Annotated in this window: 196 protein-coding genes and 4 pseudogenes (2 of these 200 only partly in view); 90 read left to right on the top strand and 110 right to left on the bottom strand. The window is 70.6% G+C overall.

Going from position 1 to position 228,826, the window contains the following annotated elements; all coding sequences use genetic code 11:
- Window positions 1–57, top strand: the end of a protein-coding gene (locus tag ACIO3P_RS18445) for a CHAT domain-containing protein (RefSeq protein WP_401851413.1). 2,688 nt of this gene lie to the left of the window's left edge; only the last 57 of its 2,745 coding nucleotides appear in the window; the start codon falls outside the window, past its left edge; its stop codon occupies window positions 55–57.
- A gap of 24 nt (window positions 58–81) precedes the next feature.
- Here the strand turns inward: ACIO3P_RS18445 and ACIO3P_RS18440 are convergent, their stop codons facing one another.
- The 4 genes from ACIO3P_RS18440 to ACIO3P_RS18425 all read right to left on the bottom strand — a co-directional run bounded on the left by ACIO3P_RS18440 (window position 82) and on the right by ACIO3P_RS18425 (window position 2,400).
- Entirely contained in the window at window positions 82–294 is a 213-nt protein-coding gene (locus ACIO3P_RS18440) for a hypothetical protein (protein ID WP_401851415.1), read from the bottom strand.
- 17 nt (window positions 295–311) lie between these two features.
- Window positions 312–1,064 carry a DUF6338 family protein gene (locus tag ACIO3P_RS18435; protein WP_401851417.1) on the bottom strand — a complete coding sequence of 251 codons (753 nt, stop codon included), beginning with the start codon at window positions 1,062–1,064 and terminating at the stop codon, window positions 312–314.
- On the bottom strand, window positions 1,064–1,489 hold the full coding sequence (locus tag ACIO3P_RS18430; RefSeq protein WP_401851419.1) for a hypothetical protein: 426 nt from the start codon (window positions 1,487–1,489) through the stop codon (window positions 1,064–1,066). The genes ACIO3P_RS18435 and ACIO3P_RS18430 overlap by 1 nt, the downstream gene beginning before the upstream one ends.
- A gap of 179 nt (window positions 1,490–1,668) precedes the next feature.
- A complete protein-coding gene (locus ACIO3P_RS18425) occupies window positions 1,669–2,400 on the bottom strand; it encodes a TetR/AcrR family transcriptional regulator (protein WP_401851422.1) in 732 nt (243 codons plus the stop codon).
- 111 nt (window positions 2,401–2,511) lie between these two features.
- Here ACIO3P_RS18425 and ACIO3P_RS18420 point away from each other — a divergent pair, with 111 nt between their 5' ends.
- Together ACIO3P_RS18420 and ACIO3P_RS18415 are read left to right on the top strand one after the other, a co-directional pair.
- The gene (locus ACIO3P_RS18420) at window positions 2,512–3,591 is read left to right on the top strand and encodes a medium chain dehydrogenase/reductase family protein (protein ID WP_401851425.1); all 1,080 of its coding nucleotides are present in this window, start codon (window positions 2,512–2,514) and stop codon (window positions 3,589–3,591) included.
- A gap of 152 nt (window positions 3,592–3,743) precedes the next feature.
- Entirely contained in the window at window positions 3,744–4,313 is a 570-nt protein-coding gene (locus tag ACIO3P_RS18415) for an ABC transporter permease (protein ID WP_401851428.1), read from the top strand.
- A 31-nt stretch (window positions 4,314–4,344) separates the two neighbouring features.
- Here the strand turns inward: ACIO3P_RS18415 and ACIO3P_RS18410 are convergent, their stop codons facing one another.
- Window positions 4,345–5,295 (bottom strand): NAD(P)-dependent alcohol dehydrogenase, encoded by a 951-nt coding sequence (locus ACIO3P_RS18410; RefSeq protein WP_401851430.1) that lies wholly within the window; start codon window positions 5,293–5,295, stop codon window positions 4,345–4,347.
- Window positions 5,296–5,425: 130 nt separating this feature from the next.
- Between ACIO3P_RS18410 and ACIO3P_RS18405 the strand changes: the two genes are divergently transcribed.
- Entirely contained in the window at window positions 5,426–6,289 is an 864-nt protein-coding gene (locus ACIO3P_RS18405; RefSeq protein WP_401851433.1) for a helix-turn-helix transcriptional regulator, read from the top strand.
- 17 nt (window positions 6,290–6,306) lie between these two features.
- Here ACIO3P_RS18405 and ACIO3P_RS18400 read toward each other — a convergent pair whose 3' ends face one another.
- Entirely contained in the window at window positions 6,307–6,810 is a 504-nt protein-coding gene (locus ACIO3P_RS18400) for a MarR family winged helix-turn-helix transcriptional regulator (protein WP_329829068.1), read from the bottom strand.
- A 139-nt stretch (window positions 6,811–6,949) separates the two neighbouring features.
- On the opposite strand from ACIO3P_RS18400, the gene ACIO3P_RS18395 reads away from it, so the two are divergent.
- Both ACIO3P_RS18395 and ACIO3P_RS18390 read left to right on the top strand, forming a co-directional pair.
- A complete protein-coding gene (locus ACIO3P_RS18395; protein ID WP_401851435.1) occupies window positions 6,950–7,693 on the top strand; it encodes an SDR family NAD(P)-dependent oxidoreductase in 744 nt (247 codons plus the stop codon).
- Window positions 7,694–7,697: 4 nt separating this feature from the next.
- Window positions 7,698–7,916, top strand: coding sequence for a hypothetical protein (locus tag ACIO3P_RS18390; protein ID WP_401851437.1), 219 nt, complete (start codon window positions 7,698–7,700; stop codon window positions 7,914–7,916).
- A gap of 392 nt (window positions 7,917–8,308) precedes the next feature.
- On the opposite strand, the gene ACIO3P_RS18385 is transcribed toward ACIO3P_RS18390, so the two are convergent.
- The 8 genes from ACIO3P_RS18385 to ACIO3P_RS18350 form a co-directional block, all read right to left on the bottom strand.
- Window positions 8,309–10,597 (bottom strand): UvrD-helicase domain-containing protein, encoded by a 2,289-nt coding sequence (locus ACIO3P_RS18385; RefSeq protein ID WP_401851438.1) that lies wholly within the window; start codon window positions 10,595–10,597, stop codon window positions 8,309–8,311.
- Complete coding sequence (locus ACIO3P_RS18380; protein WP_401851441.1) at window positions 10,594–17,406, bottom strand: DEAD/DEAH box helicase; 6,813 nt, start codon at window positions 17,404–17,406, stop codon at window positions 10,594–10,596. The genes ACIO3P_RS18385 and ACIO3P_RS18380 overlap by 4 nt, the downstream gene beginning before the upstream one ends.
- 108 nt (window positions 17,407–17,514) lie before the next feature.
- Window positions 17,515–18,459 carry a hypothetical protein gene (locus ACIO3P_RS18375; protein ID WP_401851443.1) on the bottom strand — a complete coding sequence of 315 codons (945 nt, stop codon included), beginning with the start codon at window positions 18,457–18,459 and terminating at the stop codon, window positions 17,515–17,517.
- A 47-nt stretch (window positions 18,460–18,506) separates the two neighbouring features.
- Complete coding sequence (locus ACIO3P_RS18370; protein WP_401851445.1) at window positions 18,507–19,694, bottom strand: DUF3696 domain-containing protein; 1,188 nt, start codon at window positions 19,692–19,694, stop codon at window positions 18,507–18,509.
- Complete coding sequence (locus ACIO3P_RS18365; protein WP_401851446.1) at window positions 19,691–20,980, bottom strand: DUF262 domain-containing protein; 1,290 nt, start codon at window positions 20,978–20,980, stop codon at window positions 19,691–19,693. The genes ACIO3P_RS18370 and ACIO3P_RS18365 overlap by 4 nt, the downstream gene beginning before the upstream one ends.
- Window positions 20,981–21,046: 66 nt before the next feature.
- A complete protein-coding gene (locus tag ACIO3P_RS18360) occupies window positions 21,047–21,454 on the bottom strand; it encodes an ATP-binding protein (RefSeq protein ID WP_401851773.1) in 408 nt (135 codons plus the stop codon).
- Window positions 21,455–22,044: 590 nt separating this feature from the next.
- Window positions 22,045–22,428: a hypothetical protein gene (locus ACIO3P_RS18355; RefSeq protein ID WP_401851448.1), complete on the bottom strand. Its 384-nt coding sequence runs from the start codon at window positions 22,426–22,428 to the stop codon at window positions 22,045–22,047.
- A 7-nt stretch (window positions 22,429–22,435) separates the two neighbouring features.
- Window positions 22,436–25,888 (bottom strand): ALF repeat-containing protein, encoded by a 3,453-nt coding sequence (locus ACIO3P_RS18350; protein ID WP_401851450.1) that lies wholly within the window; start codon window positions 25,886–25,888, stop codon window positions 22,436–22,438.
- A gap of 580 nt (window positions 25,889–26,468) precedes the next feature.
- On the opposite strand from ACIO3P_RS18350, the gene ACIO3P_RS18345 reads away from it, so the two are divergent.
- The 4 genes from ACIO3P_RS18345 to ACIO3P_RS18330 all read left to right on the top strand — a co-directional run bounded on the left by ACIO3P_RS18345 (window position 26,469) and on the right by ACIO3P_RS18330 (window position 30,484).
- Window positions 26,469–26,939, top strand: coding sequence for a hypothetical protein (locus ACIO3P_RS18345; RefSeq protein WP_401851452.1), 471 nt, complete (start codon window positions 26,469–26,471; stop codon window positions 26,937–26,939).
- 164 nt (window positions 26,940–27,103) lie between these two features.
- Window positions 27,104–28,753, top strand: a complete 1,650-nt coding sequence (locus ACIO3P_RS18340) for a S1 family peptidase (RefSeq protein ID WP_401851453.1) — start codon at window positions 27,104–27,106, stop codon at window positions 28,751–28,753.
- A 694-nt stretch (window positions 28,754–29,447) separates the two neighbouring features.
- On the top strand, window positions 29,448–30,299 hold the full coding sequence (locus ACIO3P_RS18335) for a helix-turn-helix domain-containing protein (protein ID WP_401851456.1): 852 nt from the start codon (window positions 29,448–29,450) through the stop codon (window positions 30,297–30,299).
- Entirely contained in the window at window positions 30,296–30,484 is a 189-nt protein-coding gene (locus ACIO3P_RS18330; RefSeq protein ID WP_401851458.1) for a DUF397 domain-containing protein, read from the top strand. The genes ACIO3P_RS18335 and ACIO3P_RS18330 overlap by 4 nt, the downstream gene beginning before the upstream one ends.
- 46 nt (window positions 30,485–30,530) lie before the next feature.
- On the opposite strand, the gene ACIO3P_RS18325 is transcribed toward ACIO3P_RS18330, so the two are convergent.
- From ACIO3P_RS18325 to ACIO3P_RS18305, 5 genes are all read right to left on the bottom strand, one after another.
- Complete coding sequence (locus ACIO3P_RS18325) at window positions 30,531–35,951, bottom strand: hypothetical protein (protein ID WP_401851461.1); 5,421 nt, start codon at window positions 35,949–35,951, stop codon at window positions 30,531–30,533.
- A 1-nt stretch (window position 35,952) separates the two neighbouring features.
- Window positions 35,953–38,973 carry an SNF2-related protein gene (locus tag ACIO3P_RS18320; protein WP_401851464.1) on the bottom strand — a complete coding sequence of 1,007 codons (3,021 nt, stop codon included), beginning with the start codon at window positions 38,971–38,973 and terminating at the stop codon, window positions 35,953–35,955.
- A gap of 138 nt (window positions 38,974–39,111) precedes the next feature.
- On the bottom strand, window positions 39,112–40,254 hold the full coding sequence (locus ACIO3P_RS18315; protein ID WP_401978181.1) for a protein kinase: 1,143 nt from the start codon (window positions 40,252–40,254) through the stop codon (window positions 39,112–39,114).
- 226 nt (window positions 40,255–40,480) lie between these two features.
- Window positions 40,481–41,695: an McrC family protein gene (locus ACIO3P_RS18310; protein ID WP_401851469.1), complete on the bottom strand. Its 1,215-nt coding sequence runs from the start codon at window positions 41,693–41,695 to the stop codon at window positions 40,481–40,483.
- 305 nt (window positions 41,696–42,000) lie between these two features.
- Window positions 42,001–44,379, bottom strand: coding sequence for an McrB family protein (locus tag ACIO3P_RS18305; protein WP_401851471.1), 2,379 nt, complete (start codon window positions 44,377–44,379; stop codon window positions 42,001–42,003).
- Window positions 44,380–44,692: 313 nt separating this feature from the next.
- Between ACIO3P_RS18305 and ACIO3P_RS18300 the strand changes: the two genes are divergently transcribed.
- Both ACIO3P_RS18300 and ACIO3P_RS18295 read left to right on the top strand, forming a co-directional pair.
- Window positions 44,693–44,959 carry a hypothetical protein gene (locus ACIO3P_RS18300; RefSeq protein WP_401851473.1) on the top strand — a complete coding sequence of 89 codons (267 nt, stop codon included), beginning with the start codon at window positions 44,693–44,695 and terminating at the stop codon, window positions 44,957–44,959.
- A gap of 8 nt (window positions 44,960–44,967) precedes the next feature.
- Window positions 44,968–45,375: a hypothetical protein gene (locus ACIO3P_RS18295; RefSeq protein ID WP_401851474.1), complete on the top strand. Its 408-nt coding sequence runs from the start codon at window positions 44,968–44,970 to the stop codon at window positions 45,373–45,375.
- A gap of 166 nt (window positions 45,376–45,541) precedes the next feature.
- Here ACIO3P_RS18295 and ychF read toward each other — a convergent pair whose 3' ends face one another.
- The gene (gene ychF / locus ACIO3P_RS18290; RefSeq protein WP_329829062.1) at window positions 45,542–46,630 is read right to left on the bottom strand and encodes a redox-regulated ATPase YchF; all 1,089 of its coding nucleotides are present in this window, start codon (window positions 46,628–46,630) and stop codon (window positions 45,542–45,544) included.
- A 305-nt stretch (window positions 46,631–46,935) separates the two neighbouring features.
- On the opposite strand from ychF, the gene ACIO3P_RS18285 reads away from it, so the two are divergent.
- Window positions 46,936–47,460, top strand: coding sequence for a DUF6542 domain-containing protein (locus ACIO3P_RS18285; protein WP_329829675.1), 525 nt, complete (start codon window positions 46,936–46,938; stop codon window positions 47,458–47,460).
- A gap of 19 nt (window positions 47,461–47,479) precedes the next feature.
- Here the strand turns inward: ACIO3P_RS18285 and ppgK are convergent, their stop codons facing one another.
- Together ppgK and ACIO3P_RS18275 are read right to left on the bottom strand one after the other, a co-directional pair.
- On the bottom strand, window positions 47,480–48,217 hold the full coding sequence (gene ppgK, locus ACIO3P_RS18280; RefSeq protein WP_329829061.1) for a polyphosphate--glucose phosphotransferase: 738 nt from the start codon (window positions 48,215–48,217) through the stop codon (window positions 47,480–47,482).
- Between the two features lie 101 nt (window positions 48,218–48,318).
- Window positions 48,319–49,344, bottom strand: coding sequence for a 4-hydroxy-3-methylbut-2-enyl diphosphate reductase (locus ACIO3P_RS18275; RefSeq protein WP_329829059.1), 1,026 nt, complete (start codon window positions 49,342–49,344; stop codon window positions 48,319–48,321).
- Between the two features lie 86 nt (window positions 49,345–49,430).
- Here ACIO3P_RS18275 and ACIO3P_RS18270 point away from each other — a divergent pair, with 86 nt between their 5' ends.
- The 3 genes from ACIO3P_RS18270 to ACIO3P_RS18260 all read left to right on the top strand — a co-directional run bounded on the left by ACIO3P_RS18270 (window position 49,431) and on the right by ACIO3P_RS18260 (window position 52,495).
- On the top strand, window positions 49,431–50,906 hold the full coding sequence (locus tag ACIO3P_RS18270; RefSeq protein WP_401851477.1) for an APC family permease: 1,476 nt from the start codon (window positions 49,431–49,433) through the stop codon (window positions 50,904–50,906).
- 51 nt (window positions 50,907–50,957) lie between these two features.
- On the top strand, window positions 50,958–52,169 hold the full coding sequence (gene xseA, locus ACIO3P_RS18265; RefSeq protein WP_329829056.1) for an exodeoxyribonuclease VII large subunit: 1,212 nt from the start codon (window positions 50,958–50,960) through the stop codon (window positions 52,167–52,169).
- 80 nt (window positions 52,170–52,249) lie between these two features.
- Entirely contained in the window at window positions 52,250–52,495 is a 246-nt protein-coding gene (locus tag ACIO3P_RS18260; protein ID WP_329829055.1) for an exodeoxyribonuclease VII small subunit, read from the top strand.
- Window positions 52,496–52,904: 409 nt separating this feature from the next.
- On the opposite strand, the gene ACIO3P_RS18255 is transcribed toward ACIO3P_RS18260, so the two are convergent.
- Complete coding sequence (locus tag ACIO3P_RS18255) at window positions 52,905–53,543, bottom strand: DUF4245 domain-containing protein (RefSeq protein WP_401851776.1); 639 nt, start codon at window positions 53,541–53,543, stop codon at window positions 52,905–52,907.
- 132 nt (window positions 53,544–53,675) lie between these two features.
- Between ACIO3P_RS18255 and glpX the strand changes: the two genes are divergently transcribed.
- Window positions 53,676–54,707 (top strand): class II fructose-bisphosphatase, encoded by a 1,032-nt coding sequence (glpX, locus tag ACIO3P_RS18250; protein ID WP_329829051.1) that lies wholly within the window; start codon window positions 53,676–53,678, stop codon window positions 54,705–54,707.
- A gap of 212 nt (window positions 54,708–54,919) precedes the next feature.
- Here the strand turns inward: glpX and ACIO3P_RS18245 are convergent, their stop codons facing one another.
- Entirely contained in the window at window positions 54,920–55,291 is a 372-nt protein-coding gene (locus tag ACIO3P_RS18245; protein WP_329829049.1) for a WhiB family transcriptional regulator, read from the bottom strand.
- Between the two features lie 185 nt (window positions 55,292–55,476).
- Window positions 55,477–56,193: a DUF1707 domain-containing protein gene (locus tag ACIO3P_RS18240; protein ID WP_329829047.1), complete on the bottom strand. Its 717-nt coding sequence runs from the start codon at window positions 56,191–56,193 to the stop codon at window positions 55,477–55,479.
- A gap of 184 nt (window positions 56,194–56,377) precedes the next feature.
- Between ACIO3P_RS18240 and ACIO3P_RS18235 the strand changes: the two genes are divergently transcribed.
- The 5 genes from ACIO3P_RS18235 (at window position 56,378) to ACIO3P_RS18215 (ending at window position 64,277) form a co-directional block, all read left to right on the top strand.
- Window positions 56,378–58,063, top strand: a complete 1,686-nt coding sequence (locus tag ACIO3P_RS18235; RefSeq protein WP_329829046.1) for a fumarate hydratase — start codon at window positions 56,378–56,380, stop codon at window positions 58,061–58,063.
- A 119-nt stretch (window positions 58,064–58,182) separates the two neighbouring features.
- Window positions 58,183–59,580 carry a class II fumarate hydratase gene (locus ACIO3P_RS18230; protein WP_401851480.1) on the top strand — a complete coding sequence of 466 codons (1,398 nt, stop codon included), beginning with the start codon at window positions 58,183–58,185 and terminating at the stop codon, window positions 59,578–59,580.
- Between the two features lie 62 nt (window positions 59,581–59,642).
- Window positions 59,643–60,308: a DUF402 domain-containing protein gene (locus ACIO3P_RS18225; RefSeq protein WP_329829044.1), complete on the top strand. Its 666-nt coding sequence runs from the start codon at window positions 59,643–59,645 to the stop codon at window positions 60,306–60,308.
- Between the two features lie 406 nt (window positions 60,309–60,714).
- Entirely contained in the window at window positions 60,715–62,589 is a 1,875-nt protein-coding gene (locus ACIO3P_RS18220; RefSeq protein WP_329829043.1) for an ATP-binding SpoIIE family protein phosphatase, read from the top strand.
- A gap of 224 nt (window positions 62,590–62,813) precedes the next feature.
- Entirely contained in the window at window positions 62,814–64,277 is a 1,464-nt protein-coding gene (locus tag ACIO3P_RS18215) for a catalase (RefSeq protein WP_329829042.1), read from the top strand.
- 111 nt (window positions 64,278–64,388) lie between these two features.
- On the opposite strand, the gene ACIO3P_RS18210 is transcribed toward ACIO3P_RS18215, so the two are convergent.
- Entirely contained in the window at window positions 64,389–66,623 is a 2,235-nt protein-coding gene (locus tag ACIO3P_RS18210) for a transglycosylase domain-containing protein (RefSeq protein WP_401851483.1), read from the bottom strand.
- A gap of 271 nt (window positions 66,624–66,894) precedes the next feature.
- Between ACIO3P_RS18210 and ACIO3P_RS18205 the strand changes: the two genes are divergently transcribed.
- The 5 genes from ACIO3P_RS18205 (at window position 66,895) to ACIO3P_RS18185 (ending at window position 71,953) form a co-directional block, all read left to right on the top strand.
- Window positions 66,895–67,863 carry an SPFH domain-containing protein gene (locus tag ACIO3P_RS18205; RefSeq protein ID WP_329829039.1) on the top strand — a complete coding sequence of 323 codons (969 nt, stop codon included), beginning with the start codon at window positions 66,895–66,897 and terminating at the stop codon, window positions 67,861–67,863.
- The gene (locus ACIO3P_RS18200) at window positions 67,860–68,141 is read left to right on the top strand and encodes a hypothetical protein (protein ID WP_329829038.1); all 282 of its coding nucleotides are present in this window, start codon (window positions 67,860–67,862) and stop codon (window positions 68,139–68,141) included. Before ACIO3P_RS18205 ends, ACIO3P_RS18200 begins: the two co-directional genes overlap by 4 nt.
- Window positions 68,142–68,301: 160 nt before the next feature.
- The gene (locus ACIO3P_RS18195) at window positions 68,302–68,826 is read left to right on the top strand and encodes a PadR family transcriptional regulator (protein ID WP_329829037.1); all 525 of its coding nucleotides are present in this window, start codon (window positions 68,302–68,304) and stop codon (window positions 68,824–68,826) included.
- Window positions 68,823–69,539: an ABC transporter ATP-binding protein gene (locus ACIO3P_RS18190; RefSeq protein ID WP_401851486.1), complete on the top strand. Its 717-nt coding sequence runs from the start codon at window positions 68,823–68,825 to the stop codon at window positions 69,537–69,539. Before ACIO3P_RS18195 ends, ACIO3P_RS18190 begins: the two co-directional genes overlap by 4 nt.
- Entirely contained in the window at window positions 69,536–71,953 is a 2,418-nt protein-coding gene (locus tag ACIO3P_RS18185; RefSeq protein WP_401851489.1) for an FtsX-like permease family protein, read from the top strand. The genes ACIO3P_RS18190 and ACIO3P_RS18185 overlap by 4 nt, the downstream gene beginning before the upstream one ends.
- A 19-nt stretch (window positions 71,954–71,972) precedes the next feature.
- Here the strand turns inward: ACIO3P_RS18185 and ACIO3P_RS18180 are convergent, their stop codons facing one another.
- Complete coding sequence (locus ACIO3P_RS18180) at window positions 71,973–73,010, bottom strand: LysR substrate-binding domain-containing protein (RefSeq protein ID WP_401851491.1); 1,038 nt, start codon at window positions 73,008–73,010, stop codon at window positions 71,973–71,975.
- A 133-nt stretch (window positions 73,011–73,143) separates the two neighbouring features.
- Here ACIO3P_RS18180 and ACIO3P_RS18175 point away from each other — a divergent pair, with 133 nt between their 5' ends.
- Both ACIO3P_RS18175 and ACIO3P_RS18170 read left to right on the top strand, forming a co-directional pair.
- Window positions 73,144–73,698 (top strand): peroxiredoxin, encoded by a 555-nt coding sequence (locus ACIO3P_RS18175; RefSeq protein ID WP_329829033.1) that lies wholly within the window; start codon window positions 73,144–73,146, stop codon window positions 73,696–73,698.
- Window positions 73,699–73,704: 6 nt separating this feature from the next.
- A complete protein-coding gene (locus tag ACIO3P_RS18170) occupies window positions 73,705–74,250 on the top strand; it encodes an alkyl hydroperoxide reductase (RefSeq protein WP_329829032.1) in 546 nt (181 codons plus the stop codon).
- 88 nt (window positions 74,251–74,338) lie between these two features.
- Here the strand turns inward: ACIO3P_RS18170 and ACIO3P_RS18165 are convergent, their stop codons facing one another.
- The 5 genes from ACIO3P_RS18165 to ACIO3P_RS18145 all read right to left on the bottom strand — a co-directional run bounded on the left by ACIO3P_RS18165 (window position 74,339) and on the right by ACIO3P_RS18145 (window position 80,473).
- Window positions 74,339–75,187: a hypothetical protein gene (locus ACIO3P_RS18165; RefSeq protein WP_401851493.1), complete on the bottom strand. Its 849-nt coding sequence runs from the start codon at window positions 75,185–75,187 to the stop codon at window positions 74,339–74,341.
- Entirely contained in the window at window positions 75,184–76,683 is a 1,500-nt protein-coding gene (locus tag ACIO3P_RS18160) for an AI-2E family transporter (RefSeq protein ID WP_401851495.1), read from the bottom strand. The genes ACIO3P_RS18165 and ACIO3P_RS18160 overlap by 4 nt, the downstream gene beginning before the upstream one ends.
- Before the next feature lie 174 nt (window positions 76,684–76,857).
- On the bottom strand, window positions 76,858–77,601 hold the full coding sequence (locus ACIO3P_RS18155) for a transglycosylase SLT domain-containing protein (RefSeq protein ID WP_329829674.1): 744 nt from the start codon (window positions 77,599–77,601) through the stop codon (window positions 76,858–76,860).
- Between the two features lie 369 nt (window positions 77,602–77,970).
- Entirely contained in the window at window positions 77,971–79,296 is a 1,326-nt protein-coding gene (locus tag ACIO3P_RS18150) for a PhoH family protein (RefSeq protein WP_329829028.1), read from the bottom strand.
- Window positions 79,297–79,711: 415 nt separating this feature from the next.
- Window positions 79,712–80,473, bottom strand: coding sequence for an isoprenyl transferase (locus tag ACIO3P_RS18145; RefSeq protein WP_329829673.1), 762 nt, complete (start codon window positions 80,471–80,473; stop codon window positions 79,712–79,714).
- Window positions 80,474–80,622: 149 nt separating this feature from the next.
- On the opposite strand from ACIO3P_RS18145, the gene mgrA reads away from it, so the two are divergent.
- Window positions 80,623–81,660, top strand: coding sequence for an L-glyceraldehyde 3-phosphate reductase (gene mgrA, locus ACIO3P_RS18140; protein ID WP_329829027.1), 1,038 nt, complete (start codon window positions 80,623–80,625; stop codon window positions 81,658–81,660).
- A 530-nt stretch (window positions 81,661–82,190) separates the two neighbouring features.
- Here mgrA and ACIO3P_RS18135 read toward each other — a convergent pair.
- A complete protein-coding gene (locus tag ACIO3P_RS18135; RefSeq protein ID WP_401851498.1) occupies window positions 82,191–83,057 on the bottom strand; it encodes a class I SAM-dependent methyltransferase in 867 nt (288 codons plus the stop codon).
- Window positions 83,058–83,143: 86 nt separating this feature from the next.
- Window positions 83,144–84,106 (bottom strand): prepilin peptidase, encoded by a 963-nt coding sequence (locus ACIO3P_RS18130; RefSeq protein WP_401851500.1) that lies wholly within the window; start codon window positions 84,104–84,106, stop codon window positions 83,144–83,146.
- Between the two features lie 126 nt (window positions 84,107–84,232).
- Here ACIO3P_RS18130 and ACIO3P_RS18125 point away from each other — a divergent pair, with 126 nt between their 5' ends.
- On the top strand, window positions 84,233–84,604 hold the full coding sequence (locus tag ACIO3P_RS18125) for a DUF192 domain-containing protein (protein WP_329829025.1): 372 nt from the start codon (window positions 84,233–84,235) through the stop codon (window positions 84,602–84,604).
- 65 nt (window positions 84,605–84,669) lie between these two features.
- Here ACIO3P_RS18125 and ACIO3P_RS18120 read toward each other — a convergent pair whose 3' ends face one another.
- The 26 genes from ACIO3P_RS18120 to ACIO3P_RS17995 form a co-directional block, all read right to left on the bottom strand.
- Window positions 84,670–85,107 carry a DUF3592 domain-containing protein gene (locus tag ACIO3P_RS18120; RefSeq protein WP_401792556.1) on the bottom strand — a complete coding sequence of 146 codons (438 nt, stop codon included), beginning with the start codon at window positions 85,105–85,107 and terminating at the stop codon, window positions 84,670–84,672.
- A gap of 13 nt (window positions 85,108–85,120) precedes the next feature.
- The gene (locus ACIO3P_RS18115; protein ID WP_401851501.1) at window positions 85,121–85,729 is read right to left on the bottom strand and encodes a hypothetical protein; all 609 of its coding nucleotides are present in this window, start codon (window positions 85,727–85,729) and stop codon (window positions 85,121–85,123) included.
- A 49-nt stretch (window positions 85,730–85,778) separates the two neighbouring features.
- Entirely contained in the window at window positions 85,779–87,335 is a 1,557-nt protein-coding gene (locus ACIO3P_RS18110; RefSeq protein WP_401851504.1) for a hypothetical protein, read from the bottom strand.
- Entirely contained in the window at window positions 87,332–87,712 is a 381-nt protein-coding gene (locus tag ACIO3P_RS18105) for a hypothetical protein (RefSeq protein ID WP_329829021.1), read from the bottom strand. Before ACIO3P_RS18105 ends, ACIO3P_RS18110 begins: the two co-directional genes overlap by 4 nt.
- A gap of 242 nt (window positions 87,713–87,954) precedes the next feature.
- Window positions 87,955–88,578 carry a hypothetical protein gene (locus ACIO3P_RS18100; RefSeq protein WP_401851506.1) on the bottom strand — a complete coding sequence of 208 codons (624 nt, stop codon included), beginning with the start codon at window positions 88,576–88,578 and terminating at the stop codon, window positions 87,955–87,957.
- 218 nt (window positions 88,579–88,796) lie between these two features.
- Entirely contained in the window at window positions 88,797–89,690 is an 894-nt protein-coding gene (locus tag ACIO3P_RS18095; RefSeq protein WP_401851509.1) for a hypothetical protein, read from the bottom strand.
- Window positions 89,687–91,933, bottom strand: coding sequence for a polymorphic toxin-type HINT domain-containing protein (locus ACIO3P_RS18090; protein ID WP_401851511.1), 2,247 nt, complete (start codon window positions 91,931–91,933; stop codon window positions 89,687–89,689). The genes ACIO3P_RS18095 and ACIO3P_RS18090 overlap by 4 nt, the downstream gene beginning before the upstream one ends.
- A gap of 692 nt (window positions 91,934–92,625) precedes the next feature.
- Window positions 92,626–93,279, bottom strand: a complete 654-nt coding sequence (locus ACIO3P_RS18085; protein WP_401851513.1) for an OmpA family protein — start codon at window positions 93,277–93,279, stop codon at window positions 92,626–92,628.
- Window positions 93,280–93,287: 8 nt separating this feature from the next.
- Entirely contained in the window at window positions 93,288–93,887 is a 600-nt protein-coding gene (locus tag ACIO3P_RS18080) for a hypothetical protein (RefSeq protein ID WP_401851516.1), read from the bottom strand.
- Between the two features lie 30 nt (window positions 93,888–93,917).
- The gene (locus ACIO3P_RS18075) at window positions 93,918–94,613 is read right to left on the bottom strand and encodes a pilus assembly protein TadG-related protein (RefSeq protein WP_401851518.1); all 696 of its coding nucleotides are present in this window, start codon (window positions 94,611–94,613) and stop codon (window positions 93,918–93,920) included.
- On the bottom strand, window positions 94,610–94,855 hold the full coding sequence (locus ACIO3P_RS18070; RefSeq protein WP_401851520.1) for a hypothetical protein: 246 nt from the start codon (window positions 94,853–94,855) through the stop codon (window positions 94,610–94,612). Before ACIO3P_RS18070 ends, ACIO3P_RS18075 begins: the two co-directional genes overlap by 4 nt.
- 284 nt (window positions 94,856–95,139) lie before the next feature.
- Entirely contained in the window at window positions 95,140–96,252 is a 1,113-nt protein-coding gene (locus ACIO3P_RS18065; RefSeq protein WP_401851523.1) for a response regulator, read from the bottom strand.
- 47 nt (window positions 96,253–96,299) lie between these two features.
- On the bottom strand, window positions 96,300–97,613 hold the full coding sequence (locus ACIO3P_RS18060; RefSeq protein WP_401851526.1) for a sensor histidine kinase: 1,314 nt from the start codon (window positions 97,611–97,613) through the stop codon (window positions 96,300–96,302).
- Window positions 97,614–97,658: 45 nt separating this feature from the next.
- Complete coding sequence (locus tag ACIO3P_RS18055) at window positions 97,659–98,543, bottom strand: DUF5936 domain-containing protein (RefSeq protein ID WP_329829011.1); 885 nt, start codon at window positions 98,541–98,543, stop codon at window positions 97,659–97,661.
- A 14-nt stretch (window positions 98,544–98,557) separates the two neighbouring features.
- Window positions 98,558–99,496 carry a type II secretion system F family protein gene (locus ACIO3P_RS18050; protein WP_401851528.1) on the bottom strand — a complete coding sequence of 313 codons (939 nt, stop codon included), beginning with the start codon at window positions 99,494–99,496 and terminating at the stop codon, window positions 98,558–98,560.
- Between the two features lie 10 nt (window positions 99,497–99,506).
- A complete protein-coding gene (locus tag ACIO3P_RS18045) occupies window positions 99,507–100,844 on the bottom strand; it encodes a CpaF family protein (RefSeq protein ID WP_401851530.1) in 1,338 nt (445 codons plus the stop codon).
- A gap of 57 nt (window positions 100,845–100,901) precedes the next feature.
- Window positions 100,902–101,291, bottom strand: a complete 390-nt coding sequence (locus ACIO3P_RS18040; protein ID WP_329829007.1) for a TadE/TadG family type IV pilus assembly protein — start codon at window positions 101,289–101,291, stop codon at window positions 100,902–100,904.
- A 4-nt stretch (window positions 101,292–101,295) separates the two neighbouring features.
- Complete coding sequence (locus tag ACIO3P_RS18035) at window positions 101,296–101,772, bottom strand: TadE/TadG family type IV pilus assembly protein (protein ID WP_401851533.1); 477 nt, start codon at window positions 101,770–101,772, stop codon at window positions 101,296–101,298.
- A gap of 2 nt (window positions 101,773–101,774) precedes the next feature.
- Window positions 101,775–103,067 (bottom strand): AAA family ATPase, encoded by a 1,293-nt coding sequence (locus ACIO3P_RS18030; protein ID WP_329829005.1) that lies wholly within the window; start codon window positions 103,065–103,067, stop codon window positions 101,775–101,777.
- Between the two features lie 7 nt (window positions 103,068–103,074).
- Window positions 103,075–103,779, bottom strand: coding sequence for a Flp pilus assembly protein CpaB (gene cpaB / locus ACIO3P_RS18025; RefSeq protein WP_329829004.1), 705 nt, complete (start codon window positions 103,777–103,779; stop codon window positions 103,075–103,077).
- A gap of 267 nt (window positions 103,780–104,046) precedes the next feature.
- The gene (locus ACIO3P_RS18020) at window positions 104,047–104,946 is read right to left on the bottom strand and encodes a hypothetical protein (RefSeq protein ID WP_401851535.1); all 900 of its coding nucleotides are present in this window, start codon (window positions 104,944–104,946) and stop codon (window positions 104,047–104,049) included.
- Between the two features lie 501 nt (window positions 104,947–105,447).
- Window positions 105,448–106,815: an Nramp family divalent metal transporter gene (locus tag ACIO3P_RS18015; RefSeq protein WP_401851538.1), complete on the bottom strand. Its 1,368-nt coding sequence runs from the start codon at window positions 106,813–106,815 to the stop codon at window positions 105,448–105,450.
- 216 nt (window positions 106,816–107,031) lie between these two features.
- A complete protein-coding gene (locus tag ACIO3P_RS18010; protein WP_401851541.1) occupies window positions 107,032–108,507 on the bottom strand; it encodes a GntP family permease in 1,476 nt (491 codons plus the stop codon).
- A 178-nt stretch (window positions 108,508–108,685) separates the two neighbouring features.
- Window positions 108,686–109,114 carry a RidA family protein gene (locus ACIO3P_RS18005; protein ID WP_401851544.1) on the bottom strand — a complete coding sequence of 143 codons (429 nt, stop codon included), beginning with the start codon at window positions 109,112–109,114 and terminating at the stop codon, window positions 108,686–108,688.
- On the bottom strand, window positions 109,111–109,878 hold the full coding sequence (locus tag ACIO3P_RS18000) for an IclR family transcriptional regulator (protein WP_401851547.1): 768 nt from the start codon (window positions 109,876–109,878) through the stop codon (window positions 109,111–109,113). The genes ACIO3P_RS18005 and ACIO3P_RS18000 overlap by 4 nt, the downstream gene beginning before the upstream one ends.
- Window positions 109,875–110,864, bottom strand: a complete 990-nt coding sequence (locus tag ACIO3P_RS17995; protein ID WP_401851778.1) for a sugar kinase — start codon at window positions 110,862–110,864, stop codon at window positions 109,875–109,877. The genes ACIO3P_RS18000 and ACIO3P_RS17995 overlap by 4 nt, the downstream gene beginning before the upstream one ends.
- Before the next feature lie 310 nt (window positions 110,865–111,174).
- On the opposite strand from ACIO3P_RS17995, the gene ACIO3P_RS17990 reads away from it, so the two are divergent.
- From ACIO3P_RS17990 to ACIO3P_RS17970, 5 genes are all read left to right on the top strand, one after another.
- Window positions 111,175–112,440 (top strand): alanine racemase, encoded by a 1,266-nt coding sequence (locus ACIO3P_RS17990; RefSeq protein WP_329828998.1) that lies wholly within the window; start codon window positions 111,175–111,177, stop codon window positions 112,438–112,440.
- 98 nt (window positions 112,441–112,538) lie between these two features.
- Entirely contained in the window at window positions 112,539–114,167 is a 1,629-nt protein-coding gene (locus ACIO3P_RS17985; protein WP_401851548.1) for an amidohydrolase family protein, read from the top strand.
- Between the two features lie 141 nt (window positions 114,168–114,308).
- On the top strand, window positions 114,309–115,280 hold the full coding sequence (locus ACIO3P_RS17980; RefSeq protein ID WP_401851551.1) for a polysaccharide deacetylase family protein: 972 nt from the start codon (window positions 114,309–114,311) through the stop codon (window positions 115,278–115,280).
- A gap of 99 nt (window positions 115,281–115,379) precedes the next feature.
- Window positions 115,380–116,591, top strand: a complete 1,212-nt coding sequence (locus tag ACIO3P_RS17975; RefSeq protein WP_329828995.1) for a pyridoxal phosphate-dependent aminotransferase — start codon at window positions 115,380–115,382, stop codon at window positions 116,589–116,591.
- A 123-nt stretch (window positions 116,592–116,714) separates the two neighbouring features.
- On the top strand, window positions 116,715–117,143 hold the full coding sequence (locus tag ACIO3P_RS17970) for a hypothetical protein (protein ID WP_329828994.1): 429 nt from the start codon (window positions 116,715–116,717) through the stop codon (window positions 117,141–117,143).
- A 141-nt stretch (window positions 117,144–117,284) separates the two neighbouring features.
- Here ACIO3P_RS17970 and ACIO3P_RS17965 read toward each other — a convergent pair whose 3' ends face one another.
- Window positions 117,285–119,162, bottom strand: a complete 1,878-nt coding sequence (locus ACIO3P_RS17965; RefSeq protein WP_401851553.1) for a phosphoenolpyruvate carboxykinase (GTP) — start codon at window positions 119,160–119,162, stop codon at window positions 117,285–117,287.
- 355 nt (window positions 119,163–119,517) lie between these two features.
- On the opposite strand from ACIO3P_RS17965, the gene ACIO3P_RS17960 reads away from it, so the two are divergent.
- Window positions 119,518–120,234, top strand: a complete 717-nt coding sequence (locus tag ACIO3P_RS17960) for a hemolysin III family protein (protein ID WP_329828993.1) — start codon at window positions 119,518–119,520, stop codon at window positions 120,232–120,234.
- Window positions 120,235–120,734: 500 nt separating this feature from the next.
- Entirely contained in the window at window positions 120,735–121,358 is a 624-nt protein-coding gene (locus tag ACIO3P_RS17955; protein WP_329829670.1) for a TetR family transcriptional regulator, read from the top strand.
- Between the two features lie 36 nt (window positions 121,359–121,394).
- Here the strand turns inward: ACIO3P_RS17955 and ACIO3P_RS17950 are convergent, their stop codons facing one another.
- Entirely contained in the window at window positions 121,395–122,192 is a 798-nt protein-coding gene (locus tag ACIO3P_RS17950) for a hypothetical protein (protein WP_329828991.1), read from the bottom strand.
- A gap of 130 nt (window positions 122,193–122,322) precedes the next feature.
- On the opposite strand from ACIO3P_RS17950, the gene ACIO3P_RS17945 reads away from it, so the two are divergent.
- The 6 genes and pseudogenes from ACIO3P_RS17945 to ACIO3P_RS17920 all read left to right on the top strand — a co-directional run bounded on the left by ACIO3P_RS17945 (window position 122,323) and on the right by ACIO3P_RS17920 (window position 129,183).
- The gene (locus ACIO3P_RS17945; protein WP_401851556.1) at window positions 122,323–123,753 is read left to right on the top strand and encodes a hypothetical protein; all 1,431 of its coding nucleotides are present in this window, start codon (window positions 122,323–122,325) and stop codon (window positions 123,751–123,753) included.
- Entirely contained in the window at window positions 123,753–124,889 is a 1,137-nt protein-coding gene (locus tag ACIO3P_RS17940; protein ID WP_401851559.1) for a hypothetical protein, read from the top strand. The genes ACIO3P_RS17945 and ACIO3P_RS17940 overlap by 1 nt, the downstream gene beginning before the upstream one ends.
- The gene (locus tag ACIO3P_RS17935; RefSeq protein WP_401851562.1) at window positions 124,889–126,607 is read left to right on the top strand and encodes a hypothetical protein; all 1,719 of its coding nucleotides are present in this window, start codon (window positions 124,889–124,891) and stop codon (window positions 126,605–126,607) included. Before ACIO3P_RS17940 ends, ACIO3P_RS17935 begins: the two co-directional genes overlap by 1 nt.
- A complete protein-coding gene (locus ACIO3P_RS17930) occupies window positions 126,601–127,890 on the top strand; it encodes a CHAT domain-containing protein (protein WP_401851564.1) in 1,290 nt (429 codons plus the stop codon). The genes ACIO3P_RS17935 and ACIO3P_RS17930 overlap by 7 nt, the downstream gene beginning before the upstream one ends.
- Window positions 127,891–127,931: 41 nt before the next feature.
- Window positions 127,932–128,063 (top strand): annotated as a pseudogene (locus ACIO3P_RS17925) (IS5/IS1182 family transposase); the annotation flags it as partial.
- 373 nt (window positions 128,064–128,436) lie between these two features.
- The gene (locus tag ACIO3P_RS17920) at window positions 128,437–129,183 is read left to right on the top strand and encodes a hypothetical protein (protein ID WP_329828986.1); all 747 of its coding nucleotides are present in this window, start codon (window positions 128,437–128,439) and stop codon (window positions 129,181–129,183) included.
- 296 nt (window positions 129,184–129,479) lie between these two features.
- On the opposite strand, the gene ACIO3P_RS17915 is transcribed toward ACIO3P_RS17920, so the two are convergent.
- The 5 genes and pseudogenes from ACIO3P_RS17915 to ACIO3P_RS17895 form a co-directional block, all read right to left on the bottom strand.
- The gene (locus ACIO3P_RS17915) at window positions 129,480–131,330 is read right to left on the bottom strand and encodes an asparagine synthetase B family protein (protein WP_401851566.1); all 1,851 of its coding nucleotides are present in this window, start codon (window positions 131,328–131,330) and stop codon (window positions 129,480–129,482) included.
- Window positions 131,331–131,372: 42 nt separating this feature from the next.
- The gene (locus ACIO3P_RS17910) at window positions 131,373–131,942 is read right to left on the bottom strand and encodes a hypothetical protein (protein ID WP_401851568.1); all 570 of its coding nucleotides are present in this window, start codon (window positions 131,940–131,942) and stop codon (window positions 131,373–131,375) included.
- Window positions 131,939–132,898, bottom strand: a complete 960-nt coding sequence (locus ACIO3P_RS17905; RefSeq protein WP_401851571.1) for a hypothetical protein — start codon at window positions 132,896–132,898, stop codon at window positions 131,939–131,941. Before ACIO3P_RS17905 ends, ACIO3P_RS17910 begins: the two co-directional genes overlap by 4 nt.
- Complete coding sequence (locus tag ACIO3P_RS17900) at window positions 132,895–133,920, bottom strand: hypothetical protein (RefSeq protein WP_401851574.1); 1,026 nt, start codon at window positions 133,918–133,920, stop codon at window positions 132,895–132,897. Before ACIO3P_RS17900 ends, ACIO3P_RS17905 begins: the two co-directional genes overlap by 4 nt.
- Before the next feature lie 280 nt (window positions 133,921–134,200).
- Window positions 134,201–134,566, bottom strand: a pseudogene (locus ACIO3P_RS17895) (contact-dependent growth inhibition system immunity protein); the annotation flags it as partial.
- A gap of 116 nt (window positions 134,567–134,682) precedes the next feature.
- Here ACIO3P_RS17895 and ACIO3P_RS17890 point away from each other — a divergent pair.
- On the top strand, window positions 134,683–135,825 hold the full coding sequence (locus ACIO3P_RS17890) for a hypothetical protein (protein WP_401851576.1): 1,143 nt from the start codon (window positions 134,683–134,685) through the stop codon (window positions 135,823–135,825).
- Window positions 135,826–135,861: 36 nt separating this feature from the next.
- Here the strand turns inward: ACIO3P_RS17890 and ACIO3P_RS17885 are convergent, their stop codons facing one another.
- The 13 genes and pseudogenes from ACIO3P_RS17885 to ACIO3P_RS17825 all read right to left on the bottom strand — a co-directional run bounded on the left by ACIO3P_RS17885 (window position 135,862) and on the right by ACIO3P_RS17825 (window position 151,544).
- Entirely contained in the window at window positions 135,862–138,090 is a 2,229-nt protein-coding gene (locus ACIO3P_RS17885; RefSeq protein WP_401851577.1) for a hypothetical protein, read from the bottom strand.
- Between the two features lie 126 nt (window positions 138,091–138,216).
- Window positions 138,217–138,564: a helix-turn-helix domain-containing protein gene (locus tag ACIO3P_RS17880; RefSeq protein ID WP_401851579.1), complete on the bottom strand. Its 348-nt coding sequence runs from the start codon at window positions 138,562–138,564 to the stop codon at window positions 138,217–138,219.
- Window positions 138,561–139,688, bottom strand: a complete 1,128-nt coding sequence (locus ACIO3P_RS17875) for a tyrosine-type recombinase/integrase (protein ID WP_401851581.1) — start codon at window positions 139,686–139,688, stop codon at window positions 138,561–138,563. The genes ACIO3P_RS17880 and ACIO3P_RS17875 overlap by 4 nt, the downstream gene beginning before the upstream one ends.
- Before the next feature lie 213 nt (window positions 139,689–139,901).
- Window positions 139,902–140,087: pseudogene (locus ACIO3P_RS17870) on the bottom strand (hypothetical protein); the annotation flags it as partial.
- Window positions 140,086–140,232 (bottom strand): annotated as a pseudogene (locus ACIO3P_RS17865) (RNase A-like domain-containing protein); the annotation flags it as partial. The pseudogenes ACIO3P_RS17870 and ACIO3P_RS17865, both read right to left, overlap by 2 nt.
- Window positions 140,226–140,999 (bottom strand): hypothetical protein, encoded by a 774-nt coding sequence (locus ACIO3P_RS17860; RefSeq protein ID WP_401851584.1) that lies wholly within the window; start codon window positions 140,997–140,999, stop codon window positions 140,226–140,228. The pseudogene ACIO3P_RS17865 and the gene ACIO3P_RS17860, both read right to left, overlap by 7 nt.
- A 33-nt stretch (window positions 141,000–141,032) precedes the next feature.
- Complete coding sequence (locus ACIO3P_RS17855; RefSeq protein WP_401851586.1) at window positions 141,033–141,419, bottom strand: WXG100 family type VII secretion target; 387 nt, start codon at window positions 141,417–141,419, stop codon at window positions 141,033–141,035.
- Window positions 141,420–141,667: 248 nt separating this feature from the next.
- Complete coding sequence (locus ACIO3P_RS17850) at window positions 141,668–144,148, bottom strand: galactose oxidase-like domain-containing protein (RefSeq protein ID WP_401851588.1); 2,481 nt, start codon at window positions 144,146–144,148, stop codon at window positions 141,668–141,670.
- Window positions 144,145–145,554 carry a glycosyltransferase gene (locus ACIO3P_RS17845; RefSeq protein WP_401851590.1) on the bottom strand — a complete coding sequence of 470 codons (1,410 nt, stop codon included), beginning with the start codon at window positions 145,552–145,554 and terminating at the stop codon, window positions 144,145–144,147. Before ACIO3P_RS17845 ends, ACIO3P_RS17850 begins: the two co-directional genes overlap by 4 nt.
- Window positions 145,551–147,317 (bottom strand): ArnT family glycosyltransferase, encoded by a 1,767-nt coding sequence (locus ACIO3P_RS17840; protein ID WP_401851779.1) that lies wholly within the window; start codon window positions 147,315–147,317, stop codon window positions 145,551–145,553. The genes ACIO3P_RS17845 and ACIO3P_RS17840 overlap by 4 nt, the downstream gene beginning before the upstream one ends.
- A 53-nt stretch (window positions 147,318–147,370) precedes the next feature.
- Window positions 147,371–148,579 carry a glycosyltransferase gene (locus ACIO3P_RS17835; protein ID WP_399291229.1) on the bottom strand — a complete coding sequence of 403 codons (1,209 nt, stop codon included), beginning with the start codon at window positions 148,577–148,579 and terminating at the stop codon, window positions 147,371–147,373.
- A 262-nt stretch (window positions 148,580–148,841) separates the two neighbouring features.
- Window positions 148,842–150,878, bottom strand: coding sequence for a thioredoxin domain-containing protein (locus tag ACIO3P_RS17830; protein ID WP_329828977.1), 2,037 nt, complete (start codon window positions 150,876–150,878; stop codon window positions 148,842–148,844).
- 177 nt (window positions 150,879–151,055) lie between these two features.
- Window positions 151,056–151,544 carry a carboxymuconolactone decarboxylase family protein gene (locus tag ACIO3P_RS17825; RefSeq protein ID WP_401851592.1) on the bottom strand — a complete coding sequence of 163 codons (489 nt, stop codon included), beginning with the start codon at window positions 151,542–151,544 and terminating at the stop codon, window positions 151,056–151,058.
- 122 nt (window positions 151,545–151,666) lie between these two features.
- On the opposite strand from ACIO3P_RS17825, the gene ACIO3P_RS17820 reads away from it, so the two are divergent.
- The 6 genes from ACIO3P_RS17820 (at window position 151,667) to ACIO3P_RS17795 (ending at window position 157,242) form a co-directional block, all read left to right on the top strand.
- Window positions 151,667–152,677 (top strand): pirin family protein, encoded by a 1,011-nt coding sequence (locus ACIO3P_RS17820; RefSeq protein ID WP_401851594.1) that lies wholly within the window; start codon window positions 151,667–151,669, stop codon window positions 152,675–152,677.
- Window positions 152,678–152,700: 23 nt separating this feature from the next.
- Window positions 152,701–153,039 carry a GNAT family N-acetyltransferase gene (locus ACIO3P_RS17815; RefSeq protein WP_329828973.1) on the top strand — a complete coding sequence of 113 codons (339 nt, stop codon included), beginning with the start codon at window positions 152,701–152,703 and terminating at the stop codon, window positions 153,037–153,039.
- Between the two features lie 701 nt (window positions 153,040–153,740).
- On the top strand, window positions 153,741–154,400 hold the full coding sequence (locus ACIO3P_RS17810) for a hydrolase (RefSeq protein WP_329828972.1): 660 nt from the start codon (window positions 153,741–153,743) through the stop codon (window positions 154,398–154,400).
- 561 nt (window positions 154,401–154,961) lie between these two features.
- Window positions 154,962–156,269, top strand: coding sequence for a PLP-dependent aminotransferase family protein (locus tag ACIO3P_RS17805; protein ID WP_329828971.1), 1,308 nt, complete (start codon window positions 154,962–154,964; stop codon window positions 156,267–156,269).
- 100 nt (window positions 156,270–156,369) lie between these two features.
- Entirely contained in the window at window positions 156,370–156,663 is a 294-nt protein-coding gene (locus ACIO3P_RS17800) for a Dabb family protein (RefSeq protein ID WP_401851596.1), read from the top strand.
- Window positions 156,664–156,666: 3 nt separating this feature from the next.
- Window positions 156,667–157,242 carry a hypothetical protein gene (locus ACIO3P_RS17795; protein WP_401851599.1) on the top strand — a complete coding sequence of 192 codons (576 nt, stop codon included), beginning with the start codon at window positions 156,667–156,669 and terminating at the stop codon, window positions 157,240–157,242.
- Window positions 157,243–157,531: 289 nt separating this feature from the next.
- Here ACIO3P_RS17795 and ACIO3P_RS17790 read toward each other — a convergent pair whose 3' ends face one another.
- From ACIO3P_RS17790 to ACIO3P_RS17780, 3 genes are all read right to left on the bottom strand, one after another.
- Entirely contained in the window at window positions 157,532–157,738 is a 207-nt protein-coding gene (locus ACIO3P_RS17790) for a hypothetical protein (RefSeq protein WP_329828968.1), read from the bottom strand.
- Between the two features lie 283 nt (window positions 157,739–158,021).
- Window positions 158,022–158,840: an APH(3'') family aminoglycoside O-phosphotransferase gene (locus ACIO3P_RS17785; RefSeq protein ID WP_401851603.1), complete on the bottom strand. Its 819-nt coding sequence runs from the start codon at window positions 158,838–158,840 to the stop codon at window positions 158,022–158,024.
- A 9-nt stretch (window positions 158,841–158,849) separates the two neighbouring features.
- Window positions 158,850–159,089 carry a hypothetical protein gene (locus tag ACIO3P_RS17780; protein ID WP_401851606.1) on the bottom strand — a complete coding sequence of 80 codons (240 nt, stop codon included), beginning with the start codon at window positions 159,087–159,089 and terminating at the stop codon, window positions 158,850–158,852.
- A gap of 235 nt (window positions 159,090–159,324) precedes the next feature.
- Here ACIO3P_RS17780 and ACIO3P_RS17775 point away from each other — a divergent pair, with 235 nt between their 5' ends.
- Together ACIO3P_RS17775 and ACIO3P_RS17770 are read left to right on the top strand one after the other, a co-directional pair.
- Window positions 159,325–160,158, top strand: a complete 834-nt coding sequence (locus ACIO3P_RS17775) for a helix-turn-helix domain-containing protein (protein WP_401851608.1) — start codon at window positions 159,325–159,327, stop codon at window positions 160,156–160,158.
- Window positions 160,155–160,364, top strand: a complete 210-nt coding sequence (locus tag ACIO3P_RS17770) for a DUF397 domain-containing protein (RefSeq protein WP_401851611.1) — start codon at window positions 160,155–160,157, stop codon at window positions 160,362–160,364. Before ACIO3P_RS17775 ends, ACIO3P_RS17770 begins: the two co-directional genes overlap by 4 nt.
- A gap of 63 nt (window positions 160,365–160,427) precedes the next feature.
- Here ACIO3P_RS17770 and ACIO3P_RS17765 read toward each other — a convergent pair whose 3' ends face one another.
- The 4 genes from ACIO3P_RS17765 to ACIO3P_RS17750 form a co-directional block, all read right to left on the bottom strand.
- Entirely contained in the window at window positions 160,428–161,108 is a 681-nt protein-coding gene (locus tag ACIO3P_RS17765; RefSeq protein WP_329828963.1) for a hypothetical protein, read from the bottom strand.
- 16 nt (window positions 161,109–161,124) lie between these two features.
- On the bottom strand, window positions 161,125–163,464 hold the full coding sequence (locus tag ACIO3P_RS17760; protein ID WP_401851613.1) for a hypothetical protein: 2,340 nt from the start codon (window positions 163,462–163,464) through the stop codon (window positions 161,125–161,127).
- Between the two features lie 6 nt (window positions 163,465–163,470).
- Window positions 163,471–163,899, bottom strand: coding sequence for a hypothetical protein (locus ACIO3P_RS17755; protein ID WP_329828961.1), 429 nt, complete (start codon window positions 163,897–163,899; stop codon window positions 163,471–163,473).
- A 156-nt stretch (window positions 163,900–164,055) separates the two neighbouring features.
- Window positions 164,056–164,535 carry a nitroreductase family deazaflavin-dependent oxidoreductase gene (locus ACIO3P_RS17750; RefSeq protein ID WP_329829667.1) on the bottom strand — a complete coding sequence of 160 codons (480 nt, stop codon included), beginning with the start codon at window positions 164,533–164,535 and terminating at the stop codon, window positions 164,056–164,058.
- A 201-nt stretch (window positions 164,536–164,736) separates the two neighbouring features.
- Here ACIO3P_RS17750 and ACIO3P_RS17745 point away from each other — a divergent pair, with 201 nt between their 5' ends.
- Window positions 164,737–167,982 (top strand): tetratricopeptide repeat protein, encoded by a 3,246-nt coding sequence (locus tag ACIO3P_RS17745; protein WP_401851615.1) that lies wholly within the window; start codon window positions 164,737–164,739, stop codon window positions 167,980–167,982.
- A gap of 95 nt (window positions 167,983–168,077) precedes the next feature.
- On the opposite strand, the gene ACIO3P_RS17740 is transcribed toward ACIO3P_RS17745, so the two are convergent.
- Together ACIO3P_RS17740 and mca are read right to left on the bottom strand one after the other, a co-directional pair.
- A complete protein-coding gene (locus tag ACIO3P_RS17740; RefSeq protein WP_329828959.1) occupies window positions 168,078–168,320 on the bottom strand; it encodes a hypothetical protein in 243 nt (80 codons plus the stop codon).
- Between the two features lies 1 nt (window position 168,321).
- Window positions 168,322–169,203, bottom strand: a complete 882-nt coding sequence (gene mca / locus ACIO3P_RS17735) for a mycothiol conjugate amidase Mca (protein ID WP_329828958.1) — start codon at window positions 169,201–169,203, stop codon at window positions 168,322–168,324.
- Window positions 169,204–169,300: 97 nt separating this feature from the next.
- Here mca and ACIO3P_RS17730 point away from each other — a divergent pair, with 97 nt between their 5' ends.
- Both ACIO3P_RS17730 and greA read left to right on the top strand, forming a co-directional pair.
- Window positions 169,301–169,708 carry a DUF4307 domain-containing protein gene (locus tag ACIO3P_RS17730; protein ID WP_329828957.1) on the top strand — a complete coding sequence of 136 codons (408 nt, stop codon included), beginning with the start codon at window positions 169,301–169,303 and terminating at the stop codon, window positions 169,706–169,708.
- A gap of 339 nt (window positions 169,709–170,047) precedes the next feature.
- Window positions 170,048–170,545 (top strand): transcription elongation factor GreA, encoded by a 498-nt coding sequence (gene greA / locus ACIO3P_RS17725; RefSeq protein ID WP_329828956.1) that lies wholly within the window; start codon window positions 170,048–170,050, stop codon window positions 170,543–170,545.
- Window positions 170,546–170,695: 150 nt separating this feature from the next.
- On the opposite strand, the gene ilvA is transcribed toward greA, so the two are convergent.
- Complete coding sequence (ilvA, locus tag ACIO3P_RS17720; RefSeq protein ID WP_401851618.1) at window positions 170,696–171,928, bottom strand: threonine ammonia-lyase; 1,233 nt, start codon at window positions 171,926–171,928, stop codon at window positions 170,696–170,698.
- Between the two features lie 241 nt (window positions 171,929–172,169).
- On the opposite strand from ilvA, the gene ACIO3P_RS17715 reads away from it, so the two are divergent.
- The 3 genes from ACIO3P_RS17715 to ACIO3P_RS17705 all read left to right on the top strand — a co-directional run bounded on the left by ACIO3P_RS17715 (window position 172,170) and on the right by ACIO3P_RS17705 (window position 173,648).
- Window positions 172,170–172,823 carry a MarR family winged helix-turn-helix transcriptional regulator gene (locus ACIO3P_RS17715; protein ID WP_401851621.1) on the top strand — a complete coding sequence of 218 codons (654 nt, stop codon included), beginning with the start codon at window positions 172,170–172,172 and terminating at the stop codon, window positions 172,821–172,823.
- A gap of 61 nt (window positions 172,824–172,884) precedes the next feature.
- Window positions 172,885–173,400 carry a sigma factor-like helix-turn-helix DNA-binding protein gene (locus tag ACIO3P_RS17710; protein WP_329828954.1) on the top strand — a complete coding sequence of 172 codons (516 nt, stop codon included), beginning with the start codon at window positions 172,885–172,887 and terminating at the stop codon, window positions 173,398–173,400.
- A complete protein-coding gene (locus ACIO3P_RS17705; protein ID WP_329828953.1) occupies window positions 173,397–173,648 on the top strand; it encodes a hypothetical protein in 252 nt (83 codons plus the stop codon). Before ACIO3P_RS17710 ends, ACIO3P_RS17705 begins: the two co-directional genes overlap by 4 nt.
- 24 nt (window positions 173,649–173,672) lie before the next feature.
- Here ACIO3P_RS17705 and ACIO3P_RS17700 read toward each other — a convergent pair whose 3' ends face one another.
- Window positions 173,673–174,833, bottom strand: a complete 1,161-nt coding sequence (locus tag ACIO3P_RS17700; RefSeq protein ID WP_401851623.1) for a cystathionine gamma-synthase — start codon at window positions 174,831–174,833, stop codon at window positions 173,673–173,675.
- Between the two features lie 183 nt (window positions 174,834–175,016).
- On the opposite strand from ACIO3P_RS17700, the gene ACIO3P_RS17695 reads away from it, so the two are divergent.
- The 11 genes from ACIO3P_RS17695 to ACIO3P_RS17645 all read left to right on the top strand — a co-directional run bounded on the left by ACIO3P_RS17695 (window position 175,017) and on the right by ACIO3P_RS17645 (window position 183,708).
- Window positions 175,017–176,120 carry a hypothetical protein gene (locus ACIO3P_RS17695; protein WP_401851626.1) on the top strand — a complete coding sequence of 368 codons (1,104 nt, stop codon included), beginning with the start codon at window positions 175,017–175,019 and terminating at the stop codon, window positions 176,118–176,120.
- Between the two features lie 82 nt (window positions 176,121–176,202).
- The gene (gene msrA / locus ACIO3P_RS17690) at window positions 176,203–176,868 is read left to right on the top strand and encodes a peptide-methionine (S)-S-oxide reductase MsrA (RefSeq protein WP_401851628.1); all 666 of its coding nucleotides are present in this window, start codon (window positions 176,203–176,205) and stop codon (window positions 176,866–176,868) included.
- A gap of 243 nt (window positions 176,869–177,111) precedes the next feature.
- Window positions 177,112–177,552: a hypothetical protein gene (locus ACIO3P_RS17685; protein WP_329828949.1), complete on the top strand. Its 441-nt coding sequence runs from the start codon at window positions 177,112–177,114 to the stop codon at window positions 177,550–177,552.
- Window positions 177,553–177,560: 8 nt separating this feature from the next.
- Window positions 177,561–179,711: a hypothetical protein gene (locus ACIO3P_RS17680; RefSeq protein ID WP_401851631.1), complete on the top strand. Its 2,151-nt coding sequence runs from the start codon at window positions 177,561–177,563 to the stop codon at window positions 179,709–179,711.
- A 136-nt stretch (window positions 179,712–179,847) separates the two neighbouring features.
- Window positions 179,848–180,381, top strand: a complete 534-nt coding sequence (locus tag ACIO3P_RS17675) for a hypothetical protein (protein ID WP_401851634.1) — start codon at window positions 179,848–179,850, stop codon at window positions 180,379–180,381.
- Between the two features lie 235 nt (window positions 180,382–180,616).
- On the top strand, window positions 180,617–181,138 hold the full coding sequence (locus ACIO3P_RS17670; protein ID WP_401851636.1) for a DUF6879 family protein: 522 nt from the start codon (window positions 180,617–180,619) through the stop codon (window positions 181,136–181,138).
- A gap of 205 nt (window positions 181,139–181,343) precedes the next feature.
- Window positions 181,344–181,550, top strand: a complete 207-nt coding sequence (locus tag ACIO3P_RS17665) for a hypothetical protein (protein ID WP_401851639.1) — start codon at window positions 181,344–181,346, stop codon at window positions 181,548–181,550.
- Entirely contained in the window at window positions 181,537–182,046 is a 510-nt protein-coding gene (locus ACIO3P_RS17660; RefSeq protein WP_401792446.1) for a DUF6879 family protein, read from the top strand. The genes ACIO3P_RS17665 and ACIO3P_RS17660 overlap by 14 nt, the downstream gene beginning before the upstream one ends.
- On the top strand, window positions 182,028–182,876 hold the full coding sequence (locus ACIO3P_RS17655; protein WP_401978179.1) for a helix-turn-helix domain-containing protein: 849 nt from the start codon (window positions 182,028–182,030) through the stop codon (window positions 182,874–182,876). Before ACIO3P_RS17660 ends, ACIO3P_RS17655 begins: the two co-directional genes overlap by 19 nt.
- Window positions 182,877–182,936: 60 nt before the next feature.
- A complete protein-coding gene (locus ACIO3P_RS17650; RefSeq protein ID WP_401851642.1) occupies window positions 182,937–183,161 on the top strand; it encodes a DUF397 domain-containing protein in 225 nt (74 codons plus the stop codon).
- Between the two features lie 82 nt (window positions 183,162–183,243).
- Window positions 183,244–183,708 carry a hypothetical protein gene (locus tag ACIO3P_RS17645; protein WP_401851643.1) on the top strand — a complete coding sequence of 155 codons (465 nt, stop codon included), beginning with the start codon at window positions 183,244–183,246 and terminating at the stop codon, window positions 183,706–183,708.
- Between the two features lie 18 nt (window positions 183,709–183,726).
- On the opposite strand, the gene ACIO3P_RS17640 is transcribed toward ACIO3P_RS17645, so the two are convergent.
- Window positions 183,727–183,957 (bottom strand): DUF397 domain-containing protein, encoded by a 231-nt coding sequence (locus ACIO3P_RS17640; RefSeq protein WP_329828937.1) that lies wholly within the window; start codon window positions 183,955–183,957, stop codon window positions 183,727–183,729.
- A 21-nt stretch (window positions 183,958–183,978) separates the two neighbouring features.
- A complete protein-coding gene (locus tag ACIO3P_RS17635) occupies window positions 183,979–184,863 on the bottom strand; it encodes a helix-turn-helix domain-containing protein (RefSeq protein WP_401978173.1) in 885 nt (294 codons plus the stop codon).
- 151 nt (window positions 184,864–185,014) lie between these two features.
- Between ACIO3P_RS17635 and ACIO3P_RS17630 the strand changes: the two genes are divergently transcribed.
- The 4 genes from ACIO3P_RS17630 (at window position 185,015) to ACIO3P_RS17615 (ending at window position 187,753) form a co-directional block, all read left to right on the top strand.
- Window positions 185,015–185,347, top strand: a complete 333-nt coding sequence (locus ACIO3P_RS17630) for a hypothetical protein (protein WP_401851645.1) — start codon at window positions 185,015–185,017, stop codon at window positions 185,345–185,347.
- A 56-nt stretch (window positions 185,348–185,403) separates the two neighbouring features.
- Complete coding sequence (locus ACIO3P_RS17625) at window positions 185,404–186,315, top strand: phosphorothioated DNA-binding restriction endonuclease (RefSeq protein ID WP_401851648.1); 912 nt, start codon at window positions 185,404–185,406, stop codon at window positions 186,313–186,315.
- A 150-nt stretch (window positions 186,316–186,465) separates the two neighbouring features.
- Window positions 186,466–187,134 carry an ATP-dependent Clp protease proteolytic subunit gene (locus tag ACIO3P_RS17620; RefSeq protein WP_329828932.1) on the top strand — a complete coding sequence of 223 codons (669 nt, stop codon included), beginning with the start codon at window positions 186,466–186,468 and terminating at the stop codon, window positions 187,132–187,134.
- Between the two features lies 1 nt (window position 187,135).
- Window positions 187,136–187,753: a ClpP family protease gene (locus ACIO3P_RS17615; RefSeq protein WP_401851650.1), complete on the top strand. Its 618-nt coding sequence runs from the start codon at window positions 187,136–187,138 to the stop codon at window positions 187,751–187,753.
- A gap of 25 nt (window positions 187,754–187,778) precedes the next feature.
- On the opposite strand, the gene ACIO3P_RS17610 is transcribed toward ACIO3P_RS17615, so the two are convergent.
- Genes ACIO3P_RS17610 through ACIO3P_RS17600 form a run of 3 tightly spaced genes read right to left on the bottom strand, consistent with a single transcriptional unit; the run spans window position 187,779 to window position 192,776 of the window.
- Entirely contained in the window at window positions 187,779–188,219 is a 441-nt protein-coding gene (locus ACIO3P_RS17610) for a helix-turn-helix domain-containing protein (RefSeq protein WP_401851652.1), read from the bottom strand.
- Window positions 188,216–192,460 (bottom strand): trypsin-like peptidase domain-containing protein, encoded by a 4,245-nt coding sequence (locus ACIO3P_RS17605; RefSeq protein ID WP_401851654.1) that lies wholly within the window; start codon window positions 192,458–192,460, stop codon window positions 188,216–188,218. Before ACIO3P_RS17605 ends, ACIO3P_RS17610 begins: the two co-directional genes overlap by 4 nt.
- A 7-nt stretch (window positions 192,461–192,467) precedes the next feature.
- Complete coding sequence (locus tag ACIO3P_RS17600; protein ID WP_329828927.1) at window positions 192,468–192,776, bottom strand: trypco2 family protein; 309 nt, start codon at window positions 192,774–192,776, stop codon at window positions 192,468–192,470.
- 171 nt (window positions 192,777–192,947) lie between these two features.
- Between ACIO3P_RS17600 and ACIO3P_RS17595 the strand changes: the two genes are divergently transcribed.
- The 8 genes from ACIO3P_RS17595 (at window position 192,948) to ACIO3P_RS17560 (ending at window position 202,551) form a co-directional block, all read left to right on the top strand.
- Window positions 192,948–193,523 carry an RNA polymerase sigma factor gene (locus tag ACIO3P_RS17595; protein ID WP_329829666.1) on the top strand — a complete coding sequence of 192 codons (576 nt, stop codon included), beginning with the start codon at window positions 192,948–192,950 and terminating at the stop codon, window positions 193,521–193,523.
- 92 nt (window positions 193,524–193,615) lie between these two features.
- Complete coding sequence (locus ACIO3P_RS17590; RefSeq protein WP_401851784.1) at window positions 193,616–194,425, top strand: zf-HC2 domain-containing protein; 810 nt, start codon at window positions 193,616–193,618, stop codon at window positions 194,423–194,425.
- Between the two features lie 51 nt (window positions 194,426–194,476).
- Window positions 194,477–195,301 (top strand): ABC transporter ATP-binding protein, encoded by an 825-nt coding sequence (locus ACIO3P_RS17585; protein WP_401851657.1) that lies wholly within the window; start codon window positions 194,477–194,479, stop codon window positions 195,299–195,301.
- Entirely contained in the window at window positions 195,298–196,944 is a 1,647-nt protein-coding gene (locus ACIO3P_RS17580) for a hypothetical protein (RefSeq protein ID WP_401851659.1), read from the top strand. Before ACIO3P_RS17585 ends, ACIO3P_RS17580 begins: the two co-directional genes overlap by 4 nt.
- On the top strand, window positions 196,941–197,528 hold the full coding sequence (locus tag ACIO3P_RS17575) for a hypothetical protein (RefSeq protein ID WP_329828924.1): 588 nt from the start codon (window positions 196,941–196,943) through the stop codon (window positions 197,526–197,528). Before ACIO3P_RS17580 ends, ACIO3P_RS17575 begins: the two co-directional genes overlap by 4 nt.
- 120 nt (window positions 197,529–197,648) lie before the next feature.
- Window positions 197,649–198,902, top strand: a complete 1,254-nt coding sequence (locus ACIO3P_RS17570) for a ParB/Srx family N-terminal domain-containing protein (protein WP_401851662.1) — start codon at window positions 197,649–197,651, stop codon at window positions 198,900–198,902.
- Between the two features lie 212 nt (window positions 198,903–199,114).
- The gene (gene abc-f, locus ACIO3P_RS17565; RefSeq protein WP_329828922.1) at window positions 199,115–200,776 is read left to right on the top strand and encodes a ribosomal protection-like ABC-F family protein; all 1,662 of its coding nucleotides are present in this window, start codon (window positions 199,115–199,117) and stop codon (window positions 200,774–200,776) included.
- Window positions 200,777–200,922: 146 nt separating this feature from the next.
- The gene (locus tag ACIO3P_RS17560) at window positions 200,923–202,551 is read left to right on the top strand and encodes a hypothetical protein (RefSeq protein WP_401851787.1); all 1,629 of its coding nucleotides are present in this window, start codon (window positions 200,923–200,925) and stop codon (window positions 202,549–202,551) included.
- A gap of 52 nt (window positions 202,552–202,603) precedes the next feature.
- Here the strand turns inward: ACIO3P_RS17560 and ACIO3P_RS17555 are convergent, their stop codons facing one another.
- Window positions 202,604–203,248: a peptidase inhibitor family I36 protein gene (locus tag ACIO3P_RS17555; RefSeq protein ID WP_329828921.1), complete on the bottom strand. Its 645-nt coding sequence runs from the start codon at window positions 203,246–203,248 to the stop codon at window positions 202,604–202,606.
- A gap of 252 nt (window positions 203,249–203,500) precedes the next feature.
- Between ACIO3P_RS17555 and ACIO3P_RS17550 the strand changes: the two genes are divergently transcribed.
- Window positions 203,501–207,277: a hypothetical protein gene (locus tag ACIO3P_RS17550; protein ID WP_401851666.1), complete on the top strand. Its 3,777-nt coding sequence runs from the start codon at window positions 203,501–203,503 to the stop codon at window positions 207,275–207,277.
- A gap of 6 nt (window positions 207,278–207,283) precedes the next feature.
- On the opposite strand, the gene ACIO3P_RS17545 is transcribed toward ACIO3P_RS17550, so the two are convergent.
- The 5 genes from ACIO3P_RS17545 to ACIO3P_RS17525 all read right to left on the bottom strand — a co-directional run bounded on the left by ACIO3P_RS17545 (window position 207,284) and on the right by ACIO3P_RS17525 (window position 213,043).
- A complete protein-coding gene (locus ACIO3P_RS17545) occupies window positions 207,284–208,210 on the bottom strand; it encodes a GNAT family N-acetyltransferase (RefSeq protein WP_329828919.1) in 927 nt (308 codons plus the stop codon).
- Between the two features lie 367 nt (window positions 208,211–208,577).
- On the bottom strand, window positions 208,578–209,261 hold the full coding sequence (locus ACIO3P_RS17540) for an ABC transporter ATP-binding protein (protein WP_329828918.1): 684 nt from the start codon (window positions 209,259–209,261) through the stop codon (window positions 208,578–208,580).
- 99 nt (window positions 209,262–209,360) lie between these two features.
- On the bottom strand, window positions 209,361–210,860 hold the full coding sequence (locus ACIO3P_RS17535; RefSeq protein ID WP_401851669.1) for an ABC transporter permease: 1,500 nt from the start codon (window positions 210,858–210,860) through the stop codon (window positions 209,361–209,363).
- Between the two features lie 164 nt (window positions 210,861–211,024).
- Window positions 211,025–212,296 (bottom strand): Ig-like domain-containing protein, encoded by a 1,272-nt coding sequence (locus ACIO3P_RS17530; RefSeq protein WP_329829663.1) that lies wholly within the window; start codon window positions 212,294–212,296, stop codon window positions 211,025–211,027.
- Between the two features lie 339 nt (window positions 212,297–212,635).
- Entirely contained in the window at window positions 212,636–213,043 is a 408-nt protein-coding gene (locus tag ACIO3P_RS17525) for a hypothetical protein (protein ID WP_329828916.1), read from the bottom strand.
- 155 nt (window positions 213,044–213,198) lie between these two features.
- On the opposite strand from ACIO3P_RS17525, the gene ACIO3P_RS17520 reads away from it, so the two are divergent.
- Window positions 213,199–213,621 (top strand): cell wall protein, encoded by a 423-nt coding sequence (locus tag ACIO3P_RS17520; protein ID WP_401851671.1) that lies wholly within the window; start codon window positions 213,199–213,201, stop codon window positions 213,619–213,621.
- 39 nt (window positions 213,622–213,660) lie between these two features.
- On the opposite strand, the gene hutH is transcribed toward ACIO3P_RS17520, so the two are convergent.
- The 5 genes from hutH to ACIO3P_RS17495 all read right to left on the bottom strand — a co-directional run bounded on the left by hutH (window position 213,661) and on the right by ACIO3P_RS17495 (window position 219,668).
- On the bottom strand, window positions 213,661–215,202 hold the full coding sequence (gene hutH / locus ACIO3P_RS17515) for a histidine ammonia-lyase (RefSeq protein WP_401851790.1): 1,542 nt from the start codon (window positions 215,200–215,202) through the stop codon (window positions 213,661–213,663).
- A 63-nt stretch (window positions 215,203–215,265) separates the two neighbouring features.
- Entirely contained in the window at window positions 215,266–216,414 is a 1,149-nt protein-coding gene (locus ACIO3P_RS17510) for a diguanylate cyclase domain-containing protein (RefSeq protein WP_329828913.1), read from the bottom strand.
- A gap of 82 nt (window positions 216,415–216,496) precedes the next feature.
- Window positions 216,497–217,318 carry an enoyl-CoA hydratase/isomerase family protein gene (locus ACIO3P_RS17505; RefSeq protein WP_401851673.1) on the bottom strand — a complete coding sequence of 274 codons (822 nt, stop codon included), beginning with the start codon at window positions 217,316–217,318 and terminating at the stop codon, window positions 216,497–216,499.
- A gap of 38 nt (window positions 217,319–217,356) precedes the next feature.
- Window positions 217,357–218,505 carry an adenylate/guanylate cyclase domain-containing protein gene (locus ACIO3P_RS17500; protein WP_329828911.1) on the bottom strand — a complete coding sequence of 383 codons (1,149 nt, stop codon included), beginning with the start codon at window positions 218,503–218,505 and terminating at the stop codon, window positions 217,357–217,359.
- Between the two features lie 290 nt (window positions 218,506–218,795).
- Window positions 218,796–219,668, bottom strand: a complete 873-nt coding sequence (locus tag ACIO3P_RS17495; protein ID WP_329828910.1) for a biotin--[acetyl-CoA-carboxylase] ligase — start codon at window positions 219,666–219,668, stop codon at window positions 218,796–218,798.
- A gap of 129 nt (window positions 219,669–219,797) precedes the next feature.
- Between ACIO3P_RS17495 and ACIO3P_RS17490 the strand changes: the two genes are divergently transcribed.
- The 4 genes from ACIO3P_RS17490 (at window position 219,798) to ACIO3P_RS17475 (ending at window position 222,654) form a co-directional block, all read left to right on the top strand.
- The gene (locus tag ACIO3P_RS17490; protein ID WP_329828909.1) at window positions 219,798–221,435 is read left to right on the top strand and encodes an acyl-CoA carboxylase subunit beta; all 1,638 of its coding nucleotides are present in this window, start codon (window positions 219,798–219,800) and stop codon (window positions 221,433–221,435) included.
- Between the two features lie 29 nt (window positions 221,436–221,464).
- Entirely contained in the window at window positions 221,465–221,671 is a 207-nt protein-coding gene (locus ACIO3P_RS17485; RefSeq protein ID WP_329828908.1) for an acyl-CoA carboxylase epsilon subunit, read from the top strand.
- 161 nt (window positions 221,672–221,832) lie between these two features.
- Entirely contained in the window at window positions 221,833–221,961 is a 129-nt protein-coding gene (gene mmpB, locus ACIO3P_RS17480; RefSeq protein ID WP_329828907.1) for a morphogenic membrane protein MmpB, read from the top strand.
- Window positions 221,962–222,039: 78 nt separating this feature from the next.
- Window positions 222,040–222,654 (top strand): nucleoside triphosphate pyrophosphatase, encoded by a 615-nt coding sequence (locus ACIO3P_RS17475; protein ID WP_329828906.1) that lies wholly within the window; start codon window positions 222,040–222,042, stop codon window positions 222,652–222,654.
- 18 nt (window positions 222,655–222,672) lie between these two features.
- Here the strand turns inward: ACIO3P_RS17475 and ACIO3P_RS17470 are convergent, their stop codons facing one another.
- Window positions 222,673–223,131, bottom strand: a complete 459-nt coding sequence (locus ACIO3P_RS17470) for a hypothetical protein (RefSeq protein WP_329828905.1) — start codon at window positions 223,129–223,131, stop codon at window positions 222,673–222,675.
- Window positions 223,132–223,480: 349 nt separating this feature from the next.
- Here ACIO3P_RS17470 and ACIO3P_RS17465 point away from each other — a divergent pair, with 349 nt between their 5' ends.
- Both ACIO3P_RS17465 and ACIO3P_RS17460 read left to right on the top strand, forming a co-directional pair.
- Window positions 223,481–225,235, top strand: coding sequence for a biotin carboxylase N-terminal domain-containing protein (locus ACIO3P_RS17465; protein ID WP_329828904.1), 1,755 nt, complete (start codon window positions 223,481–223,483; stop codon window positions 225,233–225,235).
- Window positions 225,236–225,403: 168 nt separating this feature from the next.
- Window positions 225,404–225,988 carry a TetR family transcriptional regulator gene (locus ACIO3P_RS17460; protein ID WP_329828903.1) on the top strand — a complete coding sequence of 195 codons (585 nt, stop codon included), beginning with the start codon at window positions 225,404–225,406 and terminating at the stop codon, window positions 225,986–225,988.
- Window positions 225,989–226,135: 147 nt separating this feature from the next.
- On the opposite strand, the gene ACIO3P_RS17455 is transcribed toward ACIO3P_RS17460, so the two are convergent.
- Both ACIO3P_RS17455 and ACIO3P_RS17450 read right to left on the bottom strand, forming a co-directional pair.
- Entirely contained in the window at window positions 226,136–227,146 is a 1,011-nt protein-coding gene (locus ACIO3P_RS17455; RefSeq protein WP_401851677.1) for a DeoR/GlpR family DNA-binding transcription regulator, read from the bottom strand.
- 269 nt (window positions 227,147–227,415) lie between these two features.
- A protein-coding gene (locus ACIO3P_RS17450; protein WP_401792407.1) for an NAD(P)H-quinone dehydrogenase crosses the window boundary here: on the bottom strand, window positions 227,416–228,826 show its 3' portion. It continues 26 nt past the right edge of the window; the window shows 1,411 of its 1,437 coding nt (coding positions 27–1,437); its start codon lies beyond the right edge, outside the window; it ends in the stop codon at window positions 227,416–227,418.

Genomic DNA, 228,826 nt, shown 5'->3' with positions numbered 1-228,826 from the left:
GAGATGTGCCCGAAGCTGCCGGGGGTGTGGTCGGCGCTGGCACACGTGGGGCCCTGAGCCGGGGCCCCGACGGCGGCCCTGTCACTCCCCGTCCGGCGCCTGCGGCGGTTCCTCCGGGACGGTCGGGAGCACGCCGCGCTGGGCGGCGGCCGCCGGCCCGGAGCTCGCCGGGTCGGAGGGCGCCACGGCGGGCTCGGCGACGCCGTCGGCAGGCGTGTGGCCGCGCCCCTGGGAGGGGTCGGCCGCCTGCAGTTCCCTTTCGAACGGGGTCAGTTCGGGTTCGTCGACATCCATGGGCTCGGCTGCCTTCCTCATTCCCTCGGTCGGCCGGTTCCACCGGTTCCGCCGGTTCCGTCAGTCTCATCCGTGTCGGTGTCGGTGTCGGTGTCCGTGTCGGTGTCGGTGTCCGTATCGGTGTCGGGCGGCGCGGGAGCCTCCGGGGGCAGCAGGACCTCCAGGATGTCCGTGTCGGCGGCCCGGACGTACAGCCCACCGCTGCCTTCGACCCGCCGGTGGAAACTGCCGTCCGGCCGCATCAGCCAGGCCGATTCCAGGTACAGCTCCGCCGGGTGCGGATAGGAGGTGGCGTACGAGCGCGTGCCGTACCAGCCGCCGATCCAGACGCCGTCCCGCAGCCGCAACCGTACGAAGCAGGAACCGCGCTCCCGGAACATCCGGTCCCACGCGGTCGGGGTGGCGCGGTACCGCACGGCGGTCGTCTTGCGGCGCTGCCAGTACGTGACCGCCGCCGCGACGGCTGCGGGCGCCGCCACGAAAAGCCCGAGGACGACGAGCCCGGCGAGCCTGGGCCGGCCGCTGAGATGGGACCACCCGTCGCGGTCGATGCCCTCCACCAGGCGCATCAGTTGGGGGCCGAAGGCGATCAGATAGAGGGCGTCGAGCACCACGGACGCGGCGAGCGCGCGCATGACCCGCTCGCCGAGATTCCGCTCGCCCGGCATCGGGCCGCGCCAGAACTCACGCAGGAACTGGTAGACGATCCCCGGCAGTACGACGAGGACGAGCAGCGCCAACTGCACCACCGTGGACGGGGCGCCCGCCATCACACACCCCCCGGCCCCATGTCGGGGTCCCGCGCCAGCCGCGCGGTCGCGACGGCCGCGGCGGACAGCGCCGCGACGAGGGCGAGCGAGAAGACGACGACCCACGGCTTCCGGTACGCCACCCAGGAACCGGCCTGCTCGTACCGCACGTTGGCCATGACCAGCAGCCCTGCGGCAACCGCCCAGGCACCGGCGAGCGCACTCCGCCGGACCGTCGTCAACTCCGCGAGCAGCAACGCGGCGGCGCCCAGCGCCGACACCGCGCACACAAGCACCCCGAACCCCGACCCGGCGCCCAGCATCAGACCGCCGGCCACGGCGAGCCCGGCGGCGCACAGGGCGGTGCGGCGCGTTCGGCCGCGCCGCAGCGTGACGACGAAGGCCGTGGCGACCAGCAGGTCCCCGGCAAGGAGATACGCGTCCACACCGCCCCCGTCCTTCGGTACGTGCGCCCTGTGCCCCGACTCCGTGACGTACGCCCGGGAACGGCCCGAAGTCCGCGATCCAGCCTACGCCGACCCGTCCGGCAACTCGGGGACGTATCGCACAGGTTGACCCGGTCGAGGTGGAGCCCCGTGTGCTTTTCTGCCGCCCGTCGGGGCGCTCAGGCGCCCGGGGCACCCGGGGCGTCGAGGTGGGCGAGTGCGGCGATGATGCGGCCGGCGATGTCCCGCGGCCAGGGGAAGGCGTCGGCCACGGCCCGCTGATGCGCGAGTCCGTGCAGGCCCACCCACAGCGCGACCGCGTCGCCGGCCGGGTCGGTGCTGGTGGACTGTCCGGCGGCGGCGCAGTCGGCGAGGGCATCGGCGAGGATCCGCATGGACGCGTCGCCGAGCGTGGCCAGATCCACGTCGGTCACGGAACTGTCGGCCAGGTCCGGCATCCAGAGGCCGCCGAACATCGTGCGGTAGCGCTCGGGATGGGTCCGGGCGAAGTCCAGATAGGCGTGGCACACGGCGTACAGCCGCTGCCGGGGTTCGGTTCCGGCCTTGTCCACCACGGAGCGCAGGCTGTCGTGCAACTCGGCGAACTCCCGCTGTACGACGGCGAGCATGATGGCCGGCTGGTCGGGGAAGTGCGGATAGATCGACGGGGCGGCGATCCCCACCCGGCGGGCGACCGATCGCAGGGTGATGGCGCGTTCGTCTCCCGCCTCGTCGAGGAGTTCCACCGCGGCGGCGACGATGTCCTCGCGCAGACGTCCGCCCTCGCCGCGACGGTTGCGCGCGCGGGCCCGTTTCGGTGTGGCCGAGGCCGCTGATCCCGACGTGGCCGCTGATCCCGGAGTGGCCGCTGTGCCCGACGTGGCCGAGGCCGCTGTTCCGATGTCTTCCATGCCGTCACCTTACGCCGTGAAGTTTACTGCCGTATCCCTCTTGCGGATCGACGACTTACACCCGTAGCGTTACAGCCGTAAGTGAACGAACGAAGCCGTGAGGGGCACGCCATGACCGCCAGCACCGCCAGCACTGCCACCAGCACCGCCACCGGCACCGTCACCATCCGCGCCACCGAGATCGTCCTGCCCGGCGCCGTCGAGCCGGACGGCCTTGAGGTCCGGACCCGCGACCTGCCGGCACCGGCCGCGGGCCAGGTCGTCCTGCGGATGGAGGCGACCGGGGTCGCGTTCGCCGAGCAGCAGATGCGCCGCGGCAAGTACTACGACCAGCCCCCGTTCCCCTTCGTGCCCGGCTACGACGTGGTGGGCACCGTCACCGCCACCGGGCCCGGCGTGGACACCGAGCTCACCGGGCACCGGTTCGCCGCCGTCACCAAGACCGGCGCGTGGGCCAGCCACCTGCTGATCGACGCCGCGGAACTGATGCCCGTGCCCGACGGCGTGGACGCGGCCGCCGCGGAGACCGTACTCGTCAACGGGATCACCGCCTGGCAGATGCTGCACCGGATCGCCGAGGTCCGCCCGGGCGGGATCATCGTCGTGCTCGGCGCCAACGGCGGCGTCGGCTCCACCCTCGTACAACTGGCCCGGCACGCGGGCATCACGGTGATCGGCGCGGCGTCGCCCCGCCACCACGCCACCGTGCGCGCACTGGGCGCGAGCCCGGTCGACTACCGCGACCCGGACATGTACGCCAGGATCCGGGAGCTCGCGCCGGACGGCGTGGACGCGGTCTTCGACCATGTCGGCGGCGCCGGAGTGGAACAGTCGTGGCGGCTGCTGCGCCGTGGCGGAACGCTGGTCTCCTACGGCACCGCGGCGACGAAGGACGAGGAAGGCAACTCGCAACTGCCGGTGCTGAAGCTGTTCGCGCGGCTGGCGGCGTGGAACGCCCTGCCCAACGGCAGAAGCGCGCACTTCTACAACTACTGGGGCGGCCGGCGCCGCCGGGCGGTGTGGCAGCAGCGGCTGAGCGAGGACCTCACCCAGGTGCTGCGCCTGGTGGCCGACGGCTCCCTGGTCCCGCAGATCGCCGCGGAACTCCCGCTGACCGACGCCGCCGCCGCGCTCACGCTCGCCGAGTCCCGCACCGTCCTCGGCAAGGTCATCCTCGTCCCCGGAGAGTGACGAGACCCCCGTTCCCGTACCAACACGTACAACCACCACCACAACCCACAGGTTCACGGCTGTGCCCGTACGGTCGGACCAGAACTCCGGAGGCACCCACCATGTCCGCCCCCACCATTCCCACTCCCACTCCGCCATTCACCCCCAGGTCCGTGGCCGCCACACGTCCCCCGGGAGAGGTCGACAACCGCGCGACCTACATCAGCTTCGGACTCGCCTACGTGCTCGGCCACGGCGCCGCCGCGGTCTCCCAGGGCGCCCGCCCCCTGCTCGACCTGCCCGACTGGCTGCCGATGACGCTCCTCGGAACCGGGCTCGCGGCCGGCACCGTCATCGCGACCGTCGCCGCCGGGCGCGCCCAGCGCGCCGCTACCGACCCCGACGAGATCCTCTCCGGCAAAATGCTCGGGGCCGCCTGGGTCGTCGCCTTCGCCGCCCTGTTCCTCACCATCACCGGCCTGACGAACAGCCTCGGCGCCCCCGATCTCCCGGCCCTGCTCTGGCCCACCGGCTCCGGCCTCGTCGTCGGCCTGCTCTACCTCGCCGAGGGCGCCGCACGCCGCAACCTCCTGCACTACGGCCTCGGCACCTGGCTCGCCCTGACCTCCACCACGGCGCTCCTCCTCGGCACCCCGGGCCTCTACTGGACCCTCACCCTCGCCGGTGGCGGCGCCTACGCCCTCGCCGCGGTCCTCGAACGCCGCCGCCTCGCCCCCCGTTGACCCGCCCCACTCGCGTGGGAGCACGGCGGAGTTACGCGGACACCGCGAGCACCTGCTTGCCGACGACGCCGCCGCGCTCGAACGCCTCGTGCGCCGCGGCGATGTCCGCGAGCGGGTACACGCCGTCGACCACCGGGCGCAGCGCACCCGACCTGACCTGGCCGGCCACATCACGGAGCACGGTGGTGTCGGGGTTGGCGCTGAAGGTACGGATGCGGCGCGGACCGTACACGCTCGACGCCGCGATCGCGGCCAGGGCCGGCGCGGACAGTGCGACGGTGACCATCCGGCCGCCCTGGGCCAACCGGCTCCGGTAGCAGTTCAGTTCCGAGCCGACGGTGTCGACGATGACGTCGAAGGGGCCGATCCGGTCCGAGGTGGTGGAGCGGTGGTCGAGGACCTCGTCGGCGCCGAGACCGGTCAGGACCGGCGCGTGGCGGTCGCGGGCCAGCGCCGTCACATGGCAGCCCAGCGCGTGCGCCAGTTGTACGGCGGCCGTGCCGACCCCGCCGGCCGCGCCCCGCACCAGGACCCGTTCCCCGCTCGCGAGGTGCACGCTGTCGCGCAGCGCGATCAGCGCCGTGGAGCCCGCGACGACCAGGGAGGCCGCCTCGACCGGTGAGACGCCTTCCGGGGCGTGCGCGATCCGGTCCGCGGCCACCACGACGTACTCGGCCGCACCGGCGGTGATGTGCCGCTGCCGGGGATGCACCATGCCCCACACCCGGTCCCCGGCCCGGTGACCCGCGACATCGGCGCCGGTCGTGACGACGGTGCCCGCGAAGTCCAGTCCCACACCGATCGGGAACCGGCGTCCCGACACCATCTTCAGCCCGCCCGCGCGGACGATCACGTCGTGTCCGTTCACACTGGACGCCTCGACCGACACCAGCACCTCCCCGGGGCCGGGAGCGGGGCGGTCCACGTCGTTGACCCGCAGGACGTCCGCTGTGCCGTAACTCGTGATCTGGGCGGCCTTCATGGCGCTGTCCTTCCGTGGTGGGCCGGTACGGATCCGATACTGGACCCCGCACCCGACATCACGGTCGTTCGCCTTTTCCTGGGACCGCCGGACCCACCCTCACCGGTCGCGCCGGGCGCATACTGTCGCCGTGACCGACGCACCCCTCGCCCTGAGCGACGACCCCCGCCGCGAACTCGCCGAGTTCCTGCGCACCCGCCGCACCCGACTGCGGCCCGAGGACGTCGGCCTGGTCCCGGGCCCGAGGCGGCGCGTCGCCGGGCTGCGGCGCGAGGAACTGGCCCTGCTCGCCGGAGTGAGCGCGGACTACTACCAGCGCATGGAGCAGGGACGCGACGTCCGCCCCTCCGACCAGGTCCTGGACGCCCTCGCCCGCGCCCTCAACTTCTCCGCCGAGGAGTCCCGGCACCTGCACAGCCTCGCCGCCGCCGCGCGTACCCCGGCCCGCCGGCCGCGTTCGTACGTACCGGAGGAGGTGCCGGACACCACACTGCGGCTGCTGCGCACCATGACCTCGCCCGCCCTGGTCGTCGGCCGCTTCCTGGACGTACTGGCCTGGAGCCCGCTCGCCGGCACGCTGCTCGGCGATTTCACCCAGCAACCCCAGGCGGACCGGAACCTGCTCTCCCTGCTCCTGCACCCCGAGGCCGACCGGACCTGCCCGGAGCGGGCGGCCACGGTCGCAGAGCTGACCGGGATGCTGCGCACGCAGGTCACCGCCGACCCCGGACACCCGCGCGCCGTCCAACTGGTGGGCGAACTCGCCGTCCGCAGCGACGAGTTCGCGACCCTGTGGGCCCGCCACGACGTCGAGGAACCCACCCGGGGCCAGATACGCGTCGACCACCCCCTGGTCGGAGAGCTGAACCTCGACTGGGACGCCTACCCGATGCCGGGCACCCCGGGCCCGATGCTCATCGTCTGCACCACCCCCGAAGACGGCCCCGACGCCGAGCGACTCCACCTGCTGGCCGGCCTGCTCAACAGCGGCTGACCCACCGCGAGTTCGCGTCAGCAGCCCTCTTCGTCCGGGGCGATCGCCTCACGCTGGGCGGTCCGGGCGACGCGGGAGAGAAGGGTGCGGAGCTGTGCGGCGTCATGGTCGTCGAGGTCGACGAGCAGACGCCCCTCGGCGGCGGCGAGGTCTTGCCGCACCTGGCCGAGGCGGGCGCGTCCGGTGTCGGTGATGAGGACCTGCCGGGCGCGGCGGTCGCGGGGGTCGGGCCTGCGGGTCACCAACTCGTGCGCTTCGAGGTCGTCGAGCAGGTAGGTCATCACGGTGCGGTCGAGGCTGACCTCTTTGGCCAGGGCGAGCTGTGAGGGTGGCTCGCCGGCGGCGAGGGCGACGAGGACGAGGTAGGCACGCGCGCCGCCGGGCAGCGCGGCGACGGATTCGGTGGCCACGCGGCGGAACGCCGAGGAGACCATACGGATCGCCCAGCCCAGGTCGGTGTCGAGCGCCGGCTCTTCGGCCTGGCCGTTCGGCTTCTTCTGTTCGGACATGGATGCGCTCACCGGCCCAGCCTAACCCATGCGCGCGATCACAGATGTTCTCGTGAACAGAACATCTTGAGTGCATAGTGGTTGGGCGTCGGCGTCATGGCGCGTGATCGGCGCGGACGCCCCCTGACCACCACGGCAAGGAAGAACTTCGATGAGCATCAGCACTGTTCTGCGGGGCCGCACCGCGCTCGTGACCGGAGCGACGGCGGGCATCGGCAAGGCCGTCGCACAGAACCTGGCCCGCCAGGGTGCCCAGGTCGTGCTGCACGGACGGGACCAGGCCCGGGGCGAAGCCCTGGTGACGGAGATCGCCGCCGAGGGCGGCACCGCCCGATTCATCGCCGCCGACCTCACCGACGCCGCCGACACGCTGCGCCTGGCCGCCGAGGCCGGCGCCGTGGACGTTCTGGTGAACAACGCGGGCCTGTACGACTTCGCTCCCACAGCGGCGACGGACGCGGCGACCTTCGACCGTCAGATCGCGGTGAACACCCGTGCTCCCTTCCTCCTGGTAGGCGCCCTGGCACCGGGCATGGCCGAGCGCGGCCAGGGCTCGATCGTGATCGTCGGCTCCAACGCGGCGCGCATGCCCGCCCCGGTTGGTGCCGCCTACGCGGCCTCCAAGGCGGGCGCGGAGATCCTCACCCGCTACTGGGCGACCGAGTTCGGTGCCTCCGGCGTACGGGTCAACACCGTCTCGCCGGGCCCCGTGCGCACCGAGGGCACGAAGGCGATGCTCGGCGAGAACACCGCCATGCTGGACAGGACCAACGCGCGCGGGCGTGCCGGTGACCCCGGCGAGATCGTCTCGTTCCTGGTCGGCCCGGCCAGCTCCTACGTCAACGGCGCCATCCTGTTCGCCGACGGCGGCGAGCTCAGCGCCCTGCCCGCCTGAGGAGATGCTGGCGGACGGACGCGAAAACCGCACCCTGCTCGCCCAGCGAACCCTCCCCATGCCCATCCTGGCCATCGGCACCACCCAATCCGGCGACACCACCGCACAGGCCCTGGCCCCCCACGCAACCAACGTGCAGGCCGCCATCGCCCCCACCGGGCACTTCGTCGCCGAGGAAGACGCCAACTGGTTCACCAGGACGGTGACCGCATTCCTCACCTGAATGCCTGAGCAATCGAGGAAGCCTCACCGGCATCCCAGCACCGTCCCAGCACAGGCGGCGCGACGAGGTACGAGGAGACTCAAGGTCACCCAAACCAGCCGACAGCGCCCACACCGTGACGGACCACTTCCATGTGGTGGGCGCCGCGAGGCCATTGAGGAGACCTAGATGGCCTCAAGGGCATGCGGTGGACGGCTTGGTCGGCGGTGACCGTGCCCCGCGTTTTCCGGACGGGCCAGTCACCGAGCACGTTCGCCCAGGTCAGTGACGACCCGTACCATGCCCCTCCCTCGCCAAGTGTTTTCCAAGCACGTGACCTGTCTTCAGGGTGCATACGCCTACCTGCGTCGAGCGCCAAACTCTCTGTGGCGTCGGCGGGAGTGCGACCCCTTTCACCGGAGCTGAAGCAAAGGTGCCAGGAAGCGGCTCGGCTCACCGTGCCAGGTGATGGCGAGTGCGTCACGGGCCCGGGTCGCCGCGACGAAGAGCAGCGAGCGCGCCCGGTGCAGTTCTCGCTGGTGCCGGCTCGGGTCCGTGCGCTCCCAGGCGTCCACGGAAGCGCGGGGTACGAGCCCTTCGGCCGCCCCGGCGATGATCAGACAGCGGTACTCCAGTCCCTTGAAGCGGTACATGGTGCCGATGTGGACTCCCTGATCGCTCCGCGGCCCGTCCTGTGTGATCTCCGTCGGCGTGATGCCGCGTCGCTCAAGACGGTCGGCGAGCTGGGTGACCATGTCGTTGGTCGGGACACAGATCGCCGTGGACTCACGGGGCACGTCGTGCCAGGCCCGCAGCTGCTCCACGACCAGGTCCATCTCCTCGTCCCAACTGCGCGCACCGCGCAGCGACGGTGTCAGGCCGTGGAGGACCGAGCGGTACCCGGCGAGGGTGTCGGCGGCGCCGTCGAGGTCGTCGTAGTCGGCGTCGCCCAGGACGCGGATGGCGTCGCGGAGGATCTCCCGGGTCGTGCGGTAGCTGAGCGTAAGCCGGGAGGACCGGCCGCGGATGTGGACGCCGAGGCTGCCGAGCGTGACCTGGTTGTCGTAGATCCGCTGGTGCGTGTCGCCGACGAGGAAGATGTCGTCGGGCTCGGACGGCACCATGGCGCGCAGCATCTTCCAGTGGGCGGCGCTAAGGTCCTGGGCCTCGTCGACCACGATGTACCGGTACCGGTAGCGCAGCCACGCCCCGGAACCGGCCTCGACGTGGATGTTGTCCAGGCCGCCTCGCTCCTCGCGTTCCTCAGACCGCCTGTCGATCTTGGACTTGCGAGCCATCTCCAACCGAGCCGCCCGCTCCGCGACCTGACGGTGGGTCTCCAGCCCCTTGGTCTCCAGCCGTTGGGTGAAACGTTCGGCGAGCTGCCAGATACCGGCGCGTTCGGCTCGGGTGACGCTGCGGCCCCGGCCCGCACGCCGTGCGGTGAAGTAGTCGGTCCGGGAGGTCACGGCCTGGCCGAGGATGACCTGGTTCCACTCGTCGCCGAGGAACTCGGCGCTCCAGCGGTTCTCCCCCGCCTCCACCAGCAGTTCCCGCCATTCACGGAGCGCCGACGTGTCGTCGATCCGCCGTTTCGCGTTGCCCGGGTCGGCTTCACTGACGATGCGGGTGGCGAGCTGGTCGACGTGGGCGATGTCGACCCTGGCCAGCACGTCGGGTCCGCCCAGCGAGAGGAGCCGGGCCCGCAGGTCGGCAGCGAGATTCCGGTTGAACGTGGTGAGCAGCACGGGCTTGTCGCGGCCGGGAGGGAGCTTTCGCACCAGATGGCACACGCGGTGGAGGGCGACGATCGTCTTGCCCGTTCCCGGCCCGCCGCCGACCCGGGCCGGGCCGGAGTAGCGCCGGTGGACCAGCTTTTCCTGGGTGGGATGCAGGAAGATCTTCCACCGCCCGAAGTCGCCCTCCTCCAGAATGCTCTGCAGGGATTCGTCGTCGGTGATCACCACGGACTGGGAGCGGTCGACGGCCGCCTGCCAGTCGTCGGAGTCGGGGCGCTGCTCCGTCCCGGTCACCGCGACGGGCGCGGTGACCTGTTCCATGACCGCTTCGTACGGGACGCCGTCGCGCAACCGCAGGAGGACTTCCCCGGTGTGGCGGGGCGCGTACTCGGCGAGACCGAGCAGTTCGTCGTCCGTGGTGAGCTTCCGGACGATCGGGATGAGCGGTCCGGCGACGCCGAGGTCCGCGAGCTGTTCGTCGGTGTACGCGGCGAAAAGGGGCTCTTCCGACGGCTGCGGCCGGGCCGGTTCCGGAGCGGGGAGGGGCGTCGGAGCCGGGGCGGGAGCGGCGGGCGGGGTAAGTCCCCGGCGCAGCACGCTCTCCTCGACGACCTGGAGGTCGACGTACTCGATGGCGCCGGTGATGTGGTTGATGCCGTAGTTGAAGCGGTCAAGGTTCTTGTGGACGTGGCCGCGGTGCTTGACCGAGACGAGCAGCCAGTCGTCGCCGCCGAGGCGGATCATCAGGGCCCGCCACTCGCGGTTGACGCGTGCGGACCAGAGCCGGTCGTGGCCTTCCAGCTGCTTGAGGTCGAAGCCGCCGGCGTCGGGGTTACGGCGGAAGTCGTGCTGGAACTTGTAGAACGCTCCCAGGACCGCCCGGTCCAGTTTCACGATTTCCTTGTCGGCCTTGTCCAGCAGGCGCAGCGTCACGCCCGTCCTCGGCACGCCGGTGACCGTCATCGTTCGTTCTCCTCGTGGTCGTGCGTCACCCTGGCCGCGTCGTCGCTCACCAGCGCGGCGAGTTCATCGGCGTCCCATTGCGCTGCGGTACGGACCTGCCAGCCTGCGTCCCGGTAGGACTGGTCCCGTTGTTCGGCGTCGATGTCCCGTTGGGTCACCGGGTCCGGGCGGTGCGCGAGGACGACGCCGACACGCTGGGAGGGCCAGGCGAGTTCGGCGGGCCAGGCGGCCTCTCCCAGCTCGTAGCCGGCCTCCGGTGCGGGCAGGCCCCGGTCGGCGAGGGTCCGGGCCAGGGCGGGCAGGCCGGGATCGTCGACGAGGAACTCGATGACCTCGTCCCAGGCGGGGTCGCGTGAGACCGCCGGTGCCTCCGCCTCGTTCTGCCGCTCCGCCTCCGCCCGCTCCCCGTCCACCACGGGTTCGTGCTTCCGCCGCTGGGAGGTGAGCCATCCGGCTCCGCCGGTGACCGCCAGCTCGGCCGGGTCGAATCCGGGCAGCATGCCGGTCGTGAGCTGGACCCCGTCCCCTTCCCCCGCGTCGAGGAACTGGAGCAGGTTGCTCCAGTAGAGCCAGGCCTGCCAGCGTCTGCGGTGGGCGGCTTCGTCGGCGATGACCGTGTCCGCGCTGTCGTCGAGGACGGTCAGTGCCGTCCAGGCCGCTCCGTTCTGTCCCCTGCGCAGGTCGAGCGCGATGGTGAGCGGGCATCCCGACGCGTCCCGGGTCGCCATGACCTGGACGGCGCCCTGTCCCTTGGCCAGCCGGTGCCCGTGCAGCGCCTCGCTGATCCTGCGTCCGGTCTCCTCGCCGTCGGCCAGGGCCCTGCTGGTCGCCGACACGGCGGCGAAGCCCGCGAGCGTGCTCTGGGTGCGGCGACGCCAGGCGTCGGGGTCCGGGTCGGTGAGGTAACCGATCAGGGTCTCGACCGGGTTGGCCCACACCAGTCGCGGCAGGTCACGGGTGTCTCCGGCGTGCATGCGCCGGTGGACGTCCATGGCCGTCTTCTGCGCGGTGTTCGGGTACGGCTTCCACACGGGGTCGGCCTGGGGCCTGGTCCGTCCGGCCCACGCCTGTACGTCGTCCCAGGTGAGCTGGAAGACCTGCCAGCCCTCGGCGCGGAGCCGGGTGCGCTTCACCGCGTCGGCCTCGGCGGTGAGGTGCTCGGGGCTCGCGTGGTACCGGTATCCGTCGAGATAGACGGCCACCCGGCGGTCGTCGTCGGTGCTGCGGAAGACCACGTCCGGCCGCGTGAAACCGAGCGGGGTTTGAGTCTCCATCTGCCAGCCGCGGACGGTACCGTCGGGCGCGGTGAAGCGCAGGGTCGTGTCCCTGGTGCCGTCGGCGGTGAGCGCGGTACGGACGCTGACGTCGTCCACGCGTTCGGCCCATTCCAGCAGCCCGCGCCGGAAGAGCGCCTCCAGTTCGCTCTCCACCTGGTGCACCAGGGTGATGTCCCGCGTGGTGGCGACCGGTCCGACGCTCCAGCGGTCCGTGGTACGGCCGAACAGGTCGCCGAGCATGTCGAGAGCGTGCTCGCGGGAGACGAGTTCGTACTCGCTGCCGGTGACGTGCCGTAGCAGGCAGCGGTGGCACGCGGGCCGGCCCTGGCCCACGCACACACACGTCTCGATCACCTGTCGGGCGTCCTCCAGGACACCTTTGAGACCGTCCTGGCCGGCGAGGCGGTGCAGATATCCGGTGCCGCCGGGAAGCGTGTCGTACAGGACCAGGAAGTGGCGGCGGAGCGGGGCCTCGCCGCCTTCCTCGGGCATGGAGTCGGTGACGACCGCGAGGTGGTCGGGGTCGCCGCCGTAGCTGCGGGCGATACCGGCCAGCAGCAGCGCCTTGAAGGACGTGAGCCGTTCCCGGGTGTACGCGGTGACGGCGGGGATGAGGATACGCAGTGCGTCGGTGCGCAGTTCGTGTGCGAGCAGCACCCGTTCGCCCTGTCGTGCGGCGTCGGCTCCGGCGCGCCGCTTGGGGCACCAGGGCCGGTGGTACTTGGCGTGTGCCGCCGTGTCGCCGGCGTCGTGCGCGGCGGGTCCGCCGTCCGGATCGGCGAAGCCGCACGCGTCGCAGACCCAGAAGGGGTTGAGGCGGACCTCCTGCCCGGCGAAGGGCGCCTCCGCACCGCCGTCCACCCGGGTGGCTCCGACGTTGAGGTGGCGGATGTGCGCCTGGCGGGTGAACTCCCAGCCGAAGGTGACGTGTTCGTGCTTCCACGCCTCTTCGACGTCGGACGCGTCGATGTCCACGGCGGGAACGACGGTGTAGTGGCGCCTCTCCCGCTCGTCACTGTCGTCGCGTACGCGGACGTCGTCGCGTTCGTCCCGGGAGGTGACGCGGCGCGGCACGAGGACCTTGTGCAGGCAGCCCACGTCCCCGATGGCCGCGGACCGGCAGCGGGGGCAGAGTGTGGTGTCGTCCTCGGCACGGTGGGTGCGGACGTGGCCGCAGTCGGGGCAGATACGCCACCAGAGCCAGGCAGGGCGGCCGGGGCTGCCGATGTCCAGTCCGGTGACGCGGTGCTTGTAGCCCTGGGTGTAGTAGTGGTTGCCGGGGGCGAACTCGGAGAGGGCGAGGCGTGCGGGACGGCTGTGGCGGAGGGTCTTGCTGTGGTTCGTGCGGTTGTTCTCGGCGGTCTTCTCCGACCAGGTGAGGGTGGCCTCCAGTTCGGTGGCCGAGTCGATCAGGCTGTAGTTCGGCAGCAGGCCGAGATCGACCAGGGCGCCGTGCGCGGTGGTGCGGCTGATCTCCCGGGAGACACGTGCCACGTCCCGGCGTTCGGCCCGCAGTTCGCGTCCCTGGCGTTCCTGGTCGGGGTCGCCGGCGACGAGCAGTCCGTGGGCCCGGTCGATGGCCTCGGTCCGGCGCTGGAGGTCGGCGCGGCGGTCCTCCCAGCGTCGGCACGCGGCGTCCAGGGCACCGTCCAGCCCCTGCTCGCCGGATTCGGTCGCGTAGGTGATGAGGGCGTCGCGGGCCTGCGGACTGACGCCGGTACCGCGGCTCTCGTCGTACGGGGGGAACAGGTCCAGGAAGCCCCGCACGAGCCGTGGTCCGGCGGCGAGCGCGGCTTCGGCGAACTCGGCCTGCCAGGCCGAGGCCCCGAACAGCTCGGTGGCGCGTCCTGGCAGCGGTCGCAGGGGCGTCCCGTCGGGGGCGGTCAGCCGTCCGGCGCCCGCGAGGTCGAGGAGGTGGGCGAGGTACTGGCGGCGCAGGATCTCGGCCGCGGACAGGTAGCAGCCGGGCGGCAGCACCTCCCCGGCGATCATGAGCCGGGGATCTTCGAGGTAGTAGCGGTCGCGCGGACCCCGGTCGACCAGGGTGAGCAGGTACGCGTTGCCGGTGGCGCGGCCCGCCCGGCCCACGCGCTGGATGTAGTTGGCCGGCCCCTTCGGCAGCGAGGCGAGGACGACGGCCGACAGGTCACCGATGTCGATGCCGAGTTCGAGGGTGGGGGTGCAGGACAGCACCTGGGGGTTGGCGTAGTGGACGCCGGTGCCCTCCCGGAACGCCTTCTCCACCGCCTCGCGCTTGGCGCGGGTGAGCGTGCCGGTGTGCTCGGCGGTGTTGATGGTGAAGACGCCGGCCTCGCGGTACATGCGCCGGTAGAAGTCGTCGGTGAAGTCCCGTTGCCGCAGCCCGCTGTCCAGGTCACGGCCGGTGCCGAGGGTGCCCCCGCAGCGGTAGCGGGGGCACGGCTGTCCGTGCCACAGGTCGGCCAGGTCGGGGTGGATGGTCTGTTCCCAGAAGCAGCGTGGGCAGTGCGCGGTGGCGTCGGGCAAGGTGTCGTCGGCGAGCCCGCGGACCTGGATGTGACCGGGCTGGAGTCCGTAGACGCGGGTGGCGCCGTCGAGCGCGGTGCGCGCGGAGAGGACGCCGGTGTCGGCCAGCGCGGGCAGCAGCCGGGCCAGGAAGACGGCCGCTGCCTCCGGGCGCAGCCCCAGGGCGCGTACGGCCCAGTCCTGGTACCAGCCGAGCCGTCCGGTGAGAACGTCGAAGTCCTCGCTGCCCTGTTTGGGGGTGCCGAGCAGGAAGGCGGGCGCGGAGACGCCCCGGGGGAAGGCCGGCGTCCCGGTTTCCCGTCCGCCCCAGATCGCCCATCGGCGTACCCCGGCCTGGTCCAGCCAGGGGTCCAGCCAGGCGTGCCGGACGGCGCCCCGGACGCGCATCCGCTCCAGCAGGCCCCGGACGAAGCCGGTGTACCGGTCGGGGCCGGGCACCGTACCGTCGGGCAGCGCGATCTCTCCCGGCGTGGTGAGCAGGATCTCCCGTACGAGGTCCGCCACGGCGTCCGGGTCGTGGAGGGGTACGTCGGCGGCGATGGTGCGGGTCAGTTCCAGGGTGCGGCCCTGACGGGACCGCAGGCCGAACTCCATGACGGTGGCGAACGCCAGTCGCTGTGCGATCAGTTCCCAGGTGGGCCGGGAACCACGGCTGCGGCCGGAGAGCAGTGTGTCGACGCCGCGGACCAGGTGCAGGTCGGGCGGGATGACGGCGGCCTGCACCGCCTTGCTGTCGACGACGTCCGCGATCAGGTCGGCGGCCAGGTCGTTCAGGGTGATCGGCGTGTCCTCACCGATGCGACTGGCGAGCAGTGCGCGCAGCGAGAACGTGTACGAGCGGCTCGCGACGTATCCGGCGCGGTGGGCGGCGTCCTGCACGGAGTCGTTGAAGAGAAGGGTCTTGTTCTCCCCCTTGTTCTTGTCGAGCTCGCCGCCGGTGAAGAGCTGAGTGATGGCGGCGGCGGCGAGCGCGGCGAGCCCGGTGCCGAGGTAGCGGATGGAGTTGAAGGTGCGGCAGGCGGGGCACTGGTCGCGCTCGGCCGCGCGCTCGCCGTCGAGGTCGGCGTGGACGAACGCGGCGTTGTGGAGGGGTCCGGGCCGGCGCGGCCCCCCGCCGTCCGCCGGGGCGGTGAAGTCGCCTTCGGGGGACAGCGGGCGCAGCCGTCCGCCGTTGCCTTCCAGCACCATGACGGCGGGTCCGCCGCGCCGGCGTTCCGTCCCGGCACCGAAGGCGGCCTCGTACACCTCCCGCGGGGTCGCGGCGATCATGTTGCGCACCCGCCGCTTGTCGCGTCCGACGGAGGCGCGGCGGATCTTCGTGGCGTTCAGTTCGAGGTCGGCGGGGTCGACCTCCGGTGAGTACGCGGCCCAGCCGGAGCGTCCGCACTCACGGCAGAACACCGCCGGCAGGAAGACCTCGGCGGGCGGCGGCGCGCTGTCGTCGGCCGGTACGGCGGCCTGCTCGGCCGCGTCGAGCGGTACGGCGGGCCCCTCACCGTCGTACGGGGACGGCCGGCCGGCCGGGTCCGGGTCCTTGCGGGCCAGTGCGCCGCCGGAGGTCACCCGTTCGTCGTCCCACCGGAACTCGGCGCGTGCCGCGCTGATGCCCCGCAGCACACGGGAGACCGAGCGCACCCAGTGGTGGATCTCGATGGACAGCAGCGGCCGTCCGGGGTGTTCCGGGTCGCGGGCGTATGACAGGAGGGCGATGTAGCGGGCGAGGGCCTGGGCGGCGACGCGCGGCCTCTGCTGCACGGCCACGCCCCAGTGGTAGGCGTAGCGGGGAAGCACCTCGGTGATCTCGGCGAGGGTCCTGGGGGTGCCGTCGAGGATCTCCAGGACGGCTGCGGTCAGCCGGTGGCGGCGCAGGACGGCCCCGAGCTCCTCGGCGCTCGCTCCGCTCCGCCCGCTGAACGCGGCGACGAGGTTGTCCATGGCGCCCGGGTCGCGGGTCGGGTCGCCGAGTTCGGCGACTTCCTCGGGCGAGGGGAACGGCAGGGTGAAGTCGCTCTCGCCGGTGAAGTCCTTGGTGGACCGCCGTTCCTCGCCGACGACCGAATCGGGCGGGAAGGGCACGCCGAAAACCTGCTCGGCGACCTCCAGCATGCCGGGTCCGCCGCCCGGCCGCGTGGCCGCGCCCCGCCCGGTCCGGCCGGAGCCGCTGCCGCCGGTGCCCCCCATGCCGTTCTCGCCGAGGGTGGCCGACGTGGCGACGGGGCAGACCGGCCCCAGGGGCCGTCCGGGTTCGGCGAGCCCGGTGACCGACCCGAGGCGACGCAGCAGCATGGCGACGTCCGTGCCCTGGGCGCCGTCGTAGGTGTGGAACTCGTCGAGGACGACGTACGCGAGCGCCGAATCCTGCCACAGCCGCTGGTCCTCGGGTCGTTGCAGGAGCAGATCGAGCATCTTGTAGTTGGTGATCAGGATGTCCGGCCTGGTCCGCCGGATCTCGTCCCGGTCGACGGCGATCCTGGGGTTGGACTGCTTGAACTCCTGGGACGGCTTGTCCCCGATGTAGAGCGCGGCCTGCACGCCCGCGTCGCGCAGCCGGGTGTCCTTCTTGTCGTCGAGCCGCTTGTTGATGCGGTGGGCCTGGTCGGTGGCGAGGGCGTTCATCGGGTAGAGCAGGATCGCCTTGACACCCTCCCGCCCGGCCTGCCGTTCCCGGTAGCAGTGGTCGAGCAGCGGGACCAGGAACGACTCCGTCTTGCCGGATCCGGTACCGGTGGTGACGAGGGTCGGCCGCGCCGGACCGTGCAGGGTCGACAGCCGTTCCCAGGCGAGTTCCTGGTGCCGGTACGGGGTCAGGTCGGGGTGCCAGGTCAGGTGCCGCTTCCAGTCCTCGCCCCCGGCGGTCCTGAAGGGTGTACGGACGCGGAGGTAGGGGCCGCGGAAGATGCCGTCCTGGGCGTCGCCGAGGAACCCCTCCAGGGCGCCGCGGGTGGACTCGTCGGCGAGCGCGTACGTCGTCGCGAGGTACTGGCTCAGGCTGGCCCGTACCTGGTCGGCGGCGAGGGTGGGACGCACGCGCGGTCCTCCTTTGGTGCTGGTGATACCGGAGAGAGCCGGGCAGGCCGTGGGGTGCCCGTTCACCGCCCTACGGTAACGGGGCGGCCGGGCGGGGCCCGGGGCGGATCACTTGCCGAGTTTCCGCCCGACGTACGCGATGCGCAGGGTGCGCTCCTCATGGATCAGCCGGAAGTGCATCCGGCCCGGCGAGGGAAGGAAGTCGCAGTGCCAGTCGAACAGCCGGTTCTCACCGTCGTCGTCGGGGAACCAGCACAGACGCCGCCGGGCCTCGAACTCGGTCCGGACGTAGGAACGCCACTGGGGGCAGATGGGCTGACGGGCCGGGTCCCAGTCGTCGACCGCGTCGTGAAGCTCTCCGAGCCGCTCGCCCACCGGCCGCACCCACACCTCGGGCAGTTCGGCGAAGTACTGCTCGGCGAGGGACGTGAACTGGAGAAGCGGAAAGAGGTCCGACCGCAGGCTCCACAGTTCGGTGCCGGAGCGCAGACCCTCGATGGCCTTCTGCCGTACGGAGTCCGCCCCGCGCGAGATCCAGCGCAGGTGGGGGGCGACATGCTCGGTTCCGGCGGCGTGCCGGACCTCTACCTCGGTGAGCGCGGAGCCCGTCTCCTCGTCGTCCACGAGCCGTTCCTGGACCAGGGTGAGCCGGTCGGCGTCCCAACGGGCTTCCAGCGGAAGGGAGATGCCGATGCCACCCAGCAGATGTGCGAAACCGAGCCCGCGCACCGTCTCCTCTTCATGGCGGTACCCGATGTCGGAGAAGGTCTCGCCCTCGGGGAAGACCGTCTCGTAGGGCGATTTGTCCTCCATTCTCTTCAGCAGCACCCGTAGCTCCTCGGTACCCGGCACCCCCATCCACTTGCTGATGGGATGCCCCTGGGCCAGCTGCAACGCCATCAGGGAGTCCGCGTGGGTGACCAGTGCCGTGCCCTTCGGATCCTTCTGGCGGATGGCGAGGACCGCCTCGACCATCCTGGTCATGGCGCGGTTGACCTGGTCCGGTCCGCCCGTCGTCTCACAGGACTTCTCGTTCAGGAACAGCTGCGGCACGTCTCCCCCTTGGTGTGCGCCTCGCCCCCGCCCTCCCCAGGCGGGTGTCAGCCGATGAGCTGGTCGAGCGTGTTCTCCAGCTCGTCGAAGAACCCGTCGGGCCACTGGTCGAGCTTGCCGGCCCGGTTGACCTGCGGGCTGACGACCTCCACGCCGGTACCGTCGCCACGGAAGTAGTGGAACACCACCATTTCGGGGGCGAGCCGTCCCTGCTTGACAGCGAGCCGCACCCCGTTGATGACGTGGTCGCTGTGCGTCTCCATGATCACCTGCGCGCCCCCCGCGGCGGCCGCGGCGGCAAGCGCGGCCATCCGGGTCTGCCCGTGAGGATGCAGGTGCGCCTCCGGGTTCTCCAGGAGGACGAGGGAGCCGGGGCGTGCGGTGAGGCAGGCCACCACGACGGGCAGGACGTAGGTGAGGCCGAAGCCGACGTTGCTGGGGCGGCGTCGCTTGGTGGGACCGAGGGACCCCTGGAACCCGTACGAGAGGCGGACGGCGTCGGCGCCCTCGATGGTGTGCGCCTCGATGTCCACCCCAGGGCACAGGTCGCCCATCCAGGCAGCGGCCTGGTCGAGCAGACGGTCGGAGGCGGCGCCCCGGTGGCGCAGCGGGCCGCCGGTGACACGGTCCTCGGCGTGGTGGCGCAAGAAGTTGACGGTGTGCTCGCCCCGTACACCGAGGAAGCCGCGACCGATGGCGGCGTGATGGTCGCGCGGGTAGAACTCGGCGGGTGAGACCCGGTCGGCGTGCAGGTACTGGAAGGGACCGGTGAGGAAGGACGGGGCCAGATCCTCGGGGCCGGTCGGACGGTCGCGTCCCTCCGAGATGAACGGAAGGTCCGCGTCGAGTAGCGGCAGCAGGTTCTGCTCGGCTTCGTACTCCACGGTCCACTCGTAGCGGTACGGCCCCTCGTCGACCCCCAGGCTGATCCGGGCCTCGTCCTCCGTGAAGTCCTCGTGCAGGACGTCATCTCCGGTGCCGAGACCGACGAGTTCACCGTTGAGCAGGAAGCCCTGGTTGACGGCGCCGGTACGGAGTCCGGCGCGTCGCATTTCGGGCAGGTACCAGGGGTCCTGGAGGTCTCCTGCCTCACGTGACTGTCGCAACAGCGCGAGGGCCTGGAGAACACTGCTCTTGCCGGACGAGTTGAGCCCGGTGAGAAGGGTGAGCGGGCCGAGCAGCAGGGACGTGTCCCGGAACGCCTTGAAGTTGTGCAGGGTCAAACGGTCGATCACTGTGCGGCTACCCCCCGGAACAACCGTCCCATGTACTGGAACCTGGTGCGGACCTTCGCCGGGTCCCCGGTGCCGGTGGAGATCGACCGGTCGAAGTCCCATTCGTTCATCAGCCCGACGTACCCGTCGAGCAGTCTCCCCGGGGACGCTACCAGTCTGTCCCATTCCTGATTGTCCAGGAGCGCGAGATTGACGGAGACCGTCTCGAACAGCGCCTTGTTGATAGGGGCTCGGCCTGTTCCGCCGTACCACTTACGGAAGGCGTGGTCCCCGAACAGCTCCCTCGCACGCCGCATGGCCACCCGGAACTCGCGTGCGTGCTGCGCCCGCTGCTCCTCGGCGAGATCGCTGACCCGGTACATCGCGTCGGTGAGAAAATGGTCGAAGTCCTTTTCGCTGTGCTCGGCCGGATTGGTCAGACGGAAAGCGAGGAAACGCAGCACCAGCTCACGGTCGGCCATGCGCTCGTCCGAGACGCTCCATCGGGTGGCCTCCCCGAAGGACGGGTCCTCGGCGAGGTCGGCGAGGAACGCCCTGGCAGGTCCTCGCACCAGCGCGTGCCGCAGCTCCTGCGGCTTCAGTGGCACACCGCCGGTGTTGATCCGGGAGAAGACGTTGTATTTGACGGCCTCGGGGGTGCCCTGCTGCAAGATGTGGAGCCTGAGCTCGGTCTCACGCAGCCGGATCTTCAGCCGTCCGGTCAGGTCCTCGTACGTGTTTCCGTGGAAGTCCCTGAGGTAGTCCAGGCCCCGGAGGGGCAGCGGGCCCAGGCCGGTGAGCTCGGGGGCCATGAACCGGGCGATGGCGGTGAGCCGCTGGACACCGTCCACCACGGCCCACCTGTCCTCGTCGTCCTGGGCCATGTGGAAGTTGGAGATCGGAATCCGCAGCAGCAGCGACTCGATCAGACGGCTCTGCCTGACATCGCTCCAGATCCCGGCGCGGCGCTGGAAGTCCGGAGCGAGGTCGATCATGCCTTCCCGCAGCCGGGACAGCAGCAGGTCCACGGTGGTGGTCTTCGTGTCGATCCTGATGCTGTCGGGCCGGAACGGAGCGGAGATGCCGTCGGCGTCGCTGTACGGACCTTCCTCCTCGTCGGAGGGAAGCTCCAGCTCGACGCCGGTCGGCCGGCCGTCGGACCCAATCTCGATGCGGGGCCCCAGCGGCTGGAAGGGATCGTCCCGCTCTCCGTCGACGTCTTCCGGCACGGCGTACCCCCGGGTTCTCGGGGGCCTGCTCCGCCCGGCGTCCCGGCCGCCGCCGTGCTCCGCTGCCGCCTCAGCCATACTCCCCGTTGCCCTCCGCTGCCCGGTACCGTGCCCGGCCAACCCTATAGACGCTGTCGCCGCATGTCAGCGCGGCAGGTCCAGCTCGACGACGACCGTTTTCCCCACGGGGACGCGGTCGAGGACGTACCACCGGTCGGCGAGCGCCTCCACGAGGAGCAGCCCCCGCCCGGTCTCCGCGAGCGGCCGGGGCTCGGGGCGGGGTGCGCCGGGGGCCGGGGGCCGGCGTTCGCCCCGGGTGTCGGAGACTCCGATGCGCAGGCAACGGCCGAGGAGCTTGAGGGTGACCTCGAAGTCCCTGCCGGGTACGCGGCCGTGCGTGACGGCGTTGGCAGCCAGTTCGGCGACGAGCAGGGCGGCGATGTCGGACGCGTCGCCGCCGTGCGGCACGCCCCAGGCGTCGAGCTGGTACACCGCGAGCCGACGGGCGAGGCGGGCTCCGCGCGGGGTGGAGCTGAACCGCTGGGTGAACACACGCACGGTGACGGGCTCTGGGGGGGGTTGTGGGGGTGAACGGTGGTGTCATATGCCCAAAGTGGCACCGGATCAGGGTGATTCGCCAGAGTCGTTCCGCGTACGCATCGTCAGAGTACGAGCACATTCAGTAGGCAGTGCGCGTCACGGCGTGTGGCGACTCCTGGGCCGGAAGCGGTTACCGGCATCACGCTCCAGCGGTATGCGCGACCGCGCCCACACCGACCGAGGTCCGAAGTGACGGGGCTCCCCACCCCCAGGGCTCCGGGCTGAGGGAGCTGCCGCGATTGCCCCGCCGGGCGACAAGTCCGGCGGGGCAGCTTCAACCTGCGATCGGGCCCGATTACATGGAACAGACCGCCGACCTCCAGCAGCAACTCCTCCAGCCGGTCCGACCACTCCGCCGCCCAATCCGCATCCGTGATCTCGGCCGGAACCTCCAGAGACTCTGCCTGCATGCACGGCAGTTACCCGCCACCGGAGATCACCGAACTACCACACCCACCGTGATCTACAACTGAAGGGCCTGAGCCTCGATCTCGCAGAAGGGTCCGCCGATGGATTCGACGGACCCTTTCGAACAATTGAGGTTAATCCTCACCGTGTAGCGCGCGATACTGGGAATAGACACGCGCCAGCGCCATTGCATCGTTCCGCAATGCCATGAATTCGAGCAGAAGGGCAAGGAGTAGGTCCACAGCCTTCTGCTCTTGCCTCGGTGTCAATTGTTGCAGTTTGTTCCAGCCGTGAGCTTCGACGTCAGGCAGTGCCTCGTCAAGGACGAGCGATTGCCATCCAAAGCTGGAACATTCACCCTTACGCACGACCAGCCACTCGGTGAATCCGCGCAGGAAGCCACCCGAGCGAGCCACATCGAATCCGGTAAGGAACATGAACGCATTGTTGTACGAACCGTCAAGACCGTAAAGTCCCGGCCTGGCCCTTACCGATTCGAAGAAGTTCTCGTCGTTCATGAATCCCCTAAAACCCGAAATTGATCACGTCGCCGAACTCCCATTTCCCTTTATACTCGGCGATCGCTTCTCCGCCCTTCGACGTGAAGGCATCGTAGACGCGCCCATTGAGTACTACTACGGCATGATAGCCGTTGTCCCAGTTGTAGGTGTCCTGTTCGCGGTACTTACCGAAGAATGGGCCGGGCGAGCCAAATCGGATGACCTTACCATCCCCGAGACTGTCACGGATTCGCTCAGCGCAAACCTGACAGTCACCCGGACCGTTCGTGATCTGCTCGACTGCCCGTGGAAAGCCTGGAACGCTGTGCTCCCCACAGGGAATTTCTGCGGACGCGGCCAGAGTCCGTATCGTCGCCTTGCCGGCGACCTTGCAGCCGCGTTTCAGCAGTTTCAGTGCGTCGTAGGCTTTGTCGAGCGCTTTCAGTTTCGCACCGATGAGTACGTCTACCGCCAGGCTGGAGCAGTGCTCGAAGTCCTTCTGTTCCATGCACTTTTCGAGCTGGCCGAGGCCCGCGAGTTCTTTGGCGCCATCCCATATGTGGTTCATGGCGCTTTCGAAATCGTCGCCGTAGGCGAGGATGTCGCAGTAGATCTCGTTGTGGACGCACCAGCGGGCGAAGCCTTGTGGATCGCAGGGGATGTATGCCTGGCCGCAGCGGTACATCTCGCGGGCGCGGGCTCCGGGGTCGTTCTTCGCCTTTTCCTTGGCCTCGACCGCGGCCTTGCGCCGGGCTTCCTCTTCCTCTTTCTGTTTCTTGACGGCGATGGTGAAGGCGTCGGTCGCTGCTTTGAGTGCCTGCTCCGCGTCTTCGCCGGCGGCGATCGCCGACTGGCGCGCCTGGTCGGCGGCGTACCAGGCGCTGGACGCCGAAACCTGGGCCGTCTCCGAGGAGAGCGTGGCGTCCGCGGCTGACCTGGCGGCGTCGTCGGCGGCGATGTCTGCGCTGTTCGCGGCGGCGCGGGCGGTCTTGGCGGATGCGGCGGCGCTGGCTGCGGAGGCTTCGGCGTCCTTGGCGTACTGGGCCGCCTTCACAGCGTGGCCTTGTGCCTCGGCCGCTGAAGCGCCGGCCTTCTTCGCCCAGTCGTTCGCCTCGGCGGCCGCCTTGCGGGCGGTGGCGGCGACCTTCTGGGCAGTCGCCGCGTTCTGCTGTGCGGTGGCGGCGATTTTCGCTGCCTCGGCGATCAGCTTCTGGACCTGGGCCACATGGGTGGCCGCGAGGTGGTCCTTGCGCTGTGCCTTGTACTGGCCGGAGGTGATGAAGGCGTGCAGTGTCTGCGGGGAGCCTTCCAGTGCGATTCGGCCTGCCGACCGCACCTCGGGGCCGCCGCTGTCGATGAGCTGCGCCGCCCTGACGCGTTCATCCTGGGTGCGCGCGGTGAGCTGCGTGTTGAGCAGGAACTGGCTGTACTTCTTGGGGTCCCCTGTGGCCAGGGCTTCTCGACCGGCTTCGGTGAGGTTCGGTCCTGCGCCGGAGAGCACCTGGGCGATGGCGACGCGCATACCCTGGGCCCCGGCCTGGTACTGACCGTCGTTGATGAATTCGGTGATGGCTACGGTGTCGCCGTCGAGGGCGGCCTCGGCCGCGGCCCGGACTTCCTCGACCTCGCTTTCCTCGGCGAGGCGCTCCACGTAGGAGCGGTCGTCCTGTTCCTGGGCGGTCTTCCAGCCGTTGCGCAGGTAGTCGACGACTACCTCGTCGGGACCGGCAATGGCGGCCTCGGCCGCGGCCCGGCCCCACGCGGTACCGTTCTTCATCGCGAGCACGGCCAGTTCACGGCCTTCGTCGGCGACGGCCTGGAGATCGGCGCCAGGCTTGGCGGCCTCGGCCACCAGCCGGTTCCGCTCGGCGTTCCGGTCCTTGACCGCCTGCTCCAGCTCGGCCAGAGCATCGGTCCGGGCGTCGTCGGCCTCTTTCTGGTCCCTGGCACGCTCGATACCGGCGTTGGTCCGGCCCAGCAGTTCCTCGGCCTCCACCTCACGCGCGAGTGCGTAGACCTCTTGGGCTTTGATCACGGCGTCGGTAGCCGCGTTCGCGGCGTCAGTGGCGGCGTTGGCGTGCTCGGTTGACCTGCCGGCTGCTGCGGCGGCGTCTCCCGCGTGTTCGGCGGCATCGTCCGCGGCCTTGGCCGCGTTGTTGGCGTGCGTCGCTGCCGATCGGGCTGCGTCACGTGCCTGGCCGGCGGCCGTGGCCGCTTTGCGGGCCAGGGCTTCGGCGGCGGCGGCGGCACGGTTGGCCTCGGCGGCATGGCGCTTGGTGGCAGCGGCGGCGGCGCGAGCTTCGGCGGCGGCGGCGCTGGACTGGCCGGCGTAGCCGCTCGCTTCGACTGCGGCGTTGGCCGCGAGATTCGCATTGGTGCCCGCGCTTATCGCTGAGCGCGCGGCGTCTCCGGCGGCGGAAGCGGCCTTGAACGCCTCATCGGCGGCGTCAGCGGCGAGGTTGGCGCCCTTTGCCGCGTTCCGGGCGTTTTCAGCGGCCTGGCGTGCGGCGCTCGCGTTCTGCGCGTCCACGGCCGCATCGGCGGCCGCGCTACGAGCCCGGGACGCGGCCTGAGATGCGCCGGCGGCGGCGGCTGCCGCTTGGGAGGCGGCGTTCGCAGCAACGCGTGCCGAGTTGTTCGCGGCCCGGGAGGCGGTAATTGCCGTCTGCGCGGCGGCGGCGCCCTGGGCTGCGGCGCTGGCCGCACGGCTGGCGGCGCGCGCGGCCTTGTCGGTGTCGCCCTTGGCGGCCTCGGCCTCGGAGGCGGCCTTCAGTGCCGCTTCCTTCGCGAGCTGCGCGGACTCAACTGCTTTGGCGGACTCGGTCTTGGCGGACCGGGTCTCCTTGGCAGCCTGCCTGCCCGCTTCCTTCGCCTGCTCGGCGAGCTGGGCAACGGTGGCGTGCTCCTGGTCCTTGTCACGCGCGACGAACTGACCGATCTCCAGGAACTCCCGGATGTCCTCGGCGCCGCCGTTCAGCGCGATGCGCCCGGCCGCTCTCACGTTGGTTCCGCCCACGCTGAGGATCTGGGCGAGCTGGACCCGCTCGTCCTGCTCACGCTGGGCGTACTGCCCCTCCTTGAGGAACTTCCGGACATCGTCCGACGTGCCTCTCAGCGCGGCCCGTCCGGCATCCTGAACGATGGGGCCGCCCGCGTCGATGATCTGGGCGACGAGGACCCGTTGGTCCTGCTCCATCGGGGCTTCCCAGCCCCAGCTGAGGAAGCTCTTCAAGTCCTCCTTCGTACCTGCGAGGGCTTTACGGGCGGCAGCCAACAGCTCGGTACCACCTACGCTCGCAAGCTGGGCAACGCTCACGCGTTCGTCCTGGAAGGCCAGGTCGTCCACCGCTGCGAGGAACGCCTGCACATCGCCGTCGGTGCCGGTCAGCGCAGCCTCAGCCGCCGCCTTGACACCAGGACCGCCCGCCTTCCAGTAGTCGACCACTTGGCCGCGATCAGTCGGCGTTGCCTCCGCCATAGCCGCAATCCGCCCAGCGTCCGGACGTACGTCATCGGCCACAGCAGGGGTGGAACCCAGCAAACTCACCACAAGAGCCAGGGGAAGCAGGGCCAGGCTCAGCATGCGTATCGCACGCCGCGCCCGCCCCGCAATACCCCAATTGTTTCTTCGATTCACAGAGTCTCATCTCATCGACCGGCGGCTTGGATGCCATTACTCGGCGCCGAGAGCATAACGACCGACCCTTTACGAGAACATTACATTTTCAGCCTCAAGCATTCCGGAACTTCACCCCGGAAGTTTCGCCCTGAAAGTTCCCCTTTTACCACCACCACAGACGGGTCGAAGCAGTCAAGTCACCCCAGCCTCAAGGGACTCCGACCAGGCATCGACCAGTCACCCCTTGAGGGGATATGGCCACACATACAGGCGCGTCAAGTGACCTTGATCACATTGACGTTGTGTAATCATCGAGATATCGTCCGTGATGATCTTTACCAGTTGATTACATTACGGCGGAGGCTCTTTCATGTGCAGACGCCATGCCCGAAAGGTGACTTCGTTGGTCTCGCGCGCTCGAAGATCTGTCATTCTTGGAATGAGCTCCCTTGCGGTACTTGTTGGCGTTCCTTTGGCTTTTGCCTCCGATTCATCCGCGCAGCTCGCGGATGACGGAATTCCGCCCGCGGCGGTCGAGGACTACTCGTACCCCGGCGCTGCGGGTATCGAGGCAAGCAGAGGCATCAAGCTGAAGAAGGGGGACGGACGGATCCTGCTGGCCGACTGTGACCTGTCAGCCAGTCAGATCAGAGTGCTCACCGTCGAGGACCCCTCTGCCGGCAGAGACGAGATCTACTGCTTCCGGGCCACCAGCAAGACGGGCTACCTCACACTGGAACTCCCCAGGGTCTTCGCTCTGGAGACGGTGGACCACCCCATCAGCGCGGACCTCACCGCCGAGGGCAAGACACAGACCGTCGCGGTCCCGAAGGGCGGGTACCAGAGCGTAGGCGAAGGCACCATCGGGGGCGCCCGTTCCGTCCTCGTCGAAATCCGCGTCACCGGATAACCGTCCAGCCCCCGCCCGGCACCGGAAACACGAGGGAACAAGCCGTCGAAGCGGCCGGCAGACGCCTGGCCTTCCATCGCCTCAGCCCGCGCCTCCCCCTCGGCCAGGCCCGGTCCCGGAGAAGCCGGAACCGAGATGCCCGTCTATCGCATGAAGGAACTTCTATGAACAGCAGACGTCCGCGCGCGGCGCGGACCGCCGGCCTCCTCTCGGTAGTTGTCGCCGCGAGCGTTCTCACCGGCCCCTCCGCGCAGGCTCTGGCGGGCGATCCCGCGACGGACGGCGCCCACGGGTTCACCGCAAGGCTGGACATCGGGGGCGTGCGGGCATGTTCGGGCACGCTGATCAACAACCAGTGGCTGATCAGCGCCGCGAGCTGCTTCGTCGACGATCCCACTCAGGCGGCTTCACTCCCCACCGGAGCTCCCGCCCGCAAGTCCACCGCGACCATCGGCCGGACAGATCTCACCGGCACGACGGGCCAGGTGCGCGACATCGTGCACCTCATCCCCCGCCAGGACCGGGACGTGGTTCTGGCCAAGCTCGCGACGCCTGTCCACGGCATCGCCCCCCTACGCCCCGCCACCACCGCACCCGCTCAGGGCGAGACGCTCAAGGGCACCGGGTACGGCCGCACCAAGGACACCTGGATCCCGGACCGCCTGCACGCCGGCACCTTCGCCACCGGAGAGGTCCAGGACACCACCGTCAGCATCGACGGCACCCCCGTCTGCAAAGGCGACACCGGCGCGCCCACCTTCAGGGAGACGGACGGCCGCCTGGAACTGGTCGGTGTCGTCAGCAGATCGTGGCAGGGCGGATGCCTCGGCTCCGAGGAGACCCGCACCGCCGCGCTCGCCGGCCGCGTCGACGACATCCGCGCCTGGATCAGGGAATCCACCGCCTCCACGCTCAACGCCTGGAAGCTACAGATGGTGACCAAGACAACCAGCGGGCTCTACCACACCATCCGCGACAGCAACGGCGACTGGTCCGGCTTCGGCGACGTACAGAAGGCCGCCGGCACCATCGAAGACGTGAAGTTCGCCGCCGACGCCGCGATATCCGGCAAGAACTACGTCTTCGCCCTCGGCGGCGACGGACACCTCTACGAGGCCAACCGCCGTCCCACAGGCGGCTGGGAAGCCTTCCGCGACCTCACCACCGAACTCGGCGCCAAACCAGGACTCACCCGGGTCGCCGTCACCTCCACCGGCAAGGGACTCGCCCTGATCGGCCTCGCCGACGGCCGCATTTACCACGCCGTCCAGGACCCGAATGAGAAATGGTCCAAGTGGGGCGATGTCACCGCCAAACTCGGCACACTCGGCAACGCCACCCAGGTCACCACCTCCCAGACCTCCGGCGGCCAGACCCACGTAGGCGTCGTCGCCGACAAGAAGGCCTACCACGCCATCCGCGATTCGGACGGCACCTGGAGCGAATCCTGGGGCCGCGTCAGCAACCTGGACACCGGACTCGACGCCATCAACGGCATGGCCTTCGCCGGCACCGGAGGCGACCTCCAGATCGCCCTCTCCAGCCCCACCGGCGACATCAAACACGCCATCCGCGCCAACACCGGAAGCTGGGGCACGTTCGGCAACCTCAGCGGAAAGCTCGGCCCCCACCAGCCCTCGGTCAGCGTCGACGCGGCCGCGGTCAACGGCGAGTTCCAAACCGTCATCGTCACCACCGACGGCAGGATCAAACACGCTCTGCGCCACGCTGACGGCACCTGGGACGCCGCCGACGAACCCACCGGATACCCCGGCACACCCACCATGGCTGCCATCACCGGCAGTACAAGCTGAACTTCCCAGCCTCAACGGGGCCCGCGAGAGAACTCTGCTTCGCGGGCCCATGCCGAATTCGACCCACGTGACACGTGACTTCCCCGCCCAAGTAGCCGGCTTCTGCTCAGTACGATCCGTTCCGGGATCGCCGTAGCCTCCGCCAAACCTGGGCGGTTCAGTCGTCATCACAAGTGCCGCTCAAGGCGGGACGGAATGATGTGTGGTGGCACCGCACTCCCGCCATGGACGGACCGGTCGAGGCACGGACGGATCACCCGTGCGAACGAGGGTGCGGGCCAGGTCGAAACGGCGCCCGCTCCAGTCGTTTGTACTCGGAGTGGTAGTCGGCCTCGTCGTTCGCGGTCCGGATCAGGGCCGACAGGTCCGCGGCGGTGGTCTTGTAGCTGCGCCCCCTTCAAGCGGTGAGTGAGGAGGGGGCCAGTTCCGGACGGTCCACGAATCCTGCCGCACCACGAACATGCCGGGCGTCTCTTACCATGCCGGGGATCGCTCTTGGCGGCCGACGCCGCGCCCTTCGCACACGGACACGCCTGCTCGAAGCCGTGCGCGCCCATCGCGGCGAACCGCAGCCCGTTTCGCGTACGCAGCGTCAGCGTACGAGCACGTTCGGTGGACGGTACGCGTTACGGTGTGTAACGATCCCTGGGTCGGAAGCGGTTCGGCGGGCGGGTGGCACGGGAGGTGTCCGGCGGTGGCCTACGAGAACACGGACGGCGGTACGGGGGCGGGTGGCTCGGAACCAGGAGCGTCGGACAGTCTGCGCACCTTCGGCGCGGTCGTCCAGGCTTTACGGGAACACGCGGGCCTGAGCCGCGAGGAGTTCGGCACCCTGGTCCGCTTCTCGAAGCACACGGTCGCCTCGGTCGAGCAGGGCCGCCGTATGCCGGACAGCGACTTCGTGGAACGCGCGGAGGAGGCCCTGGGCAACACGGGGGCGCTGCGGAAGGCGGCGCCGCATCTGTCACGCCAGGCGGGACTGGCGAGTTGGTTCCGGCAGTGGGCGCGGCTGGAGGCGACGGCCATGACCTTGTGGACGTACGAGTGCCGGGTGATTCCCGGACTGCTCCAGACCGAGCGGTACGCCCGCGCCGTGACCGAGAGCGTGCCGCCCGTGAAGGATGAGGAGCAGGTGGCCAAGCAGGTCGCGGCTCGATTGGAGCGCCAGCAACTCTTCGAGCGCAAGCCGCCGATCGCCTTCAGCTTCATCATCGAGCAGTCGCTTGTCGAGCGCGGCACGGGTGGTCCTGACGTGATGCGGGAACTGCTCGACAGCCTCCTGGAGCGGTCGTCGCAGTTCAATGTCGAGTTGCAGATCATGCCACGCCACCAGCCGGATCATGCCGGGTTCGACGGACCGTTGATGCTCCTGGAGTCCCCGGACAACAAGTGGTTCGGGTATGCGGAGGGCCAGCGTGGCGGCATGCTGATCTCGGACCCGAAGGAGGTCAGCATCATGCTCCAGCGGTATGCGAAACTGCGCTCACAGGCTCTCACCTCCGAGGACTCCAAGGGCCTGCTGAAGCAACTGCGAGGAGCGCTATGAGCAGCATCGACGAACGGGCTTGGTTCAAGAGCAGCTACAGCGGTTCCGACGGTGACGCCTGCGTCGAGGTGGCGAAAGACACCCAGGCGATCCACGTCCGGGACTCCAAGGATCGGCGGAGCCCCGAACTCACTCTCTCCTCTATCGCCTGGAGCGACTTCATCACCTACGCCGCCCAGGGGTGAGCCTCACGCCCCGCGCCGGACGAATCCGGTGCGGGGTGCTGCCGTTTCACCGGGCGGGCGGCGTCCACTTGCCCTTGTCAACGGCCTCCTGAAGCCGCGCGGAGAAGTAGACGTGCGCTGCGCGCATCTCCTTCTCGCGGTTCGCCTTGTAGAAGGGGGCGGTGTAACCCTCGGGGGGCTCGTGCCGCTCCTTCTTCTGGAAGGCGAGGAAGTGCTCGTAGTGCTCCTTGGCCTGGCCGAAGCCGTAGGTGTGACGATACCCGGCGATCTTCCGCTCATTGGCGTCGAACCAAGTGACCGCGTCGAACTCCTGCATGATCGGGTAACGGGACTTGTACATGGCCGTTAGAGCATCAGCACTCACTCCGAGCCAGACAGCGACCAGGGCGTCAATCTCCACTAGCGCGGCCCTGCGTGCCCGCTCGTTTCGGAGCGGGGTCGCCCGCCCCCATGTTGGACCGACTTCGTGGAGTGGCTGCATATCCGGCCACTCCACTGCCCACGGTTCGTACCCGGGCCACGTCGGCTCGTACAGCTCCTCCCACAACTCCGCGTAGGCAGAGGTCAAGCAATTAAGCCTCAGCGTTCGAAGTAGCAATGGGGATGCCAGTGGGTGGTTCCCAATCGGGACAGGAAGCCTTCGGGCCTGTGCGACATCAAGGTGCCTGACACGCGTAGTACGGAGCAGATAGTCGACCGGGATACCGGACCAGAATCCCGCCGCAAGAGCAGTGGTTCGGGAGTCGCCCAAGGCGGCACTCCGGATCGCGTGGATGTGAGCGGGCCCCGGGGGAGCAATCACCGCGTACAAGCTCCGCTCGGTATCAGGCGCAATGAACTCCCGCCACGCAACCCGGTAGAACTCCGTATACGGCCTCCGCAGCCGTCGCAGCAGCTCCGCCTGTACCTGCTCCTCGGTGACCTCCGTGGATGCCACCCCGAAGCGCCCAGCCGCCGTGTTCCGCGCCCGCGTCACCTCACGCTCGGACGCCTTGAGCTGGTCCATTGTCCTGCCGTCGCTCCACACGTCCTGTGCGGCCCGGTACACCTCGGGCTTCGCGACGTACACGTATTCGGACTCGGGCACGGCGTCGTCCGCCAGCGTCACCGGGTTGAGGCCCAGAAGTTCGCCTCCACCCTGACTCGGCTGCTTGAACAGGGGGTTGGCCAGGCCGATCTGCGGGCCCTTGAGGATCACCTTGGACCAGTCGGCCGGCCGCCGGACCACGCCCGAAGCATCCGGCTTGTTGTAGTCGATGAGGTCGGCCGCCTTGGCCCCGCTCTCGTGGAAACCGCTGCTGATCTGCGGCTCGTACTCCGCAAGCCGCAGTGGGTAGTCCGCCAGTGCATCGATCGCCTGCGCCTCCGCCGTACTCACCGGCGACAGCAGCCGTGCCTGACGCACGGGCTGTGCCTCGTCGCCGGTCAGCTTCTGCCACCGGGCGAGCATCGTCTCGTCCACCCGGACGATCCGCTTGCGGTGGGGGCGTTCGTCCCAGCTCCCGTTGTACTTGACGCCGGGGTCCGGAGCCGTACCGTCATCCTGATCCGACAAGCGCAACGCGTCCACGGATACGAGCCACGACAGATGGTCGAAGCCGATCTCACCCGCCTGCCCGTAGATGTGTACGCCGAAATGGCTCGCATGACCGACGGGCGGCGGGAAAAAGCGGTTTCCCTGGTTCACGAAGTCACCATGAACACGCAGCCTGGTGTACGCGGCCTCCCGCAGCCGCCCTTCCCTGTCACCGCTGAAGTGCGAGTCCGGGTGGACCAGACCCACGGAGCCGTTCTGGGCCGTGTGCTGCCATGTCTGGCACATGAACGCCCGGTACAGGTCCGGTTGGGTTCCCGTGAGCAGGGGGTACACCGGGCCGGAGCCCAGCATCTCGCCCATGCCGCTCGTCGACGCGAGTTCGGCGAGTAGAAACGCGTGAGCGCGCCGCGACTTCAGCAGTTCGTCACGGCGTCGCGTGCGTTCCGCCTTGGTCGGCTTCTCGGTGAGCATGAACCACGGTTCGTACTCGGCGAGAACGGGGTTCTCCTCCCACCTCGGCCGCACCCACGGCGGGTTCCCCACCTGAAGGTCGAACCCGCCCCCCGGCCCCCGGAACACATGCGCGAAGTGCAGCTCCCAGTGGAAGAAGCCGTGGCCGTCCTCCGCCTTTATGTCCTTCTCGGTCGGACCCGCGATGTCCTCGACCGTGTTCAGCCACGGGTAGCGGAACGGCAGCAGGCTCGCCGGTCGCATGCCGAGGAAGCCCTCCAGAGAGTCCTCCACATCGCCCAGGCGTCCCAGTGCTTCGTCAGGAGTGAGCTTCTCGATGCCCGAGAGCAGGGAGTTCTCGGGCATGTCCGCCGTGCCGAGAACGCCCTCCAGGAAGTCCAGCCAGTCACCGAGACTCTGGAGCGGGATGGTCCTGCGCTCCGGCTCCCGGCCGCCGGCCCTGGGGCCCGGCGAACTCCGCCCGGCCCCGGTCTCCGTACGGGCGCCCGGCAGCCCCGCCACCGGCGACTCGTCCACAAGGGCGCCGCCCAGCCCGTACTCCGGGGCCGTGCCGTCGAGTTCGCCGACCTTGTCCAGCGGCCAGAACCACAGCGCGCACCACGCGTCCATCACGGTCTTCAGCCGCCAGTACGGCGTGCCGTGGCGGGTCAGGTCGTCGAGGACCTTCTGCTTGTCCTGGGCCTCCGAGGACTGCTTCAGCCAGTCCGCGCCCCACACGTCGATCCGGCGGGCGACCGCCCGCTCGGAGAGTTCCAGGCGGGTGGCGACCAGCGACCACAGGAACTCGGCGCGCCGGGCCACGCCCTGCAACCGGCCCAGTTCGGTCTTCTCCGCCGCCTTGTGCCACCGGTCGTAGCGCTTGCGCCGTGCCTCGGCGGTCTCCTCGCCACGCTCCTGGAACGGCTTCGGGCCCTTCGGGGCCTTCTGGGCGCCCTTGCGCCACTGCCCCAGCGCCTTCGCGGCGTCCTCCGCGAGCTTCTTCGCCTCCGGTTCACCGGCGACCGCGCCCCAGCCGATCGCGGGCAGCAGGAACTGGTGCACCGCGCCCTCGGGCAGCGGGCCGTCCCGGAACGGCAGGTCGGTCGGCGGCAGGGTGCCCTTCTTCGCCAGCCACTGGCCGCCGGTGAGGACATCGGCCCGGTAGACCTTGCGGCCCGCGCCGATGAGCGAGTTGCCGCGCCGTAGGTGCAGGCCGAACCAGGGGGCCCGCATGCCCGGGTGCATGGAGTTGAGCCAGAGGGAGACCTCGGCGAGTTCCACCGCCGTGGCGTTGAGGTCGACCCCGTACGCGTTGTGCAGGGCGATGTACGCCTTGGCCTTCTGGAGCTCGATCTGCCGCAGCTCGGGGTCCACCCGGCGGCCCAGTTCCCGTTCGCGCCGGCGCAGGTACTCGGCGGCCACCTGGTCGATGGCCTCGTTGAGGAACGCGCCCGAGCCGAGGGCGGGTTCGCAGATCTTCCACCCCAGGAGCTCCCTGGCCGGGGTGACGGTGTCGTGCTGGTCGAGCCGGTGTCTGAGGGCCAGTTCGACCGTGACCTCGGTGAGGGACTTCGGGGTGTAGTACGAGGCCGAGGTCTGGCGGTCGCGGCCGGCCAGGCGGTAGACGAACGAGCCCCTGGGGTGGACGACCCGCTCCCGGCGGCCGGTCTCCTCGTCCGTGCGCTTGACGAAGACGTCGTCGTCGTAGTCCTGGGCGCGGGAGGCGGGGATCGTCCAGCTTCCGCCCGAGGGGTCGCCGCCCTTGGCGACCTCGTACAGATCCTCCTCGGCGATGGAGCCGGTGTAGGACATCAGGCCCTCGTACACCGCGCCGAGCTGGTTGATGCCGAGCTGGGCGTAGGAGATGAAGCCGCCGCGTTCCTTTCCCCTGCCCTTGGTCAGCATCAGGCGGCGGAGCACCTTGTGCAGGGTCTCGTTGCGCAGCCGGGTGTCCAGGAACGGGCGGCGCTTCTCCCCCTCGCCGCACCGGTGGGCCGGGTTCTCGATCCGGTCGTCCGCGATGAGCCGGACGGCCTCCTTGGTGAACAGCTCGGAGTGCAGGGCCTCGAACCGCAGGCCCGCACTGGTGCTGCGGGCGGCGGCGCGGCGGGCGCGGTCGGCCTCGCGGACGCGCTCGGTGTGCTCGGCCGGGGTGATCGCCCCGGTGGCGAGCAGGTCGGCCGCCTCGCTCTCCGCCTCGGCCGCCTCGCGGGCGGCGGCCTCCGCGGCCAGGTCCTCGGGCTCGGTGCCGTAACGCCGATGGCCGTTCTCGACCTTGTCGAAAAGCAGGTTCAGCGACTCGTAGAGGTGGAAACCGCGCCGGGAGCGCTCGCCGACGAGGTCCCGCAGAACGAGGTCGCCGAGGCGCTGGAGGCCGTAGCCCTGCTCGTACTCGGGGTAGTCGGAGGGCAGGATACCCAGGGCGGGGCTGGCCTCGGCGTACAGGAGGAACAGGATCCGGTACAGGTAGCGCAGCGACTCGCGGCTGAGCTCCTTGGCCAGCCGGGCCGGGTCGTCCAGGTCGGCCGGGGTGACGCCGTTCCCCGGTTCGCGCAGGCGGTCCAGGACCTCGTTGGCGATCCACTCGACGCTCAGGCGCAGGCCCTCGCGCAGTTCGGTGGAGACGCCGACTGCGTGCTTGCCCGACCGGTCGAGGAAGGAGACGAGCGGCGCGGTACCGCCCTCGGTGGGGACGCGCAGCGAGTCGGCGCCGAACAGCGCGGCCAGTGTGTCGAGTTCGCCGCCGTGGCGGTCGTCGCGGCGGTGGAGGGCCGCGTCGAGGTCGGCGGCCAGGTAGCGGCCCTCGGGCCAGGTCAGGCGGTCGGCGAGGACGACGACGCCGCCCACGAGGAGGAGGACGTAGCGCGGGGGTGCGTCGCAGGCGAAGAGGAAGTCGGTGAGGGCCTTGGCGTCTTGGAGGGGGGCCGCCGACGCCTCCAGCTCCACCGGATGGAGGAGGCGGCCCGCGCCGTCCGGGTCGAGGGCGGCGTCGGGCTCGGTGGTCCAGCCGCAGGAGACCGCGTACAGGCCGGGCTCGGCGTGGACGGCCTGGACGGTGTACGCGTGGTCGGCGCGGTGGACGGTGACGGTCTGCTCGTGGGCGTCGGCATAACCGAGGGCACGCAGGGTGTCCAGGTGCAGTTCGGTGAACCGCTTCCGCCAGCCCTCCGGGTGGGGCGCGTCGGGTTCGGCGAGGGCTTCCGCGTCCTCGGCGAGGGCGGCGCGGCCCGCGAAGTAGGGGCCGTGCAGGGCGCGCAGTCCCTCGCGGGGGGTGCGGGCGCGCGGGGGTACGGAGTCGGAGCCGAGCCCTTGGCGCCCGGCCTCGGCGACGGCGTCGGCGTGGCGGCGGCGTTCCTCCTCCTCGAAGGCGGCCCAGCGGACGAGGAGGCCGTCCTTCGCCTTGAGGTCCTTGGGGAGGACTTCGGCGAGGTAGTGGGGCGAGAGGTAGTCACCGTGGTTGACCAGCGAGTCGTACGTCACGTCAGTTCTCCGCCTGGTCGTCGGACGGGTGGGCGCCGGATGCGGTGGTCCCGCCCGGGGGCTCGTCCCCGGGGGCGTCCGGGGCGCCGGGGCGGTCGAGGACGGCCAGGACGCGCAGCAGGGGGCGGCCGGTGGTGTGCAGCTGGTCGAGGAGCCGGGCCAGTTCGTCGGCGGTCTCCTCGACGAGGCGTTCACGGCGGCCCGTGACGCCGGGCAGCAGGGAGTCCGTACGCCACTTGGCGACATGGTCGCGGTAGGCGGCCAGCGGCTCGCTGATCCGCTCCTCCCACTGGGCCCTTCCCTCGTCCAGGTGGTGGCGGGCCGCGGCGACGGCGGCCGGGACGAGGGCCTGGAGCCGGTCCAGGCCGCGTGGGCCGCCCGTGCGGGCCAGTCGCGGGCCGACCTTCGCGTCGCGGAGCGCGTCGGCCATGGGGCGCACTTCGGGTGTCCCCGTGCCGTCGGCGGCGAGCCCGGTCACGGCCATCCAGCGCACCACGGTGGGGCGGCCGAGGGCGTTGGAGTGGATGCCCTGGACGAGGAAGACCGGGCCGTCGACGTGCGGTGTGGTGATGACCGGGGCTTCCTGCCGGCCGAACTCGACGAGGACCTTGTCCGTCAGCCACTCGACCACCGGGTGGATGTCGGTGAGGAAGGAGACGTCGGGCCACATGGTGGTGGAGCTGTCCCTGGCCTCGGTGAGCTTGCGCTGCGCGAGGGGGCGGTCGAAGGTGACCAGCATCCGCTCGGCGACGCGCTGCTCCTTGAGGTAGGAGGGCGGCAGGGCCTTGAGGCGGTGGAGCAGGTCGGGGGCGAGGGCCGGGGAGAGCGAGAAGTAGGCGCCGCCCTTGGCGTCGGTGCCGGAGGACAGGCCGATCGTGTGCTCGGCGCGCTCCTCGTAGACCTCGTCGAGGGCGGTGGAGACGAAGTCGGCCGTGTCGCCCTCGAAGAGCGAGACCAACTCGGCGCGGGCGGGCAGCTCCTGCTCGGTGACCGTGTCCACCTGGCCGAACAGATCGGCGAGGGTGGTGTCGTCGTCGGGGGCGTACTCCAGGAACTCCTCGACGGTGCCGCCCCGGACCAGCTCCCTGATGAGCCGGCGTTCCTCCTCCTCGGCACGGTAGAAACCGGACACGGCCTCGGCCGTGCCGTCCAGTTTGTGCGCCTCCTCCTCACGGCGGAGCAGCTTCTCGGCGACCGTGCCGTCGTCCTTCGCCCCAGGGACGGCCGAGGTGAGGATCAGTGCCCGGAACTGGGGCTCGTACTTCTGGCCGTACCGGTCGATACGGCCGTTGCGCTGCTCGATGCGGATCAGCGACCACGGGATGTCGTAGTGGATCAGATGGTGGCACTGGCGGTGCAGGTTGACGCCCTCGGAGGCGACGTCACCGGTGAACAGCAGCCGGACCGGGGTGTCGGCGAGGCCGAACGCCTCCAGGACCTTGGCCTGTTCGTCGTCGCTGAGACCGCCGTGCATCACGGTCGCCGCCTTCGCCGAGCCGTCGGCTCCGACCGGGAAGCCCAGCCGGGCGGGGACGACCGCGGCCAGCCAGGTCAGCGTGCGGACGCGTTCGGAGAAGACCACGGCCCGGGTGGTGGACCGGGGGCCGACGCCGATCTCCTTCAACTGGTCGACGAGCGCGTCCAGTTTGGCGGAGTCGCCGGGCGCGGTGCCGTCACCCATACCGGCGACGATCTCCCGCAGCCGGGCAAGGGCGGCCTGCTCGGGAGCGATGGCCGGGTCGGGCCGCAGCCCCTTCTCCTCGGCCTTGCGCACCCGCTCGCCGAGCGCGGTGACGCGGTTGGCGACCGTCTCGCCGAGCGCGACGTGGGAGGAGAGGAACGTCTTGAGCAGGTTGTAGGCGAAGACCGGCTCGGCGGCGACCGAGACGGGGTCCTCGCCGGCCGTGCCGAACTCCGTGCTGCGCGGCGCCGCGGGGATCCAGTGCTCGGCCAGCTCGGCGAAGACCCGTTCCTCCGCCTCGGTGGCGGAGCAGTGCAGGGAGACGGTGGGACCGCGGTCGGGCCACTCGGTGCCCATCTCGTCCCGGACCTCGGGGCTGATCTTGGTCCGCCGGATGTAGAGGTGGCCGAGGTCCTCCGCCGGATCGTAGTGGTCGCGGTCGGCGATGGCGGCCGGGTCGAGCAGGGAGATCAGGTCGGCGAAGGACCGCTTGTCACCGTTGTGCGGGGTGGCGCTGGCGAGCAGCAGGGCGTCCGTGCGCGGTGCGAGGATCTCTGCGAGAGCACGGCGCTGGCTGCCCGGGTTGATCAGGTTGTGGGACTCGTCGATGACGACGGCGTCCCACCGGATGCGCTCCAGGTGGTGCCGGTACTGGCCGATGTTCTTGAGCGTGTCCACGGAGATGATCACGCGTTTGTAGTGCGTGAACGGGTTCCGGCCCGCCGGGAGCTCCCGCTGGACGCGCTGGATGCCGAGCGAGTCGAGCCGCACGAGCGGGATCGAGAACCGGGTCCACAGCTCGTGCTGGAACTGTTCCAGGATGCTCTGCGGGGTCACGACCAGGATGCGCTCGCCACGGCCGCGGCGGATGAGCTCCGCGAGGGTCAGGCCGATCTCCAGTGTCTTGCCGAGACCCACGACGTCGGCGATCAGGACCCGCGGGCGGAGGTTGCGCAGGGACAGGGCGAGTTCCGCGGGGCGCTGCTGGTAGACGAGCGGGTCCAGCAGGAAGCGGTCCGCGAGGGCGAGGCCCCGCTCCGACTGGGGCAGCGGCGTCTTGCGCAGCACGGCTTCGAGGAAGAGGCGGCTGCGCCGGAAGTACGAGGAGGTGTCGGGGACCAGGCGGGTCTTCTCCGGGTCGAGAAGTTCCACCGTGTCGATCCCGCTGAAGAAGACGGCTTCCTCGTCCCGGACGAACTCGGAGACGCCGACCGCTTCGATCCGCTCCCCGTCGTGGTCGGTCGTCGTGGTGTTGCGGACGAGCCACTCCTCGTCCCGTACGAGGATCTGCGCCCCCGGCGGGAACCGGGTCCCCTCCTGCGTCACCCCCTGGTCGGTCACCCACGGCCCCTTTCGTCTTCCGTTGGTCGTGCGCTCCCACGACCGCACCTGTACCGCGTATACCGCCTATACCGCGACCGCAAGTCTGTCACGGAGACGGAAAGGCCCGTACGGGCTTCAGCACGCGACCTACGCCGCTCAGAAGCGCGCCTCGCGGGCGTATGCGGCGCGCATCCGCTCGGCAATCCGCAGCGGCGCCGTGGGGCGGACACCGGTGGCCCTTGGGGGCTGCGTACCGCCCGGCCCGGAGGCATCGGCCTGGGGAGCGGGGGGACCGGCGCTCCGTGATTCCCCGCCGGATTCGGTGTCGGTGTCGTGCTGCTCGGGCTCAGCGGGCTCCGGCGCGCCCGGCTGCTCCTCGTCCTCGACCGCCGCCGGGTCGAGGACGACCGGCGTGAAGACGGGCGTACCGGTTCCGGGCTCGGGTTCGGGAGCTTGTGCGGGAAGGTGGGGCACGACGATCTCGGGCGTCCGGTCGGTGAGGCGGCGCTTGGCCTGGAGAGCCGTCAGCCCCTGGTCGCGAATGACGCACACAAGCCGCTCGATGACCTCGGGCAGATCCGGCCGGGCGCCCGGATCCAGCGCCAGCATGTCCGTGATCAGTGGTACGAGCTCCGGTGGCACGTCCGTCAGGTCGGGAAGGGTGTCCGGGTCCTCGATCTTCAGGGCGACGGCCTGCCAGGTCGGCCCCTCGTACGGGTAGTGTCCGGTCGCGGCGAACAGCAGCACCGCACCCAGCGCGTACACATCGGCCGCCCGGTCCAACTGATGCTCGCCCCGGGCCTGTTCCGGTGGCATGCAGAGCACGCTGCCGACGACGAAACCGGTGGCCGTCAGGGTGGTACGGCGCTCCGCGAGCACGGCGAGACCGAAGTCGATCACCTTGGGGCCGTACGGGGCCAACAGGATGTTCTGCGGCTTCAGGTCGCGGTGGAGCAGCCCCGCGTCGTGCACCGTACCGAGACCCTCCGACAGCAGAGCCCCGAGGCTGGCGGTCTCGACGAGCGGCAAGGGGCCCTGCCCGGCGACCAGCGAGCGCAGATCCGGTCCGGGAACGTACTCCACGGCGAGCCACGGCTGGTCGGCGTCCGCGTCGGCGCCCACGAAAGCCGCGACGAACGGCCCGTACACGGTGCGCAGGCTGTCCACCTCGGAAACGAAGCGCGCACGGGAGTCCTCGTCGAGAACGGAAGGCTTGATGACCTTCACAGCGGCGTGATGCCCCGCCGCGGACTCACCGAGAAACACCTGCCCCATACCGCCGGCCCCGATCCGGCACACGAGCGTGAAGCCCCCGATCACCCTCGGGTCATCGTCCCTCAATGGCTCCACAACACCCCGCCTTTCCCCGCACGACCCGCGACCGCCGCCCCGAAACACAGCCCAGCCCGACCGGCGAGCAGTCTATGCAAGCCCGGGATTCCGGCGTACCGCTCCCCATACGGCTCCCCGCCCGCCCTTGGCGGGGAGCCGTCCGGATTACACCCGCTACGAGCGTGTACACCGGTCATGTCGCCGCCCTCGCCCGGGGGTGTGGAGCGGCCGTCCGGGCCGCGGCGATCACCCTGGCGAGTTCGTCGACCCTGGCGGCGAGCTCGGGATACGGCAGTGACAGATCGAGGACATGCCGATGAAGCGTGATCGCACCCCCGGGGACCGCGACACGCAGGGGAGCTCCGTCGATGTCACCCGCCGCGGACACGAGGTGCCCCTCGGCCAGCCCGAAGCAGGTGCAGTACGCCAGCATCTGGTACAGATTCTCGCGTTTGAAACCTTCCTGATATTTCGCGTCCACGATGATCGCGGGGTGGAGACCTCCGTCGGCTCCGGAAAGCCGGTGCACCAGGTCGGGCAGCAGAATGTGCTCGCCTGCGTCGTCGAGGTGGTGGGTGCGCGGATGGGGCTGGCTGCGTCCGCCGATGTGCCGTTCCAGGGCCGCGCCGAGGGTACTCGCGAGGAAGTCCTCGAAGACCTTCTCCATGTTGAACAACAGCCCGTCCACGCTGACATGCCGCCCGTCCTCGTACTCGAACGAGGCACCTCGTAGAACGATCTCTGCGAGACGCAGTGCGGGTGTGTAGCGGGCGTTGAGCCGATTCGGCGTCCAGGTGGCCACGCGGGCGCCGGGTGGAGGTGCGGTGACGCCTTCGAGCTGGGCGTCGAGCCGACGCAGCTTGGCGCGCAGGCTGGGCTGAACATCCGCCCGGCGGGCGAGTCGGCGGGCGGCGCCCAGCAGGAGCTGGTTCTCGGGTATGTCTGGGGTGTGTTCGTCGTAGGCGATCTCCAGTGGCAGGGCGAGAGCGGGACGCCGACGGAGCTGGGCGCCGGCACGGAGCCGACCGCGCAGCATCATCGCGGAGTCCTCTCGGCCGCTGTAGCCGGAGAGCGGACCGGTGCACAGCGCATGTTCGGCGGCGCGGACGAAGAGTGTCGCGATCGCGGGGAACAATTCGTTGCGCACCGAGGCGTCGACGGGGTCGGGCTGCCAGCGCGGTCGCCTCTCCTGGGCGTGGGCCAGCAGGTAAAGCAGCCGGTCGATCGTGATCTTTGGAACGATGCGCAGCATGACAGCGCCGTCGCCCTGGCCGAGTCTGACGGCGCCGACGATTCGTTTGGCCTGGACTTCCCAGCGGGCGCCGCCCTGTCGCCCCCGAACGGGACGGACATCGACGAGTTTCCGGGCTTCCCGCGTGCTGAGGGTGTCGACCTGGGCATCGGTCAACGGTCGGGCGTGCCAGCCTGCGCCTTCCTTGACGTCGACAGGCTGGAGAGCGTGTCTTCGTGTCGACTGTCCCGTACCCGCCGGGCGGGTCGGGGGCCGGGGCGGAGATGAAGCCCGAGGCGAGGTGGACGCAGGTGGTCCCGTAGGTGTGCGACGCGACGCACCCGGAGGGCGGCGCGGATCCGGTACGGCCGGGGCGCCGGAAGCGAGCGGAGGTGTTGCGGGCGGTGGCACGCCCGGTCGGATGATCGTCGTCTCCGCGGCCACCGGGGCCGGGGCTGCCTGGGCGTCATCTCCCGCAGCGGTCACTCGGCAGCTCCCGGCGCCGCCGGGACGTCGGCCCGCACCGCGCCGTCACCTGCTTCTGTGGTCAGACCAGTCTCCTCCCGAAGCACATCCAGGCCGTACTCGGCCTCCACATCCACGTCGTCGCCCCAGTGGAGCTCTTTGAGGAGCGGAAGAATTTGGTGCCGCCAGACCCGATCCAGCCCCTTGGCATGGGTGTGTACGGCGGACCGCATGAAGTAGGAGGGGCCGATCCGGAAGTCCCGGTCGTCAAGCCGGACCTGCTCGATACGAGCGTTGAGGGCGTCGAGCAGGGTGGCGGCGTCGGGCGGGAGCTGCTTGTTCTCCAGCCAGTCGGCCAGGAAGGATTTCACTGGCTTCCGGGCCGGGTGGAGCTCCATGAAGGAGAAGCGCCGACGCATCGCCGCGTCCATGAGGGCGATGGAGCGGTCGGTGGTATTCATCGTCCCGATGATGACGAGATTGGGGGGCAGCCGGAACCGGTGGCCCTCGTCCGAGCCGTAGAGCAGGTGCACGAACTCCTTGCGGTATTCGAGCAGGAAATACAACTCGCCAAAGACCTTGGCGAGATGGCCGCGGTTGATCTCGTCGATGACCAGGACGAACGTCTCGCCTTTGCTCTTCTCCGCGTCCTCGGCGAGCGTCTTGAGCGGTCCCGGTACAAGGTCGAACACGATGCCCGAACCGGCGTCGGACAGTCCCCGGCCGTCGGCCGACCCGCCAGGAGGTCGGCCTTGCCCGGTGCTCGAACCGACTGCCCCCTTATTTCCTTCCTCCGTCGCGAGAGGAACGGCGCGCGGCCGGAAGCCCTCGAAGAAGTCCTCGTAGGAGTACGCCGGGTGGAACTGCACCAGTCGGACATTGGCCTGACGCCCGCCGGTGAGATGGCGGGCCAGAGCGAGGGCTGTGTAGGTCTTGCCGGTGCCGGGCGGGCCGTAAAGGATCAACTGGGGCCGGTCACGCAGCAGTTCCACACACTCCTGAAGCCACTCGGGATCCGGCATGGTCAGCTTGTCTGCCAGCTCCTGTGTGGCGTCCGGGAGTTCGGCATCGGCGACCGAGCCGCTCGGGGTCCGGCTGGGGTCCTGGTCGAGGAGGACTTCGAGGTCCGCGGTGAACTCGGACAGTTCCAGCAGGCCGACATTCGGATTGCCCAGAGGGCCGGTGAGGTGTCGGGGCAGGTCGTCGAGGGTGAGCGGGTTCTCGACATTGACCCACTGCACGGGCCGTTGCAGTACCGTCCCATCGCCGGTGACCGCCTGCGTCGCCTCCTCCTCCCCGACCTCGCCGAGGTAGATGAGGTCACCGTCGGTGGTGATGACGATGTCGTTCGCCTTCATCCGCCAGAGGAACGCATGGAAGGAGGCGGCGGTCTCACTCCGGCGGGCCTGGCTCAGATCGGTGTAGTACGTGTCGACGATCTCGCGGACCTCCTTCGGTTCCGTCTCCGGTCCGAGTGTGGGGAGACGATCCGCAGAGAGAGTACAGACGTCCTTGTCCCGCCAGAGGGAGCGGATCAGGGGCAACCCGGCGAGGTCCGTGCCTGGGATCAACCAGGCACGGCGGGGCAGTTCAGGCTTTGCGGAAGTGGTGTCCTGCCCGGCTACCAGTTCGGTCAGCTGCTCGGTCGGCAGCCTGCGGTTGAGCTTCGCCCGCACCGCCCGGCCGCCGGAGGCCGTGATGTCGTAGACCCGGCTCTCCTCCAGCAGCGTGCGCCAATCGTCGTATTCGCGCTCCGTCAGCTCAAGCTGCTCGGGCACCTCCCCGTCCTGCCCCAGGGCAAGATGCCAGCCCCGCATTCGGCCGGCCTGGATCCAGGACCGCAGCGGCTCCTCCTCCAGACCGACGGCCTCGGCGAGGTCGGCTGTGGCGACCCACTGATGGGAGTCGGGCAGCATTTCCAGCACATCCGCCGCCTGGTCGAAGGCCAAGCGCTCGGTACTCCAGTAGCCGTATCGCTCCAAGGAACGCGCCAGGAGGGCGTCCCTGTCCCCCTCGTACGCGGTGAACGCCTGGCGCCCCGGGCCGGTCAGCTGCCACCTCCGGCCCGTCTTGCTGAGCCAGCCCGCCTTCACCAGGCTGATGCTGACGTACCGCAACTTCGTCCGAGCGTTGGTGGCGAGGTCCGGGAACTCCTCGTCCCACTCCGTCTTCAGAGTGGGATCGATCTCCTGCACCCGCTCCCACACCTCGGTGAACGCCAGCCCCTCCCCGGTCGACAACCGGTGCAGGACCTTCATGGCGGCGTGCACCGCCCGCGCGCTCAACTCGGTGACGGCACTCATGGCATCCCCCTCCCGTGGGCGGCGACCGCCCACGCGACTCCCCGACCAGATCAACTCCAGCGCATCCAAAATAGTCGCTGCCACTGGCAACACCGGCCCCGTGTCAGCGCTGGGCTCCTGGGGCTCAGCCTCACAAGCCAAGCTGCCCGTCGCTCACGGTCACGAGTGCTCCCCGCCACTCGCGGGCGATCTTCGGCTCGAACCCCTTGCCGTCGTGGGGCACGGTTATCCGGCCGACGGCCCCCGGCATCAGACGAGCCGCTCGCCCCCGCCCGGTGACCCATCGACCTGACACGCGACTCCTTCGAGGCCGGCAAGCCGAAGGCCGCGCCCCGTGGCCCGACGACTGCTCGGTGCTCCGCCGGTGACTCCCCATCTCCGGGCGCCGCGATCACCATGCGGCCTCATGACGTCCCCCGTCGCGGCCCTCGTCCAACAGCTCGACGACGCCTCGTACGCCGCCCGCGCCTGCTGGCTGATCAGCATGGGCCGCGGCGTCACGTTCCGCGAACGCATCGGCGACCTGCTCCTGGCCGGCGATCTGCTGCTCCGGCGCCGGCTACCGCTTCGCCCTGCCCCTCTTCCACCTCGACGCCACCTCGGCACCGCCTACGCTGCCCTGGAACAGGGGTTTCGGATCGGCTGCTCCTGCTGCTGGCGGCGGCGGGCCTGAAGCCGGACATGGACGAGTACACAGTGTTCGTTCACCGTGTGGTGCGGAGCCTGGAAGCGGCCGGGCTGGACGAGGCCGCCGAGGAGATCAGGCTGACCCTTCTGCTGGCGCCCGGCGAGGGCAGGGGCGAGCAGCCGGAGGGTGGGCCTTCGGGCGAAGGAGACACCACGGGGCCCTGGTCGCCGCGCTTCCCGGCCTCCGAGGGCTCGCCGTTCAACTACGTGGTCGCAGACCCGGATGTCGGCGCGGGCAGGGGTATGTTCACGCCGGGAGTGGCGGGGAGCGGCGCAAACGAAAGGGACAGAGACCAGTGGGAGACGCGGGAGGACGACACGACGTCTCCACACCTCTGGGACCTTTCGCACAGCCCGCATCGGCCCGCCGAACCCCGCACACGGGACGAGGACGGGAGCTGATCCGGTAGGCGGTCGGCTCTTTGAGGCTCCCCCTTCGCCGCACACCGCAGCGGGGGAGCCCTTTCCCGTCCCGAGGCAGTGCAGGTCGGAAGGGGCCTGACCTCGAACGGTCCGACCCCTTCCGACCTGCATATTTACTGGATCATCGACGTGGTGGTGCCACCCGCTACACGTTGAACCGGAACTCCACCACGTCCCCGTCCTGCATCACATACTCCTTGCCCTCCATACGCGCCTTGCCCGCCGCGCGCGCCTCGGCCACCGAGCCGGTCTCCACCAGGTCGGCGAAGGAGATGACCTCCGCCTTGATGAAGCCCTTCTGGAAGTCGGTGTGGATCACGCCGGCCGCCTCGGGGGCCGTGGCGTTCTGCTTGATCGTCCAGGCGCGGGATTCCTTCGGGCCTGCCGTCAGGTAGGTCTGGAGGCCCAGGGTGCGGAAGCCGACGTGGGCGAGGGTGGCGAGGCCCGGTTCTTGCTGGCCTACCGACTGGAGGAGTTCGAGGGCCTCGTCGTCGTCCAGTTCCGCCAGGTCGGACTCCAGCTTCGCGTTGAGGAAGATCGCTTCGGCGGGGGCGACCAGGGCGCGCTGTTCGTCCTTGAAGGTGTCGTCCGTCAGCTCCTCCTCGTCCACGTTGAAGACGTAGAGGAAGGGCTTGGTCGTCAGGAGGTGCAGCTCGCGCAGGGGCTCGGCCTTCTCCGTGCCCTGGACGATGCCGGCGGAGAAGAGCGTCTCGCCGGTCTCCAGGATGGCCTGGGCCTCCTCGATCGCCTTGACCTGGCCCAGGACCTCCTTCTTGATGCGGGACTCGCGCTGGAGGCGCGGGAGGACCTTCTCGATCGTCTGGAGGTCGGCCAGGATCAGCTCGGTGTTGATCGTCTCGATGTCGTTCTTGGGCGAGACCTTGCCGTCGACGTGAACGACGTTCTCGTCCTTGAAGGCCCGGATGACCTGGCAGATCGCGTCCGACTCACGGATGTTCGCCAGGAACTTGTTGCCCAGTCCCTCTCCTTCGGAGGCGCCGCGCACGATGCCGGCGATGTCGACGAAGTCGACCGTGGCCGGGAGGATCTTCTGCGAGCCGAAGATCTCCGCCAGCTTGTTCAGGCGCGGGTCCGGTACGCCGACCACGCCGACGTTGGGCTCGATGGTGGCGAACGGGTAGTTGGCCGCCAGCACGTCGTTCTTGGTCAGGGCGTTGAACAGGGTCGACTTGCCGACATTCGGCAGACCGACGATTCCGATCGTGAGCGACACGTTGGCGACTTCCTGGAGTGAGGACCGGCCGGCGGCCGAGGACTGGCTGAGGACCTTCGCGGCCCGATCTCCCAGTTTACGGGCGTGGTGCGGTGGGCGGTGACGGGCGCCGTACGGTGGCCGGTCCGCCGCCGGGCCCTCGAACTCAGCTCCGGCGTCATCCGGAGGGCGTGTCCCGACCCCGGTTCCCCGCTTCGTCCGCCTCCGCCACCTACGTTGGTCCGGTGGAGCAGCAGCAGAGGACACGTCAGCAGCCCCCGCGGCGGCACCGGCCGCGGCACCACCCCGCGGCGCGCCGACGGCGCGTGCCGCCCGTCGTGCAGCGGCTGCGCAGACTGCCCAACCCGCGGCTCACCGGGCTGGGCGCCGGGCTCTTCGCCACGGCCTCGATGCTCTTCTTCGCCTTCTTGGACGCGCTGCTCTTCGACGCCGAGCCGGTGGTGTACGGGGTGCTGTTCCTGCCGGTCAGCGCCGTGACCGCGCTGTGGGTGCGCCCCGCCGACCTGGTCACCGCGCCGATCACCGTGCCGATCGCCTTCGCCGTGGGCGCGCTGCCGATCTCCGGCGGGACCGAGGGCTTCGGCGGGCAGGTCATGGGGCTCGTCACCACGCTGGCCGTCCACGCGGGCTGGCTGTACGGCGGCACGCTCGTCGCCGGGCTCATCGCCACCGTACGGAAGGTGCGCGAGATGGGGCGGCGGCAGCTCGCCAGGGAGAAGATGGCCGCCACCCGGGCCGGCGCCGGGCCCCGGGGCCGGACGGCCGGGAGCGGCCGGACACCGGCCCCGCGGAGCGGCGCCACCGCCTCCCGGGCGGTACGGCGGGGATAGCGGACCTCGGCGGGCCGTGTCAGCGGCCTGCCGCCGCCATCGCCGCGCCGACGATCCCCGCGTTGTTCTGCAGCTCGGCCGGCAGGATCTCGGCCCTGATCCCCTCGATCAGCGGGAGGAACTTGTCGGCCTTGCGGCTCACCCCGCCGCCGATGATGAACAGCTCGGGCGAGAAGAGCATCTCCACATGGGCCAGATACTTCTGGACCCGGTGCGCCCAGTGGTGCCAGCTCAGCTCTTCGTCGTCCTTGGCCTTCGTGGACGCGCGCTTCTCCGCGTCGTGGCCGTGCAGTTCGAGATGGCCCAGCTCCGTGTTGGGCACCAGGCGCCCGTCGATGAAGAGCGCGCTGCCGATACCCGTACCGAAGGTCAGCAGGAAGACCGTGCCTTTACGGCCGCGGCCCGCGCCGAAGGCCATCTCCGCCACGCCCGCCGCGTCGGCGTCGTTCAGGACGGTGGCCCGCAGGCCGAGGTGGTCACCGAGGACCTGGCCCGCGTCGACGTCGATCCACGCCTTGTCGACATTGGCGGCCGTACGGATCACCGAGCCCGTCACCACCCCGGGGAAGGTGATCCCGACCGGCCCCGACCAGCCGAAATGCCGGACGACCTCCACCACACCGTCGGCGACGCTCTCGGGCGTCGCCGGGTGTGGCGTGAGCACTTTGTAGCGGGGCTCGACCAGGTCGCCGCGCTCCAGGTCCACGGGCGCACCCTTGATCCCCGAGCCACCGATGTCCACTCCGAAGACGTTCATGGACACAACGTTACGGGCAGATGCTGACAGCGACGTGCGCAAAAGCAGAACGGCTCGACCTGTTCACCGCTCCGCCCCGCCGCGTGCCGCCGCGGACCGTACTACCTGGAGAGCGCCGCGGCCTCGGCCCGCAGGTCCTTGCGCAGCTCCTTCGGGAGCGAGAACGTGATCGACTCCTCGGCCGCCTTGACGATCTCGACGTCCTCGAAGCCGCGCTCCGAGAGCCATTCCAGGACGCCGTCGACCAGGATCTCCGGTACGGAGGCGCCCGACGTGACACCGACCGTGGAGACGCCGTCGAGCCATGCCTCTTCGATCTCGGCGGCCTCGTCCACCAGGTGGGAGTCGCGGGCGCCGGCGCCGAGGGCGACCTCGACCAGCCGTACCGAGTTGGAGGAGTTCTTGGAGCCGACGACGATCACCAGGTCCGCGTCGGCGCCCATCTGCTTGACCGCGATCTGACGGTTCTGGGTGGCGTAGCAGATGTCGTCGCTCGGGGGCGCGATCATCAGCGGGAACTTCTCCTTGAGGGCGTCGACCGTCTCCATCGTCTCGTCCACGGAGAGCGTGGTCTGGGAGAGCCAGACGACCTTCGACTCGTCGCGGACCTCGACGTTGGCGACATCCTCCGGGCCGTCGACCAGCGTGATGTGCTCCGGGGCCTCGCCCGAGGTGCCGATGACCTCTTCGTGGCCCTCATGGCCGATGAGAAGGATGTCGTAGTCCTCGTTGGCGAAGCGCACGGCTTCCTTGTGGACCTTGGTGACCAGGGGGCAGGTGGCGTCGATGGTGGCGAGCTTGCGTTCGGCCGCCTCCTCGTGGACGACCGGGGCGACGCCGTGCGCCGAGAACATGACGATGGATCCCTCGGGGACCTCCGCCGTCCTGTCGACGAAGACGGCGCCCTTGTTCTCCAGGGTTTTGACGACGTACTTGTTGTGGACGATCTCGTGTCGGACGTAGATCGGCGCCCCGTACTGCTCCAGGGCCTTCTCGACGGCGATCACGGCACGGTCGACACCCGCGCAGTAGCCGCGGGGTGCGGCGAGGAGGACGCGTTTGCCGGCGCGGCGCGCGGCGTCTCCACTAGGGGTGGCGGCGGGCGACGGGCGGGACGTTGCAGTCATGCCTCCCATCGTAAGGCCGTGCAGAAGAGGCGGAACTTCCTCCCTCTGCACGACACTGGTGCGTACGCGATCGAGGGAGGGACCCGATGGCCGGCAGCGGCACCGGTGGCAGCGGCGGGGAAGGAACGATCGCCGGAGCCGCGGACGGTAAGGGCGGCGCGTCGGGCGGGGAGGGCAGGGAGGGCGCGGAGGGCGCCACGTCGGGCGGCGACGGGCTGCGGCGGACGCTGGGCTTCCGGGACCTCGTCGTCTACGGGCTGCTCTTCATCGCCCCCATGGCCCCCGTCGGCGTCTTCGGCACTCTTGACGCGAGGTCGCACGGATCCGTGGCGCTGGTCTATGTCGTGGCGACCGTCGCGATGGCCTTCACAGCGTTCAGCTACGCCCAGATGGTGCGGGTCGCCCCGCAGGCCGGGTCGGTCTTCGCGTACGCGCGCAAGGGGCTCGGCGAGGGGCCCGGGTTCATCGCCGGATGGATGGCGATGCTCGACTATCTGCTGATCCCCGCGGTGGCGTACCTCTTCGCGGGGATCGCCATGGAGGCGCTGGTGCCCTCCGTGGACCGGTGGGTGTGGACGGCGATCGCCGTGGTGGTCACGACGCTGCTCAACCTCTGGGGGGTACGGGCGGCGGCCCGGGTCGGCTTCGCGGTGCTGGCGATGGAACTCGTCGTCCTGCTGGTCTTCGTCGTGTCGGCCGTGGTGGTGCTGGCACGGGACGGCGCGACGCGCGGCTGGTCGTCGCCGTTCACGAGCGATACGGGGTTCTCCCTGGCGGCGGTGTTGGGCGCGGTGTCGGTCGCGGTGCTGTCGTACCTCGGGTTCGACGCGATCGCCTCGTTCGCCGAGGAGGTGACAGGGGGTTCACGGCAGGTGGCGCGGGCCGTGCTGTTCTGTCTGGTGCTGGCCGGAGTGCTGTTCATCGCGCAGACCTACTTGGTGGCGCTGCTGGAGCCGATGACCTCGGCGGAACTGGCGGCCGATCCCGCGAAGCAGGGGTCCGCGTTCTACGACGCGGTGGACACGGCCGTCGGCACCTGGCTGCACGACCTGGTGGCGGTGAGCAAGGCGATCGGCGCGGCGTTCGCGGCGCTGGCCGGGCAGGCGGCGGCCGGACGGCTGCTCTTCGCGATGGGCCGTGAGCGCAGACTCCCGCACGCCTTGTCCCGTACGAACGCGGGCGTGCCCCGGGTGGCGCTGCTGCTGGCCGCCGTGGTGACGCTGGTGGCCGCGGTGTGGGCGGCGCGGCGCCCGGACGGTCTGGACCATCTGGTCTCGGTGGTGGACGTGGGGGCGCTGACGGCGTTCGTCCTGCTGCACGCGTCGGTGGTGGGGTGGTTCGCGGTACGGCGCGAGGAGGGGCCGCCGCGCTGGTTCGCGCATGTGGTGGCGCCGGTGATCGGGGCGGCGATCCTCATCGCGGTGATCGTGGAGGCGGCGGGCTCGGCGCAGGTGGTGGGCGCGATCTGGCTGGCCGTGGGGCTGGTGGTGCTGCTGGTGCAGCGGGGACGCGGTGGACGGGCGGGCGTGCGGACGGCGGGCCGGGACGGGTCCGTGCGATGAGGCGGGCGGGGAACCGGGGCGTTGTCAGAGGCGGCCGATACGCTCCTCGGCATGGCACTCAACACGTCCGCGGACGCTCCGCTGCCCGTCGGTGAGGTCTCGCGGCTCATCGGCGGATGGATCGACCGCCTCGGCGCCATCTGGGTCGAGGGGCAGATCACCCAGCTCTCGCGCCGGCCGGGCGCGGGGGTCGTCTTCCTGACCCTGCGCGACCCCTCGTACGACATCTCGGTGAGCGTCACGTGCTACCGGCAGGTGTTCGACGCGATCGCGGACGTGGTCTCGGAGGGGGCGCGGGTCGTGGTGCAGGCCAAGCCCGAGTGGTACGCGCCGCGCGGGCAGCTCTCGCTGCGGGCGACGGAGATACGGCCCGTCGGGATCGGCGAGCTGCTGGTGCGGCTGGAGCAGTTGAAGCGCTCGCTGGGGGCGGAGGGGCTGTTCGCCGCCGACCGCAAGAGGCCGCTGCCGTTTCTGCCGCAGCTCGTCGGGCTGGTCTGCGGGCGGGCCTCGGCGGCCGAGCGCGATGTGCTGGAGAACGCGCGGCGGCGGTGGCCCGCGGTGCGCTTCGAGGTCCGTAACACGGCGGTGCAGGGGGTCAACGCGGTGGCCCAGGTCGTCCAGGCGGTCAAGGAGCTGGACGGGCTGCCGGAGGTGGACGTGATCATCGTGGCGCGCGGCGGCGGCAGCGTGGAGGACCTGCTGCCGTTCTCCGACGAGCAGTTGATCCGGGCGGTGGCGGCGTGCCGCACGCCGGTCGTCTCCGCGATCGGACACGAGCCGGACGCGCCGCTGCTGGACCTGGTGGCGGACGTACGGGCGTCGACGCCGACCGACGCGGCGAAGAAGACCGTGCCGGACGTGGGCGAGGAGCTGGACCGGGTCCAGGGCCTGCGCGACCGGGCGCTGCGTACGGTACGGGGGCTGCTGGACCGCGAGGAGCGCGGGCTGGCCCACGCGCTCGCCCGGCCCGTGATGGAGCGGCCGCACCGGATGGTGGAGGAGCGCGAAGCCGAGGTGGCCGCGCTGGCCGACCGGAGCCGGCGGGTGCTGCGCCATCTGCTGGACCGGGCGGACTCGGAGCTGTCGCACACCCGGGCGCGGGTGGTGGCGCTGTCCCCCGCGGCGACGCTGGAGCGCGGGTACGCGGTGCTTCAGCGGCCGGACGGGACGGTCGTACGGGCGCCGGGGGACGTCACGGCGGCCGAGGAGCTGCGGGCCAGGGTGGCGGAGGGCGAGTTCTCGGTGCGGGTGGTCGCGGAATGAGCGTCGCGACCGCGGGGTGAGCGCCGCGGACGGAATCGTTGTCGGATCGCGCGGTCACGCGCGTACATAGGGTGGATGACATGACGAGCACGGACAACGCCGCGGAAGCGGCCTCCGCCACGGACACGCCGGGCTACGAGCAGGCGCGCGACGAGCTGATCGAGGTCGTGCGCCGACTGGAGGCGGGCGGTACGTCGCTGGAGGACTCGCTGGCCCTGTGGGAGCGCGGCGAGGAGCTGGCGAAGGTGTGCCGCCACTGGCTGGAGGGGGCGAGGGCCCGGCTGGACGCTTCCCTGGCCGAGAAGAAGCCGGAGGAGCGGGAGTAGCGGAACAGCGGGAGTAGCGGAACAGCGGGAGTGGCGGAACAGCGGGAGCAGCGGAAGCCGGAGGAGCGGGACGGGCGAGCCTGGAACGGGCCGGGCCGGGGCGTCCCGTCCGTCGCGGCCCCGTCGGCGCCGTTCGCCGGGCCGGGTCCCGGGCCTCGCGTTCGCCGGGCCGGTGCCGGACCTCGCGGCGTTCGCCGGGCCGGGCCGGGGCGTCCCGTCCGTCGCGGCCCCGCCGGCGCCGTTCGCCGGGCCGGTCCCGGACCCCGCGCCGTTCGCCGGGCCGGTGCCGGACCTCGCGGCGTTCGCCGGACGTCGGCCCCCGCGCCCGTCCCCGCGCTACCGGCTCCGAGTCTGGTCCGAGTGCGGGCGGGGACGTCCACCCGTCCCCGCGCCCGTCCTCGCGCCCGCGCTACCGGCTCTGTTCGGTGCCCGTTCCCGTTCCCGTTCCCGTTCCCGTTCCCGTTCCCTTGCCCGCGCTCGCGTCTGAGTCCGCGTCGGCGCTCGCGCCCGCCCCCGTACCGGAGTTCTGACCGGAGTCCTTGTCGGCCTCCAGCGCCTCGGCCATCTCGCCCAGCCGCTCGAAGGAGGCGGTGCCGGTCACCACCGTCGTGGCGTCGCCGTCCGTACGCGCCAGCGCGTCGTACTTCGGCCCCTTCCAGCGCTGCCAGGTCTCGCCCGCCACCTGCTGCGTCTCGCCGGTGTCCTCGGCCTGGTGGCTGACCTCCGCCACGAACTTCTTCGCGGGCGCCGTCGACTGCTCGACCGCCACGTACTCGCCGTCCGGGTCCAGATAGCCGAGGTGCCACGCGTCGGCGTTCTGCCGCTCGTACGTGACCGAGGTCGGCTTCCACGTCTGCGCCAGCCCCGCCGGGGCGAGCACCGGGTACGGCGCCGCGCGGCGCGCGGTCACCAGCTCGACCCGGTAGTCGACCGCCTTGACCGGGGCCGGTGTGTCGTCATGCGGAATGAACATGTAGATCGCGGCGACGACGACCCCGATGACCGCCATCGACAGGAACATGTCCCGCACTGTCTGTCTGCCTCGCATACCTGCCACGGCCCCATCGTCGCATCACCCGGTCGCGCTCATACGTGGGCCCCTCTGCTCAATTTGTCGATGTACAGATAGAGTCGTATCACCCTCTTTTCCGGTCGTCGCCGTACAGAAAGGTGCGCTCCGTTGACCGAACATCATCTTCCGTCCCCCCTTGAGGTGTCTCCCGAGGCACCCGACCGCAACCTCGCGCTGGAGTTGGTGCGGGTCACCGAGGCCGCCGCGATGGCGGCCGGCCGGTGGGTCGGACGCGGCGACAAGAACGGCGCGGACGGCGCCGCGGTGAACGCCATGCGCACCCTCGTCTCCACCGTCTCGATGAGCGGCGTCGTCGTCATCGGCGAGGGCGAGAAGGACGAAGCCCCGATGCTGTTCAACGGGGAGGAGATCGGGGACGGCACCGGTGCCGAGGTCGACATCGCCGTGGACCCGATCGACGGCACCACCCTGAACGCCAAGGGCATGCCGAACGCCATCGCCGTGCTCGCGGCGGCGGACCGGGGCACGATGTTCGACCCGTCCGCGGTGTTCTACATGGACAAGCTGGTCACCGGCCCCGAGGCCGCCGACTTCGTGGACATCAACGCGCCCGTCGCGGTCAACATCCGCCGGGTCGCCAAGGCGAAGCGCCTCTCACCCCAGGACGTGACGGTCGTCGTCCTCGACCGCCCCCGCCACGAGGGCATCATCAAGGAGATCCGGGAGACCGGTGCCCGTATCAAGCTGATCTCCGACGGCGATGTCGCCGGTTCCATCATGGCCGCCCGCGAGGGCACCGGCGTCGACCTGCTGATGGGCGTCGGCGGTACCCCGGAGGGCATCATCTCCGCGTGCGCCATAAAGTGTCTCGGCGGTGTCATCCAGGGCAAACTCTGGCCCAAGGACAACGCGGAGCGGCAGCGCGCGATCGACGCCGGTCATGACCTGGACCGGGTCCTGTCCACCAATGACCTGGTCAGCGGCGAGAACGTGTTCTTCGTCGCCACCGGCATCACGGACGGCGAACTGCTGCGGGGCGTGCGCTACAGCTCGGAGACGGCGACCACCCAGTCCCTGGTGATGCGCTCCAAGTCGGGCACGATCCGGCAGATCGACGCGACCCACCGGCTGGCGAAGCTCCGCGCCTACAGCACGATCGACTTCGACCGCGCCAAGTAGCGCCTGCCCGGCCCGGACTCGCACTACCGGCCCGACTCGCGCTCCCGTCCCGCGCGTCCCGGCCCGGACTCGCGGTCCCGGCCGGGACGCGCGGGACGGACTCGGCGGAAGGGGTGCCCCTCTGTGCGGCGGGGCGCCCCTTCCGTCCGTTCACGTCCTCGTGTACGCGTCCCGCGTACGCGCGTCCCCCGCACGTAACGGAGCCGGGAGCGTCAGCCCGCCGCCGCGATGCGGTCGACGGCCGCCGCCTTGCGCAGCTCCACCTCGCGCCGCCTGCGGCGCGCCAGCACCACGCGGCGCTCGGCCGCCGTCAGCCCGCCCCACACCCCGTAGGGCTCGGGTTGGAGCAGTGCGTGCTCCTGGCATTCGAGCATCACCGGACACCGGGCACAGACCCGCTTCGCGGCCTCCTCCCGCGCCAGTCTCGCGGCTGTCGGCTCCTTGGATGGGGCGAAGAACAATCCCGCTTCGTCCCGACGGCATACAGCCTCCGAATGCCAGGGGCCGGCCTGATCCTCCCGAGCGGGACTCCGCTGGGTCGGAAGGGCGGCCGCCTGGAGGGGCTGATGCGGCAGTTGCAGCACGGTCTACTCCTGACGACGGCTTCGCGAGCGAGAGACGATGCAGCTTTCCCTACCCGCTGTGCGCACGCCTATGCACTGAGTGGCACCCAGTTCCGGAGTCCGGAACGCCGTGCGGAATTTCGGACACCGTGCCCCAACTGGCTGCCTTTGGCCGGAAATCGGCGCCAGAGGTACAGACGAAAGCCCTAGTGACCGAGGTGCTTGCGGAGGGTGTCGTTGACGAGGTTCGCGATCCACTTGCCGCGCTTCGGCTTGGCCTCGACATTGCCGAAGACGGAGTAGCCGTTCACCACGACCGTGGGCGCGTCCCGGTCCGGGGCCTCCAGCGTGCGGACCTCGAAATTGCCGAAGACCCCGTTTCCGTTGCCCCGCAGCGTGATGTTCTCCGGAACCGTGATCTCCACATTTCCGAAAATGGACGTCGCGTTGATCACGGTGACCCGCTGGCCGAAGAGTGCCTCTGTGAGGTCGATCTCGACATTGCCGAAGAGCGCGAACGCGTTGACCTTGGCGCCGATTCGCCAACGCCCCTTCCGCGTCGAGCTGCTGAAGATCGCGATCATGTTCTCGGCGGGGGCCTCCGGATCCTCGGGCCCGTAGCCGTACCCGCCCGCCGTGCCGCGCGACGGACCCGCGGCGCGGCCGTCGGCGCCGGGGGCCGGCAGGTCCCGTACCAACGGCTCCAGTTCGCCGACGGTCTTCGCCCGGTAGACGGCGTCGATCCGCTCGCCGTGCTCCTCGGCGTCCAGACGGCCCTCCGCCAGCGCCTCCCTGAGGATGTCAGCGGTCCTGTCCCGATCGGCGTCGGAGGCGCGGAGGCCCGCGGGCCCGGGCTCCGCCGCCGCGACAGGCTTCCGCTCGGCCGGCTTCTGGGGCTGCTGAGGCTGCTTTTCGAGGTCCACGGGCCCAGGGTAGCGAAACGCGATAGATCGCGACTAGGGGCTGGGAGGTGTCGGCGCGTCAACGCGCGGGACGTCCCTACTGAGCCTTACCTCACAGGAGCGGTGTCGGTGGCGCGCCCTACGCTGGTGCATGCCGCAGCCAATGGGGGCCGCGCCGCCGTCTGTCGAGTGAGGAATGGCCGTAATGCCGGAATTTGCGTACTCCGATCTGCTTCCGCTGGGGGAGGACACCACGCCCTACCGCCTGGTGACCGCCGAAGGTGTCTCCACCTTCGAGGCCGACGGGCGTACGTTCCTCAAGGTCGCCCCCGAGGCGCTGCGCACGCTCGCCGCCGAGGCGATGCACGACATCTCGCACTACCTGCGGCCGGCCCATCTCGCGCAGCTCCGCAGGATCGTGGACGACCCCGAGGCGTCCTCGAACGACAAGTTCGTGGCGCTCGATCTCCTGAAGAACGCGAATATCGCGGCGGCGGGCGTTCTCCCCATGTGCCAGGACACCGGTACGGCGATCGTGATGGGCAAGCGCGGGCAGCAGGTGCTGACCGAGGGCGGCGACGAGGAAGCCCTTTCGCACGGAATCTTCGACGCGTACACGAAGCTGAATCTGCGCTATTCGCAGATGGCCCCGCTCACCATGTGGGAGGAGAAGAACACCGGCTCGAACCTGCCCGCGCAGATCGAGCTGTACGCGACCGACGGCGGCGCGTACAAGTTCCTTTTCATGGCGAAGGGCGGCGGCTCTGCCAACAAGTCGTTCCTGTACCAGGAGACGAAGGCGGTGCTGAACGAGACCTCCATGATGAAGTTCCTGGAGGAGAAGATCCGTTCGCTGGGCACGGCCGCGTGCCCGCCGTACCACCTCGCGATCGTCGTCGGCGGTACGTCGGCGGAATTCGCCCTCAAGACTGCGAAGTACGCCTCCGCGCACTACCTCGACGAGCTGCCCGCCGAGGGCTCCCCCACCGGTCACGGCTTCCGTGACAAGGAGCTGGAGGAGAAGGTCTTCGAGCTGACGCAGCGGATCGGGATCGGCGCGCAGTTCGGCGGCAAGTACTTCTGCCACGACGTCCGGGTGGTGCGGCTGCCGCGGCACGGCGCCTCACTGCCGGTCGCGATCGCCGTCTCCTGCTCGGCCGACCGCCAGGCCGTCGCGAAGATCACCGCCGAGGGCGTCTTCCTGGAGGAGCTGGAGAAGGACCCGGCGCGCTTCCTGCCGGACACCACGGACGAGCACCTGGGCGAGGGCGAAGGGGAGAACGCGGGCGGCGATGTCGTACGGATCGACCTGCGCCGCCCGATGGACGAGATCCTCGCCGAGCTGACGAAGTACCCGGTCAAGACCCGGCTCTCGCTCACCGGGCCGCTGGTGGTGGCCCGTGACATCGCGCACGCCAAGATCAAGGAGCGGCTGGACGCGGGCGAGGAGATGCCGCAGTACCTGAAGGACCACCCGGTCTACTACGCGGGCCCGGCGAAGACCCCCGAGGGGTACGCGTCCGGATCCTTCGGCCCGACGACGGCCGGCCGGATGGACAGCTACGTGGCGCAGTTCCAGGCGGCGGGCGGCTCGAAGGTCATGCTCGCCAAGGGCAACCGCTCGAAACAGGTGACCGACGCGTGCGACGCGCACGGCGGCTTCTACCTCGGCTCGATCGGCGGCCCGGCGGCCCGGCTGGCGCAGGACTGCATCAAGAAGGTCGAGGTCGTCGAGTACGAGGAGCTGGGCATGGAGGCGGTCTGGCGCATCGAGGTCGAGGACTTCCCTGCGTTCATCGTCGTGGACGACAAGGGCAACGACTTCTTCACCGAGCCCGCCCCTGCGCCCACCTTCACCAGCATCCCGGTCCGCGGCCCCGGCCTCGGCTGATCGGCGGATCGACCCCTCGGACGGCCCCTTCCGGTGCGGGAGCGGGCCGTCCGGGAGCGGGCTGCGGGGGAACACATCGGATCGGCCGGACGCTCACCTTCACAGGAGGTACGACGACGATGACGACCGACGAGAACCAGTACCGGACCGAGCACGACTCGATGGGTGAGGTACGGGTCCCCGCGCACGCGAAGTGGCGCGCGCAGACGCAGCGCGCGGTGGAGAACTTCCCCATCTCGGGGCAGCGGCTGGAACGTACGCACATCGAGGCCCTGGCCCGGATCAAGGCCGCCGCCGCCAAGGTCAACGCCGGGCTCGGGGTGATCGACCAGGACATCGCGGACGCCATCCAGGAGGCCGCCGCCGAGGTGGCGGAGGGCCGCTGGGACGACCACTTCCCGGTGGACGTCTTCCAGACGGGCTCCGGCACCTCCTCGAACATGAACACGAATGAAGTGCTCGCCACGCTCGCCACCGAGCGGCTGGGCCGGGACGTCCACCCCAACGACCACGTCAACGCCTCGCAGAGCTCCAACGACGTCTTCCCGTCCAGCATCCACGTCGCCGCGACCGGCGCCGTCACCGGTGGGCTGATCCCGGCGCTGGAGCATCTCGCCGCCTCGCTGGAGCGCAAGGCGGAGGAGTTCGCGGACGTCGTGAAGTCCGGCCGTACGCACCTCATGGACGCCACCCCTGTCACCCTCGGCCAGGAGTTCGGCGGCTACGCGGCGCAGATCCGGTACGCGGTGGAGCGGCTGACCGCTTCGCTGCCGCGCCTGGCCGAGCTGCCGCTGGGCGGTACGGCGGTGGGCACCGGCATCAACACCCCGCCCGGCTTCTCCGCCGCCGTCATCGCGGAGGTCGCGCGCGCGACCGGGCTGCCGCTGACGGAGGCCCGCAACCACTTCGAGGCGCAGGGCGCCCGCGACGGGCTCGTGGAGACGTCGGGCCAGCTCCGTACGCTCGCCGTGTCGCTGACGAAGATCTCCAACGATCTGCGCTGGATGGCGTCGGGTCCGCGCACCGGCCTCGCCGAGATCGCCCTGCCCGACCTCCAGCCGGGCTCCTCGATCATGCCGGGCAAGGTCAACCCGGTGATCCCGGAGGCCGTCCTGATGGTCGCCGCGCAGGTCACGGGCGCGGACGCGACGATCGCCGTGGCCGGAGCCGCCGGGAACTTCGAGCTGAACGTGATGCTCCCGGTGATCGCCAAGAACCTCCTGGAGTCGGTACGGCTGCTGACGAACGTGTCGCGGCTGCTGGCGGACCGTACGGTCGACGGGATCACCGCCGACGTCGAGCGGGCCCGTACGTACGCGGAGTCGTCGCCGTCCGTCGTCACCCCGCTGAACAAGTACATCGGGTACGAGGCCGCCGCGAAGGTCGCGAAGAAGTCCCTGGCGGACCACGCGACGATCCGCGAGACGGTCCTGGCGCTGGGGTACGTGGAGCGCGGGGAGCTCACCCTGGAGCAGCTCGACGAGGCCCTGGATGTCCTGCGCATGACACGCCCGTAAACGAGTGTGGTGCCGTCCGCGACGGCCCGGCACCGGCCGCGTACACCCCGTAAGATCCCTCCATGAAGGAGACGGCGGCGAACGAACACTGGGCGGCGGGCACCCAGATCCTGTGGCGGTACCGGGAGAACGCCGGGGACGGCGTGCACATCTGCCGCCCTGTCACGGTCGTGCAGGACACGGACGAACTGCTCGCGGTGTGGCTGGCGCCGGACACCCCGTGTGTCCGGCCGGCCCGCGCGGACGGCGCCCCGGTGCACCACGAGCCGCTGGCGACCCGCTACACCGCGCCGCGCACGGTGGTGCGCGACCGGTGGTACGGGATGGGCGTGCTGAAGCTGGCGCGGCCGGGCGAACCGTGGTCGGTCTGGCTGTGGTGGGAGCGCGGCTGGCGCTTCCAGAACTGGTACGTGAACCTGGAGGAGCCCCGCACCCGCTGGGCCGGGGGCATCGACTCCGAGGACCACTTCCTGGACATCGAGGTCTACCCGGACCGGAGCTGGCGGTGGCGCGACGAGGACGAGTTCGCCCAGGCCCAGCGCGACGGCCTGATGCCGCGGGACCAGGCCCGGCGGGTCGAGGCGGCCGGGCGCGCGGCGATCGAACTGATCGACGCGTGGGGCACCCCGTTCCGCGACGGCTGGGAGCACTGGCGCCCCGAGCCGCACTGGCCGGTCCCCCGCCTCCCGGACGGCTGGGACCGCACCCCGGCCCGGCTCGTCACCTGACCCGGCCGAACCCGCGGGCCCCCCTTCGAACATTTCCCTGAGTGCGTCGCCGTGACGGACGGGGTGACCGGGGGAGTAAAGGATTCGGGTGCGGGTATCCGCCCCGGCGCATACGTCCTCGTGAGATCCTTGATGTGCCCCCAGGGTGCAAACGTAGGATCGTCCTCCGGAACACCGCATCCGGTCGCGGCACGTCGCATCCGTCGTATCCGTCGCACCTCAACGGGGTGACTCTGCAACCGACCTGACCACCAGTCACCGCACGACGCACGTAACACTGTTGACCGCTACGACCCGCCACAACGACAGTGACTCACTACGAGGGGAGTGGAGCCGTGCGCCAGGGTTGTCACCCAGTCGAAGAGAGCGCATCGCACCCCCGGCCCGGACGGACGGAATCCCACGCGTGACGGAGCATCCCCCCTCCCACGAAGGCCGGCAGCCCCTGGTTGCCCGGCAGCAGGAACGCACGCGACCGCGGCAGGAGTCCGCCGTCTCCGTGCCGCAGCCCGCGGGGCCCGCCCCGGATCCCGCCGGTACGGCCAGGCGCGAGGGCGACCGGCTGCGTTTCGTGGGGGCCGCCACCCGGCGGATCGCCCGCGGCATAGACCTGGACGAGATCGTGCTGGGCCTGTGCCGGGCGACCGTACCCACCTTCTCGGACGCCATACTCGTCTATCTGCGTGATCCTCTGCCCGTCGGCGACGAGCGTCCCGTGTCGCCGTTCGTGCTGCGGCTGCGGCGTACGGACCGGCTGCGGCTGACCGAGGAGGATCCGGAGAACCCCACGAGCGGCGCGCTGCCGCCGCAGATCACCGAGGGCCTGCGGCTGCCGATCCTCGACCCGCAGTCCGACGCGATGCCGGCCGCCGAACTCTGCGAGGTCTTCTCCGGCGGCGCGCTCTCCGAGGTGCTGCGCGGGGTCCGTCCGGTCTTCGGCGACTCGGCGGCGGCCCGCGCCGCGCTGCCGGAGCTGCTCGGCGCCGACCGCATCGTGCCGACCGGGCACCGCGCGATCCTCGCGCCGCTGCGCGGCCGGCGGCGGGTCATCGGCGCGGCCGTCTTCCTGCGCCGTCCCGACCGCGCGGCCTTCGAGCCGAACGATCTGCTGGTCGCGGCGCAGCTCGCCACGCACACGGCGCTGGGCATCGACAAGGCGGTGCTGTACGGCCGCGAGGCGTACATCGCGGACGAGCTCCAGCGCACGATGCTGCCGGAGAACCTGCCCCAGCCGACCGGCGTGCGGCTCGCCTCGCGCTATCTGCCGGCCGCCGAGACCGCCCGGGTCGGCGGCGACTGGTACGACGCGATCCCGCTGCCCGGCAGCCGGGTCGCGCTGGTCGTGGGCGACGTCATGGGCCACTCCATGACCTCCGCCGCGATCATGGGCCAGCTCAGGACGACGGCACAGACCCTGGCCGGTCTCGACCTGCCGCCGCAGGAGGTGCTGCACCACCTCGACGAGCAGGCGCAGCGGCTCGGCACGGACCGGATGGCGACCTGCCTCTACGCGGTGTACGACCCGGTCGCGCACCGGATCACCATCGCCAACGCAGGCCATCCGCCGCCCATACTGCTGCATCTCGGCGGCCGGGCTGAGGTGCTGCGGGTGCCGCCCGGGGCGCCGATCGGGGTCGGCGGCGTGGACTTCGAGGCCGTCGAGCTGGACGCGCCGGCCGGGGCGACCCTGCTGCTCTACACCGACGGTCTGGTCGAGTCGCGGCTGCGTGACGTGTGGACCGGGATCGAGCAGCTCAGGGAGCGGCTGGCGGCCACGGCGCAGCTCACCGGGCCCGATCACTCGCCGCCGCTGGAGGCGCTCTGCGACGACGTGCTCGACGTGCTGGGCCCGGGCGACCGCGACGACGACATCGCGCTGCTCGCCGCCCGGTTCGACGGGATCGCGCCGAGCGACGTGGCGTACTGGTTCCTGGAACCGGAGGACGCGGCTCCGGGGCGGGCCAGGCGGCTGGCCCGGCGGGCGCTGGCCCGCTGGGACCTGGAGGAGCTGAGTGACGCGGTCGAGTTGCTGATCAGCGAGGTCGTCACGAACGCGGTGCGGTACGCGGAGCGCCCGGTGACGCTGCGGCTGCTCCGTACGGACGTGCTGCGCTGCGAGGTGGGCGACGATTCGCCGCAGCTCCCGCGGCAGCGGCGCGCACGGGACACGGACGAGGGCGGCCGGGGACTGTTCCTGGTCAACCGGCTGGCCCGGCGGTGGGGAGCCACCCGGCTCTCGACCGGCAAGGTGGTCTGGTTCGAGATCCCGACGCGGGTCTGAACCCCGGGTCCGGTCCGGCGGGTGCCGGACCGGGCGGACCGGCCGGGCCGGCACCTGAGCGCGGCCCCGCCAGGGGCGGGCGCGCATATGTTGCCGACAAGGTGTCGTCGGGGTTAGCTGGGGCACGCGGCCAGTAGTGACCGCTGCCCCGGTCCGGACGTATCCGGGATCTCCCCCCGGTCCCCCGGGCCTCGGCTCCCCGACCCCCGACGGGAGGACATCTCGTGGCCGCCTCATCCCCCAAGACGCCGTACACGACCAACAACGTCGGTATTCCGGTGGAGAGCGACGAGCACTCGCTCACCATCAGCCCCGACGGTCCCATCCTGCTCCAGGATCACTACCTCATCGAGAAGATGGCCCAGTTCAACCGGGAGCGGGTCCCCGAGCGGGTGGTGCACGCCAAGGGCGCGGGCGCGTACGGCTTCTTCGAAGTGACGAACGACGTCAGCCAGTTCACCAAGGCCGATCTCTTCCAGCCCGGCCGGCGTACGGACATGCTGGCCCGCTTCTCCACCGTCGCCGGTGAGCTGGGTTCGCCCGACACCTGGCGCGACCCGCGCGGCTTCGCGCTGAAGTTCTACACGGAGCACGGCAATTACGACATGGTCGGCAACAACACGCCGGTCTTCTTCGTCCGTGACCCGATCAAGTTCCAGGACTTCATCCGCTCGCAGAAACGCCATCCGGCGACCGGGCTGCGCAACAACGACATGCAGTGGGACTTCTGGACCCTCTCGCCCGAGTCCGCGCACCAGGTGACGTGGCTGATGGGCGACCGGGGCATCCCGAAGTCGTTCCGGCACATGAACGGATACAGCTCGCACACCTACATGTGGGTGAACGAGGCGGGCGAGCGGTTCTGGGTGAAGTACCACTTCAAGACCGACCAGGGCGCCGACTACCTCCCGCAGGCCGAGGCCGACGCGATGGCCGGCTCGGACGGCGACCACCACCGCAGGGACCTGTACGAGTCGATCGAGTCCGGGAACGCGCCGACCTGGAGCCTGAAGGTCCAGGTGATGCCGTTCGAGGACGCGGCCACCTACCGGTTCAACCCGTTCGACCTGACCAAGGTGTGGCCGCACGGCGACTACCCGCTGATCGACGTCGGCCGGATGACCCTGAACAAGAACCCGGACAACTTCTTCGTCCACATCGAGCAGGCCGCGTTCGAGCCGTCGAACCTGGTGCCCGGCATCGGCCCGTCCCCCGACAAGATGCTGCTCGGACGGCTCTTCTCGTACCCGGACACGCACCGCTACCGGATCGGCCCGAACTACACCCAGCTCCCGCCCAACCGGGCGCGCTCGCAGGTGAACTCGTACGCCAAGGACGGTCCGATGCGGTACGAGGCGTCCAGCGCGGCGATGCCGTACGCGCCGAACTCGTACGGCGGCCCGGCGGCCGACGTGGCGCGGTTCGGGGACCCGGCCGGGTGGGCCTCGGCGGGCGAGATGGTGCGCGAGGCGTACAAGCTGCACGCCGAGGACGACGACTGGGGCCAGGCGGGCACCATGGTGCGCCAGGTGTTCGACGACGCGCAGCGTGAGCGGCTGGTGGGGAACGTAAGCGGCCATCTCGCGCAGGGGGTGACCCGGCCGGTGCTGGACCGGGCGATCCAGTACTGGCGGAACATCGACAAGGAGATCGGCGACCGGATCGCCAAGAAGACGAACGGCGGCTGAGCCGAGCGGAAGAACGGAACGGACGAGCGGAACGGACGAGCGGAACGGACGAGCGGAACGGAAGTGGGGCGGGCACCTCCCGGTGTCCGCCCCACTTCCGTTCACCCGCTCCTACTGACCGAACAGCGGCCGTCTGGAGTTGGTCGGGCCGTCGCCGGGGAAACCGTCGCTCTCCCCGCCCCCGTCGGTCGGGGTCACGTCGTCGCTGGGCTCGGGGGCCGTGGGCAGCGTGATCGACGGTTCCGGGCTCTCGGGCCCGGTCGTCGTGTCGGACGGCTCGGGCTCCGGCGAGGTGGTCTCGGACTCCGAGGGCGTCGGGGTCGGGGTGGGGGTCGGCGTCGGGGTGGACGGCTCGACGGTCGGGGTCGGCTTGACGGGCGGTGTGACGTCCAGGTCGAACTGGGCGTCGGAGCCGCCGCCCAGCGCGCCGCGCGTGTAGTCCGCCCAGATCCTGGCGGGGAAACCACCGCCGTTGGCCCGGCCGGAGTTGGCGGTGCCGGTCAGGGTGACCTGGCCGCCGCCCTCCTTGGGGGACTCGCCGAACAGGGCGACGACCGTGGTGAGCTGAGGCGTGTATCCGGCGAACCACGCGGACTTGTTGTTCTCCGAGGTGCCGGTCTTGCCCGCCGCGTCGTAGTCCGTGGTGTCGGCGGCGCGTCCCGAGCCGTTGTCGACGACGCCCTGGAGGACGTGGGTGACGGTGTCGGCGGTCTCGCGTTCGACGACCTGAGTGCCGACCGGGTCGGCGAGTTCGACCGTACGGTCCTTGTGCTCGGCGGACTTCACGATCGACGGCGTGATCTTCTTGCCGTGGTTGTCGAGCGTCGCGTACACCCCGGCCATGTCCCAGGTGGAGGCGTTCATCGTGCCGAGGGTGATCGCGGGCCGCTCCGGGAAGCCCTTGTCCCGCATGCCCATCGCCAGGGCGGTCTTCTTGACGGCGGCGGGATCGACGTCCACGACCATCTGCGCGAAGACGGAGTTGATGGACTGGTTCATCGCGGTCTGGACGGTGACGTCCCCGTAGTCCTCGTCGTCCTCGTTCTCGGGGGCGAACGGGGTGTCGCTGCCCACGACCGGCCGCTTGCTGGTGCCGTCGTAGATGGTGCCGGTGTCGATCCTCCGGCCGTCCTGGGTCTCCGCGCCGTTCTCCAGGGCGGAGGTGAGCACGAGGGGCTTGAACGTCGAGGCCGGCTGGTAGTCGGAGCGGGTGGCGTTGGATATCCAGTGTTCGGTGGCGCCCGTTCCGCCGTAGAGGGCCACCACGCGCCCGGTCTTCGGGTCGACGGAGGTCGCGCCGGCCTGGACCGTCGCGTCCGTGGTGTTCTTCTTACGGTCGATCTTGGACTCCAGCTCCCTGTCGACCGCCTTGACCAGGGACTGCTGCCGCTTCCTGTCGATGTTGAGGGTGATCGTCCAGCCGCCGCGGGCGATGTCCGCCTTGTCGACGCCCTGACGCGCCAGTTCGTCCTGCGCCGCCTCGACGAGATAGCCGGTCTGGCCCTCCATGCCCGGGGCCGCCTTGGGCTCCCGCGGTACGGGGAACGTCAGCCCGGAGCGCTCGGAGGCGTCCAGCCAGTGCTGTCCGACCATGTTGTCGAGCACGTAGTTCCACCGCTCGGTGACGAGCTTCTTGCCGTTGGCGGTGGCCTCGGACCAGTTGTACTGGTTGGGGGCCTGGAGCAGCGAAGCGAGGTACGCGCCCTGCGCGACGCCCAGCTTCGACGCGTCGACGCCGTAGTACGCCTGGGCCGCGGCCTGGATGCCGTACGCGCCCCGACCGTAGTAGCTCGTGTTGATGTAGCCGGCGAGGATCTCGTCCTTCTTCTTCTGCCGGTCCACCTTCAGGGAGATCACCAGCTCCTTGAGCTTGCGGGTGACCGTCTGGTCCTGGTTCAGGTAGTAGTTCTTGACGTACTGCTGGGTGATGGTCGAGCCGCCCTGCCTGCCCTTGCCGGACAGGGTGTTGATGACGCCGCGGGCCGTGCCCTTCAGGTCGATGCCGTTGTCCTTGTAGAAGGACTTGTTCTCGGCGGCGACGAAGGTGTGCTGGACCTGCTTGGGGATCTTCTCCAGGCCGACGATCTCGCGGTTGACCTGTCCGGTACGGGCGAGGATCGTGCCGTCGCTGTACTTGTAGACGTTGCTCTGCATCTCGGCCTGCGCGTTGGCGCTCGGCACCGGGACCACCAGGTAGAGCACGAACAGCCCGCCCATGCCGAGCAGGCAGAGGACGAAGAAGGTTCCGAGGAGTTTCCGCAGGGTGAAGAACCGGCGTATGCCGCCCTTCCGGCCCGTCCGGCGCGCGTCCTGCTGCCGGGCTCTTCTCTCGTCCGCTCGGCCCATCGCCGTGTCGCTCCGCTCTCGTGTCAGGTCACCCGTCGGGTCGTCCGTTCGGACTCGTTCGCGGCTCTCCCCCGCCGGAATCAGCTCAGAAAGCTAACACCGGCGCCTGTGACAAAGGCCAACTGATCCGGTCTTTTGGGGCGTGACAATCAGCACCTACCCCAATGGAACCGACTCCTCAGGGTGCCAAAGGGTTGCCGGACGCGATAATGTGTAATCACAATGCTATCCACCGCCTCCCGGCGGGGCAGATCGGAAACGGGGAACGAATATGGCCTCCACCAGCACAAGTACCGGCACACCCGGCGGGCGGGACACCGCGGACGCGGTCGACGGCGCTCCGAGGATTCCCGACCCACAGGTCAGAGAATTCGCGGCGCACAGCATCGGCGGCGGGCTCGCGCTCCTCCTCGGACTGCTCGGCGTCGTCGTCGGCACGGTCCTGATCGTCGCGGGCGCCGCGGCCGGCTCAGGCGGGACGAAGGCGATACTGATCATCGCCGGCGCCCTGGTCGTGACCGGCGCGCTCTTCGCGATGGGCGGGCTGAACATGGTCGCGCCGGGCGAGGCCCGGGTCGTCCAGCTCTTCGGCCGGTACCGCGGCACGATCCGTACGGACGGACTGCGCTGGGTGAACCCGCTGACCTCGCGCACCGGGATCTCGACGCGGGTACGGAACCACGAGACGGCCGTCCTCAAGGTCAACGACGCCTACGGCAACCCGATCGAGCTGGCGGCGGTCGTGGTCTGGAAGGTCGAGGACACCGCGCGGGCGACCTTCGAGGTGGACAACTTCCTGGAGTTCGTCTCCACGCAGACCGAGGCGGCCGTACGGCACATCGCCATCGAGTACCCGTACGACGCCCACGAGGAGGCCGGGCTCTCGCTGCGCGGCAACGCCGAGGAGATCACCGAGAAGCTCGCCGTCGAACTGCACGCCCGGGTCGAGGCGGCCGGGGTCCAGATCATCGAGTCCCGCTTCACGCACCTCGCGTACGCGCCCGAGATCGCCTCGGCGATGCTCCAGCGCCAGCAGGCGGGCGCCGTCGTCGCGGCCCGCCGGCTGATCGTGGACGGCGCGGTCGGCATGGTCGAGGCGGCCCTGACCCGGCTCACCGAACAGGACATCGTCGAGCTGGACTCGGAGCGCAAGGCGGCCATGGTGAGCAATCTGCTCGTCGTGCTCTGCGGGGACCGCGCCGCGCAGCCGGTCGTGAACACGGGCACGCTCTACCAGTGACCGAACCCGAGCGCCCCGAGCGCGGATCCGAGCAGGCCCGCAAGCCGGGCCCGAGCAGCAGGCCGGAGCGCAAGCAGGTACTGCTGCGGCTGGACCCGACGGTGTACGACGCGCTGGCGCGCTGGGCCTCCGACGAGCTGCGCAGCGCCAACGCGCAGATCGAGTTCCTGCTCCGCCGCGCCCTGGGCGAGGCGGGCCGGCTCCCGGGCAACGCGGCCCCGATCCCGCGCCGGGGCCGGCCCCCCAAGGCCCGGCAGGAGCCGCGGGACAGCGAGTAGGCCGTCACGGGTTTTCCTCAGGGGCCGTAGGGCTCCTGAGGGAAGCCCACAGGGCCCCGGGGAGCCGCTGAGGGCTCTCGCGGAACACCGTCCGGGAGTCCGGGCAGGGCCGTACCGATCGCCGGGAACCCCTCTATACACGCGATGTAGAGTGCGCTCCATGTCAATCGGCCACACCCTCCTCGGGCTCCTGGAATCGGGGCCGCGCCACGGCTACGACCTCAAGCGGGCCTTCGACGACCAGTTCGGCCAGGACCGTCCCCTCCACTACGGGCAGGTCTACTCGACCATGTCCCGGCTGCTGAAGAACGGGCTCGTCGTCGTGGACGGCGTCGAGAGCGGCGGTGGCCCCGAGCGCAAGCGGTACGCGATCACCGACGCCGGGGTCACCGACGTCGCCCAGTGGCTCGCCCAGCCGGAGAGCCCGCAGCCGTACCTCCAGTCGACCCTCTACACGAAGGTCGTCATCGCGCTGCTCACCGGCCGCAGCGCGCAGAGCCTGCTCGACACCCAGCGCGCCGAACACCTGCGGACGATGCGCGAGCTGACCGCCCGCAAGCGCGGCGGTGACTTCGCCGACCAGCTCATCTGCGACCACGCGCTCTTCCATCTCGAAGCCGATCTGCGCTGGCTCGAACTGGTGGCGGCGCGGCTGGACCGGCTCGCCACGGAGGTCAGGCCGTGACGGCCGCCCCCGCGGGCTCCCTGCTCGTCGCCCACGAGCTGAGCAAGGCGTACGGATCGACCCCCGCCCTCGACGGCGCGGCGTTCTCCATCCACCCCGGCGAGGTCGTCGCCGTCATGGGCCCGTCGGGCTCCGGCAAGTCGACCCTGCTGCACTGCCTCTCCGGGATCGTCCTCCCCGACGCGGGCACGGTCACCTACCGGGGCCGCGACCTGACCGGCATGACGGACGCCGAGCGCTCCGCCCTGCGCCGTACCGAGTTCGGCTTCGTGTTCCAGTTCGGCCGGCTCGTACCGGAGCTGACCTGCGTGGAGAACGTGGCGCTGCCGCTGCGGCTGGCCGGGGCCCGGCGCAAGGCTGCGGAGCGCGCCGCGCTGGAGTGGCTGGAGCGGCTGGAGGTCGCCGACGTGGCGGCCAAGCGGCCCGGTGAGGTCTCCGGCGGGCAGGGCCAGCGTGTCGCTGTCGCCCGCTCCCTGGTCACCTCGCCGCGCGTGATCTTCGCGGACGAGCCGACCGGGGCGCTGGACTCCCTCAACGGCGAGCGGGTGATGGAGCTGCTGAGCGAGGCGGCCAGGTCCACCGGCGCGGCCGTCGTCCTGGTGACGCACGAGGCGCGGGTGGCCGCGTACTCGGACCGCGAGGTCGTCGTACGCGACGGCAGGGCGCACGACCCGGAATGCGCCTTCGCGCACGGGGCGGGCCGCGTCGCATGACCGTCCGGCGCCCACCGGCTTTCCCGGCCCCGCCGCCCGCGCCCCCGGGCCACCTCGCCCTCCGGGCGCGCGATCTGGCGCTGGGCGTACGGTTCGCCGCGGCGGGCGGGCGCGAGGGCTGGACCCGTACGGCTCTGACCGCCCTGGGGGTCGGCCTCGGGGTCGCCCTGCTGTTCTTCGCCGCGTCCGTGCCGCATGTGATCGACGCACGGGCCGAGCGCGCGGACGCGCGCACCACCGCCGATGTGACGGCCCGCTCCCCGGTCCCGCGCGCGGACACGACGCTCGTCCACCTCGACGTCTCCACCGAGTACCGCGGCGACACCGTCCGCGGCGAACTGCTCCGCCCCGACGGCGCCCGCCCGCCGGTACCACCCGGCGTCGCCGAACTGCCGCGCCCCGGCGAGATGGTGGTCTCCCCCGCCCTGCGGGAGCTGCTCGGCTCGCCCGACGGGTCGCGGCTGCTGGAGCGCCTCGGCCACCGGATCGCCGGCACGATCGGCGACCGCGGTCTGAGCGACCCGTCCGAGCTCGCCTTCTACGCGGGCAGCGACACCCTCACCCCGGCCAGGGGCGGCACCAGGACGGCCGGTTACGGCTTCTCCTCCGCCCCCGTCACCCCGGACGGGGTGCTGGTGGCGCTGATCACCCTCATCTGTGTCGTGCTGCTGGTGCCGGTGACCGTCTTCATGGCCACCGCCGTGCGCTTCGGCGGCGAGCGCAGGGACCGCAGGCTCGCCGCGCTGCGGCTGGTGGGCGCCGACATCAGGACGACCCGGCGGATCGCCGCCGGGGAGGCCCTGTTCGGCGCGGTCCTCGGGCTGCTGACCGGGGTTGCGCTCTTCCTCGCGGTACGGCCGTTCGCGGGCGGGATCCAGGTGTGGAACCTCAGCGCGTTCCCCGCCGACCTCGTGCCCGTCCCCGGGGTCGCCGCGCTGATCGTGGTGGCCGTACCGGCGCTGGCGGTCGCCGTGACGCTCGTCGCGCTGCGCGCGGTCACCATCGAGCCGCTGGACGTCGTACGGGACACCGGACCCCGTGCCCGCCGGCTCTGGTGGCGGCTGCTCTTCCCGGCCGCGGGCCTCGCCGTCCTGATCCGGACGGGCCGGGCCGGGGACGGCGGGCGCCGCCGGGGGGACGCCGACCCGTACCTGGACCCGTATCCGATCGCGGCCGGCGCGGTCCTGCTGCTCGTCGGGCTGACCGCGCTGCTGCCCTGGCTGGTCGACGCCGTGGTGGCCCGGCTGCGCGGTGGCCCCGTGTCCTGGCAGCTCGCCGTGCGCCGGCTCCAGCTCAACAGCGGCGCTGCGACGCGCGCGGTGAGCGGGATCACCGTGGCGGTCGCGGGCGCCGTCGCCCTCCAGATGCTGTTCGCGGGCGTCCACCAGGACTTCCGCGGCCCCACCCGCGACAACGCGACCCGCTCGAACCTGGACGTCGAAGCGCCGTACGGCGATCCGGCGCTGGCGGCCCGGCTGACCGACCGCCTGGAGGCTCTGCCGGAGGTCGGGACGGTCCTCGCCGTCACCGAGGAGTACGTGGTCAGGCCGGGACCCGTGGCGCGGGGTGCGATCCAGCCCACCAGCTCCCTGACGGTCGCCCCCTGCGCCGCCCTGCGCGGGCTCGCGGCGCTGCCGTCCTGCCGCGACGGGGACACCTTCGTCGCCCACATCCCCGGGAACGCGGAGCAGAACGACTGGGCCGACGAGACGGCCCGCCCCGGCAGGCCGGTCGCCCTCAACACCGGCTCCGAGGACGACGGTTCGAAGCCGCTGCTGTGGACCCTGCCCGCGTCGGCCCGTACGGTCCAGGCGCTGCCGGGCCTCCGCGGCACCCGGGAGACGGGCATCCTCGCCACCCCGGCCGCGGTCGACCCGCGCCTGCTGACCGGCTCACGGACCCGCGCCGTACTCCGGATGACCGACCGGAGCCCCGCCGCCGAGGAGCGGGTACGGGACGCCGTCGCCCGGGTGGAGCCGTCCCTGCGGGTGTCGAGCGCCGATGTGGTGGAGCGGGACAAGGCGTACGCCAGCGTGCGGACGGCCCTGCTGGTCGCCGGTACGGCCACGATGGCGGTGATCGCCCTGAGCATGCTGGTCGCGCAGATCGAGCAACTGCGGGAGCGCAGAAGCCTCCTGTCGGCCCTGGCCGCCTTCGGCACCCGGCGCTCCACCCTCGCCTGGTCGGTGCTCTGGCAGACCGCCGTACCGGTGGTGATCGGCACGGCCCTGGCGACGGCCGGCGGGCTGGTCCTGGGCGTCGTCATGCTGGACCTGATGGACAAGCCGTACACCGGCTGGTGGGCCTGTCTGCCCTTGGCCGGCGCGGGCGCGGGCATGATCCTCCTGGTGACGGTGGCCACGCTGCCCGTGCTGTGGCGCATGGTGCGGCCGGAGGGGCTGCGCGTGGAGTGACGGCCCGGTGGCCGCCCCCTCAGCCGGGCCCCCGCCGCTGCCCCGGCACGGGGTCCCGTAGGGCGTCCCGTAGGGCGTCCTGCCGCTGCTCCCGTACGGGCCGGGGCGCGGCCACCCGTACGGGAAGGTCCCGCAGCGCCGCCCGGAGCGCGTCCGCGAACGCCGCGAACTCCTCGCCGCGGGCCGCGCCCGCGCGCATGGCCAGGGCGATACGGCGCGAGGGGGCCGGGGCCTCGAAGCGGGCCGTGGCGAGCCGGCCGCCGCGGCCGGTCTCGACCTGTACGGCCGTACGGGGCAGCAGCGTCACCCCCAGGCCGCCCGCGACGAGTTGGACCAGGGTGGAGAGGCCCGCCGCGGTGGTCGTCGCCGGGATGCCGTCCGTGCGGCCCGCCTCGCGGCAGATGTCCAGGGCCTGGTCGCGCAGGCAGTGGCCCTCGTCCAGGAGCAGCAGCGGCAGTTCGCGCAGCGCCTGACGGGGCAGGTCGTGGCGGCCGGCCAGGGGGTGACCGTCCGGGGTGACCAGGACGAAGTCCTCGTCGAAGAGCGGCAGTTCGGTGACGGTGGGCTGGCCGAGCGGTACCGCGAGCAGCAGCAGGTCCAGCCGGCCCGTGGTCAGTCCGTCGAGCAGGGAGGCGGTCTGTTCCTCGTGCACCTGGAGATCCAGTTCCGGATAGCTGCCGTGCACCAGCCGCAGCACCGTCGGCAGCAGGTACGGCGCCACGGTGGGGATCACCCCGAGCCGCAGTATCCCGGTGAAGGGGGCCCGTACGGCCTCGGCCTCGTCCAGCAGCGCGCCCACCTCGCGCAGGACGGCGGCGGCGCGGTCCGCGAGCCGTTCGCCCGCCGGGGAGAGCAGTACCTTACGGGTCGTACGCTCCACGAGCTGGACGCCGAGGACGTCCTCCAGCGCCGAGAGCGCGCCGGAGAGCGCGGGCTGGCTCATCCCGATGGCCGCCGCCGCGTCGCGGAAGTGGAGATGCTCGGCGACGGCCGCGAAGGCGCGCAACTGGGACAGGCTGGGCTGTTTCCCCCGCTGGGGAGTTGGTACGACGGCCACTGATAGGTACCTCCGATCACGGCGACCGAGTCTAGCTATTTCTGTGATCAATACCGAATGTGCCACCATCAGTCACAAGCCCAACCCCCTGGAAAGCCTCAAAAGGTACTTTCCTCCCTTGCAAGGAGAGCGCGTGCTCACTGTTGGTGACAAGTTCCCCTCGTTCGAACTGACCGCCTGCGTCTCGCTGGAGAGCGGCAAGGAGTTCGCGACGATCGACAACAAGACGTACGAAGGCAAGTGGCGCGTCGTCTTCGCGTGGCCCAAGGACTTCACCTTCGTGTGCCCGACGGAGATCGCGGCCTTCGGCCGGCTGAACGACGAGTTCGCCGACCGCGACGCCCAGATCCTCGGCTTCTCCGGCGACTCCGAGTTCGTGCACCACGCCTGGCGCAAGGACCACCCGGACCTGACCGACCTGCCCTTCCCGATGCTCGCGGACTCCAAGCACGAGCTCATGCGCGACCTGGGCATCGAGGGCGAGGACGGCTTCGCGCAGCGCGCCGTCTTCATCGTGGACCCCAACAACGAGATCCAGTTCACGATGGTGACCGCCGGTTCCGTGGGCCGTAACCCCAAGGAGGTCCTGCGGGTCCTGGACGCGCTCCAGACCGACGAGCTGTGCCCGTGCAACTGGACCAAGGGCGAGACCACGCTCGACCCCGTCAAGCTCCTGTCGGGCGAGTGATCGCGGATGTCACTCGATGAGCTGAAGTCGGCCCTGCCGGAGTACGCCAAGGACCTGAAGCTGAACCTCGGTTCGGTCATCGGCAACAGCGAGCTGCCGCAGCAGCGGCTCTGGGGCACGGTGCTGGCCTGCGCGATCGCCTCGCGCTCCCCGCGCGTGCTCCGCGAACTGGAGCCGGAGGCCAGGGAGAACCTGAGCCCCGAGGCGTACACCGCCGCCAAGTCGGCCGCCGCGATCATGGCGATGAACAACGTCTTCTACCGGACCCGGCACCTGCTGTCGGACCCGGAGTACGGGACGCTCCGCGCCGGTCTGCGGATGAACGTCATCGGCAAGCCGGGCGTGGAGAAGGACGACTTCGAGCTGTGGTCGCTCGCCGTCTCCGCCGTCAACGGCTGCGGCCAGTGCCTCGACTCGCACGAGCAGGTGCTCCGTACGGCGGGCGTGGACCGCGAGACGGTCCAGGAAGCCTTCAAGATCGCCGCGGTGATCCAGGCGGTCGGTACGACGCTGGACGCCGAGGCGGTCCTCGCGGAGACCGTCACCGCGTAACCGCGTACGGCTGTCACGCACATCGCCCCGCCGGGCCTTCACGGGCCCGGCGGGGCGAAGCCGTTTCCCGGGCCGGCCGGGCCGCCCGTCACTTCTTGAGCGCGGCCATCAGGGCCCTCATGTCCTCGATCAGATCGGGCTCGATGCCGGAGAGGTCCAGCGGCTCCGCTTCCTGCATCTCACCGGTCCGGGGGGCGGCCACGGAGTCGCTCACCGCGTAGATCACGAAGGAGAGTTCGGCGGCCCCGTCCAGGACCCGCAGCTCCGGCACGCCACCCAGTTCGGACGTCACCAGGAACGCCCGGTCGCCCAGGCCGGGAACGGGCCTCGCCTCCCCCCGCTTCTTGCCGTCGGGGGAGAGCCGCACCGCCAGCGCGTCGAACTCGGGCGCCGGGTCGGCCTTCTTGTGCAGGGTGTACTCGATGGCGATGTCGGCGTACGACCGGGCGGATCCGGCCTCGCCGCTCCCGACGCCCTCTCCGCCGATGCCTTCGCCGCCGCCGATGCCTTCGCCGCCGCCGGACCGGCGCGGCCGTTCCAGTTCGACCTGGCAGACGGCCCGGTCGACCGCCTCGTGCCGGTCCCCGCCCGGGCGCGGGGCCTTCTTCGGGCCGAGGACCGCCGTCAGCGCGGGCAGTTCGGCCGCCTCGCAGAGGTCGCCCGTCGCCTCGTACCCCCGCAGGTCCGGTCCCTTCAGGTCGTACGCGTAGAGCCCGCCCGCCCAGAGTACGGAGGCGGCGAGCGCGCCGCCGAGCGCCCAGGCCCACGGCGGGCGGCCCCGGAGGGCGCCCGGACCGGGCAGCCCCTCACCGGCCAGCGTCTCGGCGGCCAGTGCCTCGACGGCCCGGCCGTCCTCGGGAGCCGTACGGTGCCGCGCGGCTCCCATTCCGTCAGCGCCGTCGCCGTCCTCCCCCGCCAGCTCCGGCTCGGAGATCATCCGGGGCCGTCCCCCGCCTCCGCCACGGCGGGCGTGGCCGAGGGACGCGGGGCGGCCGGGGCCGGCGCGTCGGAGGGCTCCGGGGTCCGGGCATCGTCCGAGGCCGGGGCCGGGGCCGCGGCCGGTGTGGCGGTCGGAGCGGCGGTCGGGGCCGGAGTCGGCGCGAGGGTGTGGGCCGTCGCGCCGTGCGGCGGAGGCGTGTTCCTCAGCTCCTGCTCCTGGCTGTACGCGCGGAGATAGCCGACGACCGTGTTGGTGACCGCCACCAGCGGCACCGCCACCACCGCCCCGCCGATGCCCGCCACCAGACCGCCGACGGCGACCGCGAGGACGACGGCCAGGGCGTGCACCCGTACGGCCCGGCCCAGGATGAAGGGCTGGAGCACATGGCCCTCGATCTGCTGCACGCCGAGGACGACGAGCAGCACCATCAGCGCGGTGAACACGTCCTGCGTGACCAGCGCCACGACCACGGCGAGCGCGCCCGAGATGACCGCGCCGACCAGCGGGATGAACGCGCCCAGGAAGATGATGACCGCGAGCGGCACGGCGAGCGGCACGTTGAGGAAGTAGAGCCCCAGACCGATGAAGATCGCGTCGATCAGCGCCACCAGGACCGTGCCGCGCACATACGCGGTGAGGGTGTTCCAGGCGCGCGGTCCGGCGCCGGCGACACCCTCGCGGGCCTGGGCGGGGACGAGCTTGAGCGACCAGTGCCAGATCTTGCGGCCGTCGTACAGCAGGAAGAGCGTGGAGAAGATGGCGAGGAACACGCCGGTCAGCAGCTCGACGATCACGGTCACGCCCTGGAGACCGGCGGAGGTGATCGCCTCGGTGTTGGCGCCGACGGCGTCGCTCAGCGTCTTCGCGATGCCGTTGATCTGGTCCTCGGTCACATGGAACGGGCTGTCGAGCAGCCAGCGCTTCAGCTCGTTGATGCCGTCCGTGACCCGGTTGGAGAGGTCGTCGATGTTCTCCATGACCTGCCACACCACGAACCAGCCGACCAGCCCCATCAGCACGAAGCCGGAGATCGCGGTGAGCGCGGTGGCCAGCCCGTGGGGCACTCCGCGCCCCCTGAGCCAGGCGACGGTCGGCTGGAGCAGCGCGGTGATCAGCAGGGCGATGACGAAGGCCATCACGACGAGTTGCAGGGAGCTGATGACGCGCATCAGCACCCAGAGGAGTCCACCGAGGACCAGCAGCCGCCAGGCCGCCTCACCCGCGACGCGCATCCCCCAGGGGATGGCGGTGGCGGGGTGGGGTTCGGGGGCGGCCACCACGACGCGCGCCGGGACCTGGTCGGCAGCGGGAGCGGCGGGCGCCGGCACCGGGGGCGGCGGGGCGCTGTCCCGTACGTCTCCGGTCGCGGCCCGTACGTCTCCGGTCGCGGCTCGTTCGTCGGCGTCGGCCTCGGCCTGTCGCTGGTCGAGGCGCTCTCCCATACGGGTCAGCTCCGCACCCACCTGACCGAGCCACACTGGCAGTCTTGACATGAAGCTTCCACTTCCCCCCGTCTTGCTCTCCACGCCCACTCCCCGGAGCCTGCTCGACTAGAACCGTACAGGGGAGAAGCCCCCCACCGTAGGACGGTGGGGGGCTTCCCGAGGTTGAGCGCCGCGAGCACCGCGAAGGGCTCGTGGGTGGTCCAAGGTCTCTCGTAAAAGGCCCTAGTACCAGTTGTTGGCCTGCCAGAACGACCAGGCGCCGCACGGGCTGTCGTACCGGTCGTTCATGTAGCCGAGGCCCCACTTGATCTGGGTGGCCGGGTTGGTCTGCCAGTCGGCACCCGCCGACGACATCTTGGACCCCGGGAGCGCCTGGACAAGGCCGTACGCCCCGGAGGACGGGTTCTGCGCCTTGTAGTTCCAGGTCGACTCGTGGTTCACGATGTTGCTGAAGCACTGGAACTGGTCCGCGGGGACGATGGACCGGGCGATCGCCTGGACCTCCGACACCGAGTACGAGCTCTGCTGGGGGAAGGAGCCGGAAGTGGAAGTGGAACGCGTCTCGCTGCGGCTCGCGCGCTCCTCTGCCTCCTTCTTCTTCTTTTCCTCGGCGGCCTTCTTCTCCGCCTCGACCTTGTCGTCGGCCGCCTGCTTCTTCGCTTCGGCGTCCTTCGCGGCCTGGATACGGGCCGACTCCTCGGCGGACTTCCGAGCCGTGGTGTCGGCGGCGGCGGCCTGGGCGTCCGCCTGCTGCGTCAGCGAAGCGGTCTGCACCTGGGCCTGCTGGCCCGCGGGGATTTCTGCGAGGAGCGTCATGTCCGCCGCGGTCGCCTCAAAATTGTCGCCCGAGGTCTGGGGGTCGCCCGAGGCAACACCCACCACAGCGCCGACGGTGGTGACCGCGGTGGCAGAAGCCACGGCAAATCCCCGGACCGAGATCCGGCTCACACGGTGTCCTTCCAGCATCGCCCGCATACGTGACCTCGCGGACGCGATCGTGCCCCTGGCACTGGTCTCCGTACAACGTGGGTCACGGGAGACACGGGCCCGGTGGACAACCCCCTTGCGGGGAGTGCCGCGTGGTGCGCGGGCGGCATGCGGCGGCAGCTTTGGAGTTGTGTGGTACCGCACCCTGATGGTGCGTGTGTGCCGCATGCGGGGCCTGACGGAAGCAAGACTCTGCCGGAAGGTAACGCCGGGAGGCAATTCTTCGTTGCGTGGGAAAGCTCACACGCCGTTTGCCCCAGCAGTTTCAAGGAAATACCGGCACGGCACAGCGCCGCCCGGCTAAGCTCTTCGGCTTCTCCGGGCGGCGCCAAGTGTGGTGATACGAGGTCAGATCTGGCCGTCCTCCAGCATTTCGGTCACGAGCGCGGCGATCTGCGAGCGCTCGGAGCGGGTGAGCGTGACATGCGCGAAGAGCGGATGGCCCTTCAGCTTCTCGACGACGGCGACGATTCCGTCGTACCGGCCCACCCGCAGATTGTCGCGCTGCGCGACGTCATGGGTGAGCACCACACGGGAATTGGCCCCGATCCTGGACAGAACGGTCAGCAGAACGTTCCGTTCGAGGGACTGGGCCTCGTCGACGATGACGAACGCGTCGTGCAGGGAACGGCCGCGGATGTGCGTGAGCGGCAGCACCTCCAGCATGCCGCGCCCCAGCACCTCCTCGATCACGTCCCGGCCGGCGACCGCGGAGAGCGTGTCGAAGACCGCCTGCGCCCAGGGGCTCATCTTCTCGGCCTCGGAACCGGGCAGATAGCCCAGCTCCTGACCGCCGACCGCGTACAACGGCCGGAAGACCATCACCTTCTGATGCTGTCTGCGCTCCAGCACCGCCTCCAGGCCCGCGCAGAGCGCCAGCGCCGACTTGCCCGTGCCCGCCCGGCCGCCCATCGAGACGATGCCGATCTCCGGGTCGAGAAGGAGGTCGAGGGCGATGCGCTGCTCGGCGCTGCGGCCGTGCAGCCCGAAAGCCTCGCGGTCGCCGCGTACGAGCCGGACATTGCCGTCGGAGGTGATACGCCCGAGCGCCTTGCCGCGCTCGGACTGGAGCACCAGGCCGGTGTGGACCGGCAGATCGCTCACCTCGGGCACATAGAGGGTCTCCTCGGTGAAGAGCAGGTCCACCTGGTCGGCGGCGAGCGTCAGTTCGCTCATCCCCGTCCAGCCGGAGGCGTCGGTGATGGCGAGCTCGGCGCGGTACTCCTCGGCGAGGAGACCGACCGACGACGCCTTGATGCGCAGCGGCAGGTCCTTGGAGACGACCGTGACGTCGTACCCCTCGGCCTGGAGGTTGCGCGCCACCGCGAGGATCCGTGAGTCGTTGTCCCCCAATCGGAAGCCGGCGGGCAGGATGCCGGGATCTGAGTGGTTGAGCTCGACGCGCAGCGTGCCGCCCAGATCGCCCAGCGGAATGGGGGCGTCGAGACGGCCGAACCGGATACGGAAGTCGTCCAGCAGGCGCAGCGCCTGCCGGGCGAAGTAGCCGAGTTCCGGATGGTGCCTCTTGGCCTCCAGTTCCGTGATCACCACGATGGGGAGCACTACTTCGTGCTCCTCGAAGCGGGACATGGCATTCGGATCGGCCAGCAGGACGCTGGTGTCGAGAACGTAGGTGCGCCTGTCGGGCATGCGGCGCTTTGTGCTGGTCACCACGGAAGGACGTACCCCCTCGGATGAGGTCGGGGTTGCGACGGCGTCGCGGGCGGGTGGGCCGGGCTCGGGCCCCATGCGCGGGCCGAGCTCCGGCCCTCCATGTCGCCCGTACGACGTGGCGCACGGTCGTCCTGGTGCAAAGGGCCTCCCGGGCGGACGGCCCCATGCCGTCCGCTGAGATGCGATGTCCACGGACCTGTCTTTTCGGACATCGACCTGGGGGAGGTATTCCCTCGAACACGCGCCGCCATGCCACGGCATACGGCGGACGGTGGGTGAACCGTGGGTGAAGTGCCCTGGGCCCGCGGCCCGCGGAGGGGGAACGGAGGCCGGACGGGGCGCGCGCGGGCGGGGGCGGACACCTGGCCGAAACAGGTGCCGCGGCCTGCGGATGCCTTGTGGGGTACGGGGAAGGTCAGGTTCCGTAGCGGCGGTGACGGGCCGCGTAGTCACGCAGGGCGCGCAGGAAGTCGACCTTGCGGAACGCGGGCCAGAAGACCTCGCAGAAGTAGTACTCCGAATGGGCGCTCTGCCAGAGCATGAAGCCGGAGAGACGCTGTTCCCCACTGGTGCGGATGACCAGGTCGGGATCGGGCTGACCGCGCGTGTAGAGGTGGGAGGAGATCAGGTCGACGTCGACGATCTCGGCGAGCTCCTCGAAGGAGGTGCCCTTGCTCGCGTGGTCCATCAGCAGGGAGCTGACCGCGTCGGCGATCTCCTGCCGGCCGCCGTAGCCCACGGCGACATTGACGAGTATTCCCTCGTTGCCGGCGGTGGCCTGCTCGGCCTCCTTGAGAACGGTCTGCGTCTGGGCGGGCAGCAGGTCGAGCGTGCCGACGTGGTGCACCCGCCAGCGGCCGTCGGCCGCCAGGTCCCGGACCGCGTTCTCGATGATGGCGACGAGCGGGGCCAACTGCTTCTGAGGACGGTCGAGGTTGTCCGTGGAGAGCATCCACAGCGTGACGACCTCGACCTTGGTCTCGGAGCACCAGCCGAGCAGTTCCTGGATCTTGCTGGCGCCGGCCTTGTGGCCCTGCTCGGCCGTGCCGCCGGAAGCCTTCGCCCAGCGACGGTTGCCGTCCAGGATGACGCCGATGTGCTTCGGCACCTGGGCGTGGTCGAGGCGGCCTTCCACCCGGCGCGCGTAGAGCCGATACACCAGGTCGCGCACGTTCACTGAGTCCACCCTCTCGATTCCGTGGGGACCGGCGCGTCCGCTGGCGGGATCCTGGGGCCGGCCCGGGGACCCCGAAGCCGTCACATTACTGCGGACCCGGGGCGGTGACCCAACCCGGTCTGTCACAAGTCCGTGATAAGGAGGGAAGCATGACCAATTCCCCCTCTTATCTCGCGGCCGACGACCGGTACGACTCCATGGAGTACCGCCGCAGCGGGCGCAGCGGCCTGAAACTGCCCGCGATCTCGCTCGGTCTCTGGCACAACTTCGGTGACGACCGGACGCTCGATTCGCAGCGCGCGATCCTGCGCCGCGCCTTCGATCTCGGTGTCACACACTTCGACCTGGCGAACAACTACGGGCCGCCGCCGGGATCCGCCGAGCTGAATTTCGGCAAGATCTTCGCGCAGGATTTCTCGGCCTACCGGGATGAACTCGTCATTTCGACCAAGGCCGGATATCTGATGCATCCGGGCCCTTACGGGGAATGGGGTTCCCGTAAGTACCTGCTGTCGTCGCTGGACGCCTCCCTGAAGCGGACGGGCCTGGACCACGTCGACATCTTCTACTCCCACCGCTTCGACGCGAACACTCCTCTTGAGGAGACGATGGGGGCGCTGGCCTCGGCCGTACGGCAGGGGAAGGCGCTGTACGTCGGGGTCTCGTCGTACACCTCGGAGCAGACGGCCGAGGCGGCGCGGCTGCTGAGGGAGATGGGGGTGCCCGCCCTCATCCACCAGCCCTCGTACTCGATGATCAACCGCTGGACGGAGGAGGACGGGCTGCTGGACACGCTGGAGACGGCGGGGATGGGATGCATCTCGTTCGTACCGCTCGCCCAGGGGCTGCTGACGGACAAGTACCTGAAGGGCATTCCGGAGGGGTCCCGGGCCACCCAGGGCAAGTCCCTCAACCCGGATCTGCTCTCGGACGAGGTGGTACGGCGGCTGCGCGGGCTGGACGAGATCGCGCGGCGCAGGGGCCAGTCGCTGGCGCAGCTCGCGCTGACGTGGGTGCTGCGTGACCCGAGGATGACCTCGGCGCTGATCGGCGCGTCCAGCGTGCGGCAGTTGGAGGAGAACGTCGCGGCGCTCGCCGCGCCGGAGCTGTCGGCGGAGGAGCTGAAGGAGATCGACGGCTTCGCCGTGGACACGGCGGGCACGAACATCTGGGCCGGCCGAAGCTGACATTCCGTGACGCCCGGGGCTGACACGCTGTGAGCGCCCGGCTCGCGCGCGGTCCACGCGCCGGGCGGGCGCCGGGCCGACGAACGGTCGGCGGGGAGCCCGTACGGGAGCCGGAGCGGACGGTACGGGACCGGAGGCGGAGCCGGGGCGAGGGTTCCGGGCCTGATCGGGATCCGGCCCGAACCTGGTCCGGACCTGACCGGACCTGGACCGGACCTGGACTGGACCAGCGCCGGACGGCGCTGGGGCGGGGGCGGGACGAGGGCGGAAACGGAACCGGGGCCCGGTGGGGTCTCCTGTCCCGGTCCGGTGACCGGACCGGGACAGAAAACGGGCCGGTCCGTGGGGGGGATACGGACCGGCCCGAGGGGGGGTTTCCACCATAACCCTTCGTGAGGGATCGTGGGGCCCCTCGTGCAGCAAGATGACGCTCCGAAAGCGGCGGCCCGTGGGGTGAGGCGCCCGCCACCAGGCTTTTCCAGCGACGGCCGACGAAAATGGCGAGTAGTCGCCATGTCGTGTCGTCCCTCTCAGGAGCGATTTCCGGGGGCTCCGCCTTGACGCGAGGCGCTCCCTGGTCCCGGGGCGCTCTCCGGAACGCCGGCGCTCCTCCGGACGGGCCCCGCGGACGCGGCGGAGCGCCCGGGGCGGACCGCCTCGATCAGGAAGCGGCTCGTCGTCGCCACGAAGGGCCCCTCGGCCTCGATCAGGCGGTGCAGCTCCGCCAGCCGGTCGGCGTACGCCTCGACGGTGAAGCCGGGCACCATCCAGACGACCTTGCGCAGGAAGTAGACGACGGCGCCGATGTCGTGGAACTCGGTGCGCAGGGACGCCGTCCGCAGATCCACGACATCGAGACCGGCCGCCTCAGCGGCGGCCACGGCCCGCCGGGGGTCGCGCGCGGACCGTGCCTCGGGCGGCCGCGGCCCCAGGAAGTACTCGACGAGTTCGAAGACGCTGGCCTGACCGACCTCCTGCGAGAAGTACCGGCCGCCGGGCCGCAGGACCCGCGCGATCTCGTCCCACCACACGCGGACCGGATGGCGGCTGACGACCAGATCGAAGGAGGCTTCGGCGAAGGGCAGTGGGGGCTGGTCGGGGTCCGCCAGGACGGTGACCCCGCGCGGGCGCAGCAGCGCGCCGGCGCGGGCGAGGTTCGGCGGCCAGGACTCGGTGGCGACGGTGAGCGGCGGCAGCTCGGATACGGAGGCGAGCACCTCGCCGCCGCCGGTCTGGATGTCCAGGGCGGCGGAGGCGTGTGCCATCCGGGCGGCCATGGAGCGCGCGTACCCCCAGGGCGGGCGTTCCTCGGTGGCCCGGCCGTCGAGCCAGGAGAAGTCCCAGCCGTCGACGGACACGGCCGCGGCTTCGGCGATCAGCTCTTCGAAGGGGGGCATGGGGGCGATGCTGGCAGGGCGGGGAGCCGCGGCGCGAACGTTTTTCGTACGGTCGCGGACGCCGGGCCTGACGGAATCGAGAGGGATCAGACGGAGAGGGCGCCGAGGAGGAGGCCGAGGAGCGCGCCGACGATCATGAACGGGCCGAACGGGATCACCGACTTGCGGCCCGCCCGGCGCAGCAGCATCAGCCCGACCCCGTACAGCGCCCCGAGCAGGAACCCGGCGCAGGCGCCCACGAAGAGCACCGGCCAGCCGTACCAGCCGAGGACGACGCCGAGGGAGAGGGCGAGCTTGACGTCGCCGAAGCCCATGCCGTTCGGGTTGATCAGGAACAGCACGAAGTAACAGCCCCCGAGGACCAGCCCGCCGAGCAGCGCGGTCGTCCAGGAGCGGCTGCCGTCGCCGCCGTCCCCGCCTCCGGGGACGAGTGCGGCCAGTCCGAGGAGTACGGCGGCGGCGAGGGCCAGCGGCAGCGTGAGCTGGTCGGGGAGGCGGTGGACGTTGCGGTCGACCAGGGCGAGCAGCAGGGCGAAGGGCGCGAGCAGCAGCCAGACGGCCAGCTCGGGGCGGGGCCCGGTGGCGGCGGCGAGGGCGGCGCAGGCGAGGGCGCCGAGGACGGGGACGAGGAGGGAGGGCGCGTAGCGGACGAGCGAGGCGTCGGGCGCGCCGGAGTGGTCGGGGGTGGGGGCGGTTTCGGGGGTGGGGGCGGTTTCGGAGGTGGGGGCGGCCGACGCGTCAACGGCTCCGGATGATCCCGATGGTCCGGATGCCGCGACCGCCCCGGCGTCCCCGGCCGGGACACCGCTCGTACTAGTGGGACCCGTCTCCCCGGAACCCCTGGAACCTCCGGTGCCGGCGGCCTCGCAGCTCGGGCATCTCGCCGTGCCGAGCCAGCCGCCGGCGGGCCCGGTGATCGGGTGTCCGTCCTGGCAGCGGTCGCGCCACGGGTCGCCCGGCTCGACGGAGAACCGGTACGCCGCGCGCGGCAGCAGCACTCCCGTGGCGGCGCCCCAGAGAGCGGCGAGGACGATCAGCGTGGCGTACACGTCACCGACCCTAGGTCCACCGCCGGGCCCGGTCATGGGTCCAGGGGCCCACTTCTCCGCACCCCGGGACCCAGATACGCCCGCGGGAGCGGCCACCGCCGTACCGGGGCGCTACGGTCTACGGCCATGGGTACATGGCGAAACGGCAGGGGACGGCTGACGGTCACGGGGCAGGACGCCCCGGTGGAGGTGGAGCTGGAGATCGCCGCCTCGTACGGGACACGGCGGCGCGGGCTGCTCGGCCGGACCGGGATCGACGGGGCGCTGCTGATCACGCCGTGCAACAGCGTGCACACCTTCCGGATGGGCTTCACGATCGATGTCGCGTATCTGGACCGGTCGTTGAAGGTCGTCCAGGTCCACACGATGAAGCCGGGCCGGCTCCATCTGCCGCGGCTGCGGGCCCGCCACGTACTGGAGGCGGAGGCCGGGGCGATGGAGCGGTGGGGGCTGCGGCCGGGGACCCGGGTGACCGTGGACGTACAGCAGCCCGCTTGACCCCCGCTCACGCCCTACGCCCTACGCCCCCTACGCCCCCTACGCCCCCTACGCCCCCTACGGCTTTACAGCAGCCCTTCCTTCGCGGCGACGGCCAGCAGCGGGACCAGGGCGAACAGGGCGGTGCCCAGGCAGATCAGGGCGGGGACGTAGACCGGGCCCCAGGCGCCGGGGCCCGCGATCGTGGCGCGCTTGTGCGGGGACCTCGGGTCGTAACTGACCCTGACCGGCGCCCCCACCTCGTGGCCGAACATGCCGGGCCGGTCCTTGAACTCGACGGCGGTGCCGTCCTCCGTACGGAAGGCGAAGACGAACTCGGGGTGGGAGCGGGGCGACCCGCCCGCCACACCCGAGTTGGTGGTGACCCGGCGGTCCACGCACCGCCCCTCGGCCCGGCGTCCGCTCCGGAGCAGGGCGAGCACCATCAGGACCCGCCGGGCGCAGTACACGGAGACGGCGAGGGCCACGACCCCCACGAGCAGGAAGAGCGCTTCGATCCCCACGCCGTACTCCGTTCTACTTGAGGGAAACTCCGGCGATGATGTCCTTGATGTCCTTGTCGGACAACAGCCCCTTCTCGGCGTTGACCGTGATGAGGTACGGACGGTCCTTGGTGTCCAGGCCGGCGATCATCACGCCCGCGAGCTTCGTGCCCTTGGGGGGCTGTCCCTTCGCACCCGTCGAGGTGGAGGTCCAGTCGACGCGGCGGGCCTCGGCCGTGCCGTCGGGGCCCGCGACCTCGATCTCGGTGGTCTCGGAGGGGGTCGCGCCGAGCTGGACGCGCGCCTCGGCGGCCGTACCGGCCATGTCGGCGTCGTTGATGCCCTGCCCGTAGTCGAACTCGACGTAGATCGAGCCGACCGGGGTGCCGTCCTTCGTACGGACGGCTCCCGCCGCGTCCCCCTCGGCGAGGTCCGCGGCGGCGACCTGCTTGAACTCCGCCGGATGCGCGACGGTGAGCCGGTCGGTCGTCAGGGTGGACCAGCCCTGCGGGGTGGTCGCCCCTTCCTCGCCGCCGGTTCCGCACGCGGTCAGGAGCGCGGCGGCGAGACCGGCGGTCACGGCCGTACGTACACCGCGCTTCCGCTTCGAAGCTGTCGACTTCGGCATGGACTTGAAGGTCATCCCTGAGTTCCTCACTCGTGCCGGACCGGCGGGGTCATCACTTGGCGCTTCACTTGGCGCAGTAGCTGTACGGCACGTAGTCCCGCTTCCCGTCCCGCGGCGCGCCGAGGAATTCGGCGTCCTTGAGGGTCTCGGACTTGTTCTCCATCGAGATGGAGGCACCGATCGAGATCCCCAGGTTCAGCTCGAAGCCGTACTCCTGCGCGTCGGACAAGCCATCGTACGTGGTCCTGCTCGACTTGCCCTTGTCGAACAGGAGCTGCCCGAAGGGGTCGTCCGCGCCCGGCCGGGAGGTCGGGGCGTTGGTGTCCAGCAGGTACTCGAAGGCCGCGGTGTGGTCGCCGCCGCCGTCCAGCCACGCCTGGCCGACGGCCCGGTCGGCGTCGCCCTCCGTGCCCTTCGCGAAGGCGATGGTGTTGGTGACGACGCCGATGTCGCTGCCGCCGGAGTTGTCGGTGTTCTTGCCGCTGCCGCCGCGCTTGTCCTTGCCGTCCTTGCCGTTGTCGCCGCTGATCCCGCCGGTCTGACCGCTGAAGGTCTCGGTGGTCTGGGTGAAGTCGATGCGCAGCAGTTCGCCGGTCTTCTGGTCCCGGGTGACGGTGACGGTGGCCGAGCGCTCGCCGGTGAGGTGCTTGCCCTTCTTGACGCCGCCCGCGTCCACACCCGCACCGATCGTGCCGTCCGCCTTGACGGAGTACGTGTACGACTTGGTGCCGCGGAAGTCGTCCTTGGTGACCAGGGCGTCGCCGCTGATCTTCACGTCCGCGCCCAGCTTGCCGCTGAGCGTTCCCTCCGCGTCGGCGTTGACCGACAGCTCGCCGCCCGCCTTGCCGTACACGCCGACCGACGCCTGGCTGATGTGGCGGTCCTTGAGCTTGTCCTCGACGCGGTTGCGGATGTTCTCCTCGTCCTTGAGGGCGCCCTTGCCGAAGAGGTAGAGGATGCTGTCGCCGACGCTGGCCTCGGCGCCGCCCGGGGAGGTGCGGCGCATCTCGTACATCTTCAGCTTCTCCAGGTCCTCGCGGAAGGACTCGGCCTCGTCCCGGCTCTTGAAGACCCAGGTGTCGCCGTTGCTGACCTTCACGCCGGCGCCGAGGTCGACCGAGCCCGTACCGAGCTTGCCCATCTTGCCGCCGAAGCCCCCGGTGACGCCCGCGCTCGCGGAGTCGGTGAACGTCGTGTAGATGAGCTGGTCCTTGTCGTCGACCTTGCCGTCCTCGTTGACGTCGTAGTTGGCCCGCATGGTCTTGTCCTGGAAGCCGTAGTCCTGGCCCCACTCGAACCAGCCGAGCTTGGCCTTGCCGCCCGCGGTGTCCGAGATGGTGGATATCGTGCAGAGCGGGGGCTCGAAGTCCTTGTCGGCGAGCGGCTCGTTGTCGTCCTTGCCGTCCCCGCCGGACGCGCAGGCGCCGCCACCGCCACCGTCGCCACCGAGGGCGGGGATGGCGCAGCGGATACGGTCACCGATGGAGCCGCCGATACCGGCAGCGCTGACACCGAGCACGAGGGCGACGACCACGATGATCGCGCCCAGGTACTCCAGGGCGGTGGCCCCGCCGTCCGATCTGAACCGGCGCCGCGCGCCCCCCGTACGTCCCCTGCTCATCGCTCCCCCTCGCGTATGCGGTCCACGGCGTATCCGGTGACCGCTCCGGCCACGACGACGGCACTGGACATCAGCAGACCTTCGACGGACACCCGTTCCCACCTGATGGCGAGGTTCAGGACCTGCGCGAGGACGGGCACCGTGAAGACGGCGAAGGCGTGCCGTACGGGCAGATCCCTGAAGGGCTCGCGATGCGCGCGCGAGGCGGCCCAGGCGCCGAGCGCCACACAGACGGCGTTCGGCAGATGAATCACCAGCAGCCGGCCGCCGAACGATTCCAGCCGCTCGGTCGACCCCAGCGTCTCGTAGACGTAGGTGACTTGGAGGTACGAGGTGAAGGCCAGCACGACAAACCCCGCCGCCCAGGCGACAGCCATCGCCGGCAGCCCACCACCCTCCGGCGCCGCATACCCGTAACCGGCTCCCCGGTACGGCGGCCCTCCTGTCCCACGCATCCGCGCTGCCCCCTGTGTATTGGCCGGATTCGACCGGTCCACCGTAGGGGGGAGGGGAAGGCGAGGTCGTGGGCCCGTGGGCCCAGGGCAGGACCCAAATGGCAGTCGTGTCCCGAGCCTGAACTACCGCGCGGCTGACGCGAGCCTGGCCTCGGTATCGTCGCTCATCCCACTTCGAGGGTCGCCGTGACCTGGAGCTCCACGAGATCAGCGCTGTCGCTCCCGCTGCCGTAGGCGGAGACAGCGGCGGCCAGATAGGAACGCCCGAGTTCAGCCGCAGCGGCACGCAGCGACCGCAGTCGCTCGGGCGACACCACATCCCAGGAAAGTACCGTGACCACGTCCCGGTTCTGCGCCTCGTCCTCTCCGGCCAACAGATCCGCGTGGCCACGCCGACCGAGGGCGAGGGCGAAATCCTGGGCGAAGGAGGAGGGCTCGACAGCGCCTTCGGGGCTCTGGTCAATGAGCATCGCGACGCCGGCGAGCAGAGCCCTGGCCGCAAGCCGGGAAAGGGACACGACCTCCGTGTTCTCACGGCGCTCCCCGAATTCCGGGCAGTCCGTCATCTTCCGGTGGACCTCTGCCGCCGTCGCCGGATCGACCGGCCCGATCTCCCACAGCAGTTCCAGGGCCTGCCGAAAGAATTCCAGGTCCGCGTCACGGCCGGACTGCCAAGTGGACCAGAAGAGGACACCGCACGCGCGCTCGGCACAGGCGGCCGAGAACGCCCTGGCCTGGCCGAAAGACCCCGTAAAGGCCATCTCGCGCACGCTCTCGAGGATCTTCACACCACTTCACTCCCCACCACTTCACTCCCCACCATCTCGGCCTGCGCCCCCTCGGTCGATGCCGGCACCGCTGCTCACCGTGGCCGCCCGCGCCCGCGAACTTCCGTACGCGGATGACGTAAGCCGGAGCGGCTTCCGGTGCGTCGCGGGCCGAAGATCCCCCGAGGTGGGTGGCCTCCCTGATTACTCGCGGATCGCTCCGGTCAAACTCGTCGAGCTCACGGCCGGTCCGCCTCTCCAGGCCGTACCCAAGGCAGCCTGACCGGGCGGCGATGCCACCACCAGCCACGATCGGTGACAGCCGAACCCGACTTCGCCTGACGCGCCAGCATTTCCCCGCCGTCCTCCTCCGTGTGCGCGAGGAACACCGTGTCGAGTTCCCCGGCCGCACGGGAGAGGGGCTCCCGCAGCTCTGCCGGTGCGGTCGTCAGCCGTACGTCGAGGTGGTCACGGGTCTGCAGATCCTGCACGTACGACTCCAGCGGATAGCGTCCCGTCGGCGCCCAGTCACCCGCCATCCGGCGGACGAGCCGCTCCCACAGGAGCAGCCATTCCCTTGCCCTGTTCGACGGGTCTTCAGCCCGTGCGACCCGCTCGGGATCGACAACAGCGACAAATGCGTCCGTTACCGGAGTCGCGATCTTCTCCTCTCTGAAGATTTCCGGCAGCAGATCGACCCGAGCCAACGGAAACCGAGGGACGGATGCCTCGACCACCGAGACCGTGTAGTCGATGTCGGGGCCGTCCGCCTGCTCGACCCGTGCCCGCGCGACCAGGCCATCAGGCGTGACAAGCCAGTAGGCGGACGGAATGACCTCCTCCGCGTGCCACAGCAGAACCGTATTCAGACGCTGCGAGAGTGCGGTCGCCAGCTCCGCCGTAGCAGGAGCATTGCGGAACTGCTCCCCCAGTTGGATTTCCAGCAGTGCGGCCAGATCTCCGTGCACGACGGCATAGTCACACAGCACCAGAGCGTCCCAGTCCCGCCCCTCCAGGCATCCGTCCGCGTCTGCCGTGTCGACCATGTCCGGTTCCACGTTCAGGACTTCAGCCAGAACAGCGCCGAGAACATCCGGAGGGGACATGTCGGAGACAAGAAAGTTATAGATCACTCGTACGTTCCTTCGTATATCGCCTTGGCCTTGGCAACTCGCTCCGGATGATTAGTAAAACGGGGATTCCTCTTCAGTTGAGGAGAAGCATCGACGTCGCCCTTGTGTTTCGCAATCTCGATGAGCGCGGCATATTCATGCGTGTCCATCTCGACCATACCCGGACCCGATTCAGGGTAGACCCTACCCGTGTCCTCGACTCCGTACGTCCGTCCGTCGACCTCGTACCGATTCCCATCTTTCAGCAGCTCGGCCCTCCCCTCGGCGATGGCCTTGATATCTGCGTCTATCTGCTTCTCGTAGCCACGCAGGATGACGGTATTCTTTGCCGCTTGCGGCTTCTTCTGATGCGTCACACCTCTGAGATAGTGGCGATCATTCGGCCGCTTCAGCACCAGTCCCTTCGCAGGACCGGAAATGTCATCCCTGGCCTGCCATTCACATCCGTTGTTGTTGTGGACGAGGGCGTTCGCAGAACCGATACCAACGTAGTACGTGTGAATTCCAGCGACAGCCAGGTCATACGTGGTCCGGCGCTGAACGTATCGGGAGACCGAAGCCACCTGAATGGGTACCCCCGCAGAGGTCCTCAGTCGGTCGCCGACACGCACTTCTCCGGCATCGGCCCAGCGGCGCCGGTCAGAGAGCCAGAACGGATGCGTGTCCGTGGCAACCAACTGGTGCACAGGGCCTTTCGTCCGGACCTTCAGAACCGTGAAGTCCTTGTCATCCCTTGTGATGAACGTCCGCGTCACAGGACGCTCAGCCGTAACGCCTGTCAGCGGATCCGTGGCAATGACCTTGTCACCGACCTGCACATCCTCAATGGCGCGGTGTGAGCCGTCCGCCATCAGCACCGGGGTACCGGGCAGGAAACTGTGGCTGACGGGGCACGCGTTCGGCTCTTTGTCCGGCTTCTTCGGTTCCTCGGCGTCTGGCTTGCGCTTGGCGTCAGAAGCTTTGTCCGCAGCCTTCTTGGCGTCCTTGCCCAGCTTGCCGATTCTGCCGATCAGCTTGGCTTCGCCGTAGCCCGGGATGAACAGCGAGCCGACGTTCCAGCCGACCGTACCCACGGCCCGGCCGTAGTCGCCGTTCTTCCACATGTCGCGGACCTCGTCGCCGACGAACATGTCGTCCGCGACGTTCGCAACGGTCTTTCCCGATGCCTTGCCCCAGCCCCAGACGGCGCCGAGATAGTCACCCTTGTCCCACTTGTTTCCAGCCTCCTTGGAGTCCTCGCTCCACCGGGCCCCCAATCCCTTGCCGTACTCCTTGATGCCGTCCAGGGCGTCGACCGGGTGCATGATCGTGTCGAAGGTCCCGGTGACATCGCCCCAGAAGCCGTCAACAGTGGCCCCTTTGAAGAAGCCTCCTACTTGCTTGACCCCGCAGGAGAAGACCCCCCACCCGCTGCAGTCGTCGCCGTCTTCCTTCTTCTCCTGATCGCCTCCTTTACGCTCACCCTCCTTTTCGCCTTCCCCCTTGACCTCGTCTTCAGCGGTCCTGACATCGCCCGCACCCAGGCCGTCGGCCGGGGTATCCGGGCCGCCCGCCTCGGTATTCACGTCCGCGTCGCCGCTCTCCCCGCCCGGGGTGGGGGTGGGGCACGCGCTGCCGCTGAGTTCGCAGACCGCCGACTGAAGGCCATCGGTGATCCGGCCTCCCACCCCGGTCGCGACGAGGCCGCCGATGATGGCGACGACCACCACGACCAGCCCCAGATACTCCGCCGCCGTCTGGCCGCCGTCCGTACGCCACTTGATCATGCGAGCGAGCCGGAACGGACGGCGCTCGGCCCGGTCGAGCGGTGCGAGCAGGAACCATTCGCGTGACGGCCGGCGACACAGCAGCACGATGATGACGACGGGCAGCACCAGTTGCGTCAGCCCACGCCCGCCGCCGTCACCGAGCGTCCTCAACGCCCCGACGAGCAACCAGCCCTGGACCGCCAGCAGCCCCCACCGGACCCGCGCCCCGCCCGTCCACGCCCACCGGGACAGCACCAGCCCGACGACCCCGGGCGCGGCCGCATACGCCAGCAGGCCCAGGAGTTGGCCGTCCACCGCGTCCACGGACGCGGCGGTCATCAGCGCCCCGACCCCGCCCAGCACCGTCAGGCCGAACAGCACGCGCACAAGGATCAGCGCGATCTGAAGCGGCTGCGGTAGCGGCTGCCGCCCCGAGCCGTACGCGAACAGCCCTGGCGGTGCGGGCGGGACGGTGGCTCCCCCTATGCCTGACATGACTGGGCACTCACTCCTCAGCGACGCGTGATGGCTCGATCACCAGATTCAAGCACATTCGCGATCGCGAAGCATGGGCCTACGGGCCCAATCGCACTCCACCACGAAGGTTCGCAGATTGGAAGGGTTCTGCGCCCCACACGATGTCCAGGGGATGTCCGACGGTACGTTGCTCAGGCAATGTAGCTACCGATCACGTTCGACACTCCACGCTCGGGCCCACCCCGTGCATGGGCCCGAGCGGAGCCCAACGGAACGTCCACTTCAGCGACGAGCCCGTAGCAGAACCGACCCGGTACGCGACAACGTCACCCAGGATCCAACGCCCCGCCGGGCCAACAGTCGGAGGGGGCGCCGACATCGCCCCTCGCGGACGACGGCCGTGCCGAGGTCGTGGTGGTGAGGGTGCTGATCCCAACGGAGGGAGAGCGCCGACCGGACGGCAGTCCGTAGGCCGCGCAGCCCGGCTGTTCCGGGAGGGTGAAGCTCCAGGCCGGACTCGCCGGCTTACCTGCCCAACGCATCCGAGCCTGAGCACGTCACCGTACGCGCCATTCCCTACCCTTCGCCGCCTGAGCCGCGAGTTCAAAGACCGGCAAGGCCGACCATCTGCTCTGAGGGGACGCAAAGCGGCGGACCTGCATGTCGTTGCAGATCCGCCGCTCGGTGTTCGCGCCGTGAGGGGTGAGAGCCTACGACTCCCCACCACGCGGGAAGGAGACCTCCACGCGGCGGTTCTTCTTGCGGCCTTCCTCCGTGCTGTTGTCCGCGATCGGATAGTCCTCGCTGTATCCCCGGACCTCATAGGAGATGGCGGAATTGCTCAGTTCCTCGCTGAGGACCTTCTGGACCGCGTCCGCGCGCTGCTTGGAGAGCACCTTGCCGTGCTCATAGGACCCGAGATTGTCCGTGAAGCCGAAGACACGGATCTTCGTGGCGTTCTGCTTCTTGATCTCGTCGGCGATCGCGGTGATACGGCCGTTCGCCTTGCTGCTGAGCGTCGCGCTGTCCTTGCCGAAGAGGACCTCGGCCTGGAGCGCGAACTTCACGGTTTCGTTGGTGTCCTCGCGTCGCTCTTCACCGCCCATGTCCTCGACGACCTGCACGATGTCGAGCACCTTGGCCGGCGCCAGCGTGCCGCCCTGGGGCAGTTTGAGATTGGGAGAGTTCGTGTCGACCTCGACCGGCGGCGAGGCGGACGCCTCGGTACCGGGCGGCACGCTCGGAGCGTCGTCCGCCACGGCGGTCCCGGCGCCGAAGACATGGGCGGTCGCCAGGAACGCCAACGCCACCACCGTTGCTCCGGCGCTGCGCGGGTGCCTCGTACGGGTAGGGATGTACGTCATGTCGACCATCACCCGGAGATCTTCAGCGAGGCGACGGCAAAGGTCGGCAGAGCCAGGTCAACGTCTGTGGTGCCCTCCGGCGGTGCGGGGAACTGCATGAAGACCGGTGCTGTCTTGCTCGGCTGAAGCGGCAACAGCCCTATGGTGCAGAGGCAGCGCATCTCCGTGTCCCGAAGGACGTAATAGCGCTTCTTGCCAGCTTTGTCGATCAACGTAGCGCCTGCAACAGAGTTGGGGCTCTTCGACACCACCTGCGTCTCGGCACCCGCGAACCCAGACATGTTGACCACCTGATCCGTTGGGTTCTTGATCGACCCACTGATCGTGACGAAGCCACCGGAGTCACGTTCGGCCTGGTTGACGACCAGGACCAGACCACTGCGCCCGGTGACCTCGGCAAGCTTCACATTCGGGTCCGGCTGATCGGCGGAAGAGGTGTCCTGATCCTTGTTCTTCTCGGCCGACGGCTGTGAGGAGGAACCGGAGTTAGCCTTCTTGCCGTCGTCGTTGTCACCGCCGCCGCAGCCAGCCACAGTCAGGGCCAGCGTGACCGCCAGTGCGGCCACCGCCACTCCCCTGTGGCCCTTCGTGATGTGCCGAATGCTCATGTCTGCTGTTCCTTTGCTCGTCATTCGCTGTCAGTCCGCATCGACCAGGTGCACAGTAAAGAGGATCTTGCTCAAGCTCTCCCAGGAGCCCGGGTCGGTGGGGTCGATGTTGATGTGGTCTCCACCGTGACAGTTGAAGTCGATCGGACCGGGCTTGTCGTCCTCTTCTTTGCCATCGTCCGTACCGCCGTCCGTGTCGCCACCGGGCGAAGCACTGCCTTCAGGCTCCGGCTCCGGCAGCGAGCACCGGAACTCGACCACGGCCGTCGCCCGGGCCGTGGCATGCCGCTGCTCGGTCCCAGGAATCACCGACTTACCCACGGTGTACCGGGTCTTGACATCCACAGTGATCTCGTCCCGAAGGAAGCCGGGTACCGAGAAACAGCCGCGACCAGTACCGTCGATGGGCGTCACATCGGCGCGGTTCTTCGCGGCAAGCTCCCTTGCCGCAGCGCACGGACCGGGATCGAAGAACTTGTTGTCGTCGAAGAAGTCTTCCAGCCCGCCCGGCAGCAGCAGGGCGGCAAGGAATCCCGTCCCCATTTCACTCCGGGCCTCCTGAGCCGCAGCGAGCGCTGCGGCATCAGCCGCCCCCTGCGCCCCGTTGCGTACCGCGGACGCCTTGCCGACGGTGAAGAAAGCGAACGCGAGAAAGAGCAGGCTCGCCACCATCACAATGTAGATGGGGAAAGCCTGCCCTCGATCGCCGTATCGGTTCTGGATCATCCGGCGGTGATGGTGCCCACCAGACCGGTGATACGAGTCGTGATCGCCCCGCCAATACCCGAGGCCACCATGCCACCGATGATCGCGACGACCACCAGGATGATGCCCAGGTACTCGAAGGCCGTCTGGCCGCGGTCCCCGGCCTCGGAGCGCTTCTGGATCTTCGAGACGGCGGTGTTCGCCCAGCCGTTCACGCGGACCTTGGTGTCGACGGCGGCCTTCAGCATCATGTTGTTCGACATGGGGTTCCCCTCCGGGTTCGGCCGACCGCCTGCCGGCCGACGAGTACGTCTCTTCGGTGCCACTTCCGTTACCGACTTCCTCCTGGCCGGTTCCGTTGGCGACATGAGAAACGTACGCCGAAACACCAGGTGCGCCAGAGGGCCCCAGGGCCCAATGCCGGGCCCAAAGCGAGGACTGGGCCCTCCCGCACGACGGCTGGGTCCAAATGCCCACGTCCATGCCCGGCTCGTCGATGCAGCTCGGCCCACCCCATCGGACCGCCTCACCACGTGCACTCCGCCGTTCAGCCATGGCCGACCGCCCCTGCCTCCGCTCCCCCGCCCGGCGTCGTGCCGAGCCACTTCGCTATCGCCTCACTCCGGCTGCGGCAGTGGAGCTTGGCGAAGATCCGGTTGATGTGGTTCTTGACCGTCTTCTCGCTGATGAAGCAAGTGGCGGCAATCTGCTGATTGCTCATGCCGGACGCGATCAGTTTCATGATCTCCACCTCCCTCGAACTCAGCCCGAACTCTTCCCGGTAGTGGGGTGCGGGGGTACTGCGTGGTCCACCCCTGGACTGTGCCACAGTAGATTGCATTTGCGAAACCCCTTGAGGGGTTCGAGACCCGTTCGACGCCAACTCATCAGCCTTTTGGCCGGTTCTGGCCGCCCTGGGCGAGGGGATACTCGAAACGTTTGCATGTGCATTCGCATCATGGTGCGGGGAGTGAATCAGAGGCTGCGGGTCGCCGCCATAGGGGACCCCCGTCGTGTACACCCCTCCGAGGCCCTCCGGGAGCGCTCGGCCCTGGGCAGGGGCCGGACCGCTGCGCATGTGGTCCAGCAGGGCGTTGGCCGCCGTGGGGGTGAAGTGGGCCCGGCCCTGCTTGATGTCGCGTACGGCCGCGACGAGTTGGTCCGCGGTGAACTCGCCGTGGACCAGGTAGCCGCCGGCCCCCAGTCGCAGCGCCTCGTGGACGATCTCGCTCTCCCGGCTGTACGTCAGCATCATGACCGGGGATATCCGTACGAGATGGGGCAGGGCCGAGATGCCGTCGACGCCCGGCATCCGTACGTCGAGCAGGACGACGTCGGGGCGGGTGCGCTGGGCCACCTCGTGGGCCTGGCGGCCGTCCGCGGCCTCGCCCACGACCTGGATGTCGTCCCGGCCGGAGAGCAGCACCGTGAGCCCGGCGCGTACGACCGGGTTGTCGTCGGCGACGACCACCCGCAGCGGTACGGCGGCCATGGGCCCCGGGAAGTCCGGCAGTGCTGTCGACTCGGCGGCGGGCGGGGGAGCCGGCAGGGGTATGGAGGGCAGCGGGGAGTGAGGAGCCCCGTCGTGCGCCGACGTGTACTGGGACGCATGACGTGGTGTGTGCTGCTGCCCTGAAGGGCGGTAAGGGTCGTCCGGCATCGTGCGGTCTCCTCTCTGGGGAAACGGGAGCGGGAGGTCGAAGGTGTTCAGTCGTGGTCGGGCGGTGGCGCCGAGCGGAGCGCCACCAGCGGCAGGTCGACACGTACCTCCGTACCGACCGCCGCCTTGCCCTTGCCGATACGGATACGGGCCCCGATCGCGGCGGCCCGTTCGACCATCCCGACGAGGCCGAAGTGCCCGGCCCGCCGGAGGTCGTCGAGGGTGATGCCGGGTGGGAGCCCCCGGCCGTTGTCGTAGACGCTGATACGGAACTGGTCGCCGACGGTGCCGGCGGAGACGTCCACCGTCTCCGGCCGGGCGTGGCGGTGGGCGTTCTCCATCGCCTCGGAGGCGATGGTGAGCAACTGCCGGGCCACCACGTGCGGCACGGCAGGTACGGTCTCGTCGCCGAATTGCCGGAACGACACCGTGAGGCCGCTGCGGTGTCCGAAGTCCTGCGTACGGGCGGCAAGTTCATCCATGACGGGCACACCCCCGTCGAGCCCGGATTCGCGCCGCAGGTCCGAGAGCAGCTCCCTCGACTCGCCCGCCGCGCGGCGGGCCGAGCGCGCGACCAGCTCAGCCTGCTGCCGTACGGTCTGCGCGTCCATCCGGCCGGCCGAGCCCGCGAGCCCTTCGGCCGCCATCGCCAGCCCGTGCAACGTCTTGGCGACCGAATCGTGCATCTCCCGGGCGAGTCGCGCCCGTTCCTCCTCGATCGCCTCGCTCACGGCGAGCCGTGCCCGGGTCTCGGTCAGCGCCTGGCTGGCGCTGCCGAAGCGGAGCAGCAGGCCGCGCAGGGTGACGCCGACCGCGCCCGCGATGACGCAGAAGCCGGGGAGGAGGAGTGCCGTCGCGACCGTGGCGGTCAGTTTCTCGCTGGTCAGGTAGACCAGCGCGAGGATCAGGATCTGCAGCGACGTGAAGAACGCCGCACCCCGCCAGCCGTAGACGAGGCCCGCCAGCAACGGGGTGCAGACGGTGACGTACCCCAGGGTCGAGTCGGGTGTGGCGGTGATCAGCAGGAGGGCGCCGAAGACAGTGTCCGCGCCCAGCAGCCAAGGGTGCTTGAGCAGCAGTGGCCCGAACCGCTCCCAGTCGCGGAACAGGACGTACGAGCCCATGAACGTGACCAGGACGGCGCCGCTGACCAGCACCGTCGGTGCGCCGGTCGCGGTGCCCGCCAGGGCGAACGGAGTGGCCATGGCGATCATGGCCAACCGGAATCCGAAGACCTGACGGCACATCGCCTGGAGCGCGTTGAGCTGCAGGGACAGAGCCGGCTCATCCTCGGTCTCGGTCGGCGTGATCCGCAAATCCGCAGTCAACCCGCCCCGCAGCCAGGTCAGTTGTTCTGCCATGTGCCTGACACCTCCTTCCATGACTCCCCCGTGATGTACGTCATGTCAGCCACCCAGGAAGCTGAAGTCCACGTTCGCCCCGTACACGAAGCCGACGGTCAGCAGCAGCAGCGTGCCGGGCAGCAGGAACGAGGTGACCGCGAAGGTCGCCTTGGGGACGGCCTTGGCCGCCTTGCGCCGCGCGTTCTGGGCGTCCGTACGGCGCATGTCGTTGGCGATGGCGATCAGTGTGTCGACGATCGGCGCGCCCAGTTCCTCGCCCTGCTGGAGCGCGGTGACGAACATCGCGACCTGCTCGGAGTCGTTGCGCTTGCGCAGCTCCTCGAACGCCTGACGGCGGCTGACCCCCATGTCCATCTGGCGCAGGGTGATACGCAGTTCGTCGGACCAGGGGCCCGCGTACTTCTCGGACACCCGGTCGAGCGCCTGCCGGAATCCGAGGCCGGCGCTGACGACGACCGCGAGGACGTCTAGGAAGTCGGGCAGGGTGCGCTCGATGTGGTCCCTGCGGACACGGATGGCGGACCAGATGCCCGCCTCGATCCAGAAGAGACCGAAGGCGATCATCACGACGGACAGGAAGACCTGACCTCGGATGATCATCGAGAAGGCGCCGGCGAAGCCCAGGGCACCGTAAACGGCGCGCCGGGCCGCGTAACGGTCGATGGTCAGACCGCCCGGGTTGCCGGCCAGGTCGATCTGGCGGCGCTTCTTGTTGACCTGCTTGGGTCCCATCATCCGCAGTACGGCGGGGGCCCAGCGCATACCGAGCCGGTCGATGCCGGAGCCGACGGCGCTGGTACGGGTGGAACCGACCTCCAGGGCGATGGCGAGGTCACCGGGCAGTTTGGCGTCGGCCCGGTACATACGGATGCCGTGGATGGCACCGTACACACCGAGGCCGATCACGAGCGCGAGCAGCAGTTCCATGTCTGCCTCTCCCCTCAGATGTCGATACGGGACAGGCGGCGGATCACAATGAATCCGATGGCGTAAAGAATCAGCGCGGCAATGACGGCGACCTGTCCGATGAGCGCACTGGTCATACGGTCGAGGGCTCCCGGCATCACCGCGTTCAGCAGAAGCAACGCGGCGAAGCCGAAGCCCGGGACCGCGTACGCGGTCACCGTCACCTGCGAGAGCTGGGTCTTGACCTCGCGACGGGTCTCCTTGCGCTCCTCCAGCGTCTCCGTGAGGTTGCGCAGCGAGCTGACGACCGTACCGCCGGCCCGGTTGGAGAGCACCAGCGTGGTCACCAGGACGACCAGTTCACGGGAGGGCAGCCGCTCGGACAGCTCGCCGAGCGCGTTGTCCAGCGACTCTCCCACCGCCAGCCGCCGGGCGACCCGGCCCAGTTCCTCACCCGCAGGTGCCTCCAGTTCATCGGCGGCCATGGCGATGGAGGTGCGCAGGGCGAGTCCGGCCTGAGTGGCATTGGCGAGGATGCGGGAGAGCTCGGGAAGCTGGTTGATGAAGCGCTCGGTCCGCTTGGCGCGCTGCCAGTTGAGGAAGGCGTTGGCACCCCACAGCGCCGTGAGTCCGGCCAGCGGGCCGAAGAACGAGGCCAGGATGGACGAAGCGATCAGCCAGAGCGCGACCACCGCGGCAAGCATGTAGACGAAGTACTCGCCCGGGGTGAGGTCGAGACCGGTCGACGCCAGTTTGAGTTCGAGCCTCTTGCCGATCTTCGTCTTGCGGAGCCTGCGGTCCAACCCGTTGAACCTGCGGTGACGGCCGACGATCGGTATCTGGCCGGTGGTGGAGAGCCGGTCGACAAGCGCCTGGCGCTGGGACTTGCCCGCCGCGTAGGCGTGCACGCCCATGACGCCGAACAGGCAGCACAGCAGAGTGACGCCGATCGTGGGCAGAACGAGATTGTTCATGACGGGCTACCTACTTGGCCTCTCGGGTGAGGAGCTGTTCTTCGGACGCGGCGACTCCGAAGGCCTGGGGAATGGGCTGGTTGGCCATGTAGAGACGCTCGGCCACGCGTCGCGGAAGCGGGAAGTACTCGAAGGTGCCGTGGATCCGTCCATCGGCGTCCATGGGACGCGCCTTGAAGCGGACGGCGCTGACGATGCGGTACGCGTCCCTGCCGTGCGAGTCGAGCACCGCGATCTCGGTGATCCGGCGGGAACCGTCGGCGTGCCGGGTGAGCTGCACGATCACGTCGACGGCGCTGTTGATCTGGTCGTGCAGCGCCTCGAAGGGGATCTTGATCTCGGACATCGACGCCAGGGTCTGGAGACGCATCAGCGCGTCCTCCGCGTTGTTGGCGTGGACCGTGGCGAGGGATCCGTCGTGACCGGTGGACATCGCCTGGAGCATGTCGAGGGATTCGCCGCCTCGGACCTCACCGACGACGATACGGTCGGGGCGCATACGAAGGGAGTTACGGACGAGGTCGCGGATGCTGATGTGTCCCTTGCCCTCGACGTTGGCCGGGCGGGACTCCAGCCGGATGACATGGGCCTGCTGGAGCTGGAGTTCGGCGGAGTCCTCGATGGTGATGATGCGCTCGCCCTCGGGGATCAGCCCGGAGAGCGCGTTGAGCAGGGTCGTCTTACCGGTGCCGGTGGCGCCCGAGACGATGATGTTGAACTTCGCCTGGACGAGCCCCGACAGCAGAAGGACCATCTGCTCGTCCAGCGAGCCGAAGTTGAGCATCTCGTTCAGGGTGAAGGCACGGGGGAACCGGCGGATGGTGAGCGTGGCGCCGGTCAGGGAGAGCGGCGGGATGATGACGTTGACGCGCTCACCGGACGGCAGACGGGCGTCGACCATCGGGTTGGACTCGTCGACGCGCCGGTTGACGGTGGAGACGATGCGCTCGATGGTCTGCATGAGCTGGTCGTGCGAGCCGAACCGCATCGGGAGCTGTTCCACCCGGCCGCCGCGCTCGACGAAGATCTGGTCGGGCCCGTTCACCATGATTTCCGTGATCGAGGCGTCCTCCAGAAGAGGCTCCAGGATGCCGAGGCCCAGGGCCTCGTCGACGACCCGGCGGATGAGCTGGGCGCGCTCGACGGTGGAGAGCACCGGGCCCTCGCGGCTGATGATGTGCCCGAGGACACGCTCCAGCCGGGTGCGCCGGTCGGCGGCCGCCAGGGCGGACATCTCGGCGAGGTCGATCTCTTCCAGCAGCTTGGCGCGGTAGGTGACGACGAGGTGACTGTCTTCCCCCGTCGCGCCGTTCTCCTCGGGGGAGGTGATCCGTGCCCGCAGGCTCATGGTGCGTAACTCCTTGGTGATGCTGGCCTGCTGGGGTGCCGGCCGGGCCGGTGGTGCTCAGTCGAGAGGCATGGTGGAGCTGCGCTTCGCCGCTCCCCAGAGACCTTCCATGCCCGGAACCACGGACGGAACCTCGATCGTGGCCGTGTAGGTGATGTCGCGGGTGCCCGAGCTGTGTGCGAGGTCGAGGTCATCCGACAGCCATTCGCTGATCGCTCGGCGACCCGCCGTTTCGGGAAGCAGTTCCTGGTCCAGCGCGTCCTGGCTCGCCGTCCGCGCCGCCGCACGGGCCGCCGTGCCCGCCTGGTTCGCGGTGTACGCCGCCACTCCGAGCTGGATCGCGAGGAGCGCCACGAGCAACAGCAGCGGTATGAAGCCCAGATACTCGATGGCGACCTGGCCGGATTCACGGCGACGGCGGCGGGTGGTGCCCTTGCGCTCTGTCATGGCTTCAGCTCTCCTTGACCGACGCGGCATCGCCGTCGACCTTGAACGGGAAGTTCAGTGCGCCGGGCATGAGAACCGGTACGTGGAGCGTGACCGTGGCACGGAAGAGGCCGGGCTCCTCGGTGCACACGACCCCCGCATCGCCGCCCCAAGCGCTCGGCAGATCCTCCTTGGCCGCGCGTTGGCACTCCTGCAGCTGCACACCCCTCGCGGCTCCGGTGCCCGTGCGCGCCCCGACGTCCGCCGCGTTCCCCGCCAGGATGAACGTGTAGCCGATCAGCGCGCACTGCCAGAGCGCCACCAGGAGCAGGATGATCAGCGGCGTGACGCCCACGAACTCGATCGCCGTCTGCCCCCGGTCACGGTCACGGCCGGGCGTCCAGCGGCGCGCGAGACTCGCCCGGACGGGGAGGGTGGAGCCGGCCCCGTCCGGGCCGTACGTCTGCCTCCGCCGACCCGTTCGTTCCCCCGAAAGACGCATGGTCAGCCATTCCCCTCTGTGGATCCGGAGCCGGAGCCCGATCCGCCTCCGCCGCCCCTGCGGCGGCGGGTGCCGATGGCTCCTCGGTCGTTGCGGAACTTGGCGTTCTTTTCGGTGCCTTCGGGGATCTTCACCAGGCCGAGTTCGCCGGCCAGCCCCCACAGCGCCTGTTTGACGACGCTCTTGCTCTCCAGTTCGTGCAGCCGGCCCGCGTCCACCACGCTCTGGAGTTCCTTGAAGTTGGCGGGGACCGCGGAGTTCGCCAGCCGGGTGCCGGTGATCTTCTGGATCAGGGCCGGCTGGATCTCCGTGGCGCGGCTGTAGCGGTTGACGACCGTGGTGGTCTCCTCCGCCTTGCGGATCTGGAGCCGGTCCCACAGCCGTACGATGCGCTTCGCCGCCCGTACCGCGATGACGTCCGGTGTGGTGATCAGGAGCGCGGTGTCGGCCATTTCCACGGCGGCGGCGTTGGCGCCCGTCATCTGCGTACCGCAGTCGACGACGACCACCTCGTACCGGGAGCGGAGCGCGCTGATGATCTGGCGGACCGCGCGGTCGGTGACCTCTTCGCCGCGTTCGCCCTCGCCGGGGGCGAGGAGCAGGGCCAGGCCGCTGCCGTGGCTGAAGACCGCGTCGGACAGGACGCGGGGCGAGATGTCCGTGATGGCGGCCAGGTCGACTATCGACCGGCGGAACTGGACGTCGAGGTACGAGGCCACATCGCCGGCCTGGAGGTCCATGTCGACCATGGCCACCGTCCTGCCGGATGCCTGGGCGGCCAGGGCGAGCTGGATCGAGACGAGGGTCGCGCCCACCCCGCCCTTGGCCCCGGTGACCGTGACGACGGTGCCGCCGGGGCCCGTGAAGACGTCGCCGCCGTGGCCGAGGTGGCGGCGCACGCCGACCGACCACTGGGCGGCGGCCTGGAGCCGGTTGGCCAGCTCCTCGTAACTGAGGGGCATCGCGACCAGGCCGCGGGCGCCCGAGTCCATGGCTGCCGCGAACAGGCCCGGACTGGCGTCGGCCGTGACGAGGACCACCCCGACCGCCGGGAAGCGGAGCGCCACCTCGCGGATCAGCTCCAGCGCCGGGACCGGGCCGATCCGCTCGTGCACCAGCACCACTTCGGGCAGCTCGTCGAGCGATTCGCCGGCGAGCCGGGCGAGCAGGTCGATGAGTTGCGTCGAGTCCGACACCGGCGGCGCCGGCTCCACGTCGGGGAGCTGGCTGAGCAGGGTGGTGATGGATCTGGCCGCGTCGGCGTCCCCGACGGCCGGGATGATCCTCGTGGACATCAGTTCCTCACTTGTCCTTGCCGAGCTCGTACGTGCGTTCGCCGGGACGGAGCGTGGTGTCACTGCCGGGAGCGACGAGCGCGAGGCGGACGTGCTGCGCGAAGGACTCCGCGTACGCGATGCGCTGGGCGTCGAGGGTCTTGAGGGCGAAGGTGATCGGAACCGCTTCGGTGGTCTGGTTCTTGGATTCCCTGCTGGGCTCCAGCGCCGTCAGCTTGCCGACGTCCAGAACCTTCGCGTTGGAGACGATGATCTTCGACTGGGCCGCCGCGCCCTGGCTCTCGGCCGCGAACGTGGCGAAGACATTGACCGAGGCGCCCGGAGTGATCTTGCCCGCCACACCCGTGGCGGCATCGATCATGATGGCGATCTCCTGCTCTCCGGGCTGGAGCGCGGGACGCTTGACAATCATGTCGTTCTGGAGAAGCGAGCCCTTGCGCAGTTGGGTGATGGCCACCTTGCCGCCGACCTCGGAGAGGTTGGTGACCGCATTGTCGGAGAGCCAGCGCTTCGGCATGGTGATCTTCTCGAACTGGTCATTCCGCAGGACCTCGTAGGGAGCCACGTCCGACTTCAGCCGGTAGGCGACCACTTCGGGGCCGACCTTCGAATTCACGTCGCTGATCACGGAAAGGACACCTACGAACGCGGCGAAGGCGCAAAGGACGGAAAGGAGCAGAAGTATGACGCCACGGCGCTGGCGGGAGTTCATGAACCGTACAACCTCGATCGGGGACGTCGGTGGGGAACGGACAGGAGCGGGTGGGCGGTTGTGAGAGGAGGTGGGTGGGGGCGGTTGTGGGTGGGGGCGGTTGTGTGCCGGTGGACGAGGAGTGTGAGCGGTGGACGAGACAGGTGCCGCTGGGAAGGGGCTGACTGCCGCCCACTGCTCAGCAGTGTCCGCCTGTTGTGTGTCAGGTGTCTGCAGGGGCTCTGTACCGGTTCCGTTGCGGCTCCGTGGCGGTCCACGGCTCCACGACTACGGCTCCTGACGTACGGGGACCCCATCATTCAGGACACCGGTTGGCTGAGATTGGTTCTCGGGAGTGTGCAACGGCGAGGAACAGAAACCACACCGGTCTCCTATCAGCTCCATTCCGCACCAATGACACCGCTCACGCCGGACGGATGCCACCAACTGGTACATCACGGAGATGTCCGGAAGGTGCGCGGCGAATTCCACCAGTTTGCCGGTTCCCCACCAGCGCGCCGACTCCGCGGGCAGTTCGGCCTCGGACACCCCCGCGACCTGCCAGGCCGGGGCGAGCGTCTCGGCGACCCAGTCGGACTGCGACTGGCCGCGGGCGACCAGGAGCTGGGTGGCGAAGTCGGGGCCGGTCAGTTCGCCGGAGCCGATCTTGATGAGCTGCGGCTGCGGGGCGGCGACCACACCGAACTGCGAGCCCGGCACCCAGGACCTGGCGTGTGCCTTGAGGCTGACGGGGACCCGGTCGAGTTTGGCCACGGAGCCGAGCAGCGCGCCCGCGTGGATGTAGTGGGACAGCAGCCGGGCGGCCGAGGCGACCACGCCGGGGCTGAAGTCGCATATGGACAACTGGCGCAACTGGCGTACGAGTACGGCCAGCCCGAGCGGCGGGAGATCCGATCTGAGCAGCGCGACACGGTCCGTCTCCAAGACGGACCGCACGGCGTGCAGCCGGCGCTCGTACGCGGCCGGGATCGAGGACGGATAGACGGCGACGACGTAGCCGTACTGCTCGACCAGCACCTGCATATCGGTGAGGGCGTCCTCGAACGGCTGCGCCTCGGGGGGCTTGAACGCCGCGGCGGTGGGCGTCTGCTGGTCCTGTGCCGGCAGCACCAGATCGGCGCTGGTGACGGCGATTGCGGTCGACACGTGCTGATTCCCCGTTTCCATCCAGTAACCGGCGGAGCCCGCCGGGAACCGCGGGCCGCCTACTGCTGAATACACCCGCGTCGGCACTTTATCCAGCCCAATCCGCGACTACCAAGCTTTTCACCAGACGGAACGCCATAAGGGTCGATAGGCAGCCGAATTGGACAAAACGCTGCGCCGATATCGACCATGACCCCGGGCGTGAACTGTGGGGATTCCGTGTGCGTCACATCCGCCACCGCCTCCACTCGAATGTGAAAACGAAACAAGTTCACTTTGCCGAAATTTCAACGTCGTTAACGTTTCACCGCGTGGACGAACGACCCGCCGCCCGCGCTCACCGCCACAACTCCATTGGCCTGAACCAACTTTACGCCTGGCGAACAGGGACTCGGCAAGAGCAATCGCTTCGATCTTCGCCGCGGGCACGGTTCAGGTGCCACTCGGGCGCGACCGGGCAGCAAGGCGGGCGCCGAACGCGCCGACGCCCGCCTCTCGCCCCCGGCCTCCCGGGGAACGGGCCTACCAGGGAATGTCCCGTACCTGCTGGACGCACAGCACGATGAACAGCAGCCCTCCCGCCGCCAGCATCACATTGCTCAGGATCCCGTTGCGCCACTCCGCGGGGGTACGGGAGGAGTTGAGCAGCCAGATCAGGGTGAGCGCGAGGAACGGCATGAAGAAGGCGCCGAGCACGCCGTAGACCACGACCAGGCCGAAGGGCTCGTCGAGGAAGAGCAGCGAGATCGGCGGGAAGGTCAGCCACAGCAGATAGGCGCGGAACGGCAGCGAGCGCTCCCGCTCGCCGGACGCGACCTCCTCGACCGCCGCCCCGGCCCCGGAAGCCCCGGAAGCCCCGGGGGCGCCGGACGCCGCCGCGCGGTCCGCGCGGTCCGCGCGGACGCGCTCCACGAAGTCCGCGAACATCAGGCTCACGCCGTGCCACACCCCGATGAGCGACGAGAACGACGTGGCGAAGAAGCCGACCAGGAAGAGCTTGGCGGTGGCCGGGCCGAACCGGTCCTCCAGGATCGTGCCGAGATCGATCAGGCCCCGGTCGCCGGAGGTGAGCGCGATGTGGGAGGAGTGCAGCAGTTCGGCGCCGACGACCAGCATCGCGACGACGAAGAGCCCCGTGGTGATGTACGCGACCCGGTTGTCGAGCCGCATCACCTTCATCCAGGTGGAGTTGGTCCATCCCTTGGCGTTGACCCAGTACCCGTACGCCGCCATGGTGATCGTGCCGCCCACCCCGCCGATCAGCCCGAGCGTGTAGAGCAGCGAGCCGTCCGGCAGGACCGGGGCGAGCCCGGCGAAGGCGTCGCCGAGGTCGGGCGCGACGCGGATCGCGACGTACATGACCACCACGAACATGATGCCGATCAGGACCGTCATGACCTTCTCGAAGACGGCGTACTGGTTGAACCAGACGAAGACCAGGCCGATCAGACCGGTGATGACCGCCCAGGTCTTGAGCCCGGGACCGTCCGGGAAGAGCGCGACGATCGGGAGCGCGCTGGAGGACATGGCCGTCGCCCCGTAGACGAAGCCCCAGATCACGACGTACACGGCGAAGTATCCGGTGGTCCACCGGCCGAGGCTGCGCCAGCCGTCGAAGAGGGTGCGTCCGGTGGCGAGATGCCAGCGGCCCGCCGCCTCGGCGAGGGAGATCTTGACGACGCAGCCGATGACCGCCGCCCACAGCAGGGTGTAGCCGAACTTGCTGCCCGCGATGAGCGTGGCCACCAGGTCGCCCGCGCCGACGCCGGTCGCGGCGACCACGATTCCGGGGCCGATGTAGGTCCAACTCGACCTGCGGGGCCGGGAGGTGGTGGTGCCGGCATCGTCCGTGCCGGCGCCACCCATGCCGGTCTCCGTTGTTCCTGCCATACGTATCATCGCCTCCCGCTCGTCTCGTTACGTGACCCAAGTCACCAAAGCGGGATGACGATCATCGCGCAAGAGGGCCTGCGGTGAGGGTTCGGTGGTCGCGGAGGGAGGGGAGGGCGGGGAGGGCGGGGCGCGGTAGATGTGGGTACGCGAGGGCGGGACGCGGGAGATGCGTGTACGCGGAGGGCGGGGCGCGGGAGGTGCGGGTACGCCTGCTCAGATCACCAGGCTCAGCAGCGCCGCCACCACGAACCCCGCCACCGACAGCACCGTCTCCAGTACCGTCCAGGACTTGAGGGTGTCGCGCTCCGATATCCCGAAGTACTTCGCGACCATCCAGAACCCCCCGTCGTTGACGTGCGACGCGAAGATCGAGCCCGCCGAGATCGACATGATGATCAGGGCGAGGTGCGCCTGCGAGAGCCCCTGGCCCTCGACCAGCGGGACGACGATGCCCGCCGTGGTGACGATCGCGACCGTCGCCGAGCCCTGCGCGACGCGCAGCACGACCGAGATCAGCCAGGCCAGCACGATGACCGGCAGGCCCACGTCGTTGAAGGTGTCGGCGAGCGCGTCCGCGATGCCGCTGCCCTTGAGGACGGCGCCGAAGACCCCGCCCGCGCCGACCACCAGCAGGATGTTGCCCACGGGCTTGAGGGAGGCGGTGGAGACCGTCTCCAGGGAGCCGCGCGACCAGCCGCGCCGGATGCCCAACAGGTAGTAGGCGAGCAGCAGCGCGATCGTCAGCGCCACGAAGGGGTGGCCGAAGAACTCGATGACGGAGCGGAGCGTCGAGGGGTCGAACGCGATGGACGAGAAGGTCGCGAGCAGGATCAGGATCAGCGGGGTGCCGATGATGGCGAGGACCGTGCCGAGCGCGACGGGGGTCTCCCGCGGGGTGACGCCCGAGGCGCGCTGTTCGGCGGCGACGGCGGCCTTGGCCTCCTCCGCCGCCTCGACCATGTCCTGCGGTACGTCGACGAAGAGGCGGTTGCCGATCCACGCGGCGTAGGCCCACGCGGCGAGTACGGCCGGGATCCCGACAATGGTGCCCATCAGGATGACCCAGCCCAGGTCGACCTCGAAGAGCCCGGCGGCGGCGACGGGCCCGGGGTGCGGCGGCAGGAACGCGTGCGTCATGGAGAGCCCGGCGAGCAGCGGCATCGCGTACAGCAGGATCGATTTGCCGGAGCGCTTGGCGGCGGCGTACACGATCGGCGCCAGGACGAAGATGCCGACGTCGAAGAAGACGGGGATGCCGAAGACGACCCCGGTGACGCCCATGGCGAGCGGGGCGCGCTTCTCGCCGAAGAGCCGGAGCAGCCGGGTGCTCAACACCTCGGCGCCGCCGGAGACTTCGAGGATGGCGCCGAGCATCGTGCCGAGTCCGATGATGATCGCGACATGGCCGAGGATGCCGCCCATCCCCGATTCGATCATCGATACGGCGGCGGACTTCTGGACCGTGCCGAAGAGTTCGGTGACGGAGAGTCCGGCGGCGAGGCCGACGGCTATGGAGACACCGAGCAGCGCCACGAAGGGCTGGAGTCTCACCTTGATGATCAGGACGAGGAGCAGGGCGATACCGAGGGCGGCGACGGTCAGCAGACCGGCGGTTCCGCCGATGAGGAGCAGCAGACCACCCGTGTGGGGTGGGGTGGCGGGGACGGGCGCGTCAGCGGCGAGCAGCATGGGGACCTCTGGACCTCTGGTCGGGGCAGGACATGGAGGATCGCGGAGCGGCGAGTGCTGTACCTGTGCTGTGTACCTGTGCTGTGTGCGAGTGCTGTGGGCGAGTGCTTAGTGCGAGTGCTGTACGGGTGCGGTGTGCGGGGAAGCGGAGAAAGGGGAAGGGCGGAAGGCGGCGGGCTCAGCCCAGGACGGCGAGCGCGTCGATCTCGACGAGGAGGCCGGCGGGCAGCCCGACGTAGACCGTCGTCCGGGCGGCGGGCGGCTGCGTCAGCCCCTGCGCCTCGAAGTAGGTGTTGTAGATCTCGTTCATCTCGGCGAAGTGGTCGACGTCCGTGAGGTAGACGCGCACCATCATCGCGTCGTCCCAGCTCGCGCCGCCCTCCTCCAGGATCGACTTGACGTTGTCGAGGGTCTGGAGCGTCTGCTCGCGCAGGGTCGGACCGGCCGGCGTCGGCGGCTGCCCCTCGACGGCCGGGAGGAAGCCGACCTGGCCCGCGACCTGAAGGATGTTGCCCTTGCGGACGCCGTGCGAGAACCGCGCCGGCGGGATGGTGTGCGTGGCGGGCGTCAGCGCGGTCTTGCCTGTGGGGGCGGTCTGCTCGGTCATCGGGCTTCCTTGTCTGGGTGGGGGGCGGTGCCGGAGTACTCCCGGCTGATCGCGTCGGCGGTACGGCGCACCAGCGGGAGCAGGGCGAGGAGTTCGTCGGCGCCGACGACGACGTTCGGCGCGGAGACCGACATCGCGGCGACGACCCGGCCGTCCGTGCCCCTGATCGGGGCGGCGACGCAGTTGATGGACTCCTCGTGGCCACCGAGGTCGGTGGCCCACCCCTGTTCGCGTACGGTCGCCAGTTCCTTGAGGAAGGCGGCCGCGTCGGTCGTCGAACGGGGCGTGTACGCGGGGTAGTCGAGGCGTTCCGCGACGGCGCGGCGCTCGGCTTCGGGAAGGTCGGCGAGGAGCAGCTTGGCGACGGCGGCGACGGTGATCGCGACCGGTCTGCCGATCCGCGAGTACATCCGGACCGGGTAGCGGCTCTCGACCTTGTCGATGTAGAGGACGTCGCCCTCCTCGCGCACGGCGAGATGGACGGTGTGGCCGCACTGTTCGTTGAGCGCGGCGAGATGGGGGTGGGCGATCTCGCGCACGTCCAGGTTCTCGACGGCTTCCTGGGCGAGCGCGAAGAGCCGGGCGCCGAGGCGGTAGCGCTGGTCCTGCTGGCGGTGGACGAGTCCGTGCTCGTGGAGCGTACGGAGCAGCCGGAGCGCGGTGGACTTGTGGACGCTGAGCCGCTCCGCGACCTGCCCGAGGTCGGCGGGGCCCTGGGCGAGCAGCGGGAGGATGCTCAGCGCGCGGTCGACGGTCTGGCTCATGCGGTACGTACCTCCGGCTCGCCCGCGCCCGTCCAGCCCGGTCCGAGACGCAGTGTGCCCCAGGCGCTGTCGTCCAGTGCGGCGAGGCGGTCGGCGTGGTCCCGGGCGGGCGGCGTGGCGAGGTCGCCGGCGACGGTGAGGGCGGCGGCGGCCATGAGGTGGCCGTGGCGCAGCCGGGCGGCGACGGGCAGTCCGCGCAGGGTGGCGGAGAGGAAGCCGGCGGCGAAGGCGTCTCCGGCGCCGACGGGGGCCACGACGTCGACGCGCAGCGCGGGGACGGTGGTGACGGTGTCCCCGGACCCGGTACGCGTACGCGTGTACGCCGTCGCGCCCTCGCTGCCGCGCTTGACCACCAGCGTCCGCGGCTCGGGCAGCGCCGCCCGGATCGCGTCCGCGCCGTGCAGGTCCCAGGCTTCGGCGGCCTCGTCCTCCCCGACGAGGACGAGGTCGGCGCCGCGCGCCAGGTCGAGGAGCACCCGGGCGCCGTCCGTGTCGCGCCACAGGCCGGGGCGGTGGTTGATGTCGAAGGAGAGGAGGGGGCGGCCGGGTGCGCGGCGGGTGAGTTCCCTGGTGAGGGCGAGGCAGCCGTCCGAGAGCGCGGGGGTGATGCCGGAGAGGTGCAGGACGCGCCCGGCCCACAGGTCCTCGTACGGCAGGGTGCCCGGGGCCAGCGCGGAGGCGGCGGAGCCCGCCCGGTAGTAGGCGACCTCGTGGACGTCGGTGGCGCGGTCCGTGGCCGTACGGAAGTAGATCCCGGTCGGCCGGTCCGGGTCCCTGCGGACGCCGGAGGTGTCCACGCCGTACGCGCCGATCGCCTCGACCAGGTGGTCGCCGAAGCCGTCGGCGCCGACGCTGCTGACCCATTTCACGCTGTGTCCCGCGCCCGCGAGTGCGCAGGCGACGTTGGACTCGGCGCCGCCGATCGTCCGGTCGTACGAGGGGACGTCCGCGAGCCGGCCGGGGCGCGTGGGCAGGAAGGTGACCATGGACTCGCCGAGGCAGACAGCGTCCACGCTCGGGGTGACGGCGCGGTCCGCGGCTACGGTTCCGCTCGCGGTTCCGGTCACGCTGGGGCTCCTCGTGGGTCGGGAGTGTCGAGAGAGGTCGACAGGTGCGGGGGAGATCGGTGGCGTCGGGAGGGGTCAAGGGCGTCGTGCGGGGCACCATTGACCCGGTGTCTGCCCGGATGTTAGACACCGGGGAGCGACATACGCAATGCCCGTTGCACAGAACGCAACGTCATGCGTCAGCGTCCACCAGTAGGACGACCACGGCACCGACGACGGGAAGGCACCCATGGCCGCCGACGAGCACGCCGAGTACGTCGACCACCGCTTCAAGGGCCTCCCGCCGGACGCCGAGGGCCTGACCGTCGGCGCGCTCGCCGCCGAGCGCCGCTCCCTGTTCACCGGCGGTTTCACCACCCCCGTACTCGCGCTGTCCGCCGAGTCGGTCGAGCACAACCTCGCCCTCCTGGAGACGTACGCGGAGCGCCACGGCCTCGCCTTCGCCCCGCACGGCAAGACGTCGATGGCCCCGCAGCTCTTCGCGCGCCAGCTCGACCGGGGCGCGTGGGGCATCACCGCCGCGGTCCCCCACCAGGCCCGCGTCTACCGCGCGTTCGGCATCCCGCGGATCTTCCTCGCCAACGAGCTGGTCGACGCCGCGGCGCTGCGCTGGCTCGCCGCCGAGCTGGACCGGGACCCCGGCTTCCGCTTCGTCTGTTACGTGGACTCCGTGCGCGGCGTCGAGCTGATGGACGAGGCGCTGCGCGCCGCCGGCGCGGGCCGTCCGGTGGAGGTCGTGGTGGAGCTGGGCGCGGGCGAGGGCGCCCGTACCGGGGTCCGTACGGAGGCGGAGTGCGCGGCGGTCGCGGACGCGGTGGCCGGCGCCCCGACCCTGCGGCTGACCGGGGTGGCGGGGTACGAGGGCGAGGTGCCCGGCGCCGACGGGGAGACCGTACGCGCGTGGCTGCGGCGGCTCGTGGCGCTGGCGGCCGAGTTCGACAAGGCGGGCCGCTTCGGCGCCACGGACGAGATCGTGATCAGCGCGGGCGGCAGCGCCTGGTTCGACGCGGTGGCGGACGTCTTCGCCGAGGTCCCGGCGCTCTCCCGCCCGGTGTGCAAGCTGCTGCGCTCCGGCGCGTACATCTCGCACGACGACGGCCACTACCGCCGGATCACCCCCTTCAACCGCGTCGTCGGCGAGGGCTCCCTGGAGCCCGCGTTCCGGCTCTGGGCGCAGGTCGTCTCGCGCCCCTCCTCCGCGCAGGCGTTCGTCAACGCGGGCAAGCGGGACGCGGCGTACGACCTGGACCTGCCGGAGGCGCAGGTCGTACGGGACGGCCGCACCGGCGAGATCCGCCCGGCGACCGGGGTCACGGTCACGGGACTGTCCGACCAGCACGGCTGGCTCTCCACCTCACCCGAGGCGGAGCTGGAGGTCGGCGACTGGGTCGGGATGGGGCTGTCGCATCCGTGCACGTCGTTCGACAAGTGGCAGCTCATCCCGCTGGTGGAGGCGGACGGCACGGTCACGGACTTCGTCCGCACCTACTTCTGATCAGGGATCAGGATTGGATGCAGATTCGGGATCGGGTTCGGGTTCGGGTTCGGGTTCGGGTTCGGGCTGGAACTCGGGTTGGGATTCGGGAGGCAGTCATGGATCTCGTCATACGCGACGTACGCGTCGTCGACGGTACGGGCGGGGCGTCGTACCGGGCCGATGTCGGCATCGCGGGGGGCCGGATCGTCGAGATCCGGAAGGACGGCGGCAGCGGCCCGCGCCCGGCCGGCGCCCGGGTGCTGGACGGCGCCGGGCTCGCGCTCGCGCCCGGCTTCATCGACATGCACGCGCACAGCGACCTCGCGCTGCTGCGCGACCCCGACCACTCGGCGAAGGCCGCGCAGGGCGTGACCCTCGAAGTGATCGGCCAGGACGGCCTGTCGTACGCGCCCGTCGACGACGCCACCCTCGCCCAGATCAGGCAGGCGATCACCGGCTGGAACGGCGACGGCCACGACATCGACTTCGACTGGCGCACGGTCGGCGAGTATCTCGACCGGCTCGACCGCGCCTTCGAGGGCCAGGGTTTCGACGGCGGGGGCATCGCCGTCAACGCCGCCTATCTGATCCCCCAGGGCACGGTCCGTATGCACGCGGTCGGCTGGGACGACCGTCCCGCGACCGACACCGAACTCGCCCGGATGAAGCGGCTCGTGGCCGACTCGATGGAACAGGGCGCGGTCGGAATGTCCTCCGGGCTGACGTACACCCCGGGGATGTACGCGAACGACTCGGAACTGACCGAGCTGTGCCGGGTGGTGGCGCGGTACGGCGGCTACTACTGCCCGCACCACCGTTCGTACGGAGCCGGCGCGCTCCAGGCGTACGAGGAGATGGTGACGCTCACCCGGCAGGCCGGCTGCGCCCTCCATCTCGCGCACGCCACCATGAACTTCGGCGTGAACAAGGGCAGGGCGCCCGAACTGCTCGCCCTGCTCGACCGGGCACTGGACGAGGGCGCCGACATCTCCCTCGACACGTATCCGTACACCCCGGGCTGTACGACGCTCGTGGCGATGCTGCCCAGTTGGGCGAGCGAGGGCGGGCCCGACGGCGTCCTGGCGCGGCTGCGGGACGACGCGAGCGCCGAGCGGATCCGGTACGTGCTGGAGGAGGTCGGCGCGGACGGCTGTCACGGCGTGCCCATCGAGTGGGACACCATCGAGATCTCCGGCGTCTCGCACCCCGAGCTCGCCCACCACGTCGGCAGGACGGTCGCCGAGTCGGCGGAGCTGGCGGGCGAGTCGCCGTGGACCACGGCGCGCGGGCTGCTGATCGCGGACCGGCTCGGTTCGACGATCCTCCAGCACGTCGGGCACGAGGAGAACGTCCGCGCGATCATGCGCCACCGGGTCCACACGGGCGGCAGCGACGGCATCCTCCAGGGCGCCAAGCCGCACCCCCGCGCGTACGGCACCTTCCCGCGGTATCTGGGCCGGTACGCCCGTGACCTGGGCGTCCTCTCACTGGAGGAGTGCGTCGCCCATCTCACCGCGCGCCCGGCGGCCCGGCTGGGCCTGCGGGACCGGGGTCTGATCCGCGAGGGCTACCGCGCCGACCTGGTCCTCTTCGACCCGGACACGGTGGCGGCCGGCTCGACCTTCGAGGCGCCGCGCACCCTGCCGACCGGCATCCCGTACGTACTGATCGACGGCCGCTTCGTGATCGAGGACGGGCGCCGTACGAACGTACTGGCGGGGAGGTCGGTCCGGCGCGGCCGGTGAGCCGCGTGGGCACGGACGTGCCTGGTGGGAACGGGTGGGCGAGCCGCTTCACACAAACTCGTGACCCGGCCTCGGGAAACGGATCCTCATCCCCCTTTCGCTCGTCTCTCTCCCCGGACACGGTGGTCGGAGGCGGAAGCGGTGGGGACGATGGGGCGCTCGGGGACGGTGCGCGGGGGTGGGCGAGCGGCCGGCGCGCGGCTGCTGACGGTGGCGCTCGCGCTGGCCGGGGCGGCGCTGCTCGCGGGGTGCGGCGGGCGGACGGTGGACGAGAGCGACGCGAAGGCCCCGGCGCCGCGCCCCGGGGTGGCCTCGCCCGTACCGTCCCCACGGGACGGCGGGCGGAACGACCACTACAACGACAACGACACACGGAACGGCGCGCGGGACGAGGCGCAGGGCAGTACACGGGACGGCGGGCGCGACAGCGCGCGGGACCGGCGCGAGGAGCGTGCGCCCGCGCTGCCCCGGCAGACCTCCTCGCCGGACCCGAGGCTGCCGCCGCCCCGGGTCAGCATGGACATCGCCCACGCGGTGGAGGGCGGCGGCACGGCGGTCAACCTGACCATCGACGACGGCCCCGACCCCGTCTGGACGCCGCGCATCCTCACGATCCTCCGGGAGAACGGGGCGCGGGCGACCTTCTGCATGATCGGCCCACAGGCCGCCGCGCACCCGGCTCTGGTGCGGCGGGTGGTGGCCGAGGGGCACCGGCTGTGCGACCACTCCGTGGCCCACGACACCGGAATGGACCAGCGGTCACGTGCGTACCAGAGGGAGCAGATCCGCACGGCGGCCCGGCAGATCGAGCAGGCGTCCGGCGGGGTGAGGCCGCTGTACTACCGGGCCCCCGGGGGCGCCTTCACGCCGTACAGCCGGCAGATCGCGGCGGGCGCGGGGATGCGTCCGCTGGGCTGGAACGTGGACTCGAAGGACTTCGAGACGCCCGGCGCCGACGCCATCCTGCGCACGGTGAAGGACGAGCTGGGCAACGGCCCCACTCTCCTCTTCCACGACGGCGGGGGCGACCGCTCGCAGACGGCGCACGCGATGGAGCGGCTGCTGCCGTGGCTGCGCGGGAAGGGGTACGGCTTCGGCTTCCCGGAGCGCTGAGTCCACGGGCCGCGCCCCGTGCCACGCCCGTACGCCGTGCGGAGCAACGTGGGGAAAAACACCACGCGGGGTCCGTTACACGGCCGTAAGGTGGCGGACATGCAGGTCATCCAGTCGACGAAGCTCGCCAACGTCTGTTACGAGATCCGGGGGCCGGTCCTCGATGAGGCGATGCGGCTGGAGGCGGCGGGCCACCGCATCCTCAAGCTCAACACCGGCAACCCGGCCGCCTTCGGCTTCGAGTGCCCGCCCGAGATCCTGGAGGACATGCTCAGGAACCTGGGCGGCGCGCACGGCTACGGCGACGCGAAGGGGCTGCTGTCCGCCCGCCGCGCGGTCATGCAGCACTACCAGACCAAGGGCATCGACCTGGGCGTCGAGGACATCTACCTCGGCAACGGGGTCTCCGAGCTGATCCAGATGTCGATGCAGGCGCTGCTGGACGACGGCGACGAGGTGCTCGTACCGGCCCCGGACTATCCGCTGTGGACCGCGTCGGTCTCGCTCGCGGGCGGTACGGCCGTGCACTACCGCTGCGACGAGCAGGCCGACTGGATGCCGGACCTCGCGGACATCGAGCGGAAGATCACCGATCGTACGAAGGCGATCGTGATCATCAACCCGAACAACCCGACGGGTGCCGTATACGGCGAGGAGATGCTCGGCTCGCTCACCGAGATCGCCCGCCGCCACAACCTGGTCGTCTGCTCGGACGAGATCTACGACCGGATCCTGTACGACGGCACCACGCACACCCCGACCGCCGCCGTCGCGCCCGATCTGCTGACCCTCACGTTCAACGGGCTCTCCAAGAACTACCGGGTGGCCGGGTTCCGCTCCGGCTGGCTGGCGGTCTGCGGCCCCAAGGCGCACGCCTCCTCGTACATCGAGGGGCTGACGATCCTCGCCAACATGCGGCTGTGCGCGAACATGCCCTCGCAGCACGCGGTGGCCACCGCGCTGAACGGGCGGCAGTCGATCGAAGACCTGGTGCTGCCGGGCGGCCGGATCCTGGAGCAGCGGGACACGGCGTACGAACTGCTCACCCAGATCCCCGGCGTGACCTGCGTGAAGCCCAAGGGCGCGCTGTATCTCTTCCCCCGGCTGGACCCGAAGGTCTTCAAGATCAAGGACGACCGGCAGATGGTGCTCGATCTGCTGCGGGCCGAGAAGATCATGGTCGTGCACGGTACGGGGTTCAACTGGCCGGAGCCGGACCACTTCCGGATCGTCACGCTCCCGGCGGCGCAGGACCTGACGGACGCGGTGACGCGGATCGGGACGTTCCTGGACGGTTACTCCCAGCCGTAGGGCCCCCGCCCGCCCCTCGTGCGTCCCTCGTACGCCCCCCCGTACGACGAATGCCGGATCGCACTCAACTTTAGACTGGATCCAAGGTAGGATGGTCTCCTGACCACGCAAGGAGGCCGTCCCATGTACGAGCCCATCCGTACGAAGTCGGTCCACGCACTGGCCGACGACGCCGACTTTCCGCACCGGAGCCGCGAGGACGAGCTGAAGATCCAGCTCTCCGGTCATCTCTCCGCGCTCCTCGCGGTCACCGACGAGCTGGGGCTGGACGAGGCCGCGGAGGCCGTCGCCGGCCAGATCGGCAGGCTGCGCGGCGCCCCGCCGGCCCGGCACGCCGGGCTCAGCGGGGCCGACCAGGCGGCACTGCACCGCCGCGCCCTCGCGCTGGCGGGACGCGCCCTCGTCGTCGCCGCCGCGCGTGCGGACACGGCCGCGGCGATCCTCTCGGCCGAGCGCATGGACGCGCACACCGCCGCACTGGCCGAGCTGGTGCCGGAGCGGAGCCTCCCCGACCGGAGTCTCCCTGATCAGCGCCTCGTCGGCGCCCACTGACGGCCCCGGTCCGCGGGCCGCGGAGGCGCGCGGACCGGGTGCCACCCTCCGGCACCAGCCGGTCTGATGGGACGTTTCCCGCCCTGGGACGTTTCCGCCCTGGGCGTTTCCGCCCTGGACGTTTCCCGTCCTGAGGACGTTCTAGCCCAGGCGCTCGACCAGGGCGTGGTACTCGTCCCACAGTTCCTTCGGCGTATGGTCGCCGAAGGTGTTGAGGTGCTCGGGGACGAGCGCCGCCTCCTCGCGCCAGACGTCCTTGTCGACCGAGAGCAGGAAGTCCAGCTCCGCCTCCGAGAGCGCGAGGCCGTCGGTGTCGAGGGACTCCTTGGTCGGGAGCACGCCGATCGGGGTCTCGACACCCTCGGCCGTGCCGTCCAGGCGCTCCACGATCCACTTCAGGACGCGGCTGTTCTCGCCGAAGCCGGGCCAGACGAACGAGCCCTTCTCGTCCTTGCGGAACCAGTTGACGTAGTAGATCTTGGGCAGCTTCGAGCCGTCGCCCTTCTCCACCGCGTTCTGGCCGACCTTGACCCAGTGGCCCATGTAGTCGCCCATGTTGTAGCCGCAGAACGGCAGCATGGCGAACGGGTCGCGGCGCAGCTCACCGACCTTGCCCTCGGCGGCCGCCGTCTTCTCGGAGGCGACGTTGGCTCCGAGGAAGACACCGTGCTGCCAGTCGAAGGACTCGGTGACCAGCGGCACGGCGGAGGCGCGGCGACCGCCGAAGAGGATGGCCGAGATCGGGACGCCCTTGGGGTCCTCCCACTCGGGGGCGATGATCGGGCACTGTCCGGCGGGGACGGTGAAGCGGGCGTTGGGGTGGGCGGCGGGCGTGCCGGACTCCGGGGTCCAGTCGTTGCCCTTCCAGTCGGTGAGGTGCGCGGGCGGCTCCTCGGTCATGCCCTCCCACCAGACGTCGCCGTCGTCGGTGAGCGCGACGTTGGTGAAGACCGAGTTGCCCCACATCGTCTTCATGGCGTTGGCGTTGGTGTGCTCGCCGGTGCCGGGCGCGACGCCGAAGAAGCCCGCCTCGGGGTTGATCGCGTAGAGCCGGCCGTCCTCGCCGAACCGCATCCAGGCGATGTCGTCGCCGATGGTCTCCACGGTCCAGCCGGAGATGGTGGGCTCCAGCATGGCGAGGTTGGTCTTGCCGCAGGCGGACGGGAACGCGGCGGCGACGTACTTCGACTCGCCCTGCGGCGGCGTCAGCTTGAGGATCAGCATGTGCTCGGCGAGCCAGCCCTCGTCGCGCGCCATGACGGACGCGATGCGCAGGGCGTAGCACTTCTTGCCGAGCAGGGCGTTGCCGCCGTAGCCGGAGCCGTACGACCAGATCTCGCGGGACTCAGGGAAGTGCGAGATGTACTTGGTCGAGTTGCAGGGCCAGGGCACGTCGGCCTCGCCCTCGGCGAGCGGGGCGCCGAGGGTGTGGACGGCCTTGACGAAGAAGCCGTCGGAGCCCAGTTCGTCGAGGACGGGCTGTCCCATGCGGGTCATGGTGCGCATGGACGCCGCCACGTACGCGGAGTCGGTGATCTCGACGCCGATCGCGGAGAGCGGTGAGCCGAGGGGGCCCATGCAGAACGGGACGACGTACATCGTCCGGCCGCGCATGGAGCCGCGGAAGACGCCGCTCTCCCCTGTGAAGATCTCCCGCATCTCGGCGGGGGCCTTCCAGTGGTTGGTCGGACCCGCGTCCTCCTCCTTCTCGGAGCAGATGAAGGTCCGGTCCTCGACCCGCGCCACGTCGGAGGGGTCCGAGGCGGCGTAGTACGAGTTGGGGCGCTTGCCCGCGTCGAGCTTCTTGAACGTGCCCTTGGCGACGAGCTCCCCGCACAGGCGCTCGTACTCGCTCTCGGACCCGTCGCACCAGACCACGCTGTCCGGCTGGGTGAGGGCGGCGATCTCGTTCACCCAGGAGATCAGTCCCTGGTGACCGGTGGGCACCGCGCTGGAGATGGTGCCGGAGGTGGTGCCGGAAAAGCTGGAGGTGCTGGGAGCCGCGTTGTCGCGCGCCACGATCGCTCCTTGATGAGGGGTTTTGAGGTTGTCTGCCCCTTGGGGGCCTCGACCCGGATGCTTCGTAGCCGCTCATCCGGTGCCGACCGCACTCATTTGATCATCCGACCCATCCGCCCATATGTCCAGAGGGCCGCACACGTGAGCATCGCCACTCCGGGAGCACCCGGGGGACATGTGGAGGGCGCGTGTACGGCACCGGAAGGGCACCCTCGCGCCATGCGCGCGGTGCCGGGGGCAGTCGGGCGGCTAAGCCCCGCGACACCGGGGGACGGCCGGGCGCCCGTGCCGGAATTAACACGGCGGGACCGTCGTACCGGGGCGTAACCTACGGACCCGTAGGTAGCATGAACCCATGACTCCTGCCGCGCCCGACGCGCCCGCGAACCCCCCGCAGAACGAAGGGGGGCCGGCCACGATCCTGTCGCTGCCGATCCCGGACAAGCCGAAACTGCGCGGCTGGCTGCACGCGGGCATGTTCCCGGCCGTGCTGGTCGCGGGCGTGGCCCTGATCGCCCTGACCGGCTCCACCCGCGCCCGGGTCGCGTGCGGGATCTACGTCCTGACGGCCTGTCTGCTCTTCGGCGTCAGCGCGATCTACCACCGCGGCGAATGGGGCCCGCGCGGCGAGGCCGTACTGCGCCGGCTCGACCACGCCAACATCTTCCTGATCATCGCGGGCACGTACACCCCGCTGACGATGCTGCTGCTGCCGGACTCGACGGGCCGGACCCTGCTCTGGGCGGTCTGGGCGGCCGCCGCGGCGGGCATCGCCTTCCGGGTCTTCTGGGTCGGGGCCCCGCGCTGGCTCTACACACCGTGCTACATCGCGATGGGGTGGGCGGCGGTCTTCTTCCTGCCCGACTTCCTGCGGACGGGCGGGATCGCCGTACTGGTCCTCGTGATCGTCGGCGGGCTGCTGTACAGCGCGGGCGGCGTGATCTACGGGCTCAAGCGGCCGAATCCGTCACCGCGGTGGTTCGGCTTCCACGAGGTCTTCCACTCCTTCACCCTGGCCGCGTTCGTCGTGCACTTCGTCGGCATCTCGCTGGTCGCCTCGCAGCACTCCTGAGACCGCCGCCGCCGGCTCCGCACCGGTGGCGGTACCGGTGGCCGTACGGCGGTCGCGGTCCCCGCGCCACGCGGGCGACCGCAGCCGCGGCCGGGCGCCGGGCCGGGACGCCACGGCCACCCGCCAGGTCCCGACGGTGACGGCGAAGAGCACCACCCCCACCACCGCGACCTCGCCGACCAGCACGTACCCCCCGACACACAGCCCCGCCACGGCCGCGGCCAGCGCCCGAACGGCATCGCGCGTCCCGGCCATCCCGGCCCCCCTTCGGCACCCCGCCGGACATCATCTGATCGCCGACCGCCGACCGCCGACCGCCGATCGCCGACTACTGATCGCCGATCACTGATCGCTCACCAGTTCTCCACACATCGTCACACGCCTGACGGACAAATCAAGACGGCCCACGGCCGACCGGACGTGAACGGGACCCGAGCGGGAGATGGGCAGGCAGCGTCCCGGACATGTTCCGGAGGTGGCAGATGCACGACAATGAGGCCATGGCCGCGATCTCCCACACCCCCCTCGAAGAGCAGCTCTCCCAGCTCACCCTGCGCGAGCGCAAGAAGCTGAGAACGCGTGTGACCATCCGCCGCGCCACCTACCGGCTGATCACCGAGCAGGGGTACGAGGCGACGACCGTCGAGCAGATCGCGGAGGCGTCCGAGGTCTCCCCCTCCACCGTCTTCCGCTATTTCCCCACCAAGGAGGACATCGTCCTCACCAACGCGTACGACCCGGCGATCGCGGCGGCCCTGCGGGCCCGCCCGGCCGGCGAGTCCCCGTTGGATTCGCTGCGCGCCGTGATCACGGAAGCGCTGGAGCGGTCCGTGACCCATGAGCCGGAGGAGCTGACCGAGCGGACGAGGCTGCTGGTCCGGGTCCCCGCCGTCCGGGCCAGGATGACCGAGACCATGTCGGTGACGGCGAAGCTCCTCGCCGATGTCCTCGCGGAGCGCACCGGCCGGGACGCCGACGACCTGGACCTGCGGATCTTCGTCGCCGCCGTGCTCAGCGCGCTGCGCGAGGTCACCCTGCACTGGGGCGAGCACGGCTGCCAGGGCGATCCGGTGGCCCTGATCCACCGGGCCCTCGACCGCCTCGAAGGCGGCCTGCGCCTCTGAGCCCGCTCCCCTCCTCATCCCTTCCCCCTTTGGCGCTCAGGCGTTGGCCGGGAAGGCGATGACCAGGGCGGATTCGTTGTCCGGGAGGTAGTGGACGTTCACGACCCGGCCCACCTGGACATGCTGGACCGCGCGCGGCGGCAGGTACTTCACGACCTCGGTGGTGAAGCTGGTGCCGTCGGGACGGGTGACCCCCAGGCCGATCACCAGCCGCGGGTTGCCGCCGCGCAGCTCCCCCGGCACCTCCAGCGAGCGCACCACGGCCTGGGCCGCCACCCCGTGTTCGGCGATCTGGAGGTTCTCCCGGGTGGTGACGCCCTGCCGGACCATCGCCTCGTTCAGGGCGTGCTGGGCCTGCACCGTGTCGCCGGAGCGGTCGATCTCCACCTTGTCCGTACGGCCCGGCAGATAGCGGACCGGCAGCATGGCGCCCGGCTGGAACAGGGCGACGTCCGTCATCGGCACGACCAGCCGGGCGTACGAGGCGAACGTGGCACCGTCCGCGCCCTGCACCGACAGGTCGATCCGCAGCTCCGGCTGGTCGTTGAGGGACATCCCGGTGGGCCGGGTCCCGGTGACGGTCCCGACGCCGATCAGGCCGTCCCGGAAGGCGGCGCTGTTGCGGCCGGAGAACGCCGCCATCACGCTGTCGCCGGTGAAGGCGAACGCGAAGGGCACCACCGTGCAGGCGACGATCGGCGCGATCATCTGCGGCCCGACCCAGGCGAGGAAGGCGAAGCCCTCCTCGGTCTCCCGGGTCAGCCCGTTCCAGAGGTAGTAGCCGATCGAGCCGACGAGGAACAGCAGGGCCGCGGCCCGGATGAGCTTCTTCATGGTGGTCCGTCCTTCTTTCCGACTCACTCGTCCAGGGCCCCTGAGGGCCGGTACGAGGACCGTAGGAACGGCCGTCCGCCTACCGATCCCAGGTTTGGGCAGGGCCGGGGCGCGCGCTTAGCCTGACGTCATGCCGACAGGGGTGGGGATGGCGCGGGATGTCCGGCCACGGGCGATGGTCCTGCACGAGGTGTGGCGGGAACTCGACGGTGTCGACGCGCTCAGCGGCCCCCAGGGCGGACCGCTCAGCCGTACGGTGAAGCTCGTCCTCGACCCGCTGGTGATCCGCCCCGTCCTCCATCCACGGTGCGCGGGCCCGCTGGTGACGGCCGACGGGGCGGCGCTGCTCGCCACGCTCGTCCACGCGGCGGGCGGCACGCTGCGCGCGACGGCCGCGTGGTTCGCCCTGCTCAAGCGGGTACGGCGGGAGCTGCGCATCACCGAAGGGCATCCGCAGGACCTCTACTTCCAGCGCTGCTTCGAACTCGCCACCACCCTGGGGCCGCCCGACGCCACCACGGGCCGGCCGACCGCCGAGGAGACGCTGCGCGAGGTCCACGGCTCGGCGCGCGGCCGTACGACACGGGCCCTGCGGGAGTACGTCACGGACCCGGCCCACCACGGCGAACTGACGGCCGCGCTGGAGCGCGCGTGGGCCGACCGGCACCGGGCGCACCCACGCGTTCCGGCCACGTCGGGGGCGGAGCCGCCCGCGGTACGGGACGTGCTCGACGCCTGTCCGGGCCGAGACCGCGGCGACGGCCACGACGGCGGTACGGCGCTGCTCCGGCTGGTCGCGGACTCCGCGGGGACGACGGCGGGCCACGCCCTGTGGGACACACCCCCGGAGCCCGGATCCCCCGGGCCCCTCGGCTTCCCCGGACGGGCCGCGCGCGAACTGGGGCTGACCGTGCGTCCGGTGCCGGTCGCCCCCGGCCTCGGCGGGTCCGCGTCGACCGCGGCGATGGGGCCGCCGTTCGACCGTACGGTCCACGAGCGGGTCTTCAGCGTGCTGCACGCGTCGAGCGACCGGGCCGGACTCGCCCCCGTACCCGAACTGGTGCGGCGGGAGATCGCCCGGAGCTGCGCGCCCTGGGCGCTGGCGGACGAGTCGCTGCGCGTCGCCGCGACGGTGGGTACGGAACTCGCCCTGGGGCTGCGCCCGTTGGGCGAGGACCCGGCGGCAGCGGTCGCCGAGGCCCCGACGACGGAGGCGCACCGGATCGTCAACAGCCGCTGGCGGCGCGAGGCGTATGTCCTCCAGGCGCGGCGGCTCGCGCTCTCCGGCGCCAAGGCCGACCCTGTGGAAGGCTCCGTGGCGGAACCTCTCGCGCGGATCGCGGAGGACCTCCGTACCCCGTGGCGGGCGTATCTGCGACGGCTGTGGGTACGGCTGCACGGGCGCGATGTGCGGGAGGCGCCCATGGACGACCTCGCGGGGCTGTGGGACGTCCTGGACGGGGTCGCGCGCTCGGTGATCCTCGACCACCGGGGCCGGGTCAGACAGGCCCTCAGCACCCGGCCCGCAAGCGCCCGTCCCGTACCGGAAGGAAGCGTCTGATGGCCGCCACCGTACGGATCACCCGCGACGGACATCTGGACCGCATCACCCCGGACCCGGCATCCGGCGCCGCGACGGGCCCGAGCGTGCTGGACGGTGATCCGGGCGTGGACGTGGCCGTGCTGGAGGTGGCGGGCGGGCATCTGACCTGGAGCGTCCTGGCGCCGGCGGCCCCGCCGGTGGCCGTGCTGGACGATGCCGACCTGGCCCAGGAGTGGGTGTGGGCGGTGTACGGCGAGCGGGTCGCGCTGGCCCTGGCCGACGGCGGCGGCGTGGTCGACGGTACGGAACCGGCGCTGCCCGCGCTGGCGGCGAGCGCGCGGCGGCTGGCGTACGCGCACTGGGCGGCGCGCTGGTGGCCCGCCTCGGTGATCGACTCCATCCCGCCGCTGGACGGGCACCTGCTCGACCGGGAGATCGCGGAGCTGACCGAGGCGTGCGATCCGCTCTTCGCGGGCCGGGACGATCCGGCGGACACCGCTTTCGACATCGACATCGACGCCGTCGGCATCGAGCATCCGCTGCCCCGCCCCGGCGACTACGCGCTCACGGCCGGCCCGGAGGCTTCGGAGGTTCCGTCGGACGGCCTGACACTGGCGCGCGGCACGGGCGGCTTGGACTGGCGGCGCTGTCCGCCGGGGCTGGTCGACGCCTCGGAGCGCGCCGTGTCCTGGGAGGTCGTACGGGCCGCCGCGCGCACCACCGTCATGGTGCAGGTCGTCGCCGCGCCCGGACCGGCCCTGGCCGACCGGCGGCTGACACCCCGCGCCGCAGTCAGCGGGGTGGCCGATCCGCTGGACATCGGGCTGCGCCGGGTGGCCGACGCGTGGCTGGGGGACGCGCGGGTGAGCGGCGTGGAGGGCGTTCCGGGTACGGGTACGGGGATGGCGGTCGACGTCTACCTCCCGGGGTTCGGCCCGCCCGTACGGCCAGGGCCCGGGGACCGTCTGACCACGGACCGTCGGCCCACGGACCGTCGGCCCACGGACCGTCTGACCAGGGAGCGTCTGACCAGGGAGCGGATACGGGACCTCGCCCGCGCGCGGCTGGCGGGGGCGCGGAACGGCTCCACGGCCGGGCACGGTGCGCCGCTGCTGGCCGAGATCGCGGCGGCCTCCGACGACTCGGACTTCTGATGGCATCCGACGAACCCTCCGCCCTGCCCGTGTCCGCCCCCATATCCGCGCTCATCGACGCGGGCAACGACGCCTTCCTCCGGGGCGAGTTCACCGTCGCCCACGCGCGGTTCGACCAGGCGGTCGAGGCCGCCGCCCGCCATCCGGCGACCCTCGATCTCCGTACGCAGGCCCTGATCAACCGGGCGAGCACGGCGGACCGGATGGGCGACCACCCGGCCGCCGTCGCCTCGTTCCGCGAGGCGCTCGGCCTCTGCGGGCGGCTGGCGGGAACGGCCGCCACCGAGGACCCCGTCGTCGCGGCTGCCGTCACGGTGCTGCGGGCGTCGGCCCTCGTCAATCTCTCCCAAGCCCTGTTGAACACCGGGGACTTGGCCGCCGCCCTGCGCGCCCTGGAACAGGCCAGGGAACTGCTCGACCCGAAGGACGAGATCCTTCCCGAGGACACCGCCGATCTCTTCATCGGCGCTCTCGTCGCGCTCACCGCGCTCACCATCCAGCGCGAGGAGTGGTCCAGGGCCCACGAGTTGGCCGCCGAATCCCTCGATGTGGTGCTGCGGCACCGTCCCGTGCTGGCCGGACGGCCGCTGATGAATCTCTCGGCGGTCCATATCGCCACCGGACGGCCCGAACTCGGCGAGGACTTCGCTTACCAGGCGATCGCCGCGTTCGAGGCGTCGGACACCCCGTCCGGGGTCGCCGAGACACGGCAGAGCCTGGCGCAGCTCTTTCTGCGCTCGGGCCGGATCGCCGAGGCGGAGCCGCTTCTCGCCGCGAGCCAGGAGTTCTTCGACCGGGCCGGGATGGCTCGCCAGTCCGCCTTCGGCCTCGATCTGCTGGGGCTGCTGGCCGCGCTGCGCGGCGATCAGGCCGGGGCGGTCGAGCTGTACGGCCGGAGCCTGGCGCGGTTCGAGGAGGCCGGGGCGCTGATCGCCGCCGCCGAGGTGCGCGTACGGCTGGCGGCCGGGCTGCACGCCCAGCGCCGGTACGACGAGAGCGAGGCCCAACTGGCGTGTGCGCAGGAGGCGTTCACGCGGAGCGGGCTCGGACTGCGCCGGGCCCAGACGGACTTCTTCCACGCCGCGCTCCTGGAGGACCGCGTGTCCGCAGGCGCTGTCGGCCCTACCGGACCGGCGTTGCTCGGCCGGGCCGTCGCGCTGGCCGTACCGGCGGCGCTCGCCCTCGACGCGGTGCGGTTCACGCTGGCCAACGGCGCGCAGCGGGAGCGGTGGCACCGCGCGCTCGCGGAACCGGCGATGCGGCTGGCGTTCCGGCTGGCCACCCGGGCGGGCGCGGCGGATCTGGTGGCCGAGCTGATCGAGTCGCGGTGCGCGGGAACCCCACTGCGGGACGCCGCGCCCGGCGACGCGGACACGGACCCAGATACAGATACAGATACAGAAACAGCTACGGGGAGCGGAGCCACGGAAGCCGGCGGCTCCCCCGGGCTCGAACCACCCGATTTCCTGCACCCGTTGGCCTTCCCCGGCCAGATGGACGCCGCCGTCCCTGCCCACGCGGAGGACCCCGGCGACGCCTTCCAGCTCGGCGCCGCCCTCGCCGGGGTGGCGGCGGGCGCCGGGCTGCCGGTCGCCCCGCCGCCCCGGCTGGCCCTCACCCGTACGGGAACGACGGTCGCCCTGGCGTCGTACCTCACGCGGGCCGAGGCGCGCTACGGCGCCCGGATCCGTACCGCCAGGGTGGTGCCGACATGGTGAACGCCCCCATGGCCCGGCCGACCGCCCTGGTGCGGATGGCCGACGCCGGAGACCTCTACATCTCCTGGCGCTGGACGCACGATCTGGCCGCGACCGGTATCGGGATCGTCCCCCGCGCCCAGCTCACCGCCGCGATCACGGCGCTGAACGACGCCCTGCCGGACGCGGGCGCGGACCCGCTCAGGCACGCCCTCACCGACGGCGCCTTCGCCTCGTACGGCAGCGAACTCGCCCTGGCCGAGGTGCTGTCGCGGACCTTCCTCCCGTACGGCCTGGCCAAGCAGCTCTACGAGCTGTACCAGCGCGGCGTCCGTCCCCATCTGCGGATCCAGCCCTCGCCGCGCGTGGCGCAGGTCCCCTGGGAACTCCTCGCGCCCGACCCGGACGTGCGGCTGGTGGAGATCGCGGACATCAGCCTGCTGGCCCCGGCGAGCGTCGTGCACGCCGCCGGCCGGCCCGTCCGGCCATGGGCGGGCTCCCGCCATCTGCCGGTCGTGGGCGTCCTCGATCCCCGGGTGCCCGGGTTCCGCGCGGACTCGGCGCTCGGCTCCGTACTGGGCCGGATGACGGCGGGCGATCCGGTGGCCGAGCTGGTCGCCGGGTACGTGGCCCAGCGGCGCTGGCGGCCGGAGGTGGCGGACCCGGTCGAGGCGTTCCGCCGTACCGACGTGGACCGGGAGTGGCTCGGTGCGGCGCTCGGGGCGGGCGCTTCGCGGCTGTTGTACGTCGGCCATGTGACGGCGGCGGCCCCCGCCACCGGGCAGAGCGAGGACGCCCAGCTCCATCTGGCGTGTGGCGCGGACGCCGTGGGGTTCGCCCCGCCGGTCCGGGCCCACCGGCCGCTGTCCGCGAAGGATCTGCTGCTGGGGACGCACGGGCTGCCGGACGCGGACCCCGCGGACACCACGGGCCGGGCACGGTGGCCGGTCCCCAGCCGGGTGGCGCTGATCGCCTGCGAGAGCGGTGGGGATCTGCGGTTCGGCGAGGCGCTCGGGCTGGCCACCGCGATGGTGCACGGCGGCGCCGAGACCGTCACCACGGGGCGCTGGACGCTCCCCACCGATCTGGCCTTCCACCGGATCGCCGGGACGGCGCCGACCTCGCGCCCGCTCCAGGACGTGGTCCGCGCGATCGACGCCGCGCACGAGGAGGACGACGCGGTCCTGGCCCACGGCGACTGGCAGCGGGAGCGGCTGGCCGCGTGGCGCGCGCTGCGTACGGTCGAGCACTCGCCGGTGCTGTGGGGCGCGTTCGCCACGCTCAGCACGGCCCCCACCGACTGAGGCGTGTTCGAAATGTGGTGACGGTGCTTTTCGTATCGCGCCTCAACCGCACCGGAATGGCAGGCGGTCACGGAATCCCGCCGGGCCGGGTCCTGGCCGGAGCGAACTGCCATGACTCGCCACTTCTTGCCCCGCCCCTGGACATGGAACGTGCACTTCTCGGCCTCCGCGATGGGTAGGATCACGCCGCACGCTGAGCGGGAGGGCGGGTCGAGCCCCGCCGCTCACGGCACAGACCGAAACATAACGGGGGCGCACGACATGAGTACCAACGGCAATGGTCACTGGGGTCCGCCGAGCGGACCCGGACCCGGTCGACGGCCGGGCCCGGGTCCCGGCCATCAGCCCTATCCCGGGGGAGGACACCCCCCGTACCCCGGCGGTCCCGCCGTGGGGCCCTACCCGCCGGGGCCCGCGCCCGTGCCACCGCAGGGGCACCCGGGACATCCGGGACATCCGCAGGGCTGGGGTCCGTACCCGCCACAGCCGTACGGCGGTGGCCCGCGGCCGCCGTACCCGCCACCGCCCCGGCCGCCGCTGACCCGCGTGCAACGGATCCTCAAATGCGTCTACAACCCGTTCTACGCCGCCCAGCGAGCCTTCCGCCCCTCACGCCCGGGCGCCATCGCGGACCTGACGGTGCGCAAGATCCAGCTCTGGCGGACCGGGCTCGGCACCGCTGCCTGGCTCGTGCTGGTCATGTCGTACAAGCCGGTCGACACCGCCGAGGGCGTCGAGGCCGTCGCGGGCGACAAGTTCGACCAGAGCTGGACCGGCACACTCGTCCTCGTGTGCGCCTTCCCGTTCGTGATCGCCCTGTTCGCGTTCGCCGCGCAGGGTGCGCTGCGCGGGCTCTACCTGCGTCGGTCCCTGAAACCCTTCGGGTCGGTGGCAGCTCTGATGGGGTCCATGGCCACGTTCCCCCTCGCCGTCGCGTCCGATCCGGCGACCACCGGCTTCCGTGACTTCATCGGAATCCCCGGCAAGGTCGTCCTCATCTCCCTCTGCACATGGTCGCTGGGCTTCGCCCTGTACGGGATCGTGCTCTGCCTCCTGCACGTCTTCCGCACCGCCGACATCCACGAGGTGCTGCCGCCGATCCTCGCCACCTTGCTGGTGTGGGTGATGGCCGCCCTCGACGTGATCAACAACGAGAACGCCGAGGTTCCCGCCCTTGCCAAGATCGTGTTCTTGCTCGGCGCTCCGGTGTCGGTGACGGCGTTGTCGTGCTGGGAGCTGTATCGGCTCCGGAAGTACCACAACGTGACCGTGCGACAGGCCCTCGGCCACTGAGGCGTGTCGGAAATGGAGTGACAGCCTGTCGTAGCGCGTCGCGACGCCTCGGGCCTGTTCCACCAGGCTGATCCATTTCTCGGCTCTGTGTCCGCGCTTGTGCGTTTCGCGGTCGAAGCGGGGCGGGCGTCCGCCCGCGCTGCCGCGGCGGCGCCGGTGTCCGGCCGGGTCACGCTTCTCCGGGATGGTGTGCGGGATCTGTCGTGGGCGCAGGTCATGGCGGATCCCGCGGGAGGAGTACGCCCGGTCGGCTCGCGCCACGCGGCTCTCGTCACCTCACGTCACCTCACCTCACGTCACCTCACGTCGTAGGCGCGCAGCCACAGCTCCAGTGTGAGTACGAGCCACAGCTTGCCGCCCTGCCGGGGCAGCAGCGCGCCGTCCCCCTTCATCCAGGCGCGCACCGTGTCCTGCCGGAACAGCCCCCGGGCCCGCGCCTCCCGGCCGAGCAGCAGATCGCCCGCCAGCTCGCGCAGCGGGCCGCCGAGCCACTGCTGCACCGGTACGCGCATACCGCTCTTGGGCCGGTCCACGACCGTGTCGGGCAGCAGGTCCCGTACGGCCTCCTTGAGCACCCACTTCTCGACCGTTCCGTTGAGCTTCCAGCGGGGCGGTGTGGCGAACGCCTGGTCCACCACCCGGCGGTCGAAGAGCGGGGAGCGGCCCTGGACGCCCTGGGAGGCGGTGAGCCGTTCGACCTTGGTGAGGATGTGGTGGGCGCCCTTGGTGCGCAGGTTGCAGTGCAGGAGCTGGTTGAGGAGATGGTCCATCCGGCCGTCCCTGGCCCCGGGCCGCAGATACGGGGTGATGAACCGCTCCGGGCGCGGCAGCGCCTCCAGGGCGTCCAGCGCGTCGGCGGTGAGCAGGTCGGGCAGGTCGGTGAAGCACTTGCGGTACGAGCGGAGGTACGCGTTCTCGCGCGCGTCCGCCGCGTCCCCGGTGGACCCGGCCCCGGTGGACCCAGTGGACCCGGTGGCCCCGGTGGACCCGCCCGCGCCGCCGCCGCCACGGTGCATCTCGTACACCAGCATGGGCAGGTTCTTCGGGCCGCCGAACACCGGGTCGCCGCCCTCCCCGTTGAGCACGACGCGCAGGCCGTCGCCCGCCACGGCTTCGGCGAGCATCAGGTTGGGCACGGTCAGCGGGTCACCGACGGGGCTGTCGAGCAGCGCGGCCGCCTCCGCGAGACGGGCGGCGACGGCGGCGCCCGAGACGCTGAGCACCCGGTGGCGGGTGCGGCAGTGTGTGGCGACCAGGCCCGAGTAGCCCAGTTCGTTGGGGAGTTCGCCGCCGAAGCTGATCGAGTACGTGTGTACGGGGTGGGCGTGCAGCTTGGCGGCGAGGGCGGTGACGAGCGAGCTGTCGACGCCGCCGGAGAGCAGGACGGCCACGGCCTCCGCGTCCGGCAGCCGGCGGGCCGTCGCCTCCTCCAGCAGGCCGCGCAGCCGCAGGGCGTACTCCTCGGCGGGCGGGTCGCCGCCCTCGTACCACTCGCTCAGGCCCTGGCCGATCCGCTCCTCGGGCTCCCAGTAGTGCTCCTCCGTCACCGTCCCGTCGTCGGCGAGCCGCAGGCAGCGGCCGGGGAGGACCTCCTTGACGCCGCGCAGCAGCGTCTCCTCGCCGGGGAGGTAGGCGAAGGTCAGGAAGGAGCGTACGGCGGCCAGTTCGAGCCCGGTGCCGAGCGCGGGCCAGCGGCGCAGCGCGCGCAGGGAGGTGGACGCGGCCCAGGCGTCGTCGGCGCGGGCGTAGAAGAGCGTACGGGCGCCGACGTGGTCGCGGATCAGGACGAGGTCGCCCCCGTCGTGCACGGCGAGGGCGAACATGCCCTCCGCCAGCCGGATCCCGGCGGCCCCGAACCGCGCCCAGCAGCGCAGCAGCAGCTCCCCGTCCGGGCAGTCGGGCCGGGTGGGCGCGCCGGAGCGGGCGAGCGCGGCGAGCAGCTCGGGCCGGTTGTGCAGCGTGACCTCGCCGACGGCGGTACGGCCGTAGGCGGTGAACGGGCCGGTGGCATGGCCCGGTTCGTCATGGATCAGCGCCGCGCCGGGGCCGGCCGTACCGGCGTCGTACCGTACGGCCGCGCCCATCGCCGCGAGGTACGACCGCGCCCGTTCGGGGGTCGCCGCCAGGCAGGCACAGAAACGCGCCACGGTCCCCCCTCCTTTCGTCTCGCTTCTCTCCGTACGGGCAGGTCACCCGAAGTCGTCGTCGCTCCAGCCGCCGCCGTCGTCGGAGCCCCAGCCGTCCCCGGAGTTCCAGTCGCCGCCGTCCCCGGAATCGCCGCTGTCACCGGAGTGACCGCCGTCCCCGCCGCCGCCCCCGCCGTCCCCGCCGCCGGAGGAGCCCTGGCCCGCCGCCTGCTGCTGTTGCCGCAGCGCCTCCTCCTCTTCCTCGGTGAGGCTGACGGGCGGGAACTGCGCGGCCGTGACGGTGAGGGCCGCCAGGCCGATGCCGCCCAGGACGACGCCCATCCGGCCGCCGAACGAGGTCCTGTTGACCATCACCGACTCGCCCTGGCCCCAGACCGTACGGCCGTAGCCGATGTCCCGGCCGTAGGTGACGGTGCCGTCCGCGTACCGGCGCTTGATGATCCGGTCGCCGAGCAGTTCGTCGGTGCCGGAGGCGCCCTGGTTGTCGTGCCAGCGCACCCGGGTGGAGCCCTCGCGCCGCCGCCACTCCTCACGGCCGAACTCGTAGGTACGGTGGACGCTCCCGTCGGCGAGGAGCTCGTCCCGGTACGGGGTTTCGCGTGGCCGGTTCATCGCCTCTTGTCCTCGTGTCGCCGGGTCGGTTCCGTCGGCCAGGTCATGAATCCCGTGGTGCGCAGCTCGCGCAGGCCGGTCCACACGGAGTGGCCGGCCGTCCTCGGCCCGCGCACCAGCCGCAGGACGGTACGCAGCAGCCGGGCCGGAGGGACGGACTCCACCTCGGCGGAGCGCCCCCGCCCGAGCCACTCCAGCTCGCGGGGCTGGAGCGCGGACGGCAGAGCGGCCCGCAGCCGCCCGCCCCCGTCCCCGCGCCGGGAGACGAGACGCAGCGCCACCGCGTGCCGGGGCACCAGGCCCATCGAGGCGACCCGTACACCGGGGGCCGCGTCCCGCAGCGCGGCGCGCACGCGCGCGGTGAGCGCGATGCCCTCCACGCTCGCGTCGTGCAGGACATGCACGGTGGCGACCTCGACCCGGCCGAGCCCGGCCGTCAGCCGGGGATCGAGCGGCAGGTCCCCGGCGGCGAACACCGGGCAGGCCGCCTCCAGATGCACATCGTTGGCGAGGAGCATGCGCGCCACGGAACGGCTCTGGCAGATCAGCAGCCGGGGCAGCCCGTAGTCGTACAGATCCGGCTCGCCGACCGACCGCGAGGCCCCCGAATCCGACTTCAACTCCGAATCCGAATCCGGCTCCAACTCCGGCTCCAGGGGCGGCAGCAGCCCGGGGAGCGTCCCGCGCGCCGTCTGCCGTCGCAGCGCCTCCTCGAACCGCTCGTACGGTACGGGCGGAGCCGGTGTGAGCGGGATCCTGCGCGGGACGGCGCGCACGGGGCGCAGCACGCGGCATGTCTCGTAGTAGAGCTGGCGCTCGGTGAAACGGATCCGGGCGGGCGCCCCTGCCCGGCTCACGGCGGCGAGCAGCGCCCGGTCGAGCACGGCGTCCACGATCCGGTCGAAAACCCGGTCACCGCCCCCGCCGGGCCGGTCCGTCCGTCGCGTCCCCCTCATGAGGCGGCCTTGCCGGGCCAGGTGAGGAACCCGATCGCCTCGGCCTTCGTCACGTCGGCGTCCTTGGCTCCCGTGACGCGTTCGATCACACGGGTGACGGCGGCGAGCAGCTTGGCGGGCGGCACGGCGCCGAGCGGGCTCGACCACCCCTTGGCCAGCCACTCCAGCTCGGCGTCGGTGAGCGCCCGGCTCTCACGCAGCCGGCCCAGCACACCGGACGACGGTTTGGGCCCGCGTACGGGCACGGCGCCCGGCGCGCTCATGACGGCCCGGGGCGGCAGCCCGGCGTCCACGACCCGGCGGCCGGGCAGGGCGGCACGGGTGTCCCCGGCCAACTGGCAGCCCGTCACATCGGCGTCGTGCAGGACGATCACCGGCACCGACCCGGGCGTCACCCGGTCGGCGCGGGTGACGAGGGCTATGCCGTATCTCCGGGGTATCCCGTTGGCCGCGAGGAAGGCGGCGATGCTCGCGTCACCGCAGAGCAGCACGGCGTTGAGCCGCGCGGGCGGGGCCGGGTGCCGGAAGTGTCTCTCGTCCACGACACCGGACGGCAGCGAGCCGTAGACCGACACCCACAGGCTCATCGTGGTGGAGCGGAAGTGGCTGAGGGGATACGCCTCGACAGCGCGTCTGCCGCTGCGGAGGGACGAGGCGTAGACCAGGACGGTGACGGCCCCGAGCAGGAAGCCGAGGAACGCGACCACGCCGACACCGGAGGACAGCCCGCCGATCAGCAGCACGAGCCCCACGGGCAGCCCGGCCGCCAGACATCCAACAGCACCGGCCCGGCCGCCGCCCCGCCGCGTCTTCTTACGGGTCAGGGCGAACCAGAGCTGGTTGACGGTGATCCGGGTCCGGCCGCCGTCCGTGAGCTTCGCGACGACGCGCTGGATCCGTACATCGCTCAGCCGCAGCGAGTTGGTCTTGGGATCCAGCGCGAACTGCCGGTTGCACTTCGAGCACGTACGGCCCGTGCGCTCCCGCTGGAGCAGGCTCTGGTCACAGTGCGGACAGATCATCGCGTCCCCTCCCGCACAACCACGCCATCCCCCGCACCCGGACACACCGGCCCCGGCCCCGAATTCCCCCGTCGAACATCAACGCCCCCCTCGCGCCGCCGACCACGATCGCAGCGTAGAGCTGTGATCGGGAACACTGGAAACGATGATAGGGCGAGGGTCTGACATCGCGATGAAGTCCGCTGAAGTCACCTCGGCCACAAGCCCACACACCCCACGAGCCCGCCCGATGCGCGCGCCGGAGCGGTCGGACGCGGAGTTCGCCCTCCAACAGGCTCGGTCAACGCCGCCGCAGCCGACTGGCGAGCTCGGTGAGCCAGCCGCTGGGTGAGTACTGGCCGGGCGGGTCGACCTCCATGCCGAGCTCGGCTACGGCGACGGCGTAGTCGGATTCGTCAAGAGGAAGGGTGACCAGGTCGTGAAGCTCGCCGGTCATCTGGGCGATCAGGCCGGAGTCGGTGGTTGCGAGGTAGTCCTGGAATGCCCTGTCATGGTCCTCGAACTCATCCTGCATGTCTTGCGAGAACCAGCCCCCGAGGAATTGCGCGAGCTCAGGGAAGCGAGCATGCCACTCCCAGTGGGTCTGCGGGGTCGCAGGCGGTGGGGCTTGACCGGTCTCGATGCTCTCCTTGAGCCGGTCGGCAAGGGAAACGCGTGGGTTCGCGGATTCCGGGAGCGGAGAGATGACGAACCCACTCGCCTGTCAGCCTTGGAGGCGGTGTCGGAAGCGGGTTCGGTGCGGGGCATTGGGGGTGACCGGTCGTGGTCGAGGATGATGCGGGAATGAATGATCAGGTTCCCGCTGTAATTCCAGCGCTGGTGTTCGATCGGGAGTACGTACCCGTGCTCGTCGGCGGCTCGGTGGTAGCCGGGCGCTTCACGGTGGGGGGTGCCAGTGTCGTCATAGGCCCGGCCGGAATGGTGATCATCGCGGAAGCGAGTGCCGCACCCGCCAAAAGCGGTGTGTGGAGCGCTGAGGAGGTCCGCTTGATCGGGCCCGCACCGGCGCCGGTCACAGAGCGACTCATGGGGGCGCCCTGGGGTGTGGACGAAGGCTCGTTGCCGATCCACATCGCGGTCTGCGTCAGAGGTGAAGTTTTGTACCTGGGCACCGCCCAGGTGAGCCAGGCTGGCACCTCCGATGGCGTTCTCACCGACTGTGAACTGCGCTTTGCAGCACCCTTGAGCAGAGAACTCCTCAACCGAGTGCGCTCACCACTTCCACCTGAGCACTTGCCGGGCTTGGAGTGGCTGGGGAATGTGAACGGTGACCGTGCGGCAGCTCTTGAGCAGTTCGTCACCGGCTGGTACCCGACCGCAGGCGCCACCGAATCGCCTACCAGCGACTCCGCGTCACGCCTTCCTGGTGGACTGAGACAGCTGTACCGGCTCGCGAAGCAGCGGCCGGGTGCCCTCGGAATCCAGAACAGGATCCTGCCCGAGCCGGACCTGCACACCGACCATCTCGGGGAGATGCTCGTCTTCGGCGTCGAGAACCAAGGAGGCTTCTTCTGGTCGCTCCTGTGGACGCTTGAGGGACCTGAAGCCGATCCGACTGTCTGGTTCCGTGAATTCGACGAGGAGCCGATCGCCGAACAGGAACCGCTCAGCGGCTTCCTGATCCAGTTCTCCCTCTTCGAGGCCTCCATGGGCGCCGAATACCTCGCCCTGCCCCGCAAACTCACTGCACCACAGGTCGAGCGACTCACGGAAGCGCTGCACCTTGTGCCGCTGCGTCCCCTCTGGCCCTGGGCACCCACTCACTTCTACGTGGCTCCCGGCCTCGTCGTGCATGTCAGCAGCGAGGACGGCGAAGCATTTGATGCCTGGGCCGGCGCCACCCACCGAAGCGCCCTGGACCCCCTGGCCGGCCTCCCTATCGACTGGAACCGCTTCGATGGCTGATTGTCCCAAAGACCAGCTGACGGTCCGCCGTGGTGATCACCTCAGTTGCCGCAGGTCAACGGGGCAGTCGGGCCGTCCGCTCCGGGTACGCCGCAGCGACGTAGCGCATGCGGTCTGAGCGGTGATCCCGAAGAGGCGCATCAGCTTAAGGGGATCACCGGTGGCAAACGCCTCGTTGAGCATGCGGTCCTGCCGCAGGCCGACGAGCGTGACGTTCTTGGGGAGGGTCCTGCGAAGCAATGTTCTGCTGACCACCGGATGATCTGGGTCGAGGGCCGTCTTCTGGCTGACGAGAAGGTAGGGGTTCGTCGATGCTGGCCAGCGGTGGTGGCGACAGGCGAGCCACTCGCTGGCGAGTCGGTGGGTGAATTCCTCCAGGTAGAGGGTGTGCCGCAGCAAGCCGCGGCGGACTTCGAGAGTGCCGCGAGCAAGGTTGAGATCGGTGGTCCGAATCGTGCGAAGCTCTTCACCAGGCAGCGCGTGAATGGCCACCAAGGCGATGACCAGGCGGCTGAGCGGAGACTTCGCCTGATCCATCAGTCCGGCCAGAAGATCGCTGCGCATGGACTGCGGAAGTCTCTTGAGGTGACCGACCGACAGCTGGCGGGTCGGGTCCCGGAAAACCATCCGTTCCCGCTTGAGTGCCTTGAACAGGCTGCGAAGGCTCACCGCGACCTTCTGGCGCTCATGTCCTGACAGGCCGGATACCACCGCCTCAATGTGGTCGGTGGTGATCTTTCGCAGAGTAGTCACGCCGGCGGCTGTCCACGTGGTGAGGACGGGTTCAATGTGGGCGAGGTAGCGGCGAATGCTGCGGTAATCGCGGACATCGCCCTCGCGGCGCCCCTGGCTGCGCAGAAGGGTCACCCATGCGTGAATCTCGCTGGCGAGCGGGTCCGGGAGGACACTGATCGCGACCTGAATCCATGCGAGATTCACGTCCTGGCGGCGGTCCGGATCATCGATGAGCAGGCCATGAGAGCGGAGGAACTGACAGACCGGCTTCGCTGCGAGAGTCGCAGAACAACTGGCCAAATCGTGGACATCGCGCTCCAGGATGGCGTTCTCAGCGCCGAGCCAGTGCACCAGGATGGTCAGCGTGCGGATGTTCTTACGGTAGTCGGGCGTCCGGCGATCGATGATGAGCTGGTCGAACTCCTCGACCAGCCGCCGAGCTTCTTCCGACAGCGGCAACTCGCCAGGGCCTCGGCGCCTCAGGCGGGCCAGCACAGGCGACCAGTCGCGCCGGGTGTTGAAGAGCGTTTCCTGCCCGCGGGCGGCGTGAGGCGCCGCTGTCCCGTCGGCTCCACGGAGCGGTTGGTTTCCGATCAATGGCTGAACCCCTCCTGTAGTACCGGAGGGCAGGTCGATCTGGAGTTGCGTGGCTCGCGCTGGGTGAGTCCCTGCCTCGTCGAGGAAGCGATAGGGGTAGCACCCGCGGCAGTGGCCGCCGCGCGACGGGAGGTCGTCGCGCCAGCAACGTAGGCACCGGCTTCGGGCGTACTTCTCGCGCCAGTGCTTGCAGGGGTTGCAGCGGAACCCTCGCCAGCCACCGGGGATCCACGCATGGCAGTCCCGGCACTGGCGCGGCGTGAGCGGCGGCCGGGATGCCGGAACGGTGATGTAGGGCGTGCTGGGCTGATCAGCCGGGTAGAACCGCAGAGGCTCCGACGCCTCGGCCAGCAGCCCAGCGCGCAGAAGGATCACACGGACCGCGTCCCCTCTGCCCGGCAGATCCCGCAGGAACCCTTCGGGTAACAGGTCGGTGCCCTCGGCCTCCCTGACTGCCAAGGCGAGACGCACCATCTCGGCGACCCTGTAATACCACCCTCGATTGAAACGATGCTCGCCCGCCAGCGCGACGAGCGCCTCTCGGGCCCGACCCCAGCCGGACACCGGTCGGTCGGCGATCGCCCGGACCGTCGTCGCAGTTAGCGTCCTGGGCAGGGTAAACAGCGGAACCTGCCCCCGAGTCGCCGGCTTCAATACCTCGGCAGGAGTCTCGTCGAGATTCGCGCGTGCTTGGTTGAGCTTCCGCTTCCAATCCGCCATCACATCGCGCCCGCCGCCCGGCCCCCGGCGCAACGGCCTTGCCGAAATCGACCCGTCTCGGTAGCTACCGATCGTCAATTGAAGGGCACGTGGTCGCGCCCCCTCGATGCCCAGGGCCCACTCTGCGTCGTCCTCGACCCGGATGGCCTGCAGGCACGAGCGGCACAGCCCGTCGGTGTTCAGGTAGCCGTCCTGGCGGCAACGCGGGCACACGCCTCTCTCTCGATGCTTCTGCTGCCAGCCCTTGCACCCAGCGCACACCCAACTGTGGTGCAACAGGCCCCAGCCCAGACACGACTCGCAACTACGGGCCACACCCCCGTCCGTCCCCATCGGCTGTCAGCTCGGCGGCAGTGCGCGAGGTCCGCTGCCGCGCTGAGTACGCGGCACCGGCCGCAGCGGGCCGGCTGGCAACTGTGACTCAGCGCCAACGGCCTGCTGGCCGGACTCCGGCGCCGCCTGTGTGTCTGCGAGCGGCTCCGCCTGAAGCAGATCAGCAACCGTGCAGTTCAGCGCCGTACAGATCTTGTCGAGGTCGTCGAGGCGGACTGTGACCGGGGCACCGCCCCACAACGCGGCGACCTTGCTCAGCGAGGGGTTGAACCCCACCTGCTGGAAGGCCGCCAGCACCTCGGTAGGCCGCCACAGGTCACGCTGGGCCGCCACCATCCGCAGATTCCACTTCACCGCAGGTTCCCCCTGTCCATCACCAGTCGTTGCGCCGCCTGCGAGCTCGCGGCCAAGTTCGCCACCTCAGGATCGGCGTGCGCGGTCGCCATGTACCGAAGTGTCGTGGTGGCCCAGTCGTGCCCGAGGACCTTCTGCACCTCCCACAACGTCATCCCGCGCTCGTAGTTATGGGTCGCGCAGGCGTGCCGCAGCAGGTGCGGGAACAGGTCGGCGACCGGGCCCGCCAGGTAGTTCGTAGCCGCGGCGTGCAGCGACCGCCGGAAGGTAGAAGGGACGATCGCCGGGGCGATCGGCAGATTCAGAGCGGCTACCGCAGTCGGCTTGCGTTCCGACGGCCACAGAGGCGCCCGTGGGTGTTCGGCGTCGTCCCCGAACTCGCCCCGGATCTCTTCGATGTACCACCACAACAGGGCACGCCCCTCCTGGAACATGTACGCCTCGCGAGGCCGGGGCCCGGAAGCGCGGGCACCCTTACCTTGGACAACGAAGCGACCCCACTGGCCGTGCTCCCAGCGAATGTCACCCATGCACACCCCGCACAGCTCCGCGGCACGGACACCGGACAGGTACGCGACCTTGGTCATCACATAGTCGCGGCAGGCGACGAAGTACTTCCGTGCGTTCGGCAGGTCCTCGCGCCAGCGCGAGAAGAAGTCGCGCATTGCCGTCTGTGATGGCGGGATCCGAAGCCCGAAGTCCCCACGGTGCCGGGGCCGGTTGAACAGGTCGATCGGTGATTCAACGGCAGCACCAAAGCGCCGCATGATCTCGCCGGCATACCGCTGTTCAAGGAAGGCAAAGTACGCGTCGATCTTGTTGATCTCCGCGCGCAGAGTCGAAGGCGCTCGTTTCCCAGGTCCCGCGAAGTACCGGTCGACTTCCCTTGGCGACAGCTGCCAGGGAACCGTGCCGTAGTAGTTGCATACTTCGATGACGGGCTTGACCAGACCATCAAGGGTGGCCGGTGCCAGCCCTGCCGCGTCCCGGGCCCACTGGTACTCCGAGAGCGTGTCGAGGAAGAAGCTCTCCTTATCATGCGCGGAAACCCGGGCCTGCCGGCGGCGCTGTAGCGTCACGACGTCCGCCAGCCCGGACTCCACCGCCACGGCTGCCGGGTCCACCGGAGCGGCGGAATCCCCCGCAGGGCTGAGGAGCCTCAGTAGACGACTTTCGGAATCTGACACGATCCCGGAAATTACAGGCATCACTCGTGGAACCTGCGAGTTACTGCGGAGATCCCACACCTTCGAGTGAAGGCCCGCCACAGAGCGATCTAGCTGCTGAGATGTGGATCCTTCGTGTCACACAGCCTTGAAGGAACCCGCACGTACTCCAATACTCACCAGCCATGCCTGGATCTCGGAGTCGGGCAAGCCGACATCCGGTACGGGGTAGAACTCGCCCAGGCGCAGCCGCAGGCGTCCCGGGGGGTTGTGTGCATATTCACGGAGTTGGTGTTCGGCGGCGGCGATAGCCCAGGGACCGGTGCGCCAGGTATGCCGAAGGTACGCGGTCAAGGGACGGCCAGGCACCCTCGATGGTGAGACGCTGCCGGGTCGATTGCGCCAGCCACCGACGAATGACCTACTCATTCGCCGTCACGACCTGTTGGGTTGCCCACTGCGCCGTCTCCCGATCGGTGTAGGTTGCGGCCCGGGTCAGCACGCGTCCTCCGCCTCTGCGGCAGCGTGACATTCAGTCATATGTTGCATGAGTTGTGCCGACAAAGCACCGAACCATTCGGTCCAAGTAAGCCCGGTGACGGAGGCCATGGAGATCTTCTCGTCAAACGCCTGCTGCATAAGGTTTTCGGCAGGATAGGCCGCGAGAGCTCTGCCGAGCTCGCCGACAAGCTGAGGAAGGATCCAGCGACAGTGCGGATGGCACTGGTCGATGTAATCCGCGACGATCTCCACTACGTCGGTGCCTTCGCCGGGTTCGAGGAACATCTCGGAGAAGCCGATCAGTTCCGGGAAGGCGCCACGAATCTCGACTTCGTCCTCAGGAATGCTCAACGTCCGACCGAAAACGCGCCACTCGCCCGCGTCGATGTACACGGCGCAGGACAAGAGGACTTCACGAGCTCCCCGGGACCCGAGCCCGTGAGACGGGACCTCATGCAGAAGCGAAGCGAGTGCGGGGTGGCCGTCGGCGCAGGAGAGCGCATGGTGGATCGCCTCTGCCACCTCCTCGGGCTGGCGCGCGGTTGCATCAGGCAGGCGGGACTGGCGGCGACAATAGTGGAGAAGGGCGCATTCCAGCGTGCGACGGCCACCGGCGACAGCCGTCCAGTCGATTTCCCGCAGCATGAGTATGATCCCGCGGGCCTGCGCAGGCCGCCAGGCAGAGGAGTCTTCGTCAGCAATGCCGTGCAGTTCTCCGGCGAGATCGCGCAGTGTGGTGAAGCTGACACCGATCTGGTCGTCAGACATGGCTGTTCCCCCGCTATCCATCCGGCGTGTAGGTCAGAGGTTGTGAAGCGCGCTGCGCGGCGCCGATGGAGCATTCCCCTCGGACAAGTCGCGCGCCTCTTGGGCAACGTCCACTTTCGACCGCACAGCCCGCATCGACTGGAGCAGATCCAACTCCGTCTCCGTAAAGCCGTCGCGGCCCATCAGCATCGCCTGCTCGAGAACGGCGAGGATCCCTCGTATCCGCACGGCGTCCTCCGCCGCGCCTCGGTGGAGAGCCCTGTATCCCGCGGCCGCTTCGCCCTGCCAGCCCGCCTCGATGCGGTCGACGATCGCGTCCATTCGCCGCACTTGCTTGTCCAGGTGGCGCTGCATCTCGTCAAGGTCTCCGGCCAACCGGGTCAGGTCCGCGCCACTCACATCAAGATTGGCCTGGTCCACCACAGCTCCACCTTCTTCCGATTCCTGGGAACCCTAGCAACCCGAGCCCAGGGCAGGCTGGTTGCTGCGCCGTGGTGAAGGTGAACTGTTGAGTTGTGGGTGTGACCTGAAGATGTGTGGATGTTCTGACGGCGAGTGGATTCGTATACGGCGAGAGGGAGCTGCTTGGCCTCTCCGTGAAACCGCTGAACTCTCGCTGCTCGATGTACTCGGCCATAACCAACTCGACGCGGCTGAGCCACTCTGTCCTATCGGTCAGCCGGCGGACCTGATCGAACAGGGCTCACGTCCAGGTCGCCCTTTTCGCAGGCCACACCGTCCCCGTCCGGGTCCAGACGGAGTGGGTCGTCGTTGCCGTTGACCTTCAGCCGGCCGTAGTCGTTGGCCGCGAGCCAGGCGCAGCGCGCCTTCGTCGTACCCCTGCCTCTGTCCGTACCCGCGCCCGTGACCGTCTCCGGGAAGACCGTCGGTACGCAGACGTTCGCCGAGCCGTAGTGCCGGTCGCATCCCGCGATCTGTCGGCTCACCGGTGCCGAGGTCCTGGGCTTGCGGGGCTGCTTCGCCGGCCGGGTCGGCTCGCCCGCGAAGTCGTGGACGTGGGCCGATCCCGCCGCCTTGTCGGCCAGGGCGGGCGGGCCGCCCAGGTGGATCCATTCGGCGATCGACGGGATTCCGTTCGCGTCGACGGCGAAGAGCATGTACCAGCCCGGGGGCGCCAGGTTGGGGTTGGTCGTGACGTTCAGGTCGACGTTGTCGCCGTCCACCGAGAGCGGCAGGTCCACGAAGCGCTGGTTTGGGTCGGAGGAGTGGGTCACCGCCGCCGGGCGGATCAGTTCGGCCTTGGCGATCGGCCGGTCGACGGTGATGCGTTGCGTGTCGCCGTACAGCCACTGGTTGTCGATGAGTGAGGTGATCCGCGGCCGTTCGCCCTTGAGGAGGTACGGCGGGGTGTAGAGCGACACCTGGTGGTTCCAGGTGCCGTTGCCCGGGTTGTCGCCCGTCGTCATGACGCGGCCGTCCGGCAGCAGGAACGCCGAGGAGTGGTAGCCGCGGGTCTCCGGGTCGGCCGCCACCGGGTCGAAGGTGTCCGTCGCCGGGTCGAAGAGCGACGACTCGAACACCGGGTTGGCCCGGTTGTGCAGGGCGCCGCCCGTCTCCAGCACCTTGCCGTCCGGCAGCAGTACGGCCGAGCCGTACATCTTGCCCTGCGCCCCGGTCTGCGGCTGAGGGCCGTTGCCGAGGTCGACGGTGCCCTGCGGGAGCGGCGGTCCTGCCGTGTAGCGGGGGTTCGGGTCCTTGAGGTCGATGAGGTCCGTGAGGCGGCCCGCCTCCGGGTTGGAGTCGATGTTGCCGCCGCCGATCGTCAGCACCCGCTGGTCCTGGGCGGGCGGCAGCAGGACGCTCGTGGACTGGTCGCGCTCGTCCTTGTTCCGGAGCCCGGGTATGTCGGTGACGGTGTTGGCGTCGTAGTCGTAGACCGAGGAGCCGGTGCCCGGGGTGCCGTTGCCGAAGACGTGGCTGCCCGAGTAGAAGAGCCGGCCGTCCTGCATGAGGATCATCGACGGGTACAGGCCCCAGAACGACCAGGTCTGGTTGACCTGCCCCGTCGGCAGCCACTTCTCCTGCGTGGCCGACCACCGCTCGGCGGTCACCGAGCCGGTGGAGTCCTCGCGGAGCCCGCCGAAGGTGAGCACGTCGCCGTTGCCCATGAGGGTGGCCGACGGGTACCAGTGGCCGTCGTTCATGTCGTTCGTTTTGCTGTACGTCTCGGTCGCCGGGTCGAAGACGTAGCTGTCCTTGTACCCCTGGTAGCCGACCGTGCCGTCCGCCGACGGATACCCCTTGTTGCCGCTCATCACCAGCACGCGGCCGTCGGAGAGCTGGACATGGCCGGAGCAGAACATGTCGTCGGGCGTCGGGATCGTACGGTACGAGCCGTCCTCCGGGTCGTACACCGCGGAGGTGAAGGTGCCGGCCTCGAAGCTGTCGACGTCGTTGCCGGAGCCGGCGATCAGCAGCACCTTGCCGTTGTTGAGGACGACCGAGTGCATGGACCGTACGGGGTTCTCGGTCGGCAGGACCTCCCACTTCCCGTCGGCACACTCCTGCGCCGTCCCGGTGCACCCGGGTTCGACGGGCGGCGCGGCGACCTCCTCCATGCCGTAGTCGTCGGTGGTCACACTGCCCGTGCCGTACACGGAGACACCCCAGGTGATCCGGTCGGTGCCGGGCGGGACGACGGGGGTACGGACCTCGGCGCGCCGGTAACCGGGGCTCAGGTCCAGGGTCTTGAGGTCGGTCCAGTACTGCCAGCCGGTGGTGGTGTCGTGCCGGAAGAGGGTGAGCGAGACGTCCGGAGTGGTCGACTTGTACCAGACGGACAGGTCGTACTGCCGGTCCGGCCGTACGTCGGGCGCGCACGCGGCGGACTCCGTGATGAGCGCCTTGCGGTCGCCGTCGGCCCGGCGGGTCAGCTCGACCTTGAGGGCCTTCGTTCCGGAGTGGGCGTCGGGGACGGTGGTGAAGGAGAAGTCGTTGTCGCCCCAGCCGGACTGCTCCCAGCAGTACGGCAGGTCCCCGGCGCCGCCGGTGCCCGCCGTCTCGAAGCCGGGGTTCTTGACGAGGTTGGCGCCGGCCAGCGCGGGCTGCTGCGCGCCGAGCAGCAGCCCGGCGGTGAGCGCGGTGACGGCGAGGAGTGCGGTACGGCGCGAGGCGCGAGGCGGTCTCACCGGCCGACCTCCGTCCCCAGGTCACTGCCCTTGGCCCCGGCCCTGGCCCTGGTCCTGGCCCTGCCCTTGGCCCTGCTTCCGCCCTTGCCCTTGCCCCTGCCGGATGCCGCGGGACCGTCCGCTCCCGACCATGAGCCCTGGCCCCCGCGTTGCCGCCCGGAGGCCCGCTTCGGCAGGTACACCAGCGCCTCCGTCCCCACGAAACGCAGTACGAACGTCGCCAGCAGCGCGCACGCCGTCGCGGTCAGCGCCCCCATCCCGAACCGCGACACGAACAGCGCGATCAGCGGGATCCGCAGCAGCAGATCGGCGTTGGCGAGCAGCGCGAACCGGCCCACCCGGTCCGCCCAGTGCCGGTGGGCGCGGCGGCTGCGGAAGAGCAGCAGTTCGATGAGGAGAAAGTTCCACGCCACACCGAACTGGTTGGCCACCACCTCGGCCGGCAGGTAGTGCACCCCGGCCGCGGTCAGCCCGTACAGCGCGAGCAGGTTCGGTACGAAGCCGGTCAGCCCGATCAGTCCGAAGGCGGCCATCCGGGCGAGCGGGGAGGCCGTGCGCAGCTCCACGAGGTGGCGCAGGAAGCGCAGGCCCTCCTTGGCGGTCGACTTGGACTCGCCCGCGAACCGGTCGCGGAAGACGAACGGGACCTCGGTGGGCTGCTCGGGGCGGCAGCGTACGGCCAGTTCCAGCAGGATCTTGTAGCCGAGCGGGCGCAGCGCCTCCGAGGTGACGGCGGAGCGCCGGATCGCGAAGAAGCCGCTCATCGGGTCGCTGATGCCGCGCAGCCGGCCGGGGAAGAGCCCCTTGGTGAGCCAGGTCGCGGCGCGTGAGACGGCGACGCGGTAGCCGCCGGCGAGCCCGGCGCGGCTGCCGCCGTCGATGTAGCGGCTGGCGACGACGAGATCGGCGGATCCGCGCTCGCCCGCGGCGACGAGGTCGGGGACGAGCGCGGGCGGGTGCTGGAGGTCGGCGTCCATGACGACGATCCAGTCGGACCCGGCGGCCTTGAGCCCTTCGACGACGGCGCCGCCGAGTCCGCCCTCGGGGGTGTCGCGGTGGATGACGCCGACGGGGAAGGGGCAGTCCTGCGCGGCGGCGGCGATGACGTCGGGGGTGTCGTCCGTCGAGTCGTCGACGAAGAGCACTTCGCAGGGCAGCCTGGCGGGTACGGCGTCGGTGAGCTGGCGCAGCAACTCCCGTACGTTTACTGACTCGTTGAAGGTCGGGATGATGATGGTGACGGCGCCGGGCTCGGCGACGGCGGTCGCTTCGAGCCGGGGGTCGCCGAGTTCCCGCCGTCCTCCGTGCCGTCCTCCGTGCCGTCCTTCCCGCCGTCCTTCGTGCCGTCCTTCGTGCGGTCCGAGGGGGCCCGGCTCCCCGGCCCCGGTGGGCGGAAGAATGCTCATCGCTCGTCGCCTCCCGCGCTGGTGCCGTTCCGTACGGCGCTCCGGTCGCTCCGTACGGTGGTTCGCTCGCTCCGTACGGCGCTCCGGTCGTCGTTCCCGATGATCCGCCGGATCTCGATCCGGTCCTCGCCCGTGCCGAAGGCGGCGACGGGCGTCGAATGGTTCAGTGCGTCGCGCACGGTGGGCAGGTCGCGCGCGTCGCGCCGTACGGTCGGGGAGGCGACGACGTAGTCCAGGTCGCGCCAGCCGTCGGGCATCGTCCTCGTGACGGCCGGGTCGAGGTCGGCCTTGTAGAACCAGATGGCGCCGAGGCCCGGTTCGTACCCCGCGTGCACGAGGTCGAGCCACAGCGCGTCGTCCACCAGCACCCGGGTCCGGGACGGGTCGGGGACCTCCCGCGCCATCCAGGAGGCGGCCGCCCGGTAGGGGGCGTTGGCGTCGGCGGTCAGGGCGGTGCGGTCGCCGTCGTACCAGCGCGGTACGACGAGTACGGCGGCGGTCGCCGCCAGCGCGGCCAGGGCCGTCCACCGCAGGCCCGTCACCTTCCGGCTCTGCTCCGGGCTGCGCCCTCTGCGCAGTACGGCGTGGGTGACGCTGGCCGCGCCGCCCGCCAGCACCAGCGCCAGGAACGGCAGCCCCTGGATGATGTACATCGCGGGCAGGTAGCCGGACGGGCGCAGGGCGACGGCGGTCAGGATCACCACGGCGAGGGCGGGCCCGGCCAGCGCCCGTGCGGTCACCGACCAGCGCAGGGTGGCCATGAGCAGGAGCCCGCCCGCGATGCCGCCCAGCGGCAGGATCCGGTCGTAGTACAGCCAGGACTGGAGTACGCCGTACGAGCCGCTGCCCGCGTCGAGGACGAAGCCGGAGCCCGGGCGGCTCATCTGGTACGTGATGCCGTCCCAGAGCGAGACATGGCCGCCGCCGGGCAGCAACTCGCCTTTGAGCAGGGCGAAGAGCGGATACGCGAGGCCGGTCAGCACGCAGGCGGTGACGGCTCCGGTGACCGCGAACTTGCGGGTGTCGCGGTGGCTGTGCCGCCACATCGTCACCAGCAGCGCGGGCAGCACCACGAGCATGGTCTCTTTGGTGAGCACGCCGATCGCGGCGGCCAGACCGGCCGCGAAGTGGTGCCAGAGGTGGCGGCTCGGCGAGGCGGCGAGGCAGAACGCCAGCAGGATCCACATCACGGCGATGTTGTCGAGGAAGATCTCCCGCTGGAGCACCACGGAGAGCGGGGAGAGCCCGAAGAGGACCATCGCGAGCCCGGCCGCCCAGCGCGGCAGCCACAGCCGCCGGGCCAGTACGTACAGGAAGACCGCGCTCGCGGCGCTGACCAGCAGCATCGCGCAGCGCATCGGCGCGACCGTCATGGTCTCGGGCGAGAAGAGGGAGGGCAGCCAGGTCAGGAAGGCGATCTGCATCCAGCCGAGCGGCGGATGGTCGTACCAGTAGGTGTAGTGGGCGAGGCCCTTGCCCTCCTGGACGGCCCATGCCTGGGCGAGGTAGGTGCCCTCGTCGTCGCTGAGGGTGGGGTAGTGCTGGATGTTCCAGCCCTGGACGAGCAGGATCGCCACGAGGAGGACCCCGCAGAGGACCAGATCGGAGCGTGAGCGCCGGAAGCGCACCACGGGCCGTACGGCGAGGAGCGGTCCGGTGCCGTGCGGTGCGGGGCTCTTCGGGGCGGGCCCGTTCTGCGCGGGGACGAGGGGTCTCGGGTCGGTCGCCGTCGTCACTGTCGCCACCGTCGTCTCCGTCGCCACCGTCGTCTCCGTCGTCTCCGTCGTCTCCGTCGTCTCCGCGGGGAGGGTGGAGGTCACGCGTGGACGTCCTCTCGGGTGAGATGCGCGCCGACATGACGGGTCAACTCCCAGTCGTCGCGTCCCCGCCGGTCGCGCCAGACCGCGCGGATCGCCGCGCCGGCCAGCATGACCTGGTAGAAGGGGCCGCCGGCGATGAGCTTCAGGTAGTGCGTCAGGCGGATGCGCAGCCCGTACTGCTTGCCGAAGTCGTGGAGTCCGACGATCTCGAAGACGAACGTCACGAGGGCGGTGACCAGCGGCAGGAAGGTCACGAACGCGACCGTGACCGGTACGTCGAGGAAGAGCGCGACACACACGTTGAGCGGGATGACAAGCCCGGTGAACGCCTGGAAGAACGGGGTCATGAGGGTGTAGCGGGCGAGCAACCGCTGCCCGGACGTGGGCAGTTGGCGCCAGTCGCCCTTGCGGTAGACCTGGAGGAAGCCCTGGTTCCAGCGGGTGCGCTGCTTGAGCAGCGACATCAGCGAGCCGGGGGTCTCCTCACGGGTGACCATGTCGGAGTCGTACGCGACGACGACCTTCTTGCCGACGCTGGAGAGCCGTACGCCCAGGTCGCAGTCCTCGGCCAGGCAGTTCTGGTCCCAGCCGCCGGCCTCGCGCAGCACATCGGTCCGTACGAAGACGGTGTTGCCGCCCAGCGGGATGAACCCCTTCTGGGCGTGCAGATGGAGCCGGCTGCGGAACCAGAAGAAGTACTCCAGGCAGTTGCGCAGGCTGTACCAGCTCGAATGGAAGTTGATGAGCTGGACCCCACCCTGGACGACATCGGCGCCGGTGGAGCGGAAGGCGTGGTCGACATGGGTCAGCAGCTCGGGGTGGACCTGGTCCTCGGCGTCGAAGACCCCGACGATCTCGCCGGCGCAGTACGGCAGCGCGGTGTTGAGCGCCTTGGGTTTGTTCTTGGCCTCGTGGGTGTCGACGACGACCCTGACCCGGTCGGGGTCGCGGGCCGCCGCCCGCTCGGCGACGGCGGCGGTCTCCGGGTCGTCGTGTCCGACGATGACGATGATCTCGAAGCTGGAGTGGCTGGATTCCAGCAGCCGTTCGATGGTGTGCTCCAGCACCGCCTGTTCGTGGCGGGCGGGCAGGAGCAGCGAGAACGAGCCCGCCCGGCCGCCGTCGGGCGGGTCGAATCTGGTGGCGGCCAGCGTCTCCGGCGTACGCCAGGCATGCATCTGCCACCACAGCGTGAACGCGGCCATCCAGAACAGCGCCAGCGAAACGGCAGCGATGAACGCGCCTATGAACACGGACGTGACCACACGGCCCCCCTCGGCCTGGGTGGCCGCGGCGAGGCCCCCCTGGCCGCCGGCACACCCGTCATCCCCCGGTACGCATGTCCCCCACGCGCACTTGTTGCGTCTAACGTGAAGACAATAAGGGGGACCTGTGACGACAGGAGGGCCGATTGGGTGAATACTGCGTTTCAGTCCCATTCACCACGGGTCGGAAACCGGCCACACTCTACTCGAACACGCCCAATTCACCCTTCAGGTGTTCGAGTTCGGTCGTCGGGGCGGAGCAGACGAAGCGCCGGCAGACATACGCGGTGGCCCGCCCGTCGACCAGCGGACGGTCCGCCAGCAGCGGGAACTCCTCGCTCCCCGGCGCGACGACCGCACCGGCCGCGACGACGGCGCCGGGCGCGGTGGCCAGCAGAGCGGCACGGTGCATCCCGGCGCCCTCCTCCCCCGTCCCCAGGACCGCGACCTCCCGGGGCCCGTCGAGCGCGGCCTCGGCGACCGCGAGCCCCCAGCCGATGAAGCGCGGCACCCGCGGCCCGAGCGCCTTCACGACCCCCAACGCCCCTTCGGCCGCGCTCCGGTGGCGCTCGGAACCGGTGTGCGCGGCGTACGAGAGCAGCGCCCCTGCGGCGGCCGTCCAGCCGGACGGGGTGGCGTTGTCCGTCGGGTCCTGGGGCCGGCGGATCAACTGTTCGGCGTCGTCGGCCGTGTCGTACAGAGCGCCGCCCTCCCCCACGAACCGGTCGAGCACGATGTCCAGCAGGAACCCGGCGAATTCCAGCCACACGCCCTCCCCGGTGACCCCGGCCAGCGCGAGGAACCCTTCCGCCACATCGGCGTAGTCCTCCAGCACCCCGGCGTTCGCGCCGACCCGACCGTCCTTCGAGGTACGGGCCAGCCGCGCCGCGTCGTCCAGGTGGAGGCGTACCAGCAGATCGGCGGCCTCCGTGGCCCGCTCCACCAGGTCCGGCCGGTCGAAGTACGCGCCGGTCTCGGCCAGCGCGGCGATCGCCAGCCCGTTCCAGGCGGCCACGATCTTGTCGTCGCGCCCCGGCCGCTCCCGGGACTCCTCACGGGCGGCGAGGAGCCGTGCCCGTACGGACTCGACGCGCCCGGCGTCCACCACCCCTTCCCCGAGGGGCAGTTGCAGCACGGAGGCGCCCTCCTCGAAGGTGCCCTCCTCCGTCACCCCGTAGTACTGGGCGGCGAACTCGGCGTCGGACTCCCCCAGGACCTCCCGCAGTTGGGCGGGCGTCCACACGTAAAAGGCGCCCTCGACATGCTTGCCGCTGCCGTCCGCGCTGTCCGCGTCCAGGGCGGAGGCGAACCCGCCCTCCGCGGTGCGCAGTTCACGGACCATGAAGTCGGCGGTCTCGACGGCGACCCGGCGGGCCAGATCGGAGCCGGTGGCCCGCCAGACATGCGCGTAAACCCGGCACAGCAGGGCGTTGTCGTACAGCATCTTCTCGAAGTGCGGCACGACCCACTCACGGTCCACGGAGTACCGCGCGAACCCGCCGCCGAGCTGGTCGTAGATCCCGCCGCGCGCCATCGCCTCGCAGGTGTCCGTCGCCATCTGGAGCGCGCCCTCGGAGCCGGTACGGGCGTGGTGCCGCAGCAGGAACTCCACCGCCATCGACGGCGGGAACTTCGGCGCCCCGCCGAACCCGCCCCGCTGCGCGTCGTACTCCCGGGTCAGCCCCAGCAGCGCCTGGGCGAGCTCCCCCTCCCCGGGCGGCCCGTCCCCGCCCTGCGCCAGCGACCGCCCGGCCAGCTCCCCGACGATCCGCGCGGCCACCTCGGCGACCTCCTCGCGCCGGCCGGTCCAGGCGGAGCTGACGCCTTCGAGCACCTGCGGGAAGGAGGCCATGCCGTGCCGGGGCTCGGGCGGGAAGTACGTACCGAAGTAGAAGGGCGCGCCCTCCGCGTCGAGGAACACGGTCATGGGCCACCCGCCCTGCCCGGTGGCGGCCTGTACGGCCTCCATGTAGACGGCGTCGACATCGGGCCGCTCCTCGCGGTCGACCTTGATGTTGACGAAGTGGGCGTTCATGTACTTGGCGGTCGTCACGTTCTCGAAGCTCTCGCCCGCCATCACATGACACCAGTGGCAGCTCGAATACCCCACACTGAGCAGCACCGGCACATCCCGCCGCCGGGCCTCCGCGAACGCCTCCGGCGACCAGGGCCACCAGTCGACGGGGTTGTCGGCGTGCTGGAGCAGGTACGGCGACTGGGAGTCGGCCAGACGATTCATACCGGCATCGTCGCACGATCAAGCCGGTAGCGGGCGGCCGTCCGCACCGGGCGGAGAGTCGCGGTGCGCCGGCATCCGCCGCCAAGCCGTGGGCCCCTGCCCGGGTCACGTTTCCGGACCTCCTGCCGCCATGAGGTCCCCTGCGGGCACTGCCGGCGGTACAGCGGGCAGCCGCCTCTACTTGTCGTGATGCGACGGTACGGGGTGCTTGCTCATGACCGACACACGATTGAACGCGTTGATGGTGATCGCGACCCAGATCGCGGCCGAGATCTGATCCTCGGAGAGAACCTGCCGGGCGGCCTCGTAGGCGGATGCCTGGGTCGCGGCGTTCGCCGGATCGGTCGCGGCCTCGGCCAGCGCCAGGGCGGCGCGCTCCGAAGGAGTGAACGAACCGGTGTCCTGCCATGCGCTCAGGATTCCGAGTCTCCGCGGTGATTCACCGGCGCGCAGGGCCGCTCCGGTGTGCACGTCGAGGCAGTAGGCGCAGCCGTTGAGTTGCGACACGCGCAGGTTGATCAGTTCCACGGTGATGCGGTCGAGCCCGGCCTCGGAGGCTGTCGCCCGGACGGCCTCCGATGCCTGCACCAAGGCATGGAAGGCTTTGGGGCTCTGCTTGTCGATGAAGATCCTGCGGGGCGGGGAGCTGTGGGTGTGGTTGCTCACGCCGGAGCCTCCTTAGGGCCACGCTCGAAGTGGCCGGTGTTCGTACGGGTGTTGTGGCCATCGGCCTGCCTTCGTGGCATCGTAGTTGATGTGACAACCAAAATGTTGGGGAGGTGCTCCCGGTGAGCAATGTGGAAAACGATGCCGAGCCTCTGCGCTGCGGTGCGCTCGTCGAAGGCGACCGGCCGGCCGGGGCGCGCCGGGTCGATGTCCTGTCGGCGCGTGAGGTCCCCTTGGGCGGCCCCCGTGCGATGCGCGTGCGGCGGACGCTGCCGCAGCGGGAGCGCACACTCATCGGCGCCTGGTGCTTCGCCGATCACTACGGCCCGCACCAGGTCGCCGCGTCGGGCGGCATGGACCTGCCCCCGCATCCGCACACCGGACTGCAGACGGTGAGCTGGCTGTTCAGCGGCGAGCTCGAACATCGCGACACCCTCGGCACCCGTGCCCTGATCCGGCCCGGCGAGATGAACCTCATGACCGGCGGATACGGCATCGCCCACTCGGAGGTCTCCACTCCGGACACCACCGTCGTCCACGGCGTCCAACTGTGGGTCGCGCTGCCCGAGGAACACCGCGACACGGCCCGGGACTTCCAGCACTACGTGCCCGAACTCGCACGGGTCGACGGGGCCGAGATCAGGGTCTTCCTCGGCTCGCTCGGCGGCCGGACCACCCCGGTCCGCACCTTCACGCCGCTGCTCGGCGCCGAGATCGTCATCGAACCGCACATGACGCTCACTCTCGCCGTGGACATGGCGTTCGAGCACGGCCTCCTCGTGGACGGCGGGGACATCCGCCTGATCGACACCGTGCTGCGGCCTGCCGAACTCGGCTACGTCCCTCGCGGCGCGGACACCCTGACGATGGTGAACGAGACCGACGCCCCGGCGCGGGCCATCCTCCTCGGAGGACCTCCCTTCGAGGAGGAGATCGTCATGTGGTGGAACTTCATCGGTCGCAGCCACGAGGACATCGTGAAAGCCCGCGAGGACTGGGAGGCATCCTCCGACCGCTTCGGCGCCATCGAGGACTTTCCCGGCGGACGCCTTCCCGCACCGGCCCTGCCGAACGCCGTCATCACACCGCGCCGGAACCCACCGACCCACCGACCTACTGACCCGACCAACTGACCCTCCCTCACGAAAGGCACACCATGAGCGAGTCCTCCATCACCACGGTCGTCGAGCGGGTGGACGCCGACAGCCGGTACGAGATCCTTGCCGACGGCCGACGCGCCGGTCTGACCGCCTACCGTGACCTGGGCGTGCGGCGTGTCTTCTTCCACACCGAGATCGACGAGGTCTTCGCCGGCCAGGGGCTGGGCGCCCGGCTGGTCCAGCAGGCACTCGTCGACGTGCGCGCATCCGGAATGCGGATCACCCCGGTCTGCCCCTACGTCGCCAAGTTCCTCAAACGGCACGACGAGTTCGCGGACATCACCGACCCGGTCACACCTGATGTCCTGCGGTGGCTGAAGGCACAGCTCGGCTGAGCAAGTAAGTCCGACCCGGATGCAGGGCGTGACGGAGGGCCGTGGCGCCCAGCCCGAATCGTTCGGCCAGTGTCCCGCGGAGCTTCCGGTGCACCAGTGACACCACGTCATACATGTGTGCCAGAAATGTCATGGCGCGGACGTGATACGAGGCCACTACCGGGAGCGCGTCGCGGCCGGTGAAATCAAGACGTGCCCACCGCAGCGGTCACGCCGCACACGAACACCCACGCCCTCGGCCATGGCGCCTGGCACAGCGGGCGCGCCTGGAACCGGGTGGCCCTTTTTGTTGACGCCGGCCGGGTATCCCGTTCGGCCGGTCGTACAGAACCCTGTTCCTGCCCGAACACGGCGGACTCGTGCGCTCCTCGCCGAGAAGGCAACTGCCACCGGCCACACGACGACGTTCGCGGCCAACCACCAGCTTCACGCCTCCAGGCCGGGGTCATCAACTCCGGTCGCCTTGCGACTAGTTGACGTATCAAGCTTCGATGCTAATGTAGGTGACACGTCATCTACATGGCGGGGCGGGTCGCCGCTGATGCCGGGGCCGGCCCTGTGTACGGGGCCGCCGCTGGTTCGTGGAGCGGTCGACCGATTCGGAGTGACGGTTGGCCGGCTCGGCCTCAGGCCGCGGCGTACGGCCGAATCGACGGTGACCCGTCCGAGCACGCGGAAACAGACACCAGGAGAGGGATCCCATGAGCAAGGAAGCAAAGTCCGGACTTCAGGCACTGCTGACACCCGAGGAGAGTGTCGTCGTCCTGATCGACCACCAGCCGTTCCAGTTCGCCAACCTGAACAGCCACGAGCCCACGATGATCGTGAACAACTCTGTCGGCCTCGCCAAGGCTGCCAAGGCGTTCGACGTGCCGACCATCCTGACGACCGTGCTGGAGGAGCGCGGCGGCTACCTCATCAAGGAGCTGCAGGACCAGTTCCCGGAGCAGAAGCCGATCAACCGCACGTTCGTCAACACCTGGCAGGACGAGCGCGTCGTCGACGCCGTCAAGGCGACCGGCCGCAAGAAACTGATCATCGCCGGCCTGTGGACGGAGGTCTGTGTCGCGATGCCCGCGATACAGGCGGCGGGTGAGGGCTTCGAGGTCTTCGTCGTCACCGATGCCTCGGGCGGTGCCTCGAAGGAAGCTCATGACATGGCCGTGCGGCGCATGGTCCAGGCGGGAGTGGTGCCGATCACCTGGCTGGCCGTGATGAGTGAGTGGCAGCGCGACTATGCGCGTGAGGAGACCCTCCCGGGCCTGACCGAGGTCATGCTTCAGCACGGGGGCGCCACCGGCGTCGCCTTTAGCTGGGAGATGCAACTGCTCGCCACAGGACGCGCTGGAAGCGGCGTCTGACATGACCGCGGAACAGGCACCCATCCGCATCGGGTACTGCCTGTCACCGACCGGTCCCCTCGCGGACCCGGGATCTACGAACGGCTGATCGACGAGGACCCGGTTGATCTCGTCGTAGGCGGTCCCGACCGGGCCGGATCCGAACGCCGGGCTCACCGGTGGGTTCTTCGAACTCGCCGCGCGGCAGAATCCCCGGCCGACGGCCGTGGCGCTCCTCTCCGCGGATGCCGTGTTCTCGCGTACGCCCAGACGCAGGTGGTCGCTCAAGCCGTCGAGGTGACCGGCGGTTTCTACGACGGGAGCCTCTCGGCATACGCGCGAGAGAACCGCGGTATCGCCACCAGAAATTCTCTTCCGGAGATTTCGTCTTCCCCCATGCGGAAGCTCTCACTGTCACGTAAGGGGGCCAATCGCAGCCATCCGGACGGGGCGCCGCGTTTTCCGGCGCCCCGTCCCTGCGCAGGTAAGGATCGCCACTGCCCCACGGGGCCGCAATTTGGATGAACGGTTCCGGTGTGCACGATCCCGGCCGTCGAATCCGCCGGGACGGAGAATCGAAAAGTGGTTGAATTATCCCTCGCGCAACTTCATCCCTCGCTGGACGATCCCGTCCTGCTCTCGATGAATCTGCTGAACGACATCGCCTCGGACCACCCGCAGGCGGTCTCCTTCGCCGCCGGCCGGCCCTACGAGGAATTCTTCCGGGTCGAGCAGCTCTACGACTACCTGGGCACCTTCGTCACCCACCTCACCGAGGTGGTGGGGCTGACGGACGAGGAGGCCCGCAGAACGGTGTTCCAGTACGGGCGGACGAAGGGCGTCATCCACGACCTGGTCGCCCGCTACCTCGAGATCGACGAGGGCATCACCGTCGACCCTGAAGCAGTGGTGGTGACCGTCGGCAGCCAGGAGGCGATGTTCCTGACGCTGCAATCCCTGCGCGCCTCCCCGCAGGACGTCGTCCTCGCCGTCACGCCCACCTACTTCGGACTGACCGGCGCCGCGCGCCTGCTGGACATGCCCGTGCTGGGCGTCAGGGACGGAGACGGCGGCCTCGACCTCGCCGACCTCGCTCAGCAGGTGGCAGCGGCCCGCGCCCGCGGACAACGCCCGCGCGCCCTCTACCTCGTGCCCGACTTCGCCAACCCCACCGGAGTGAGCCTGGACCTGGCCACCCGAATCGCCCTGCTCGACCTGGCGGCCGATCTCGATCTGCTGATCATCGAGGACAACCCCTACGGCCTCTTCCAAGCCGCCCCCGCCACCCGGCCGCCGACCCTCAAGGCGCTCGACACACGGCACCAGGTCGTGCACGTCGGCTCCTTCGCCAAGACCGGCCTGCCCGGCGCCCGCGTCGGCTTCGTCGTGGCCGACCAGCCCGTCATCAGGGACGGCCGCCCGGCGGGTACCCTCGCGGACCAGTTGTCGCTGATCAAGAGCAACGTCACTCTCAACACCTCACCCGTCGCCCAGGCCGTCATCGGTGGCAAGCTTCTGCGCCACGGGTGCAGCATGGTCGCCGCGAACAAGCGCGAGATCGAGGTGTACCGCGCCAACCTGCGGCACATGCTGACCGGCCTCACCGCGCGCTTCGCCGCTACCGGACCGGTGACGTGGAACACCCCGGCCGGCGGGTTCTTCGTCGTCCTGACGGTGCCGTTCGACGTGGACGACCGTTCGCTGCGCAGATCGGCGCGCGACCACGGGGTCATCTGGACCCCCATGCACCATTTCCACACCGGCATGGCCTCCTCACATCAGATCCGGCTGTCCTTCAGTCTGCTCGACGACGCGTCGATCGACGAGGGACTCGACCGGCTGACCGCCTTCGTGACTGCCGAGGCCCAGGCTCCTGGTCATTCCGTCTGATCGCCCGCCTTTCTCCCGCCCCCGGTCCGACCGGAAAGCCGCCAGGGCAAGCAGCCGCCGCACGGGTCATTCGGTGACCATTCGACCGAAAAGAAAGCCAATGATCAGACACATTGTGCTGTTCAAGTTCAAGCCAGGCTTCGGCTGGCAGGATTCCGCGGCCCTCGCGGCCGAGCGGTCCTCGCTGCTCGTCGGCGAGCGGGTGCCCGGCCTCCTGCACTGGCAGGTGGGCCGCAACACCGCCGACCGTCCGATCGCCTACGACTTCGCCGCGATCGGCCTGCTGCCCGACCAGGGCGCTCTGCGCAGCTACCAGGACCACCCCTTCCACCAGGAATCCGCGGCGCTGTGGCAGGCCATCAGCACCTGGATCGTCGCCGACATCGAGGAGTGACGCATGACGATCGAGCTGGGCTGGATCGACGTCCGGCCCGCACCGGCCGGGCCCCCGGCCATCGGAACGCTCGGCCCCGAGGGCACCAGCAGCGAGCAGGCCGCCCGGCTGCTGCGGACCCGCCTGCCCGACGGGCCGCCGGTCGTGCTCAGGACGACCTACGAACAGGCCATGGAGGACCTGAAGGCCGGCACCGTCAGTCATGTGGTCGTCGCCAACGCCTATCGGGACATCCATCACTTCTACATGGCCGACGACATCGCGCTGGCCGGCGTCTTCGTCATGGACACCCCGCTGTACGGCATCGCCCGGCGCGCCGACGGCGGTCCGCTGTCCGACCGCCCGAGCGTGGTGACGCACCCCTCGCCGCGACCACTGGTCGGCCAACTGCTGCCCGCCGCATACCAGTTGCCCGACGTAGCCACTGCGGGCTCCACCAGCCAGGCGGCCCAGGCCGTGGCCGAGCACCGCTACGACCTCGCGCTCACCACCGAACCGGCCGCCACACGGCACGGACTGCGCTTCATCTCCCGGCTGCGCCCGATCCGCATGGTCTGGTCGGTCTTCGTCCGCACCTGAGCCCGTACCCCACCACCCGCACAGCCACACCGCGGCTCCCGGTGCCGACATGCCCGTCTCGCCGCGAGGTCCTCGGTGCCCGTGAGGCCCACCCAACTGGCAACCGCGATCACTGACAGTCCTGCGGTGGCGAGTGCCAGGCAGACCATCATGATTGGCGTCGCTACGAGGCGGAACATTCGGGCTCGAAAGGCACCGAGAACAGCGCAGGGCCCCCGTCACATGCCGTTGTGCCCGTTCCAAGACGACACGTTCCATGACGACCTGGGAGCACTCACCATGAGCCGTTTCAGTCGTTGCCCACTTCAAGCAGCCAGCCGTCGCTCTGCTCGGAGCACATGTAGCCGGCCGTGTGACCGTTGTTCGTCAGCGCCGCCCCCTTGTCCATGCACGCCTGCTCGGTCGGGAGGCCGCGGTATTCGTCCGCCGCCTGCGCCGTCGCCGCGGTGGCGCCGGTGATCGCCGCGAGCGAGGCCACGACAACTGCTGCCTTCATAAACCTGTTACGCATATGTCCCCAAGTAACGTACGGCCCAGACGCGTCCACGCCGAGCCATGAATTGCCACGGTCAGGGCGCCCGGTTCACGCGGGGCGGAGAAGGAATTCACTTTCCGCCCCCTGACGCCCGACCAGAAACGTATCAGCGCCCCGGCGCCGAATACGCGTTCGTCATACTTCTATTACAGGGCTGGATGTTTTGGTTTCCGCCCCGGCACACCCCACACACCCCCGACACACGCCCCGTCGGTCTCCCACCACAACGGCTCCACCGTGGGTCCTATCCCCAGGTGAGCGGATCCAGATGGAGATAGAACCGCTCCCGGTCACGGTCGAGTGCGACCCCGTACCGGTCGGCGAACGCCTCGTCCGCCGCGCGCGCCTGCCGCTCGTCGGCCCAGGTCTCCCGGGAGTTGGCGAGGAGCAGCGCGATATCCGCGTACGGATCGGCCCGGCCGAGGCGGCCGAGATCGATGAAGCCCGTCACCTCCAGCGTCTCCGGGTCGAGAACGATGTTGGGCAGACACAGATCCCCGTGGCAGACGACGCTCAGGGCGGCCTCCTGGGCGAGGCGCCGGCCGAGCTGGGGTTCGAGCCGCGCCAACAGCTCGTCGGCGGGCGTTCCCCGCTGCTCCTCGGGGAGGAAGTCCGGATTGACGGCGCCGCGCGCGACGACCTCGCGCGCGGCGGCGAACATCCGCGTGAGGTCACGGCTGAACGGACACTCCCGTACGGGAAGATCGTGCAACCGGCGCACGGCGTCGGCGATCGCTCCCCACCCCTCCCGGAGCCTGACGGCGGGCAACCGGTCGGCGGGAACCCCCACCACGGCGCTGGTCACCAGACAGGCCCCCGCGTCACCGGCACGCCAGTCGAGCACACGCGCCCCGGGAACGCCCCGCGCCGCGAGCCACCCGACCCGGTCGCGCTCCTCCGCCAGCGCCCCCACCTGCCCGGCGGGAACACACTTCGCATACCGCGAGCCGTCCCCGGCCCGGAACACACCGGCCCCGGACTCACCGCCCGCCACGGGCTCCCAGCGGCCGGCGTCGGGGCCGTCCTTCAGCAACTCCCGGAACACATCGGTCACATCGCTCACGGCGGCACCCTAACCGGCGGCGGTCCCGTCCGGGCTGTACGGTCCGTCCGGGCCCCCGGCATCAGGGCAGGTGGAACCGCCACACCGGCACGGCGGCCAGCGCAGCGCGGAACCGGGAACCAGGTCCGGCCCCTCCGAGGCCAGGTCACTCTCCGGGGTGAGCCCACCCTTCGGCACGACGAGTGTGCCGTCCACCCCGAACGTGGCGATCATCAGCGACAGCAGCCGCCGCCCGTCGCTACTCGCCATCGCGACACCGCCTCAGCCGGACAGGGAAGGGCGTTCGAATGACGTGGCTTGTCATAGCCAACCTCTCGACAACATGTAACTGGACATGTTCATAGTGTGACCAGTGATGTCGCCCTGGAAGAGGTTCAGCGACCAACCTGCATTTTGGTCACACCGGCCTCCACCCACCTGGCTCGGCCTGCACAGACGCCACGGGTGGCACCCATTCCCAGAACTCTGGTCAAGGGGTTTCCATATGACGGAGCGGTACGGCGACTACAGCGGCGCGAGCAATCCGAGGGAGGTGTTCGGTGAAGCGCTGCGGGACGCGCGCGAAACGCGGGTGGCCGGGAAGCTGACACAGTCGGACCTCGCACGAAAGGCCCGCACATCGAAATCGACCATCAGCCGGATCGAACGCGGGGTGCCGCCGATCGCCGGCAACCTGCCCGCACTGCTCGATCAGATCTTCGAGACGGACGGCCTGTTCAAACGGCTCTACGAAGAGGTGGTCTCGCAGTCCTATCCGGCGCTGTTCCGCCGCAGAATGATCCTGGAAAGGGAAGCCACGATCATCCGCGAGTGGTCGCCGACCCTCATTCCCGGGCTCTTCGAGACCGGTGAGTACGCCCGCACCCTGTTCCGGTCCAGCAACCGACGGGCATCCGACGCCGAGATCACGGGGCTGGTCCGGGCCCGTCTCGCCCGGCAGGAGATTTTCCGGAGCGAGGCTCCACCGAACGTATCGCTGGTTCTGTGCGAATCCGCGCTCAAGCGCGACATCGGCAGCGCCGACATGATGCGCGAGCAACTCGCCGTACTTCTGAACCACGGTGCCCACCCGACCACGCGTGTGCAGGTACTCCCCTTGAATGCGGAACCACACCCGCTGATGGACGGGCCGATCACTCTGCTGACCGCGCCAAATCATTCAACCGTGGTCTCCGTTGAGGCTTTTCGCACATCGAGCATCATCGAGGATCCCGAGCATGTTCGAACGGCCATGCGCGCCTACGATGATCTGACGAGCGAAGCTCTTTCAGCGCGGGAGAGCGCCGCCCTCATCAGAGAGAAGATGGAGGCACTGTGAACCTCAACCCGGCCCCCACCGCGTGGGTGAAGTCCACCTACACCAGCGGCGAGGGCGGCAACTGCGTCGAGTGGTCACCCGCCTACGCCCACGCCCACGGTGTCGTCCCCGTCCGTGACAGCAAGGCCCCGCACGGTCCCACCCTCGTCTTCTCACCCGCCAGTTGGGCCGCGCTCGTCGCGTACGCCCGTACCTCCGGCGCGTAAGGGCCGCTGCGGGGCTGCGGGGACGGGCCGTATCAGCCCGCCCCCGCGGGCGGGCAATCGCCATTACCGATCCTGATCCTGATCGGACTCGGCAGGGTGTCGTACCTGGAGGTCGACCTTGGCCGGGAGGCCGCCGTCGTTCTCGCACTCCAGCTTCTTCGCGACGGCGAGGGTGGCCGCGTGCAGGATGGACATATTGATGTCACGTAGGGTGCGTGTGTCTTTCTCAAGCAGACTTCGTTGCTGATCGAGTCTCCCAACGATCGGGGCCGGTTCTTTGACAGAACCATCGATGTGCGGACTCGCACATTCGAAGTAGAGGGAAGCGTCACGCGGACCGGCCACGGAATATATTCCCATAGCGTAAACATCCCTGTCGTACCAGGTTCTGTCTCCATCCGTATACTCGGGGTCATAGATATTGAAGTTTATTTTCGCTCCAATATCACCTCTCTCAACCCCTGAGATCCCACAGAAAAGGGATGGCGCCGATTTCCCATCCTCACCATATTTACGCTTGAGATCCTTGGTGACTCGATCCAGCCCGCCCGATGCATACGAGCGGTACTTTCCCGAAGGAGTCAGTGATTCGATGGCCTTGGCACTGTCTCCGGAGAAAGCGCCATCACACACCTCGGCCACAGTAAAAGGCCCGTCGCCATCCTTCCTGTCCGCACACGAAGAAACACTCAGGACAAGGACCAGCGAAATCCCAACAGGCGCCACCATCTTCCAGTCTCTCACGACCGCCCCTTCTTCATCATTCGGTTTGCGGCGTATAACCTTGCCGCTGCTCTTTGGAGGCACCTGAATTGTAGCCAAACTGCACAGATTCCCAGAGATCCTGGCCAAAATCGCTGCTCGACCCGATACCGTGGTAGCTGATAAATCTCTCCATGGGGGCGTTGGCGCTCAGTTCGCCCGCCTGATACACCGCCCTTCTCTCTGTTTGCGTCAGTTCGTCGATCTGTGATTTCTTTTCGTCAATCGAATCTCCCGAGTGACCGCCGATGACCTGTGAGGCGATTTGCTGCACCGCCCCGGTGGCCGTGTCCGTGGCAAGCGGGACCAGGATGGCAGCCGCGCCGACGGCGGCCACCGGAGGGAGGAAAGCGACAGCCCCCACAGCCGCCCCGCCAATGGCCGCGGTCGTTCCGAACGAGATCCACGCGGATCCCTTTTCCTGCGCGTCCTTGTACTCCTTGTGCTTCTCCAGCCCCTCGGCCTTGACCTGCCCGGCCCGCGCCTCGTCAAGCTGCCCCTGAACCGCGGCACCGGTCGAAACCGCCTCACGGGCAAATCCCTCGTCGATGGCTCCGTTCGCCCCCACCTGAGCCTCCAACACGCTGGTGGTGTGCACCTGCTGGGCCGTGGTGATCGCCGCGTACGCATCGGGATGCTGCCCCAGAGCACTCAGAAACCCGAATGCCGTTTGCTGATCGATACTGGCATGCTTGTGCCGATCCTCACTCGGAGCGAACACACCATCACCCCTGTTACTGATGGCGTTGTCGATGTCACCGATATATCCGGCGCCGATGCGTCCGAGACTATCCGACAAGGCTTCCTGGTGTTTCAGCAGCTCAGGATCCTCACCGTACTTCTGGACCACCAACTCTGTGACCTCGGCGGTCGTTTCATCCCGAACCCCGTTTGCGCTCGGTTCGTCCCACGGATAGCCGAGCGTCGCGGATTCCAGCGCGTGCCCCAATGCATCCGGCAGGAAACGGGACGCTTCCTTGACGTGACCTGGGTCCGTGGCCTCGGTGTCCGGGAAGGAGGTGTACTCCTTGCTCCCGAAGAGGTTGAGATATCTTTCAATGGGGTCGCCGTCCTTCGTCTCGCCCAGATCAGCCTCCCCCTCCCCGACCGACCCGTCCTCGTTGTACGCCGTCGGATCCGCGGTGAAGAACTCCTTCGACGCCTCCGGGCTGTGCCCCAGCGCCTCCAGCATCGACACCATCGGGTCGTACCCGGAGCCGTTCACCCCCGACGGGTTGTACTGGTTCTCGAACAGGCCGCCCATCGGCTTCGAGCTCGCGAAGAAATCCGGCTTCTTCTGGTGCAACTGGGCCACATGCTCGGCGATCGGGTTGAGGAACTTGGGGTCGTAGTTCCCGTAGCGCATGATGCCGCCCAGCAACTGGTAACCGTACGGCGGAGTGCTGCCGTACGGGGAGAGCGGGATCTGCTGGGTGCCGAGTTTGCGGAGCTCCGGGCCCCATTCGGTGGTGAACGCCTTGTCCTGGGAGGCTGACGCCAGCGTGAGGCCCAGGTTCTGCTGGAGTTCCTGTACGTCCTTCAGGCGTTGCTTGTCGAGCTTTCCGTAGTCGCCGTACGTGTCGGTCGAGAGCTGGCCGAAGAATTCGAGGGATTTCTCGGGGCCGAGCTTCTCGTAGAAGCGAGTGGCGAACTCGGACGACGTGCCGTACTGCCGCAGGATCTCATTCTGCTCCTGCAACTGGGCGTGCGTGAGTGCGGTGCCCTTGCCCGCCAGCGCGGCCGCGCGGGCCGCGGCCTCGTGTTCCAGGCTGCTGTACTTCGGAGCGCCGAAGTTGTGGTCCTCGGAGACATTCGCTTCGAGAGCCCTCCGCAGCGAGTCGTCCGCGACCTCGCACCGCTCGACGATGTCGTCGATCCGGGCCTGCCATTCGGCGAGGGCTGTCTTCTCCTTGCTCATCAGCTCCGCGAAGTTGGAGTCGGTGCGGGCGCTGACGTCCTGTTGCACCGGGCGGCGCGCCGTCACCTTGCCTCTGGCGTCGACATGGACGTTCGCCTTGGGGCCCTCGTCGTCCCTGATGCTCGTCAGCTCGTCCTGGGCCTTCTTGAAGACCCTGTACGCGTCGTCGAGGACGGCCTTGACGCCCTTGGCCTCCTTGGCCGCGTCGCCGAACTCCTTCGCGGTCTTACTGATGAACGCCTTGGTGACCCCCGCGTTGACGCCCGCCCAGTCGGCCTTGTCAGCCTTCTTCCTCATGCCGTCGCGGGCATCCTCCGCCAGTCTGTCCAGCTTCGCGATCATGTCCGACCAGTCGTCGACCGCGGTCTTGAGCTTGCCAAGAGGCATGTCGATGATGTTCTCGTATGTCAGCTCGGGCATGGGCGCTCACTTCATGTACTGGTTGAGCTTGGAGACGGACATGAGGTCCCCGGCGATCTGGACATCGTCGTTCGCGTGCGCGGCCCGCGTGTAGTTGAGGTGGTTCGAGACCTGGGCGCAGGCGTCGAGCAGGGTGCGCAACTGCGTGTTCCAGCGGTCGTGGACCTTCAGGAGCGCCGAGCCGCTCACGAAGCTCTCGTTGGTGAGGGCGATCGCCGCATCGAACGTCGCCGGGCGGGCGTGGTCACCGTCCCGGGTCAGCCGGGTGCGCAGTTCGTAGGCGTCGTGGCCGATCGCGCCCAGGTCGTCGCGGTTCACGCTGAGATCGCTGTCGGCAGCGCCGCCACTGCCCGGTGATGCCACGGTGTTGAGCCGCGTGTGCGCCCGCTCCGCCGCCTGTCCGTGAAGCTCCGCCCACTCCTCGTCGAACGTCATGGTCCCTCCCCTGGCCGTCGCGTGTGAAGACAAACGGGAAGACACACGGTATTCGATCAGGTTCTCGGAGTGACAGGCGCCCATGACGCCGAAGCGCCCTCCGCGGCGGGCGGAGGGCGCGAGGTGCCGCCGTACGGCTCGGAGGGCCCGGGGCCGTCAGTGGGCCTGCGCGGCCGGCTCCAGTACGAAGAGCGGGATCACGCGCTCCGTCTTCTTCTGGTACTCGGCGTAGTCCGGGAACGCCTCGACCGCGCGGGCCCACCACTGAGCCTTCTCCTCGCCCGTCACCTCGCGGGCCACCATGTCCTGGCGGACCGGGCCGTCCTGGAGCTCGACGCGGGGGTCGGCGAGGACGTTGTAGTACCAGACCGGGTGCTTGGGGGCGCCGCCCAGGGAGGCGACCACGGCGTAGGCGCCGTCGTGCTCCACGCGCATCAGCGGGGACTTGCGGATCTTGCCGCTCTTCGCGCCCAGCGTGGTCAGGACGATGACGGGCAGGTCGCGGCGCTTCTCGTCGTCCGGCCCGACCAGGGATTCCAGCGTGGTGCCTTTCGTGCCGCCGGAGCTCTCGTACAGCTCCACCTGGTCACGGATGACCTGCTGAACGCTCGGCTCGTACTCGCCTTTGAGGGGCATGCTGTCCATCTCCATGCTGTCGAGTGCTGTCGGAAGAGGCTTGGAAGAGTCTCGGAAGAGTCCTCGTACCTGAAACGCGCGGGGCGGAGGCAATCATTCCTGCCCCGCACGCCCGAACACCCGAACGACGGCCACTACTCGCCATCCCGGGCCGTAAGCAGGACAATGTGCGCTTACCCATGCTCTCGGAGGGGGACGCACATGCGGGAAAGCCACCGGGCCGAGGCCGAGAGGCTGTTGGTGCGCGCCGTGGAGGAAGAGGTACGGCGCTCCGGCGGGCGGACCGACGGGAACGCGCTGCTGGCGCGCGGGCGCGGGGCCCTGGACGCGATGGCCGCCGGGGCGGCCGAGGAGTACGCCGCGTACACGCAGGCCCTGGACGCGGCGCGGGCGCAGGAGACGCCGCTGTCCCAGCGGTTCAGCCGGCAGAACATCGGCACGCCCGTCCTGGTCACGGCCGTGGCCGCCGTGGCAGCCGTCGGCGCCGACATGGCGCTGGGGACGGCCTCGGGGACCGCCCTCGGCGCGGGCGCCGTCGTCGCCGTGGCCGGGGCGGCGACCACCGTCGCCAAGGTGACCGCCTCGCACTGGCCGGCCGCGCACCGCAGAGCCGGTGCGGCCGGGCAGCCGGGCGGGGCGGAGCAGTTGCGGCTCCAGTGGCTGACTGCGCTGGAGGTACGGGGTATCCGGCCCTTCCTCGACCAGCAGCGGGTGCTGACGTCGGCGACGCGCCGCGGCGCCAAGAAGCCGTCCGTCGTACCGCAGTTGCGGGGCGGGGACCGCAGCGCCGCGGCCCGGCGCCGTACCGTACTGGAGCAGTCGTTCGGCCATCTCCCCGAGCCTGCGGGGCCGTTCGCGGGGCGCCGTGCCGAACTGGCCAGGATCGCCCAGTGGGTGCATGCCGCGCGGGCCTCCACGGAGACCAAGCCGACGGTCGTCGTGCTGTACGGCGCCCCCGGGGCCGGCCGCACGGAGCTGGCCGTACGCGCCGCGCACCAGCTCAGGGACCAGTTCCGGGGCGCCTGTCTGGTCGATCTGCGCGGCGGCAACACCCTGGAGTCGCCGCTGTCGACGCGGGACGCGCTGCTGCACCTGCTGAACCGGCTGGGCGCGCCGCGTGAGCAGTTGCTGTTCCGCGAGGGGGCCACCCCCGAGCAACAGGTGCGCAGGCTGAGCGAGTTGTACCACCAGCATCTGACGGGGCTGCCGGTGACGGTGGTCCTGGACGACGCCTCCGACCCCGAGCAGGTGCGCACGCTCGTACCGGAGCGCTCCGACAGCCTGGTGCTGGTGACGGCGCGGCGCCCCGTGGAGCTGCCCGCCGATGTGCCCGCCTGGGTGCACCAGTTGCCCGTCGAGGCGCTGGACGGGGCGGGCACCGAGGAGCTGCTGCGCGCCGCCGCCGGAGCGGGGCAGGAGGCGACGACGGGAGCACCGTACGACGTCCAGGCCGCCGACCGGGTACGGGAGTTGTGCGGCGGGCTGCCGCTCGCGCTGCGCATCGCCGGCTCCTCGCTCGGCGGCGGGCGCACCGCGCAGAAACTGGCCGCCGATCTCGACGCGTACGGCCCGGTGGAGCCCGTCGAGCGCGCCCTGTGGCTGCGCTACACCGACCAGAACGACCAGGCCCGCCGGCTGCTGCGCCGGCTCGCGCTGGCGGGGCGCGCCTCGCTGGGCGCGGGCGCCGCGGCGGCGCTGCTCGCGACGGACGAGCAGGAGGCCGGGCGGGTGCTGACGGCGCTGGAGCGGGCCGGTCTGGTCGAGCACGTACGGGGCAGCCGCTACCGGCTGCACGACGTCGTACGGTCCTTCGTGCACGCGCGGCTGCGCGAGGAGGAGCCCGCGGAGGAGCGTACGGCCGCGCAGGAGCGGCTGATCCGTAACTACGGCGAGCTGGCCGACTCGGTGATCCGGCTGGTCGACGGCAAGACGTCCACGCGCGCGGACCTCTTCAGGAGCGCGGCGGGCGCGCACGGCTTCTCGTCGCTGGACGCGGCGCTGCGCTGGCTGGACGACGAGTCGAGCTTCATCACGGCCACGCTGCGGCACGCGGAGGGGGTGGACCAGCAGGCGGTGCTCAATCTGCTGGGCGCGCTCTGCGACTACTGCCTGCTGCGCGGCGACCTCTACCGGCTGGGCGAGATCAACGAGTTGACGCAGGCGGTGGACCAGGGGCTGCTGGTGCGCTCGGTCCAGTGGCGTACGGGCATCGCCGCCCGGCAGCTCGGCGAGCTGGACAAGGCGCGTACGACGCTGACCTCCGTGGTGGGCCTCTACCAGGAGGCGCAGCACGAGGCGGGTGCGGCCCGCGCGCTCTGTTCGCTGGGCATCACCCTGCACCACCAGGGCAATCTGACGGAGGCGTCGGCGCGGCTGCGCGAGGCGCTGGCGCTCCAGGGGACCCCGGCGCTGGCGGGTGACCGCGGCTGGACGCTGCACGCGCTGGCGGCGGTGGAGCGGGACCGCGGGGGCCTGGAGGAGGCGTTCGGGATGCTCTCCGCCTCGCTGGAGCTGCACCGCGAGAGCGAGTCGGTGCACGGCGAGGCGTGGGCGCACTTCCAGCTCGGCCAGTTGTTCCTGCGGATGGGTGATGTGGCGCGCGCGGAGGGCGAGTTGCGCGCGGGCCTTGAGCTGTACGGCCGGACGCGGGACGGCCGCGGCGAGGCGTGGGCGATCACCCAGTTGGCACGGGCGCAGCTGGTGGAGGGCGAACAGGCGCAGGCGGCCGAGCAGTTGCGGGAGGCGCTGGCCAGGCACCGGGACAACGAGGACGCGCGCGGCGAGGCGTGGACCCTGTACTACCTGGGCCAGGCGCTGGAGGAGGGCGGCGACCGCGACCAGGCGGTACGGGAGCTGGAGCGGGCGCGCACGATGTTCTCGCGGATGCGTGACGTGTACGGGCTGGCCTGCGCCCGGCACCACTCGGGCCGGGTCACCCGCGACCAGCGCGCCGCGCAGACCGGCAACCTCCGCAACTCGGGGTTCGCCCGGCAACTCCTGGTCGACGCCCGCGCCGACTTCCGGCGGATCGGGGTGGCGCACGGCGAGGCGTGGACGTGTCTGGAGCTGGCCGTCGTCGACGCGGGCAACAGCCGCGCCGCCCAGGCGCTGGCGCTGTGCGACGAGGCGACGGCGCTCTTCACCTCGTACGGCGACCACCGCGGCGCGGACTGGTCGCGCTTCCTGCGCTGCACGCTGCTGCCGTACGGCTCGGCGGGCGGTACGGAGGTGGGCTCGGCGGTGGCCGAACAGGAGCTGGCGGAGCTGGCCGCGGCGGACCATCCGGCGCGGGACGGGAAGCTGGCGGACTCACTGGCCGCGTTCGCGGTGATGCTCGGCCGGGGCGTACGGCTGGAGGACGGCTGGCAGGCGTGGGACCTCGGCATGGTGCCGAACCGGCACGCGCGCGAGGTGATGGGCGTGCCGGTGGAGGTCACGCCCGCCTGAGGCGCGCGTACGTACGTAACCCGCGCGCGGAGCGCGAGGACCGGCCGCTCCCTCCCAGGGGGCGGCCGTCCTTCAACTGCTGCCGCTACCGCTCGTCACTCTCCGTGGGCGGCGGGTGAGGCGGGCGGCTGCTGCCCGGCCGGCGCCTTCGGCTGCCGCTCCGGGGCCTCCTCGAAGTTGACCTTGCCCATGTGGCGGGTCATCGACTTCATCAGCAGCCACACGCCGCCCGCCATCACCGCGAACACGATGAACCCGAGCACACCGGGTGTCACCTTGTTCTCGTCCAGCTCCTTGGCGAGAGGAACGAGCTGCGTCATTGCCTGGGTCGCATACATATCAGGCATTGTCGCGGATGCCCGCGAAGAGGTCGCTCTCGGGGAGGGACGTATCGACGAGCGACTTCGCCAGCTCGTACTCCTCGGTGGGCCAGACCTCGCGCTGGAGCTCCATCGGGATACGGAACCAGCCGCCGTCCGGGTCGATCTGCGTGGCGTGCGCGACCAGCGCCTTGTCGCGGATCTCGAAGAAGTCCGCGCAGGGGATGAACGTGGTCAGCGTCCGCTCCACCCGCTCCATCTCCTTCCACCGCTCCAGCCACTCGCCGTACGGGGACTCCAGGCCGCGGGTGAGCAGCGCCTCGTGCAGCGCGACCGTACGCGGCCGGTTGAAGCCCTGGTTGTAGTAGAGCTTCGCGGGCTGCCAGACCGGCCCGAAGTCCTCCTCGGGGAACTTCTCCTTGTCCGCCGCACCATCGAACGCGATCATGGAAATGGTGTGCGTCATGATGTGGTCGGGGTGCGGGTAGCCGCCGTTCTCGTCGTACGTGGTGATGACCTGCGGCCGGAACGCGCGGATCGACCGGACGAGCCGGCCCGCCGACTCCTGCGGGTCCACCAGCGCGAAGCAGCCCTCGGGCAGCGGCGGCAGCGGGTCGCCCTCGGGCAGCCCGGAGTCGACGAACCCGAGCCATTCCTGCTGGACGCCGAGGATCTCGCGGGCCTCGTCCATCTCCTTCTTGCGTACCTCGTGGATGTTCGCCTCGATATAGGCGTCACCCTGGAGCTTGGGGTTGAGGATGGAGCCGCGCTCGCCTCCCGTGCAGGTCACGACCAGCACGTCCACCCCCTCGGACACGTACTTGGCCATGGTGGCCGCGCCCTTGCTCGACTCGTCGTCGGGGTGGGCGTGGACGGCCATCAGCCGTAGCTGCTCAGTCAAGACTCGATCCTCAGTGATGTGGCGCTTGGGTCGGCTTCTATAGTGACGGATATCGGGGGACGGAAATTCCGGCTGTCCCCGCCCGAGAGGAACGATCATGGCTGCGGTGCGCGAAGAGCTTCCCGCAGGGCGGTACGGCCGCTCCGGGGACGGGGACGCGCGCGCGGACCGGCGGCTGCGCCGCCTGGGCGTGGTGCTCGGCGGGGTGCTGGTGGTCCTGCTCGGCTGGTACGGCTACCACTACGTGATCGACCGGAGTGTCTCCGGCGAGCTCATCAAGTTCAAGCGGATTTCCGCGACCGAGGTCGAGGCGCACCTGGAGGTCCGCAAGGACCGGGACGCGAGCGGAAGCTGCACCCTGCGCTCGCTGGCGGAGAGCGCCGCCGAGGTGGGCCGCAAGGACGTGCGCTTCGGGCCGGGCGAGACCCGGATCGACCAGGTGGTCACGATCCGTACGACGGAGAGCGCGACCAGTACCGAACTGGTGGGCTGCACGTCCGACTGAGCGGACGGACCGGGACGGCGGGGTGGGCGGACCGGGACCGACAGGGCGGACGGACCGGGACCACTGGGGGACCCGCCGCGCCTCCCGTTCGAGGACCCGCCGTACGCCGCATGCGGGACCCAACGATCGTCCCGTGGAGGACGCGCCGATCGTCCCGTGCGGGACCCGCCGTACATCGCGGTGGATCTCGGTGCTGACCTGCGCCGATCTGCTTCTGACGGCAATTGTCCTCCCCCTCGCGCCACGAAATTGTTAGGCTCGTGGTTTCGCCCACCCGAGACGGCACATGCTTCTGGGTAGGGCGTTGCTTTGTATCCCCAGCACCTACGAGGAGCACCAGTGACCCAGACCAGCGAAAACGTCACCTGGCTCACCCAGGAGGCGTACAACCAGCTCAAGGCCGAGCTGGAGTACCTGTCTGGTCCCGCGCGCACGGAGATCTCCACGAAGATCGCTGCTGCCCGCGAGGAGGGCGACCTGCGGGAGAACGGCGGGTACCACGCGGCCAAGGAGGAGCAGGGCAAGCAGGAGCTGCGGGTCCGCCAGCTCACCCAGCTCCTGGAGAACGCGAAGGTCGGCGAGGCGCCCGCGGCCAGTGGTGTGGTGGCCCCCGGCATGGTCGTGACGATCGCCTTCGACGGCGACCCGGACGACACCCTGGACTTCCTGCTCGCCTCGCGCGAGTACGCCAGCTCCGACATCGAGACGTACTCGCCGCAGTCCCCGCTGGGCAGCGGCGTGAACGGCAAGAAGATCGGCGAGAGCGCGGAGTACGAGCTTCCGAACGGCAAGAAGGCCAAGGTGAAGATCCTTGAGGCCACGCCGTACCAGGGCTGAGCCCGCGCCCGCTCCCCCGCTTGTCTGAAGGGCTTGATCGAAAGGGCCGGCGCGCCCGGCATCCCGCCGGGCGGACCGGCCCTTCCCGCCTCTCCCGGAGACCGGCTCTTCCCCGGAGACAGGCTCTTCCCGCCGCTCGGGGTGTGGTGCTCAGCCGAGGATCGTGTACCCGGCCTCGCTCAGCGCCGCCGCGACCTCCGTGCAGTGCGCGGGCCCCTTCGTCTCCAGGTGCACCTCCACGTCCGCCTCCGTCAGCCCGAGCCGCGGATCCGTCCGTACATGGCTCACGTCCAGGACGTTGGCGTCGGCCACCGACAGCACGCCGAGCATCGTGGCGAGCGCCCCTGGGCGGTCCGTGACCCGCAGCCGCAGGCTCAGATAGCGCCCCGCGGCGGCCATGCCGTGGCGCAGGATGCGCTGCATCAGCACCGGGTCCACATTTCCGCCCGACAGCACGGCGACGACCGGGCCGCGGAACGCCTCCGGGTCGCTGAGCAGCGCGGCCACCGGGCTCGCGCCCGCCGGTTCGACGACGAGCTTCGCCCGCTCCAGGCAGAGCAGCAGGGCGCTGGACAGCTCGTCCTCGGAGACCGTGCGCACCTCGTCCACCAGCTCCTCGACGATCCGGAAGGGGATGTCGCCCGGCCGGCCCACCTTGATCCCGTCGGCCATCGTGAGGGGTGCGTCCACGGTCACCGGCCGTCCCGCGCGCAGGGAGGGCGGGTACGCGGCTGCCCCGGCCGCCTGCACACCGATCAGCCGGACGTCGGGGCGCAGCGCCTTCACCGCGACGGCGATGCCCGCCGCGAGACCGCCGCCGCCGATCCCGACGACGATGGTCCGCACGTCGGGGCACTGCTCCAGGATCTCCAGGCCGACCGTGCCCTGGCCCGCGATGATGTCCTGGTGGTCGAAGGGGTGGATGAAGACCGCGCCGGTGTCCCGCGCGTACTCCTGGGCGGCGGCCAGCGTCTCGTCGACGACCTGGCCGTGGAGCCGTACCTCCGCGCCGTAGTCGCGGGTGGCCGCCACCTTGGGCAGGGGCGCGCCGACCGGCATGAAGACCGTCGAGCGGACGCCGAGCAGGGTGGAGGCGAGGGCGACACCCTGGGCGTGGTTCCCGGCGCTGGCCGCGACGACGCCCGCCGCGCGCTCCTCCGGGGAGAGCCCGGCGATCCGTACGTACGCGCCGCGCAGCTTGAAGGAGCCGGTGCGCTGGAGGTTCTCGCACTTGAACAGGACCGGGGCGCCGACCAGCCCGGTGAGGTATCTGCTGCCTTCCATCGCGGTCGTCCGTGCGACGCCGGAGAGCATCTTCTGGGCCCCTTTGATGTCGTCGAGCATCAGGGAGTGGTGGGAGGGGCGGGACGTACCGAAGCTCATACGGCAAGTCTCGCAGTTCGCGCGGGACGGTGCCGCGTGCGCCGGGGGCCGACCGCCCGCGTGTGCTGAGGGCCACCGCCCGCGTGCGCCGAGGGGCCACCACCCGCGCACGCCCCGCGCACATCGCCTCCACCGGGTTTCCACAGGGCCGGTACGGTGCGGAGCCCGGCCGCGTACTCTTTCCCCACCACCACCCGACCCCCGTACGAAAGAGCCTCCAGCCATGCCCCCCATTCAGGACATGACTTCCGCTGCGTCGGCTTCCCGGGAGCGGACTGCCGAGCCATCGGACGACGCCGCACTCCTCGATGCCCTCCAGCACCAGGTGGCCGTCTTCGCCCGGCGGGCCGAACAGACCCGGCTCGGCGGTGTCGGCCAGGTCCGCAACTCGATGGACCGCGCCGCGTATCTGCTGCTCAACCGGCTCGACCAGGAAGGGCCGATGGGCGTCAAGGCGCTGGCCGCCGGGATGGGCATCGACTCCTCGACCGTCACCCGGCAGGTCGCGCCCCTGGTCGACACCGGCCTGGTCAAGCGCACCTCGCACCCGGAGGACGGCCGGGCGGTCGTGCTCCAGCTCTCGGCGCGCGGGCTGGCCAAGCTCGACGAGGTGCGCTCCTCGCGGCGCGCGCTGATGGCCCAGGTCACGGCGGACTGGACGGAGGACGAGCGGAACTCCTTCACCACGCTGCTCACCCGCCTCAACGGCTCGTTCGCGTCGCGGGCGGCGCGGCTGCCGTCCGGCGAGCAGCCGGGCACGGACGCGGAACCGGCCGCGAACCCGGAGGGCGAGCCGACGGAGTCATCGAGAACGACGGATTCGTCGAAGTCGCCGGAGCCGTCGGAGCCGTCGGAGCCGTCGGAACCCGGGGCGGGCGGGACCACCGGCTCCTGATGTCCTCTTGACCCGGGATGCCCTCTTGACCCGGGCGGTCCGGCTGGCCTGATATGAGGTCGTGCGAGAGCGGCGGGCGACCACGGATCGCCGCCGTGCCCGGGAGTTCGAGGTCTTCGCTGCGGGCGCGGCCGGCCGACTGCTGCACACCGCCGCCCTGCTGACGGCCGAGCCGCCCGACGCGACCCCCCGGGCGCAGCGCCTGCTGGTCGCCGCGCTGGCCCGTACGTACGCGGAGTGGGACCACCTGCACGACGAGGACCCGTACGACCACGCCCGCCGGGAACTGGCCCTGCGCTTCGCCGACGAGGCGTGGCGCGTCCGGTGGGCGGGCGTGCGGGCCGCCTCCGGGAGCGCCCCCGAAGGCGGGCTGCTGCACGGGCTCGGCGCGCGGGAGCGGCTGGTCCTCGTGCTCCGGCTGTACGAGGGCCTCACCGAGGAGCAGACCGCGTCCCTGCTCGGCCTCCCCGAGGACCGGGCCCGCGCGCTGTGCGCCCGAGCGATGTCCACCCTGCGGCGGACGGCAGCACGCGGCCCGTCCGCCGCCGGCCTCCCGTCCCGCGAGGCCGGCCCGTGAGCGGGACGAACCGCAAGGAGGCGGAGATACGGCGGCTGCTGGACCTGCCGCGGCCCGCCGTACCCGCCGATCTCGTTCCCAGGGCGGCCCGGCGCGGCGAACGCGTGCTGCGCAGGCGCCGGGTCGCGCGCCGGGTGCTCTGGACGGTGCTGGTGGCGGCGGTGATCGTCTTCACCGTGTGGGCGTGGGACGTACACCCGTGGGTACCGCCGCCCGCGACGACGACACCCCCGCTGGAAGGCTGGTGAAAGCCTGCCGGGGAGTGAGCGGAGCTATCCGAGGGCCTGCTGAAGATCGGCCAGCAGGTCGTCGCCCGACTCGATCCCCACGGAGAGCCGGACCAGGTCGGCGGGGACCTCCAGCGGCGAGCCCGCCGCCGAGGCGTGCGTCATCCGGCCCGGGTGCTCGATCAGCGACTCGACGCCGCCCAGGGACTCGCCCAGCGTGAAGAGCTTCGCGCGGTCGCAGACGCCGACCGCCGCCTCCTCGCCGTCCGTGACCCGGAACGAGATCATCCCGCCGAACGCCTTCATCTGCTTGGCGGCGATCTCGTGACCGGGGTGCTCGGTCAGGCCCGGGTAGAGGACCTGGGAGACGCGCGGGTGGCGGGTGAGCATCTCGGCGACGCGCGTGGCGTTCTCGCTGTGCCGGTCCATTCGGACGGCGAGCGTCTTGATGCCGCGCAGCACCAGCCAGGCGTCGAACGGCCCGGCGACGGCGCCCATGGCGTTCTGGTGGTACGCCAGTTCCTCGCCCAGCGCCTCGTCGTCGACGATCAGCGCGCCCCCGACGACGTCCGAGTGGCCGCCCATGTACTTGGTCGTCGAGTGGACGACGACGTCCGCGCCGAGCGCGAGGGGTTGCTGGAGGTACGGGCTGGCGAAGGTGTTGTCGACGACGAGCTTCGCCCCGGCCGCGCGCGCGATGCCCGCGAGGGCCGCGATGTCGGTGATGTTGAGGAGCGGGTTGGAGGGGGTCTCGACCCAGATCGCCTTGGTACGGGGGGTGAGCGCGGCCTGGACGGCCGCCGCGTCCGAGGTGTCCGCGACCGAGAAGTCCACGCCCCAGCGGGAGACGACCTTGGCGAAGAGCCGGAAGGTGCCGCCGTAGGCGTCGTCGGGGATGACGACATGGTCGCCGGGGGCCAGCAGCGTACGGAGCAGGCAGTCCTCGGCGGCGAGCCCGGACGCGAAGGCGAGCCCGCGCCGGCCGCCCTCCAGGGCCGCGAGGTTCTCCTCCAGGGCGGTACGGGTGGGGTTGGCGCTGCGGCTGTACTCGTAACCGCCGCGCAGGCCGCCCACCCCGTCCTGCTTGTACGTGGACACCTGGTAGATCGGCGGTACGACCGCCCCGGTGAGGGGGTCGGCGGTGTTCCCCGCGTGGATGGCGAGGGTCTCGAAACGATGCTGGTCGCTGGAGTGCTCGTGGCTCATGGGCCCGAGGGTAGCGCCGCGGGACCGGAGCCCGCGGCCACCCGCGGCAGGTCGCCCGGCGGCTGGCCGGGCGAGTGGCCCGGCGGGTGATCCGGACGGTGATCCGGACGGGGATCCGGCGGGTGATTCACCGCTCGCCCGGCGGGTGATTCCGTACCGGACGGCGTCCGGGACAATGGACGCATGGAGATTCTCTGGGTCCTGCTCGCGATGGGCCTGCTGGCCGCGGTCATCGCCCCGTACCTCAGGCGCCGCGGCGGCGGTATCCGCCAGGTCGCGCCCGGATCGCCGGACGCCGCCGACCCGGCCGCGTACGGTTTCGCACGGCAGGAGGAGCTGGACATCCGGATGCCCGGCCCCGACCAGGACCTCCTCGACGTGCTCGACGTCGTCCAGGGGACCCAGGACTGGCGCGCGGCCGCGCAGCTTCTCGCCGGGACGGACAAGGCGGGCGAGGTGCGCTGGCAGCGGGTGCAGGCGTTCGCGGGGGCGGCCTCGCTGGAGCTTCAGCAGCGGCCCGGGGTCGGTGGCGCCTGGCTGCGGGCGTGGCGGTCGGATTCGCCGAAGGACGCGGGCGGGGCGGCGGTGCACGCGGAGTTCCTGGTGCAGCAGGCGTGGCGGTCGTCGGCCGCGGGGACGGACGACTTCCGGATCATCCTGGAGGAGGCGCGCACGGTCTGCGGCCAGGCGGCGCTGCTGGCGCCGGGCGACCCGGTGCCGTACATCGTGGAGCTGGCCGTGGCGCGCGGGCTCGGTTACTCGCGTGAGGAGTTCGACCAGCTCTGGGCGAAGGTGATCGACCGCGCTCCGGCGCACATGGGGGCGCATCTGGCGGCGCTGCACTACGCGTGCGAGAAGTGGCACGGCTCGCGCGCCGAGGCCGACGAGTTCGCGACGGCCGCGGCGGCCCGCGCCCCGCAGGGCTCACTGCTGGCGGCGCTGCCGCTCTTCGCGGTGTACGAGCACCTTCCCGAGGTCAACCTGGTGCGCGGCTTCTACGAGAGCGCGGTGGTGACGAAGGCGGTGGAGGGCGCACTCTTCGCGGTCCACGCGGCCCGCCCGGACGACCCGATGCTCTCGCACGTACGGCACCTCCTGATCCTCTTCCTCGTACGGTCCGAGCGCTGGGCGGAGGCGATGAACCAGCTCGTCCAGGTGGACGGCCACGTCGGCGCCCTCCCGTGGACACACGACGCGGACCCGGCGGCGCAGTACACGGTGTACCGGGCGCTGGCGGTGGCGGGCTACGAGGCGAACGGCGGCAGCCCGGCGACCCTCCCGCGCTGACGCTCCCCGGGGTGCGGGGCGGAATGCCCCAGGTGACTCACACGTTGTTACGAACAGTCCCCACAGCCGAGGAGAGCCGACCATGTTCCTGTCCCGCCGCACCCCCGAGCTGCCCACGCCCGAGCAGGCCCTGCGCGGCCGTCCGGAGCCCGCGTTCGCGGTGCCCGGACGCCACACGGTCCTCGGCAACCCCCTGGAGGGCCCGTACCCCGACGGCCTGGAGGTCGCCGACTTCGGCCTGGGCTGCTTCTGGGGCGCCGAGCGCACGTTCTGGCAGACGGACGGCGTCTGGACGACCCTGGTCGGCTACCAGGGCGGCTTCACCCCGAACCCGACGTACGACGAGGTCTGCTCGGGCCGGACGGGCCACACGGAAGCGGTCCGCGTCGTCTTCGACCCGAAGACCGTCTCGTACGCGGAGCTGCTGAAGGTCTTCTGGGAGTCCCACAACCCGACCCAGGGCTTCCGCCAGGGCAACGACGTGGGCACGCAGTACCGCTCGGCGATCTACACCCACTCCCCCGCCCAGGCGGCGACGGCGGAAGCCTCCCGCACCGCGTACCAGCAGGTCCTGACGAGCAACGGCCACTCCACGATCACCACGGAACTCCTCCCGTCCGAAGGCCGCCCCTTCTACCCGGCGGAGGCGGACCACCAGCAGTACCTGGACAAGAACCCGGCGGGCTACTGCGGCCTGGGCGGGACGGGCGTCTCGTGCCCGATCGGGGTGGCGTCGGCCGGCGAGTGAACCTGATTGCGGGGCCCGCACCGTAGCGTCGGAACCCGCGTGCCCGACCCGTGTACATGCCCCGCTCATTACGTGTGCGATCCGGGATACGGCTGAGCACTTTTCCCAAGGCTGATTAAAATGATCTCCCGAGTCCGGGGCACCGCGTCGCGCGGTGCCCCGGACTCAGTTGGGTCCGTCGGATCCACCGGGATCCGCAGGAATCTGCCGGGATCCGCAGGGGTCCGCAACCGAGGGGGAGCGATGTCGTTCGAGGAAGAATGGGCTCAGCAGAAGCAGACGGTGGCCGAGCGTCAATCGTCGGACATGCGGCTCAATCAACTCCCGGCCGACCCCGGCGGTTCCGCCTCGCCCGGAGTGGGCGATCCCGACCTGGCCACGACCCCCGCCGCGAAGAAAAAGGCGGCCAACACCATAGAGAACCAGCTCGAACCGGGGACCAAGAAGGCGGCGGACGCGGCCGATGACCCCACGCGCGTCGCTGTCGCGGAGTTCAAGGAGTGGGACACCGGCGCGGGCCTGAAAAAGGCCCACGCGCACTGGGACTCCCAGGTGAAGCGGCTGATGGGCCGACTGAGTTCGGAGAAGGTCGCCCTGCGGAACACATCGAATCTGCTGGCAGGCCAGGACGTGACCACCGAGGCCGGATTCGCGCCGCTGCGATCAAAAGTGAACGGAATCTAGGGGGAGCCATGCCCAGCTACTACGACGTCATGCACATAAAGCTCTCCGAGCTCACGGCGGCGGCGGACGGCTGGAAGGACATGGCCGCCCAGTTCAAGAAACTTGAGGACCTGTACGAGGAAGACGTCCAGAGCGTCGCTTCGGGGAACAAATGGACGGGCGCGAGCGCGACGGCAGCCGCTCCGAACTTCGCCATGACACGGGGCCAGTTCGATGCCGCGCAGAAGGAAGCGCTCGGCATGGAGTCGCTGCTGCGGGACGCCCATGCGACGTTCACCGACCTCAAGGCGAAGGTGGAGTCGGCCGTCGCCGATGCCGTCAAGGCCGGCATGAAGGTCTCCGACCAGGGGATGGCGCGTTACGACTACAGCAAGGTCGACGCGGCCACCGCGAAGTCCGTGCGCCACGACCCGGAACTCCCCAACGTGGAGAACTCGTACACCAGCAACATCATGGCCGCGGTGAAGGCGGTCACCGAGTTCGATCAGGACGTCAAGACAGCCCTGCTGAACGCGTCGGGCGCCGACGGCACCGCGCTCTTCGGCTTCAACGCCACACCCGTGGGCGACGTCCAGGCTGTCGAGGCACTCGGCCTCACGGAGAAGATCAACGCGGGCGAGGCGTCGCAGAAGGAGATCAGGCAGTACCGCGACGTCATGCGCGAGAACGCCAAGGACAAGCACTTCGGCGAGGCATACCTGAACGCCCTCGGAGCGGAGGGCACGGTACGGCTCGCGGACCAGATGAACCTGGCCGCCAACGAACGCGGCGCCTCGGCGGGCGACAAGAAGCTCTACGAATCCATCAACACCAGCCTGGCCGCCACGGTGGCCTCGGGCACGAAGGACCCTGACAGCTACGCCTACGAGCCCTTCATGAAGGGCCTCAAAGAGGTGGGCGACGACAACATCGGCGGCAACATCTCACCGACGAACGGGTACCAGTCGCTGGTGACGCTGATGAAGAACGGCGACGGATACGGGAAGCAGTTCCTCAACGATGTGGGCGCCGACATCATCAAGGTCGAGAAGGCGAACCCCAACAAGTGGGAACACGCCTACGATCCCACGCGCCCGAACCTGGTGTCCGACCCGCTGGACGGTCTGCTCCAGGTCATGAGCAAGGACCCGGACGCGGCGACGTACTTCCTCGACCCCGAGGGGAAGGGCAACAAGAACGACCACCTGGAATACCTGCTCACGGACCGCGAATGGCCGAGCGAGTACATGTCGGCCCCGGGCGCCGTGAAGGAACTCGAATCCCCCTACAAGGCAATGGGCCTCGGCGCCGCCATCGAAGCCGCCGCCACCGGCAACGACCCCGGCGCCAAACCGGGCGAACCCGGCCTGCACACCGAGGGTCAGGCGCGGGTGATGCACCACACCATCAAGTTCATGGACGAGGCGCACGGAGACGAATTCCCCAAGGACCTGGAAAACCTCCGCCAGCCCATGGCCCGAGCCCTCACCGACTACGTCGCTGACACTCATCTCGTCCTCTACGGCCAGGATTCCAAGTACGGCGGAATCGCCGGCAATGACGACATCGGCGGGTCCGGCGACAAGGCGAACATCGCAGTGGGCCAGGCCAGTCTCATACGCGTGATGCGCGGCATAGCGGACGACGGCGCCTCGTACTCCCTCCTGTACGAGACCGAGAGGGCTTACGGTGCCGACGTACTCACCAATTTGCCCGCTTACAACGGCGAAACGACCCACGGGGACAGCGCGGCCTGGAACAATCGCGGACACGAGATCGGCACGGCCATGGGTGCGCTCAATGGAATTGGCGCCGATGTCCACAGGGACAAGATGGAAGATCGGGTGGAGTGGGCCGAAGATACTTCCAACTATTCATCCATCGGCGCAAACGGCCTCATCGGCGAAATCCCGATACTTGGCACCGCAGGAGGCGCGCTGATCGACTCAGTTGCCTACGACTGGACCAAGGATGTCACCGAAGCGGCCGAGGACCAAGGGAAGGAAGATTCCAGCAGAAACTACGCCGAAGGTGTGGACGGGACCAATGAAATCTTCGACAAGTGGGGAGAGAAGAATGAAATCACGAAGGACGGATCCTTCGAATCGGCAAAGAGGGAGGCAAATACTGGCCACAGCGAAGGACGAGCGGCAGCCGAAGCCCATCTCAACAAACCGTAAACCCCTCGGAACATCCATCATCATTGCGGCGTGCATATTGGGTGCAACCTCCTGCACAGCCGAGGAATCCGCCCCACCGAAAGAAGACCTTTGCGAAGTCGCCAAAGACACCGAAACACATAACCTTATACAGAAGGTGCTCCGCACAGATCAGTACGAGACCACCATCTACAACACAAATGACCGCCTGCCAGAGAAATTGTCAGACAGATTGAAACAACGGAAGCCCGGAGGGACAGAGTTCACGACCCAGATATGTTCAATTGCGCCGAAGAGCAAGCGTGACGACGGGTCCCTGGGATTCGAACTCTCATGGACTGCTCGTGACGGATCGACAAAAACTGACCTGCCAGGAAGGGTCAGCCATTACAACCTCAACGGTGCACTCGGCGAAGCGAACGACATCATCACGGAACTTCGTGTGCAGTGCAGCTTGCCCGGAAAATTGCGCAATCCGTCGAGCCAGGTCTCTCTGCTCACAGCGGGATCGAACACACTCAATATCGGAACGAAAGTTGACCAGAAAATGATAGATCAACAGATGACCATCCTCTACCGTGTGGCCCAAAAAGCCACCGAGGTCCTCGGATGCGAAAACAACCCCCTGAAGAACGACCCCACGATCAAGGCATACAGCACCCCCGAAGAAGCGGCCCGGGCCGGAAACTAGAATCGCCCATCGGGTCGGGACTTCATCACTTCGAGGCGGGCCATCCGCGACCGGGCGCACAACATCGGGCATCGGGCAAGCCGCGTTCCCCGGACGGGAGCCTCTGGCCCACGGCGGCCCCCCTCACGGCGTACGGTTCGAAGTGAACGATGCCAACAAGGGTCGCCGAGACGGCAGTCTCGGCTGGCGCGCAAGAGACTGACCCGGCTCACCGGCAACAACAAGGAGGCTGCCCGTGCTCTTGGATGGTGAGGCATGGCAGGCCAAGTTTCGTGACTTCCGGACGGAAGCATGGCGTCTGGAAACCCTTCCCGCCTATAAAGTCCCGCAAGAGGTAGAGGAGATCCAGTTATTTCTGGCCGGCGAACGCATCGATCCTCGTACCTACTCGAACGAGTACACCGAGGACCTGAAGCGAGTGCGCCGGGTGGGAAAGACCAAGGGGCGCGTACATGTCGTCACGCGCCCGCTCTCCAGCTATCTCCTGTTTGAGTTCATGTACTACCTGCCTCACGCACAGGCAGGCGAAGACATCCGAATCATGGACGTAACCGACCGGCACAATCCGCTGGCCGGCGTCCAGGACTTCTGGATGTTCGACAGAAGAGAAGTCGTCCTGATGAACTACGAGTCGGACGGCACACAGATCAGCCGAGAAGTACACGAGGGTGACACAACGCCCTACGTTGAATATCAGCGTATAGCGCTGGCCGAATCGGTGCCCTTCGAGAAGTACGCGAAGGGCCTTGGCATGTGACGCCCAAACGCTGCACGAGCGAAACGGCGCGATTCGAACACCCGCTCGCCGATCGGCCATTCGGTCAGCCGGGGTACGGCGCAGAAGACCGATGGGCCCGTCCGAAGCCCCCTTTCCCGTTCTGGAAAGAATCGAGGCTTGACCTGGTCGCGTACCGCTCGGGAGCATCGAGAACGACAGGCGCACGCCTACGTGAGGAGCGACGATGCTGCGGAAGCTGACGGGGGATCCGAACTGCAAGAACGGATCGTGCCCGACGTTATGGGGCACCGAGGGCGAGAGGAGCTACGTCGTCCAGGGGCATGTCGTCACCGATCCCGAGCAGTTGGCTCAGCTCGATCTCCCGGAAGGTGAGACCGCCGTCCTGGTGCCCGCAGCGATGCTGGAGGAGTACTTCCGTGCTCAGCGGTGAGGCGTTCGCCCAGCTCTTCGAGACCTTCGAACGGTCCGCCTTCCGGCTGGAGACACTGTCCACGTACGACGTGGAGGAGGAGCGCGAGGAGTACGAACGCTTCCTCGCCGGTGGCGAGATGGGCCCCGACTGGGACGACAACCCGTGGGTGCGGTCGATGACGGACAAGGGCAAGGACGTGTCCCGCGTCCACGTGCTCCGTTCTCCCCTGACCGACTACCTGCGCTACGAACTCGCCGCCTACCCTGGCAACATCAAGGCCGGCGAGACCATCGGCATCATCGATGCCGCAGAGCAATCCGTGAGCGGCCTGCCGGATCACGACTTCTGGCTGTTCGACGACCAGCGCGTGTTCCGGATGCACTACACACCCAACGGCGCGTTCATCGGCGCCGACCCGTTGCCCGCCGCCAGAGTTGCCGAGTACCGGGACTACCGCGACCGAGCCCTGGCCGGGGCTGTGCCGTTCGCGGAGTACTGGGAGCGGCACCGCTGACCGCAGATTCGATCGGGAGAGCCCTGCGGGCGTTGCGGGACACATCCGGACTCACGGGTGATGCCGTGGCCCGCAGGGCATCCATGTCCGCCGGCAAGCTCTCGAAGATCGAAACCGGCAGAGTCCTGCCGACCGTTCAAGACGTGGATCTCCTTCTGACCGCCATAGGCGTCAGCCAGGAGGTCAAGGAAGAGTTCCTCACCACGGCCCGCGCCGAAGCCACCGAGGCCACCGCGTGGCGGTTGCTGCGCCGTATGGGCCCGTGGAAGCACCAGAAGAGCCTACGGGCCATCGAGGCCACCACCGCAGAGCTCAGACTGTTCCAGGGCCAGCTCATCCCCGGACTCCTCCAGACCCCCGAGTACGTATCGGCTGTCTTCTCGCTGCCCCCGGCACTTCCGGAGGAGACCCGGGCCAAGACCGTGGCCGCCCGGCTCGAACGGCAAGCGGTCCTGTATGAGCCGAGCCGGTCGTTCCGCTTCCTCATCTGCGAGCACGTCCTCAGGTGGCGCATCAGTGAGCCCGCTGTCATGGCGCTGCAGATGGACCGGCTCGTGTCCGTCTCCCGGCTTCCCAACGTCTCGCTGGGAGTCGTGCCGAACGGGCGGCGCATGCCGGACTTCCCCATGACCTGCTTCAGCATGCACGACGACCGGCTGGTGATCGTGGAGACGTTCCACTCCGAAGTCACCACACGTGATCCGAAGGACGTGCAGGTCTATGCCGATACCTTCGAGCGCTTCGCAACCGTGGCGGTCTACCGCGAGGCCATGACAGCCCTGGTCGAAGGCGTGCGGGACGAATTCTTGCGCCAACAGGAAAGGTCCTAGAAGGCGCTGCTCAACGGGTGAAGCATCAGCGGTGTCGACCCCTGCGAGACGGAGGAACAGATGACTGACCTTTACGGCCTCGACATCACCGGAGCACGGTTCAGGACGCCGTGCGGAGGCAACACGCATCCGGACGGCGAGGCATGTGTGACCCTCGCCAAGATCGGGCCGGACGCGTGGGCCGTGGGCGACAGCCAATGTCCGACCGCCGCCCCCTTGCGCTTCACGACGACGGAGCTGAGCGCGGCCGGAATCGATCCGGTCCTCTTCGGCCTCTCCGCGTAGCTCTCGGTCCGCCTGACACCCCGCCCCGCCCACGCTCGACGGGCGGGCCGGGGCCGTCACCTTGCGTTGAACGGAGTGGGCCTTGCACATCCACGGGTACGCCTGGCTGGGCGAGAAGACCACCTTCGACAAGGAGAGCCTGCGGCGGCCTCCGGGCTCCCCTCCGATGTCGAGCAGCCCCTTGGACCTGATCGAGCGCTATCGCGCGGCCGTGACCGATTTCCCGATCACGGACGTGCCGCCTCTCCAGACAGCACACTGGTTGATGAAACGCGCGTCGGTGATCCGGGGCACATGGCAGGAGCCGAAAGAGGCCGGGGAGTGGCTGGGCCTTCAACTCCATGAATTCGCGCCCCGGTTCGCCTCCGCGGGTGAACGGGAGGAGACCCGCCTCGCGCACCTGCGGAACTCGGCGGTCGAGCGCCTGGCGGAGGGAGGGGACGTATCGCTCGGCCACTACCTCAGGGGTACGGTCTTCCACTCGGTCGCGCTGGTGACATGCTCCCCCAACCGCAGCAGCCCTGGCCTTCCCTGCCCGGCTCGGTAGGACCTCGCCCCGCCCGAATCAGTCCGCGAGACCGCGAGGCTCCGCCGCCTTGACGTACCGGAGCCAGGACGCCGCCTCCGCACGGCCGAAGGCCAGTACAGCCGCCTCCGGGCGCTTGCTGTCGCGGAACGCGATGCGGCCGTCGGGGAGGAGGGCGGTTTCGACACAGTCGCCGCCGGTGTCGCCGCCGCCGCCCGAGTAACTGCTCTTGCGCCAGTGCGCTTGCCGCACCGGGGCCCTCTGCTTCATGTGACAGCTCCCTTCTTTGGGTTACGCGTACAGTTTCGCCGCTTCGGCGATCATGTCCCTCGACTCCGCCCGAGAGAGCGCCAGTTCGGTGAGGATGCCGAACCGCAGCGTCCACGCCCGTACATGCTCGCGGTCCTCGATGTAGAACATGCCCGCCGGGCCCTCCGTGTAGCCGATGTCGGGCATGGGCGCGGGCAACGTCAGGATCGAGAACGGACCCTCCAGTCCGGGGCTCCCACCCACGTCACGCCGAAGGACCTGGATCGAGATGTTCGGGCTCTCGGCCACGCTCAGCAGCTTTCGCAACTGGCCCCGCATGACTTCCTCGTCTCCGATGACATGGTCCAGGACGGCCTCGTCGTAGATGAAGTGCGCCTTCGGGGCCGGCTGCCTCTGGAGTACGTGCTGACGGATCATGCGGGCGGCGACCTTGCGTTCCAGTTCCTCCGGGGAGCACTCCCCGGGGGCGGCCGCAAGCATGACGGCGCGGGCGTACTCGGCGGTCTGCAGGAGCCCGTTCACCAGTTGCGGCTGGAAGCTCCAGAGCTCGACGAGGCTGTCCTCGATGCTCAACAGCGGTTGGATGTCCCGGGGCAGCGCGTCGACGAAGCTGATCCACCAGCCGCGCTCCGACGAGCTTGCGGCCAGTGCCACCAGCCCGTCGCGGAGCCGCGTGTCGGTGACCCCGTACACATCGAGCAACTGCTCCACTTCACGTGGCTTGATGTTGTGCTCCCGGTTCTCGATCCGGGACAGCTTCGACCGCGACCAGCGCCCTGGCAACGGCTCAAGCCGCTCGATCGCGGCCTCCTGGGTCAGGTCGGCGCCCTCGCGCAGCGCCTTCAGCGACGCCGCGAGCTGCCAGCGTCGTACCACCGACGTTCCGATCTCCATGTTCCGTCCCATGGGTCCCTCCGGTACTCGTCCGTCGCTCCGGGCGCACCACCATTACCCGTCCGCATGAAAAATGGACTGTCCACTTGAAAGTGGTCGCGACCGGAGTTCAGGATACCGCTACGCGAAGCGTCGAATCAGTCACGCTCAGTAGGAGGACATGATGTCAGCCGAAGCAGCCGGACCCGCCTCTCCCACCGCCAGCATCCCGCCCCTCACCTACGCCGAATTCCTCGCCCTGACCGAGGAGTTGGTCGCCGACACCGCGCCCCGGCTCTTCGCCGTCGTCCAGACGTACGAGCCTGAGGGCACTGGCCCCGAGGACGCTGACGCGTGGGTCGCCGCGTGGGGGATGGCGTTCGAGGAGCATGCCGAGATCGTGAGCGCTTCCGGCGGCATCCGGATGAGCGTGCGCTCGCTGGACCGCGCCGTCGGGAGGTTCGGCCGGGGCGACGACATCAGTGCGTGGGTGGTGTGGGTGCCCGGGGCTGCCTGAGATCAGTGTGGGCCGGGTGCGGCCCGGTGGGCCGGGGGTGCCTACAGTCGCGTGTCATGGACTGGTTGGAGCGGGTGGGAAGCCTGCGGCAGTGGACCAACAACGGGGTGCGCGCGCCGCACAAGCCGCTGCTGATGCTGTATGCGCTGGGGCGGTACCGGCGCGGGCCCGAGCGGGGGTTGCGCTACTCCGAGATCGAGCGGGATCTGCGTGAGCTGCTGCGGAACTACGGGCCCACGAACCCGACGTCTCCCGCGTATCCGTTTCACCATCTCGTCAGCGACGGTGTGTGGCGCGTACGGACGGACGCCGGGGACGCGAGTCCGGGTACGGGGGTGCGGGCGCTGCGGGAGAGCGGGGCGGAGGGGCGGCTCGTACCGGAGTTGCGGGCCGCGCTCGACGCGGATCCGGGGCTGCTGGGACGGCTCGTGCATCTGCTGCTGGACGCGCACTTCCCGCCGTCGCTCCACGCGGACATCGCCGCCGACGTCGGGCTCGACCTGGAGTTGGACGCTGCCGTACGGCCGGTCCCCGCGCCCGGCGCCGTACGGGAGGACCGGCGGCGCGGTGTCGAGCTGCGCAGGCAGGTGCTCGTCGCCTACGAATACCGGTGCGCCTTCTGCGGGTTCGACGGTTCGCTCGGCGGGGTGCCGGTCGGGCTGGAAGCGGCGCATGTGCAGTGGTGGGCGTTCAAGGGGCCGGACGAGCTGTCCAACGCGCTGTGTCTGTGCTCGCTGCACCACAAGCTCTTCGACCGGGGGGTGATGGGGCTGGACGGCAAGCAACGCGTCACCGTTTCGCGGGAGTTCGTCGGGCGTGGGGCCGCCGCGCGGAGTCACGTACTCGACCTGAGCGGGCGGGCGCTCCTCGGTCCGCAGAGTGGCAGCGCCGGTGTGGACCCCGAGCGCGTCGACTGGCATACGGCGCAGGTGTTCCGGGGCGAGGCCCGTACGCCCGAGTCCGTCTGAGCCGGTCCGAGCCGGTCTGAGCAGACGAACTTCCGCTCTGCCGTTGGCTAATCTGCTGCCGGCCGATAGACCTCACGTCAGGGCGGTGGCCGGGCAAAGGTGGGAAGGAACGGCACGGCGACCGGCGCCGCGTCACCCCGAGGAGGGCCCATGTCTCCGCTCGTCACCGATCTGGATCTCCCACCGACCCCCTACGCCTCCGATGCCTCCGAACAAGGCACGGGCGCGGCATCCACGCCGTTCGACGACCATCTCGCCGCCCGACTGCTGACCCAGCGGATCGTCGTCCTCGGCACCGAGGTCACCGACGTCTCCGCGAACCGGGTCTGCGCGCAGTTGCTGCTCCTGTCTGCGGAGGATCCGCGCGGCGACATCGGGCTCTACATCAACAGCCCCGGCGGGTCCGTGACGGCCGGGATGGCGATCTACGACACGATGCAGCTCATCCCGAACGACGTCGCCACCCTCGCCATCGGATTCGCCGCGAGCATGGGGCAGTTCCTGCTCGCGGTGGGGGCGAAGGGCAAGCGCGCCGCCCTGCCGAACGCGCGGATCATGATGCACCAGCCCTCGGCCGGCATCGGCGGCACCACCGCCGACATCGCGATCCAGGCCGAGAACCTGGAGTTCATGAAGCGGGCCATCGAGCGGATCACCGCCCAGCACACCGGCCAGTCACCGGAGACGATCTCCCGCGACGGCGACCGCGACCGGTGGTTCACTGCCGAACAGGCCAAGGAGTACGGCATGGTCGACCGGGTCGTCTCGTCGCTCGACGACGTACGGCCGGCCGCCGCGCAGCGACGGATCGGACTCTGACATGGGCCAGTACACGATTCCGACGGTCATCGAGCGCACACCGCAGGGCGGCGAGCGCGCGTACGACATCTACAGCCGTCTCCTGTCGGAGCGGATCATCTTCCTCGGCACGGAGATCGATGACGGCGTCGCGAACGCCGTCATCGCCCAACTGCTCCATCTGGAGTCCGCGCACCCGGAGACCGAGATCTCGATCTATCTCAACTCACCGGGAGGTTCGGCCACTTCACTCATGGCGATCTACGACACGATGACCTTCATCGGCTCGCCGATCTCGACCTTCTGCGTCGGCCAGGCGGCCTCGACCGCCGCCGTACTGCTGGCGGGCGGGGACCCGGGGCGGCGGTACGTCCTCGAACACGCCCGGGTGCTGCTCGGGCAGCCCGCGAGCGGCGGCCACCAGGGGACGGTCTCCGACCTCAGCCTCCAGGCCAAGGAGATGGTACGGATCCGGTCAGAGGTCGAGGAGATCCTGTCCCGGCACACCGGGCACGACATGAAGACCCTGCGCGCGGACATGGACCGCGACCGGGTCTTCACACCGCACGAGGCGGTGGCGTACGGGCTGGCCGACGAGGTGCTGAGCCGGAGGCGGGTCCCGGGTTCGCTGATGGGATGAGGGGATAAGGGGATAGATAAGGAGGTCAGGCCGCCAGGCGGGCCCCTGGCCGGTGCGACCAGGTGCCCCGGGCGCCGCGCCCCGCCAGCGCCGTCACCGTACCGTCGCCCGTACCCCCCGAAGGGCGGTCCTGGCGGGCCCGGTCGAGGCGGACGAGTTCGCTGTGGGAGCGCGCGAGCAGATCGGCCAGTCCGAGTCCGAGGGCCCCCGCGGCGGCGGCCAGGACCTCGGACGACGCCTCCTTGCGGCCGCGTTCCAGCTCCGAGAGGTACGGCATGGAGATACGGGCCGCCTCGGCCACGTCCTTGAGCGTGCGCTCCTGCGCCTGGCGCTCGCGGCGCAGGACGTCCCCGACGAGATGCCGCCAAAGGGGGTCCTTGGCCTGCTTCCTGGGCGCGGGGGCCGCCTGCGCCGTACGCGGGCGCAGGGGTACGACGCGGGCTCGGTCCGGCGCGTGGCTCGTCATTCTCTCAGGGTAGGGGCGTCGTGCCCGGCCGTCAGGGTGCCGGGTTCCGCCCCGGGCGAAACCGGGGTGGCGTCGGGGTCTGCGGGACGCGGCGCTCCGAGGTGCGCCATGACCACGTCCCGTACGCGGAGCACGGCCTCCGGTGCGAGTACGGCGAGGACGGGCAGGGCGTGGTGCCAGTCCTCGGCCGTCAGGGCCTTGCGGAGGAGGGGGAGGGCGCGGGCGCGGTTGGCGGGGGTGGCCTCACGGGGTGCGACGAGCGATGCCAGTTGACGGATCGCGTGGGTGAAGTCGGGGAACGGGCCTGATACGGGGAGGATCAGCCGGTCGGCCGCCGCCCCGACCAGGTACTCGGCGAGCAGAGCATAATCTTGGCCGAACCGGACGAAGTCAGCCGCCCTGTCCAGCAGTTCGACTGCTTCTCCATCATCACCTCGACCTGCCACTGCCAGGGCGACGGAGCCGATCGGCACGAAGAAACCGGGACCATCCGCCGGCAGCCGTCGTCGGGCCTGCTCCGGATCGGACCGCGACTCCAACAGCGCCAGCAGCACCTGCGTGTACGACTCCAGCAGAACGAGGCTGCGCGACGCGGCGCCGACGCGGCGCGCGGTGTCCGCGACGCGGTACGCGAACCACGTATCGCCTCGGCCTGCGACCAGAAGCGAGCAGGCAAGCGTCGCGAAGATCTCGCCGCTGTCACCCGAGTCGGCGGCGAGTCCGCGCCGACGCAGGTCGTACATGAGTTCCGCTACCTCGGCGGAGGTTCGCATCCGGAGTGTGGCGGCTACGGCGATGCGCGCCAGTTCCTCCGCTTCCGTCTTCTGGAGGAGCCCGGTGCCGCGCGCGTCGCTGCTCTCGTCACGGATGGCCTCGGCCACGGCCCGCGCGCGGTCGACCGCCCCGGCGAATCCCAGCGCCTGGGCGGCCACGATCGTGGCACGCGCGTGGTCAGCCCAGTCCTTGACGGCTGCGGCTCCCTCCACCGCCGCATTCGCCAGGCGCAGCGCCTCGGTTCCGCCCGCCGCCTCAGCCGTCGCGTGCTCCGCCGAGATCGCCGCAAGCGCCCAGGCGCGCACCGCGTCCGTACCGATCCGCCCGGTCAGGGACTCGGCCTCTTCGAACCGGCCTACCGCCGCCAGTTCTCTTGTCAGGGTGGCGACCGACTCGTCGGTCGCACGGTCGTAGGTGTCTCCGCCGAGCAGCGCGGCCGCACGTTCCGCCGCCGCCACCAGCCGTGTCGCCCACTCCCTGTCGTCGGCCGCCACACATTCGGCCAGCGCCGCAAGGGTCGCGGCGGCCAGCCAGGCATGCCGTTCCGGCTCTGCCCGCACGGTTGTCTCCAGTGCGCCGGCGCGGCCCGCCGCCACGAGCGCCGCGACCACCTCGGGCAGGGCGCTGATCACGTCCGTACTGTCGATGCTTTCTTCGTGTCCCGCCTTCAACGCGGCCCATACAGCATCGGCCCGCCCCTCGCGAGCCCATCCCCTCGCGAGGGCCCGCCAAGCCCATGGGGTGCCTCGGTCGAGCGGCACGGAAGCGGACCGGAAGAATTCCTCGGCCTCGTCCACGGCACCGCCGTCGGCCAACGCGACCACCGCGTGGGATACGTCGACCCCGCTGGGGCGAGGCGCGCCCGTCACGGATCGCTCCGATACGTACCGCGCGGCCTGCCGTGCGAGCCGGAGGGCCTCTGCCGGGCGGGCTTCACGTAGCGCGCCGACGGCTACCGCCAGTCCACGGACGTCGGTCACTTCGGCTGCCCGCACGATTCGATCGTGCAGGTGGTCAGCGCGCGGCGGATCAACAGTCCTGTACGCATTCGCCAGTTTGCCCAGCGCCTCCAGGCTGGGGGCGTGGACCATCTCGGTCAGGGATTCCTCCGACTGCCGGAGCAGCAGGGACGCGCGCCGAGCGTCCCTCACGCTTTCAGCGACCGCCACCTCGGCCACCGACCCCGCTACGGCCCACGGAGCCAACTCGTCCGCAAGGAGCCGTTCGAGCGCTTCGCTCGTCCGTCCCGCTATGGCAAGAGCGACGGCGGCCGTCGTCACCATCGACCTGTCGGACAGCCACGCCTCGACCCCGGCCGACAGCCCCAGCGCCTCCCGCGCCACAGCGGCCGCCTCCGGGTCCCCCCGCTCCGCCAGCACCCGCGCGACCCCGGCCAGTGCCCGCGCCCGATCCCACGGACGGAACACACTGCGCGCCATCCCCACCGCGCGCCGCGTCTGCCCCAGCCGGGCCAGCGCCACCGGGATGCCCGGCGGCAGCGCCCTGTTGCGGCGGGCCAGCAGCGCGCCGGCCGCCGTGAGGGCCGCCAGGGAGGCGATGTCGCCGGCGTCGGCCTCCAGTACCGCATCCCGGACCGCTTCGATCTCCGCCAGGCCCGCCGCGTCGCTGCCCGTCGCCTCGCGCAGGCGGTCGCTGCGTCGCAGGTCTGTGGCCAGGGCCGTCGCCCGGTCGAGGTCACCGTGGCCGGTCACCATGCGTGCGTACGCCTGGAGGAGGTACGACGGGGTGTCCTGGGGCCAGCCGCGTTCCGCGTACCGCGCGGCCCAGGTGTGCAGGCGTTCGCGGTACGGCCGTACGTCGGGGCCGAGTTCGGCCAGGGCCGTGACCAGCAGCGTCTCGTGGGCGAAGAGGTAGCCGCGGCTCTCGTCGTACGACCTGCCCGACGGACCACCGCTGCCGGCGCTCTGGCCCCGCATCCGCAGAATGCGGCCGAACGCGCTGCCCAGTCGCTCCCGTACCGCCATCCGGTGGGCTCCGGTGAGGTGGCGCAGGTCGTGGAGGGTCAGGCTGCCGCGCGCCGCCGCGAGCAGGCCGACGAGGTCCCTGCCCAGGTCGTCCCCTGTCAGCGCCCGGGAGAGGTCGTACGTGGCCTCGTACTGGGTGTGGAGGGCGGCCTCCGCCGTGCTCAGCCGGACGACCTCGCACCCCCGCAGCGGATGGCCGCTCGTGACGTCCGGCGGGACGCCGGGGCCCGGTCTGCTCGTCACCAGGACCCGGACGTTGGGGGGCAGCCGCCGGGGCAGGAGTGAGGCGATGCTCGGGCCCGTGCCGCCGCCGGGGACGAGGGACTGGTCCTCGTCCAGGCCGTCGACGACGAGCAGCAACGTGCCGCCGTCCTGTGCGACCCGCTCCGCCGCCTCCTTCAGCAGCAGCTTGCGCTCCCCCTCGCGGGCGATCGCGGAGCGGTGGTCGACGGGCTCGCGGCCCGCGATCGCGGCGAGTTGGTCGGTCACCGCCTCGGTGTACGCGGCGCTGTCGCTCTGGCTCGCGAAGCGTGCGGTGATGAAGAACCACACGGGTACCACCCCGCGTGGCGGATGCAGCGCGAACCAGGCCGCCAGGGCGGTCTTCCCGGCCCAAGGCGGCGCCTGGAGCCACTGGTAGGGGTCGGGGCCGCCGCAGAACGCGGTGAGGTCCCGGAGTTCGCGGGCGCGGCCGGACAGGTCGGCAGGGGCGATGTCCTCCAGTTGGGCGCTGAACGCCTCCTGGATCAGGTCGAGTCCGGACGGGGGCACCGCATCGGGCAGCCCGGCGGGGGCCAGGCTTCCGCAGCCCAGGGTCTCTTCCAGCTCCCGGAGCGCCTGCGGGGCCAGTCGCTCCGACCAGCGGTCCACGCGCCGCGCGGCGAGGCGGCCCGCGCCGTCGCCGAGGTGGTGGTGGGCCACGATGCCGACCATCCTGCCGCCCGTGAACACCGGCGCGCCCGACATGCCCTCCCAGGGGGAAAGGGCCGCGTACGGAGTGCAGTTGGGAGCCGTGGTGGCCAGATCGAGCGTGCCCTCACGGCGGTTGGAGAGCACCGCGCAGGCCGCGTGGACGTGCTCGGAGTCGCGGTAGCGCGAACCGTCCTCGTCCGTACGGAGCTTGAAGCGCGGGAAGCCGATCGCGCTGCACCGCAGCACCGCGTCGGAGTCGCCGACCCTGGCGAAGCGCACCGGCTCCGGCAGCGGGCGCGGGCCGTCCGCCGGTACGGCCAGGACCGCCACGTCGATCCCCGTGTCCGACCAGGCCACCGTGGCCCGGACCGTACGTTCGCCCGGCCGGTCCGCGTCGAACCGTACGCGGATCCCCGTGGCGCCCGCCACGACATGCGCCGCGGTCAACAGCCGTCCGGGCGCGACCAGATACCCCGAGCCCCGGCGCCCGCCGTCGGGCAGGGTGACGATGATCTCGGCGGCGCGGTCGGCCCGTAGCGCCTCCTCGGCGGTCCGCCCCTCCCGTGTCACGGCGCGCTCAGCGCTCCCCGTCGACCTCGTCGCCCGCGATCAGGACGGGGCCCCTCGCGGCGTCGGGCGCGACCAGGACGGGCTGGAGGGTGAGGGTGATCCTCTGTGTCTGCGCGTGCGTGTACGAGGCGTCGGCGCCCGCTTCGACGACCCAGAAGCGGACCTTTCCGTTCGCGGAGCCCGCCCGGTCCACGGCGACGGTCGCCTCGACCTCCACCGGCCCCAGTTCGAACCGGACCGCCTCGTCCTGGCCGTCCGCCATCGCGGCGTTCAGCTCCTGCCGCAACTCGCGGATCAGCTCGGACAGTTCGATCATGCCGTCCCCTGGTTCCCTTCCGTCACACGGTTCTCTTCAGTCACGCCCCGTATCCCCGTACGCACCGTGCGGGAATGCTACAAGCCCTCGCCCCACCGCGCCCCGCGCCTGGTGTGACGCACGGCACACGGAGAGGAAAACCCGCACACCCCCTCCGTGCGTCTGGCCGGTGTGGGATCACGCAGCAGGACACCAGCGGAGCTGGACGAGGAGAGACTCGTCCGGCTCGTCGCCAAGGGCGACCGCGCCGCGTTCGAGGAGTTGTACCGGCGTACGGCGCCCTGGCTGGCCGTACGGCTGCGCAGGCGGTGTGCCGACGAGCAGATCGTCGCCGAGGTCATGCAGGAGACGTACCTCGCCGTGTGGCGCGCCGCGGGCGCGTTCGCCGGGGCCGCGGTCGGCGGGTCCGCCGTCGGGTGGCTGTGGACGATCGCGGCCCGCCGCCTCATCGACGCCTTCCGGCGGCGCGCGCACCAGGCGCGGCTGCCCGAGGCGATCGCCGGGCACGCGGGCGCCGCCGGGGCCGTGGCGCCGGCCGCCGAGGACGAGGTGCTGGCCGCCTCGGTCGGCGGCGAGGTCGGGGACGCGCTGGGGGCTCTGGCGCCCGAACTCCGGGACGTGCTGCGGGCCATGGTGCTGGACGGGCTGACCGTACGGGAGACGTCCGTCCTGCTCGGAGTGCCGGAGGGCACCGTCAAGACCCGCGCGCGGCGGGCACGGAGAGCGATGCGGGAGGCTCTGTCATGAGCGGAGAGACCAGCGGGGACAGCAGCGGGGACAGCAGCGAAGAGACGAGCGAAGGGGCCGGCGGGGAAACGAGCGGAGGGGCCGGTGCGGAGCTGGGGAGCCGGCACGCCTCCGGCGGCCTCATCCTCCGGTACGCGCGCGGCGACACCGCCATCCCCGCCGACCACGTCTGGGCCCTCGAAGCCCATCTGGAGTCCTGCGCCGCCTGCCGCGGGCGCCTCGCCACCGCCACCGCCGCGCACGCCCCGGCCGTCACCGCGCTCGTCGACGGCGTCTGGTCGGAGCTGGCGCCCCTGCTCCCCGGCACCGCCCCCATGCCACGCCGCTCCCGCCACCCGGCGCTCGCGTCCTGGGCGTCGCCGGTGATGGTGCCCTGGCTCTGCATGACCGTGGTCGCCGGGCTCCTCGCCGTGTTCCTCGACGCCGTGTCCACCCAGTCGCTCTCCCTCGTCGCGCTGCTGGCCCCGGTCCTGCCGGTGTTCGGCGTCGCCGCGTCGTGGGCGCGCGGGCTCGATCCGGCGTACGAGATCGTCACGGCCACCCCGCGCGCCGGGCTCCCTCTGGTGCTCAGGCGGACGACGGCCATGCTCGTCGTCGTCATCTCCGTGCTGGCGGTGGCCGGTTGGCTCACCGGTACGGCGCTCGCGCAGTGGCTGCTGCCCTGTCTCGCCTTCACCACCGGCACGCTCGCGCTCGGCGGGCTGATCGGGGTGACGCGCGCCGCGACCGCTCTGGTGGCGGCGTGGGCCGGGGTGATCGTGGCGCCGACCGTGGCCCTGAGCGGTACGGCCTTCGCCCTGCGGACCGGCGCCCTGCCGGTGTGGGGCGTGCTCTTCGCGCTCGGGGTGGCCGTCGTGGTCGCCCGCAGGGGCGCGTACACCGTTCTCGGCGCCCAGCGCTGAGAACAGCGGTTACCGACAAGACCGACAAGCAAGAAGTGAGGGGGTTCCTCCATGACGCGTGCCGTGACACGTGCCGTGACCGCCGCCGAAGTGGCGCCCAGGACCTACGCCTGGGAGATCAGAGCGGAGGCGCTGAAAGTACGGGCGGGCGGGCGGAAGATCGCCGTCGACGGGCTCGACCTGGAGCTGGGCACCGGTGTGCACGGGCTCCTCGGGCCCAACGGGGCGGGCAAGACCACCCTCATCCGTGCGCTCGCCACCGTCCTGAACCCCGTCTCCGGCACCCTGGAACTGCTCGGCGCGTCCGCCGGTGACCAGAGCCGGCGGCGCGAGCTGCGGCGCCGCATCGGCTATCTGCCGCAGGAGTTCGGGTATTACAAGCGCTTCACCGTCCGTGAGTTCGTCGAGTACATGGCGTGGCTCAAGGAGGTCCCCGCGCACGACATCCCCGGGGCGGTCCAGCGCGCCGTCGAGCGCGTCGGTCTCGCCGACCGCGCCGACCACCGGATGAAGACCCTGTCCGGCGGCATGGTGCGCCGCGTGGGCATCGCGCAGGCGATCGTCAACGATCCGGCGGTCCTGCTGCTCGACGAGCCGACCGTCGGGCTCGACCCGGCGCAGCGGCTGCGCTTCCGCGAGCTGCTGATCCAACTCGGCGCGGAGAGCTGTGTCGTGGTCTCCACGCACCTCGTGGAGGACGTCGCCGCGGCCTGTACGGACGTGGTACTCATCGCGGACGGCCGCCTGGTCTTCCGGGGCACCCCGGAAGAACTCTCCGCCGCCGGCGGCGAGGAACATGCGGGCGACAGCCCGCTGGAACGCGGTTACACCGCGCTCCTGGCCCGCCCCGAGCAGGGGAAGGGCGGTGCCTGGTGACCGCCTCCCCGCCCGCCCCCGTACTCCCCGTCCCCGTGGACGGCACGGCTCCGCCATCAGGTCGCGGCACCGGCCCCGGACGGATCCTGCGGATCGAACTCCGGCGTTCCGCAGCCCTGTTCACGGGCGCCCTCGTCCTGGTCGTCCCGCTCGCCTACCTGAACCTCCTCACCGGCCCCTGGGTGCACGGTGACGAGCGGTGGACCGCCGGCTACACCGCCGCCGCCTGGTGGCAGCGGGAGCTCCTGGTGTTCCTGTGGCCCGGTGCGGTGGTCGCCGGGGCAGTGCAGGGGCTGCGGGACCGCCGCTCCGGTACGTCCGAACTCCTCGCGACCACGTCCCGCCCCACCTGGCACCGCGCCGCCAGCCTCGCGTCCGCCTTCGCGCTCACCCTCACCACCGCCTACCTGCTGGTGTTCCTGTCCGGTGCGGTCCAGGTCGCCGCCAACAGCGGCCAGCCGCACCTGGGTTGGCTGCCGATCGCGGTCGTCGGGGCGCTCTCGCTGGTCGCCGGTGGCTGGCTCGGCATGGGGATCGCCAGGGCCCTGCCGTCGCGGTTCACCCCGCCCGCGCTCGGCGTGGGAACCCTGCTGTGCGCGATGCTGCTCAGCGGCTACGTACTGCCGGATCCCGCACCCCAGCAGGTCATGCTGCTGGCGCCGTCCCTGATGGGTCCGCGCAGCGCGTTCCTCACCGTCGCCTGGCAGGCGAGCGCGGGTCAGGCGCTGTGGCTGCTCGGTATGGCGGCCACCGGTTTCCTGCTGCTGGTCACGGTGGGGCGGCGCGCCCCGCGTGCGGTACGGATCCGTGCCCGGCTGGTCGCGCTGGCGCCGATGGCGCTGGGCGCGGCGGTCGCGCTGCCGATCCTGCCGGGCGACCCGTACGACACGTACATCACCGACGCGTCGGTGACGGAGCCGGTGTGCGAGGGCCGCGTCTGCGTCACGCGCCTGCACGAATCCCGGCTGGACGGGTTCGCCGGGCCCGCCGAGGAGGCGCTGCGGCTGCTGTCCCGGCTTCCCGGTGCGCCGACGTCCGTACGGGAGGCGGTCACGCCGTGGCCGCCCGGCGCTCCGGTACGGCGCGAGGCGGCGGTCCTGCCCGTGGACTTCGAGGCGCGGCATCTCGACGGGGCCACGCCCGAGGAGACCACCCGCGCCCTGCTGGCCGGTGCCGGGACGGCGCCCTGCGTCGACGCCTACGCGGACCCGGTCACCAGCGAGGAGCGGGACGAGGGGCTGACGGAGGCGGAGCTGGCGTCCGAGGAAAAGCGGGCGGTACGGGAGTTGGCGGCGCGTACGGTGACCGCAGCCTGGTTCACGGGGGAGCTGAAGCCGCTGCCCGGCCTGCACTACGTGCGCGAGGAGGCCGACGTACTGGCCCGTCCCGCCTGGGAGGCGCTGCGCGCGCTGCCCGCCGCTGAACAGCGCGAACGGATCGTGGCCCTGCGGGACGCCACGCTCGCCTGCGACGCCGACGGCACCGAACGCGACGGCGAGCAGGACCTGCTGAAGGTGCTGACGGACGGCGCGGGTGGTCCGGGTGGTCCAGGTGGTCCGGGTGGTCCAGGCGGTGCGGGTGGTGCGGGTGGTCCGGGTGACGGCTCCCGTGCCACGGACGGTACGAGCGGCGGCGCCCGGTGAGCAGAGCACCATCCGTGCTGCGCGGTCCCGCCCTGTACGCCCGCTCCCGCCATCTCCCCGCCGCGCTCGCCGGGGCGGCGCTCACCGCCGCCCTGGCGGGGTGGTCCGCCTCCGTCTGGTCGCCGGTCGACCCGAGGGTACGGGCACTGCTGATGGTCTCCGCGGTGGTGGCGTCCGCGTCCGGGCTGAGCGGTCAGGACGCGGCGCTCGACCGGGCGGCGGCGCGCCGCTGGGCGCCGCTCCGGGCGGCGCACGTGGCGCTGATCGGGGCGCTCGCCGGGGCGGTGCTGCTGCTGTGCACGCCGTCCGGGCGGGCCTTCGAGGCCGGTTACGTCGTGGTCGACGCGGCCGGGGCCGCGGGCGCCGTGGCGCTCGGGGCGTGGCTGTGGGGCGGCCGGTCCGCGTGGGCGCTGCCGCTGGGGTGGTGCGGGGTGGCGTTCTTCGTACCGTCCACGGAGGATGCCTGGGCGCAGGCGGCGACCTGGATGCTCCAGCCGCCCGGCACCACCGCCGCCGTCTGGACGGCCGCGTTCCTCGCCGTCGGCGGCGGGGCTGCGTACGCGCTGGCCGGTCCGCGCCGTTGACGTTCACCCGGCGGACACCTCACCGTCGTACGGATGCCACCGGCCGGGGCGGGGAGAGGTGAGTGGATGTCCGCGCCCCCCGCCGCCCTGTCCCGCCCGCCACCGACCCGTGGAGACCGTATGCCCGGCACACCCGGCCCCGGACCCGCCTCGGACCGTACGCCCGCACGGCGCACCGCCCTCCGACCGAAGCAGCGCAGGCGGCCCCGTGCTCTGACGGCCGGGCTGGCCGCCGTCGCGCTGGCGCTGGGCGGCGCGGTCGCGAGCGGTGCCCCGGCGGTCGCCGCGCCCGCCAACTCCCTTGCCGGGAAGGCGTCCGGCGCGCAGAAGTGCGTCACGAAGCACGGCGCGGCGGCGAAGGCGACATGCGCGCGGGCCGGCGATCTCCTCGATGTGACGCTGGACCAGCTCCGTCCCACCCAGCCGTCCGTCGGTTTCGACCAGATCTACTACAAGCTCGGCCGCTACAGCAGCACCAAGGACGAGCAGAACGGCGACGTCAACAAGCGCTTCGACGACTGGTGCGAGACCAACGGCCAGGAGGAGGCGGCCTCGGTCCCGGCCGGTGCCACTCTCGCCGACCCGTCGAGCTTCACCTGCACCGTCGCGGTCGGCCAGGAGACGGACGAGACCCGCGCCGCGATGAAGACGGTCGTCGTGGGCCCCGGCGGCGCGCTCTATCTGACCGACGGGCACCACACCCTCACGTCGTTCCTGGAGACGGCCGACGGCGGCCCGAGGACGCACATCCGGCTGCGCGTGACCGCCAATCTGAGCGATCTGGGGACCGGCGCGTTCTGGCAGACGATGCAGGACCGGAAGTGGGTCTGGCTGCGCGACGAGAACAACCGCCCCATCACCACGGACCAGCTTCCGCAGCGGCTCGGGCTCGCCCGCTTCCACGACGACCGCTACCGCAGCCTCGTCTACTTCACACGGGACATCGGCTACCAGGCGCCCGAGGCCGCCGCCGAGTACCTGGAGTTCCTGTGGGGCACCTGGCTGCGCGACCGGGTCGACCTCGACACGTACGACCTGACCTCGCCCGCCTCGTACCTCACCGCGGTCCGCGGCGCGTCCGAGGCCATGTCGGGGACGCCGGGCGACACCGTGATCGCCGACGGCCGTACCGCCGACGAACTGGGGCGGATGGCGGAGTGGAACGACGGAAAGAAGCCGACCGGCGGTGAGTTCGGGAAGCTGAGCGCGCCGATCAGCGACAAGAAGCCCGGCAAGCTCGCGTACGCGCTGGACTACCGCGGCCACCTCCCGGCCAGGTCCGGCGACTGCCCGAAGCACCCCCAGCATCCCCAGCAGCCCCAGAACCCGAAGCATCCGAAGCACCCCCGCGTCCACGCCGCGGGCCGCTCGTAAGCCGCGGGCCGCTCGTAAACAACTGGGCCCGCGCCCGCGCCGCCGCTAAACTCGACGCCATGTTCAAGCACTACTTCTTCCTGTGATCCGGACCTGACGCAGCTCAGGTCCGACATCACTCCGGCCCGGCGACCCGCGCCGCGCGCTGCCGCTCACCACCGCGGCTGAGCGCCGCCGCGCGGGCGCACGGGCACGACATCCCAGGAAGAAGCATGCGCGAACGCGCCCAATTGGCGATCAAAGACATGTCCAAGGCGTACGGCGACCGGTCGGTTCTCGACCAGGTCTCGCTGACCGTACGCCCCGGCGAGAAGGCCGGTGTCATCGGCGAGAACGGCTCCGGCAAGTCGACGCTCCTGCGGCTGCTCGCCGGGGCCGAACGGCCCGACAGCGGCGAGATCACCGTCGCGTTCCCCGGTGGCGTCGGCCATCTCGCCCAGACCCTCGACCTCGACCCCGCGTGCACCGTTCAGGACGCCGTGGACGCGGCCCTCGCCGGGCTGCGCGAGCTGGAGCGCCGGATCGCGGCGGCCGAGGCGTCCCTCGGCTCGGCCGACGAGGCCGAACTCGCCTTGTACGGTGACCTGTTGACCGCGTACGAGGAACGCGACGGCTACCGGGCCGACGCCCGCGTCGATGCCGCGCTCAGCGCTCTCGGCCTGCGGAACACGGCCAGGGGCCGGCGGCTCGGCTCGCTCTCCGGCGGGGAGCGGTCCCGGCTGGCGCTGGCCTGCGTCCTGGCCCCGGCGCCCGAACTGCTGCTGCTCGACGAGCCCACCAACCATCTCGACCTCCGGGCCACCACCTGGCTGGAGGACCAACTCCGGGCGCACCGAGGGACGTTGCTCGCCGTCACGCACGACCGGGCGTTCCTGGAGCGGATCGCGACGACGATCCTGGAGGTCGACCGGGACACCCGGGCGGTGACCCGGTACGGCGACGGCTGGGCCGGGTACCGGACGGCGAAGGCCGCGGCCCGGCGCCGCTGGGAACAGGACCATCTGGAGTGGCTGGCCGAGGTGGCCCGCGCGGAGGAGCTGGCCGAGGCGGCGGGCCGACGGCTCGCGTCCACGGGCCGGGACCCGGGCGAGGGGTTCGGCAAGCACCGCCGCTCGCACGAGGCAAAGCTGTCCGGGCAGGTCAGGGCGGCGCGCGAACGGCTGGGACGGCTGCGCCGCGCCCCGGTCCCGCCACCGCCGGAGCCCCTGCGCTTCACGGCCACGCTGCGCGCCGCGCCGCCGCAGGACTCCCCGCCCGACGCGCCCCCGGGCACGGTGGCCGAGCTGGACGAGGTGGCCGTCGGCGACCGGCTCCGGGTGGCGGCCCTGCGGGTGAAGGCGGGTGACCGGCTCCTGGTCACCGGCCCCAACGGCGCGGGGAAGACCACCCTGCTCCGGCTGCTGGCGGGCGACCTGCGCCCGGACAGCGGTACGGTCACGGGCCCGCCCGGCGGCGCCGCCCGGATCGGCTACCTCCCGCAGGAGCTGCCCGCCGTACCGTCCCGGCGCCCCCTCCTGCACGCGTACGCGGCGGGCCGCCCCGGGCCGCCGGAGGAGCACGCGGACGGACTGCTCGCCCTCGGGCTGTTCCGGCGGGAGGACCTGGCCGTACCGGTGGCCGCGCTCTCGGTCGGCCAGCGCCGCAGACTGGAACTGGCCAGGCTGGCCGCCCGCCCCGCCGATCTGATCGTCCTGGACGAGCCGACGAACCACATCGCGCTCAGCCTGGTCGAGGAGTTGGAGGAGGCGCTGCGGAGCTACCCGGGCGCGGTCGTGGTGGTCTCGCACGACCGGCGTTTCCGGGGCGCGTTCGAGGGGGCGCGGCTGGAACTGCGCGCGGGTCGCCCGGTCACCGAGGAGGCCATGGAGCGGTAGCCCCGGGCTAGGGTGACCGGGTGCGGATAAGCGGTGGAGGTACGACGGCGGCGGCCGGGCGGACCGGGGCGCACGCCCCGGACGAGGTACGGGAGCCGGCCGGCGCCGTGGACGTACGGCAGGCACCGCGGGCGCCATGGTGGCGGGTGCCGTTGATCGCGACCGGGGCCGTCGTTCCACTGTACGCCGTGTGGGTCGTCGTCCTCGCGACCGGCGGGGGCGACCTCGCGGCGCAGTTCGCCTGGGCCGGGTTCATGGCCCGGCATCCGGGATCCGCGTACAACCTCTCCTGGTACGGCGGCACGCACACCGCCAACTACAGCGTGCTGGCCCCTCCCCTGATGGCGCTCCTCGGCGTCAGAACGGTCTCCGTACTGGCGGGGCTGGCCGGAACCTGGGTGCTGGGCCTGCTGTTCGTCCGTACGCGGGTGCCTCGGCCCGTCTGGCCCGCGCTGCTCGGCGCCTTCGCGCTCTGGTGCAATGTCGCCTCCGGGCGGACGACGTTCGCCCTGGGGGTCGCCCTCGGGCTGGTCGCCGTACTCGGCACACTCCGGCTCCGTACGGCCCAGCTCCGTACGGGCCGACTCCGTACCGGCCGCGTGGCGTGCGCCTGGCTGTTCGCCGCGCTCGCCACCCTGGCCAGTCCGGTCGCGGGGCTCTTCCTCGTCGTGGTGGGCGCGGCGTATCTGCTGGACCGGCAGTGGGTGAGAGGGGCCGCGCTGATCGTCCCGCCGGCCCTGGTCGTCGCGACGACCACCCTGCTCTTCCCCTTCCAGGGCGAGCAGCCGATGAGCCCCAGCAAGCTGTGGATGCCGCTGGTGGCCTGCGCGGCGCTCTGTCCGGCGGTGCCGCGGAGCTGGCGCGTGGTGCGGTACGGGGCCTTCGTGTACGCGGTGGGGGTCGTGCTGACCTTCTCGGTCTCCTCGCCGATCGGCACGAACGTGGAGCGCCTGGTGGGGCTGGCCGGCCCGCCCGTACTGCTGGCGGCGCTGCTGACCCGCGGGCCGGTCCCGCCGCGCGCCCTCGTACACCTCAGGAAGTCCGCCGTCCTCTCCCTCGTCCTCCTGGTGACCCTCTGCGTCAACACCTGGTGGCTGCTCGGCAAGACCGACGACGACCTCGTCGTGTCCACGACGGTGCCCGCCTGGGCGACGCACACCGAGGGCGTGATCTCCGCGCTGGACCGGCTCGGCGCCGACCGCACCCGCGTCGAGGTCGTCCCGGCCCGCAACCACCGCGAGGCCGATGTCCTCGCCCCGCACCTCAACATGGCGCGCGGCTGGAACCGCCAGCTCGACGTCGAGCGCGGGCGCCTCTTCTACGAGAACCACACCGGCGCCCGCACCCTCGCCCCGGCCGCGTACCGCGCCTGGCTGGACCGCTGGGCGGTCGGCCTGGTGGTGCTGCCGCACGGCCGCCCCGACGGCCCGGCCACCGCCGAGGCCGCGCTCGTCGCGAGCACCCCGGAGTGGCTGACACCGGTCTGGCGGGACGCCCACTGGACGGTCTACCGGGTCCGGAACGCCGTCCCCCTGGTCCCGGCCCCCGCCACCGTCGTAAGGAGCGACGCCGCCTCCCTGGTCGTACGGACGGAGGCGGCGGGCCCGGTGACGGTACGGATCGCCTACTCGCCCTGGCTCAGGGCGCCGGGCGCCTGCGTCACGCGCGACGGCGACTGGACGCGCCTGACGGCCCCGGCGGCGGGCGACTACCGGCTGGACTCGGCGTACCGGCTGCCGTGGACGGGGTCCGCCGACTGCCCGGAGAACGGCTGACGCGCGCCCCGCTCCACCGCGGCGGGGCGCGCGCCGGGCCGGAGCCGCCCGGTCAGCTCGTCTTGAAGCAGTCGGCCCGGTCGTCCAGGTTGGCCGGCAGACTGCTGTTGTGCGTGTGCGGGCTCTCCGTCCACAGGAGCTTCGTGCAGGAGGCATCCGAGCCGGTCTGGGTCCTGGCGTAGACGTAGATGGTCTTGTCGCCCTTGTTCGACCACGACGAGGTCTTGTTGTGGAAGTTGTAGTCGGAGAAGTAGATCTTGCTCTTGTGGCTGTTGTTCCAGGTCAGCCTCCTGCCTTCGAAGTTCTTGGTTTCCCAGAAGCAGTACCAGTCCTTCCCTATCGCCTGGGTGGGGCAGTTGTCCGCCGCCGTCACCCCCATCTCCGAGAGCGGAACACCGGTGAACTCCGCCTGGAGCTTGCGCGCCGCCAGGCTGCTGGGCGGCGCCTTCCGCTCGCCCGGGAGCGGGAAGGACATGATCGCCTCGCCGCCGTTCCAGGCGATCTCGTTCACGCTGATCTGAGTGCCGCCCTCCGTGTTGGCCAGGGTCCGGTCGATCTGGCGCTGCAACTCGGTGGTGCCCCGCGCGGCGGCGGGTTCGGCCGGCGCGGCGGACGCGGGGCCGGTCAGCGCCAGCGGCGCGGTGAGCGCCACCGCCGTCGCGAGTGCGGGGAGGGCCTTGATGGCACGGAATCTCATGGGTCGTCCCTTCAGAGACGGTCGAGTCGGTCCGGGCCCACGCCGTCCGTGGCGCGTCCCGGCCTTGCCCAACCGATCTCAGCCTGCCGGGAGTTGTCCGGCAGCCCCCTCCCGCCGGTCCGGACAATCACCTCGGGGCGCCGAGCGCCGCGCCGGACCGGCGCGGCGCCATTGCCGGGGCCGCGCGGCGCTGCCTAGCGTGGGGCGGCCAGGCTTCTCTCGCGACGTACAGGGGCGTACAGGGGGACGGGAATGGGACGACGTGAGCGGCCGATCGAACCCGCCGACGGCCCGGTGCAGGCTTTCGCCCACGACCTGCGCACCCTGCGGGCGAAGGCCGGCGCCCTCACCTACCGGGCGATGGCGGCGCGCTGCGCGTACTCGGTGACGACGCTGGCGGACGCGGCGGCGGGTGAGAGGCTGCCGTCGCTGCCGGTCGCCCTCGCGTACGTGACGGTGTGCGGCGGGGACCCCGAGGCGTGGGAGCGGCGCTGGCACGAGGCGGAGGCGGCGGCGTCCGCGCTGCGGGCCGTGCCGGACGACGACGGGGCGGCGGCGCCGTACCGGGGGCTGGCGCGGTTCGAACCAGGGCACGAGGGGCTGTTCTTCGGGCGTGAGCAGTACGTGGCGGACGCCCTGGACCTGGTCGGCCGGCGCCGGTTCGCCGCCCTGGTGGGCGCGTCCGGTGCGGGCAAGTCCTCGCTGCTGCGCGCCGGGTTGATCCCGGCCCTGCGCCAATCACCCGACGGGGTAGGGGCGTTGGCGGCGGTCCGGGTGATCACTCCGGGCGGTCGCCCGGCCCGTACGCACGCGGCGCGGCTCGTTCCGGCGGACGGGCCCGGCGACACCCTGGTCGTGGTCGACCAGTTCGAGGAGGTCTTCACGCTCTGCCGGGAGCCGGCCGAGCGCGCCCGGTTCATCGAGCTGCTGCTCACCGCCCGCGCCCCGGACAGCCGGCTCCGTGTGGTGCTGGGCCTGCGCGCGGACTTCTACGGGCGGTGCGCCGAGCACCACGGCCTCGCGGGTGCGCTGCGGGACGCGAACCTGCTGGTAGGGCCGATGAGCCGGGGCGAGTTACGGGAGGCCGTCGTCCGGCCGGCCGCCTCGGCGGGCCTGATCGTGGAGCGGGCCCTGACGGCCCGTGTCGTCGCCGAGATCGCGGACGAGCCGGGCGGGCTGCCCCTGATGTCCCACGCCCTGCTGGAGACCTGGCGGCGCCGGCGCGGCCGTACGCTGACCGAGGCGTCCTACGAGGCGGCGGGCGGGGTGCACGGTGCCATCGCCCAGACGGCCGAGGCCACGTACAGCCGGTTCTCGCCCCCGCAGGCCGCCGTGGCCCGCCGGATTCTGCTGCGGCTGATCAGCCCGGGCGAGGGCGCCCAGGACACCCGCCGCCCCTTCGACCGCAGCGAACTCGGCGAACTGAAGGAGCCCGGGGAGCTCGGCGAACCCGGCGAACCCGGCGTGCTCAGCGAACTCGGGGAATCCCGTGAACCGAGGGCATCCGGCGCACGGGGCGGACCCGACCCCGCGCCCGTCCTGGAAGCCCTCGCCCGCGCCCGCCTCGTCACCCTCGACGGCACCACCGTCGACCTCGCCCACGAAGCCCTCATCACGGCCTGGCCCCGGCTGCGCGACTGGATCGCGGAGAGCCGTGAACGCCTGCGTCTGCACCGCGCGTTGACGGAGGCGGTCCGTACCTGGCAGGAACTGGGGTACGACGACGGCGCGCTGTACCGGGGAACGCGGCTGGCCATCGCCCGCGACACCTTCGGCGCCCCCGTGCGGCGCGGCGACCTCTCCACGCTCGAAGCGGCGTTCCTGGACGCCAGTTCGGCCGCGTACGAGCGGGAACGACGGGCCGCCGCCCGTACCGCCCGGCGGCTCCGCTCCCTCACCGTCGCCCTGTCCTGCCTGCTCGCGCTCGCCGTCACCGTCGCCGGAGTCGCCTACGCCCGGGGGGAGGCCGCCCGCGCCGAGCAGCGTACGGCGCTCTCGCGCCAGCTCGCGGCCCAGTCGACCGGGCTGCGCGCCACCAAGTCCGACCTCTCCTCCCTGCTCGCCGTCGCCGCGTACCGGACCAGTCCCACCAAGGAGGCGGCCATCAGCCTGTACGCCGCGGCCGACACCCCGCTGCGGCGCCGCTCCCCCGCACCGGCCGGGTCGGTGGCGGCGTTCAGCCCGAACGGCACGCGGCTGGCCGTGGGGCTCGACAGGATGCTGCTGACGCACCCCACGCGGGGGACCACGGAGGCCCTGCTGTCCCACCCACCGGACGCGAACGGGAACGTCATCAGGTCCGCCGCGTTCAGCCGCGACTCCGGGACGCTGGTCACCGGGCTGCGGGACGGCACCGTACGGCTGTGGGACGTGCCCGCCCGGACCGTGGATGCCACGCTCACGGGCCATACCGCCGCCGTGTCCTCGCTCGCCCTCGGCCCGGACGGCCGCACCCTCGCCACGGGCGCCGAGGACGGTTCGGCGCGGCTGTGGGACATGGTCTCCGGACGGCTCACGGCCACCCTGCCCGGGAGCGGCGACGGGCCGGCACAGGTGTCCTTCGACCGGGGCGGCCGGGCCCTCGCCGTGGCGAAGGAGGGCGGGACGGTGCGGGTCAGGGAGGCGGCGACGGGCCGTACCAGGGCCGTTCTGACCAGCGACCATCTCCTCGGGGACGGTCCTGTGGCCCTCGGCGCGGGCGGTTCGACGCTGGCCGCCGCGGGCACGGACCGTACGGTGCGGCTGTGGGACACGGCGTCCGGCGCCCTGCGGGCCACCCTCATCGGGCACACCGGGAACGTACGGACCCTGGAGTTCAGCCCCGACGGCACGTCGCTCGCCACGGCCGGGGAGGACAACAGCGCGCGGCTGTGGGACGTGGCGACCGGCTCACCGCATGCCGTCCTCACCGGCCACACCGAGACCGTGGACCGGGTGGCGTTCAGCCCCGACGGCCATACCCTCGCCACCGTCGGGCAGGACGAGACGGTACGGCTGTGGGAGACGACCAGCCGGGCCAAGGCCACGCTCCGGGACCCCGAACGGAGCCTGGCCTACGCCTATGTCGGGTTCACCCCGGACGGCCGCACGCTCACCACCGCGGGCAGCGTGGCCACGTACCGCAGCGTCCAGCGCTGGCACGTGCCCACGCTGCCCAGTTCGTACGGCTACTCGCCGCCCGTGGAGGGCGTGACGGCTATGGCGTTCAGCCCCGACGGCCTGACGGTCGCCACTACCGGGCGGGACGGCACCGTACGGCTGTGGGACGCCGTCACCGGCAGCGCCGGGTTCGCGCTCGGCGGCAGGCTCGGCACCGTACGGTCGCTGGCGTTCGCCCCGGACAGCGATACCCTCGCCGTCGCCCGCGACGGGCGGGTGGAGCTCTGGGACCTGTCGCTCCGGCGTACGGTCCGCACCCTCCGGGAGAGCGCGGAGGCGATGGTGTTCGGCCCCGACGGCCGCACCCTGGCCACCGCCCGCGCCGGCGGCGGGGTGCGGCTCTGGGACGCGGCCACCGGCAGGGCGCTGACCGCGGACCCCCTCGACGGCCGGGGACCGCTGGCGTTCAGCCCCGACGGGCTGACGCTCGCCACCGGCGGCGAGGACGGCGACGTACGGCTGTGGGACGCGGCCACCGGGCGCGCCACCTCCGCCTTCGGGGCCGACACCACGGGCAGGATGGTCCGTTCGCTGGCGTTCAGCCCGGACGGGCGCACGCTGGCGGCCGGGGGCGAGGACCATGTGGTGCGCCTGTGGGACGTGGCCACCGGCGCGCCGCGGGCCACGCTGGTCGGTCACACGGACGTCGTGGAGTCGGTGGCGTTCGCTCCGGACAGCGCCACGCTCGCCACCGGGAGCCGGGACCGTACGGTCCGGCTGTGGGAGGCCGGGCTGCCCGGGACCGCCAGGGCCATCGACGTCGTCTGCCGGGCGGTCGACCGCGAACTCACGCCGAAGGAACGGGCGTTGTACCTGCCGGACGGGCCGTCGGCGGACGTCTGCGCGGGAACGGCCGCGGGAGCCTCCTGAACCGCCCTACAGCTTGGTCTGGAAGACCCCCGCGGGCCGCTCGCGCCGGTAGCCGAGCGCCTCGTTCACGGCCAGCATCGGCCGGTTGTCGTCGGCGACGGTCGTGCTGATCTCCCGTACGCCGGGGCGGAGTTCGTGGAGCCGTTCCAGGTGGTGGCGTTTGACGGCGCGGCCCAGACCGAGGCCCCGGTGGGACGGGACGACCAGGGTGTCGTACTGGACCGCGCGGATGTCCGTGGGCGCGGCCAGGGCGACCTCGGTGTACGCGACGATCGCGTCGCCGTCCGTCGTGTCCAGGACGGCCGAGGTGAACAGGGTTCCGCCGCGCTCCTCGACCAGCCGGGCCGCCGCCCGGATCCGGCCGGTGTCCCAGCAGGGGGTCCGCTCGTCGAGCTGGCCGCGCTGGACGTCGGCCAGCGGCTCGTGGGCGCGGGTGAACGCCGCGGCCAGGCGGTCGGGGACGACGCCCTGCCAGTCGGTGAAGCGCAGCCCGTCGGGGAGGGCGGGGCGGTCCGGGAGCGGTATGCCCTCCAGGACCTGGCGGACCCGCTGGACGTACCGGCCGAGCGGCAGCACGTTGGTGAAGCCGAGGCTGTCGACGAACGCCTCGCCCGCGCCGCCGAGTTCGAGGACGGTGGAGACGGACGTCCTGCCGTCCGCCACGAGTTCGGCGCGTATCGCCGCCCAGAGCGTGGCCCCGACGCCGTGCCGCCGGGCGTCGGGGCGGACCATCAGGGTGTCGAGGAACGCCGTGTGGCGGTTGTTCTCCTCGGTGAACAGGACCAGGGAGGCGACGCCCTCGTACGCCCCGCCGGGGCCCACCGCCGCGAGGTGGACGGTCCGCGCGCCCACCGGCGGCACCCGGAGTTTTCCCTCCGTCTCGACCCGGCTGCGCTCGGGCGTCGAGGCGGGCAGATCACGGGCGTGCGCCACTGCGACGACTCCGTACCAGGATTCAGTCTCGGCATCCGAAGGCGGACTTCCCAGAGTGATCAGCATGGACCGAACCTACGCGTGCGAGAGGGGTGACGCCCCCGGGTTACGAGGACGTCCGGGCGGACGGGCGAGGAGAGGCGGGCGCTTGCGCCCCGGGAGTCACACGGACCACCCGGAGTCACAAGCGCCCCGTACGGCACTGTCGGCACTGCTGTACGGCACGGACCTGAGGCATGGACGCACGGCATAGTCGCTCGCTTCAACGGCATGACCGCGCGCTTCAACCGCTGTTCTCTCAGACGGTTTTACTTCAGGAAGCGTCTCTTCGGAAGGCGTCGCCGGAGATGCGGCGGAAAGCGTCGCGTCAGGCGGCCGCGTTCTCGGTGATGGTCACCCGGCCCTTGCGAATCGTGGCGAGTCGTGGGGCACGACGGGCGATCGAGCTGTCGTGCGTGACCATGACGAAGGTCAGGCCGTGCTCCTTCCAGAGCCCTTCCAGCAGCTCCATGATCTCGTCGCGCATCGACTCGTCCAGGTTCCCGGTGGGCTCGTCGGCGAGCAGCACCTTCGGCTTCTTCACGAGCGCGCGGGCGATGGCGACACGCTGCTGCTGACCTCCGGAGAGTTCGCTCGGCACATGCCCCAGGCGTTCGCCGAGCCCGACGGACTCCAGCGCCTGCGCGGCCTGTTCGCGCCGGGCGGCGCCCTTCACTCCGAGGGGGACGAGCGCCGTCTCGACGTTCTCCTGCGCGGTGAGCGTGGGGATCAGGTTGAAGCTCTGGAAGACGAAGCCGATGGACTCCGCCCGTACCGTGGTGAGCCGGGATTCGGACAGTCCGGCCAGATCCACCCCGTCGAATTCCACGCTTCCCTCGGTCGGCCGGTCGAGCCCGCCGAGCATCTGGAGGAGGGTGGACTTGCCGCCGCCGGTGGGCCCCTGGATGACGAGCCGGCCGCCGTCCTCGATGGTCAGATCGACGCCGGCGAGCGCGTCGACACTCTGCTTGCCGCGCGTGTAGCGCTTGGTGACGCCTCTGAGCTGGTACACGGTTCAACTCCTGCTGTACGGAAGGGGGTACGGCCTGCGGTACGGCCTGCGGTACGGGCCGGTGGGAGAGGAGGGCCGGGGGCGGTGGCCCCGGGCGCCTCACTCGACCCGGCGCAGCGCGTCCGCCGGCCGTAGCCGGGAGGCGCGCCAGCCGCCGAAGCCGCCCGCGATCAGGCCGCCCGCGACGGCGAGCGCCACGGCGACGCCGATGGTGGAGACGGAGACGGGCGCGGTCAGCGCGATGTCGAGCGCCTTGGACGCGGCCTGCCGGCCCGGTCCGCCGCCGCCTCCCATCGGGCCGCCGCCGAAGCCGCCGCCCCCGCCCGTGGAGCCGAGCTGTGCGGTGAGGGTGGGGCTGACGGCGGTGACCAGGTAGGCGCCGCCGAGGCCCAGCGCGATACCGAGCACCCCGCCCAGCAACCCGTTGACCAGGGCCTCGCCGACGACCTGACGGGTGACCCGGCCGCTCTTCCAGCCGAGCGCCTTCAGCGTGCCGAACTCCCGTACCCGGCGGCTGACGGCCGACGAGGTGAGCAGCCCGGCCACCAGGAACGCGGCGATCAGGACGGCGATCGAGAGCCACTTGCCGACGGTGGTGGCGAGGTCGGAGGCGGTGGAGAGGGAGCCGGAGACCGTGTCGGCCAGATCGGCGGAGGTGGTGACGGTCGTGCCCGAGATGTTCTTCTGGATGGCGGACTTGACGCTGTCGATCTGCTGCGAGTCGGCGGCCTTGACGTAGACCGTGGTGACCTTGTCCTTCGAGTCGGCCAGGGTCTGGGCCTTCTTCAGCGGGATGTAGAGGTTGGCGGCGGAGTCGCCGCTGTCGGCGGTCGCGATGCCGACGACGGTGAACTTCGTACCGGAGATGGTGACGGTCTTGCCGACCGCGAGGCTCTTCTCCGTGGCGTACGCGCTGTCGACGACGGCGACCGCGGCGTCCGTCTCGGTGCTCTTGAACGTACGGCCCTTGGTGATCCGGGAGGAGGTGAGCGGGCCGAGCGCGGGCGAGGTGACGTCCGTGCCGTAGACGGAGTACGAGTTGACGTCGAACGCCGCGCCACCGCCCCGGACTTCGCCGCCGGAGCCGCCCGTGGAGCCGCCGTTGCCGCCGCCCTGTCCGGACCCGCCGCCAGGACCGCCGGTGGAGCCGCCCGTGGAGCCGCCTTCCTGCGGGGTGAACTCGCCCCGCTTGAACTCCCCGTTCACCTTGAGGACGTTGAGGCTGAGCCCGCCGACCGCCTCCGCGACGCCGCTCTGTTCACCGACCTTGGTCACGGTCGAGGAGGCCAGCGTCTGGAAGCCCTGGACCATGACCCGGTCGCTGCTCTGCTCGGCGTCCGAATCGCTGTCGTCGGCGTCGAACTCGAAGCGGCGGCGGTTGGTGTCCCCCTCCCCGGGCGGGGTGGCGGCCTTGGTGACCGTCATGTCCGTACCGAGGCCGTACAGCGATTGCAGGACCTTGTCCTGGGCCTGGCTCATGCCGGCGGAGACCGAGTTGACGACGATCACCAGTGCGATGCCCAGGGCGAGCCCCGAGGCGACGACGAGCGCCGCCTTTCTGCGACGGCGCAACTCGCGCCTGAGGTAGGTGAAGAACATGGGCGTGAAGGTAGAGGCCCGTTGTGATGGCCGGATAAGGCCAGGGTGAGAGCGGGATGAGAACGCGAACGGCGGCGGCACCGGGAGGGTGCCGCCGCCGTTCGCGGAACAGGCTCAGCGGGGTGGCGCGGGTGGGCGCCCGGCGGACCGGACGCCCGGGGGCATCAGGCCGCCGAACCGGCCTGCCACTCGGACCAGCTCATGTTCCAGCCGTTGAGGCCGTTGTCCGGCTTGATGGTCTTGTCGTTCGAGTTCTTGACGATGACCACGTCACCGATGAGCGAGTTGTTGAAGAACCACGCGCCGGGCTGGTTGGCGTCGCCCGCGCCCTTCACGTCCGCGAGACCGACACAGCCGTGGCTGGTGTTGACGCTGCCGAAGATCGAGCGGGCGCCCCAGTAGTTGCCGTGGATGAAGGTGCCCGAGGTGGACAGCCGCATGGCGTGCGGGACGTCCTTGATGTCGTACTCGCCCTTGCCGTCGTCGTCCGTGAAGCCGACCGTCGCACCGTTCATCCGGGTCTCCTTGAACTTCTCGGAGATCACCATCTGACCGTTGTACGTCGTGTTGTCGGGGGAGCCGGCCGAGATCGGGATGGTCTTGACCGTCGCGCCGTCGCGGGTGATGGTCATCATCTTCGTCTTGGCGTCGACCGTGCTGACCTGGTTGCGACCGACCTTGAAGGTGATCGTCTTCTGCTGGACACCGGTGACGCCCGGGGCGCCCTCGACGCCGTCCAGCGCGAGCTTGAGGGTGACCGTCGAGCCGCCCTTCCAGTACTGCTCGGGGCGGAAGTCGAGGCGCGTCTGGCTGAACCAGTGGCCGACGACCTCCTGGCCGCTGCTGGACGTGACCGTGATCGCGTCCCGGACGGCCTTCTTGTCGGAGATCGACTTGTCGAAGTTGATCGAGACCGGCATGCCGACGCCGACGGTGGAACCGTCCTCGGGCGTGAAGTTCCCGATGAAGCTGTTGCTGGGCGAGACGGTGGTGAAGGAGGTGTTCTCGTGGGCCTGACGGCCCTTCCCGTCCTTCGCCGTCGCGGCGATCTTGTAGGCGGTGGAGCGGTCGAGCTGCGCGTCCGGCTTCCAGCTCTTGGCATCGGCGGCCAGCGTGCCCTTGACGGCGGTGCCGTCGGCCGTCGTCATCTTGACGTCCGTGAGATCACCCTTGCTGACGGTGACCTTCGCGTCGTTGTTGATGCCGACGTTCGTCGCGCCGTTCTTCGGCGCGATGACTATCTGGGCATCGGAGGTCTCCTTGGCAGCCGCTTCGTCCGCCTGAGCCTGTGAGGAGGAGGTCTCCGAACTCCCGGCGCCGCTCTTGGACCCGCCGTCACCGTTGCACGCCGAGAGCACCAGTACGCCGCCGAGCACCGCGGACGCGGCCACGAGGGCCCTGCGCCGCTTGCTGTCCGTCATCACACGCTTCTCCATCATCGCCGCTTACCCTGCCGATAACCTTTAAGAACGGCCTTATCGGTTCGTCCGGTTCCGCATCAGCCGGCAGTGTGGTGAACACCACTCACGAACACCACGCACGACTGAAAACAGGTCGGCCCCGATCCGCCGACTACTACGGACCGGGGCCCACGACCTGGTGCACGATGGCCGGCGGGCTCACGACGCCCCGCGACTCCGTCTCCGGCGTTGTCGTCGGTCCACGACGCTCCGCGTCGCTTCCCTGCTCCGCCTTGGATCCGAAGCCCCAGCCGCCGCTCGCTGATCCGCCCTCCATCATGCACCAGGTCGTCACCAGGGTGGCACGCTTACGCGCTAGCGCCGACCAGCGGTGACCTCCCCGCCGCCGACCGCGCCGTCGATCACGCCTCCGACCTCCTCGGACACCTCGTCGTCCGGGTCCTCACCGTCCTCGCCGATCTCGTAGAGGTCCCACTCGACCGCGTCCGGGTCGTAGTCGATCAGCTCGCTGGTCCACGACGCCTGGGCGAGACCGATCCCGGGGACGTCCTTGATCAGGTCGTGGGGCTCCACGAGGTACGCGAGCGCCTCCGCCTCGTCCCCCCGTACCGCCGCCCTGGCCTGCGCCCGCTCGTCGTCGGGTACGGAGGCGTCCCCGTCGATCCGGGCGAGGGCGGCGGCGCCCAGGCGCTCGGGGTCCTCGACCTCCAGCACCAATTCGACCGTTACCCGTACATACCGTGATGTTTCTGAAGTGGTCATACGACGGAGCGTACGGCTCCGGGGCCCGATACCGGTCGTACGGCACCGGCGAACCTGGCGGCGACAAAACGGGCTCCGTGCCATGGCGGTCGAGAAGTTGGCTAGCATCTCCCCCACTCACCCAATTCGGCGTTGCCACAAGGGGGATCGATCACGTGTCCGTCGCACGGCGACCGCTGCTGACGGCTACCGCAGCCGCGACCCTGCTCTGCGCTCTCTGGTTCGTTCCGTCCGCGAACGCCACCGGCGACCAGGGCGCCGCCCCGCCGCAGCGGTCGGCGCCGTCCGCCCAGAGCCTCAGCGTCGAAGGACCGGTCGGCGGACCGGTCCGCCGATCCGAGGTCACCGAGGTCGCGGACAGCACCGACAGCTCCGTGGGCCCGGCCACGCCCGCCGCGCCCACCACTCCGGCATCCGACGCCCCTGCGTCCGACGCCCCTGCGGGCGCGGACGAGCCGAGACTCGCGGACACCGGCAGCGTGGACACGACGCCGTACGTGCTCGGCGGGAGCGTGTCGCTGGGCATCGGCGTGGCCTTCGTCGCGTACTCGGTACGCAGAGGCGCCCGCGCGTTCTGAGCGACGCCGGACCAGTCGGCCGACCGGCCGGCCGACGCCTCAGGCGAGCGGCCCCGTCACCGGCTCCACCGCCGCGATCAGCAGTCCCTCCCGTACGAAGGCGTCCGCCCCGGCCAGATCCGGGGAGAGGAAGCGGTCGGGCCCCGGCCCCGCCACCCCGGCCGCCCGCAGCGCTTCGATCACCGCGCGGGAGGCGGGCGCGGGCGTCAGCCCCTCGCGCAGCTCGACGGCGCGGGTCGCCGCGTACAGCTCGACGGCGATGATCCGGGTCAGGTTGTCGACGGCGGTACGGAGCTTGCGCGCGGCCGACCAGCCCATCGAGACATGGTCCTCCTGCATCGCCGAGGACGGGATCGAGTCGACCGAGGCGGGCACCGCGAGCCGCTTCATCTCGCTGACCAGCGCGGCCTGGGTGTACTGGGCGATCATCAGCCCCGAGTCGACCCCGGGGTCGTCCGCGAGGAAGGCGGGCAGCCCGTGGGAGCGGTTCTTGTCGAGGAGCCGGTCGGTGCGGCGCTCCGCGATCGAGCCGAGGTCGGCGGCGACGATCGCGAGGAAGTCGAGGACGTACGCGACGGGCGCCCCGTGGAAGTTCCCGTTGGACTCCACGCGCCCGTCGGGCAGCACGACCGGGTTGTCCACGGCGGAGGCCAGTTCGCGGTCGGCGACGATCCTGGCGTACGCGAGCGTGTCCCGGCCCGCCCCGGCGACCTGCGGGGCGCAGCGCACGGAGTACGCGTCCTGGACGCGGGGGGCCGCGTCCTCCTGGAAGTGCCCGGTCAGCCCGGATCCCGCGAGCACCCGCAGCATGTTGTCGGCGCTGGCGCCCTGGCCGGGGTGGGGCCGGATGGCGTGCAGTTCGGGGGCGAGCACCGTGTCCGTGCCGAGCAGCGCCTCCAGGCTGAGGGCCGCGGTGATGTCGGCGCTGGTGTAGAGGCGGTGCAGGTCGGCGAGGGCCATGACCAGCATGCCGAGCATCCCGTCGGTGCCGTTGAGCAGCGCCAGGCCCTCCTTCTCGCGCAGTTCGACGGGCGTGATGCCGTGCGCGGCGAGCAGCTCCCCTGCGGGCCGTACGGCGCCGTCGGGGCCCTCCGCCTCGCCCTCGCCCATGAGCGCGAGAGCGCAGTGGGCCAGCGGCGCGAGGTCGCCGGAGCAGCCGAGGGAGCCGTACTCGTGGACGACGGGGGTGATGCCCGCGTTGAGCAGGTCGGCCATGGTCCGGGCGACCTCGGGGCGTACGCCGGTGTGCCCGGAGGCGACGGTCTTGAGCCGGAGGAACATCAGGGCGCGTACGACGTCGCGCTCGACGCGCGGCCCCATCCCGGCGGCGTGGGACCGCACGATGTTCCGCTGGAGCCGCCCCCGCAGCTCGGGCCCGATGTGTCGGGTGGCGAGCGCCCCGAACCCGGTGGAGACCCCGTACACGGGCTCGGGCTTGGCGGCCAGCGCGTCCACGATCTCCCGGGCGGCGGCGAGGGCGGCCAGGGCCTCGGCGGAGAGCTCGACGCGGGCGCGGCCGCGGGCCACGGCGATGACGTCCTCGGCGGTCGTCCCTGACGTCCCCACCACGACAGTATGCATATCCATATTCAGGAGCGTACGGATTGAATCTCAGAGTGTCACCCTCCTGACGGTCCCGGCCACTTACGGCGACGGAGGCGCGTCCCGGAAGCGGCGGCGGTCGCGGGCCGGGGGTGCCGGTGTGTCGGCCAGGCGGATCACCGTGCCGTCGCGTCCCGCCACCACCGGGCCCGCCGCCCGTACCGCCTTCGCCCGGTACTGGGCCGCGTCCGCCAGCCGGAAGAGGCGGCGCCCGGAGGGCACCTCCCCGATCGGGTCGCCCGTCGAGGCGATCCCGCACGCCACGCCCTCGCCCAGCTCCAGATCCGCCGCCCGCGCGCAGAGTTCGGTGGCGACCGCGATGACCTCGTCCGCGCTCGGGCCCACCGCCAGCAGGCAGAACTCGTCCCCGCCGAGCCGCGCCGACAGCGCGCCGGGGAGCCGGGCTCCGCAGACGGAGAGGAGCGAGGCGAACCGTTCCAGCAGCCGGTCGCCGACCGCGTGCCCGAGGGTGTCGTTGACCTGTTTCAGGCCGTTGAGATCGCAGACGACGAGGCTGACGACGGCCCCGTCCGCCTGGTACGAGCCGATCGCCTCGTCGAGCCGCGCGTCGACCGCGCGCCGGTTCCCCAGCCCCGTCAGCGGGTCGGTGAAGGCCAGGCGCCGCACCTCTTCGAGCCGTTCCGTCTGGGCGAGCCCGGCCGCCACCACGGACGCGATGACGGTCGCGAAATCCGCGTCCTCCGCGTCGAACAGGGGCGCGCCCAGCGGTCTCGCCACGTACAGCTCGCCCCAGGCGCGGCCGTGCAGCACGATCGGCGCGACGACGCAGCACCCCCGGCCGCGCCGGCGCAGCGTCGCCACGCGCTGGTGGCAGTAGCCGGGCGGCCCGGCGGCCGGGGCGGCGGGCCCCTCCACCGTCTCGACCCAGGCGTTGGGTCCGCCGCCGCCCGCCCAGCGCTCGTGCAGGAACTCCGCGATCTCGGGGAACTGGTGCACGGGGTACGACTCGTCCTCGGGGAACTCCTCCTCCGCGTCGGCCAGGTCGCCCGCGTTGACGAGCACCTTGAGCCGGCCGAGGTCCCGCTCCCAGACGGACAGCGCCGCGAAGCCCCCCGCGAGCGCCGCGCACGCGCCCTGGGCCGCCGCCCGCCAGGACTCCCGCGCCGTCGGGGCCGCGGCCATCGCCTGGGACAGTGCCACCATGGCGCGCAGTCGCCCATCCACTCCCATCACCCCACCTTAGGGCGCTTTGGGGTGATTTGATCACCTGGGGCGGCGCCTCGTCACCGCGCGCCCGACACCGCGCCCGCCGTCAGACCCCGGGCCACCGCGGCGGCCGCTTCTCGTTGAACGCCGCGACGCCCTCCGCCCGGTCCCCGGAGAAGGCGACCGACCGCCAGGCGGCGTCCTCGACCTCCAGGCCGGCCCGCAGGTCGAGCCCGTGCCCGAGCCGCAGGGCGCGCTTCGCTGCCCGTACGCCGACGGGCGAGTTCGCGGCGATACGGTCCGCCAGCGCCAGCGCCTCGTCCCGGTCGGCACCCTCGTCCACCAGCAGATCCACCAGGCCCAGCCCCGCCGCCTCGGCCGCCGGCACCCGGCGCGCGGTGAAGATCAGCTCCGCGGCGCGCGCGGCACCGACCCGGCGGGGCAGAAGCTGCGTACCGCCGCCACCGGGGAGCACCCCGACCGACACCTCGGGGAGCCCGACGACCGCGGACGGGTCGGCGACGATCAGGTCGCAGGCGAGCGCCAGCTCGAACCCGCCGCCCAGCGCGTAGCCGTGCACGGCGGCGATCACCGGCATCGGCAGCTCCAGCACGCCGGTGTACGCGGCGCGCGCGACGGGCCGGCTCCGCAGCAGCTCGGCGTCGGTCAGCGCGTTGCGCTCCTTGAGGTCCGCGCCGACGCAGAAGGCGCGCGGATGCGTGGAGGTCAGCACGGTGGCCCGTACGTCCTGGTCGGCGGCGAGCTCCGCGCAGGCGGCGGCCAGCGAGCGGGCCACCCCGGTGGAGACCGCGTTCATGGCCTTGGGCCGGTCGAGCACCAGCTCGGCGACGTGCCCGCCCGCACCGTGCCGCCGTACGGCGACGAACTCCCCGAACCTCTGCTCGCCGCTCTGCTCACCCTCGGCCATGACAGCACCCTCCCGGTTAACAACGGTTCACCGGGATCCTAGGTGGCCCGCCGCCCGAGGTGCCAGGGCTCCACGACGCCGAGGCCGCGCACCGGGCGCTGCCACATCGGCTGGAGGCCGAAGCGGTACGAGGGCGGTACCGCGCCCTCCTTCTCGGCCTGGGCCGCGGCCTCCGCCGCCTCGGTCTCCGAGGCCGGGGCGTCTCCCGTACGGATCAGCTCCTCCGCGAACGCGCCGTCCACCAGGACGGTGTCCTTCGGCGCTATCGACGTGAGCCGGCTCGCGAGGTTCACCGTCGTGCCGAAGACGTCGCCCATCCGCGTGGTGACCGTGCCGAACGCGATGCCGACGCGCAGCGCGGGCATCGTCTCGTCGTGCGTCATGGTCTCTATCAGCCGCAGGGCGATCTCCGCGGCCGTACCGGCGTCGTCCGCCGCGTACAGCACCTCGTCGCCGAGGGTCTTGATCAGCCGGCCGCCGTGCGCCGCGACGAGGTCGGCGGAGGTGGTCTCGAACGCCTCGACCAGCTCGCCCAGCTCCTCCTCCTCCAGCCGTCTGGTCAGCCGCGTGAACCCGACGAGGTCCGCGAAGCCCACGGCGAGCCGCCGGTCGACCATCTCGTCGTCGTCGGCGGCCTGCACCACGCGCCCGGTCGCCGCGGCGAGCTGGCGCCGCCACACGTAGACGAGGAACTCCTCCAGCTCCGGCAGCAGCAGCTCGATCAGGGGGTACGTGACCTCGGTACGGGTCATTCCCGGCTCGGGCGGCTCCGTCAGCCCCTCCAGGAAGGAGTCGATCTGCCACTCGGCCAACCGGGCGGTGGTCTGCCCCGTCGACCGGGCGACCTGGATGGCCATCGGCTCGCTCAGCAGCCCGGCCTCGACCAGCCCGGAGAGCCGCCGCAGCGCGAGCACGTCCGCCTCGGTGAGCGCCTTGGCCTGGCCGATGTCGGCGAAGCCCATGGCGCGCCAGAAGCGGGAGGCGAGGTCCATGGAGACCCCGGCCGTACGGGCCGCCTGGAAGGGGGTGTAGCGGCGTTCCGCGCCGAGGATGAGCTGTTCGAGACGGATCGCGAGGGGATCGTCGGTCGGCTCGGCCGTGTGATCGACGACATGGTGCGGGGTCGGGTGACCCGAGGGGTCCGGCGGCGGTGTGTCGGCGCCGGAAGCCGAATCATCGACGGTCACCAGCCGCCTCCTGCCCGTTCCCTGCGCACTGCCCTGCCGATCTGTCGTGGACCGCCTCAACGATACGGCAGATGTGCGCTGGCTCACGTCCATGGGTGGGTATGGGACGGTCCGTCCTGAGGTACGGACGGGCGCGTGCGGGGCACGCCGTACCGCCGCCGACCGCCCCCGTGCCGCGACCGGACGGGCACCGGGCCACGACCGCCCCGCCGTGCCCCCGTCCTATGCCAGGCGTTCCCTGCCTCGCGCCCCGTACCCCCGTACGCGTGCCCCGTCCCCGCACGGCCGTCCTACGCCCCTCGTACGTGCACGATGTCGCCCGCGCCGACCGGATGCCGCTCCCCGTCGTCCGTCGCGACGACCAGCCGGCCGTCACCGTCCACCGCCACGGCCTCGCCCACCAGCTCACGGCCGCCGGGCAGCTCCGCCCTGACCCGCCGCCCCAGCGTGGCGCAGCCCGCCGCGTACGCCTCCTGGAGCCCGGAGGCGACCGGGTCGCCGCCGGCCTCCCGCCACGGCCCGTACCACCGCTCCAGGGAGCGCAGTACGGCGCGCAGCAGCGTGTCGCGGTCCAGGGAGACGGCGTTCGCCAGCGCCAGCGACCCCGCCGTCGGTACGGGCAGTTCGTCGGCGCGCAGCGAGACGTTGAGGCCGACGCCCACGACGACGGCGTCGTCCCCCGCGCGCTCCGCGAGGATGCCGCCCGCCTTGCGCTCCTCGCCGTCCACGGTCACCAGCAGGTCGTTCGGCCACTTGAGGGCGGTGTCCACGCCCGCCGCCCTGGCCAGCCCCGTCGCGACGGCGACCCCGGTCAGCAGCGGCAGCCAGCCGAGCCGCTCGACCGGCACCCCGGGGCCCGGCCTGAGCAGGACGGAGAAGAAGATCCCGGAGCGCGCGGGCGCCGACCAGCGCCGGTCGAGCCGCCCGCGCCCCGCCGTCTGCTCCTCGGCGACCAGGACCGCGCCCTCCGCCGCGCCGTCCGCCGCCCGCGCGGCCAGATCGGTGTTGGTGGAGCCGGTCGCCTCGACCACGTCGAGCGAGGACCACAGCCCGCCGGGCAGGATCAGGCCGCGGCGCAGCGCGCGGAGGCCGAGCGGCGGGCGTTCGAGATCGGTCCAGCGGCCGGTGCGGTGCCGGCCTCGGGGGTTACGGGGCTCCGTCATGCAAGCCACCCTAGGTGTGGCAAACGCCGCACTGCCGAACGGTATCCGCGCCGATACGCTACGGATCAGTAGCGTCCGCGCGCGGCGCACGCCGCATCACCCCCGTGACCCGCAGGGAGCCGCATCCCGATGTCCGAGCCGGAAACCGCCCAGGGAACCACCGCAGGAACCAGCACCGGAACCAGCACAGGAAGCAGCGCTCACACCACCGCGGGCAAGCTCGCGGACCTCCGGCGCCGTATCGACGAAGCCACGCACGCCGGCTCCGCGCGCGCCGTGGAGAAACAGCACGCCAAGGGGAAGCTGACGGCGCGCGAGCGGATCGGCCTCCTCCTCGACGAGGGGTCCTTCGTCGAGCTGGACGAGTTCGCCCGGCACCGCTCGACCAACTTCGGCATCGAGACGAACCGCCCGTACGGGGACGGTGTCGTCACCGGTTACGGCACGGTGGACGGCCGTCCCGTCTGTGTCTACTCGCAGGACTTCACCATCTTCGGCGGCTCGCTCGGCGAGGTGTACGGCGAGAAGATCGTGAAGGTCATGGACTTCGCGATGAAGACCGGCTGCCCGGTCATCGGCATCAACGACGGCGGCGGCGCCCGTATCCAGGAGGGCGTGGTCGCGCTCGGCCTGTTCGCCGAGATCTTCCGCCGCAATGTGCACGCGTCCGGTGTCGTGCCGCAGATCAGCCTGGTCGTCGGCCCGTGCGCGGGCGGCGCCGTCTACTCCCCGGCGATCACCGACTTCACGGTGATGGTCGACCAGACGTCGCACATGTTCATCACGGGCCCCGACGTCATCAAGACGGTGACGGGCGAGGACGTCGGCTTCGAGGATCTGGGCGGCGCCCGTACGCACAACACGACGTCCGGCGTCGCGCACCACATGGCGGGCGACGAGAAGGACGCCATCGAGTACGTCAAGTCCCTGCTCTCGTACCTCCCGTCGAACAACCTCTCCGAGCCGCCCGCCTTCCCCGAGGAGGCCGAGCTGGAGACCACGGACGAGGACCGCGACCTGGACACGCTGATCCCGGACTCCGCGAACCAGCCGTACGACATGCACACGGCGATCGAGCGGGTGCTGGACGACGGGGAGTTCCTGGAGACGCAGGCGCTCTTCGCGCCGAACATCATCACGGGCTTCGGCCGGGTCGAGGGCTTCCCGGTGGGCATCGTCGCCAACCAGCCGATGCAGTTCGCGGGGTGTCTGGACATCAACGCCTCGGAGAAGGCGGCGCGGTTCGTCCGGACGTGCGACGCGTTCAACGTACCGGTGCTGACGTTCGTGGACGTCCCCGGCTTCCTGCCCGGCGTCGACCAGGAGTACGGCGGCATCATCCGGCGCGGCGCCAAGCTGATCTACGCGTACGCGGAGGCCACGGTCCCGCTGATCACGGTGATCACCCGCAAGGCGTTCGGCGGCGCGTACGACGTGATGGGCTCCAAGCACCTGGGCGCCGACCTCAACGTCGCCTGGCCGACGGCGCAGATCGCCGTGATGGGCGCGCAGGGCGCGGTGAACATCCTGCACCGCCGGACGATCGCCGCCGCCGGGGACACCGGGGCGCAGGACACCCGGCGCGCCGAGCTGATCCAGGAGTACGAGGACGCGCTGCTCAACCCGTACGTGGCCGCCGAGCGCGGCTACGTGGACGCGGTGATCATGCCGTCGGAGACCCGGGCCCACATCGTGAAGGGGCTGCGCCAGCTCCGGACGAAGCGCGCGAGCCTGCCGCCGAAGAAGCACGGGAACATCCCGCTCTAGCCCGCCTCCACGACGGAAGGGAACTGACGATGATCAGAGTCGTACGGGGCAACCCGACCCGGGAGGAGCTGGCCGCCGCGCTGGCCGTGGTCCAGGCCCGCGCCGCCGCGGTGGAGAGCCCTCCGTCCGGCGCGGCCGAACCCCCGGCCGAGTGGTCCGCCCCCGGCCGCATCGCCCGGGGCCGGACGATGCGCCCGGGACCGCGCGCCTGGGCCAGGACGTACTGGCCGGGCTGAGGCACCCGCCCGGTGGCCGAGGCACCCGACGGTCGGCCGAGGCACCCACCCCGGTGGCCGAAGCACCCGACCGGTAGCCGAAGCACCCACCCGGTAGCTGAGTCCGGTGCTTGAGTACACGTACTCAGGCGCCGGACGCCCGCCCGCCGGAGTATCGAGACATGCTGTGGTCCGATCCCGAGAACAGGCCCCCCAAGGAGCTCCGCGAGGCGCAGTGCATGCTGCGCAGAGCGGGCGTCCTGCTCGCCCTGGCGATGGTGCTGGCGATGCTCGTGCTCGGCCTGCACTGACGGATACGCCCCCGGGGCGGGCCCGTCCGTACACCCGCCGGCACACCGCCCGACACGGGCCGCCGCCCGCTCCGTACGATGTCCGGCATGACCGTTCAGCGACGCCGCCTCGTCCTCGCCTCCGCCTCCCCCGCCCGGCTCGGACTGCTGAAGCAGGCCGGACTCGCGCCCGAGGTGATCGTCAGCGGCGTCGACGAGGACGCGCTCTCCGCACCGACCCCCGCCGAACTGGCGCTCGTCCTCGCCGAGGCCAAGGCCACCACCGTGGCGGCGCTCCCCGAGACCGCCGGGGCGCTGGTCGTCGGCTGCGACTCCGTGCTCGAACTCGACGGCGAGGCGCTCGGCAAGCCCGCCGACGCCGCCGAGGCCACCCTCCGCTGGAAGGCGATGCGCGGCCGTACGGGGATCCTGCGGACCGGCCACTGCGTGATCGACACCGCGACCGGCCGCCGGGCCGGCGAGACCGCGTCGACCACGGTCCACTTCGGCACCCCGAGCGACGCCGAGATCGCCGCGTACGTCGCCTCCGGCGAACCGCTGCACGTCGCGGGGGCGTTCACGCTCGACGGTCTCTCGGCCCCGTTCGTCGACTCGATCGAGGGCAGCCACGGCAATGTCGTCGGCCTGTCGCTGCCGCTGCTGCGCACGCTGCTCCTGGCGCACGGCGTGACGATCACCGACCTCTGGGCCTGAGAGGGTCCTCCCCCGGTGTCAGGCGGGCGCCGTCCCCGGCGTGGGGCGGGTCTCCTCACCCGGTGGCCGCCGGGCGGGCCGGCTCTCGTACGCCACCAGCACCAGCACCACCAGCCCCACGATCACCATCATCACCGCGAAGGCCGCCCAGCCCACCAGACCGACCGTCAGCGCGCCCAGCACCGCGTGCACCACCGCGCAGGTGATCAGCACGATCCGCGCGAGGCGGCCGGGGGCCCGGTCCCGTAGCGCCGTACGCACCAGGACCGCGGCGCAGGCCACGAGGTAGAGCCCGAGGACGCCGCCCATCGCCCAGGTCCCGGCGAACATCGCGCCGGTGTCGAGACCGGCCAGCGACATCTGCTGGTGGTCGACCACCGTGGCCAGGACGCCGTTGACGAAGACGATGCCGATCGCCTCCAGCACCAGCACGATCGCGGTCAGCCAGGCCACCGGTCGCCGGGCCACAGGCCCCACCCTCTTCCCCTGTTTTCCACTGTTACCAGCAGTACGTTCGCCATCGCGCACGGTACTAACCGGTAAACCCGGGGACAAGGGCCCGGGCCACGGCAGAGAATCTTGCCGCCATTCGTAGAGACTCCACAAAGAATCGTGATCGGCGGAGGGACAGTCCGACAGAGAGGTGGACCACATCCGAGCGCTACTGTGCGACGGAGGATCGCGGCGTACCGTGGTGCCACAAGGGATTTCGCTCTCCGGGCGAGGATCGGAACACGCTCCGCACGGTGGAGTTCACCAGCGGGGACAGTTCGGCGGCGCGTGTCGGCAGTCCCTAAACTCAGCTTGTTTCAAGGAGGGAGCCATCGTGCGCAAGGTGCTCATCGCCAACCGTGGCGAAATCGCTGTCCGCGTTGCCCGTGCCTGCCGGGATGCCGGAATCGCGAGCGTAGCCGTCTACGCCGACCCGGACCGGGACGCGCTGCATGTCCGCGCGGCGGACGAGGCGTTCGCCCTGGGCGGTGACACCCCGGCGGCCAGCTATCTCGACATGGCCAAGGTGCTCCAGGCGGCGAAGGACTCGGGGGCGGACGCGATCCACCCCGGTTACGGCTTCCTGTCCGAGAACGCCGAGTTCGCCCAGGCGGTCCTGGACGCGGGTCTGACCTGGATCGGGCCGCCGCCGCAGGCCATCCGCGACCTGGGCGACAAGGTCGCCGCCCGCCACATCGCGCAGCGCGCCGGCGCCCCGCTGGTGGCCGGCACCCCGGACCCGGTCTCCGGCGCCGCCGAGGTCGTCGCCTTCGCCGAGCAGCACGGGCTCCCCATCGCGATCAAGGCCGCCTTCGGCGGTGGCGGGCGTGGCCTCAAGGTCGCCCGTACGCTCGAAGAGGTCCCCGAGCTGTACGACTCGGCGGTCCGCGAGGCCGTCGCCGCCTTCGGCCGCGGCGAGTGCTTCGTCGAGCGCTACCTCGACAAGCCCCGGCACGTCGAGACGCAGTGCCTGGCCGACTCGCACGGCAACGTGGTCGTCGTGTCGACCCGTGACTGCTCGCTCCAGCGCCGCCACCAGAAGCTGGTCGAGGAGGCCCCCGCGCCGTTCCTGACCCCGGAGCAGAACGCCGAGCTGTACGCGGCGTCGAAGGCGATCCTGAAGGAGGCCGGTTACGTCGGCGCCGGGACCGTCGAGTTCCTGGTCGGCACGGACGGCACGATCTCCTTCCTGGAGGTCAACACCCGGCTCCAGGTGGAGCACCCGGTGACCGAGGAGGTCAGCGGCCTCGACCTCGTACGCGAGATGTTCCGCATCGCGGACGGCGAGGAGCTGGGCTACGACGACCCGGCGGTGCGCGGCCACTCCTTCGAGTTCCGGATCAACGGCGAGGACCCGGGCCGCGGCTTCCTGCCCGCCCCCGGTACGGTCACCACCTTCGCCCCGCCGTCGGGCCCCGGCGTCCGGCTGGACGCGGGTGTCGAGTCCGGCTCCGTGATCGGCCCGGCCTGGGACTCCCTGCTCGCCAAACTGATCGTCACCGGCGCCACCCGTGAGCAGGCGCTCCAGCGCGCGGCGCGCGCCCTGGACGAGTTCACCGTCGAGGGCATGGCCACGGCGCTGACCTTCCACCGCAAGGTGGTCACCGACCCGGCGTTCACCTCGGACCCGTTCACGGTCCACACCCGCTGGATCGAGACCGAGTTCGTCAACGACATCCCGGCGTTCGCCGCCCCGGCCGACGCGGAGTCCGAGGACGAGCCGGGCCGCGAGACCGTGGTGGTCGAGGTCGGCGGCAAGCGCCTCGAAGTCTCGCTCCCGGTCAGCCTGGGCATGTCCCTGGCCCGTACGGGGCTGGCGGCGGGCGCCAAGCCCAAGCGCCGCGCGGCGAAGAAGTCGGCGTCGGCGGCGTCCGGCGACACCCTGGCCTCGCCCATGCAGGGCACCATCGTCAAGGTGGCCGTCGAGGAGGGCCAGGAGGTCAAGGAGGGCGACCTGGTCGTCGTCCTGGAGGCCATGAAGATGGAGCAGCCCCTGAACGCGCACCGTTCGGGCACCGTCAAGGGCCTCGCGGCCGAGGTGGGCGCCTCGCTCACCTCCGGCGCGACCATCTGCGAGATCAAGGACTGACACCCCGCGCCCGACGCCCCGCACGGCCCCGGCGCCCCGCACGGCCCGGCGCCTTCGGACAGGCCCCGCCCGATCCCGCGATCCCTTCCAGGATCGGTTCCAGGATCCGGGCGGGGCCTCCGCCGTAGACTCACCGGGGAGACGGGGTGGCGACAGGAGGACCGCGCGATGGCGAGCAGTACGGCACACACGCCGCCACGGCCCATGCGTGCCGACGCGCGCCGCAACTACGAGCGGCTGCTCGGCGAGGCCCGCACCAGCTTCGCCGAGCACGGTACGGACACCTCGCTGGAGGACATCGCGCGCCGTGCGGGCGTGGGGATCGGCACGCTCTACCGGCACTTCCCCAACCGGCACGCGCTGCTGAACGCGGTCTTCAAGGAAGCGCTTGCCGACCTGCTCCAGCGCTCCCATGACCTCGCGGAGTCGGAGAGTCCGTGCCGCGCGCTGACGGAATGGCTGCGCGCCGTGATCACTCATGCGGGTGAGTATCAGGGGCTCTCGCGGGCGCTCATGTCGGCGTCCAACGACGAGAGTTCGGCGCTGTCGGAGTGCAGCGGCCCGATGCGTGAGGCGGGCGCGCGGCTGCTGCTGCGGGCCCAGGAGTCGGGGGACGTACGGGCCGGCGTCTCCATCAGGGACCTGCTCCAGCTCACGAACGCGATCGCGCTGGCGGCGGAACAGTCACCGGACGACCCGAAGCTGGCGGACCGCCTGCTGACGCTGACGCTGACGGGCCTCAAGACCTCGTAGGGCCCGGCCCGCCGCCTCCCGTCCCGTCGCCGGACGCCCGTTGCCGGATGCCCGTTGCCGACCACCGGCGTTCGGCCGCCACCGGCGTTCGACTACCACTCGGCGTTCGGCTGCCACCGGCTTCCACCACCGGCGTTCGGCTACCGCCTACCGGCGGCGAAGGTCCGCCACCCGCGCCCTCTCGCCCGTCTCCTGCGGCCCCAACGGACCTACCGATCCCCGGAGTTGACCTCCGGGTCCACCGGGCCCTCCGGAGCCACCGGGCCCGCCGAGTCCCGCCCCGGGTCCGGCCGCATGCGTACGGCGCTGCCCCGGCAGGGGTACGTCGCGACGGCCCCGGCTGCCCGGCGGCATCACATCGCTCCCGGCCGCACCACCGGCCGCCTCGGCACCACCGGTCCCGCAGCTCGCCCCCGTACCGGCGACCGAGACCCGTACGCCCTGGTCCGCCAGTGCCTGGAGCTCCGCCCCGGCACGGTCGTCGTGCGCGGGCGGCTCGTCGGTCACCAGCCGGCTGATGAGGTCGGTGGGCACCGTCTGGAACATCGTGTCGGTGCCGAGCTTCGTGTGGTCGGCGAGGACCACGACCTCGGCAGCCGCCTGGACCAGCGCGCGGTCGACGCTCGCCGAGAGCATGTTGGACGTGGACAGCCCGCGCTCGGCGGTCAGCCCGCTCCCGGAGAGGAACGCGCGGGTGACCCGCAGCCCCTGGAGGGACTGCTCGGCCCCGCTGCCGACCAGCGCGTAGTTCGAGCCGCGCAGCGTGCCGCCGGTCATGACGACTTCGACACGGTTGGCGTGCGCGAGGGCCTGCGCGACCAGCAGGGAGTTGGTGACGACGGTCAGACCGGGGATCCGCGCGAGCCGGCGGGCCAGCTCCTGCGTGGTCGTACCGGCGCCGACGACGACGGCTTCGCCCTCTTCGACGAAGCTCGCGGCGAGGTCGGCGATGGCGGTCTTCTCCGCCGTCGCGAGATGGGACTTTTGCGGAAAGCCGGATTCTCGCGTGAATCCCCCCGGCAGTACCGCACCGCCGTGCCGGCGGTCGAGGAGTCCTTCCGCCTCAAGTGCCCGCACGTCCCGCCGTACGGTCACTTCGGAGGTCTGGACGACGCGGGCGAGCTCACGGAGCGACACGGCTCCGTTGGCTCGCACCATTTCAAGGATCAATTGGCGACGTTCTGCAGCGAACACGAAACTGACAGTAACCCCAATGACCGTCTGCTTTCAGCAGTTTGCGCCGAATAACAGAAGTTGTGCACGAACGAACGTGCCTGATGGTATAGAGGCATCATGCCCGCTCGGGCACCCGTCGAAGCCCGCAGAAAGGGCTTACGGGCGGCGCGTGCGCCCGAACGGGTCGGGAGGGACAGCCGGAGACCTCTGAGGCTCCTGGGACCGAAGCCGCCGGCCGCCGGCCGCGGGGGTCAGCTCTCCTCGGCCGTCTTCCGCGTGTGCAACTGCCGTGCCACTTCCGCGATCGAACCCGACAGGGACGGATAGACCGTGAACGTATTCGCGATCTGCTCGACCGTCAGGTTGTTGTCGACGGCCAGCGCGATGGGGTGGATCAGCTCACTCGCGCGCGGCGAGACGACCACACCACCCACCACGATGCCCGTGCCGGGCCGGGCGAAGATCTTGACGAAGCCGTCCCTGATGCCCTGCATCTTCGCGCGCGGGTTGCGCAGCAGCGGCAGCTTGACGACGCGCGCGTCGATCTTCCCGCCGTCGACGTCCGCCTGGCTGTAGCCGACGGTGGCGATCTCCGGGTCGGTGAAGACGTTCGAGGAGACCGTCTTGAGGTTGAGCGGCGTGACCGCGTCGCCCAGGAAGTGGTACATCGCGATCCGGCCCTGCATGGCCGCGACCGACGCGAGCGCGAAGATCCCGGTGACGTCACCGGCCGCGTAGACGCCCGGCGCCGAGGTGCGGGAGACCCGGTCGGTCTTGATGTGGCCCGAGTCCTTGACCAGGACACCGGCCTCCTCCAGGCCCATGCCCTCGGTGTTCGGGATCGCGCCGACGGCCATCAGGCAGTGCGTACCGGAGATGACCCGGCCGTCGGAGAGGGTGACCTCGACGCGGTCGCCCACCCGCTTGGCGGCCTCGGCGCGGGAGCGCGACATGACGTTCATGCCGCGGCGGCGGAAGACGTCCTCCAGCACGGCGGCGGCGTCCGGGTCCTCGCCGGGCAGCACGCGGTCGCGGGACGAGACGAGGGTGACCCGGGAGCCCAGCGCCTGGTAGGCGCCGGCGAACTCGGCGCCGGTGACGCCGGAGCCGACCACGATCAGTTCCTCGGGCAGCTCGTCGAGGTCGTACACCTGCGTCCAGTTCAGGATCCGCTCGCCGTCCGGCAGCGCGTCCGGGATCTCGCGCGGGTGGGCGCCGGTGGCGATCAGGACGGCGTCGGCGGTGAGGGACTCCTCCGTGCCGTCCGCCGCGGTCACGACGACCTGGCGCGAGCCGTCCATGGCCTGCCGGCCCGCCAGCCGGCCCCGGCCGCGCATGACGCGGGCGCCCGCGCGGGTGACGGAGGCCGTGATGTCGTGGGACTGGGCGAGCGCGAGCCGCTTCACCCGTCGGTTGACCTTGCCGAGGTCGACACCGACCACCCGGGCGGCCTGCTCGGAGGGGGTGTCGTCGGCGACGATGATGCCCAGTTCCTCGTACGAGGAGTCGAAGGTGGTCATCACCTCGGCGGTCGCGATGAGGGTCTTGGACGGTACGCAGTCGGTGAGCACCGACGCGCCGCCGAGTCCGTCGCAGTCGACGACGGTCACCTCGGCGCCGAGCTGGGCGCCGACGAGCGCCGCCTCGTATCCGCCGGGTCCG

This window comes from Streptomyces sp. NPDC087310 (genome assembly GCF_044744405.1).
GTDB lineage: Bacteria > Actinomycetota > Actinomycetes > Streptomycetales > Streptomycetaceae > Streptomyces.
Note: the sequence above shows the minus strand (reverse complement) of the source record. Positions and strands in the feature narration are given on the sequence as shown.

What these genes read in the sequence shown, in the direction of transcription:
- mgrA (WP_329829027.1), top strand. Translation starts at nt 80,623, where the DNA reads ATGACCAATTCCCCCTCTTATCTCGCGGCCGACGACCGGTACGACTCC.
- ACIO3P_RS17530 (WP_329829663.1), bottom strand. Translation starts at nt 212,296, where the DNA reads ATGGAGAAGCGTGTGATGACGGACAGCAAGCGGCGCAGGGCCCTCGTG.
- mmpB (WP_329828907.1), top strand. Translation starts at nt 221,833, where the DNA reads ATGCTGTGGTCCGATCCCGAGAACAGGCCCCCCAAGGAGCTCCGCGAG.
- ACIO3P_RS17620 (WP_329828932.1), top strand. Translation starts at nt 186,466, where the DNA reads ATGTCTCCGCTCGTCACCGATCTGGATCTCCCACCGACCCCCTACGCC.
- ACIO3P_RS18045 (WP_401851530.1), bottom strand. Translation starts at nt 100,844, where the DNA reads ATGAGCCTGCGGGCACGGATCACCTCCCCCGAGGAGAACGGCGCGACG.
- ACIO3P_RS17535 (WP_401851669.1), bottom strand. Translation starts at nt 210,860, where the DNA reads ATGTTCTTCACCTACCTCAGGCGCGAGTTGCGCCGTCGCAGAAAGGCG.
- ACIO3P_RS18010 (WP_401851541.1), bottom strand. Translation starts at nt 108,507, where the DNA reads ATGCTGCTCGCCGCTGACGCGCCCGTCCCCGCCACCCCACCCCACACG.
- ACIO3P_RS17930 (WP_401851564.1), top strand. Translation starts at nt 126,601, where the DNA reads ATGGTGAACGCCCCCATGGCCCGGCCGACCGCCCTGGTGCGGATGGCC.
- ACIO3P_RS18365 (WP_401851446.1), bottom strand. Translation starts at nt 20,980, where the DNA reads ATGGCTGAGGCGGCAGCGGAGCACGGCGGCGGCCGGGACGCCGGGCGG.
- ACIO3P_RS17910 (WP_401851568.1), bottom strand. Translation starts at nt 131,942, where the DNA reads ATGAACCGGCCACGCGAAACCCCGTACCGGGACGAGCTCCTCGCCGAC.
- ACIO3P_RS17945 (WP_401851556.1), top strand. Translation starts at nt 122,323, where the DNA reads ATGCCGACAGGGGTGGGGATGGCGCGGGATGTCCGGCCACGGGCGATG.
- ACIO3P_RS17900 (WP_401851574.1), bottom strand. Translation starts at nt 133,920, where the DNA reads ATGATCTGTCCGCACTGTGACCAGAGCCTGCTCCAGCGGGAGCGCACG.
- ACIO3P_RS17960 (WP_329828993.1), top strand. Translation starts at nt 119,518, where the DNA reads ATGACTCCTGCCGCGCCCGACGCGCCCGCGAACCCCCCGCAGAACGAA.
- ACIO3P_RS17860 (WP_401851584.1), bottom strand. Translation starts at nt 140,999, where the DNA reads ATGTCTGACGACCAGATCGGTGTCAGCTTCACCACACTGCGCGATCTC.
- ACIO3P_RS18075 (WP_401851518.1), bottom strand. Translation starts at nt 94,613, where the DNA reads ATGATCCAGAACCGATACGGCGATCGAGGGCAGGCTTTCCCCATCTAC.
- ACIO3P_RS17970 (WP_329828994.1), top strand. Translation starts at nt 116,715, where the DNA reads ATGTACGAGCCCATCCGTACGAAGTCGGTCCACGCACTGGCCGACGAC.
- ACIO3P_RS18410 (WP_401851430.1), bottom strand. Translation starts at nt 5,295, where the DNA reads ATGAAGGCCGCCCAGATCACGAGTTACGGCACAGCGGACGTCCTGCGG.
- ACIO3P_RS18270 (WP_401851477.1), top strand. Translation starts at nt 49,431, where the DNA reads ATGGCCGGCAGCGGCACCGGTGGCAGCGGCGGGGAAGGAACGATCGCC.
- ACIO3P_RS17830 (WP_329828977.1), bottom strand. Translation starts at nt 150,878, where the DNA reads ATGAATCGTCTGGCCGACTCCCAGTCGCCGTACCTGCTCCAGCACGCC.
- ACIO3P_RS17995 (WP_401851778.1), bottom strand. Translation starts at nt 110,864, where the DNA reads ATGGTCACCTTCCTGCCCACGCGCCCCGGCCGGCTCGCGGACGTCCCC.
- ACIO3P_RS18300 (WP_401851473.1), top strand. Translation starts at nt 44,693, where the DNA reads ATGACGTCCCCCGTCGCGGCCCTCGTCCAACAGCTCGACGACGCCTCG.
- ACIO3P_RS17635 (WP_401978173.1), bottom strand. Translation starts at nt 184,863, where the DNA reads ATGGGACGGAACATGGAGATCGGAACGTCGGTGGTACGACGCTGGCAG.
- ACIO3P_RS17510 (WP_329828913.1), bottom strand. Translation starts at nt 216,414, where the DNA reads ATGGGAGTGGATGGGCGACTGCGCGCCATGGTGGCACTGTCCCAGGCG.
- ACIO3P_RS18135 (WP_401851498.1), bottom strand. Translation starts at nt 83,057, where the DNA reads ATGCCCCCCTTCGAAGAGCTGATCGCCGAAGCCGCGGCCGTGTCCGTC.
- ACIO3P_RS18435 (WP_401851417.1), bottom strand. Translation starts at nt 1,064, where the DNA reads ATGGCGGGCGCCCCGTCCACGGTGGTGCAGTTGGCGCTGCTCGTCCTC.
- ACIO3P_RS18005 (WP_401851544.1), bottom strand. Translation starts at nt 109,114, where the DNA reads ATGACCGAGCAGACCGCCCCCACAGGCAAGACCGCGCTGACGCCCGCC.
- ACIO3P_RS18170 (WP_329829032.1), top strand. Translation starts at nt 73,705, where the DNA reads ATGTCACTCGATGAGCTGAAGTCGGCCCTGCCGGAGTACGCCAAGGAC.
- ACIO3P_RS18390 (WP_401851437.1), top strand. Translation starts at nt 7,698, where the DNA reads ATGCTGGCGGACGGACGCGAAAACCGCACCCTGCTCGCCCAGCGAACC.
- ACIO3P_RS18080 (WP_401851516.1), bottom strand. Translation starts at nt 93,887, where the DNA reads ATGAGCATTCGGCACATCACGAAGGGCCACAGGGGAGTGGCGGTGGCC.
- ACIO3P_RS17740 (WP_329828959.1), bottom strand. Translation starts at nt 168,320, where the DNA reads ATGTATGCGACCCAGGCAATGACGCAGCTCGTTCCTCTCGCCAAGGAG.
- ACIO3P_RS18210 (WP_401851483.1), bottom strand. Translation starts at nt 66,623, where the DNA reads ATGGGCCGAGCGGACGAGAGAAGAGCCCGGCAGCAGGACGCGCGCCGG.
- ACIO3P_RS17975 (WP_329828995.1), top strand. Translation starts at nt 115,380, where the DNA reads ATGCAGGTCATCCAGTCGACGAAGCTCGCCAACGTCTGTTACGAGATC.
- ACIO3P_RS17695 (WP_401851626.1), top strand. Translation starts at nt 175,017, where the DNA reads ATGGAGATTCTCTGGGTCCTGCTCGCGATGGGCCTGCTGGCCGCGGTC.
- ACIO3P_RS17475 (WP_329828906.1), top strand. Translation starts at nt 222,040, where the DNA reads ATGTCCGGCATGACCGTTCAGCGACGCCGCCTCGTCCTCGCCTCCGCC.
- ACIO3P_RS17775 (WP_401851608.1), top strand. Translation starts at nt 159,325, where the DNA reads ATGACGGAGCGGTACGGCGACTACAGCGGCGCGAGCAATCCGAGGGAG.
- ACIO3P_RS18260 (WP_329829055.1), top strand. Translation starts at nt 52,250, where the DNA reads ATGACGAGCACGGACAACGCCGCGGAAGCGGCCTCCGCCACGGACACG.
- ACIO3P_RS18345 (WP_401851452.1), top strand. Translation starts at nt 26,469, where the DNA reads ATGAGCTCCCTTGCGGTACTTGTTGGCGTTCCTTTGGCTTTTGCCTCC.
- ACIO3P_RS17750 (WP_329829667.1), bottom strand. Translation starts at nt 164,535, where the DNA reads ATGCCCCTCAAAGGCGAGTACGAGCCGAGCGTTCAGCAGGTCATCCGT.
- ACIO3P_RS17700 (WP_401851623.1), bottom strand. Translation starts at nt 174,833, where the DNA reads ATGAGCCACGAGCACTCCAGCGACCAGCATCGTTTCGAGACCCTCGCC.
- ACIO3P_RS17665 (WP_401851639.1), top strand. Translation starts at nt 181,344, where the DNA reads ATGCTGCGGAAGCTGACGGGGGATCCGAACTGCAAGAACGGATCGTGC.
- ACIO3P_RS17715 (WP_401851621.1), top strand. Translation starts at nt 172,170, where the DNA reads ATGACTTCCGCTGCGTCGGCTTCCCGGGAGCGGACTGCCGAGCCATCG.
- ACIO3P_RS18070 (WP_401851520.1), bottom strand. Translation starts at nt 94,855, where the DNA reads ATGTCGAACAACATGATGCTGAAGGCCGCCGTCGACACCAAGGTCCGC.
- ACIO3P_RS17815 (WP_329828973.1), top strand. Translation starts at nt 152,701, where the DNA reads ATGAGCGAGTCCTCCATCACCACGGTCGTCGAGCGGGTGGACGCCGAC.
- msrA (WP_401851628.1), top strand. Translation starts at nt 176,203, where the DNA reads ATGTTCCTGTCCCGCCGCACCCCCGAGCTGCCCACGCCCGAGCAGGCC.
- ACIO3P_RS18205 (WP_329829039.1), top strand. Translation starts at nt 66,895, where the DNA reads ATGGCCTCCACCAGCACAAGTACCGGCACACCCGGCGGGCGGGACACC.
- ACIO3P_RS17780 (WP_401851606.1), bottom strand. Translation starts at nt 159,089, where the DNA reads ATGGCGAGTAGCGACGGGCGGCGGCTGCTGTCGCTGATGATCGCCACG.
- ilvA (WP_401851618.1), bottom strand. Translation starts at nt 171,928, where the DNA reads ATGAGCTTCGGTACGTCCCGCCCCTCCCACCACTCCCTGATGCTCGAC.
- ACIO3P_RS17800 (WP_401851596.1), top strand. Translation starts at nt 156,370, where the DNA reads ATGATCAGACACATTGTGCTGTTCAAGTTCAAGCCAGGCTTCGGCTGG.
- ACIO3P_RS18330 (WP_401851458.1), top strand. Translation starts at nt 30,296, where the DNA reads ATGAGCAGCATCGACGAACGGGCTTGGTTCAAGAGCAGCTACAGCGGT.
- ACIO3P_RS18040 (WP_329829007.1), bottom strand. Translation starts at nt 101,291, where the DNA reads ATGACAGAGCGCAAGGGCACCACCCGCCGCCGTCGCCGTGAATCCGGC.
- ACIO3P_RS17685 (WP_329828949.1), top strand. Translation starts at nt 177,112, where the DNA reads ATGTCGTTCGAGGAAGAATGGGCTCAGCAGAAGCAGACGGTGGCCGAG.
- ppgK (WP_329829061.1), bottom strand. Translation starts at nt 48,217, where the DNA reads ATGAACGTCTTCGGAGTGGACATCGGTGGCTCGGGGATCAAGGGTGCG.
- ACIO3P_RS17810 (WP_329828972.1), top strand. Translation starts at nt 153,741, where the DNA reads ATGAGCAAGGAAGCAAAGTCCGGACTTCAGGCACTGCTGACACCCGAG.
- ACIO3P_RS18000 (WP_401851547.1), bottom strand. Translation starts at nt 109,878, where the DNA reads ATGAGCCAGACCGTCGACCGCGCGCTGAGCATCCTCCCGCTGCTCGCC.
- ACIO3P_RS18020 (WP_401851535.1), bottom strand. Translation starts at nt 104,946, where the DNA reads ATGGAAACGGGGAATCAGCACGTGTCGACCGCAATCGCCGTCACCAGC.
- ACIO3P_RS18355 (WP_401851448.1), bottom strand. Translation starts at nt 22,428, where the DNA reads ATGAACGACGAGAACTTCTTCGAATCGGTAAGGGCCAGGCCGGGACTT.
- ACIO3P_RS17905 (WP_401851571.1), bottom strand. Translation starts at nt 132,898, where the DNA reads ATGAGGGGGACGCGACGGACGGACCGGCCCGGCGGGGGCGGTGACCGG.
- ACIO3P_RS18055 (WP_329829011.1), bottom strand. Translation starts at nt 98,543, where the DNA reads ATGGAACTGCTGCTCGCGCTCGTGATCGGCCTCGGTGTGTACGGTGCC.
- ACIO3P_RS18115 (WP_401851501.1), bottom strand. Translation starts at nt 85,729, where the DNA reads ATGACCTTCAAGTCCATGCCGAAGTCGACAGCTTCGAAGCGGAAGCGC.
- ACIO3P_RS17550 (WP_401851666.1), top strand. Translation starts at nt 203,501, where the DNA reads ATGGGACGACGTGAGCGGCCGATCGAACCCGCCGACGGCCCGGTGCAG.
- ACIO3P_RS18385 (WP_401851438.1), bottom strand. Translation starts at nt 10,597, where the DNA reads ATGACGGTCACCGGCGTGCCGAGGACGGGCGTGACGCTGCGCCTGCTG.
- ACIO3P_RS17955 (WP_329829670.1), top strand. Translation starts at nt 120,735, where the DNA reads ATGGCCGCGATCTCCCACACCCCCCTCGAAGAGCAGCTCTCCCAGCTC.
- hutH (WP_401851790.1), bottom strand. Translation starts at nt 215,202, where the DNA reads ATGCATACTGTCGTGGTGGGGACGTCAGGGACGACCGCCGAGGACGTC.
- ACIO3P_RS18295 (WP_401851474.1), top strand. Translation starts at nt 44,968, where the DNA reads ATGGACGAGTACACAGTGTTCGTTCACCGTGTGGTGCGGAGCCTGGAA.
- ACIO3P_RS18395 (WP_401851435.1), top strand. Translation starts at nt 6,950, where the DNA reads ATGAGCATCAGCACTGTTCTGCGGGGCCGCACCGCGCTCGTGACCGGA.
- ACIO3P_RS18085 (WP_401851513.1), bottom strand. Translation starts at nt 93,279, where the DNA reads ATGACGTACATCCCTACCCGTACGAGGCACCCGCGCAGCGCCGGAGCA.
- ACIO3P_RS18060 (WP_401851526.1), bottom strand. Translation starts at nt 97,613, where the DNA reads ATGGCAGAACAACTGACCTGGCTGCGGGGCGGGTTGACTGCGGATTTG.
- ACIO3P_RS17600 (WP_329828927.1), bottom strand. Translation starts at nt 192,776, where the DNA reads ATGATCGAACTGTCCGAGCTGATCCGCGAGTTGCGGCAGGAGCTGAAC.
- ACIO3P_RS17525 (WP_329828916.1), bottom strand. Translation starts at nt 213,043, where the DNA reads ATGACCACTTCAGAAACATCACGGTATGTACGGGTAACGGTCGAATTG.
- ACIO3P_RS18230 (WP_401851480.1), top strand. Translation starts at nt 58,183, where the DNA reads ATGACGACCGACGAGAACCAGTACCGGACCGAGCACGACTCGATGGGT.
- ACIO3P_RS18165 (WP_401851493.1), bottom strand. Translation starts at nt 75,187, where the DNA reads ATGATCTCCGAGCCGGAGCTGGCGGGGGAGGACGGCGACGGCGCTGAC.
- ACIO3P_RS18065 (WP_401851523.1), bottom strand. Translation starts at nt 96,252, where the DNA reads ATGCCGGACGACCCTTACCGCCCTTCAGGGCAGCAGCACACACCACGT.
- ACIO3P_RS18050 (WP_401851528.1), bottom strand. Translation starts at nt 99,496, where the DNA reads ATGAACAATCTCGTTCTGCCCACGATCGGCGTCACTCTGCTGTGCTGC.
- cpaB (WP_329829004.1), bottom strand. Translation starts at nt 103,779, where the DNA reads ATGAACTCCCGCCAGCGCCGTGGCGTCATACTTCTGCTCCTTTCCGTC.
- ACIO3P_RS18105 (WP_329829021.1), bottom strand. Translation starts at nt 87,712, where the DNA reads ATGGCTGTCGCCTGGGCGGCGGGGTTTGTCGTGCTGGCCTTCACCTCG.
- ACIO3P_RS18350 (WP_401851450.1), bottom strand. Translation starts at nt 25,888, where the DNA reads ATGGCGGAGGCAACGCCGACTGATCGCGGCCAAGTGGTCGACTACTGG.
- ACIO3P_RS18090 (WP_401851511.1), bottom strand. Translation starts at nt 91,933, where the DNA reads ATGTCAGGCATAGGGGGAGCCACCGTCCCGCCCGCACCGCCAGGGCTG.
- ACIO3P_RS18125 (WP_329829025.1), top strand. Translation starts at nt 84,233, where the DNA reads ATGGGTACATGGCGAAACGGCAGGGGACGGCTGACGGTCACGGGGCAG.
- ACIO3P_RS17495 (WP_329828910.1), bottom strand. Translation starts at nt 219,668, where the DNA reads ATGACGGAGCCCCGTAACCCCCGAGGCCGGCACCGCACCGGCCGCTGG.
- ACIO3P_RS17730 (WP_329828957.1), top strand. Translation starts at nt 169,301, where the DNA reads ATGGCTGCGGTGCGCGAAGAGCTTCCCGCAGGGCGGTACGGCCGCTCC.
- xseA (WP_329829056.1), top strand. Translation starts at nt 50,958, where the DNA reads ATGGCACTCAACACGTCCGCGGACGCTCCGCTGCCCGTCGGTGAGGTC.
- ACIO3P_RS17485 (WP_329828908.1), top strand. Translation starts at nt 221,465, where the DNA reads ATGATCAGAGTCGTACGGGGCAACCCGACCCGGGAGGAGCTGGCCGCC.
- ACIO3P_RS18225 (WP_329829044.1), top strand. Translation starts at nt 59,643, where the DNA reads ATGAAGGAGACGGCGGCGAACGAACACTGGGCGGCGGGCACCCAGATC.
- ACIO3P_RS17940 (WP_401851559.1), top strand. Translation starts at nt 123,753, where the DNA reads ATGGCCGCCACCGTACGGATCACCCGCGACGGACATCTGGACCGCATC.
- ACIO3P_RS17680 (WP_401851631.1), top strand. Translation starts at nt 177,561, where the DNA reads ATGCCCAGCTACTACGACGTCATGCACATAAAGCTCTCCGAGCTCACG.
- ACIO3P_RS17460 (WP_329828903.1), top strand. Translation starts at nt 225,404, where the DNA reads ATGGCGAGCAGTACGGCACACACGCCGCCACGGCCCATGCGTGCCGAC.
- ACIO3P_RS18185 (WP_401851489.1), top strand. Translation starts at nt 69,536, where the DNA reads ATGACCGTCCGGCGCCCACCGGCTTTCCCGGCCCCGCCGCCCGCGCCC.
- ACIO3P_RS17505 (WP_401851673.1), bottom strand. Translation starts at nt 217,318, where the DNA reads ATGGCCGAGGGTGAGCAGAGCGGCGAGCAGAGGTTCGGGGAGTTCGTC.
- ACIO3P_RS18275 (WP_329829059.1), bottom strand. Translation starts at nt 49,344, where the DNA reads ATGACTGCAACGTCCCGCCCGTCGCCCGCCGCCACCCCTAGTGGAGAC.
- ACIO3P_RS17610 (WP_401851652.1), bottom strand. Translation starts at nt 188,219, where the DNA reads ATGACGAGCCACGCGCCGGACCGAGCCCGCGTCGTACCCCTGCGCCCG.
- ACIO3P_RS18160 (WP_401851495.1), bottom strand. Translation starts at nt 76,683, where the DNA reads ATGTCAAGACTGCCAGTGTGGCTCGGTCAGGTGGGTGCGGAGCTGACC.
- ACIO3P_RS17570 (WP_401851662.1), top strand. Translation starts at nt 197,649, where the DNA reads ATGCCCGGCACACCCGGCCCCGGACCCGCCTCGGACCGTACGCCCGCA.
- ACIO3P_RS18035 (WP_401851533.1), bottom strand. Translation starts at nt 101,772, where the DNA reads ATGCGTCTTTCGGGGGAACGAACGGGTCGGCGGAGGCAGACGTACGGC.
- ACIO3P_RS17990 (WP_329828998.1), top strand. Translation starts at nt 111,175, where the DNA reads ATGGCCGCCGACGAGCACGCCGAGTACGTCGACCACCGCTTCAAGGGC.
- ACIO3P_RS18195 (WP_329829037.1), top strand. Translation starts at nt 68,302, where the DNA reads ATGTCAATCGGCCACACCCTCCTCGGGCTCCTGGAATCGGGGCCGCGC.
- ACIO3P_RS17985 (WP_401851548.1), top strand. Translation starts at nt 112,539, where the DNA reads ATGGATCTCGTCATACGCGACGTACGCGTCGTCGACGGTACGGGCGGG.
- ACIO3P_RS18155 (WP_329829674.1), bottom strand. Translation starts at nt 77,601, where the DNA reads ATGCTGGAAGGACACCGTGTGAGCCGGATCTCGGTCCGGGGATTTGCC.
- ACIO3P_RS18030 (WP_329829005.1), bottom strand. Translation starts at nt 103,067, where the DNA reads ATGTCCACGAGGATCATCCCGGCCGTCGGGGACGCCGACGCGGCCAGA.
- ACIO3P_RS18015 (WP_401851538.1), bottom strand. Translation starts at nt 106,815, where the DNA reads ATGGCAGGAACAACGGAGACCGGCATGGGTGGCGCCGGCACGGACGAT.
- ACIO3P_RS17640 (WP_329828937.1), bottom strand. Translation starts at nt 183,957, where the DNA reads ATGAAGCAGAGGGCCCCGGTGCGGCAAGCGCACTGGCGCAAGAGCAGT.
- ACIO3P_RS17625 (WP_401851648.1), top strand. Translation starts at nt 185,404, where the DNA reads ATGGACTGGTTGGAGCGGGTGGGAAGCCTGCGGCAGTGGACCAACAAC.
- ACIO3P_RS17845 (WP_401851590.1), bottom strand. Translation starts at nt 145,554, where the DNA reads ATGAGCATTCTTCCGCCCACCGGGGCCGGGGAGCCGGGCCCCCTCGGA.
- ACIO3P_RS17760 (WP_401851613.1), bottom strand. Translation starts at nt 163,464, where the DNA reads ATGCCCGAGCTGACATACGAGAACATCATCGACATGCCTCTTGGCAAG.
- abc-f (WP_329828922.1), top strand. Translation starts at nt 199,115, where the DNA reads ATGCGCGAACGCGCCCAATTGGCGATCAAAGACATGTCCAAGGCGTAC.
- ACIO3P_RS18440 (WP_401851415.1), bottom strand. Translation starts at nt 294, where the DNA reads ATGGATGTCGACGAACCCGAACTGACCCCGTTCGAAAGGGAACTGCAG.
- ACIO3P_RS17630 (WP_401851645.1), top strand. Translation starts at nt 185,015, where the DNA reads ATGTCAGCCGAAGCAGCCGGACCCGCCTCTCCCACCGCCAGCATCCCG.
- ACIO3P_RS17950 (WP_329828991.1), bottom strand. Translation starts at nt 122,192, where the DNA reads ATGAAGAAGCTCATCCGGGCCGCGGCCCTGCTGTTCCTCGTCGGCTCG.
- ACIO3P_RS17455 (WP_401851677.1), bottom strand. Translation starts at nt 227,146, where the DNA reads ATGGTGCGAGCCAACGGAGCCGTGTCGCTCCGTGAGCTCGCCCGCGTC.
- ACIO3P_RS17745 (WP_401851615.1), top strand. Translation starts at nt 164,737, where the DNA reads ATGCGGGAAAGCCACCGGGCCGAGGCCGAGAGGCTGTTGGTGCGCGCC.
- ACIO3P_RS17835 (WP_399291229.1), bottom strand. Translation starts at nt 148,579, where the DNA reads ATGGCCGCGTTCACGCTGTGGTGGCAGATGCATGCCTGGCGTACGCCG.
- ACIO3P_RS18255 (WP_401851776.1), bottom strand. Translation starts at nt 53,543, where the DNA reads ATGCGAGGCAGACAGACAGTGCGGGACATGTTCCTGTCGATGGCGGTC.
- ACIO3P_RS17650 (WP_401851642.1), top strand. Translation starts at nt 182,937, where the DNA reads ATGACTGACCTTTACGGCCTCGACATCACCGGAGCACGGTTCAGGACG.
- ACIO3P_RS18420 (WP_401851425.1), top strand. Translation starts at nt 2,512, where the DNA reads ATGACCGCCAGCACCGCCAGCACTGCCACCAGCACCGCCACCGGCACC.
- ACIO3P_RS18110 (WP_401851504.1), bottom strand. Translation starts at nt 87,335, where the DNA reads ATGAGCAGGGGACGTACGGGGGGCGCGCGGCGCCGGTTCAGATCGGAC.
- ACIO3P_RS18340 (WP_401851453.1), top strand. Translation starts at nt 27,104, where the DNA reads ATGAACAGCAGACGTCCGCGCGCGGCGCGGACCGCCGGCCTCCTCTCG.
- ACIO3P_RS18425 (WP_401851422.1), bottom strand. Translation starts at nt 2,400, where the DNA reads ATGGAAGACATCGGAACAGCGGCCTCGGCCACGTCGGGCACAGCGGCC.
- ACIO3P_RS17555 (WP_329828921.1), bottom strand. Translation starts at nt 203,248, where the DNA reads ATGAGATTCCGTGCCATCAAGGCCCTCCCCGCACTCGCGACGGCGGTG.
- ACIO3P_RS18235 (WP_329829046.1), top strand. Translation starts at nt 56,378, where the DNA reads ATGCCGGAATTTGCGTACTCCGATCTGCTTCCGCTGGGGGAGGACACC.
- ACIO3P_RS17790 (WP_329828968.1), bottom strand. Translation starts at nt 157,738, where the DNA reads ATGAAGGCAGCAGTTGTCGTGGCCTCGCTCGCGGCGATCACCGGCGCC.
- ACIO3P_RS17585 (WP_401851657.1), top strand. Translation starts at nt 194,477, where the DNA reads ATGACGCGTGCCGTGACACGTGCCGTGACCGCCGCCGAAGTGGCGCCC.
- ACIO3P_RS17490 (WP_329828909.1), top strand. Translation starts at nt 219,798, where the DNA reads ATGTCCGAGCCGGAAACCGCCCAGGGAACCACCGCAGGAACCAGCACC.
- ACIO3P_RS17755 (WP_329828961.1), bottom strand. Translation starts at nt 163,899, where the DNA reads ATGACGTTCGACGAGGAGTGGGCGGAGCTTCACGGACAGGCGGCGGAG.
- ACIO3P_RS17935 (WP_401851562.1), top strand. Translation starts at nt 124,889, where the DNA reads ATGGCATCCGACGAACCCTCCGCCCTGCCCGTGTCCGCCCCCATATCC.
- ACIO3P_RS17795 (WP_401851599.1), top strand. Translation starts at nt 156,667, where the DNA reads ATGACGATCGAGCTGGGCTGGATCGACGTCCGGCCCGCACCGGCCGGG.
- ACIO3P_RS17615 (WP_401851650.1), top strand. Translation starts at nt 187,136, where the DNA reads ATGGGCCAGTACACGATTCCGACGGTCATCGAGCGCACACCGCAGGGC.